The sequence below is a fragment of the Pseudomonas sp. IT-196MI5 genome (assembly GCF_949767415.1).
Taxonomy (GTDB): Bacteria; Pseudomonadota; Gammaproteobacteria; order Pseudomonadales; family Pseudomonadaceae; genus Aquipseudomonas.
Genome location: NZ_CATKPZ010000044.1, coordinates 57133 through 283290 on the forward strand (window position 1 = coordinate 57133; position 226158 = coordinate 283290).

The 226158-nt window shown below is 60.3% G+C and carries 216 protein-coding genes and 1 pseudogene (1 of these 217 only partly in view); 105 read left to right on the forward strand and 112 right to left on the reverse strand.

From position 1 onward, the window contains the following. Positions 1 to 773 carry the 3' portion of a sigma-54-dependent transcriptional regulator gene (locus ACM6IK_RS21155; RefSeq protein WP_414875862.1) on the forward strand. 565 nt of this gene lie to the left of the window's left edge, so 773 of the gene's 1338 nt are visible here — the last part of the coding sequence; its start codon lies beyond the left edge, outside the window; the stop codon is at positions 771 to 773. A gap of 129 nt (positions 774 to 902) precedes the next feature. Here ACM6IK_RS21155 and thiO read toward each other — a convergent pair whose 3' ends face one another. Genes thiO through ACM6IK_RS21190 form a run of 7 tightly spaced genes read right to left on the reverse strand, consistent with a single transcriptional unit; the run spans position 903 to position 4986 of the window. After that, complete coding sequence (gene thiO, locus ACM6IK_RS21160; protein ID WP_414875863.1) at positions 903 to 2003, reverse strand: glycine oxidase ThiO; 1101 nt, start codon at positions 2001 to 2003, stop codon at positions 903 to 905. Between the two features lie 53 nt (positions 2004 to 2056). Beyond that, positions 2057 to 2458 carry a type IV pilin protein gene (locus tag ACM6IK_RS21165; protein WP_414875864.1) on the reverse strand — a complete coding sequence of 134 codons (402 nt, stop codon included), beginning with the start codon at positions 2456 to 2458 and terminating at the stop codon, positions 2057 to 2059. A gap of 14 nt (positions 2459 to 2472) precedes the next feature. Next, positions 2473 to 2814 (reverse strand): hypothetical protein, encoded by a 342-nt coding sequence (locus tag ACM6IK_RS21170; protein WP_414875865.1) that lies wholly within the window; start codon positions 2812 to 2814, stop codon positions 2473 to 2475. 58 nt (positions 2815 to 2872) lie between these two features. Then, the gene (locus ACM6IK_RS21175; RefSeq protein WP_414875866.1) at positions 2873 to 3352 is read right to left on the reverse strand and encodes a PilX N-terminal domain-containing pilus assembly protein; all 480 of its coding nucleotides are present in this window, start codon (positions 3350 to 3352) and stop codon (positions 2873 to 2875) included. Positions 3353 to 3362: 10 nt separating this feature from the next. Further along, a complete protein-coding gene (locus tag ACM6IK_RS21180; RefSeq protein ID WP_414875867.1) occupies positions 3363 to 4070 on the reverse strand; it encodes a PilW family protein in 708 nt (235 codons plus the stop codon). Then, on the reverse strand, positions 4067 to 4516 hold the full coding sequence (pilV, locus tag ACM6IK_RS21185) for a type IV pilus modification protein PilV (protein WP_414875868.1): 450 nt from the start codon (positions 4514 to 4516) through the stop codon (positions 4067 to 4069). Before pilV ends, ACM6IK_RS21180 begins: the two co-directional genes overlap by 4 nt. After that, positions 4513 to 4986 (reverse strand): GspH/FimT family pseudopilin, encoded by a 474-nt coding sequence (locus ACM6IK_RS21190; RefSeq protein ID WP_414875869.1) that lies wholly within the window; start codon positions 4984 to 4986, stop codon positions 4513 to 4515. Before ACM6IK_RS21190 ends, pilV begins: the two co-directional genes overlap by 4 nt. A gap of 130 nt (positions 4987 to 5116) precedes the next feature. Between ACM6IK_RS21190 and ACM6IK_RS21195 the strand changes: the two genes are divergently transcribed. After that, the gene (locus ACM6IK_RS21195) at positions 5117 to 5656 is read left to right on the forward strand and encodes a GspH/FimT family pseudopilin (protein ID WP_414875870.1); all 540 of its coding nucleotides are present in this window, start codon (positions 5117 to 5119) and stop codon (positions 5654 to 5656) included. Here ACM6IK_RS21195 and ispH read toward each other — a convergent pair. The 6 genes from ispH to murJ all read right to left on the reverse strand — a co-directional run bounded on the left by ispH (position 5625) and on the right by murJ (position 13138). Next, positions 5625 to 6572, reverse strand: coding sequence for a 4-hydroxy-3-methylbut-2-enyl diphosphate reductase (gene ispH / locus ACM6IK_RS21200; RefSeq protein ID WP_414875871.1), 948 nt, complete (start codon positions 6570 to 6572; stop codon positions 5625 to 5627). The genes ACM6IK_RS21195 and ispH overlap by 32 nt on opposite strands. Positions 6573 to 6735: 163 nt before the next feature. Beyond that, the gene (gene fkpB, locus ACM6IK_RS21205) at positions 6736 to 7173 is read right to left on the reverse strand and encodes an FKBP-type peptidyl-prolyl cis-trans isomerase (protein WP_172435403.1); all 438 of its coding nucleotides are present in this window, start codon (positions 7171 to 7173) and stop codon (positions 6736 to 6738) included. Between the two features lie 7 nt (positions 7174 to 7180). After that, on the reverse strand, positions 7181 to 7693 hold the full coding sequence (gene lspA, locus ACM6IK_RS21210) for a signal peptidase II (RefSeq protein ID WP_223463599.1): 513 nt from the start codon (positions 7691 to 7693) through the stop codon (positions 7181 to 7183). Beyond that, positions 7686 to 10517 carry an isoleucine--tRNA ligase gene (gene ileS / locus ACM6IK_RS21215; protein WP_414875872.1) on the reverse strand — a complete coding sequence of 944 codons (2832 nt, stop codon included), beginning with the start codon at positions 10515 to 10517 and terminating at the stop codon, positions 7686 to 7688. The genes lspA and ileS overlap by 8 nt, the downstream gene beginning before the upstream one ends. Before the next feature lie 13 nt (positions 10518 to 10530). Further along, positions 10531 to 11469, reverse strand: a complete 939-nt coding sequence (gene ribF, locus ACM6IK_RS21220) for a bifunctional riboflavin kinase/FAD synthetase (RefSeq protein ID WP_108216427.1) — start codon at positions 11467 to 11469, stop codon at positions 10531 to 10533. Between the two features lie 130 nt (positions 11470 to 11599). Then, the gene (gene murJ / locus ACM6IK_RS21225) at positions 11600 to 13138 is read right to left on the reverse strand and encodes a murein biosynthesis integral membrane protein MurJ (protein ID WP_414875873.1); all 1539 of its coding nucleotides are present in this window, start codon (positions 13136 to 13138) and stop codon (positions 11600 to 11602) included. 252 nt (positions 13139 to 13390) lie between these two features. Between murJ and rpsT the strand changes: the two genes are divergently transcribed. Further along, a complete protein-coding gene (gene rpsT, locus ACM6IK_RS21230; protein ID WP_007970922.1) occupies positions 13391 to 13669 on the forward strand; it encodes a 30S ribosomal protein S20 in 279 nt (92 codons plus the stop codon). A 187-nt stretch (positions 13670 to 13856) separates the two neighbouring features. Here the strand turns inward: rpsT and ACM6IK_RS21235 are convergent, their stop codons facing one another. The 5 genes from ACM6IK_RS21235 to rplU form a co-directional block, all read right to left on the reverse strand. Then, positions 13857 to 14321, reverse strand: coding sequence for a CreA family protein (locus ACM6IK_RS21235; RefSeq protein WP_218432484.1), 465 nt, complete (start codon positions 14319 to 14321; stop codon positions 13857 to 13859). 12 nt (positions 14322 to 14333) lie between these two features. Next, entirely contained in the window at positions 14334 to 15452 is a 1119-nt protein-coding gene (proB, locus tag ACM6IK_RS21240) for a glutamate 5-kinase (protein WP_414876078.1), read from the reverse strand. Between the two features lie 137 nt (positions 15453 to 15589). After that, a complete protein-coding gene (gene cgtA / locus ACM6IK_RS21245) occupies positions 15590 to 16813 on the reverse strand; it encodes an Obg family GTPase CgtA (RefSeq protein ID WP_008052064.1) in 1224 nt (407 codons plus the stop codon). 195 nt (positions 16814 to 17008) lie between these two features. Next, positions 17009 to 17266 (reverse strand): 50S ribosomal protein L27, encoded by a 258-nt coding sequence (gene rpmA, locus ACM6IK_RS21250; RefSeq protein ID WP_003281574.1) that lies wholly within the window; start codon positions 17264 to 17266, stop codon positions 17009 to 17011. 35 nt (positions 17267 to 17301) lie between these two features. Further along, complete coding sequence (rplU, locus tag ACM6IK_RS21255) at positions 17302 to 17616, reverse strand: 50S ribosomal protein L21 (protein ID WP_003176051.1); 315 nt, start codon at positions 17614 to 17616, stop codon at positions 17302 to 17304. A 240-nt stretch (positions 17617 to 17856) separates the two neighbouring features. Between rplU and ACM6IK_RS21260 the strand changes: the two genes are divergently transcribed. The 3 genes from ACM6IK_RS21260 to ACM6IK_RS21270 all read left to right on the forward strand — a co-directional run bounded on the left by ACM6IK_RS21260 (position 17857) and on the right by ACM6IK_RS21270 (position 19813). After that, positions 17857 to 18825 (forward strand): polyprenyl synthetase family protein, encoded by a 969-nt coding sequence (locus ACM6IK_RS21260; RefSeq protein WP_414875874.1) that lies wholly within the window; start codon positions 17857 to 17859, stop codon positions 18823 to 18825. A 184-nt stretch (positions 18826 to 19009) separates the two neighbouring features. Continuing rightward, positions 19010 to 19351 (forward strand): zinc ribbon domain-containing protein YjdM, encoded by a 342-nt coding sequence (locus tag ACM6IK_RS21265; RefSeq protein ID WP_414875875.1) that lies wholly within the window; start codon positions 19010 to 19012, stop codon positions 19349 to 19351. A 204-nt stretch (positions 19352 to 19555) separates the two neighbouring features. Then, a complete protein-coding gene (locus tag ACM6IK_RS21270; RefSeq protein ID WP_414875876.1) occupies positions 19556 to 19813 on the forward strand; it encodes a hypothetical protein in 258 nt (85 codons plus the stop codon). A gap of 138 nt (positions 19814 to 19951) precedes the next feature. Here ACM6IK_RS21270 and ACM6IK_RS21275 read toward each other — a convergent pair whose 3' ends face one another. From ACM6IK_RS21275 to ACM6IK_RS21285, 3 genes are all read right to left on the reverse strand, one after another. After that, a complete protein-coding gene (locus tag ACM6IK_RS21275; protein ID WP_108216420.1) occupies positions 19952 to 20569 on the reverse strand; it encodes an FKBP-type peptidyl-prolyl cis-trans isomerase in 618 nt (205 codons plus the stop codon). Between the two features lie 121 nt (positions 20570 to 20690). Further along, positions 20691 to 20981: a DUF6482 family protein gene (locus ACM6IK_RS21280; protein ID WP_108216419.1), complete on the reverse strand. Its 291-nt coding sequence runs from the start codon at positions 20979 to 20981 to the stop codon at positions 20691 to 20693. 148 nt (positions 20982 to 21129) lie between these two features. Beyond that, positions 21130 to 21618, reverse strand: coding sequence for a TIGR00645 family protein (locus tag ACM6IK_RS21285; RefSeq protein WP_128605940.1), 489 nt, complete (start codon positions 21616 to 21618; stop codon positions 21130 to 21132). 170 nt (positions 21619 to 21788) lie between these two features. Here ACM6IK_RS21285 and ACM6IK_RS21290 point away from each other — a divergent pair, with 170 nt between their 5' ends. Beyond that, complete coding sequence (locus tag ACM6IK_RS21290; RefSeq protein ID WP_414875877.1) at positions 21789 to 23618, forward strand: hypothetical protein; 1830 nt, start codon at positions 21789 to 21791, stop codon at positions 23616 to 23618. Positions 23619 to 23624: 6 nt separating this feature from the next. Here ACM6IK_RS21290 and ACM6IK_RS21295 read toward each other — a convergent pair whose 3' ends face one another. Together ACM6IK_RS21295 and ACM6IK_RS21300 are read right to left on the reverse strand one after the other, a co-directional pair. Continuing rightward, the gene (locus ACM6IK_RS21295) at positions 23625 to 23966 is read right to left on the reverse strand and encodes a hypothetical protein (RefSeq protein ID WP_108216416.1); all 342 of its coding nucleotides are present in this window, start codon (positions 23964 to 23966) and stop codon (positions 23625 to 23627) included. A gap of 319 nt (positions 23967 to 24285) precedes the next feature. Then, a complete protein-coding gene (locus ACM6IK_RS21300) occupies positions 24286 to 26724 on the reverse strand; it encodes a Lon protease family protein (protein ID WP_414875878.1) in 2439 nt (812 codons plus the stop codon). Positions 26725 to 26978: 254 nt separating this feature from the next. Here ACM6IK_RS21300 and ACM6IK_RS21305 point away from each other — a divergent pair, with 254 nt between their 5' ends. The 3 genes from ACM6IK_RS21305 (at position 26979) to ACM6IK_RS21315 (ending at position 30460) form a co-directional block, all read left to right on the forward strand. Next, complete coding sequence (locus tag ACM6IK_RS21305; RefSeq protein ID WP_414875879.1) at positions 26979 to 27467, forward strand: DUF3015 domain-containing protein; 489 nt, start codon at positions 26979 to 26981, stop codon at positions 27465 to 27467. 227 nt (positions 27468 to 27694) lie between these two features. Next, positions 27695 to 29548, forward strand: coding sequence for a DUF4105 domain-containing protein (locus ACM6IK_RS21310; RefSeq protein ID WP_414875880.1), 1854 nt, complete (start codon positions 27695 to 27697; stop codon positions 29546 to 29548). Between the two features lie 417 nt (positions 29549 to 29965). Next, positions 29966 to 30460, forward strand: a complete 495-nt coding sequence (locus ACM6IK_RS21315) for a GreA/GreB family elongation factor (RefSeq protein ID WP_414875881.1) — start codon at positions 29966 to 29968, stop codon at positions 30458 to 30460. Here ACM6IK_RS21315 and gdhA read toward each other — a convergent pair. Beyond that, a complete protein-coding gene (gdhA, locus tag ACM6IK_RS21320) occupies positions 30457 to 31794 on the reverse strand; it encodes an NADP-specific glutamate dehydrogenase (protein ID WP_414875882.1) in 1338 nt (445 codons plus the stop codon). The two genes, ACM6IK_RS21315 and gdhA, sit on opposite strands and share 4 nt — an antisense overlap. Before the next feature lie 372 nt (positions 31795 to 32166). Continuing rightward, the gene (gene ettA, locus ACM6IK_RS21325) at positions 32167 to 33831 is read right to left on the reverse strand and encodes an energy-dependent translational throttle protein EttA (RefSeq protein WP_414875883.1); all 1665 of its coding nucleotides are present in this window, start codon (positions 33829 to 33831) and stop codon (positions 32167 to 32169) included. Positions 33832 to 34107: 276 nt separating this feature from the next. On the opposite strand from ettA, the gene ACM6IK_RS21330 reads away from it, so the two are divergent. From ACM6IK_RS21330 to ACM6IK_RS21350, 5 genes are all read left to right on the forward strand, one after another. Continuing rightward, a complete protein-coding gene (locus ACM6IK_RS21330) occupies positions 34108 to 37956 on the forward strand; it encodes an EAL domain-containing protein (protein WP_414875884.1) in 3849 nt (1282 codons plus the stop codon). Positions 37957 to 38206: 250 nt separating this feature from the next. Continuing rightward, positions 38207 to 39460 (forward strand): serine hydroxymethyltransferase, encoded by a 1254-nt coding sequence (gene glyA / locus ACM6IK_RS21335; protein WP_057713225.1) that lies wholly within the window; start codon positions 38207 to 38209, stop codon positions 39458 to 39460. Between the two features lie 364 nt (positions 39461 to 39824). Continuing rightward, positions 39825 to 41138 (forward strand): C4-dicarboxylate transporter DctA, encoded by a 1314-nt coding sequence (locus ACM6IK_RS21340; RefSeq protein WP_414875885.1) that lies wholly within the window; start codon positions 39825 to 39827, stop codon positions 41136 to 41138. Between the two features lie 69 nt (positions 41139 to 41207). Further along, a complete protein-coding gene (locus ACM6IK_RS21345; RefSeq protein ID WP_414875886.1) occupies positions 41208 to 41912 on the forward strand; it encodes a FadR/GntR family transcriptional regulator in 705 nt (234 codons plus the stop codon). Positions 41913 to 41937: 25 nt separating this feature from the next. Further along, positions 41938 to 42618, forward strand: a complete 681-nt coding sequence (locus ACM6IK_RS21350; RefSeq protein WP_414875887.1) for a GntR family transcriptional regulator — start codon at positions 41938 to 41940, stop codon at positions 42616 to 42618. 51 nt (positions 42619 to 42669) lie between these two features. Here ACM6IK_RS21350 and yjiA read toward each other — a convergent pair whose 3' ends face one another. From yjiA to ACM6IK_RS21365, 3 genes are all read right to left on the reverse strand, one after another. Further along, complete coding sequence (gene yjiA, locus ACM6IK_RS21355) at positions 42670 to 43644, reverse strand: GTPase (protein ID WP_414875888.1); 975 nt, start codon at positions 43642 to 43644, stop codon at positions 42670 to 42672. Between the two features lie 162 nt (positions 43645 to 43806). After that, positions 43807 to 44004: a YbdD/YjiX family protein gene (locus ACM6IK_RS21360; protein WP_008052036.1), complete on the reverse strand. Its 198-nt coding sequence runs from the start codon at positions 44002 to 44004 to the stop codon at positions 43807 to 43809. Positions 44005 to 44019: 15 nt separating this feature from the next. After that, complete coding sequence (locus ACM6IK_RS21365; protein ID WP_414875889.1) at positions 44020 to 46086, reverse strand: carbon starvation CstA family protein; 2067 nt, start codon at positions 46084 to 46086, stop codon at positions 44020 to 44022. Between the two features lie 161 nt (positions 46087 to 46247). Here ACM6IK_RS21365 and ACM6IK_RS21370 point away from each other — a divergent pair, with 161 nt between their 5' ends. Further along, positions 46248 to 46616, forward strand: a complete 369-nt coding sequence (locus ACM6IK_RS21370; RefSeq protein ID WP_414875890.1) for a PilZ domain-containing protein — start codon at positions 46248 to 46250, stop codon at positions 46614 to 46616. 128 nt (positions 46617 to 46744) lie between these two features. Here the strand turns inward: ACM6IK_RS21370 and radA are convergent, their stop codons facing one another. Next, complete coding sequence (gene radA, locus ACM6IK_RS21375) at positions 46745 to 48112, reverse strand: DNA repair protein RadA (RefSeq protein ID WP_108216401.1); 1368 nt, start codon at positions 48110 to 48112, stop codon at positions 46745 to 46747. A gap of 639 nt (positions 48113 to 48751) precedes the next feature. Between radA and mscL the strand changes: the two genes are divergently transcribed. Next, complete coding sequence (gene mscL / locus ACM6IK_RS21380; RefSeq protein ID WP_108216400.1) at positions 48752 to 49165, forward strand: large-conductance mechanosensitive channel protein MscL; 414 nt, start codon at positions 48752 to 48754, stop codon at positions 49163 to 49165. Between the two features lie 41 nt (positions 49166 to 49206). Here mscL and ACM6IK_RS21385 read toward each other — a convergent pair whose 3' ends face one another. Next, positions 49207 to 49983: a ferredoxin--NADP reductase gene (locus ACM6IK_RS21385; RefSeq protein WP_414875891.1), complete on the reverse strand. Its 777-nt coding sequence runs from the start codon at positions 49981 to 49983 to the stop codon at positions 49207 to 49209. A 302-nt stretch (positions 49984 to 50285) separates the two neighbouring features. Here ACM6IK_RS21385 and ACM6IK_RS21390 point away from each other — a divergent pair, with 302 nt between their 5' ends. Together ACM6IK_RS21390 and ACM6IK_RS21395 are read left to right on the forward strand one after the other, a co-directional pair. After that, complete coding sequence (locus tag ACM6IK_RS21390; protein ID WP_414875892.1) at positions 50286 to 50999, forward strand: autoinducer binding domain-containing protein; 714 nt, start codon at positions 50286 to 50288, stop codon at positions 50997 to 50999. A 174-nt stretch (positions 51000 to 51173) separates the two neighbouring features. Further along, positions 51174 to 52298: a methyltransferase gene (locus tag ACM6IK_RS21395; RefSeq protein WP_414875893.1), complete on the forward strand. Its 1125-nt coding sequence runs from the start codon at positions 51174 to 51176 to the stop codon at positions 52296 to 52298. A gap of 63 nt (positions 52299 to 52361) precedes the next feature. On the opposite strand, the gene ACM6IK_RS21400 is transcribed toward ACM6IK_RS21395, so the two are convergent. From ACM6IK_RS21400 to ACM6IK_RS21410, 3 genes are all read right to left on the reverse strand, one after another. After that, positions 52362 to 52529, reverse strand: coding sequence for a DUF2474 domain-containing protein (locus tag ACM6IK_RS21400; RefSeq protein ID WP_108231210.1), 168 nt, complete (start codon positions 52527 to 52529; stop codon positions 52362 to 52364). A 103-nt stretch (positions 52530 to 52632) separates the two neighbouring features. Further along, on the reverse strand, positions 52633 to 53640 hold the full coding sequence (cydB, locus tag ACM6IK_RS21405; RefSeq protein ID WP_007975775.1) for a cytochrome d ubiquinol oxidase subunit II: 1008 nt from the start codon (positions 53638 to 53640) through the stop codon (positions 52633 to 52635). Between the two features lie 3 nt (positions 53641 to 53643). Then, the gene (locus tag ACM6IK_RS21410; RefSeq protein WP_414875894.1) at positions 53644 to 55080 is read right to left on the reverse strand and encodes a cytochrome ubiquinol oxidase subunit I; all 1437 of its coding nucleotides are present in this window, start codon (positions 55078 to 55080) and stop codon (positions 53644 to 53646) included. 558 nt (positions 55081 to 55638) lie between these two features. Between ACM6IK_RS21410 and ACM6IK_RS21415 the strand changes: the two genes are divergently transcribed. Next, entirely contained in the window at positions 55639 to 56889 is a 1251-nt protein-coding gene (locus ACM6IK_RS21415) for an MFS transporter (RefSeq protein ID WP_414875895.1), read from the forward strand. A 5-nt stretch (positions 56890 to 56894) separates the two neighbouring features. Here the strand turns inward: ACM6IK_RS21415 and ACM6IK_RS21420 are convergent, their stop codons facing one another. Further along, entirely contained in the window at positions 56895 to 57446 is a 552-nt protein-coding gene (locus ACM6IK_RS21420; RefSeq protein WP_414875896.1) for a DJ-1 family glyoxalase III, read from the reverse strand. A gap of 68 nt (positions 57447 to 57514) precedes the next feature. After that, the gene (locus tag ACM6IK_RS21425; RefSeq protein WP_414875897.1) at positions 57515 to 57961 is read right to left on the reverse strand and encodes a DUF4879 domain-containing protein; all 447 of its coding nucleotides are present in this window, start codon (positions 57959 to 57961) and stop codon (positions 57515 to 57517) included. 224 nt (positions 57962 to 58185) lie between these two features. On the opposite strand from ACM6IK_RS21425, the gene ACM6IK_RS21430 reads away from it, so the two are divergent. Next, positions 58186 to 59481, forward strand: coding sequence for an NCS2 family permease (locus ACM6IK_RS21430; protein WP_414875898.1), 1296 nt, complete (start codon positions 58186 to 58188; stop codon positions 59479 to 59481). Beyond that, positions 59478 to 60557, forward strand: a complete 1080-nt coding sequence (trmA, locus tag ACM6IK_RS21435) for a tRNA (uridine(54)-C5)-methyltransferase TrmA (RefSeq protein WP_414875899.1) — start codon at positions 59478 to 59480, stop codon at positions 60555 to 60557. Before ACM6IK_RS21430 ends, trmA begins: the two co-directional genes overlap by 4 nt. 54 nt (positions 60558 to 60611) lie before the next feature. Here the strand turns inward: trmA and ACM6IK_RS21440 are convergent, their stop codons facing one another. Next, complete coding sequence (locus ACM6IK_RS21440) at positions 60612 to 61058, reverse strand: DUF2442 domain-containing protein (protein ID WP_414875900.1); 447 nt, start codon at positions 61056 to 61058, stop codon at positions 60612 to 60614. Beyond that, complete coding sequence (locus ACM6IK_RS21445) at positions 61055 to 61483, reverse strand: DUF4160 domain-containing protein (protein ID WP_414875901.1); 429 nt, start codon at positions 61481 to 61483, stop codon at positions 61055 to 61057. Before ACM6IK_RS21445 ends, ACM6IK_RS21440 begins: the two co-directional genes overlap by 4 nt. A 226-nt stretch (positions 61484 to 61709) precedes the next feature. On the opposite strand from ACM6IK_RS21445, the gene ACM6IK_RS21450 reads away from it, so the two are divergent. From ACM6IK_RS21450 to ACM6IK_RS21460, 3 genes are all read left to right on the forward strand, one after another. Beyond that, on the forward strand, positions 61710 to 62621 hold the full coding sequence (locus tag ACM6IK_RS21450) for a LysR substrate-binding domain-containing protein (protein WP_414875902.1): 912 nt from the start codon (positions 61710 to 61712) through the stop codon (positions 62619 to 62621). A 140-nt stretch (positions 62622 to 62761) separates the two neighbouring features. Continuing rightward, the gene (gene aroQ, locus ACM6IK_RS21455; protein WP_414875903.1) at positions 62762 to 63202 is read left to right on the forward strand and encodes a type II 3-dehydroquinate dehydratase; all 441 of its coding nucleotides are present in this window, start codon (positions 62762 to 62764) and stop codon (positions 63200 to 63202) included. 5 nt (positions 63203 to 63207) lie between these two features. Then, positions 63208 to 64062: a shikimate dehydrogenase gene (locus ACM6IK_RS21460; protein ID WP_414875904.1), complete on the forward strand. Its 855-nt coding sequence runs from the start codon at positions 63208 to 63210 to the stop codon at positions 64060 to 64062. A 149-nt stretch (positions 64063 to 64211) separates the two neighbouring features. On the opposite strand, the gene ACM6IK_RS21465 is transcribed toward ACM6IK_RS21460, so the two are convergent. Together ACM6IK_RS21465 and quiC are read right to left on the reverse strand one after the other, a co-directional pair. Beyond that, positions 64212 to 64889 carry a TetR/AcrR family transcriptional regulator gene (locus ACM6IK_RS21465; protein ID WP_414875905.1) on the reverse strand — a complete coding sequence of 226 codons (678 nt, stop codon included), beginning with the start codon at positions 64887 to 64889 and terminating at the stop codon, positions 64212 to 64214. 102 nt (positions 64890 to 64991) lie between these two features. Beyond that, entirely contained in the window at positions 64992 to 66893 is a 1902-nt protein-coding gene (gene quiC / locus ACM6IK_RS21470) for a 3-dehydroshikimate dehydratase QuiC (RefSeq protein WP_414875906.1), read from the reverse strand. Positions 66894 to 67161: 268 nt separating this feature from the next. On the opposite strand from quiC, the gene ACM6IK_RS21475 reads away from it, so the two are divergent. Further along, positions 67162 to 68499 (forward strand): MFS transporter, encoded by a 1338-nt coding sequence (locus tag ACM6IK_RS21475; RefSeq protein WP_414875907.1) that lies wholly within the window; start codon positions 67162 to 67164, stop codon positions 68497 to 68499. Between the two features lie 128 nt (positions 68500 to 68627). Here the strand turns inward: ACM6IK_RS21475 and ACM6IK_RS21480 are convergent, their stop codons facing one another. Beyond that, the gene (locus ACM6IK_RS21480) at positions 68628 to 69512 is read right to left on the reverse strand and encodes a DMT family transporter (RefSeq protein WP_414875908.1); all 885 of its coding nucleotides are present in this window, start codon (positions 69510 to 69512) and stop codon (positions 68628 to 68630) included. A gap of 123 nt (positions 69513 to 69635) precedes the next feature. Further along, a complete protein-coding gene (locus ACM6IK_RS21485; RefSeq protein WP_414875909.1) occupies positions 69636 to 70412 on the reverse strand; it encodes an IclR family transcriptional regulator in 777 nt (258 codons plus the stop codon). Positions 70413 to 70578: 166 nt separating this feature from the next. Between ACM6IK_RS21485 and ACM6IK_RS21490 the strand changes: the two genes are divergently transcribed. Both ACM6IK_RS21490 and ACM6IK_RS21495 read left to right on the forward strand, forming a co-directional pair. After that, positions 70579 to 71472 (forward strand): neutral zinc metallopeptidase, encoded by an 894-nt coding sequence (locus ACM6IK_RS21490; protein WP_414875910.1) that lies wholly within the window; start codon positions 70579 to 70581, stop codon positions 71470 to 71472. Continuing rightward, positions 71473 to 72432, forward strand: coding sequence for an alpha/beta fold hydrolase (locus tag ACM6IK_RS21495; protein WP_414875911.1), 960 nt, complete (start codon positions 71473 to 71475; stop codon positions 72430 to 72432). Positions 72433 to 72576: 144 nt separating this feature from the next. Here ACM6IK_RS21495 and ACM6IK_RS21500 read toward each other — a convergent pair whose 3' ends face one another. The 3 genes from ACM6IK_RS21500 to ACM6IK_RS21510 form a co-directional block, all read right to left on the reverse strand. After that, a complete protein-coding gene (locus tag ACM6IK_RS21500) occupies positions 72577 to 73170 on the reverse strand; it encodes an HAD family hydrolase (protein WP_414875912.1) in 594 nt (197 codons plus the stop codon). Further along, a complete protein-coding gene (gene tesB / locus ACM6IK_RS21505) occupies positions 73167 to 74036 on the reverse strand; it encodes an acyl-CoA thioesterase II (RefSeq protein ID WP_414875913.1) in 870 nt (289 codons plus the stop codon). The genes ACM6IK_RS21500 and tesB overlap by 4 nt, the downstream gene beginning before the upstream one ends. A 104-nt stretch (positions 74037 to 74140) precedes the next feature. Further along, positions 74141 to 74710 carry a GNAT family N-acetyltransferase gene (locus ACM6IK_RS21510; protein ID WP_414875914.1) on the reverse strand — a complete coding sequence of 190 codons (570 nt, stop codon included), beginning with the start codon at positions 74708 to 74710 and terminating at the stop codon, positions 74141 to 74143. Positions 74711 to 74789: 79 nt separating this feature from the next. On the opposite strand from ACM6IK_RS21510, the gene ACM6IK_RS21515 reads away from it, so the two are divergent. Together ACM6IK_RS21515 and ACM6IK_RS21520 are read left to right on the forward strand one after the other, a co-directional pair. Beyond that, positions 74790 to 75710, forward strand: coding sequence for a histone deacetylase (locus ACM6IK_RS21515; protein ID WP_414875915.1), 921 nt, complete (start codon positions 74790 to 74792; stop codon positions 75708 to 75710). 281 nt (positions 75711 to 75991) lie between these two features. Beyond that, positions 75992 to 77233 (forward strand): TIGR03862 family flavoprotein, encoded by a 1242-nt coding sequence (locus ACM6IK_RS21520; RefSeq protein ID WP_414875916.1) that lies wholly within the window; start codon positions 75992 to 75994, stop codon positions 77231 to 77233. 116 nt (positions 77234 to 77349) lie between these two features. On the opposite strand, the gene ACM6IK_RS21525 is transcribed toward ACM6IK_RS21520, so the two are convergent. Together ACM6IK_RS21525 and yedA are read right to left on the reverse strand one after the other, a co-directional pair. Further along, a complete protein-coding gene (locus tag ACM6IK_RS21525) occupies positions 77350 to 78690 on the reverse strand; it encodes a DEAD/DEAH box helicase (RefSeq protein WP_008052427.1) in 1341 nt (446 codons plus the stop codon). A gap of 78 nt (positions 78691 to 78768) precedes the next feature. Then, entirely contained in the window at positions 78769 to 79701 is a 933-nt protein-coding gene (yedA, locus tag ACM6IK_RS21530; RefSeq protein ID WP_414875917.1) for a drug/metabolite exporter YedA, read from the reverse strand. Between the two features lie 164 nt (positions 79702 to 79865). Between yedA and ACM6IK_RS21535 the strand changes: the two genes are divergently transcribed. After that, complete coding sequence (locus ACM6IK_RS21535; RefSeq protein ID WP_414875918.1) at positions 79866 to 80318, forward strand: Lrp/AsnC family transcriptional regulator; 453 nt, start codon at positions 79866 to 79868, stop codon at positions 80316 to 80318. 108 nt (positions 80319 to 80426) lie between these two features. Here ACM6IK_RS21535 and ACM6IK_RS21540 read toward each other — a convergent pair whose 3' ends face one another. The 3 genes from ACM6IK_RS21540 to ACM6IK_RS21550 all read right to left on the reverse strand — a co-directional run bounded on the left by ACM6IK_RS21540 (position 80427) and on the right by ACM6IK_RS21550 (position 82441). Further along, positions 80427 to 81038: a PolC-type DNA polymerase III gene (locus ACM6IK_RS21540; RefSeq protein ID WP_414875919.1), complete on the reverse strand. Its 612-nt coding sequence runs from the start codon at positions 81036 to 81038 to the stop codon at positions 80427 to 80429. A gap of 22 nt (positions 81039 to 81060) precedes the next feature. After that, positions 81061 to 81540 carry an NYN domain-containing protein gene (locus tag ACM6IK_RS21545; protein ID WP_007990686.1) on the reverse strand — a complete coding sequence of 160 codons (480 nt, stop codon included), beginning with the start codon at positions 81538 to 81540 and terminating at the stop codon, positions 81061 to 81063. A gap of 124 nt (positions 81541 to 81664) precedes the next feature. Next, positions 81665 to 82441 (reverse strand): DUF2076 domain-containing protein, encoded by a 777-nt coding sequence (locus tag ACM6IK_RS21550; protein ID WP_414875920.1) that lies wholly within the window; start codon positions 82439 to 82441, stop codon positions 81665 to 81667. Positions 82442 to 82619: 178 nt separating this feature from the next. Between ACM6IK_RS21550 and ACM6IK_RS21555 the strand changes: the two genes are divergently transcribed. Together ACM6IK_RS21555 and ACM6IK_RS21560 are read left to right on the forward strand one after the other, a co-directional pair. Further along, positions 82620 to 83294, forward strand: a complete 675-nt coding sequence (locus ACM6IK_RS21555; RefSeq protein WP_414875921.1) for a YciC family protein — start codon at positions 82620 to 82622, stop codon at positions 83292 to 83294. Between the two features lie 66 nt (positions 83295 to 83360). Then, a complete protein-coding gene (locus tag ACM6IK_RS21560) occupies positions 83361 to 84440 on the forward strand; it encodes an endonuclease/exonuclease/phosphatase family protein (RefSeq protein ID WP_414875922.1) in 1080 nt (359 codons plus the stop codon). A 134-nt stretch (positions 84441 to 84574) separates the two neighbouring features. Here ACM6IK_RS21560 and ACM6IK_RS21565 read toward each other — a convergent pair whose 3' ends face one another. From ACM6IK_RS21565 to ACM6IK_RS21585, 5 genes are all read right to left on the reverse strand, one after another. After that, on the reverse strand, positions 84575 to 85408 hold the full coding sequence (locus ACM6IK_RS21565) for an ABC transporter ATP-binding protein (protein WP_414875923.1): 834 nt from the start codon (positions 85406 to 85408) through the stop codon (positions 84575 to 84577). Then, positions 85396 to 86199 carry an ABC transporter permease gene (locus ACM6IK_RS21570; RefSeq protein ID WP_007990681.1) on the reverse strand — a complete coding sequence of 268 codons (804 nt, stop codon included), beginning with the start codon at positions 86197 to 86199 and terminating at the stop codon, positions 85396 to 85398. Before ACM6IK_RS21570 ends, ACM6IK_RS21565 begins: the two co-directional genes overlap by 13 nt. An 8-nt stretch (positions 86200 to 86207) precedes the next feature. Next, a complete protein-coding gene (locus ACM6IK_RS21575; protein ID WP_414875924.1) occupies positions 86208 to 87194 on the reverse strand; it encodes an ABC transporter substrate-binding protein in 987 nt (328 codons plus the stop codon). Positions 87195 to 87592: 398 nt separating this feature from the next. Next, on the reverse strand, positions 87593 to 88963 hold the full coding sequence (locus ACM6IK_RS21580; RefSeq protein ID WP_414875925.1) for an aspartate aminotransferase family protein: 1371 nt from the start codon (positions 88961 to 88963) through the stop codon (positions 87593 to 87595). Between the two features lie 21 nt (positions 88964 to 88984). Next, on the reverse strand, positions 88985 to 90475 hold the full coding sequence (locus ACM6IK_RS21585) for an aldehyde dehydrogenase (RefSeq protein WP_414875926.1): 1491 nt from the start codon (positions 90473 to 90475) through the stop codon (positions 88985 to 88987). A gap of 231 nt (positions 90476 to 90706) precedes the next feature. Here ACM6IK_RS21585 and ACM6IK_RS21590 point away from each other — a divergent pair, with 231 nt between their 5' ends. Continuing rightward, the gene (locus tag ACM6IK_RS21590) at positions 90707 to 91636 is read left to right on the forward strand and encodes a LysR family transcriptional regulator (protein ID WP_414875927.1); all 930 of its coding nucleotides are present in this window, start codon (positions 90707 to 90709) and stop codon (positions 91634 to 91636) included. A gap of 127 nt (positions 91637 to 91763) precedes the next feature. Here ACM6IK_RS21590 and hrpB read toward each other — a convergent pair whose 3' ends face one another. Then, complete coding sequence (gene hrpB, locus ACM6IK_RS21595; protein ID WP_414875928.1) at positions 91764 to 94280, reverse strand: ATP-dependent helicase HrpB; 2517 nt, start codon at positions 94278 to 94280, stop codon at positions 91764 to 91766. A 109-nt stretch (positions 94281 to 94389) separates the two neighbouring features. Here hrpB and ACM6IK_RS21600 point away from each other — a divergent pair, with 109 nt between their 5' ends. Next, a complete protein-coding gene (locus ACM6IK_RS21600; RefSeq protein ID WP_008022979.1) occupies positions 94390 to 94809 on the forward strand; it encodes a hypothetical protein in 420 nt (139 codons plus the stop codon). A gap of 41 nt (positions 94810 to 94850) precedes the next feature. Then, entirely contained in the window at positions 94851 to 95747 is an 897-nt protein-coding gene (locus tag ACM6IK_RS21605) for a cation diffusion facilitator family transporter (RefSeq protein WP_414875929.1), read from the forward strand. Here ACM6IK_RS21605 and ACM6IK_RS21610 read toward each other — a convergent pair. Further along, positions 95741 to 96778, reverse strand: coding sequence for a DUF6515 family protein (locus ACM6IK_RS21610; RefSeq protein ID WP_414875930.1), 1038 nt, complete (start codon positions 96776 to 96778; stop codon positions 95741 to 95743). The genes ACM6IK_RS21605 and ACM6IK_RS21610 overlap by 7 nt on opposite strands. Before the next feature lie 450 nt (positions 96779 to 97228). Between ACM6IK_RS21610 and ACM6IK_RS21615 the strand changes: the two genes are divergently transcribed. Next, entirely contained in the window at positions 97229 to 97708 is a 480-nt protein-coding gene (locus ACM6IK_RS21615; protein WP_007937367.1) for an Lrp/AsnC family transcriptional regulator, read from the forward strand. 243 nt (positions 97709 to 97951) lie between these two features. Further along, a complete protein-coding gene (locus tag ACM6IK_RS21620) occupies positions 97952 to 98161 on the forward strand; it encodes a DUF2788 domain-containing protein (protein WP_003185724.1) in 210 nt (69 codons plus the stop codon). On the opposite strand, the gene ACM6IK_RS21625 is transcribed toward ACM6IK_RS21620, so the two are convergent. The 4 genes from ACM6IK_RS21625 to ACM6IK_RS21640 form a co-directional block, all read right to left on the reverse strand. Then, the gene (locus ACM6IK_RS21625) at positions 98156 to 98791 is read right to left on the reverse strand and encodes a pseudouridine synthase (RefSeq protein ID WP_414875931.1); all 636 of its coding nucleotides are present in this window, start codon (positions 98789 to 98791) and stop codon (positions 98156 to 98158) included. The two genes, ACM6IK_RS21620 and ACM6IK_RS21625, sit on opposite strands and share 6 nt — an antisense overlap. Before the next feature lie 71 nt (positions 98792 to 98862). Further along, positions 98863 to 100362, reverse strand: coding sequence for an AMP nucleosidase (gene amn, locus ACM6IK_RS21630; protein WP_414875932.1), 1500 nt, complete (start codon positions 100360 to 100362; stop codon positions 98863 to 98865). Between the two features lie 176 nt (positions 100363 to 100538). Then, a complete protein-coding gene (locus ACM6IK_RS21635; protein WP_414875933.1) occupies positions 100539 to 102188 on the reverse strand; it encodes an acyl-CoA dehydrogenase family protein in 1650 nt (549 codons plus the stop codon). 74 nt (positions 102189 to 102262) lie between these two features. Beyond that, positions 102263 to 104647 (reverse strand): 7TM diverse intracellular signaling domain-containing protein, encoded by a 2385-nt coding sequence (locus ACM6IK_RS21640; protein WP_414875934.1) that lies wholly within the window; start codon positions 104645 to 104647, stop codon positions 102263 to 102265. 382 nt (positions 104648 to 105029) lie between these two features. Between ACM6IK_RS21640 and ACM6IK_RS21645 the strand changes: the two genes are divergently transcribed. The 4 genes from ACM6IK_RS21645 to ACM6IK_RS21660 all read left to right on the forward strand — a co-directional run bounded on the left by ACM6IK_RS21645 (position 105030) and on the right by ACM6IK_RS21660 (position 108575). Continuing rightward, complete coding sequence (locus tag ACM6IK_RS21645) at positions 105030 to 105827, forward strand: hydroxymethylpyrimidine/phosphomethylpyrimidine kinase (protein WP_057713171.1); 798 nt, start codon at positions 105030 to 105032, stop codon at positions 105825 to 105827. 31 nt (positions 105828 to 105858) lie between these two features. Next, a complete protein-coding gene (thiE, locus tag ACM6IK_RS21650; protein WP_414875935.1) occupies positions 105859 to 106491 on the forward strand; it encodes a thiamine phosphate synthase in 633 nt (210 codons plus the stop codon). Between the two features lie 22 nt (positions 106492 to 106513). Further along, entirely contained in the window at positions 106514 to 107797 is a 1284-nt protein-coding gene (gene hemL, locus ACM6IK_RS21655; RefSeq protein WP_085726051.1) for a glutamate-1-semialdehyde 2,1-aminomutase, read from the forward strand. A 223-nt stretch (positions 107798 to 108020) separates the two neighbouring features. Beyond that, positions 108021 to 108575, forward strand: a complete 555-nt coding sequence (locus ACM6IK_RS21660; RefSeq protein ID WP_414875936.1) for a tetratricopeptide repeat protein — start codon at positions 108021 to 108023, stop codon at positions 108573 to 108575. A gap of 101 nt (positions 108576 to 108676) precedes the next feature. On the opposite strand, the gene ACM6IK_RS21665 is transcribed toward ACM6IK_RS21660, so the two are convergent. Beyond that, a complete protein-coding gene (locus ACM6IK_RS21665; protein ID WP_008052403.1) occupies positions 108677 to 109006 on the reverse strand; it encodes a DUF1820 family protein in 330 nt (109 codons plus the stop codon). A gap of 136 nt (positions 109007 to 109142) precedes the next feature. Between ACM6IK_RS21665 and miaB the strand changes: the two genes are divergently transcribed. From miaB to lnt, 5 genes are all read left to right on the forward strand, one after another. Continuing rightward, a complete protein-coding gene (gene miaB / locus ACM6IK_RS21670) occupies positions 109143 to 110471 on the forward strand; it encodes a tRNA (N6-isopentenyl adenosine(37)-C2)-methylthiotransferase MiaB (RefSeq protein ID WP_414875937.1) in 1329 nt (442 codons plus the stop codon). Positions 110472 to 110686: 215 nt separating this feature from the next. Continuing rightward, the gene (locus tag ACM6IK_RS21675; RefSeq protein ID WP_414875938.1) at positions 110687 to 111694 is read left to right on the forward strand and encodes a PhoH family protein; all 1008 of its coding nucleotides are present in this window, start codon (positions 110687 to 110689) and stop codon (positions 111692 to 111694) included. Next, positions 111687 to 112181: an rRNA maturation RNase YbeY gene (gene ybeY, locus ACM6IK_RS21680; protein ID WP_414875939.1), complete on the forward strand. Its 495-nt coding sequence runs from the start codon at positions 111687 to 111689 to the stop codon at positions 112179 to 112181. The genes ACM6IK_RS21675 and ybeY overlap by 8 nt, the downstream gene beginning before the upstream one ends. A gap of 5 nt (positions 112182 to 112186) precedes the next feature. Continuing rightward, entirely contained in the window at positions 112187 to 113026 is an 840-nt protein-coding gene (locus ACM6IK_RS21685; RefSeq protein WP_108216352.1) for an HlyC/CorC family transporter, read from the forward strand. An 8-nt stretch (positions 113027 to 113034) separates the two neighbouring features. Then, positions 113035 to 114558: an apolipoprotein N-acyltransferase gene (gene lnt / locus ACM6IK_RS21690; RefSeq protein WP_414875940.1), complete on the forward strand. Its 1524-nt coding sequence runs from the start codon at positions 113035 to 113037 to the stop codon at positions 114556 to 114558. A gap of 110 nt (positions 114559 to 114668) precedes the next feature. Here the strand turns inward: lnt and ACM6IK_RS21695 are convergent, their stop codons facing one another. Then, complete coding sequence (locus ACM6IK_RS21695; RefSeq protein ID WP_414875941.1) at positions 114669 to 115430, reverse strand: YdcF family protein; 762 nt, start codon at positions 115428 to 115430, stop codon at positions 114669 to 114671. 104 nt (positions 115431 to 115534) lie between these two features. Further along, positions 115535 to 115855, reverse strand: a complete 321-nt coding sequence (locus tag ACM6IK_RS21700) for a hypothetical protein (protein ID WP_414875942.1) — start codon at positions 115853 to 115855, stop codon at positions 115535 to 115537. 281 nt (positions 115856 to 116136) lie between these two features. Here ACM6IK_RS21700 and leuS point away from each other — a divergent pair, with 281 nt between their 5' ends. The 5 genes from leuS to ACM6IK_RS21725 all read left to right on the forward strand — a co-directional run bounded on the left by leuS (position 116137) and on the right by ACM6IK_RS21725 (position 122319). Further along, entirely contained in the window at positions 116137 to 118743 is a 2607-nt protein-coding gene (gene leuS, locus ACM6IK_RS21705; protein WP_414875943.1) for a leucine--tRNA ligase, read from the forward strand. Positions 118744 to 118830: 87 nt separating this feature from the next. Continuing rightward, positions 118831 to 119436, forward strand: coding sequence for an LPS assembly lipoprotein LptE (gene lptE, locus ACM6IK_RS21710; RefSeq protein WP_414875944.1), 606 nt, complete (start codon positions 118831 to 118833; stop codon positions 119434 to 119436). Between the two features lie 39 nt (positions 119437 to 119475). Further along, positions 119476 to 120513, forward strand: a complete 1038-nt coding sequence (holA, locus tag ACM6IK_RS21715; RefSeq protein ID WP_414875945.1) for a DNA polymerase III subunit delta — start codon at positions 119476 to 119478, stop codon at positions 120511 to 120513. A gap of 257 nt (positions 120514 to 120770) precedes the next feature. After that, a complete protein-coding gene (arfA, locus tag ACM6IK_RS21720; RefSeq protein WP_007990624.1) occupies positions 120771 to 120935 on the forward strand; it encodes an alternative ribosome rescue factor ArfA in 165 nt (54 codons plus the stop codon). A gap of 61 nt (positions 120936 to 120996) precedes the next feature. After that, entirely contained in the window at positions 120997 to 122319 is a 1323-nt protein-coding gene (locus ACM6IK_RS21725) for a lytic murein transglycosylase (RefSeq protein ID WP_414875946.1), read from the forward strand. Between the two features lie 103 nt (positions 122320 to 122422). Here ACM6IK_RS21725 and ACM6IK_RS21730 read toward each other — a convergent pair whose 3' ends face one another. The 13 genes from ACM6IK_RS21730 to ACM6IK_RS21790 form a co-directional block, all read right to left on the reverse strand. Further along, on the reverse strand, positions 122423 to 123373 hold the full coding sequence (locus ACM6IK_RS21730; RefSeq protein ID WP_414875947.1) for a S66 peptidase family protein: 951 nt from the start codon (positions 123371 to 123373) through the stop codon (positions 122423 to 122425). 174 nt (positions 123374 to 123547) lie between these two features. Beyond that, entirely contained in the window at positions 123548 to 124546 is a 999-nt protein-coding gene (lipA, locus tag ACM6IK_RS21735) for a lipoyl synthase (RefSeq protein ID WP_162276382.1), read from the reverse strand. A 25-nt stretch (positions 124547 to 124571) separates the two neighbouring features. Beyond that, complete coding sequence (gene lipB, locus ACM6IK_RS21740; protein WP_414875948.1) at positions 124572 to 125219, reverse strand: lipoyl(octanoyl) transferase LipB; 648 nt, start codon at positions 125217 to 125219, stop codon at positions 124572 to 124574. After that, entirely contained in the window at positions 125219 to 125494 is a 276-nt protein-coding gene (locus ACM6IK_RS21745; protein WP_007990615.1) for a DUF493 domain-containing protein, read from the reverse strand. Before ACM6IK_RS21745 ends, lipB begins: the two co-directional genes overlap by 1 nt. An 81-nt stretch (positions 125495 to 125575) precedes the next feature. After that, positions 125576 to 126733: a D-alanyl-D-alanine carboxypeptidase family protein gene (locus tag ACM6IK_RS21750; RefSeq protein ID WP_414875949.1), complete on the reverse strand. Its 1158-nt coding sequence runs from the start codon at positions 126731 to 126733 to the stop codon at positions 125576 to 125578. Between the two features lie 197 nt (positions 126734 to 126930). Then, positions 126931 to 127938: a septal ring lytic transglycosylase RlpA family protein gene (locus ACM6IK_RS21755; RefSeq protein ID WP_414875950.1), complete on the reverse strand. Its 1008-nt coding sequence runs from the start codon at positions 127936 to 127938 to the stop codon at positions 126931 to 126933. Beyond that, entirely contained in the window at positions 127938 to 128948 is a 1011-nt protein-coding gene (mltB, locus tag ACM6IK_RS21760) for a lytic murein transglycosylase B (RefSeq protein WP_414875951.1), read from the reverse strand. Before mltB ends, ACM6IK_RS21755 begins: the two co-directional genes overlap by 1 nt. Before the next feature lie 17 nt (positions 128949 to 128965). Further along, on the reverse strand, positions 128966 to 130069 hold the full coding sequence (gene rodA / locus ACM6IK_RS21765; RefSeq protein ID WP_414876079.1) for a rod shape-determining protein RodA: 1104 nt from the start codon (positions 130067 to 130069) through the stop codon (positions 128966 to 128968). Positions 130070 to 130100: 31 nt separating this feature from the next. After that, positions 130101 to 131996 carry a penicillin-binding protein 2 gene (mrdA, locus tag ACM6IK_RS21770; protein WP_414875952.1) on the reverse strand — a complete coding sequence of 632 codons (1896 nt, stop codon included), beginning with the start codon at positions 131994 to 131996 and terminating at the stop codon, positions 130101 to 130103. Positions 131997 to 132006: 10 nt separating this feature from the next. Then, positions 132007 to 132474 (reverse strand): 23S rRNA (pseudouridine(1915)-N(3))-methyltransferase RlmH, encoded by a 468-nt coding sequence (gene rlmH / locus ACM6IK_RS21775; RefSeq protein ID WP_003185785.1) that lies wholly within the window; start codon positions 132472 to 132474, stop codon positions 132007 to 132009. Between the two features lie 9 nt (positions 132475 to 132483). Beyond that, the gene (gene rsfS / locus ACM6IK_RS21780; protein ID WP_008022922.1) at positions 132484 to 132978 is read right to left on the reverse strand and encodes a ribosome silencing factor; all 495 of its coding nucleotides are present in this window, start codon (positions 132976 to 132978) and stop codon (positions 132484 to 132486) included. 73 nt (positions 132979 to 133051) lie between these two features. Beyond that, complete coding sequence (gene nadD, locus ACM6IK_RS21785; RefSeq protein ID WP_414875953.1) at positions 133052 to 133741, reverse strand: nicotinate-nucleotide adenylyltransferase; 690 nt, start codon at positions 133739 to 133741, stop codon at positions 133052 to 133054. Position 133742: 1 nt separating this feature from the next. After that, on the reverse strand, positions 133743 to 135014 hold the full coding sequence (locus tag ACM6IK_RS21790; RefSeq protein ID WP_414875954.1) for a glutamate-5-semialdehyde dehydrogenase: 1272 nt from the start codon (positions 135012 to 135014) through the stop codon (positions 133743 to 133745). A 189-nt stretch (positions 135015 to 135203) separates the two neighbouring features. Between ACM6IK_RS21790 and ACM6IK_RS21795 the strand changes: the two genes are divergently transcribed. Both ACM6IK_RS21795 and ACM6IK_RS21800 read left to right on the forward strand, forming a co-directional pair. Further along, positions 135204 to 135902: a DNA-3-methyladenine glycosylase gene (locus tag ACM6IK_RS21795; RefSeq protein WP_414875955.1), complete on the forward strand. Its 699-nt coding sequence runs from the start codon at positions 135204 to 135206 to the stop codon at positions 135900 to 135902. Between the two features lie 169 nt (positions 135903 to 136071). After that, positions 136072 to 137388, forward strand: coding sequence for a bifunctional DedA family/phosphatase PAP2 family protein (locus tag ACM6IK_RS21800; protein ID WP_414875956.1), 1317 nt, complete (start codon positions 136072 to 136074; stop codon positions 137386 to 137388). 12 nt (positions 137389 to 137400) lie between these two features. Here ACM6IK_RS21800 and ACM6IK_RS21805 read toward each other — a convergent pair whose 3' ends face one another. From ACM6IK_RS21805 to ACM6IK_RS21815, 3 genes are read right to left on the reverse strand one after another with little or no spacing between them, the layout of a single operon-like run. Further along, positions 137401 to 137991: an LON peptidase substrate-binding domain-containing protein gene (locus ACM6IK_RS21805; RefSeq protein ID WP_223460883.1), complete on the reverse strand. Its 591-nt coding sequence runs from the start codon at positions 137989 to 137991 to the stop codon at positions 137401 to 137403. Positions 137992 to 138001: 10 nt separating this feature from the next. Then, positions 138002 to 138718: an LrgB family protein gene (locus ACM6IK_RS21810; protein WP_414875957.1), complete on the reverse strand. Its 717-nt coding sequence runs from the start codon at positions 138716 to 138718 to the stop codon at positions 138002 to 138004. Then, on the reverse strand, positions 138715 to 139077 hold the full coding sequence (locus tag ACM6IK_RS21815) for a CidA/LrgA family protein (RefSeq protein ID WP_223453604.1): 363 nt from the start codon (positions 139075 to 139077) through the stop codon (positions 138715 to 138717). Before ACM6IK_RS21815 ends, ACM6IK_RS21810 begins: the two co-directional genes overlap by 4 nt. Before the next feature lie 193 nt (positions 139078 to 139270). Between ACM6IK_RS21815 and ACM6IK_RS21820 the strand changes: the two genes are divergently transcribed. The 3 genes from ACM6IK_RS21820 (at position 139271) to ACM6IK_RS21830 (ending at position 142228) form a co-directional block, all read left to right on the forward strand. Further along, the gene (locus tag ACM6IK_RS21820; RefSeq protein WP_108216330.1) at positions 139271 to 139726 is read left to right on the forward strand and encodes a MaoC family dehydratase; all 456 of its coding nucleotides are present in this window, start codon (positions 139271 to 139273) and stop codon (positions 139724 to 139726) included. A gap of 114 nt (positions 139727 to 139840) precedes the next feature. After that, positions 139841 to 141559 (forward strand): C13 family peptidase, encoded by a 1719-nt coding sequence (locus ACM6IK_RS21825; protein WP_414875958.1) that lies wholly within the window; start codon positions 139841 to 139843, stop codon positions 141557 to 141559. 27 nt (positions 141560 to 141586) lie between these two features. Then, on the forward strand, positions 141587 to 142228 hold the full coding sequence (locus tag ACM6IK_RS21830; RefSeq protein WP_414875959.1) for an oxidoreductase: 642 nt from the start codon (positions 141587 to 141589) through the stop codon (positions 142226 to 142228). 124 nt (positions 142229 to 142352) lie between these two features. On the opposite strand, the gene ACM6IK_RS21835 is transcribed toward ACM6IK_RS21830, so the two are convergent. The 4 genes from ACM6IK_RS21835 to ACM6IK_RS21850 form a co-directional block, all read right to left on the reverse strand. Next, the gene (locus ACM6IK_RS21835) at positions 142353 to 142637 is read right to left on the reverse strand and encodes a YceK/YidQ family lipoprotein (protein WP_223460869.1); all 285 of its coding nucleotides are present in this window, start codon (positions 142635 to 142637) and stop codon (positions 142353 to 142355) included. Continuing rightward, positions 142630 to 143262, reverse strand: coding sequence for a flavin prenyltransferase UbiX (gene ubiX / locus ACM6IK_RS21840; protein WP_414875960.1), 633 nt, complete (start codon positions 143260 to 143262; stop codon positions 142630 to 142632). Before ubiX ends, ACM6IK_RS21835 begins: the two co-directional genes overlap by 8 nt. Beyond that, positions 143259 to 144608, reverse strand: a complete 1350-nt coding sequence (gene mpl / locus ACM6IK_RS21845) for a UDP-N-acetylmuramate:L-alanyl-gamma-D-glutamyl-meso-diaminopimelate ligase (protein ID WP_414875961.1) — start codon at positions 144606 to 144608, stop codon at positions 143259 to 143261. Before mpl ends, ubiX begins: the two co-directional genes overlap by 4 nt. A 157-nt stretch (positions 144609 to 144765) precedes the next feature. Next, positions 144766 to 146679 (reverse strand): sigma-54-dependent Fis family transcriptional regulator, encoded by a 1914-nt coding sequence (locus ACM6IK_RS21850; RefSeq protein WP_414875962.1) that lies wholly within the window; start codon positions 146677 to 146679, stop codon positions 144766 to 144768. A gap of 299 nt (positions 146680 to 146978) precedes the next feature. On the opposite strand from ACM6IK_RS21850, the gene ACM6IK_RS21855 reads away from it, so the two are divergent. From ACM6IK_RS21855 to ACM6IK_RS21895, 9 genes are all read left to right on the forward strand, one after another. Continuing rightward, positions 146979 to 148499: an aldehyde dehydrogenase family protein gene (locus ACM6IK_RS21855; RefSeq protein ID WP_414875963.1), complete on the forward strand. Its 1521-nt coding sequence runs from the start codon at positions 146979 to 146981 to the stop codon at positions 148497 to 148499. 202 nt (positions 148500 to 148701) lie between these two features. Continuing rightward, positions 148702 to 150075 carry an ethanolamine permease gene (gene eat / locus ACM6IK_RS21860; RefSeq protein ID WP_414875964.1) on the forward strand — a complete coding sequence of 458 codons (1374 nt, stop codon included), beginning with the start codon at positions 148702 to 148704 and terminating at the stop codon, positions 150073 to 150075. Positions 150076 to 150270: 195 nt separating this feature from the next. Then, the gene (locus ACM6IK_RS21865) at positions 150271 to 151665 is read left to right on the forward strand and encodes an ethanolamine ammonia-lyase subunit EutB (RefSeq protein ID WP_414875965.1); all 1395 of its coding nucleotides are present in this window, start codon (positions 150271 to 150273) and stop codon (positions 151663 to 151665) included. An 8-nt stretch (positions 151666 to 151673) separates the two neighbouring features. Further along, positions 151674 to 152498, forward strand: a complete 825-nt coding sequence (gene eutC / locus ACM6IK_RS21870) for an ethanolamine ammonia-lyase subunit EutC (protein WP_414875966.1) — start codon at positions 151674 to 151676, stop codon at positions 152496 to 152498. A 114-nt stretch (positions 152499 to 152612) separates the two neighbouring features. Further along, complete coding sequence (locus tag ACM6IK_RS21875) at positions 152613 to 153074, forward strand: GNAT family N-acetyltransferase (RefSeq protein ID WP_414875967.1); 462 nt, start codon at positions 152613 to 152615, stop codon at positions 153072 to 153074. A gap of 239 nt (positions 153075 to 153313) precedes the next feature. Next, positions 153314 to 153970, forward strand: a complete 657-nt coding sequence (locus ACM6IK_RS21880) for a DedA family protein (RefSeq protein ID WP_108216318.1) — start codon at positions 153314 to 153316, stop codon at positions 153968 to 153970. A gap of 4 nt (positions 153971 to 153974) precedes the next feature. After that, positions 153975 to 154787 carry a zinc-dependent peptidase gene (locus ACM6IK_RS21885; protein WP_414875968.1) on the forward strand — a complete coding sequence of 271 codons (813 nt, stop codon included), beginning with the start codon at positions 153975 to 153977 and terminating at the stop codon, positions 154785 to 154787. A gap of 113 nt (positions 154788 to 154900) precedes the next feature. Next, a complete protein-coding gene (gene ppa, locus ACM6IK_RS21890) occupies positions 154901 to 155428 on the forward strand; it encodes an inorganic diphosphatase (RefSeq protein WP_007990564.1) in 528 nt (175 codons plus the stop codon). A gap of 229 nt (positions 155429 to 155657) precedes the next feature. Then, positions 155658 to 156404, forward strand: a complete 747-nt coding sequence (locus tag ACM6IK_RS21895) for a LexA family transcriptional regulator (RefSeq protein WP_414875969.1) — start codon at positions 155658 to 155660, stop codon at positions 156402 to 156404. A 305-nt stretch (positions 156405 to 156709) separates the two neighbouring features. On the opposite strand, the gene ACM6IK_RS21900 is transcribed toward ACM6IK_RS21895, so the two are convergent. Beyond that, positions 156710 to 157510 carry a PDDEXK nuclease domain-containing protein gene (locus tag ACM6IK_RS21900; RefSeq protein ID WP_414876080.1) on the reverse strand — a complete coding sequence of 267 codons (801 nt, stop codon included), beginning with the start codon at positions 157508 to 157510 and terminating at the stop codon, positions 156710 to 156712. A 229-nt stretch (positions 157511 to 157739) separates the two neighbouring features. Between ACM6IK_RS21900 and ACM6IK_RS21905 the strand changes: the two genes are divergently transcribed. The 4 genes from ACM6IK_RS21905 to ACM6IK_RS21920 all read left to right on the forward strand — a co-directional run bounded on the left by ACM6IK_RS21905 (position 157740) and on the right by ACM6IK_RS21920 (position 162898). Continuing rightward, positions 157740 to 157982 carry an exodeoxyribonuclease VII small subunit gene (locus ACM6IK_RS21905; protein ID WP_108216307.1) on the forward strand — a complete coding sequence of 81 codons (243 nt, stop codon included), beginning with the start codon at positions 157740 to 157742 and terminating at the stop codon, positions 157980 to 157982. Next, positions 157979 to 158866 carry a (2E,6E)-farnesyl diphosphate synthase gene (ispA, locus tag ACM6IK_RS21910; RefSeq protein WP_414875970.1) on the forward strand — a complete coding sequence of 296 codons (888 nt, stop codon included), beginning with the start codon at positions 157979 to 157981 and terminating at the stop codon, positions 158864 to 158866. The genes ACM6IK_RS21905 and ispA overlap by 4 nt, the downstream gene beginning before the upstream one ends. A gap of 91 nt (positions 158867 to 158957) precedes the next feature. Then, positions 158958 to 160856, forward strand: coding sequence for a 1-deoxy-D-xylulose-5-phosphate synthase (dxs, locus tag ACM6IK_RS21915; protein WP_414875971.1), 1899 nt, complete (start codon positions 158958 to 158960; stop codon positions 160854 to 160856). Between the two features lie 158 nt (positions 160857 to 161014). Further along, positions 161015 to 162898: a TonB-dependent receptor domain-containing protein gene (locus tag ACM6IK_RS21920; RefSeq protein ID WP_414875972.1), complete on the forward strand. Its 1884-nt coding sequence runs from the start codon at positions 161015 to 161017 to the stop codon at positions 162896 to 162898. Positions 162899 to 163035: 137 nt separating this feature from the next. On the opposite strand, the gene ACM6IK_RS21925 is transcribed toward ACM6IK_RS21920, so the two are convergent. The 11 genes from ACM6IK_RS21925 to nrdR form a co-directional block, all read right to left on the reverse strand. Next, on the reverse strand, positions 163036 to 163836 hold the full coding sequence (locus ACM6IK_RS21925) for a cobalamin-binding protein (RefSeq protein ID WP_414875973.1): 801 nt from the start codon (positions 163834 to 163836) through the stop codon (positions 163036 to 163038). Next, positions 163836 to 164255 (reverse strand): MFS transporter, encoded by a 420-nt coding sequence (locus tag ACM6IK_RS21930; RefSeq protein ID WP_414875974.1) that lies wholly within the window; start codon positions 164253 to 164255, stop codon positions 163836 to 163838. The genes ACM6IK_RS21925 and ACM6IK_RS21930 overlap by 1 nt, the downstream gene beginning before the upstream one ends. Further along, positions 164252 to 164869 (reverse strand): GTP cyclohydrolase II, encoded by a 618-nt coding sequence (ribA, locus tag ACM6IK_RS21935; RefSeq protein WP_150726901.1) that lies wholly within the window; start codon positions 164867 to 164869, stop codon positions 164252 to 164254. The genes ACM6IK_RS21930 and ribA overlap by 4 nt, the downstream gene beginning before the upstream one ends. Before the next feature lie 160 nt (positions 164870 to 165029). Beyond that, a complete protein-coding gene (locus ACM6IK_RS21940) occupies positions 165030 to 165533 on the reverse strand; it encodes a phosphatidylglycerophosphatase A (protein WP_108216301.1) in 504 nt (167 codons plus the stop codon). Continuing rightward, positions 165530 to 166495, reverse strand: coding sequence for a thiamine-phosphate kinase (thiL, locus tag ACM6IK_RS21945; protein WP_414876081.1), 966 nt, complete (start codon positions 166493 to 166495; stop codon positions 165530 to 165532). Before thiL ends, ACM6IK_RS21940 begins: the two co-directional genes overlap by 4 nt. A 28-nt stretch (positions 166496 to 166523) precedes the next feature. Then, the gene (nusB, locus tag ACM6IK_RS21950) at positions 166524 to 167024 is read right to left on the reverse strand and encodes a transcription antitermination factor NusB (RefSeq protein WP_160390324.1); all 501 of its coding nucleotides are present in this window, start codon (positions 167022 to 167024) and stop codon (positions 166524 to 166526) included. Then, on the reverse strand, positions 167021 to 167497 hold the full coding sequence (gene ribE, locus ACM6IK_RS21955; protein WP_003228649.1) for a 6,7-dimethyl-8-ribityllumazine synthase: 477 nt from the start codon (positions 167495 to 167497) through the stop codon (positions 167021 to 167023). The genes nusB and ribE overlap by 4 nt, the downstream gene beginning before the upstream one ends. Before the next feature lie 91 nt (positions 167498 to 167588). Next, positions 167589 to 168680 (reverse strand): bifunctional 3,4-dihydroxy-2-butanone-4-phosphate synthase/GTP cyclohydrolase II, encoded by a 1092-nt coding sequence (gene ribBA / locus ACM6IK_RS21960; RefSeq protein ID WP_090325554.1) that lies wholly within the window; start codon positions 168678 to 168680, stop codon positions 167589 to 167591. Between the two features lie 30 nt (positions 168681 to 168710). Then, positions 168711 to 169376, reverse strand: coding sequence for a riboflavin synthase (locus tag ACM6IK_RS21965; RefSeq protein WP_414875975.1), 666 nt, complete (start codon positions 169374 to 169376; stop codon positions 168711 to 168713). A 47-nt stretch (positions 169377 to 169423) separates the two neighbouring features. Next, positions 169424 to 170557 (reverse strand): bifunctional diaminohydroxyphosphoribosylaminopyrimidine deaminase/5-amino-6-(5-phosphoribosylamino)uracil reductase RibD, encoded by a 1134-nt coding sequence (gene ribD, locus ACM6IK_RS21970; RefSeq protein ID WP_414875976.1) that lies wholly within the window; start codon positions 170555 to 170557, stop codon positions 169424 to 169426. Beyond that, a complete protein-coding gene (gene nrdR / locus ACM6IK_RS21975; protein ID WP_003228656.1) occupies positions 170554 to 171018 on the reverse strand; it encodes a transcriptional regulator NrdR in 465 nt (154 codons plus the stop codon). Before nrdR ends, ribD begins: the two co-directional genes overlap by 4 nt. Before the next feature lie 127 nt (positions 171019 to 171145). Here nrdR and ACM6IK_RS21980 point away from each other — a divergent pair, with 127 nt between their 5' ends. The 3 genes from ACM6IK_RS21980 (at position 171146) to trxA (ending at position 173273) form a co-directional block, all read left to right on the forward strand. Further along, positions 171146 to 171610: a YbaY family lipoprotein gene (locus ACM6IK_RS21980; protein ID WP_108216297.1), complete on the forward strand. Its 465-nt coding sequence runs from the start codon at positions 171146 to 171148 to the stop codon at positions 171608 to 171610. Continuing rightward, a complete protein-coding gene (locus ACM6IK_RS21985; RefSeq protein ID WP_414875977.1) occupies positions 171607 to 172263 on the forward strand; it encodes a class I SAM-dependent methyltransferase in 657 nt (218 codons plus the stop codon). The genes ACM6IK_RS21980 and ACM6IK_RS21985 overlap by 4 nt, the downstream gene beginning before the upstream one ends. A gap of 137 nt (positions 172264 to 172400) precedes the next feature. Beyond that, positions 172401 to 173273: a thioredoxin gene (gene trxA, locus ACM6IK_RS21990; RefSeq protein ID WP_414875978.1), complete on the forward strand. Its 873-nt coding sequence runs from the start codon at positions 172401 to 172403 to the stop codon at positions 173271 to 173273. Positions 173274 to 173390: 117 nt separating this feature from the next. On the opposite strand, the gene ACM6IK_RS21995 is transcribed toward trxA, so the two are convergent. After that, a complete protein-coding gene (locus ACM6IK_RS21995) occupies positions 173391 to 173732 on the reverse strand; it encodes a hypothetical protein (RefSeq protein ID WP_414875979.1) in 342 nt (113 codons plus the stop codon). 135 nt (positions 173733 to 173867) lie between these two features. Here ACM6IK_RS21995 and ACM6IK_RS22000 point away from each other — a divergent pair, with 135 nt between their 5' ends. From ACM6IK_RS22000 to msrA, 5 genes are all read left to right on the forward strand, one after another. After that, positions 173868 to 174455 carry a DUF2796 domain-containing protein gene (locus ACM6IK_RS22000; protein ID WP_414875980.1) on the forward strand — a complete coding sequence of 196 codons (588 nt, stop codon included), beginning with the start codon at positions 173868 to 173870 and terminating at the stop codon, positions 174453 to 174455. A 162-nt stretch (positions 174456 to 174617) separates the two neighbouring features. Next, a complete protein-coding gene (locus ACM6IK_RS22005; protein ID WP_414875981.1) occupies positions 174618 to 175328 on the forward strand; it encodes an ABC transporter ATP-binding protein in 711 nt (236 codons plus the stop codon). Position 175329: 1 nt separating this feature from the next. Beyond that, positions 175330 to 176595, forward strand: a complete 1266-nt coding sequence (locus ACM6IK_RS22010) for an ABC transporter permease (protein ID WP_414875982.1) — start codon at positions 175330 to 175332, stop codon at positions 176593 to 176595. A gap of 11 nt (positions 176596 to 176606) precedes the next feature. Continuing rightward, on the forward strand, positions 176607 to 177125 hold the full coding sequence (locus tag ACM6IK_RS22015; RefSeq protein WP_414875983.1) for a DUF3299 domain-containing protein: 519 nt from the start codon (positions 176607 to 176609) through the stop codon (positions 177123 to 177125). 133 nt (positions 177126 to 177258) lie between these two features. Beyond that, positions 177259 to 177909, forward strand: coding sequence for a peptide-methionine (S)-S-oxide reductase MsrA (gene msrA / locus ACM6IK_RS22020; protein ID WP_218429738.1), 651 nt, complete (start codon positions 177259 to 177261; stop codon positions 177907 to 177909). 106 nt (positions 177910 to 178015) lie between these two features. On the opposite strand, the gene ACM6IK_RS22025 is transcribed toward msrA, so the two are convergent. Then, positions 178016 to 178855: a 23S rRNA (adenine(2030)-N(6))-methyltransferase RlmJ gene (locus ACM6IK_RS22025; protein WP_414875984.1), complete on the reverse strand. Its 840-nt coding sequence runs from the start codon at positions 178853 to 178855 to the stop codon at positions 178016 to 178018. Between the two features lie 207 nt (positions 178856 to 179062). Here ACM6IK_RS22025 and ACM6IK_RS22030 point away from each other — a divergent pair, with 207 nt between their 5' ends. Beyond that, positions 179063 to 179557 carry a DUF2165 family protein gene (locus tag ACM6IK_RS22030; protein WP_414875985.1) on the forward strand — a complete coding sequence of 165 codons (495 nt, stop codon included), beginning with the start codon at positions 179063 to 179065 and terminating at the stop codon, positions 179555 to 179557. 221 nt (positions 179558 to 179778) lie between these two features. Here the strand turns inward: ACM6IK_RS22030 and ACM6IK_RS22035 are convergent, their stop codons facing one another. The 6 genes from ACM6IK_RS22035 to putP all read right to left on the reverse strand — a co-directional run bounded on the left by ACM6IK_RS22035 (position 179779) and on the right by putP (position 188058). Beyond that, positions 179779 to 180108 (reverse strand): hypothetical protein, encoded by a 330-nt coding sequence (locus ACM6IK_RS22035; protein WP_414875986.1) that lies wholly within the window; start codon positions 180106 to 180108, stop codon positions 179779 to 179781. A gap of 388 nt (positions 180109 to 180496) precedes the next feature. Next, complete coding sequence (locus tag ACM6IK_RS22040; RefSeq protein ID WP_414875987.1) at positions 180497 to 180886, reverse strand: hypothetical protein; 390 nt, start codon at positions 180884 to 180886, stop codon at positions 180497 to 180499. Between the two features lie 549 nt (positions 180887 to 181435). Continuing rightward, complete coding sequence (locus ACM6IK_RS22045; protein ID WP_414875988.1) at positions 181436 to 182851, reverse strand: PAAR domain-containing protein; 1416 nt, start codon at positions 182849 to 182851, stop codon at positions 181436 to 181438. 280 nt (positions 182852 to 183131) lie between these two features. Next, positions 183132 to 183461, reverse strand: coding sequence for a hypothetical protein (locus ACM6IK_RS22050; RefSeq protein WP_414875989.1), 330 nt, complete (start codon positions 183459 to 183461; stop codon positions 183132 to 183134). Between the two features lie 1413 nt (positions 183462 to 184874). Beyond that, positions 184875 to 186287: a PAAR domain-containing protein gene (locus ACM6IK_RS22055; protein WP_414875990.1), complete on the reverse strand. Its 1413-nt coding sequence runs from the start codon at positions 186285 to 186287 to the stop codon at positions 184875 to 184877. Positions 186288 to 186573: 286 nt separating this feature from the next. Beyond that, positions 186574 to 188058 (reverse strand): sodium/proline symporter PutP, encoded by a 1485-nt coding sequence (gene putP / locus ACM6IK_RS22060; protein ID WP_414875991.1) that lies wholly within the window; start codon positions 188056 to 188058, stop codon positions 186574 to 186576. Between the two features lie 460 nt (positions 188059 to 188518). On the opposite strand from putP, the gene putA reads away from it, so the two are divergent. Together putA and ACM6IK_RS22070 are read left to right on the forward strand one after the other, a co-directional pair. Then, a complete protein-coding gene (gene putA, locus ACM6IK_RS22065) occupies positions 188519 to 192472 on the forward strand; it encodes a trifunctional transcriptional regulator/proline dehydrogenase/L-glutamate gamma-semialdehyde dehydrogenase (RefSeq protein WP_414875992.1) in 3954 nt (1317 codons plus the stop codon). 258 nt (positions 192473 to 192730) lie between these two features. After that, positions 192731 to 194533 (forward strand): acyl-CoA dehydrogenase, encoded by a 1803-nt coding sequence (locus ACM6IK_RS22070; RefSeq protein ID WP_414875993.1) that lies wholly within the window; start codon positions 192731 to 192733, stop codon positions 194531 to 194533. A 142-nt stretch (positions 194534 to 194675) separates the two neighbouring features. Here the strand turns inward: ACM6IK_RS22070 and ACM6IK_RS22075 are convergent, their stop codons facing one another. The 4 genes and pseudogenes from ACM6IK_RS22075 to ACM6IK_RS22090 all read right to left on the reverse strand — a co-directional run bounded on the left by ACM6IK_RS22075 (position 194676) and on the right by ACM6IK_RS22090 (position 197222). Beyond that, positions 194676 to 195521, reverse strand: coding sequence for a methyl-accepting chemotaxis protein (locus ACM6IK_RS22075; protein ID WP_414876082.1), 846 nt, complete (start codon positions 195519 to 195521; stop codon positions 194676 to 194678). A gap of 18 nt (positions 195522 to 195539) precedes the next feature. Next, positions 195540 to 196613 (reverse strand): annotated as a pseudogene (locus ACM6IK_RS22080) (cache domain-containing protein); the annotation flags it as partial. A gap of 100 nt (positions 196614 to 196713) precedes the next feature. Continuing rightward, on the reverse strand, positions 196714 to 197016 hold the full coding sequence (locus ACM6IK_RS22085; RefSeq protein WP_414875994.1) for a cell division protein ZapA: 303 nt from the start codon (positions 197014 to 197016) through the stop codon (positions 196714 to 196716). Then, positions 197013 to 197222 carry a hypothetical protein gene (locus ACM6IK_RS22090; protein ID WP_108216486.1) on the reverse strand — a complete coding sequence of 70 codons (210 nt, stop codon included), beginning with the start codon at positions 197220 to 197222 and terminating at the stop codon, positions 197013 to 197015. Before ACM6IK_RS22090 ends, ACM6IK_RS22085 begins: the two co-directional genes overlap by 4 nt. 518 nt (positions 197223 to 197740) lie before the next feature. On the opposite strand from ACM6IK_RS22090, the gene ACM6IK_RS22095 reads away from it, so the two are divergent. Genes ACM6IK_RS22095 through selO form a run of 3 tightly spaced genes read left to right on the forward strand, consistent with a single transcriptional unit; the run spans position 197741 to position 204398 of the window. Continuing rightward, positions 197741 to 199483 (forward strand): potassium/proton antiporter, encoded by a 1743-nt coding sequence (locus tag ACM6IK_RS22095; protein ID WP_095943230.1) that lies wholly within the window; start codon positions 197741 to 197743, stop codon positions 199481 to 199483. Positions 199484 to 199517: 34 nt separating this feature from the next. Further along, entirely contained in the window at positions 199518 to 202886 is a 3369-nt protein-coding gene (gene mscK / locus ACM6IK_RS22100) for a mechanosensitive channel MscK (RefSeq protein ID WP_414875995.1), read from the forward strand. A gap of 48 nt (positions 202887 to 202934) precedes the next feature. After that, a complete protein-coding gene (selO, locus tag ACM6IK_RS22105) occupies positions 202935 to 204398 on the forward strand; it encodes a protein adenylyltransferase SelO (protein ID WP_414875996.1) in 1464 nt (487 codons plus the stop codon). A 6-nt stretch (positions 204399 to 204404) separates the two neighbouring features. Here the strand turns inward: selO and ACM6IK_RS22110 are convergent, their stop codons facing one another. Both ACM6IK_RS22110 and ACM6IK_RS22115 read right to left on the reverse strand, forming a co-directional pair. Further along, positions 204405 to 204806 carry a helix-turn-helix domain-containing protein gene (locus ACM6IK_RS22110; protein WP_218475921.1) on the reverse strand — a complete coding sequence of 134 codons (402 nt, stop codon included), beginning with the start codon at positions 204804 to 204806 and terminating at the stop codon, positions 204405 to 204407. Then, a complete protein-coding gene (locus tag ACM6IK_RS22115; RefSeq protein WP_095943234.1) occupies positions 204803 to 205099 on the reverse strand; it encodes a type II toxin-antitoxin system HigB family toxin in 297 nt (98 codons plus the stop codon). Before ACM6IK_RS22115 ends, ACM6IK_RS22110 begins: the two co-directional genes overlap by 4 nt. Before the next feature lie 198 nt (positions 205100 to 205297). Between ACM6IK_RS22115 and trxC the strand changes: the two genes are divergently transcribed. After that, positions 205298 to 205732, forward strand: coding sequence for a thioredoxin TrxC (trxC, locus tag ACM6IK_RS22120; RefSeq protein WP_414875997.1), 435 nt, complete (start codon positions 205298 to 205300; stop codon positions 205730 to 205732). A gap of 109 nt (positions 205733 to 205841) precedes the next feature. On the opposite strand, the gene ACM6IK_RS22125 is transcribed toward trxC, so the two are convergent. Beyond that, on the reverse strand, positions 205842 to 206612 hold the full coding sequence (locus tag ACM6IK_RS22125) for a ParA family protein (RefSeq protein ID WP_414875998.1): 771 nt from the start codon (positions 206610 to 206612) through the stop codon (positions 205842 to 205844). A gap of 356 nt (positions 206613 to 206968) precedes the next feature. Here ACM6IK_RS22125 and ACM6IK_RS22130 point away from each other — a divergent pair, with 356 nt between their 5' ends. Genes ACM6IK_RS22130 through ACM6IK_RS22225 form a run of 20 tightly spaced genes read left to right on the forward strand, consistent with a single transcriptional unit; the run spans position 206969 to position 225166 of the window. Further along, positions 206969 to 207694, forward strand: coding sequence for a beta-ketoacyl synthase chain length factor (locus tag ACM6IK_RS22130; RefSeq protein ID WP_414875999.1), 726 nt, complete (start codon positions 206969 to 206971; stop codon positions 207692 to 207694). Then, positions 207670 to 208479 (forward strand): lysophospholipid acyltransferase family protein, encoded by an 810-nt coding sequence (locus ACM6IK_RS22135; protein ID WP_414876000.1) that lies wholly within the window; start codon positions 207670 to 207672, stop codon positions 208477 to 208479. The genes ACM6IK_RS22130 and ACM6IK_RS22135 overlap by 25 nt, the downstream gene beginning before the upstream one ends. Further along, on the forward strand, positions 208460 to 208720 hold the full coding sequence (locus ACM6IK_RS22140) for a phosphopantetheine-binding protein (RefSeq protein WP_414876001.1): 261 nt from the start codon (positions 208460 to 208462) through the stop codon (positions 208718 to 208720). The genes ACM6IK_RS22135 and ACM6IK_RS22140 overlap by 20 nt, the downstream gene beginning before the upstream one ends. A 9-nt stretch (positions 208721 to 208729) precedes the next feature. Further along, positions 208730 to 208984, forward strand: a complete 255-nt coding sequence (locus ACM6IK_RS22145; RefSeq protein ID WP_007992314.1) for an acyl carrier protein — start codon at positions 208730 to 208732, stop codon at positions 208982 to 208984. Continuing rightward, positions 208981 to 209526 carry a hypothetical protein gene (locus ACM6IK_RS22150; RefSeq protein WP_414876002.1) on the forward strand — a complete coding sequence of 182 codons (546 nt, stop codon included), beginning with the start codon at positions 208981 to 208983 and terminating at the stop codon, positions 209524 to 209526. The genes ACM6IK_RS22145 and ACM6IK_RS22150 overlap by 4 nt, the downstream gene beginning before the upstream one ends. After that, entirely contained in the window at positions 209523 to 211202 is a 1680-nt protein-coding gene (locus ACM6IK_RS22155; protein ID WP_414876003.1) for an AMP-binding protein, read from the forward strand. Before ACM6IK_RS22150 ends, ACM6IK_RS22155 begins: the two co-directional genes overlap by 4 nt. Next, positions 211195 to 211929 carry a glycosyltransferase family 2 protein gene (locus tag ACM6IK_RS22160; protein ID WP_414876004.1) on the forward strand — a complete coding sequence of 245 codons (735 nt, stop codon included), beginning with the start codon at positions 211195 to 211197 and terminating at the stop codon, positions 211927 to 211929. Before ACM6IK_RS22155 ends, ACM6IK_RS22160 begins: the two co-directional genes overlap by 8 nt. Next, the gene (locus tag ACM6IK_RS22165; RefSeq protein WP_414876005.1) at positions 211926 to 212867 is read left to right on the forward strand and encodes a glycosyl transferase; all 942 of its coding nucleotides are present in this window, start codon (positions 211926 to 211928) and stop codon (positions 212865 to 212867) included. Before ACM6IK_RS22160 ends, ACM6IK_RS22165 begins: the two co-directional genes overlap by 4 nt. Further along, a complete protein-coding gene (locus ACM6IK_RS22170; protein WP_414876006.1) occupies positions 212848 to 214392 on the forward strand; it encodes an HAL/PAL/TAL family ammonia-lyase in 1545 nt (514 codons plus the stop codon). Before ACM6IK_RS22165 ends, ACM6IK_RS22170 begins: the two co-directional genes overlap by 20 nt. Then, a complete protein-coding gene (locus tag ACM6IK_RS22175; RefSeq protein ID WP_414876007.1) occupies positions 214385 to 214810 on the forward strand; it encodes an acyl-CoA thioesterase in 426 nt (141 codons plus the stop codon). The genes ACM6IK_RS22170 and ACM6IK_RS22175 overlap by 8 nt, the downstream gene beginning before the upstream one ends. Continuing rightward, the gene (locus ACM6IK_RS22180) at positions 214807 to 215511 is read left to right on the forward strand and encodes an outer membrane lipoprotein carrier protein LolA (RefSeq protein ID WP_414876008.1); all 705 of its coding nucleotides are present in this window, start codon (positions 214807 to 214809) and stop codon (positions 215509 to 215511) included. The genes ACM6IK_RS22175 and ACM6IK_RS22180 overlap by 4 nt, the downstream gene beginning before the upstream one ends. Then, positions 215495 to 217834 carry an MMPL family transporter gene (locus ACM6IK_RS22185; protein ID WP_414876009.1) on the forward strand — a complete coding sequence of 780 codons (2340 nt, stop codon included), beginning with the start codon at positions 215495 to 215497 and terminating at the stop codon, positions 217832 to 217834. Before ACM6IK_RS22180 ends, ACM6IK_RS22185 begins: the two co-directional genes overlap by 17 nt. Next, entirely contained in the window at positions 217834 to 218991 is a 1158-nt protein-coding gene (locus tag ACM6IK_RS22190; RefSeq protein ID WP_414876083.1) for a sodium:proton antiporter, read from the forward strand. The genes ACM6IK_RS22185 and ACM6IK_RS22190 overlap by 1 nt, the downstream gene beginning before the upstream one ends. Then, positions 218978 to 220225 (forward strand): NAD(P)/FAD-dependent oxidoreductase, encoded by a 1248-nt coding sequence (locus ACM6IK_RS22195; protein ID WP_414876010.1) that lies wholly within the window; start codon positions 218978 to 218980, stop codon positions 220223 to 220225. Before ACM6IK_RS22190 ends, ACM6IK_RS22195 begins: the two co-directional genes overlap by 14 nt. Continuing rightward, the gene (locus tag ACM6IK_RS22200) at positions 220222 to 220947 is read left to right on the forward strand and encodes a class I SAM-dependent methyltransferase (protein WP_414876011.1); all 726 of its coding nucleotides are present in this window, start codon (positions 220222 to 220224) and stop codon (positions 220945 to 220947) included. The genes ACM6IK_RS22195 and ACM6IK_RS22200 overlap by 4 nt, the downstream gene beginning before the upstream one ends. Next, positions 220947 to 221564, forward strand: coding sequence for a hypothetical protein (locus ACM6IK_RS22205; RefSeq protein ID WP_414876012.1), 618 nt, complete (start codon positions 220947 to 220949; stop codon positions 221562 to 221564). Before ACM6IK_RS22200 ends, ACM6IK_RS22205 begins: the two co-directional genes overlap by 1 nt. Continuing rightward, complete coding sequence (locus ACM6IK_RS22210) at positions 221561 to 222757, forward strand: beta-ketoacyl-[acyl-carrier-protein] synthase family protein (protein WP_414876013.1); 1197 nt, start codon at positions 221561 to 221563, stop codon at positions 222755 to 222757. The genes ACM6IK_RS22205 and ACM6IK_RS22210 overlap by 4 nt, the downstream gene beginning before the upstream one ends. After that, positions 222754 to 223212, forward strand: a complete 459-nt coding sequence (locus tag ACM6IK_RS22215) for a hotdog family protein (RefSeq protein WP_414876014.1) — start codon at positions 222754 to 222756, stop codon at positions 223210 to 223212. The genes ACM6IK_RS22210 and ACM6IK_RS22215 overlap by 4 nt, the downstream gene beginning before the upstream one ends. Then, entirely contained in the window at positions 223212 to 223940 is a 729-nt protein-coding gene (gene fabG / locus ACM6IK_RS22220; RefSeq protein WP_414876015.1) for a 3-oxoacyl-ACP reductase FabG, read from the forward strand. Before ACM6IK_RS22215 ends, fabG begins: the two co-directional genes overlap by 1 nt. Continuing rightward, positions 223940 to 225166 (forward strand): beta-ketoacyl-ACP synthase, encoded by a 1227-nt coding sequence (locus ACM6IK_RS22225; RefSeq protein WP_218429704.1) that lies wholly within the window; start codon positions 223940 to 223942, stop codon positions 225164 to 225166. The genes fabG and ACM6IK_RS22225 overlap by 1 nt, the downstream gene beginning before the upstream one ends. A gap of 208 nt (positions 225167 to 225374) precedes the next feature. Here ACM6IK_RS22225 and ACM6IK_RS22230 read toward each other — a convergent pair whose 3' ends face one another. Both ACM6IK_RS22230 and ACM6IK_RS22235 read right to left on the reverse strand, forming a co-directional pair. After that, positions 225375 to 225758 (reverse strand): type II toxin-antitoxin system PemK/MazF family toxin, encoded by a 384-nt coding sequence (locus ACM6IK_RS22230; protein ID WP_218429703.1) that lies wholly within the window; start codon positions 225756 to 225758, stop codon positions 225375 to 225377. A 97-nt stretch (positions 225759 to 225855) separates the two neighbouring features. After that, positions 225856 to 226122 (reverse strand): DUF6124 family protein, encoded by a 267-nt coding sequence (locus tag ACM6IK_RS22235; RefSeq protein ID WP_414876016.1) that lies wholly within the window; start codon positions 226120 to 226122, stop codon positions 225856 to 225858. Positions 226123 to 226158 lie beyond the last annotated feature (36 nt).

Here is a 226158-nt window from a genome sequence, read left to right on the forward strand (position 1 = left end):
CGATCAACTGCGCGGCAATTCCTTCGGAACTGCTGGAAAGTGAGTTTTTCGGCCATCGCAAAGGCAGTTTCAGCGGCGCCATCGAAGACAAACCCGGTCTGTTCCAGACAGCTCACGGCGGCACCCTGCTCCTCGACGAAGTGGCTGACCTGCCGTTGGCCATGCAAGTCAAATTGCTGCGCGCGATTCAGGAGAAAGCCGTACGCAGCGTCGGCGGGCAGCAGGAAGTGGCGGTGGATGTGCGCATTCTCTGCGCCACACACAAGGACCTTGGCGCCGAAGTCGCCGCCGGACGCTTTCGCCATGATCTTTACTACCGCTTGAACGTGATCGAACTCCGGGTGCCACCCTTGCGCGAGCGTCGCGATGACATAGAAATACTGGCCAGCCACATACTCAAGCGCCTGGCCGCCGATAGCGGTCAACCTGCAGCGAGACTCCACCCCCAGGCCCTCGATGCACTGAAAAGCTATCGCTTCCCGGGCAATGTGCGGGAACTGGAGAACATGCTCGAACGGGCACACACACTGTGTGAGAACAAACAGATCGAAGCCGGCGACCTGCGCCTGGCTGAAGGCAACCGTGGGGCTGAAGGTGGCGTGCCGGACCTGACCCGGATCGACAACCTGGAAACCTACCTGGAAAACGTCGAACGCCAACTGCTGCTCCAGGCCCTGGAGGAAACCCGCTGGAACCGCACGGCGGCGGCTCAGCGGTTGAACCTGTCATTCAGGTCGATGCGCTACAGGCTCAAGAAGTTTGGACTGGATTGAGGCCCCCATCGCGAGCAAGCTCGCTCCCACAATGATTCTGAGGTGTTCGCAGTTGTTGTGTTCACCAATGACCCTGTGGGAGCGAGCTTGCTCGCGATGGCGATCTGACAAACGACAACTGTCCAGCAGTCAGAGCCGCCCGGCAGGCGCATAAGGCGCCGGATCGATAATCGGCGTCCGGCCCAGCATCACATCGGCAAACAACTGGCATGACGCTGGCGCCAACACCAGCCCGTTGCGGTAATGCCCGCAGTTGAGCCAGAGCCCGTCAAACCCCGGTACCGGGCCGATATAAGGAATGCCCTCGGGTGACCCCGGGCGCAATCCGGCCCAATGCCCCACTACTTCGGCCTCGGCCAGTGCCGGGATCAATTCCACCGCGGACGCCTTCAGGCTTTCCAGTGCCGACCCGGTCGGCGTCTTGTCAAAGCCTTCATGCTCCAGCGTACTGCCGATCAGAATGTGCCCGTCGCGCCGGGGAATCGCATAACGGCCCTTGGCCAGGACCATGCTCGGCAGGAAATCCGCCGCACACTTGTAGAGAATCATCTGCCCTTTCACCGGCTCGACCGGCAGCGTCAGATCCAGACGCTTGAGCAAATCACCACTCCAGGCCCCCGCCGTCAGGACGACTTGATCGCCCAGGACAGCACCTGTGGCGGTCTGCACGCCGACCACTTTATTGCCGTCACGAACAAACCCGCTGACTTCGCACTGCTCATGAAGCGTCACGTTCGGCAGCGCCAGCAACGCAGCCTTGAGTGACTTCACCAGTCGCGGATTACGCACGTTGGCGACGTCGGCCATGTAGATCGCCCGGGAAAAACCGTTGCCCAGCACCGGCACGGCGTCGTGGGCTGCCGAAATATCCACCGCACTCAACGGACGATTTTCCCGGGCGGCCCATGCCAGCGCTTCAGCCTCGTCATCCAGATCCAGCCAATACAGACCGGTGGTGTGCACTTCAGGATCAACGCCGGTGGCGGCAAACAAGCGCTCGCCCAGTTGTGGATAGAAGTCCTGGGACCAGTGAGCCAACGCGGTGACCGCCGGGCTGTAGCGCCACGGGTAGAGCGGCGAAACGATGCCGCCACCCGCCCAGGACGATTCCTGGCCTACGTTCGAGCGATCCAGCAGCACAACGCTTTGCACTTCGGACGCGAGATTATAGGCCGTGAGCAAGCCAATCACTCCACCGCCGACAATCACCACTTGCTGTTGCCTGGTCATGTTCTGATCCAATCGTTAAATAGACAGAGAGTGCAAAAGGCACCCGAAAAAACTCAGCGCCCCCAGCAGTCTTTGCTGGTCAGGCCGGATTTTGCGTTGACCATGCCGAGGACTCCGGTATTGGTGATGGTCAGATCACCACACTTGTCAGTGGCCATGCTCGAGTCAGCCTTGCGCACCGCCGTCAACAGGAAGGTCTGGTCGGTCAGGGTCGGTGTGATGGCATAGTAATCATTGCCGGCACTGAGGCCCGTCGCATCGGTGTAGGCATTTTTTTGCGAGTAGAAGCGCTCCAGGAGCTGCGCCTGCTCCGAGAGCAGACCGGCCACTTCTGCGCGACGGCCCTTGTTCAGGTATTCGGTGAAGCTCGGGGCGGCAATGGTCATGACAATCCCGATGATCGCAATCACGATCATGATTTCGATCAGGGTAAAACCGCGGTTGGAACTACGCATGCCTCAACTCTCACTTACTGTATTTGTCGCCACATGATGCGACGGCTACCGCCGGTTTTTTCCATCCCCGGAGTACCGTCGCCAGTGGAATCGTTCACGGCGCCGCCATTATCACCGGCGTCCTGGGTCGAATGCTCTCCAACAAAGATCACGCCGTCGGAGAGCGTGTCGCTGTTGTCGACTATTCCATCGCCGTTGCTGTCGAGCATCTTAACGCCGATTGCCTCGGGCAGCTTCAGGCAGACGGCTTTCAACCCCTGATTACTGTGGTAAAAACCGTACCAGTTGCCATTCGCCAGACAGGTTGGCCGGTTCAGCGCTGGCGAATCCGCTGACGTGGCAGCGTGCGCCGACATCGACAGGTCAAGCGCGACTACGACACCGATCAGTTGTGACCATAACCTGACAGGTCGCTCAGTACTTCGCATAGATGCTCTCCACTACACTGCGCGAATGCCCCGCGATGCCGACCGCCGTTACCCGATACAAGGTCGCCGGGGTATTGATGGGCACATTCACTGCAATTTTACTGACACCGATATTTTGCACGCCATAAAAGCCCTTGCCCGATGCAACCCAGGTCACGCCTGAAGAGGCGTTGAAACCGGCAGCGGTAATAGTCGAAGACTCGGACGGTGGTGCGCATTGAACGATGCCGCCACAAACAGGTAACGCATAACTGTTTCGCCGCACGGCACTCTCACCCACCCGCAATGCGGCTTCGGCACTCTGGAACGACTGATTGCGCAAGGCGACGCTACCGGCCATTTTTTCCTGCAGGGTGGCACTCTGCATCGATGAAAGACCAATCAGCGTCAGCAAGAGCAGGAACACCAGACTGACCAACAGTGCCATGCCACGCTGGGCGTCACACGTCATGGGAGACCGAATCATTGGCACCCTCTCATGGCAAGCGGTTGCGCAGAGCGGCAACCACGTTGAAGGTTTGATCGCTCACCCGGCGGTTCGGATCGGTGAGGGTCAGGCTCAGGCGAACGCTACGAATCAGCGCGGGGTCCGGCGGGTTGCTGCTGTAGCGCGAAGCAGCCAGATCAGTGGCTGTGCTGGCCAGGCCAAAGCTCACGTCGAAAGCGCTGACGTTATCCACCAATACCTGATCTGCTGCGGCCCCGCCTTTCATCAACAGTTGGTTGTTGTTGAAGCTGTAAATAAGCCGCCGGATCGGAAATGCCAGCTGCCCTGCCACTGGAGCCCGACCCTCACTGTAGGCCGTCGAATGGGTTCGACAATCGGAAAGCACGGTCCAGTCCGGCTTGCCGCCATTGCCGCCGACATCCGCCGTAACCAGCGTCAACTTGCGGCCGCCGTTGTCCCAACGGATCGGTGCTAGCTGACTGGCATGGAAATCCCTTTTCTCACTTGAATCGGTAATCGATTCCAGACAACCGAACATCCCGACCATGCGGACTTCCTGAATCATTTTGCTCAACACGAAACGTGCGTCCTCCTGCATGTTCGCGGCCGCGTTCTGGCTGAGATAGGTGTTCTTGGCTGCGATAAAAACCTGTACCACGCCCAGCACCACAATCAGGCTCAAAGCCATGGCGATCAGCAGCTCGACCAGGCCAAACCCCTTGCTGCAGCGACTCACGGGGTCACCACCGGATCAATGGCCGTACGACTGGCCAGGATGAAGCTGCGCCGCGAGTCGGCGGCCTTCGCAGCCCGTGAGTCGTCCCAGGTAATCGTGATGGTGTACACCTGCTGATTGACGGTGACGCTGCCCGTCGCGGTTGCACCGAGCGAACTGACAATATTGGCGTTGAAGTCAAACAGGTCCTGATCCCGGGTAACGTCCGGATTGCCCGAAGCCGGCGGCGCGATGGTGTAGTCCGCAGCGGCGTTGGCGCGAATGCGGTCCATCAGGTCGTAGGCGATAAAACTGGCCTGACTGGTCATGCGCGCGCTGTCCGTGTACTTCAACGCATTGAGCTGAAACGCCGCGGCCCCCAGCAATCCCGCTCCCAGAATGACTAACGCCACCAGGACTTCGATCAGCGTCATGCCCTCCTGCGTGCGCTTGCTCCCTGCTTTCATCCGCAATTTCCACCCAATAGAATTCGCCCGTTCAAACACACCGTCAACGTCCTGCTTTGTGCTCCCCGCCCATAGCTGATCACCACCTCTGAAGACGGTGATGACAATCCGCCCATACTGTTGAAATCGATGGCAGTGACGCCAGAGGTTAGCGCCAGAGTTGCGCCGCTGCTCATCGCCGGAACAACCCGCAATACATTGGCCAAAGCGCCCGTACTGTCGTAAACCGCCAGCTCCCCACTCCAGACATCATCACCGGTCGTCGGGCGCACCCGTGTGGTGTTGCCCCGCTCGATGGCTTCAAGCCGGGCAAAATTCAGGGCTCGTTGCAGGTCAGCGATTTCGGTATCGGCCCTGGTTGTTTGCGTCGAGCGGGTAAATGCCGGAACAGCCAGAGTCAACAGAATCAGAAGGATCGCGATCGCGACCAGCATCTCGATCAGCGTGAAACCTTTTGTAGGATGATCCATCGAGGTCTTCTGTTTCCTTCAGCTATACCTGCCCTAGCGCGGCACAACATTCGAACGATGCGGTGCGTTTGCGTTGCCATTTCTCGCGCAGGGATTGCGCGATCCACAGCACGCCACGGAGGGAATTGTCATGCGGCAACAAGGCTTCAGCCTGATCGAACTGCTCATGGGACTGGCAATTACAGGAATTGTTCTGCATTTGGTCAGTCCGACATACGGAGCACTCATCGAGTCGAACCAAAGAGAGCAAGCGGCGCAGGCTCTTTTCAGCGGTATTCGCACCGCCCGGACTGAAGCCATCGTCCGCAACCAGGCCGTGGTGATTCACGGCATCAATGGCGACTGGAGCCAGGGCTGGCGGATCCTTCTGGATATCAGCGGCAAGGGGGAGATGGACAGCGACAATCCACTGTTGGCCGAACGCCAGAGCGGCGCCCGCATATCGATTGTGGGGAACAGTACGGTCGAAAGCTCAATACGCTTCAGAGGTCAGGGCGAGTCACTGTTTGGAGGGACGCTACACGTTTGCGCTGTTCGCGAACAGGTGAGCCAACATCAAGTGGTGTTGGCCAAGACCGGTCGCGTCAGCCTGCGTAGCGACAAGGCTGAGCATCCGTTATGCGAAAAAAGGAAAAAATTCAGGTCAACGAGCGAACGCGCAGCTCTTTAGGCATCGAGAACGTGATGTTCTCCTCGCGACCGGCCAGTTCATCGGCACCGGTAGCCCCCCAGGCCTGCAACTGCTGGATCACACCGCGCACCAGGACTTCCGGGGCAGATGCGCCAGCGGTGATGCCAATACGCTCGACGCCGTCGAACCAGCTTTTTTGCAGGTCTTCGGCACCGTCGATCAGATAGGCCGGAGTGGACATGCGTTCAGCCAATTCACGCAAGCGATTGGAGTTGGAGCTGTTCGGGCTACCGACCACCAGCACCACGTCGCACTCTTCGGCCAGTTGCTTGACCGCATCCTGACGGTTTTGCGTGGCGTAGCAAATGTCGTCCTTGCGCGGTCCACCGATGGCCGGGAAGCGCGAACGCAGCGCATCGATAACACGGCTGGTGTCGTCCATCGACAAGGTAGTCTGAGTCACGAAGGCGAGCTTTTCAGGGTTGTTCACCTGCAACGCCGCAACGTCTTTCTCGTCTTCGACCAGATAGATCGCGCCACCACTGCCGGCATCGTACTGGCCCATGGTGCCTTCGACTTCCGGGTGACCGGCGTGGCCGATGAGAATGCATTCACGGCCGTCGCGGCTGTAACGCGCCACTTCGATGTGGACTTTGGTCACCAACGGGCACGTGGCGTCGAACACTTTCAGCCCACGGCCAGCCGCTTCGCTGCGCACGGCCTGGGAAACGCCGTGGGCACTGAAGATCACGATGACGTCGTCCGGCACCTGGTCCAGCTCTTCGACGAAGATCGCACCACGGGAGCGCAGGTCTTCGACGACAAACTTGTTGTGAACCACTTCATGGCGCACGTAGATCGGTGGCCCGAAGACTTCCAGGGCGCGGTTGACGATTTCGATCGCCCGGTCCACACCGGCGCAGAAGCCACGGGGATTGGCGAGTTTGATTTGCATGCTGTGCCTCGTGTCTTGCGCGCAAGAAATAGCGAAAACTGTAGAAACCAACTGTGGGAGCGAGCCTGCTCGCGAAAGCGATGTGTCAGACGACATCGATGTTGAATGTCAGTCAGCCTTCGCGAGCAGGCTCGCTCCCACATTTTTGACCATGTCCGGTCAGTTACAGCGCTTTGACGGAAATGATTTCCACGTCAAAGGTCAACGTTTTGCCCGCCAGCGGGTGGTTGAAGTCGATGGTCACTTGCGCGTCATCGAACTCTTTCACCACGCCAGGCAATTCAGTATTGGCCGCATCGTTGAAGATCACCAGCAAGCCAGGCGACAGTTCCATGTCCTGGAACTGTGAGCGCGGGATGATCTGCACGTTTTGCGGGTTGGGTTGGCCGAAAGCGTTTTCCGGCTCGATGCTCAGCGTACGCTTGTCACCCGCCTTGAAACCGAACAGGGCCGCTTCGAAACCTGGCAACAGGTTGCCGTCACCGACCTTGAAGGTCGCCGGGGCTTTGTCGAAAGTGCTGTCCACGGTGTCGCCGTTTTCCAGGCGCAATGCGAAATGCAAGGTGACTTCCGTGTTCTGGCCGATACGTTGCTCAGCCAATACCTGTTCAGTCATGAACGGTTTCTCCGGTCTTTTTACTTTTGAACATATCCAGTGCCAGCATGACAGCACCCACCGTTATTGCACTGTCGGCAAAGTTGAATGCCGGGAAATACCAGCGGTTCTGCCAATGCACCAGTATGAAATCGATCACATGGCCCAGGGCAATGCGGTCATACAGATTGCCCAGCGCGCCGCCAAGCACCAGGGCCAGCGCAATCGCCAGCCAGGTCTCGTTGCGCCCCAGACGCTTGAGCCACACCACCAGCACCGCACTGACCACCACAGCGATCAACGCGAACAGCCAGCGCTGCCAGCCGGAGCTGTCAGCCAGGAAGCTGAACGCCGCACCGGTGTTATAGGCCAGGGTCCAGCTGAAGTAATCGGGGATCACCACGATTTGCTGGTACATCGCAAGCTTGCCTTCGAAGTAGAACTTGCTGGCCTGGTCGATGACCAGAACCAGCAAACTCAACCAGAGCCAGCTCAGCCGTCCGAAACGGCCAACGGCATTAGGCATAGTGACGGACCTCACCAGCGCCACTGATGTTATCCACGCAACGGCCGCAGATTTCCGGATGCTCCGGGTTCACACCGACGTCTTCACGGCAGTGCCAGCAACGGGCGCACTTGGCGTGGCTCGACTTGACGATCTTCAGCTTCAGGCCGCTGACTTCGGTGACCACAGCGTCGGCCGGTGCCTGCACCAATGGTGCAACACTGGCGGTCGACGTGATCAGTACGAAGCGCAGTTCGTTGCTCAGCCTGGCCAGATCGGCAGTCAGCGCGTCTTCGGCGAACAGCGTCACTTCGGCTTGCAGGTTGCCACCGACAGCCTTGGCCGCGCGCTGGATTTCCATTTCCTTGTTGACCGCGACCTTGACCGCCATGATCCGGTCCCAGTAAGCGCGATCCAGCTCGATGCCTTCCGGCAGTTCGCTCAGGCCTTCGTACCAGGTGTTGAGCATGACGGACTCGTTACGCTCGCCCGGCAGGTACTGCCACAGTTCGTCGGCGGTGAACGCCAGGATCGGCGCGATCCAGCGCACCAGCGCCTCGCTGATGTGGAACAACGCGGTCTGGCACGAACGGCGGGCCTTGCTGTCGGCGCCAGTGGTGTACTGACGGTCCTTGATGATATCGAGGTAGAAACCACCCAGCTCCTGCACGCAGAAGTTGTGGATCTTCGAGTAGACGTTCCAGAAACGGTATTCGCCGTAGTGCTCTTGCAACTCGCGTTGCAGCAGCAGGGTACGGTCCACGGCCCAACGGTCCAGTGCCAGCATTTCTTCGGCCGGCAGCAGGTCGGTGGCCGGGTTGAAGCCGGTCAGGTTCGAAAGCAGGAAGCGCGCGGTGTTACGGATACGCCGGTAGGCGTCCGCACTGCGTTGCAGAATCTGCTCGGAAACCGCCATTTCACCCGAGTAATCGGTCGAAGCAACCCACAGACGCATGATGTCGGCGCCCAGGGTGTCGTTGACTTTCTGTGGCGCGATCACGTTGCCCAAGGACTTGGACATCTTGCGGCCGGATTCGTCGACGGTGAAGCCGTGGGTCAGCAGCTCGCGATACGGTGCGTGGTTGTCGATGGCGCAACCGGTCAGCAGCGACGAGTGGAACCAGCCACGGTGCTGGTCCGAGCCTTCCAGGTACAGGTCTGCGCGCGGGCCGGTTTCGTGACCCATCGGGTGCGAACCGCGCAGGACGTGCCAGTGCGTGGTGCCCGAGTCGAACCAGACGTCCAGGGTGTCGCTGATCTTGTCGTACTGCGGCGCTTCAGCGCCCAGCAGCTCGGCGGCGTCCAGTTTGAACCAGGCCTCGATGCCTTCGACTTCAACGCGTTTGGCGACTTCTTCCATCAACTCGACGGTACGCGGGTGCAGCTCGCCGCTTTCCTTGTTCAGGAAGAACGGGATCGGCACGCCCCAGTTGCGCTGGCGGGAGATGCACCAGTCCGGACGGTTGGCGATCATCGAGTGCAGGCGCGCCTGGCCCCAGGCCGGAACGAACCGGGTCTCTTCAATGGCCTTGAGCGAGCGCTGGCGCAGGGTGTCGCCGGTGGTCGGCTGCTTGTCCATGCCGATGAACCACTGCGCGGTGGCGCGGTAGATCAGCGGGGTCTTGTGGCGCCAGCAGTGCATGTAGCTGTGTTCGATGATGGTGGTGTGCAGCAGCGCACCGACTTCAGTCAGCTTGTCGACGATGGCCGGGTTGGCCTTCCAGATGAACTGGCCGCCGAAGAATTCCAGCGAAGTCGCGTACACGCCGTTGCTTTGAACCGGATTGAGGATGTCATCGTTGACCATGCCGTACTTCTTGCAGGTCACGAAGTCGTCCACGCCGTAAGCCGGAGCGGAGTGAACCACACCGGTGCCGGCACCCAGTTCAACGTAGTCGGCCAGGTAAACCGGCGACAGACGGTCGTAGAACGGGTGACGGAAGTTGATCAGCTCCAGCGCTTTACCGGTGGTGGTCGCAATGACCGAACCTTCCAGCGAGTAGCGCACCAGGCACGACTCGACCAGCTCCTCTGCCAGTACCAGCAGCTTGTCGCCGACGTCGACCAGGGCGTAGTTGAATTCCGGGTGAACGTTCAGCGCCTGGTTGGCCGGGATGGTCCACGGGGTGGTGGTCCAGATCACGATCGAGGCAGGCTTGGCCAGGGTTGGCAGACCGAAGGCGGCAGCCAGTTGGGCTTCATCGGCAATCGGGAACGCCACGTCGATGGTCGAGGACTTCTTGTTCTCGTACTCGACTTCCGCCTCGGCCAGAGCCGAACCACAGTCGAAGCACCAGTTCACCGGCTTCAGGCCCTTGAACACGAAACCGCCCTTGACGATTTCCGCCAGGGCACGGATTTCGCCGGCCTCGTTCTTGAAGTCCATGGTCTTGTACGGGTTGGCAAAGTCGCCCAGCACACCCAGACGGATGAACTCGGACTTCTGCCCCTCGATCTGCTCGGTGGCATAGGCCCGGCACAGTTCGCGGGTCTTGTCCGCGCCCAGGTTCTTGCCGTGGGTCACTTCGACCTTATGCTCGATCGGCAGGCCGTGGCAGTCCCAGCCAGGAACATAAGGCGCGTCGAAGCCCGACAGGGTCTTCGAGCGGATGATCATGTCCTTGAGAATCTTGTTCAGCGCATGACCGATGTGAATCGAGCCGTTGGCGTACGGAGGGCCGTCGTGCAATACGAACTTCGGACGATCCTTGCCAATCTCGCGCAACTTTCCGTACAGGCCAATGCTGTCCCAGCGCTGCAGAATCTGCGGTTCGCGCTGAGGCAGGCCGGCCTTCATTGGGAAGGCGGTGTCCGGAAGGTTTAGCGTGGCTTTATAGTCGGTCATTTAAGGCTCTTCATTAGCGATGGGCGCTAGGTGCGGCTAGTGCACGGGCGGCGGCGACATCCGCGTTGATCGCCGTTTTCAACGCCTCCAGAGAGGCGAAACGCTGCTCTTCACGCAGCTTGTGGTGGAAAACCACCGTTAAACGCCGGTCATACAGATCGCCGGCAAAATCTAAAAGATGTATTTCGAGGTGGGCCTTGCCATCACCTTGTACCGTTGGCCGCACGCCGATATTGGCGACGCCTGGCCAGGTCTTGCCGTCGATGTCGACGTTGACCAGGTAAACCCCGGTAAGCGGAACGCGACGGCGCTTGAGTTGTATGTTGGCCGTGGGCGTACCCAACTGGCGCGCCAGCTTCTGGCCGTGCAGCACCCGCCCGGTAATCTGGAACGGCCGACCTAGCAGTCGCTCGGCCAAGGCAAAATCAGCTGCGGCCAGGGCATTGCGGACCTGAGTGCTGCTGACGCGAATACCGTCCAGCTCAACGGTTTGCGCCGCCTCGACGGAAAAGCCCTGAACGATGCCGGCTTGTTGCAGGAAATCGAAATCCCCTACGCGGTCGCAGCCGAACCGGAAGTCGTCACCAACTTCAAGGTGCTGTACGCCAAGGCCGTCCACCAGGATGGTATCAACGAATTCGCTGGCGCTGAGCTTGCTCAGCCGCTGGTTGAAGGCCAGGCACAGAACGCGGTCGACACCTTCGTCGGCCAGCAGCTGCAGTTTGTCCCGCAGCCGGGCCAGACGGGCCGGGGCCGTGTCCGGGGCGAAAAACTCTCGCGGCTGCGGCTCGAAAATCACCACGCAGCTGGGCACGCCCAACTCGAGCGCACGTTCACGCAGCCGCGCCAGGATAGCCTGGTGACCACGGTGAACACCGTCAAAGTTGCCAATAGTGGCGACACAGCCCCGATGCTGGGGGCGCAGATTGTGGAGGCCTCGAACCAGCTGCATAACGCGCTTCTTGCTCATAAAGTGGTCGATTATAACCACACCCGGCGGCCGACGACAGGCAACACCGTAACCCAAAGTGATCGAGCCGACAAAACTGTCAGCCCGCCCGTGTTCATCGAAGCCAGAACCTCTATTCCAGCGCCTTGCGATTGAAGTCGCGCAAACGGAAACCCATCAACACTAACATGCCGAAATAAGCCACCACACCCGCCGCCACCAATGCCCCCAGACGCAAGAAGCGCTCGAGCATATGCCCTTGATCCCAGGCTGGCATAAAGTGCATCACACCCAACAGTACCGCGGACATCACCGCCACCGCGACCAGCAGTTTGAACGCGAACTTCGCCCAGCCCGGCTGTGGTTGGTACATCTGCTGTTTGCGCAGTTGATAGAACAGCAAGCCGGCATTGAGACAGGCGCCGGCACTGATCGCCAAGGCCAGGCCTGCGTGAGCCAGCGGCCCGATCAGCATCAAGTTGAACAATTGGGTCATCACCAGGGTAAAAATCGCAATTTTTACCGGTGTGCGGATGTTTTGTTGCGCATAAAAGCCGGGGGCCAGCACTTTGATCACGATAATCCCGAGCAAACCGACCGAATAAGCGATCAGGGCACGCTGGGTCATCGATGCATCAAACGCATTGAACTGGCCGTACTGGAACAAGGAAACCGTCAACGGCTCCGCCAGAATCCCCAATGCCAGCGAACAAGGCAGCACCAATACGAAGCACAGGCGCAGACCCCAGTCGAGGATGCGTGAATACTCGTGACGATCCTTGTTGGCATAGGTCTTGGCCAGGGTCGGCAGCAGAATCGTCCCCAGCGCGACGCCCAACACGCCGGACGGCAGCTCCATCAAACGGTCGGCGTAATACATCCAGGACACTGAACCGGCGACCAGGAACGAGGCAAAAATAGTATTGATGATCAGCGAAATCTGACTCACCGATACCCCGAGAATGGCCGGCAACATTTGCTTCATGACACGCCAGACGCCAGTGTCGCGCAGGTTCAGACGCGGCAGCACCAGCATGCCGATCTTTTTCAGGTGCGGCAGCTGATAGAGCAATTGCGCCAGGCCGCCGACCAGTACCGCCCAGCCGAGCGCCATCACCGGCGGGTCGAAGTACGGCGTCAAAAACACCGAAAAGATGATCATGCTGACGTTAAGCAGGGTCGGCACGAAGGCCGGCACCGAAAAGCGGTTCCAGGTATTGAGGATCGCACCGGCCAATGACGACAGGGAAATCAGCAGGATGTAGGGAAAGGTCACCCGCAGCAGACTGGAGGTCAGTTCGAATTTTTCCGGCGTGTTGGTGAAGCCCGGCGCGGTCACCCAGATGACCCACGGCGCGGCAATCATGCCCAGCACGGTGACCAGCGCCAGCACCAGCGTCAGCAGGCCCGAGACGTAGGCAATGAAGGTTCGGGTCGCTTCCTCGCCCTTCTGGCTTTTGTATTCGGCAAGAATCGGCACGAACGCCTGGGAAAACGCCCCTTCGGCAAAGATCCTCCGCAGCAGATTGGGCAACTTGAAGGCGATAAAGAAGGCGTCGGTCGCCATTCCCGCGCCAAATGCGCGCGCTATGAGGGTGTCTCGAACAAATCCCAAAATCCGGGAAAGCATCGTGATAGAGCTGACGGCGGCCAACGATTTGAGCAGATTCATGGAAAGAGTTTGTGCCTGTCGATAAACAGCAGGCGAACTACGCGCCTACTTATGCGATACTCCGCGCCGCAACAGCACAGAGCCAAAGCTCGCGAGTTTACAGGTCGCACGCTGGAAAGAAATCTCCAAGCTTGCTTCACCTACCACTTAGCGGAACGTCTCAACCGCCCTTGACAAGAACTCAACTCATCGGCATGATTCGCGGCCTATTTTGTTTGCTATTTCCTAAAAAGTCTTTCGAGGAGCTCGACGGTGGCCAACTCACCTTCCGCCAAAAAACGTGCAAAACAGGCTGAGAAGCGTCGCAGCCACAACGCCAGCCTGCGTTCCATGGTTCGTACCTACATCAAGAATGTAGTTAAGGCCATCGACGCAAAAGACGCTGCCAAAGCTCAAGCCGCTTACGTTCTGGCTGTGCCAGTTATCGACCGCATGGCCGATAAAGGCATCATCCACAAGAACAAGGCCGCTCGTCATAAGAGCCGCCTGAATGGCCACGTCAAGGCCCTGAACGTTGCCGCTGCCGCCTAAGCGACTCGTTCATTAAAAAACCGACCTCAGGGTCGGTTTTTTATTGCCTGCGATTTGGCGAATCCAACGTAATAAAAAATGTGGGAGCGAGCCTGCTCGCGAAGAGGCAATGCCAGTCAACATTGATGCTGAATGACACACCGCGTTCGCGAGCAGGCTCGCTCCCACATTGTTGAATTGCGTCAGATTATTGGGCGTGTGCCCACGGCAAAATCGGAATCGCCGTCACCGCATTCTGCGGACTGCCCTCGATCAAGCGATCGCTGTACACCAGATACACCAGCGTATTGCGCTTCTTGTCGAGGAAGCGCACCACCTGCATGGTCTTGAACACCAGGGACGTGCGCTCCTTGAACACCTCGTCACCATCCTTGAGCTCGCCCTTGAAGCTGATTGGCCCAACTTGTCGGCAAGCGATAGACGCCTCGGCACGATCCTCGGCCAACCCCAGGCCACCCTTCACGCCGCCAGTCTTGGCCCGCGACAGGTAGCAGGTCACACCATCGACCTTGGGGTCATCAAAGGCCTCGACCACGATCCGGTCATTCGGCCCGACAAACTTGAACACCGTCGACACCTGACCGATCTCTTCGGCCGAAGCCAGCAGGGGCATCGTCAATAGCAACCCCAACAATCCTTTTGCCACGCGCATTCAGGTATTCCTTCAGACCAGAATCAGGTTATCGCGGTGAACCAGTTCCGGCTCCGCCATGTAACCCAACAGACCGACAATCGCCTCAGACGACTGACCAATGATTTTTTGTGCTTCCAGCGCACTGTAGTTGGCCAGGCCACGGGCAATTTCACGACCGTCCGGCGCCACGCACACCACCATTTCACCGCGACGGAAGCTGCCCTGCACCAACTTGACCCCGACCGGCAGCAAGCTCTTGTTGCCCTGGGACAACGCGATCACCGCCCCCGCATCCAGCACCAGGGTGCCACGGGTTTGCAGATGACCGGCCAGCCATTGCTTGCGCGCCGCCAGCATGCCGCGCTCCGGCGAGAGCAAGGTGCCGATGCGCTCGCCCGCCTTGAGGCGATCCAGCACACGCTCGATGCGCCCACCCACGATGATCGTATGCGCACCAGAACGCGCCGCCAGACGCGCAGCGCGCAGCTTGGTCTGCATGCCGCCACGCCCCAGCGCCCCGCCCGTACTGCCCGCCACCGCATCGAGCGCCGGATCATCGGCGCGCGCCTCGTAAATCAGCTGGGCATCCGGATTGTTGCGCGGATCAGCGTCAAACATGCCGTCGCGATCCGTCAGAATCACCAGCAAATCCGCCTCGACCAGGTTCGCCACCAGCGCTGCCAGGGTGTCGTTGTCGCCAAAACGGATTTCATCGGTGACCACGGTGTCGTTCTCGTTGATCACCGGAATGACTTTCAGCTCGACCAGCGCACGCAAGGTGCTTCGGGCGTTCAAATAGCGCTTGCGATCGGACAGGTCATCATGGGTCAGGAGAATCTGCGCGGTATGCCGGCCATGCTTGGCAAAGCTCGACTCCCAGGCCTGCACCAACCCCATCTGACCGATTGCAGCAGCAGCCTGGAGCTCGTGCATCGCACTGGGTCGCGAGGTCCAGCCCAGACGGCTCATACCGGCCGCCACCGCCCCGGAGGACACCAGCACCAGCTCGACACCCGCCTCATGCAAGGCCACCATCTGCTCAACCCAGACACCCATTGCCGCGCGATCCAGGCCTTTGCCGTCCGCCGTCAGCAAAGCGCTGCCGATCTTCACGACCCAACGCTGCGCACCTGTCACCTTGCTCCGCATCATCTTCAACCTTAGCTTGAGGACAGCGCGACCTGGCACTGCCCGTGACGTTATTCGTGGTTATTCGTGACCAACAATCGATTTCCAGATACCAAAACGCCGCTCGATTGAGCGGCGCTTAAGTTTATCGCAACGAATCAGTCACGCACGTAAATGATTTCCGGACCGTCTTCGTCATCCACATCTTCTTCGTCCCAATCATCGTCGCCAATATCGTGGACCGACTTCACGCCACTGCGACGCAGGGCACGCTTGTCATCCAGCGCCTGCAGTTGCGCGCGAGCTTCGTCTTCGATGCGCTGATCGAGATCGGCCAGCTCTTCCTTGTAAGCCGGGTCATTGGCCAGGCGATCAGCACGATCCTCCATGTAACGCATGATGTCGTGGCACAGACGCTCGGTACCGAGCTTGGAGATGGCCGAGATCACGTAGACCGGACCCGTCCATTCCAGGCGATCAACGATCTCCTTGACGCGAGCATCGTGCTCTTCATCAAGGATCTGGTCGCACTTGTTCAGGACCAGCCAGCGATCACGCTCCGCCAGGGACGGGCTGAACTTGATCAGCTCGTTGACGATCACTTCAGCGGCATCCGGCGCACTGGCGTCATCCAGCGGCGCCATGTCCACGAGGTGCAGCAACAGACGCGTACGCGCCAAGTGCTTGAGGAAGCGAATGCCCAGACCAGCACCTTCGGAAGCGCCCTCGATCAAACCCGGAATATCGGCAATGACGAAGCTCTTCCAGCGATCGACGCTGACCACACCCAGGTTCGGCACCAGCGTGGTGAACGGGTAGTCGGCAACTTTCGGCTTGGCGGCCGATACCGAACGGATAAAGGTACTTTTACCGGCATTCGGCAAACCCAGCAGACCGACGTCAGCCAGTACTTTCATTTCCAGCTTCAGGTCGCGCTGCTCACCCGGCTTGCCCGGAGTGGTCTGGCGCGGCGCACGGTTGGTACTGGATTTGAAACGGGTGTTGCCCAGACCGTGCCAGCCGCCCTGCACTACCATCAATTTCTGACCGGCCTTGGTCAGGTCGCCGATGACCTCCTGAGTCGCGGAGTCGATCACCGTGGTGCCGACCGGAACGCGCAGGATCAGGTCTTCACCCTTCTTGCCGGTGCAGTCCGTGCTGCCGCCGTTGGAGCCACGCTCGGCATCGAAGTGCCGGGTGTAACGGTAGTCCACCAGGGTATTGAGGTTTTCGTCGGCCATCATGTAGATGGAACCGCCGTCACCGCCATCACCGCCGTTCGGGCCACCGTTCTCGATAAATTTTTCCCGACGGAAACTCATGGCGCCATTGCCGCCGTCACCAGCCTTTACACGAATCGATACTTCATCAACAAACTTCATAACAAACGCCTCTCGCCATACGGACGAGCCGAAAAACAATCAAGACATAAGACTCTTGCAAAAATGAGCGCAGCGACCCCAAACCACGACACCTACATCGTACGCCAACAGCCCATACAAACAGCTTTGCAAGAGACTCACCCCACAAACGAAAAAGCCCCGTCGCGAGACAGGGCTTTTCCAGCGATCGCGCAATTAAGCCGCGACTACGCTCACGTAACGACGACCGAAGGCGCCTTTTACTTCGAACTTGATCACGCCTTCGACCTTAGCGAAGAGGGTGTGATCTTTACCCATGCCAACGCCGTAGCCAGCGTGGAATTGGGTGCCGCGCTGACGCACGATGATGTTGCCTGCTTTGATAGCCTGGCCGCCATACATCTTCACGCCAAGGCGTTTGGCTTCTGAGTCGCGACCGTTACGGGTACTACCACCAGCTTTTTTGTGTGCCATGAGTTCAATTCTCCTAGTGAGGAATTAGGCTGAAATTAAGCCTGAATACCGGTGATTTTGATCTCGGTGTACCACTGGCGGTGGCCCATACGCTTCATGTGGTGCTTACGACGACGGAACTTGATGATGCGGACTTTATCGTGACGACCTTGGGAGATCACTTCAGCCACAACGGTAGCGCCAGCAACAACTGGAGCACCGATATTCACGTCGTCACCGTTGGCAACCAACAGAACGCGATCAAAGGTAACGGATTCGCCGGTAGCGATTTCCAGTTTTTCGATCTTCAGGTATTCACCTGGGGCGACTTTGTACTGCTTGCCGCCAGTAACGATTACTGCATAAGACATGGTATTTCTCCGATAATCCTGCTCACCCAGCTCTTTATAAGAAGAGGTATTGGCTGGCATGGCTGCATGGGGCTGGAGGCCCGCTTGCAATTGCGTAAGGCAGGTGCTGCCCAGGAAAGTTCAGGGTGCGCGATTGTACGCAAGCTACGAGTCCCTTGCAAGGGACCGTCCATCGCGCCTTGACAGGCCCGGACGCGGGTCCTAGCATGCCGCGCAACCCTTCTGGAGCGACTGTCGCTGATGCAACCCCAAGCTTTCTACCGCGCGGTGGCGGACGATTTTAGCGCCGTCGACGGCATCATCAAAAAGCAGCTGACTTCGCGCGTGCCGCTTGTATCGAAAATCGGCGATTACATTACCTCGGCCGGCGGCAAACGCCTGCGTCCTTTATTGGTGCTGCTGTGTGGCAAGGCTCTGGGTCGCGAAGGCGACGAGCTGCGTCTACTGGCCGCGACCATCGAGTTTCTGCACACTGCCACCCTGCTGCATGACGACGTAGTCGACATGTCCGGTATGCGCCGTGGCCGCTCGACCGCCAACGCCATGTGGGGCAACGCGCCAAGCGTGCTGGTCGGTGACTTCCTGTATTCGCGCTCGTTCGAAATGATGGTCGAGCTGGGCTCGATGCCGGTGATGAAGATCCTTTCGCAGGCCACGCGCATCATCGCTGAAGGCGAAGTGTTGCAGCTATCGAAGGTTCGTGACGCCAGCACCACCGAAGAAACCTACATGGAAGTCATCCGCGGCAAGACCGCGATGCTCTTCGAAGCCTCGACCCACAGTGCTGCCGCTCTGTGCGAAGCCACGCCGGAACAGGCCGAAGCCCTGCGTACATTCGGGGATCACCTGGGGGTGGCCTTCCAGTTGGTCGACGACCTTCTGGACTATAAAGGCGACGCCGAAACCCTTGGCAAGAACGTCGGTGACGATCTGGCCGAAGGCAAGCCGACCCTGCCGCTGATCTATACCATGCGTGAAGGTACACCGGAACAGGCCGCCCTGGTGCGCAAGGCGATCCAGAAAGGCGGAATCGAAGATCTGGAAAGCATCCGCGAAGCCGTGGAAGCCTCGGGCTCGCTGGAGTACACCGCGCAACTGGCCCGCGATTATGTGGCCCGCGCTATCAAGTGCCTCGAAACGCTGCCTGCCAGCGAATACCGCGATGCACTGGTTGAATTGAGTGAGTTCGCGGTCGCCCGCACGCACTGAGGAACAACTGTAGGAGCGAGCTTGCTCGCGAAGAACTCAATGACCCCGTGTCCATTCAGGAATCACGCGTTATCGTTGACGACCTTCGCGAGCAAGCTCGCTCCTACAGGAGTTGCAGCACCCCCTCCCGCTTAAAACCCTATATAATGTGCGCTTTTAGCGATCCTGAATCCAAGGAGCCTTAGTGAGCACGTTGCCACCCTGCCCAAAATGCAATTCCGAATACACTTATGAAGACGGCGCGCTGCTGATCTGCCCCGAGTGCGCCCACGAATGGTCCGCCAGCGGTGAAGCCGAAGCTGTGTCCGATGACGCAGTGAAAAAGGACTCGGTGGGCAATGTCCTGCAGGACGGCGACACCATCACCGTGATCAAGGACCTCAAGGTCAAGGGTACGTCTTTGGTGGTCAAGGTCGGCACCAAGGTCAAGAACATCCGCCTGTGCGATGGCGATCACGACATCGATTGCAAGATCGACGGCATCGGCCCGATGAAACTCAAGTCCGAGTTCGTCAGGAAAGTCTGATTACGCTGTATTTCCATCCCGCGCCCCGCGCGGGTTGGCGCCCCATCCTCCCCGCGCCGCCCCGAAAATTCTCGCTATAGCCAAACGTCAGCCATTTTGACCTTACGCCATCTTTACCCAGGAAAAGCACAATCCACCAATAGGCGCTTGCTATTTATTGAATAGGAATTATTCTCATAAAATACCTCAGTGGAGATGAGAATCATGACTTATTTGATCGATGCCTGGCTGGACCGCCCACACCCTTACCTGAGAATCCTGGATCGGGAAACCGGGGAAGTCTGTGCGGTACTTGAAGAAGAAGCCTTGAACGAACTGCAAGACCAGGGTGATCTTGACCTCAACGGCCTGAGCTCCAGCGAGCCGGTGGTGCTCAAGGAACTGGTGCGTAATCTGTTTCTGTTCTGCTATGCCCGGGCGTTGCGCCCGACGCACGATCTGAACCATAAGATCGGGATATGAAAAACGCTGCAAAACATTGTAGGAGCGAGCTTGCTCGCGAAGAACTCAAACACACCGCGTTCATTCAGGATGGCCGCGTTATCGTTGACGCCCATCGCGAGCGAGCTCGCTCCTACAGGTACAGGTAATCAGCGGGTATTACAGAACGTCGAGCAGTTCGACGTCGAACACCAGTACGCTGTGCGGCGGGATGCTGCCAACGCCTTGAGCGCCGTATGCCAGTTCGCTCGGCACGTACAGGCGCCATTTGCTGCCGGCGTTCATCAGTTGCAGGGCTTCGGTCCAGCCGGCGATCACGCCGCCAACCGGGAATTCTGCAGGCTCTCCACGATCGTAGGAGCTGTCGAACACGGTGCCGTTGATCAAAGTGCCGTGGTAGTGAGTACGCACGGTGTCTTCACGGGATGGCTTGGCGCCTTCACCGGCAGTCAACACTTCGAACTGCAAGCCGGAAGCCAGAGTGGTGATGCCTTCACGCTTGGCGTTTTCAGCCAGGAAAGCCAGGCCTTCGCCAGCAGCCGCTTCAGCCTTGGCAGCAGCTTCGGCCTGCATGATTTCGCGGATGACTTTGAAGCTGGCGGACATTTCTTCCTGACCCACACGGCTTGGCTTGCCGGCGAATGCGTCGGTCAGGCCAGCCAGGATCGCGTCCAGGCTGACGCCCGGTGGCGGGTTGTCGCGCAGTTGGTCGCCCAGCTGACGGCCAATACCGTAGCTGACGCGGGTTTCGTCGGTGGACAGATTTACTTCGGACATGACACTGCTCCGCTGTGCGGACGGCTCGGGAACTTGCCATGCGTACACAGCGCGTCCCGGAGCGCCCGGAACCAAAAGGGCCAGCAGACTAGCACAGATGTCATGCCATTGATGAGGGACGTCAGGCGATCGGCACCTTCAGGTTTTCTTCCACATCGGCAACCAGACCGCACATTTCGTCATGCACGACCGTGTGCACAAGGTTGAAGTGCAACTTGGGAAAGGAGCGCAGCACATCACGGGCATGCTCCACCGAACGCAGGCTCATCATATGGCCGTGCGTATCGCTCAGGGGGTACGCCGCGCCATGCATCCGTGCTTCCAGCAGGTAAATGCCCCCCTCCATGGAGATCAGGTTCAGCTCATCGACCTTTCCGGCGATGGCATACGCATTCAACTCATTCAGGGTCATGAGCGCACCTCACGCAGTGGCGAGCCAACATAGTTACAGGGATAGGCCTCGGCGCATCAAAGCACAAGCCTCTGGCCAGACCGTTTGTCTGTTATCGCAGGAGGTTGTGGCGAGGGAGCTTGCTCGCCACAAAGGGAGCCGGTGTGGATCAGTGCTTGGTGAGCTTATCCAGGTAACCCATGGCGAATGCCGAAACCACGAAGGTCATGTGGATGATCACGTACCACTGCAGATGTTCAGGATCGACGTTCTTGGCGTCCATGAAGATGCGCAGCAAGTGAATCGACGAAATTGCCACGATCGACGCGGCCACCTTCATTTTCAACGACGAAGAGTCCATGGTGCCCAGCCAGTTGAGCTTTTCCTTGGAGTCGTCGATGTCCAGCTGCGAGACGAAGTTCTCGTAGCCGGAAATCATCACCATCACCAGCAAACCGCCCACCAGCGCCATGTCGATCAACGACAACAGCACCAGGATCAAGTCCGATTCGGCCATCGAAAACACGTTCGGGATGACGTGGAAGACTTCCTGGAAGAATTTCAGCGCCAGCGCCAGCAACCCGAGGGACAGGCCGAAATAGATCGGCGCCAGCAGCCAGCGCGAGGCGTACATTGTATTTTCGATAAAGCGTTCCATTGAATCTCACATGTGGGCTGAAAATGGCCGCGAGTATACCAGCCGCCCGTCTATACCCAGAAGTAGCCAGAAACCGTCGAAAAATCCGCCACCTGCGCCTGTGTATCAAAGTTTTTCTGCTAGTGTCCAAATCATTGACCGCTCAGTGATATCGGACAGGAAGACTGGAAATGGATGTGCGATTGCCTTTGACGAGTGCCGGATTTTGCATGGCGCTGCTTCTAAGCGGCTGCTCGCCCAGCGATGAAAAACGCCAGGTCAGCCTCGAAGAAAAAACCGCGCAATTCGAAAAGTCGCTGGACGCCATCCAGGATCCAAAGCTCAAGGATGCCGTGTCGGAGCTGGGCGGCTCACTGCTGCTGCTCGAGCGCGCGCAACTCAAGCTTGACAGTAAACCGGTGGAAACCGAATACGGCGAAGACGCCCTCGCCATGCTCAAGCACTACCCGACCCCGCAGGCCCTGGTCGACACCTACATCAACGGGTTGTTCGTGCTGCAAAAGGACTCCAGTTCCGACTACCTGACCGATCTGCAACCGGTGTTTCCCTTCACTTTCAGCGTTCCTGCCGCGTTTCTGTTTCCCCATGGCCTGGAATGGCAGTCAGTCACACTGAGCAATAAACGAGTGATCCCATTCCAGCCGGAATGGTCGGAAACCGACCCCGGCATTCAACTCAGCCCATCGAGTTCCAACCTGACCAACCCCGATGACCTGACTGTGGCCTACCCCTTCATCGAAGGCCTCAACATCGACAGAAAGCAGCAACCGCAACCGGTGAGCCTGCAAGGCAAGGTCGAGGTCATCGCGCCACGCCGCCTCTACAGCTTCGACCTGACGAAAAAGGACGTAGGCCAGACCCGCACCAATGACAACCTGAGCGTCACCCTGCTCACCTTGACGAACAACTACGCGGAAATCGAATACAACAACAGCGCGCCGCTAGCCCCCGAAGCCAGAGAAACACCGCTGAACCCGCTGATCGTCCAGGCCACGGACAGCACCGGGCAATTCATCGCGCGCGCCGGCTCAATCAACGAAACCGCGGTACAGATTGCGTTCTATCAGCAGCAGCTGGCCAAGCTGCAGCAGCAAAAGAGCTGGAGCGAGGCCCTGGAAAAACAGCTCGACGAAGAACAGCGCAACTTTGAGAAACAGCAGGCTCGACATTATTCGAAGGTGTACTTCAACGGGACGATTGAAACCCTCGAAGTCAGCATGCTGGATTTTTCCGCCGTCACGGTCACCCGCAAGAGCCTCGACCTGCCGGTCCGGCACTTCGATGCCGAGACCACGAACAAGACTATCCAGCCCTTGAACCTGCCGGTGGTGGTCTATGACGACCAGGCGGTGGGCTGGCTGAAAGGGGCGACGCTGAGCGAGGATCAACTGAAAAAGAACGTCAGCATCAGTCAGTCGGTCGACGACCCCAGTGCTGCGCGAATCGAATTCACTCATCTGCGCAGCTTCAACGATGAACTGCTCGGCACATCGTTCAACCCCGGTGAAAGTCCGGTGAGCTTCTTTACCGAAGACGCGAGTGGCAAACGCGACGAGCCAATCGAGTTGCCGCCCGAGGCCTACCAGATCGATCCCCTGCGCGGCACCATTACCTACGATCTGAATCTGTTTGCGCAAACGCCGGCCTATGCGGTGGGCTCGATGCCGCTGTTCCTGGCCACCGTCGAGCAAAAAACCGTCGATGCCCGCCAACTGCCCAAAGGCCTCGAGCTTAAAGCCAATGCTCTGGTGGTTGATTTGAAGGCGTTTCCCGCCCAGGACTGGCGTTTTTTCGCCAAGGACGACACCGGCAATTACTTGAAGGAGATTCTGTCGGTCAGCCATGGCGCGAGCGCACAAGGGCCGGCACAGTTTGCCGTGCATTACTTCTACGGACAGCCTACGCGCCTGGAAACCTATCAGCGCACTGACCTCGCCACCGTGCAGTATGGTTTCGAGGTCAAACTCGACAAGGCCGACATGACGCGCCTTGATCAATAGTGCGAATCAGTGCTCGGGGTGAAACTCGAAGCCACCCATGTTTCGGCAGCGACCACCGTTGATTTCCCGCAGTTGGGCTTGCAGGTGCAGGCACCAGATTTGCGGATCGTCGGCCAACTCGTAGCCGTGCAAGGTCAGGCTTTCAACGATGGTGTCGAGGATTGATTCAGCGACGAACGGACCGTGAAACGGGCCTTGGGCCTTGATGGCCGAAGGTTGTTCACCGGCCATTCCGGCGGCGAACAGCAGGGTCCACATGCCCGTATCTCCCGCCAACGGGCGGATGGCACACTCGATACGGGTCTCAAGGCCCAGGCATTGACGGGTGAGGCAGAGGTTGCGCGACATGGCGGCGACCCTCGGTAGATCCGGTATTCAGCCCCCATGTGAAGGCTGTTTCGATCCTGTGATTACTGTCGACATCCCTGAGCTGAGAATAGAAGAAAAGTCTGGCTTGCAGGCAGTGGGATACTGAAAGGCGCCGAATGGTCACAGTGTGAATGTTGACGTCATTACGACGACGCTATTCGACGCTCGCCACAAAAAACAGTGGGAGCGAGCTTGCTCGCGATAGCGTCAGTCCAGACAACAAAATATTGACTGTTCCATCGCTATCGCGAGCAAGCTCGCTCCCACAAGGGATTGCACAGTTTCAGATAACGATGCATCAAGCCGGTTTGGTTTGCGCCAAAGCTTCTTGCGCCAACTCCTTCTCGGCCTCTTTCAGATCATCGTCACTGATCATTTCCGCGATAACCCGCAGACGCTCAACGACCCGCGCGTTCACGCTGCCTTCAGGAAATTCGCCATTCTCGTCCGGCTCGCCGGCTGGCTCGCCAACCAGCAAACTCAAGGCTTCGTCGGCCTGACGGACCGCGTAGACATGGAATTGCCCCGCACGTACCGCCGCCAGCACCTTCTCGTCGAGCATCAGCGTGGCGACGTTGGCGTGAGGAATGATTGCCCCCTGCTCGCCGGTCAACCCGCGGGCCTCGCACAGACGGAAGAAGCCCTCGATCTTCTCGTTGACTCCGCCGACCGCCTGCACTTCGCCGAACTGGTTGATCGAACCGGTGATGGCAAAGCATTGCTTGAGCGGGGTTTTCGACAAGGCCGAGATCAGGGTGCAGGCCTCGCCCAGGGAAGCACTGTCGCCATCGACATAACCGTAGGATTGCTCCAGGGCAATACTCGCGGAAATCGCCAGCGGAAACTCCTGAGCGTAACGACTGCCCAGATAACCGGTAAGGATCATCACGCCTTTGGAGTGGATCGGCTGACCGAGGTTGACCTCGCGCTCGATGTCGACAATGCCGCTGCCGCCGGGGTACACCGTGGCGGAAATCCGCGCCGGTATACCAAAGGCCGAATCGCCGACTTCCAGCACGGTCAGGCCATTGCACTTGCCGACCGCCGCGCCCGCGGTGTCGATCAGGATGATCCCGGCCAGCATGTCGTCGAGAATCCGCGCCGAAACCCGCCCGGTCCGCGTGGCCTTGGCTTTGAGTGCCCGTTCAATGTGTCCGGCGTCAGTCATTTCATCGCCGGCCAGATGGCGGATGAAGTCTGCCTCGCTGACCAGTTGGAACAAGTCACCGATACGCGCCGACAAGCGCCCCTGGTGCTCGGCCAGACGCGCACTGTAGGTTGCCAGGCGCGCCACCGCATCGGCGGTCAGCGGCGCCATGCCTTCTTCGGAAGTACGGGTTTTGAGTAACTGGGCGAACTGCTCCAGGCTCTCGTCGACCATCGGGATGTCTTCGTCGAAATCCACCAGGACGCGGAACATCTCCTGGAAGTCCGGATCGAGGTCTTGCAGCGTGTAATACAGCTGACGGGCACCGATGATGACGACTTTGACCTGCAACGGAATGTGTTGCGGTGTCAGGGTCACGGTGGCCAGACGGCCCAGTTCACCCAGCGGTGACTCCATTTTCAGCTTGCGCGATTGCAGGGCGCGTTTGAGCGCATCCCACACGAATGGCTCGCTGAGCATCTTGTCCGCTTCAAGGATCAGGAAACCGCCATTGGCCCGGTGCAAGGCACCCGGCCGCAGTTGGCGGTAGGTGGTGTACAGCGCGCCCTGATCGGTGCTGTATTCAATGCGACCGAAGAGGTTTTCGTAAGTCGGGTGCGGCTCGAAAACCACCGGCGCACCGCCGCTGGCCGAATGACCGACCACCAGGCTCGGCGCGTATTGCTCCTCCAGCAACTTGCGGGCGACGGCATCGATTTTGCTGTCGTCCACCAACTGCTCGACCACAGTCTTGAGCAAATACACCTGCATCGCTTGCAGATAACCGCACACCGCGGCGTTCTCGGCGTACTTCTCCGACAACGGCGACAACAACGGCTGCAAGGCCAGGGTGATGGTTTCTTCGTTGAGGTGACGCAGTTGATTACTCGACTCGCGCTTCCATTGCGGCAGGCTGGCGAGCTCTTCGTTCAGGCGCTCCTCCAGTACCGAAATATCCTCGTGGAAGCGCTCGCGCTCGGCTTCCGGCAACTGGGCGAATTCAGCTTCGTCCAATGCCTTGCCGTCGCCCATCGGGGTAAATGCAATGTTGCTGGCGTCGCGGTAGAGCGCGACGTCCTTTTCCAGCGCCAGACGCTCGATGACGTCCAGGGCCTTGTCATAGCGCTGGTTGAAGGCGCGGTCGATGCTGCTTTTTTTCTGCTGGTAGGACGGATGCTCGAAGACTGCCGGAAACGTCGCCAGCAGGTTGTCGATCAAGCCGTTGATGTCACCGATGAAGGCACCGGCGCTGCCCGACGGCAGCTCCAGTGCGCGCGGCTCGCGCGGCTCATCGAAATTGTTGACGTAGACCCAGTCCGCTGGGGTCTGCAGGCGCTTGCCTTCGGCCTTGAGATAGCGTTTGACGAACGAGAACCGGCCAGTGCCGGGTTCGCCCATGACGAATACGTTGTAACCGGGGCGTGGCATGGCCACACCGAACTGCAAGGCTTCGACCGCACGTTCCTGGCCAAGCACACCGCGAAAGGGCTCCAGATCATTGGTGGTAGAGAAGCTGAACTGTTCAGCGGAAAACGGACGGGTCAGCGCTTCGGGCGCTAGACGCAAGCTGGCAGCAACAGGATCAGGCATCGGGCTTCCTTAACAATCAGGCGGGGCAGATGGCAGCATTCTGGCGCCGCCCATACCCGACTGGCAAGGAGCGCCGCAGGCTTGAGCATCGTCAATCCGCCAACCCCAGGCAGGCCGGGCTTGCGCCACCGTTTCCCTTGAGCGTTTTGCAAAAAGTCACGGAACCCCGTGATCGTGCCTAAACTCCAGACTGCGCGGCTGGACTAATGACCGGCCCACTTGTCCATTGGTATGCACATAAAGAGAACAAAGCTATGAAACGGATTCTTCTTGGTACTCTCTTCACCGCTGTATCCATCAACGCCATGGCTCAGGCCCCAGGCGGCCCGGATTGCGGTTGGGGCAACATGCTGTTCGAAGGTCAGCGTGGTACTCCGGCTCACTTCCTGGCATCCACCACCAACGGCACTTCCGGTAACGCGACCTTCGGCATGACCTCCGGCACCAACGGTTGCGCGACCAATGCGTCACTGACCTATGGCGGCAAATCCTGGTTTGCCATGAATGGCATGATGAACGAGCTGTCCGAAGACATGGCCAAAGGACAGGGCGAAGCGCTGACCACCTATGCCGTGGTACTGGGCGTAGCACCGGAAGACCGTGCGCACTTCGCCGCCGTCACTCACGAGCACTTCCAGCAGATCTTCAGCAAGTCTGACGTGACTGCCGAAGACGTGCATACCAACACCCTGGCCGTGCTCAAAGCCGACCCTCGTCTGGCCAAGTACGCGACCCAGGCATAAGCTCCACTCGCCCCCGCTTCTTTCGGGAAGCGGGTTTTGTTTTTTGGACCTGCCTCTTTTTGGGTAATACCGCTTGACTGTAGGAGCTGGCTTGCCAGCGATGGTCGTTAACGATCACGCGTGTTTACTGGATAAACACAGCGCCTTTGAAGCCATCGCTGGCAAGCCAGCTCCTACAGGTAAATGGCACCCACAGGGGTTATTTTTTTCGACTTAAGTTGCCATCTATGCTCAAACGCTTTGCCTGGCTGGCGCTGTGTGCCTGCGCCCCGCTGTCCGCCGCGCCTCAGATCGACCCACATCGTTTGCAGCAACTGGCCAACGACCCTTTCTGGATATCCCTGGGCCATTACGAAACCGCCAAGCTCGGTGGCTGGCGCAGCTATGTCAGCGACCCGAAATTCTTCCTCGCCGCCGGTGGCAATGAACACCCGGACCATGAACTGGCAGCGACTGTACAAGCCTTGTACGCCCCGGCCAGTACCGGAGAACAGCACGCACAATGCGTCTACCCGGCCCGCACCCGCTGGCTCAAAGAACAGCTCGGCCTGACCGGCCTGCCGACACCGGATTGCGCCGAATTCAAGCAATGGTTCAAGGACGTCTCGCCCGACAGCACGGTGATGATCTTCCCGGCGGCGTACCTGAACAGTCCATCCTCGATGTTTGGCCACACCCTGCTGCGCATCGACCAGGCCGAAGTGAAGAGCGACAAGACTTCGCTGCTCAGTTACGCGATCAACTTCGGCGCCTACATCGAGGGCTCGGACAACAGCATCCTCTATGCCTGGAAAGGCCTGATGGGCGGCTATCCCGGCTTGTTCGCGCTGGTGCCCTATCAGGAAAAGCTCTCGGAATACCGCAGCCTGGAAAACCGCGACCTGTGGGAATACCGGCTGAACCTGACCCAACAGGAAACCGCGCGCATGGTCGAGCACGTCTGGGAGCTGAAGCAGATCAAGTTCGACTATTTCTTCTTCGACGAAAACTGCTCATACCGTTTGCTGGAGCTGCTGCAAGTGGCCCGCCCGAGCTTGCGCCTGACCGAGCAATTCCCGCTCACCGCCATCCCCACCGACACCGTCAAAGCCGTGAAAAATGCCGGGCTGGTGGAATCCATCCAGTATCGTCCTTCCCGGGAACGCGAGTTGCTCAGTCGCGCCGAACCGTTGAACCCCGAAGAGCAGCAATGGGTGCTGAAAGTCAGCGCCGATCAGAAACAATTGCAAGATCCGACCTTCAAGGCTCAACCCCGCGATCGCCAGGCGCTGATCATCGATGCGGCCTATCGTCTGGAGCGTTACCGCGCCAATGGCCAGGAGCGCGACCCGGCGCGCGCCCAGCGCAGCTTCGAATTGCTGCGGGCGATCAACCAGAACCCGGCACCGGAGCTGGATATCCCGCAACCGGGCCTGCCTGAAGACGGTCACGAGTCCCGGACCTGGCAACTCGGCCTCGGCACTCGTGGCGATAAACCCTTTGGCGAGTACGGCTTGCGCATGGCTTATCACGACCTCAATGACAACAACGAAAGCTTCCCCCTTGGCGCGCAGATCGAAATCCTGCAACTGAAACTGCGCCAGTACGAAGGCAATGACTGGCAAGTGCAGCAACTGGACCTGGCGACCATTCGTTCCCTGACCCCGCGTAACGAGTTGCTGCAACCGCTGTCATGGCAAGTCACCGGTGGTCTGGAGCGGGTGCCGGGCAAGCATGATGACCAGACCCTGGTCAGCCACGTCAACGGCGGTGGCGGTGGCACCTGGCAACTGGGCGATGACCTGCTCGGCTTTGCCCTGGGCACCGTGCGTATCGAGCACAACAACGACTTCGCCGCGTTCATTGCCCCGGCCGCCGGCTTCAACAGTGGTGTGCTGTGGAAAAACCCGCTGGGCAATTTGAGCCTCGAAGCCAAAGGCGACTATTTCACCAATGGTGAAGTGCGCCGTAGCTTGAGCCTGAACCAGCAGTGGGAAATATCCCGCAATCTCGGTCTGCGCTTGAGCGCTCAGCGTGAGTTCAGTCATTTGGCGACGGCCGAGAACGAAGTGATGCTTGAGCTGAAGTGGTATCACTACTGACCCGAGCGCACCGCCATTCCCTGTGGGAGCGAGCTGTGGCGAGGGGGCTTGCCCCCGTTGGGCTGCGCAGCAGCCCCAAAATTTCCGATGTATCGAAGATCTTGTGAGTGCTGCGCACTCAAACGGGCGCAAGCCCCCTCGCCACAACTCCCACAGGGGCTGTGTGGTGCTCGACGAAATGCCTGCACATCTTTCACAACCACCCGACGAATCCACTTCTAGACTTTCTCTATGGGTCTCATTTCGGCTTGGAAGAGTGAGAAGTGGCGGTATGCGGGAAGGCTGGGTGTAAAACCTGGCAGCGACAGAAAAAACAGGATGCCGCACGGGCCTATCACTCGCCGTAAGTCGCTTTCAGACATTTGCTGAAACTAAATGCCTGCGACCATGACCCAAACCCTATACCGGGAGAATTCCATGAGCCGTGCCTTCGTCAATGAAGATAACGCCACCGCGCAAGCCGATCAGCCCGTCGAACGGCAAGTCAGCGCGCAGCCCAATTACGTCACGCCGCAAGGCCTGAAGCTGTTGCAGGGCAAAGTCGCCGAACTGCAAACGCTGCATGCCGAGCAATCGGCAAAAGGTGAGCAAGCGGACAAACAGCGCCTGGCCGATCTCGAGCGTGATCTGCGTTATTTCAAACAGCGCCTGGGCAGCGCTCAGGTGGTACCCGCCGCGACCTCGACACAGAAGGTGCAAATCGGCAGTTGGGTGACCTACGCCGATGAACACGCCACCGAGCGCCGGGTACAACTGGTGGGCGAAGATCAGGCCGATGCCGCCCACGGCCTGATCAATTGGGGCTCACCGCTGGGCCGGGCGCTGCTCGGTGCACAACTCAACGACGAAGTACTGTGGCAGCGCCCCGCCGGGGATCAAATGATTGAAGTGATTCGCATCGAACCGGCTTAGACGACGCCTTGGGCCAGCATCGCATCGGCGACCTTCACGAAGCCGGCGATGTTCGCACCCTTGACGTAATTGACCCGACCGTCCTCTTCGCCGTAATGCACGCAAGCGTGGTGAATCGACTGCATGATCGTGTGCAGTTTGCTGTCCACTTCGCCACCGGTCCACGCCAGACGCATGGCGTTCTGCGACATTTCCAGCCCGCTCACCGCCACGCCGCCGGCGTTGGACGCCTTGCCCGGCGCGAACAGAATGTCGGCCTCGATGAACAAATCTACCGCTTCGAGCGTAGTCGGCATGTTCGCGCCTTCGGCCACACAGATGCAGCCGTTGCGCAGCAAGGTGCGGGCGGCTTCGACATCCAGTTCGTTTTGCGTCGCGCACGGCAACGCGATATCGCAGCTCAGGCTCCATGGCAGCTGACCGGTGCGGAACTCCAGGCCAAAACGGCCGGCCAGTTCACGGATGCGCCCGCGTTGTACGTTTTTCAGCTCCAGTACGGCCAGCCATTGCTCTTCGGTCAAACCGCTTTCGCAATACAACGTGCCTTCGGAGTCGGACAGCGATATCACTTTGCCACCCAGGTCCATGACCTTGCGCGCCGCGTATTGCGCGACGTTGCCGGAGCCGGAAATCGCCACGCGCTTGCCCTCGACTGCCAGACCGCGACGCTTGAGCATTTCTTCGGCGAAATACACACAGCCGAAACCGGTGGCTTCCGGGCGAATCAGGCTGCCGCCGTAACTTGGGCCTTTGCCGGTCAGCACACTGGTGAACTGGTTGCTCAGGCGCTTGTATTGGCCGAACAGGAAACCGATTTCCCGCGCGCCCACACCGATATCACCGGCCGGTACGTCGACGTCGGCGCCGATGTGGCGGTACAACTCGCTCATGAAGGCCTGGCAGAAACGCATGACTTCCGCATCGCTTTTGCCTTTGGGGTCGAAGTCCGAGCCACCCTTGCCGCCGCCCATGGGCAGCGAAGTCAGGGAGTTTTTGAAGGTCTGTTCGAAGGCGAGGAATTTCAGGACGCCCATGTTCACCGACGGGTGGAAACGCAGACCGCCCTTGTACGGGCCGATCGCGCTGTTCATCTGGATGCGGAACCCGCGATTGACCTGGACCTTGCCCTGATCGTCGACCCACGACACGCGAAACACCAGCGCCCGCTCCGGTTCGCAGATGCGCTCCAGAATGCCCGAGGTCAGGTAATGCGGATTGGCCTCGAGAAACGGCCACAGACTGCGCAGTACTTCTTCCACCGCCTGATGGAACTCAGGCTGGTCCGGATCACGATTTTTCAGGCGAGCAAGGAAGGATTCGACGGATTCGATCATGGAAAAGTCTCGGCAAATTGATTGTCGTTGGAGAAGATTGAGCCGGACTGTAACAAACGACTTGCGCACAAGAACAGAGCAAAATGTCGCATTTATGAAATTAAATGGTGCACATGATATAAATTAATCTGATTTTTTGAGTATTTTTGCACCTGAATGGGGATTCACAATTCAAATCCTGCACCATCAGGAATACCGCTATCGCGAGCAGGCTCGCTCCCACAAGGGATCTGTGCTGAATCGGGATTTGTGGCCTCCACAAATCCCTGTGGGAGCGAGCCTGCTCGCGATGAAATCACCACGGCGCCACTGAAAAAACGCGCAAAAAAACGGAGCCCGAAGGCTCCGCTCTCTTATGCAACCCACCCGAAATCAGGCCAGTTTCTTGTGCCGTACACGATGCGGCTGGGCAGCTGCTTCGCCGAGACGCTTTTTACGATCGGCTTCGTATTCGCTGTAGTTGCCTTCGAAGAACACCGCTTGCGAGTCGTCTTCGTACGCCAGGATGTGCGTCGCGACGCGGTCAAGGAACCACCGATCGTGAGAGATCACAATGGCGGCGCCCGGGAAGTCCAGCAGGGCTTCTTCCAGGGAACGCAGGGTTTCGACGTCAAGGTCGTTGGACGGTTCGTCGAGCAGCAGGACGTTGCCGCCCTCTTTCAGGGTCAGGGCCAGGTGCAAGCGACCGCGCTCACCACCGGACAGGTCCTTGACGAACTTCTGCTGGTCGCCGCCCTTGAAGTTGAAGCGACCGACGTAGGTACGCGACGGGATCTCGTAGTTGCCGATGCGGATCTGGTCGGAACCATCGGAGATCTGCTGGAACACGGTCTTGCTGCCGTCCAGATCCTCGCGACTCTGATCCACACAAGCAAGCTGCACGGTTTCACCGACTTCGATGCTGCCCGAATCCGGCGTTTCCTTGCCCATCAACATGCGGAACAGGGTCGACTTACCGGCACCGTTACCGCCGATCACGCCGACGATGGCGCCTTTAGGCATGGAGAACGACAGGTTGTCGATCAGCACGCGATCGCCGTAGCCCTTGGTGACATTCTTGAATTCGATGACCTTGTCGCCCAGGCGCGGACCGGCCGGGATGTAGATCTCGTTGGTTTCGCTGCGTTTCTGGAATTCCTGGGATTGCATTTCTTCAAAGCGTTGCAGACGTGCCTTGGATTTCGACTGGCGGGCCTTGGCGCCTTTGCGCACCCACTCCAGTTCCTCCTTCATGGCTTTTTCGTGGGCCGACTGCTGCTTGGATTCTGCAGCCAGACGATCGGACTTGGCTTCCAGCCAACCCGAATAGTTGCCCTCGTAAGGAATGCCCGCGCCGCGGTCCAGTTCCAGAATCCAGCCGGCAACGTTGTCCAGGAAGTAACGGTCGTGCGTGATCGCGACCACCGTGCCCGGGAAGTCGTGCAGGAAGTGCTCGAGCCAGGCGACGGAATCGGCGTCCAGGTGGTTGGTCGGTTCGTCGAGCAGCAGCATGTCCGGGGCGGACAGCAGCAGGCGACACAGGGCTACACGACGCTTTTCACCCCCGGAGAGAAATTCGACCTTGGCGTCCCAGGCCGGCAAACGCAGCGCGTCGGCGGCGACTTCCAGTTGACGATCGAGGTTATGACCGTCGCTGGCTTGCAGGATCGCTTCGAGCTTGGCCTGTTCGGCAGCCAGTTTGTCGAAGTCGGCGTCTTCTTCAGCGTAAGCTGCGTAGACCTCGTCCAGGCGCGCCTGGGCATTCTTGATCACACTGACCGCTTCCTCGACCACTTCACGTACGGTTTTGGTCGGGTCCAGGATCGGCTCTTGCGGCAGATAACCGATGTTCAGCTCCGGCATCGGACGGGCTTCGCCCTCGAACTCAGTGTCGACGCCGGCCATGATTTTCAGCAGCGTGGACTTACCCGAACCGTTGAGACCGAGCACGCCGATCTTGGCGCCGGGGAAGAAGGACAGAGAAATGTTTTTCAGGATTTCCCGCTTCGGCGGAACAACTTTGCCCAGCCGATGCATGGTGAATACGTATTGAGCCATGGAGAACCTAGGGTCAGTGACTGATGAATGATTGGAGCGCAGGCAATGCCCGGCCAGACCGTGCGCGTCGTCCGTAAGAGGCGACGCTGAAAAAGTCTGAGTCTAGGAGCTGGAACGCTCCCGCGTAACCGGCAAAGCTACCTTAATGACAGATGGCAGTCCAGCCGACGGGCAGGGGCTGGCACTTCGCCACAACTCAAGGCATGCTAGCCGCCCTTCGGGCGTCCGGCTTATAGTGCACGTCGCGCCAGTCCAGCCAAACCGCAGGATTACAGCTTGTCCAATGACCCTCCGCGTCTGACTTCCAGTGAGCCGGCCACAGCGCCCGGCTCCCCCCTGCGCGGGACCTTGAAGGGCACCTTGGCGACACTTGCACTATTGCTGCTGGCCCTGTTGTTCTGGCAATTGCTCGATCAGTTGCGCGAAACCCAGAAAAACCAGCGTCAATACACCATCGATTACACCGCCGATCTGGCCGCTCAGGTCAGCCTGAACATGGCGCTCAACGCGCAGATCGCCCTCAACCTGCTGCCGATCGTCGAGCAACCGCAGGACGCGGATGAACTGCAGGCGCTGCTGCGCAAGCTGCAACAGTCGCTGCCTGATCTGCGCAGCCTGGCATTGCTCAGCCCCTCGGGAAGAGTTATCAGTGACAGCGCTCCCGACAGCGATGACGGCGACTACCTGGGTGAACTGGTACGCCGCAGCCACGCCCAGGCACACTACTTCAGCAACGCCACCGACGGCTCCGTGGTGCATTTATTGTTGCATCAGGCCAGCGGCAGTTCCCGAGGCTATTGGGTCTTGCGCCTGCCCACCATCTTCTTTTCGTCCTTGACCAAGCAAAGCGAGGCCGGCAGCCGCCCATTGTGGCTGGTGGAGAACCGCATCAATCATCAGATCATCAGCCGCGACGATGCGCTGCCCTCGGTCAATCCGGGCACGCTGACCGAGGACGATGTCACCGACAGCGTGCTGACGGTGCCGCTGAGCAGCAGCGATTGGCAACTGCGCGGCTTGTTCGACCGTCAGCGCGCACTGGAAGAGCTGCTGCCGGCGTTCATCGGCAAATGCCTGCTGGGCTTGGCGTTTTCCATGTTGCCGTTCATCGCCTTGCTGAACATGCGCCGGCGTCAGCGCCAATTGAGCGAAGGCCGCCGGCGTTATCAGGACATTTTCGAAGGCACCGGCGTGGCCTTGTGTGTCCTCGACATGTCCGGGCTCAAGGTCTTTTTCGACAAGGCACAACTGCAGGGCCGCGAGCAACTGCAAGCGTGGCTGGCGATCCCGGAACAACGCCGGCAACTGCTCAAGGAACTGCGGATCACCGAGGTCAACCAGGTCGCGCTGCAACTGCTTAATGTCGATAGCGCCGACAAAGCCTGGAAACTGCTGATCGACGGCCATCCGCAGCACGGCACCGCCATCGGCAACCAGGTGCTCGACGCGATGCTCAACCAGCAGCAACTGCTTGAGCTGGAAATCAAACTGCAGGATGCCAGCGGTCGTGACCAGCATCTATGGCTGGTGCTGCGCCTGCCGCAAACCCAGGACGACTATAACGCGGTGATCCTGAGCATCACCGACATCACCAGCCGCAAGCTCATCGAGTTGTCACTGCAGGAGCGCGAAGGGTTTTGGTCGGACGTGGTGCGCACCGTACCGGATCACCTGTATGTGCAGCATGTTTTCAGCCAGCGCATGATCTACAGCAACCATCATCTGGGCCAGACACTGGGTTACAACCGCACCGAACTGCACCAGATGGGCGAATACTTCTGGGAAATCCTCCTGCACCCCGAAGACGCCGACTATTACCATCGCTCTCGCCAGGTCCAGCGCCAGGCCGGTTATCGCCAATTGATGCAGTGCCAGTTACGCTTCCGCCATCGGGACGGCCAGTGGCGACGCTTCGAGATTCGCGAGCAGGCACTGGCGCGGGACAAGGACGATCAGGTCACGCGGATCATCGGCGTGGCCAAGGACATCACCGACCAGCTTGAAGCCAGTGAATCCCTGCGCGACAGCGAACAGCGCTACCGGATGCTCGCCGAAAGCATCAGCGACGTGATCTTCTCCACCGACAGCCGCCTCAACCTCAATTACGTCAGCCCTTCGGTGCAAGCGGTGCTGGGTTACGACGCCGAGTGGATTTTCCAGAACGGCTGGCAATCGACCATCGCCAACCCGCAACAACTGACCGGCATCTATCACCTGATGGACCGGGTCAGCAAAGCGCTGGATCAGCCGGACAAATTGGCGCTGCTGCGCAGCCAGGTGCAAACCCAACTGTTCCTGTTCGATTGCCTGCGGGCCGACGGGCGCAAGATCCCGATCGAACTGCGCCTGGTATTGGTCTGGGACGAACACGGTACGTTCGAAGGCGTGCTCGGCGTCGGCCGCGACATCAGCCAGCAACGCCGGGCCGAAAAAGACTTGCGCATGGCCGCCACGGTATTCGAACACTCGACCTCGGCGATCCTGATCACCGACCCGGCCGGCTACATCGTCCAGGCGAACGAGGCCTTCAGCCGTGTCAGCGGCTATGCCGTGGAGCAGGTCCTCGACCAGTTGCCGAACATGCTGACCGTCGACGAGCAACAGGAATCCCATCTGCGTTACGTGCTCAAGCAATTGGGCCAGCACAGCACCTGGGAAGGCGAAGTCTGGCTCAAGCGTCGCAACGGCGAGCACTACCCGGCCTGGGTCGGGATTACCGCCGTACTTGACGACGAAGGCGACCTGGCCAGTTATGTGTGTTTCTTCAGCGACATCAGCGAGCGCAAGGCCAGCGAACAGCGGATTCACCGCCTTGCCTACTACGACGCCCTGACCCACCTGCCCAACCGATCGCTGTTCCAGGATCGCCTGCACACCGCGTTGCAAGCGGCCGAACGGCAGAACTCGTGGGTGGTGCTGATGTTCCTCGATCTCGACCGTTTCAAGCCGATCAACGACTCCCTGGGCCATGCCGCCGGCGACCGCATGCTCAAGGAAATGGCTACGCGCCTGCTCGGTTGCGTCGACGATGACGACACCGTGGCGCGTATGGGCGGTGACGAATTCACCTTGCTCCTGCAACCGCGGGCCAACCGTGAAATCGCCCTGAACCGGGCGATTCATGTGGCCGAGCAGATTCTCGCCAGCCTGGTGAAACCGTTCGTGCTCGAAGGCCGCGAATTCTTCGTCACTGCCAGTATCGGCATCGCCCTGAGCCCGCAGGATGGCAACGAACTCAGCCAGCTGATGAAGAATGCCGACACGGCGATGTACCACGCCAAGGAGCGCGGCAAGAACAACTTCCAGTTCTATCAGGCGGACATGAATGCCAGCGCCCTGGAGCGACTGGAACTGGAAAGCGACTTGCGCCATGCCCTGGAACAGAACGAATTCGTGCTGTATTACCAGCCGCAATTCAGCGGTGACGGCAAGCGCCTGACCGGAGCCGAGGCGCTACTGCGCTGGCGCCATCCACGCCGCGGGCTGGTGCCGCCGGGGGATTTCATTCCGGTGCTCGAAGAGCTCGGGCTGGTGGTGGATGTCGGCGACTGGGTGATCAGCGAAGCCTGCCGCCAACTCAATGCCTGGCATCAGGCCAGGGTACGAGTGCCGAAGGTGTCGGTGAACATCTCGGCACGGCAGTTCTCCGATGGCCAGCTCGGCACGCGAATCGCCACCATCCTCAAGGAAACCGGCCTGCCACCGGCGTGCCTGGAGCTGGAACTGACCGAAAGTATCCTGATGCGCGAAGTCAGCGAGGCGATGCAGATTCTCGCCGGGCTGAAAAACCTTGGGCTGAGCATCGCGGTGGATGACTTTGGCACCGGTTACTCATCGCTCAACTACCTCAAGCAGTTCCCGATCGACGTACTGAAGATCGACCGCACCTTCGTCGACGGCTTGCCGTCGGGTGAGCAGGACGCGCAGATCGCCCGGGCGATCATTGCCATGGCCCACAGCCTGAACCTGGCGGTGATCGCAGAAGGTGTGGAAACCCATGAGCAGCTGGATTTCCTGAGGGAGCACGGTTGCGACGAGGTGCAGGGTTATCTGTTCGGACGGCCGATGCCGGCGAGCCGGTTTGAAGCGCAGTTCAGCAATGATGCGCTCTTCATGTTCGATTGAGATTTTCGGTACAGCGAATGACGCCTTCGCGAGCAGGCTCGCTCCCACAGTAGATATCCGGTGTTCAACATTTTTGTGTACACCAAAGATCCCTTGTGGGAGCGAGCCTGCTCGCGAAGAGGCCGCCACAATCACCGCATATCTGGTCATGAAGCCCACTTGTCTGCGACATGATGCCGTTTCATATGCCATCTAAAACCCATTGGGTTAGAATGCCTCCCTTTTCCGCCCCCGATCCTTGAGGACCGCCATGTTCAGCCGTGATTTGACTATTGCCAAGTACGACGCCGACCTTTTTGCCGCCATGGAGCAAGAAGCTCAGCGCCAGGAAGAACACATCGAGCTGATCGCTTCGGAAAACTACACCAGCCCAGCGGTGATGGAAGCTCAAGGCTCGGTACTGACCAACAAGTACGCCGAAGGCTACCCGGGCAAGCGCTACTACGGCGGTTGCGAGTACGTCGACATCGTCGAGCAGCTTGCAATTGATCGAGCAAAAGAGCTGTTCGGCGCCGACTACGCCAACGTTCAGCCGCACGCCGGTTCGCAAGCCAACAGCGCCGTTTACCTGGCCCTGCTGTCGGCTGGCGACACCATCCTGGGCATGAGCCTGGCCCACGGTGGTCACCTGACCCACGGTGCCAGCGTTTCGTCTTCCGGCAAGCTGTACAACGCCATCCAGTACGGCATCGATGCCAACGGCCTGATCGACTACGACGAAGTCGAGCGCCTGGCTGTCGAGCACAAGCCAAAAATGATCGTGGCCGGTTTCTCTGCCTACTCGCAGATCCTCGACTTCCCGCGTTTCCGTGCAATCGCTGACAAAGTCGGTGCCTACCTGTTTGTCGACATGGCTCACGTGGCAGGTCTGGTCGCTGCTGGCGTCTACCCGAACCCGGTTCCATTCGCTGACGTCGTGACCACCACCACCCACAAGACCCTGCGCGGTCCACGTGGCGGCCTGATTCTGGCTCGCGCCAACGCCGACATCGAGAAGAAGCTGAACTCCGCGGTATTCCCGGGCGCCCAGGGTGGCCCGCTGGAGCACGTGATCGCTGCCAAGGCGATCTGCTTCAAGGAAGCGCTGCAGCCTGAGTTCAAGGCCTACCAGCAACAAGTGGTGAAAAACGCCCAGGCCATGGCCGGCGTGTTCATCGAGCGCGGTTTCGACGTGGTGTCGGGCGGTACTCAGAACCACCTGTTCCTGCTGTCGCTGATCAAGCAGGAAATCTCCGGTAAAGACGCCGACGCCGCTCTGGGCAAAGCGTTCATCACCGTGAACAAGAACTCCGTGCCAAACGACCCACGCTCCCCGTTCGTCACCTCCGGCCTGCGCTTCGGCACTCCGGCTGTGACCACTCGCGGCTTCAAGGAAGCAGAGTGCAAGGAACTGGCCGGCTGGATCTGCGACATCCTGGCTGACCTGAACAACGAAGCGGTGATCGACGCCGTTCGTGAGAAGGTCAAGGCCATCTGCAAGAAACTGCCGGTGTACGGCGCCTAATCAGCCCCGCTAAACCGCAGCAATAAAAAACCGGCCAGAGATGGCCGGTTTTTTTTCGCCTGCGAAACGCCTCTGTAGGAGCGAGCTTGCTCCGGGCGGCGCTCCGACGAAGGTCGTCAACGATAACGCGTGCTTGCTGGTTCAACGCATTGTCATTGAAACCATCGCGAGCAAGCTCGCTCCTACAGGACCAGCACCACTGGTCAGACCGGTCATGCCAATTTTCTAATTTTTGCTTGCGAACACTCAAAAACAGCGCCTACACTGCGCCTGCACTGGACATACCGGTAAGACCACAATAATTAAGTCCTGAATCTGATGTGCCCCGCACACGGCAGCCAGGACACCGACCAGGATTCCTCCCATGCTCAGATGGTGCTCGCGTTCAATCTTCCTCCAAGTGGTTCTCGGACTGGTGCTCGGCATCGTCTGCGGGCTGACCCTTCCCGAATACTCCGCTCAGCTCAAACCGCTCGGTGACGGTTTTATCAAGCTGATCAAAATGCTCATCGGCCTGATTGTGTTTTGCGTAGTGGTCAGCGGCATCAGCGGTGCCGGCGACCTGAAGAAGGTCGGCCGTATCGGCCTCAAATCGGTGATCTACTTTGAAGTGCTGACCACGATTGCCCTGGTGATCGGCCTGGTGTTCGCCTTCAGCACCGGCATCGGCAGCGGTGCGAACATTCACCTGGAGCAGCTTTCCGCAGCCGACATGGGCGACATTGCCCAGCGCGGTCAGCACATGCACACCACCACACAGTTCCTGATGGACCTGATTCCGACGTCGGTGATCGGCGCCTTTGCAGATAACAATATCCTGCAGGTCCTGCTGTTTTCAGTGTTGTTCGGCAGTGCACTGAATCTGGTGGGAGAAGCGGCATCGGGCATTTCGCGGCTGATCAATGAACTCAGCCACGTGATCTTCCGCATCATGGGCATGATCGTGCGACTGGCCCCCATCGGGGTATTCGGCGCGATCGCCTTCACCACCAGCAAATATGGCCTGGACTCGCTGCAACACCTGGGCAGCCTGGTCGGCCTGTTCTACCTGACCTGTACTGCCTTCGTGGCCCTGATTCTCGGCCTGGTGATGCGTCTCTCTGGCTTAAGGATGTGGCCGTTGCTCAAGTACCTGCGCGAAGAACTGTTGATCGTCATGGGCACCGCGTCCTCCGATGCCGTGCTGCCACAAATCATGCGCAAGCTTGAGCATCTGGGCATCGGCAGTTCGACGGTCGGGTTGGTGATACCGACCGGTTACTCGTTCAACCTCGACGGTTTCTCGATCTACCTGACCCTGGCCATTGTGTTCATCGCCAATGCCACCGGCACGCCGCTGGCGATGACCGACTTGCTGACCATTCTGTTGGTATCGTTGATCACCTCCAAAGGTGCCCACGGCATTCCGGGCTCGGCGCTGGTGATCCTGGCTGCCACCCTGACAGCCATTCCGGCCATTCCGGTGGTGGGTCTGGTGCTGGTGCTGGCCGTGGACTGGTTCATGGGCATCGGCCGGGCGTTGACCAACCTGATCGGCAACTGTGTGGCAACCGTCGCCATCGCGCGGTGGGAAAAGGACATCGATGTGCAGCGGGCGAACAAGGTACTTTCCGGCCAGGCGGGTTATACCTTCCAGCCGCGTAAACCGGTCGCACCGGCACATCAGCAGGAATTCTGAATCATCGGTGTGCCGGCCCCACCTTGGCTGGCACACCCTCACCACTTTTAGATGCTCATGGAGCGAACAGTGATTACCTCGTCAACCGTTGTAACTTCAGTCGTGGAAAAACTTCGGGCCGCTTTGGCCCGTGGTCAGTGGCGCTCCGGCGAAATGCTGCCGGGGCAACGTGAACTGGCCGAACAACTGGGTATCAGCCGCCCGAGCCTGCGTGAAGCGGTCATTGTCCTGGAAACCCTTGGCCTGGTGCGCTCGATGCCGGGCAAAGGCGTAGTGGTACTCGAGGCCAGTCTCAGCGATGGCCAGTCCCACGAAAGCGCGGTGGCCGCAGCGAGCCTGGAAGACGTGCTGCAACTGCGCTACACCCTCGAGCCGTTCATCGTCGGCCTCGTGGCGCAGTCCATCAGCAGCAAGGAAGTCGGGCAACTGCGCCTGACCCTGATGGACATGCGCGAAGCCCTGGAGGCCAATGACAGTGAAGCCGGCGTAAGTGCCTACATCGCGTTCCACGAAGAGCTGTTCACGCTGACGTCGAACCCGATCTTCCAGAGCGTGGTCCAGCAAACCAGCAATGCCCTCAAGCAAAGCGCCGAAGTGTTGCGCAACTCCCCGGAGCATCTGGCTGAGCGCCTTGAAGAAAACGAAGCGGTGGTGCGGGCGATCCGCAGCAAGAACAGCGCCCAGGCCAGCGCCGAGATGCGTCGGCATATTTTGTGTGAAGGCCAGCGCATGGGCATCGAACTGAACATCCCGGAAGACAACCTCGGCAGTTGAAACCTCTTCGAACTGGAGATTGGCCATGAACAGCTTCGCCTCGCCACAAACGCTCGCCACCCTGCCCGTCCGCCCTTCGGTGGATGATCTGTATTCACGGGTCCTCGATGCCATTTTCGAACAGCGCATCCATTCGGCCAGTCGCTTTACGGAAGAAAGCCTGGCGCAGATGTTCGGTGCAAGGCGCAGCGATATGCGTGATGTGCTGACGCGACTGTCCCATCAGCAGATCATCACTCTTCGAGTCAACCATCGTCCCCGCGTCGCCGAGCTTGATGCCGAGCATACCCGGCAGGCACTGCATGCCCGGCGTCTGGCCGAGATCATGCTGGTGCGGCTGGCCTGTCAGCGACCCTGCGCGCAAGACCTGAAGCAACTGCGGACGCTGGTCGATAGCGAGCGTCAATGCACTGAGCGTGGCCGGACGATCCGTTTGTCGGGAGAGTTTCACCTGCGATTGGCAGAAATGGCAGGTAATGCACCGTTATCGCACTTTCTAGACAGCCTGGTGCCGCTGACTTCGTTGGCGCTTGCGCAGTTTGATCCGCAGTCGATGGATTATTGCGTATGGCAGGTGCACATGGAGATCCTGGATGCACTGGAGCGAGGGGATGCTGCGAAGGCGGAAATTGTGCTCAACCGGCATCTGGATTATCTGGAACAGACTCTGCTCAATACAACCCGTGAACATTGTGCTGCCGGCTAGATCGCATCGCGGGCAAGCCCGCGATGGCATCCTCACAAACGCCATAAAGCTTCAGACCGCCGCCACCCGTGCAAACCCCTCACGAATCTTCTCTTCCGGCAAATCATCAGCAATAAACACGATCACGCTTTCACGCGGCTCATCTTCAGCCCACTCTGTATCCCAGTCGAAACCATAAAGCTTCAGTACACCCTGAAACACCATGCGACGGGATTCGCCGAGGATATTCAATACACCTTTATAGCGCAGCAGTTGCTTGCCATGGTCTTCCAGCAGTTCGTTCATGAACTCGCTGAGCCTGTCGATATCCAGCGGCTTTTCAGTGCGCAGCACCAGGCTGGAAATGCGGTCGATGGACGGCGCAACCTGGTTGACCGGGCGCAAGCTCACGCCGCCACCAAGGTCGGCGTTCAAATTGAAACCGCGGACATCAAGCAACTCGGCCAGGTCGATCCTGCCGTGGTCAACCACGCGAATCGGCGCTCGACGGTTAATGCGGGTCAGGCGCTCGCTCAACGCGGCGAAAGACGGCTCGTCCACCAGATCGCGCTTGCTCACCAGCAAGCGGTCGGCGAAACCGATCTGCGCCTGGGCGATGGTCTGGGTCAGGTGCACGTCGGCATGTGCCGCGTCGACCAGCGTAATGATGCCATCGAGGATATAGCGCTCACGCAACTCTTCGTCGATGAAAAAGGTTTGTGCCACGGGTGCCGGGTCGGCCAGGCCAGTGCATTCGATCACCAGGCGGTCGAAGGCGATATCGCCCTGGTCCAGACGCTCCAGCAACAGATAAAGCGCTTTGGTCAGGTCCGTATGGATGGTGCAGCAGACGCAGCCGTTGGACAGTGTCATCACTTGCACCGGCTCGTCGCCCAACAACTGGGTATCGATGCCGGCATCGCTGAATTCGTTCTCGATGACGGCGATTTTCAGGCCGTGCTCGGCCTTGAGCAGGTAACGCAACAGGGTGGTCTTGCCGGCGCCGAGGAAGCCGCTGAGGATCGTTACGGGGATGGGAGAGGACAAACTGGATCTCCTTTTTCACACAGAGAAAAAACAACACAAAACAATTGTGGGAGCGAGCTTGCTCGCGATAGCGGCTTAACATTCAACATCACTGTTGATTGACAGTCCGCCATCGCGAGCAAGCTCGCTCCCACAGGTATTGCTGTTAATCCGACAACCGGATCAACAGCACTTCGGTCCACCCTTGCCACCGTAACGGGCTTCCTGACGCTCGCGAAAGAACATCTCATAGCTCATCACCGGTTTGTCCGGGTGCTTGCTCTGCATATGCTCGACGTAGTTGTCGTAGTCGGGCATGCCGACCATCAGGCGCGCGGCCTGACCGAGGTATTTACCGAGGCGACTCAGGTCATTGAACATGGTGCAAATCCTCGATCACGCTTCCGGCAGCGCCTGGAATGGCGCTTCCTTGTCCGTACGCCCCTTGCTGCCCCAGGCGGAAATACCGACCTTGAGCGCATAGAACAGGATGCTGAACACCACGAACAGGAACAGCGCGGTCAGCGTTGCGTTGGTGTAGGCGTTGAAGATCACGTGCTGCATCTGGGTGATGTCCTTGGCCGGGGCGATGATCTGACCGTTGGCCAGGGCATCGCTGTATTTCCTGGCCAGCGACAGGAAGCCGATCGCCGGGTTGGCATCGAACAGCTTGATGAAACCGGCGGTGCTGGTGCAAACCAACAGCCAAACGGCCGGCAGCATGGTGACCCAGACATACCGCTGGCGCTTCATCTTGATCAGCACTACGGTGCCGAGCATCAGCGCGATACCGGCCAGCATCTGGTTGGAGATACCGAACAGCGGCCACAAGGTGTTGATGCCGCCCAGCGGATCGATCACGCCCTGATACAGCAACCAGCCCCACATGGTCACACAACCGGCGGTGGCGATCAGGTTGGCTGTCCAGGATTCGGTGCGGCGCAGGGCCGGCACGAACGAACCGAGCAGGTCCTGGAGCATGAAACGCCCGGCACGGGTACCGGCGTCGACCGCGGTCAGGATGAACAGCGCTTCGAACAGAATCGCGAAGTGGTACCAGAACGCCATGGTGTTTTCACCCGGCAGAACACTGTGCAGGATTTGTGCGATACCGACCGCCAGGGTTGGTGCACCACCGGCACGGGCCAGAATGGTAATTTCACCGATGTCATGGGCCACCGCTTGCAGGGCTTCCGGTGTGATGGCAAAGCCCCAGTTGCTGACCGCTGTCGCTACCGCCACCACATCCCCGCCGACAACCGCGGCCGGACTGTTCATGGCGAAGTACACGCCCGGCTCGATCACCGACGCGGCGACCATGGCCATGATGGCTACGAACGATTCCATCAGCATGCCGCCGTAACCGATGTAGCGGGCGTTGGTTTCGTTATCCAGCAGTTTCGGCGTGGTCCCGGAGGCGATCAGCGCGTGGAAACCCGAGACCGCGCCACAGGCGATGGTGATGAACAGGAACGGGAACAGCCCGCCCTTCCACACCGGGCCAGTGCCGTCGATGAACTGGGTCAGGGCCGGCATTTTCAGCTCGGGCATGGTGATCAGAATGCCGATGGCCAGGGCGACGATGGTGCCGATTTTCAGGAAAGTCGACAGGTAGTCACGGGGCGCCAGAATCAGCCACACCGGCAACACCGCCGCGACAAAACCGTAGCCGATCAGCATCCAGGTGATTTGCACGCCAGTGAAGCTGAACGCTTTGGCCCACACCGGATCCGCGGCAATCTGCCCGCCGAGCCAGATCGAACCGAGCAGCAACAGCACGCCGATCACCGAGATCTCACCGATGCGACCGGGGCGGATGTAGCGCATGTAGATGCCCATGAACATCGCGATCGGGATGGTCGCCATCACCGTGAAAATGCCCCACGGGCTTTCGGCCAGGGCTTTGACCACGATCAGCGCCAGCACCGCGAGGATGATGATCATGATCAGGAAGCAGCCGAACAGTGCGATGGTGCCGGGGATGCGGCCCATTTCTTCACGGACCATGTCGCCCAGGGATCGACCGTTGCGGCGGGTGGACATGAACAGGACCATGAAGTCCTGCACCGCACCGGCCAGCACCACGCCGGCGATCAGCCACAGCGTGCCGGGCAGGTAGCCCATCTGCGCCGCCAGCACCGGACCGACCAGCGGACCCGCGCCGGCGATGGCGGCGAAGTGGTGACCGAAGAGAATGTGTTTGTTGGTCGGCACGTAGTCCAGACCATCGTTGTTGAGCACGGCAGGCGTGGCCCGTCGTGCATCGAGTTGCATGACATTGTTAGCGATGAACAGACTGTAGTAGCGATAGGCGACCAGATAGATGGCCACGGCAGCGACCACAATCCACAAGGCGTTGATTGCCTCGCCCCGGCGCAATGCCACGACACCCAGGGCGCACGCACCTGTGATTGCCAGCACCAGCCAAGGCAAATGGCGTAGCGGGCTATTGTTATTTTTCATTTTGATATTCCAGCCAGAGTGGACAAGAAAGACAACCATATCGAGTTTAGCTCTCCTGATGGCAAAGACCATACCCCCGACATTGGTCTGGACACCTGCACGCGCTGGCCGCCTTGAAGTATGCAGGTCTATAGTCAGCGTACATCTACGAGGATCGCGTCATGAGCGAGCACCCTGCCGAACGTCGCCGCTTCAAACGTATTGCGTTCGATGCCCAAACCGAGCTGAGTCAGGGAGAGTCCACCTGGTCGGTGAAGTTGATTGATCTGTCGCTCAAGGGGTTGCTGATCGAGCGACCCGTTCCGTGGCTGGGCAATGCGCAGCAGGATTTTCTGGTCGACATTCATCTGGGCGAAGAGGCGGACATCATCATGGATGTGCAACTGACCCACGAAGACCACGGCCAACTCGGCTTTATCTGCCGGCACATCAGCCTGGAGTCCATCGAACGCCTGCGGCGATTGATCGAGCTCAACCTGGCTGATCCGCAGGAGCTGGAGCGAGAATTGGGTGCGCTGATCGAGATCTAGCCATCATCGAATTCCCCTGTAGGAGCGAGCCTGCTCGCGATTGCAATCTGACAGTCACATTGCTGCTGGCTGACACACCAAAATCGCGAGCAGGCTCACTCCTACAGGGTTTGTGTTTCGTCTGTTAGTTACTCGAATAACGCGTCGAGTGCCTGTTCCAGCCGGGTTACAGCAATGACCTGCAACCCCGCCGGCGCCTCCTTCGGCGCATTGCCCTTGGGCACGATGGCCCGCTTGAAGCCGTGCTTGGCCGCTTCTTTCAAACGCTCCTGACCGCTCGGCACCGGACGCACTTCACCGGAAAGCCCGACTTCACCGAACACCAGCAGATCGTGGGGCAACGGCCGGTTGCGCAAACTGGACATCACCGCTGCCATCAACGCCAGGTCGGACGCCGTTTCCAGCACCTTGACCCCGCCGACCACGTTGAGAAACACGTCCTGATCGTGGGTCGGAATGCCACCGTGACGGTGCAGCACAGCCAGCAACATCGCCAGCCGGTTTTGATCCAGCCCCAGCGTGACCCGACGCGGGTTGGCCAGGTGACTGTCGTCCACCAGCGCCTGAACCTCCACCAGCATCGGCCGTGTACCTTCCCAGGTTGCCATCACCACACTGCCCGGGACTTCTTCCTGGGCACGGGTCAGAAAAATCGCCGACGGGTTGGAGACTTCTTTCAGTCCTTTGTCGGTCATGCCGAAAACGCCCAGTTCATTGACTGCACCGAAGCGGTTCTTTACCGCCCGCAGCAGACGCAGGCGCCCGTCGGACTCACCTTCGAAATACAGCACGGTGTCGACCATGTGCTCCAGCACCCGAGGGCCAGCCAGCGCGCCTTCCTTGGTGACGTGGCCCACCAGGAAAATCGCCGTGCCGCTCTGTTTGGCATAACGCACCAGCAACGCCGCGCTTTCGCGCACCTGGGATACGCCGCCCGGTGCCGATTGCAATTGCTCGGTAAATATCGTCTGGATCGAGTCGATCACCATCACCTTGGGCTTTTCCTGACGGGCCGTGGCAATGATGGTTTCGATGCAGGTTTCGGTCATGACCCGCAGTTGATCCTGAGGCAACCCCAGGCGCCGCGCACGCATGGCCACTTGCTGTTGGGATTCCTCACCGGTGACGTACAGCGCCGGCATGCTCTTGGCGAGGTTGCACAAGGTTTGCAACAGAATGGTCGACTTGCCGATGCCAGGGTCGCCACCGATCAGCACCACCGAGCCATCCACCAGACCACCACCCAGAACCCGGTCCAGCTCGCTGGAAGCGGTAGAGAAGCGCGGAATTTCTTCGACACTGACTTCGGCCAGAGTCTTGATCTGCGCCTGCTGGCCGGTCCAGCCGGTACGACCGCTGGGGGCGGCTGCCCCGCCGCTTTCCACCATGGTTTCGGTCAGCGTGTTCCAGGCCCCGCACTCACCGCACTGGCCGGCCCATTTGGGGAAGGTTGAGCCGCACTCGGTGCAGCCGTACATGCGCTTGGCCTTGGCCATCGGAACTCCCGGAAAAAAACGCGATGATAGCTCAGCCAAGGCGCGCGAGTGCGGCCAGATATTTCTCAACCCTTTTGAAGACTTCAAATAACCTTATTAAACACAGGCATATTGGGATACACCCATTCTAAAAACCTTGTATAAGTTTTTCGCTCAACTGGGCCAACAAATTCTTGGGACATGCCATACCGTACACTTCGAAAACCTATACAAACTTTGTTCATATACATACTTTTTGCACAACTTCGAAAACATTCACACAAAACGCAGCAATGATTCAGAGAAACGTGCAACTTGTCAGACACCCCAAACTAACGAAACAGTTCATATCACCGCAGTTGCATTTAATTTTCAATGCAGCCTCTTGGCCACTAACTGCCCGATCATCTTGAACGTCCCGATTCAGGAATGGTCGCTCAACCTTGTCTCGCCCACACAAATGACGCCATTTCGCTGAAAAAAACGTCATCTGAGAACGCCTCAGAAGGCCTGACCGACCTCAGATGAGATCAATCGGTGAATTTTTCAACACCGCCCGGGTCAATGGCTGGCAAGCACAGCAGGCAGTTGATTCGAGCAGGATGCGATTTGCTGATTTACACTGCGCACATCTACCTCATCTGTAACAAGGAATAACCTATGGGCGTGCTAAACGAGTTCAAGGCCTTCGCGGTCAAAGGCAATGTGGTCGACATGGCCGTCGGCATCATCATCGGTGCGGCCTTTGGCAAGATCGTTACGTCGTTTGTCGGTGACCTGATCATGCCGCCAATCGGGATGCTGATCGGTGGCGTGGACTTCAGTGATCTGGCCATAACGCTCAAGGCAGCAGACGGCGCCATTCCTGCGGTGGTGCTGGCCTATGGCAAGTTCATCCAGACCATCATCGACTTCGTCATCGTCGCCTTTGCGATCTTCATGGGCGTCAAGGCCATCAACCGCCTGAAGCGTGAGGAGTCCGTGGCCCCTAGCCTGCCGCCGGTTCCCACCAAGGAAGAAGAGTTGCTGGGCGAGATCCGCGACTTGCTCAAGGCCCAAAACAACCGGCCTTGACTACACTGGCAAAAAACGGCGCCCTTGAGGCGCCGTTTTGCTTACCAGAAGTTTTCCACCGCCACTTGGCCGGGTCGCCGGCTGAGGCTCAAGTGCATGTCCCGCTGTTTAAGCAACTTGCGCGTATCATCGATCATCTGCGGGTTGCCGCACAGCATGACCCGTGAATGCTCAGGCGTCAGCGCAACTCCCGCGTTGCGCTCCAACTCGCCGCTTTCAATCAGTGTGGTGATCCGTCCGTTCAATGCGCCAGGATGCTGCTCACGAGTGACTGTGGCGATGAATTGCAATTTGTGTGCGTATTCAGCCAGATACTCAAGTTGCGCCAGCCCCGCGATCAGCTCCTGATAAGCCAGTTCCCGGGCTTCGCGAACGCTGTAGACCAGGATGATCCGCTCGAATCTCTCCCAGACTTCGAAATCCTGGAGTATCGACAGGAACGGCGCGATGCCCGTGCCTGTGGATAACAACCACAGATCGCGGCCATCGACAAAACGGTCCAGCGTCAAGTAACCGAAGGCCTGGCGGTCGACCAGCAATGTATCGTCAACGCCCAGGCGGCTCAGCTCACTGGTGAACTCACCGCCCGGTACGACAATGGAAAAGAACTCGAGGAACTCGTCAAAGGGCGAGGACACCATGGAGTAGGCGCGCCATACGGTGCTGCCGTCAGCCTTGGTGACGCCCAGGCGGGCAAACTGCCCCGCCCGAAAACGAAACCCGGCATCCCGCGTGGCGCGCAGGGTAAACAGGTTCGGGGTCAACGGATGAACCTCGAGCAAGGTCTGGCGCGTAAATTTTTCTTCACTGACGGACATGGAAGGCTCCAATCAACAGATACCCCAGTGTCCCGCAAAGAAAGCAGCGTAACCACCGACAATTTGTAGTGACATTAATGCGCACTAGTCGTCGATTACAGAATACGGATACAACCCTATGTATAAAATTATATGTGGCATTTCATAACCACTTATTCCCTAAGAACCTTGAGCACACTTTCCCAACAGTCAAAAGAGCAAAATTGTCGAACCACTTCTGCAGGAAATGTCCTACACTTCGTGGCGTGCCGGATCCTGGATCCAATACGGCACCCAGAAGACAAGCTAATGGAGATCACTGTATGGAGATCTGGAAGGAGTCACAACTCAAACAATTGGCGCACACACAAGAGATCAATACTGCCTATCGAATCGCGCTCAGTTTCGCTAGAAACCTTGGATATAAATTTTGTGGCTTTTCAATTACTTCGAACTCATTCGGGGTCGACACCAGTACAGTGAACCTGAACAACTTCCCCCAGGAGTGGAATACTCAATATGAAAAAAGCAACGCATCACAAATAGACCCAGTAGTGGCGCATTGCAGTCATTCAATGTTGCCTGTTCTCTGGAGTGAAGAGCTTTTTTCCAGGACGCCATGGTTATGGCAGTTGCTGCGACAACAGGGCTTACAGCATGGCTGGTCCCAAGCGATCTTTGATGAGGAAACCGGTCTGCGCAGCATTTTCAGCCTGGCCAGAAGCCATTGCCCGATTTCAGCCTATGAGCTGTACGAGCATCTTGGATTCTCGGTGTTCATCAGCCGCCATTTGCACGCTCTGGCGAACGCAATGCAACCGAAAAAACCGGCTCGCCCCCAGGCTCCGCCCTTGTCACGGCGGGAACTCGAAGTATTGAAACTATCGGCCGACGGCAAGACGGCCTATGAAATTGCCAGGATCCTCAATTTGAGTGAACGCACCATCAACTTTCATGTGCACAGGGCCATCGAGAAGCTCGGCGTCAACAACAAGATTGCGGCAGTCATCGCCGCAGCCCGGTCCGGGGCCATCTGAAAGCGCCCGACTGCGGGAAAACCTGCGGGTAATCCGGGCAAAAAAAACGTACCATTTGCGGTCCCTCCTGAGTGATGGCGTGTAGACCTGCACGACGCAGTACACTCGGTCGGCTCCGCCCGCTCCAACGCCTCAGGCAGCGGGACATCCGTTGATTACCCAGAGCCCCACCCCATGCCTTTGCTCGAAACACCCTTCGCCAGCCTCGACCTGATCCGCCAGCCCGAACAGCAGAACGAACCGCTGCAAGCTTTCGATGCGGCCGATGAATACCTGCTCAATCATCTGGCCGAACAGCAGCCGGCGTCGGACACCCGGGTATTGGTGCTCAATGACAGTTTCGGCGCGTTGGCGGCCAGCCTGGCGGGCAAGGTGCAAGTGGTCAGCAGCGGTGATTCGTTCCTGGCCCTGCAGGGGCTGGAAAAGAACCTGGTGCGCAACGGCCTGGCGTTTGATGCCGTGCCGAGCATACCCGCCAGCGAAACCTTTGCCGGGCCGTTCGACTGCGTGCTGATCCGTGTACCGAAAACCCTGGCACTGCTGGAAGAACAACTGATCCGCCTGCAAGGTCAACTGGCACCCGGCGCCCAAGTGGTTGCCGCGGCCATGATCAAACATCTGCCCAGGGCCGCGGGCGACTTGCTGGAGCGTTACATCGGCCCGGTGCAAGCCTCATTGGCCGTGAAGAAGGCGCGGCTATTGATTGCCACGGTGCAAGACAAAACGCCAGTTGTATCGCCTTACCCAACGCGCTACAGACTCGACGACCCGGCTATCGAACTGCTCAACCACGCCAATGTGTTTTGCCGTGAAGGCCTGGACATCGGCACGCGAGCCTTCCTGCCGCACTTGCCGAAAAACCTCGGCTCGGCGCGGGTCGCCGATCTCGGCTGCGGCAACGGCGTCCTGGCCATCGCCAGCGCCCTGCAAAACCCCGAGGCCCACTACACGTTGGTGGACGAGTCGTTCATGGCCGTGCAATCGGCGTCCGAGAACTGGCGCGCAGCCTTGGGTGAACGGGAAGTGATCGTGCGTGCCGGTGACGGCCTGGCCGGCCAGGAACCGCAATCGCTTGATGTCGTGCTGTGCAATCCACCGTTTCACCAGCAACAGGTGGTGGGGGATTTCCTGGCCTGGCGGATGTTCCAGCAGGCGCGCGAAGCGCTGGTCGTGGGCGGCGCGCTGTACATCGTCGGCAATCGTCACCTGGGTTACCACAGCAAGCTCGCGCGGCTGTTCCGCGGTGTCGAGCAAGTGGCAACCAATCCGAAATTCGTCATCCTCAAGGCGCGTAAATAACAGTAAAAAAAACCCTCCGGTCGGAGGGTTGTAAATCCGTGCCTTGAGGCTACGGGAGGGATGTCAGTGTGTGGTCAGGCCGGCCGCGTTCATGAACAGACGCATCAGGCTGGCGACGATGAACAGGGCGCCGACGCTGCCAACCCAGATCAGGGCCAACCAGCCGAGCCGCTGCCACAGTGGTTTTTTTTCGGCTTCTTCAATGTCGTGCAGGGAATGTTTGCTGCTCATTGATAAATCCTCCGATGTAGATCGATGGCGTCTGTCAGGACGCCATCGTCGGAACGCCGCCCGGAGCAGGCTCGCTCCCACATTAGTTTCGTGGTGCACAGGGCTAGTGGTAGCCGTCTTCATGGGTGACCTTGCCGCGGAACACGTAGTAGCTCCAGAAGGTGTAGCCCAGGATGAACGGAATGATGAACAGCGTTCCCACCAGCATGAAGCCCTGGCTTTGCGGCGGCGCGGCGGCGTCCCAGATCGAGATCGACGGCGGGATGATGTTCGGCCACAGGCTGATGCCCAACCCGCTGTAACCGAGGAAGATCAGCACCAGGGTCAGCAGGAACGGCGTGTAGTGCGCGTTGCGGGCCACCGCGCGGATCAGTCCGTACATCGTCACCAGCACCAGAATCGGTACCGGCATGAACCAGAACAGATTCGGCATGGTGAACCAGCGTGCGGCGATTTCTGCGTGGGCCAACGGGGTCCAGATGCTGACGATGCCGATCACCGCCAGCAGCACGAAGGCCAATGGCCGGGCCAGGTCATGCATCTGTTCCTGCAACTTGCCTTCGGTCTTCATGATCAGCCAGGTGCAACCGAGCAGCGCATACGCCACCACCAGCGCCGCACCACAGAACATCGTGAACGGGGTCAGCCAGTCCAGTGAACCACCGGCGAACTGCCGATTGACCACTGGCAGCCCATCGATGAACGCGCCGAGCGCAACGCCCTGGAAGAACGTTGCAGTGACCGAACCACCGATGAACGCCTTGTCCCACAGATGGCGCTTGTCGTCCCTGGCCTTGAAGCGGAACTCGAAGGCCACACCGCGGAAGATCAACCCGATCAACATCAGGATCAGCGGCAGGTACAACGCCGAGAGCACCACCGAATAGGCCAGCGGAAACGCGCCGAACAACGCCGCGCCACCCAACACCAGCCAGGTCTCGTTGCCGTCCCAGACCGGGGCGACAGTGTTCATCATCACATCGCGATCGGTCTTGCCCGGAATGAACGGGAAGAGAATGCCGATGCCCAGGTCGAAACCGTCCATGACCACGTACATCATGATGCCGAAGATGATGATCACGGCCCAGATCAGCGGAAGATCAATACCCATGATTCAAATCTCCTTGGTCAGGCTGTGATCGGCGTCGATGTGGTCGTTGTCGGCTGCGGAAAACGGCCGGGCCGGTGTGCGTTTCTGGCCAGGGCCACCGTCGTTGGTTTCCTTGCCTTCGTCGATCTTCGGCCCCTTGCGCACCAGGCGCATCATGTAACCAAGACCGGCACCAAACAGCGCGAAATAGACCACGACAAACAGGATCAGAGTGATGCTCATCTGCATGAAGCTATGGTTGGACGACGCATCCGCCGTGCGCATCAGGCCGTAGACCACCCACGGCTGACGGCCGATTTCGGTGGTGAACCAGCCGGCGAGGAGAGCGATCAGACCAGACGGCCCCATCCACAGCGCCAGGTACAGGAACGGCCGCGAGGAGTAGAGGGTGTCGCGCTTGCGCAGCCACAGGCTCCACAAGCCGGTGAAGATCATCAGCATGCCCAGACCCACCATGATCCGAAATGACCAGAACACAATGGTCGAATTCGGCCGGTCTTCAGGCGGGAACTCCTTGAGCGCCGGGACTTGCTTGTCCAGCGAGTGAGTCAGGATCAGGCTACCCAGGTACGGAATCTCGACAGCAAACCTGGTTTTCTCTTCTTTCATGTCCGGCCAGCCGAACAGGATCAGCGGCGTCGCCTCGTTACCCTTGTTTTCCCAGTGCCCTTCGATCGCGGCGATTTTCGCTGGCTGATGCTCAAGCGTATTGAGGCCGTGGAAGTCACCAATGACCGCCTGGATCGGCGCAACGATCAATGCCATCCACATGGCCATCGAGAGCATTTTGCGGATCGCCGGGTTGTCCCTGCCGCGCAGCAAATGCCAGGCCGCGGAGGAACCGACGAAGAAGGCCGTGGCGACGAACGCCGCCGTGGCCATGTGCATCAGGCGATACGGGAACGACGGGTTGAAGATAACCGCCAGCCAGTCGGTGGGTATGACCTGACCGTTGACGATCTCGAAGCCCTGCGGGGTCTGCATCCAGCTATTGGAGGCAAGAATCCAGAACGTCGAGATCAATGTACCGATGGCCACCATCACGGTGGCGAAGAAGTGCAGGCCACGTCCGACCTTGTTCCAGCCAAACAGCATGACGCCGAGGAACCCGGCCTCGAGGAAGAACGCCGTGAGCACTTCATAGGTCAGCAACGGCCCGGTAACCGAGCCGGCGAAGTCCGAGAAGCGGCTCCAGTTGGTGCCGAACTGATAGGCCATGACCAGACCGGAAACCACCCCCATGCCGAAGTTGACGGCAAAGATTTTCGACCAGAAATGGTAGAGGTCACGGTAGGTGTCGTTATGGGTTTTCAGCCACAGGCCTTCGAGTACCGCCAGGTAACTCGCCAGGCCGATGGTGATGGCCGGAAACAGGATGTGGAACGAGATGGTGAACGCGAACTGAATTCGGGCGAGATCAAGTGCCTCTAAACCGAACATAAGTCTTCCTCTGTCAGGTAGTACGGCTGCTGGCTGGAAGCCTGCACCCACGGCCCCCACGGATATGGAGTGTGGCGAATCTCTGTTTGTTCTTTTTCTGCACGCATCGCAACGCAGGGAATCTGGCCTTGCGGCCGCCGGATCAATTCCTTTTGTGGGTTTTGATCTGGATCAATCAACGTTGAAAGAGTAGTCCCATTTTCGGGGATAACCCGCGTGGTCTTTTGCCGCGTGACAAGTTGCCTCACGGCTGCCGAAATGACCGGAAATACATTCCCGGATGCAACATGATTAATGTGGCGAGGGGGCTTGTCGGACCGCCGCATCGCCCCGTTCGGCTGCGTAGCAGTCGTGGAGCTAGTCAATTCGGCTTCCCTTACGAAACGATTCCTGCAAGAGCAGGGTTGCTTCGCAATCCAACGGGGGCAAGCCCCCTCGCCACAAGGTTTTCGTCGTTTGAAAAATCGATGTCTGGCTAACTGAATTTTTTCTCGTGACAGCTTCCTGTTACAGGTTGGTGATAATCTCGCCATTCCCCTCTCCCCAGATTGTCCGCAGATGCCCAGCCAAGAGCCCTTGCTGTTACGTCACCATCGCCCTTTTCTCGCGTTCTGGCTGGCCCGGGTCTTCACCGCCAGCGGCTTCCAGATGCTCACCGTGGCCATCGGCTGGAACCTGTATCAATTGACCGGCAACGTGCTCGACCTGGGACTGGTCGGCCTGGTCGAGTTCGCCCCGCGCGTGCTGTTCATGCTGCACACCGGGCACGTCGCCGACCGCTATGACCGGCGCAAAGTCGCGGCGATCTGCCAGTCCCTGCAAGCATTGATTGCCCTGTCGCTGGCCATCGGCAGCGCGACCGACCATGTCACCCGGGAACTGATCTTCGTCCTGGCCTTCCTGCTCGGCGCCGCGCGTTCCTTTGAAATGCCGACCACCCAGGCCCTGCTGCCAGGCATCGTGCCCAGCGCGCTGTTTCCCCGTGCGGTGGCCGCCGCGCAATCGGCCCAGCAATCGGCAACCATCGTCGCCCCGGCCCTCGGCGGTTTGCTCTACGCCTTCGGCAGCGTCTGGGTGTATGGCCCGACGGTGCTTTTGTATGTCATCGCCTGTTCGCTGATGCTCAACCTACCAGCCCGGCAAACCCCACTGAACAAGGGCAAGGCCACTCTGGATTCATTGCTGGCGGGCATTCGCTTTATCCGCAGTCGTCCGGACATTCTCGGGGCGATCTCCCTTGATCTGTTCGCGGTGCTATTGGGGGGTGCGACGGCGTTGCTGCCGGTGTTCGCCAAGGACATCCTGCTGACCGGCCCGTGGGGGCTGGGCCTGTTGCGCTCGGCACCGGCAGTGGGTGCACTGCTGATGTCGCTGTTCCTGGCGCGGTTTGCCGTGGAGCGCAACGTCGGGCGGGTGATGTTCACCGCCGTGGGCGTCTTCGGCGTGGCAACCATCGCCTTCGGCCTGTCGACCTCGTTCTGGTTTTCCCTGGCGGTGTTGGTGGTGTTGGGCGCAGCGGACATGATCAGCATGGTGATCCGCGCCTCGTTCGTGCAACTGGAAACCCCCGACGAAATGCGCGGCCGGGTCAGCGCCGTGAACGGTCTGTTCATCGGTGCCTCGAACCAGTTGGGCGAATTCGAATCAGGCCTGACTGCCCACTGGTTCGGCACCGTGCCAGCCGTGGTCATGGGCGGGATCGGCACGCTGGTGGTGACCGGGGTGTGGGTCAAACTGTTCCCGACCCTGGCCAGCCGCGATCGCATGCACGTGGCTAAAGATGAAGAAAGAGAAGAAGCGAAAGTCTAAGCAGGCTAAACCAACAACTCCCCCGCCACCGCCGCACGTGTGGCTTTTCCGCAGAGTTGTTCCACCAGCGCCAGGGCAAATGCCAATGCGGCAGCCGAGCCCTGGGCGGTGATGCAATTGCCGTCGACCACCACCGGTTGATCAACGAAGTTACAGCCCAACAATTGATGGCTGGCCGAGGGCAGGCAGGTCATGCGCCGTTGACGCAATACGCCAAAGGCCTGCAGCGCCACGGCGGGCGCCTCGGCGATGCCGGCGAACAGGCGACCGGCCGCCGCCTGATCCTTGATCAATTGTTGCAAGGGTTGGTGGGCTGCCAAGTGCTGCGCACCCACCGCACCACCCGGCAAGGCGATCAGGTCGAAGGGCTGCGCCAGCAAGTCCACCAACATGGCATCGGACGTCAGGCGCGTGCCGCGGGCGCAGGTGAGCATGCGCCGCCCTTCGATACTGGCCACCACCACTTCTATTTTCGCGCGGCGCAGTACGTCGATCAGGGTGACGGTCTGCAGGTCATCGGTGCCCTCGGCGAGGGCAATCAAGGCTCTAAAGGTCATCAGGTAATGTCCACAGAATGATCTTTTAAGCGTAGTCACCTTTCCTGACCCTTGTTCGAGACCTGTGGTTACTTGATGAAAAGCTGCGTCGACATCGTATTGCCGGGCGCGTTGATCGAGGTATTGCTGAAGGTCAGCGTGCCTTCCTGCTTGCCAGCCAGATCGAGGGCATACAAATAGCCGACGGTTTTTTCGCCCGGGGTGCAACTGGTCAGGTTGCCGTTCTTGAACGCGCAGACCGGTGTGCGGGTGCCATTCACTTCGAAACCGTCCAGGGCGACATGGGCCTCGCGTCCATAACCCACTTCCAGCACGTACACCGTGATGTTCGGGCCATTGTGATCGCAGCGCGTCCCGGTTTGCCCTTCGTCGATGTTTTCAACGCCACAGGACGGCGACGCGACTTTGAGCACCTTCAATTGCGTCAGCGGCGCAGCCGAGGCCGCCACGGCCGTTTGGGCCCCGAGCAACAACGCCATCCATACGCCGGACACGCTAACCAGACGCCTTTTCATGCAGGACCTTTCCACCCCCAAAAAACCAGCGCGCAGTATGGCGTACTTGGTGTTGTCGCAAAACATCGACGACGATCACCGCCATAAGCAGCCATATCCCCAAGCTACTGGTATGATGCGCGGCTTTTTCCGGCCCACAGTAATTTCCAGGCGCGTTCTGCTGCCTGTGCTTTGCTGTTGAGGTCGATACATTCACGGCGCCCGGCGCGCCACGGGGAGCAGACATGCTGGAAAGGCTGTTTCAACTCAAGGCACACAACACCAACGTGCGGACCGAGATTCTGGCGGGTCTCACGACCTTTTTGGCCATGGCCTACATTCTGTTCGTCAACCCGAGCATCCTCGGCGAAACCGGCATGGACAAGGGCGCGGTGTTTGTCGCCACCTGTCTGGCAGCCGCCATCGGCTCGACGACCATGGGCCTGATCGCCAACTACCCGATCGCCCTGGCACCGGGCATGGGCCTGAACGCCTTCTTCACCTACACCGTGGTCCTGCACATGGGCCACACCTGGCAAGTGGCACTGGGCGCGGTGTTCATCTCGGCGGTGTGTTTCTTTCTGCTGTCGATCTTCCGCATCCGTGAATGGATCATCAACAGCATCCCGCTGCCGCTGCGCTCGGCGATTGCTGCCGGTATCGGCCTGTTCCTGGCGCTGATCGCCCTGCACAACGCCGGCATCGTGGTCAGTAACCCGGCGACCATGGTCGGCCTCGGTGACCTGAAACAACCGGCGCCGATCCTCGCTACCCTCGGTTTTGCCCTGATCGTCGCCCTCGAAGCCCTTGCCGTACGCGGTGCGGTGCTGATCGGCATTCTGGTGGTGACCATCGTTTCCATCGTGATGGGCTTCACCCCGTTCGGCGGCGTGATGTCGATGCCGCCGTCCCTGGCCCCGACCTTCCTGCAACTGGACATCAAGGGCGCACTGGACATCGGTCTGGTCAGCGTGATCTTCGCCTTCCTGTTCGTCGATCTGTTCGATAACTCCGGCACTCTGATCGGCGTCGCCAAGCGCGCCGGTCTGATGGGCAAAGACGGTCACATGCCGAAAATGGGCCGCGCGCTGATCGCCGACAGCACTGCAGCCATGGCCGGTTCCCTGTTGGGCACCTCGACCACCACCAGCTACATCGAATCCGCCGCGGGCGTGAGTGCCGGCGGCCGCACCGGCCTGACCGCCGTCGTGGTGGCGATCCTGTTCCTGCTGGCGCTGTTCTTCTCGCCACTGGCCGCCAGCGTTCCGGCCTTCGCCACTGCACCGGCCCTGCTGTTCGTCGCCGTGCTGATGACATCCGGCCTGGCCGAAATAGACTGGGACGACATCACCGTCGCCGCACCGGTGGTGATCACCGCGCTGGCAATGCCGTTCACTTATTCCATCGCCAATGGCATCGCCTTCGGTTTCATTTCCTGGACCGCCATCAAGCTGATGTCCGGTCGTGGCCGTGAGCTGAACCCGGCGCTGGTGATCCTGTCGATTCTGTTCGTGATCAAGCTGGGTTGGTTCAACGCATGACTTTTGATTCCCAGGCCTACGCCGTTCAGCTCGAAGAAAAGGTCACGCGTTTGCGTGACCTGCTGGCCCCGTTCGATGCACCCGAGCCAGCCGTTTTCGATTCGCCGTTGCAAAACTTCCGCCTGCGCGCCGAGTTCCGCCTGTGGCGCGAGGCCGGCGAGCGTCATTACGCGATGTTTTCCCAGGAAGACAAACGCACGCCAATCCTGATCGAAGAGTTCCCGATCGCCAGCCTGCGCATCAACCAGTTGATGCCGCAGCTCAAGGCAGCGTGGCAAGCCAGTGCGGCCCTGAGCCACAAGCTGTTCCAGGTGGAGTTCCTGACCACCCTGGCCGGCGACGCGATGATCACCCTGTGCTATCACCGCCCGCTGGACGAGCACTGGCACGCGGCGGCGTCAAAACTGGCGGCGGATCTGAACGTCAGCATCATCGGCCGCTCCAAGGGCAAGCGCGAAGTCATCGGTCACGATTACGTGGTCGAGAAGCTGGAAGTCGGCGGTCGCACCTTCAGCTATCGCCAGCCTGAAGGCGCCTTCACCCAGCCCAACGGCACGGTGAACCAGAAGATGCTCAACTGGGCATACGATGCGCTTGGCGATCGCTCCGATGATTTGCTGGAGCTGTATTGCGGCAACGGCAACTTCACCCTGCCGCTCGCCACCCGCGTGCGCAAAGTGCTGGCCACCGAAATCAGCAAGACGTCGGTCAACGCGGCGCTGAGCAATCTCAGCGAGAACGCGGTGGATAACGTCACCCTGGTACGTTTGTCCGCCGAAGAGCTGACCGAAGCCTTGAACGAAGTGCGTCCGTTCCGCCGCCTGCACGGCATCGACCTCAAGAGCTACGAGTTCGGCAGCGTGTTCGTCGACCCGCCTCGCGCCGGCATGGACCCGGACACCTGCGAGCTGACCCGACGCTTCGACAACATCCTGTACATCTCCTGCAATCCGGAGACCCTGGCAGCCAACATCGCCCAACTGCACGACACCCACCGCATCACCCGATGCGCGATGTTCGACCAGTTCCCCTGGACCCATCACATGGAATCCGGGGTAATGCTCACCCGGCGTTGATGGCTCCTGCCAGGCACAAAAAAGCCGTCTTCACGACGGCTTTTTTGTGGACACTTACACGACAACGTCGACCTTGCGCGGGCGCCCGCCTTTCCTGCCGTTGGCCCGCGCGGCTTCAGACTTTGCAGCGCTGCTCTGGCGACCATTGCGCGAAGCGACGACCGAGGCTGCCATGGACATCAGCGGCTTGCTCGCAGAAATCATCCCGGCGATAGATACATGCAGGTCCTTGCCTTCATGGCACAGGGCAGTTCCCCCGTAGCCGACAGCCAGACCAGCGTAGTCCTCGACCTCAAAATCATCGAACTCCGGATAATTGGCCACGGGCAGCAATACACCGCTGCCGTCTTCGAAGCTGACGGCCAGACAGGGAGCCTGGTAGGTAACCGCCGTTGCTTGCAGGCTATTTTTTCTACGTAATTCGCCACGTTCAATGGCTTTGTCCAGGCTGCTTTCCGTTACGGGACTATCGGCCTGAACCTTGGCTTTTATCGTTTTCATAACTCGATCTCCACACTTTCCTGTGCGCCTATCAGGGACAGCAACGTCCTGTTCGATTCAGGTTCGTAGCAAGCCGATCCAATCATATTGGTGGTACTGACAACCCTTTTCACCACAACGACTTCGTTGCTTTGCCAGTCCCACAATTGATTATCAAGACAGGCCGTTTGCAATTTTCGCCACCAGATGCCCCGGGCGCGCCGCAAATGGGCAGGTTGCTGGAGCGATTGGCGCAATCCCTCTAGCACCGCCAACGGTGGCCGACGCGAAAACGGAACTACATCCCAGAGCTCGACACCGTTGTGCCAAAAACTGAACCTGAATCTCGCCCTCCACGTACCCGCCTCCACATGCGCATGAGGCGGACAATGCTCGTCTCGCAACATGATCACTACCGACAGTCCTTTGTAATTGCATACCTTCATGCTAACCCATCAGTTAGGTTAATGAATCCGAAGATTCGACATTCCCTGGAAAATCCGACCGCTGGCATTGGCAGAGGAATCACTTTTTACGTCCTCAGGCTAGCGTCCTGGCGTCATCCGACTCTGCGGAACACCACGCGAAATGGTAAGAAACCCTTTCATTACGGCGCTGGCACCTGATAAATACTGATCCAGCTTCTTCATTTGATCCCCGGTGTAATCAATCATGCAGCGACAATTCGACGACCTTCAGTTAGGCAGCATCGAGCTGTTCTGCCTCGCGGCCGAGGCTGGCAGTTTTACTGCCGCGGCGCTGGTGGCAGGCGTCACGCCCGCTGCCGTGAGCCGCTCGGTGTCGCGCATGGAAGAGCGCCTGGGCGTGCGCCTGTTTGCGCGTACCACCCGCAGCGTGAAGCTGACCGAGAGTGGTCGCCGCTATTACGAGGAGTGCCGCCAGGCCCTGGCGCAATTGGTCGAGGCCCAGCGTGAGGTCATGGGCCAACAGCAAGTGCCGTCCGGTACTTTGCGCATCAGTATTCCGACCACCTACGCGCATCATCGAATCCTGCCGCTGTTACCCGAATTTCGGGCGCGCTATCCGGCGGTGAAGGTCGAGTCGCACATCAGTAATCGCAACATCGATTTCGTCGGCGAAGGCTACGACATGGCGATTCGTGTACGAGCCATCCCGGATTCCGGCCTGATCGCCCGGCAGCTGGAAGATGCCGCCCTGGTGATGATCGCCAGCCCTGATTACCTGAAACGGGCCGGCATTCCGCAAACCCTCGACGACCTCGGAAACCACGAATGCATTCAGTACGAATTGCCCAGCAGCGGCCGGCGCATTGCCTGGCTGTTCAACGATGAAGGCGCGCCACGGGAGATTCTGGCCGAGGGCAACCTCAGTTGTTCCGACGATGTACTGGGCGGTGTGACCCTGGCCAAACACGGGGCGGGGCTGTTTCAGACCTATCGTTTTATCGTGGAAAAGGAACTGGCCGACGGCTCGCTGGTGGAAGTGCTCAAGCCCTATGGCGGGCGCTCGCGGCCATTCACGCTGCTTTACCCGCAAAGTCGTCATGTGCCGCTGCGCTTGAGGGCGTTCATTGATTTTCTGGTGGAGTATTTGCCGCGTTGAACAGCGAAAGTGTCCGATCATCGCCCACAAACCGTCAGCGTGCCTTCTCTTCAATTGACCGAATTAACTAGTTAGTACAATTTATCTCCACAGACCGAAAACCTCGGCCGATTGCAAAAATAATAAGTGGAGAGATTCCGATGTCCCCTATCGTTCTGGTGCTCAACGGCCCGAACCTGAACCTGCTCGGTACCCGTGAACCGGCGACTTACGGCCACGAAACCCTGGCAGATATCTCGACCCTGTGCGCACGTGCCGCCGAAGAGTTCGGCCTGACAGTGGAGTTTCGCCAGACCAATCATGAAGGCGAATTGCTCGACTGGATTCACGCCGCCCGCGGTCGCTGCGCCGGGATCATCATCAATCCTGCCGCGTGGACCCACACCTCGGTCGCCATCCGCGACGCCTTGGTCGCCAGCGAACTGCCAGTCATCGAAGTCCATCTGTCCAACGTGCATGCCCGCGAGCCTTTTCGTCACCACTCGTTCGTCTCCGCCATCGCGACTGCGGTGATGGCCGGTTTGGGCAGTCACGGCTATCGCCTGGCGCTGGAACACTTCAGTCATCGTTTGAAGGGGTGATCGCCGTGACTCAGAACCACGTGATACTGGCCGGGCTGATTGGCGCCGGCATCCAGGCCTCCCGCACACCAGCCTTGCACGAGCACGAAGGCGATGCTCAGGGGCTGCGCTACCTGTATCGCCTGATTGATCTTGATCAGTTGAAGCTCGACAGCAATGCCCTACCCGACCTGTTGATGGCTGCCGAGCGCATGAATTTCACCGGGCTGAACATCACCTTCCCATGCAAGCAGGCGATCATCCCGCTGCTCGACGAACTCTCGCCGGAGGCCCGCGGTATTGGTGCGGTCAACACGGTGGTGCTCAAGGATGGCAAGCGCATCGGCCACAACACCGATTGCCTGGGTTTTGCCGAAGGTTTTCGCCGGGGCTTGAAGGGCGTTGCCGTTGAACGTGTCGTACAGATGGGCGCCGGTGGCGCAGGTGCGGCGGTGGCTCACGCGTTATTGAATGAAGGCGTACAACAGCTGAGCATTTTTGACGTGGATATCCGCCGCGCCCAGGATCTGGCTGACAACCTCAATCAGCATTTCGGCGTCGGTCGGGCGGTGGCCGGGTATGACCTGCCGAGCGCCATGGCCCGGGCTGACGGCCTGGTGAACACCACGCCGATGGGCATGAAAAAACTGCCGGGCATGCCGGTGCCGGTCGCGTTGCTGCGGGCCGAATTGTGGGTGGCGGAGATCGTTTACTTCCCGTTGGAAACCGAACTGCTACACCACGCCCGCGCCCTCGGTTGCCGGACGCTGGACGGCGGCAATATGGCGGTGTTTCAGGCAGTGAAGGCGTTCGAGCTGTTCAGCGGCGTGGTGCCCGATGCTCAGCGGATGCTTGAGCATTTCCAGAGCATGAATGACTGAAGCAACAACCTTGCCGATTCGTAGGAGCCGGCTTGCTGGCGAAACAGGCGATGCGGTGTATCAGGCAGGCCGCCTTCGCTGGCAAGCCAGCTCCTACAGTGTGTTGTGTATGTACACATTTGTATTGGGAGCCGGCACAACGCTGTGCATCAAGCTTGCAGGTAGCGCAACACCGACTCGCAAATCATCTCCCGATGACGCTGTTTGATGCGTTCGTCCGGCAGGTCGATCTGGAAAATCTCACCCACGGTATGGCGGTTCGAAACGCGATAGAAGCAGAACGAACTGATCAGCAGATGCACATCCAGCGGGACGAGTCCGACGCGGAAGACACCCTCTTCAACGCCACGACGCAGAATCACATCGAGGGAATCGAGAACGGTGTTGTTCATCGCCCTGATCGCCTCGGAACGCTTTACATACTCGGCGTTGTGGATGTTTTCGATACTGACGATGCGCACGAAGTCGACGTTGCGATCATGGTGGTCGAAGGTGAATTCAACCATCCGCCGAATGGCTTCCACCGGAGGCAGTTCGGTCAGGTGCAGGCGGCTTTCGGTGTTGCGGATATCGCCGTAAAGCTTCTCCAGCACTTCGACATAGAGCTGTTCCTTACTGCCGAAGTAGTAATAGATCATGCGCTTGGAGGTATGGATGCGCTCGGCGATGGCATCGACGCGAGCACCGGAAAGCCCCTGCTGGACGAATTCGACAATCGCCTCCTGCAGGATGTTTTCGCGGGTCTTTTCCGGGTTGTTCTTGCGACTCTTGCGCGGCTCGGCACCTGGTTCGGCGGAGGCTGCGGGAAGTTCTGAGGTCATTGTCATTGCGGGCTCACGGCCATCACTGCACAGGCTGGCGATTATGGGCCGCGCAACACAGTGAAGGAAGCCACGCGACCCACGTTTAATCCCGCGTTTACGAATTTCCTACAACTTCGCCTGGCGCAATGCGCCGCTACGGGATTTGGCCATGGCTGCCAGCCGCACCGCGACGTTGGCCGCGCCGTAGCCGGCATAACCGTTTTTACGCTGGATGATCTCGAAGAAGAATCGCCCCTCGAACGGCTCGGTGTACACATGAAACAGCTCACCGCCCTGGGCGTCGCGGTCATACAGCACGTTGTAGTAGGCCAGTTCGCTGAGGAACTCGTCGTCGAAATCGAACCGCGCCGCCAGGTCATCGTAGTAGTTGAGCGGGATATCCAGCAGCGGCACGCCCGCCTCTTTTGCACGGCTGACCTGGGCAAAGATGTCATCACAATCAAACGCGATGTGATGCACACCGGAGCCGCGATAACTCGACAACGCGTGTGAGATCGCGGTGTTGCGGTTCTCGGAAATGTTCAGTGGCAGGCGGATCGAACTGTCGCGGCTGCGCAGGGCACGGCTCTTCACCAGACCGTAAGGATCGGGCAACACGACTTCATCGTCCGCCTCGAAATCCAGCAGGCTCTTATAGAACAGCACCCAGCTATCGAGGCTGTCGGCCGGCAGCGCCATGGCCATGTGGTCGATGCGCTTGAGGCCACTGCTGGCCGGCGCTTGCGGGTACAGATTGAAGTCGGTGCCGTAGACGTCGGCATCCTGGTCCACCAGATAGATCAGGCTGCCATCCGGCGCACGCACCGCAGCCAGTTCCAGTTCATTGGGGCCCACCAGTCCGCGATAGGGCTGGCCCTTGTAGGCCACAGCTCGGGCCAATGCGCTCGCACTGTCCTTGACCCGCACGGCGGTAGCGCACAACGAAGGGCCGTGGGCTTCGAAAAAACTGTGGCCGAAAGAGTAAGGCTCTGAATTCAGGATCAGATTGATATCGCCCTGGCGCATCAAGCTGACGCTCTTGGAGCGATGCTGCCCGACCTTGGCGAACCCTAGCCGCTCCAGCCAATGGGAGAGTTTGGCGCCGAGGCTTTCGTCCACCGCAAACTCCAGAAACTCGATGCCGTTGTACTCGCTGGCCTTGGGCGTTTCGAACAGAATCCCGGAGTTGGCTGCAGGCTTGGCTTCCTGCGCCAGACGCTCGCGGGTTTTCTCCTCCAGGTACAACAACGAGCGCAAGCCGTCGGCGGCGTTGGCCCGTGGCGGCGCGGCGCGGAAACCGTCGTTGAAGATCTCCAGCGACAAAGGCCCGGTGTACCCACTCTTGATGATCGGCGCGAGGAACCCCGGCAAATCGAATTCGCCCTGGCCCGGGAAGCAGCGAAAATGCCGGCTCCACTCCAGCACGTCCATGGCCAGGATCGGCGCGTCAGCCATTTGCACGAAGAAGATCTTGTCGCCCGGAATCTCGGCGATTGCACTTGGATCGCCCTTGAGCGACAAGGTGTGAAAGCTGTCCAGCAACACGCCAAGGCTTGGGTGATCGGCCTGCCGCACGATGTTCCACACCTGTTGCCAGGTGTTCACATGCCGGCCCCAGGCCAGCGCTTCGTAACCGATGCGCAGGCCGCGTGCCCCGGCGTGTTCGGCCAGCAGGCGCAAGTCATCGACCAGAATCCGTTCATCACCGATGGACTCGGCCGAGGCGTTGCTGCACACCAGCACCAGGTCAGTGCCCAGCTCCTGCATCAGGTCGAACTTGCGCTCGGCGCGTTCCAGATTGCGCGACAGCCGATCACGCCGACAGCCTTCGAAATCACGGAAGGGTTGAAACAGGGTGATGGCGATCCCGAGATCGGCGCACATCTGTTTAATTTCCCGTGGACTACCGTCGTAGTAGAGAAGGTCGTTCTCGAAAATCTCGACGCCGTCGAAACCGGCGGCAGCAATGGCTTCGAGTTTTTCCGGCAGGGTACCGCTCAAGGATACGGTGGCAATGGAACGCTGCATATTTCGGCTCCCGGTGGAGGCTTCGGCTACAGGGAATTTGCGCCGCTTTTAAAAGAGTGAGCGGATTATTGAGCCGGGTTGTCCATTGGGCAATTTAAAGTGTACTACCCAGTTAGTTTTGTGTTCGATTATCGAACACAATGGTGGTTGGCGAATTGACGATTTTTTGTCCACTGCCCAACATCGCCCTCACATTAAGTCCGGACACGCAGCACCGGCCGCGATGTCCAAAACACCAAATAACAAATTCAAAAAACGGGTGGTACACATGATTCCTTCCCAAAGCTCTCGCATGGCTGCGGCCATGAACGTCACTGCCGGTGGCATCGGCGACAAAATCCGCGGCGCCATGGCGGTCGGCAAAACCCGTTGGGGCATGCTGGCGCTGGTGTTTTTCGCCACCACACTGAACTACATCGACCGCGCCGCCCTGGGCGTGATGCAGCCCATCCTGGCCAAGGAAATGAGCTGGACGGCGATGGATTACGCCAACATCAACTTCTGGTTCCAGGTGGGTTACGCCATCGGGTTCATTCTGCAGGGCCGGTTGATCGACCGGGTCGGCGTCAAGCGCGTGTTCTTCTGCGCCGTACTGCTCTGGAGCCTGGCGACCGGCGCCCACGGCCTGGCCACTTCGGCGGTCGGCTTCATGGTTTGTCGCTTCATCCTCGGCCTGACTGAAGCTGCGAACTACCCGGCTTGCGTGAAAACCACGCGCCTGTGGTTCCCGGCCGGCGAGCGCGCCGTGGCCACCGGCATTTTCAACGCCGGCACCAACGTCGGCGCGATGTTCACCCCGATGCTGCTGCCACTGATCCTGCACGTCTGGGGCTGGCAGGCCGCGTTCCTGTGCATGTCGGCACTGGGCGGGATCTGGCTGCTGTTCTGGGGCCTGAAGTACTTCAACCCGGAAGATCACCCGAGCGTCAAACAGTCGGAGCTGGACTACATCCAGAACGAAGTCGAACCGGAACAAACCCGCGTGCCGTTCTCGAAAATCCTGCGCATGCGTGGCACCTGGGCCTTCGCCCTCGCCTACTCGATCACCGCACCGGTGTTCTGGTTCTACCTGTACTGGCTGCCGCCGTTCCTCAACCAACAATACAACCTGGGCATCAACGTCACCCAGATGGGTATCCCGCTGATCATCATCTACCTCACTGCCGACTTCGGTAGCGTTGGCGGCGGCATCCTCTCCTCGTTCCTGATCGGTCGCGGAGTCAACCCGATCAAGGCGCGACTGATGTCCATGCTCCTGTTCGCCTGCTGCATCATCGGCGTGATCATGGCGGCCGGCTCCAGCAACCTGTGGGTCGCGGTGTTCGCCATCTCCCTGGCCATCGGCGCACACCAGGCCTGGACCGCGAACATCTGGAGCCTGGTGATGGACTACACGCCCAAACACATGATGAGTACGGTGTTCGGCTTCGGCGGCATGTGTGCGGCGATTGGCGGGATGTTCATGACCCAGCTGGTCGGCCACATCCTGACCATCACCAACAACAACTACACCGTGCTGTTCACCATGATTCCGGCGATGTACTTCATTGCGCTGACCTGGATGTACTTCATGGCACCGCGCAAGATTCCGACCGTCACCGACTAATGTTCGGCGCCATACCCTTGTGGGAGCGAGCCTGCTCGCGAAAGCGGACTGTCATTCAACATTGATGTTGTCTGATACATCGCCTTCGCGAGCAGGCTCGCTCCCACAGGTCGCTCATCGTTGAGCTTCTACCGGCGGCTTTGTTGCCAGGCCGCTGCCAACCCGCTGCAGCAGATAACGGCAATGCCGAGCACGGTGGTCAGTGTCGGCGTATGGGAAAACAGCAGCCAGCCCAGCAGGCCGGCGAAGATGATCTGGCAATAGCTGAACGGTGCCAGCAGTGCCGGTGCCGCCAGGCGGAAAGCCTGGGTCAGGAACAGGTGTGCCGTCATCCCGCAGGCCCCCAGCGCAAGCATCATCGCGCCATGCACCAGGTTCGGCGTCTGCCAGAAGAACGGCACCAGTGCACTCATCACCAGCGTGTTGCACAAGCCGGCGAAGAAATTGCTGGTGGTCGGGCTGTCGATCTCGCTGAGCTTGCGTGTCAGCAGTTGATAGAAGCAGAAAAACAGCGCAGAGCAGAATGGCAGCAACACCGCCGGGGTAAACAGATCACCGCCAGGATGAACGATGATCAGCACCCCGCTGAAACCGAAAATCACCGCCAGCCATTGCCCCCGCGTCACCCGTTCGCCAAGCAGCGGTACCGACAGCGCGGTGACCAGCACCGGAGCGAGGAAGTTGACCGACGTAGCCTCGGCCAGCGGGATGTACATCAAGCCTGTGGTGAAAAACAGGCTGGTACCCAGCAGGCACAGCGCCCGGATCAGCTGAAGCCATGGCCGTTTGGTACGCAGCACTCGCAGCCCGGATTGCGGCAGGAAAATCCCGGCCATCAGCAAGGTGTGAACCACGTAACGCGCCCAGACCACCATGACAATGGGATAGAAACCCGAGAGATATTTGGAAAAGGCGTCGTGGCTGGAAAACAGGAAGGTCGCGACAACGATCAGCAGGATCCCTTTGAAGGGCTGATTGACGCCGGAAAGCGGGGTGCTGCTGGGCGACGTCAAGGCGAAGTCCTTTTATGGGTTGAGGCGAGACTTGAATAATTTAGAACCCGGTTCCATTTTATGACATCAATGACTCAAGAAAGTGTGCGAATACCGCACACTCTATTCAAGCAGACATCACGCTCAACTGAACAACGCTGACGCCTGGCTCGCCAGCGAAAGCTCTTCGGCGTACTTCAACAAGGTCGACGCCAACTCATGCAAGCGCGCACCGGGCATTCGCGCGCTTGGCCCGGCAATACTGAGCACACCGATCACCCGGCCATCCAGTGGATGACGGACCACGGCGGCAATCGCCGAGGTACCCACCGCCGAACTTTCCTCGACCCAGGCGTAGCCTTGCTCCCGCGCCAGACGCAAGCGCTCCAGCAGTTCAACATTCGAACGCGGTGCATTAGGCCCGATGTCCCGAGGCAATTCGGCCCCTTGCCGCTCGACCAGCGACAGCGCCTCGGCATCGCTCATGCACGCCAGCCACGCATGCCCGGAAGCCGTGTAGAACAATGGCGCATCACGCCCCATGTCCGGGTCGTAGCGCAGGCCCGAGCGGGCCCCCTGGGACTTGGCGATCCACACGGGCCGTTCACCCTGAAGCACCCCCAGACGCACCAGTTCACCGGTTTCCCCGGCCAGTCGATCAAGCACCGGCTGAACGATATCCGCACCGCTGCCGGACAGGTATCGAAAGCCCATGGCCACCAGTTTGGTCGACAGGTGATAGCGCAGGTTGTCCGGATTCTGCCGCACGTAACCCAGGCGAATCAGTTCGGCGAGCAACCGATGAGTCGCGCTTTTAGGGATTTCCAATTGCTCGGCCAACGTCTGCATCGGCAAACCCTGCGGTTCACCGGTCAGGCTTTCCAGCACGCTGAAGACACGTTCGATCTGACTGCCGGCCATGGTAGGTTCCAAACAAAATTTGGCTGATTCTAGAAGAGAAGCCCCACGAAGCATAATTTGGAACCTGTCGCACAACCGGCAGTCTGACGACCGGACTGGCGTCGCTCCCACTTGGCAGCAACACTCATCGCACGGAGCTTTACCCGGAACAGAAGAGGATTCCCACATGCTATGGAAAAAAGGCCGACGCAGCGACAACGTAGTCGACGCCCGTGACGATGATGTTGGCAGCGGTGGCAGTAGCGTGCGTTTTGGCGGTGGCAAAGGCCTGAGCCTGACGGCGATCCTCCTGATCGTCGGCATTGGCTGGATTACCGGCCAGGACCCGCTGCAAATCCTCGGACAACTGACCGGGCAAATGGAGCAGCAATCGGCGCCCGCCACCCAGCAGACTCGCAAGGCGCCACCGGCCAATGATGAAGGCGCGGAATTTGTACGTTCAATCCTCGGCGACACCGAGGACACCTGGGGTGCGATATTCCAGCAGGCCGGCCGCCAATATAAGGACCCGACCCTGGTGCTATTCAGCAACCGCGTGAATTCGGCCTGCGGCCTGGCCACCTCGGCGACCGGCCCGTTCTATTGCCCGGCGGACCAGAAAGTCTACCTGGACATGGCGTTCTTCCAGGAAATGTCCCAACGCTTTTCCGCCGCGGGTGACTTCGCCCAGGCCTACGTGATCGCTCACGAAGTCGGACACCATGTGCAAACATTGCTCGGGGTTTCCGCGAAAATTCAGGCAGCACGCCAACAAGGCCGGCAGATGGAAGGCGACGGCGGTTTGCTGGTTCGTCAGGAACTGCAAGCCGATTGCCTGGCCGGCGTCTGGGCCAACAATGCGCAGAAGCGCCTGAACTGGCTGGAACCAGGCGACATCGAAGAAGCACTGAACGCGGCGAACGCCATCGGCGACGATCGTTTGCAGCAACAGGGTCAGGGCCGCGTGGTCCCGGATTCGTTCACCCACGGTACGTCGGCGCAACGGGTGCGCTGGTTCAAAACCGGTTTCGCCCAAGGCCAGGTAAGCCAGTGCGATACCTTTGCGACGAAAAATCTTTAAATGAAGAAGTGGTTGTTGGTTGTTCTGTTTACTTGCGCAACATCCCAGGCCGCCGAGCAGGGGGTCAAAGACCTCAGCTCAGGGCGCCTGCTGTTGAAATCAGGTGAAATCGCGGTGGGCATCAGCCCCGCCCCGGCAAAAATCGAACGGGTGCTGATCATCCTCCACGGTCGCTTGCGCAATGCGCAAACCTATCTGCAAAGCGGCGAACACGCCGCCGAACTCGCCGGACAGAGCGCGACGACACTGGTGATCGCCCCGCAGTTTCTCAATGAAACCGACGTTGCGGTCCATCCGGTGGCCGACACGGTTTTGCGTTGGCAAGGCAATGAGTGGATGGCCGGCGGCGAATCCACGGCGCCGTTTCGGCTGAGTTCCTACGCCGCGCTCGACGAAATCATCGCCCGCCTGGGTGACCGCCAGCAGTTTCCGGATGTGAAGCAAATCGTCATCGCCGGGCACTCCGGCGGTGCGCAGGTGGTTCAGCGCTATGCATTGCTCGGTCACGCGCAGTCCGGCCTCGATGCGGCTGGCGTGCAGGTGCGCTACGTGATCGCCAATCCGTCCTCCTACGCTTATTTCGATGAGCGCCGGCCGGTGGCGTTCAACCACGCCGGTTGCCCGAACTTCAATCGCTGGAAGTACGGCCTGGCGGATTTACCGGCCTACGCCGAAGGGCAAACCGCCGCGCAGTTGCAGGAAAATTACCTCAAGCGTGAAGTCGTTTATCTGCTGGGGCAGCAGGACACCGATCCGAATCATCCGGCGCTGGATAAAAGCTGTGAGGCCAGGGCGCAAGGGCCGTCTCGATTGGCCCGCGGGCGCTTTTACTTTGATTATCTGAAGCGGCTGCAACCGCAGGGGTTGAAGCAGCAACTGATTGAAGTACCCGGAGTCGGGCATGACGGGGACGGGATGTTTACCTCGCCGCAGGGGCAGAAGGCTTTGTTTGGGCAGTGAGTTTCAGGGTGCCTGAACTGACGCTATCGCGAGCAAGCTCGCTCCCACAGTAGTTCTCTGGTGTTCCAAATACTTTTGAATTCACCCAGATCCACTGTGGGAGCGAGCTTGCTCGCGATCGCGATTTAACAGGCAACAAACTCTTCAAGCCGTCAGCATCTGCCGCAACTCGACACAATCCGCCGCATGCCAATCGGTCAATTCCGGCCATGGATTATCCGGCAGATTCACCAGCACCGTGCGGGCACCCGCCGCTCGCCCGCAATCGAGATCGAAGCGGTAATCACCGACCATCACCATCTCGCTCGCCGGCACCTTCCATGCCTCGGCCAGTTTCAGCAGCCCGCCCGGATGCGGTTTGGGCGGTGCATCATCACGGCCCAACACATCCTCCAGCGCAAAGCAGTCGGCCAGGCCAATGGCTTCCAGCGTGACATGCGCCAGCTCCCGGGCATTGCGCGTAAGAATGCCCAGGCGATAACCGCGCCCGGCCAGCTCGCGCACCAGCTCCACCGCGCCCGGTGCCGGTTGCGAACCGAGGGCCAGGTCCCGCTCATGCTCCAGCAGCCACGCATGTTTGGCTGCAGCTTCATCGGCCGGCAGTGCGGCGAGGTGAGTCAGGATGTCGTGTTCGGCAGGGATCGCCAACGCCACGCGAATCGCCGCGAAGTCGTGCACGGCAACCGTCAGGGTACCGTCCATGTCGAACACCCAGTGACGCACATCGGCCAGGCTCATACCCAGTCCTTGCGATGACGGATCAAGCCTTCCTGAGTGACCGAGGCCACCAGTTGTCCTGCGCGGTTGAACACACTGCCACGGGAGAATCCCCGGGAGTTGCCCGCCCACGGACTGTCCATCGCGTAGAGCAACCAGTCATCGGCACGCAGATTCTGGTGGAACCACAGCGCGTGATCGAGGCTGGCAACCTGCATGTCCTTGTGCCACACCGATTTGCCGTGGGGCTGCATCGAGGTGGTCAACAAGCCAAAGTCCGATGCGTAGGCGAGCAAATACTTATGCAGCGCCGGCGAATCGGCCAATGCCCCGTCGGCGCGGAACCAGACGTACTTGACCGGGTCGGACGGCAGTGGGTTGTAGGGATCTTTCTCGGTTACCGGGCGGAATTCGATCGGCTTGGGGCACAACAGCTTTTCGCGCATTTTCTCGGGGATCAGGTGCGCGCGCTGCTGGGTGATTTCCAGCTCCGATGGCAAGTTTTCCGGACCGACCACTTGCGGCATTTCAGTCTGGTGCTGGAAGCCTTCTTCGTCGTACTGGAACGACGCACTGCACGTGAAGATCGGGTGGCCCTTCTGAATCGCCGTCACCCGGCGCGTGCTGAAACTGCCACCGTCACGCACCCGGTCAACCTGATACACCACCGGCAGCCCGGCATCGCCCGGACGCAGGAAATAACCGTGCATCGAATGCACATGGCGCGCCTCTTCAACCGTCTGACTGGCCGCCGACAGCGACTGGCCGAGCACCTGCCCACCGAACAACTGGCGAAAACCCAGATCCTGGCTGCGGCCACGGAACAGGTTTTCTTCGATCGGCTCCAGGGTCAGCAGGTCGACCAGATCATCCAACACTTGGCTCATTCAGATGCTCCTCACGCAAAACATTGCCGCGCAGCCTTGGCTGCAACGGTCGATTCAGTTTCTGGACCGGGCCCATGAGGGCCATTGTAAACGTCCGTGCCAGGTTATCCATGCAAGGTTTGCAGCCATTGTTCCCGGCTGATGCGATACAGCACATGCCGACGCAACGGATGATCGGCTTCGAGTTGCGGGTGATCGAAGTCATCTGCCGGATCATGGTGCATGCCGATGGCCTGCATGACTTTCTCTGACGGTAGATTGGTGTGCGTCGTGAAGGCCACGACCTCTTTGAGCGGCAAGCGGTCGAACCCACAACGCAGTGCGGTCCACGCCGCTTCACTGGCGTAGCCGAGGCCCCAGTGCTCGCGGGCCAGGCGCCAGCCGATTTCCGTGGCCGGGGTGAAAGGCGCGTCGAATCCGACCACACTCAGCCCGGTAAACCCGATGAACTGGCCAGAGTCCTTTCGCTGCAAGGCCCAGAGACCATAACCATGCTCGGCGAAATGACCACGGATTCGTCCGATCAATGATGCGCTTTCCAGCCGGCTCAAGGTTGCCGGGAAATAGCGCATCACCTGGGGATCGGCACACATTGCCACAAAGTCCACTAAATCTTCATCGCGCCACTGGCGCAACAGCAGCCGAGCGCTTTCAAGCTCCAGTATTGGCTCCATCGTGCCCCGCCCCTCCATTTCAATGTCGCAAGTCTACAACGCTGGTAGGATCCTTCTCTCATTCCTACATGAAATGACCATGCCACTGCCGCTGATTTATCACGAAGACTACAGTCCCGAGTTTCCGGCGGACCACCGCTTCCCCATGGACAAGTTCCGCCTGTTGCGCGACCACCTGGTGGACAGCGGCCTGACCCGCGACGCCGACCTGCTGCGCCCGCAGCTGTGCCCCGCTGACATTCTCGCCCTCGCCCATGACCCTTCGTATATCGCGCGCTACATGAGTGGCGAGTTGGCCCGCGAAGACCAGCGCCGTCTCGGCCTGCCCTGGAGCGAAGCCCTGGCCCGGCGCACGGTGCGGGCGGTCGGCGGCTCGTTGCTGGCGGCCGAGCAGGCGCTGGAGCATGGCCTGGCCTGTCACCTGGCGGGCGGCACCCACCACGCGCACTACGACTATCCGGCCGGATTCTGCATCTTCAATGACCTGGCGGTGATCAGCCATTACCTGCTGGAAAGTGGAAAGGTGAACCGGGTGCTGATCTTCGATTGCGACGTGCATCAGGGCGACGGGACTGCACGAATTCTGCACAACACCCCGGAAGCAGTGACCGTTTCCCTGCACTGCGAAAAGAACTTTCCCGCACGCAAGGCCGAAAGCGACTGGGACATTCCACTGCCCAATGGCATGGGCGATGCCGATTACCTGAAGGTCGTGGACGATGCACTCAACTACCTGCTGCCGCTCTACCAACCGGATCTGGTGCTGTATGACGCCGGGGTCGATGTGCATAAGGACGACGCCCTCGGTTATCTGCAGCTGACAGACGAAGGCGTCGCCACCCGCGACGAAAGCGTGATGCGCCATTGCCTGGGCCGCGACATTCCGCTGGTCGGGGTGATCGGCGGCGGTTACAGCAAGGACCGCCAGGCCCTGGCCCGCCGTCACGGTATCCTCCATCACAGCGCGCAGCGCGTCTGGCAGTCATCAGGCTGTCACTGAGCTGTGGATGCTTTACCCACAATGCCTGTGGAACTGCCTGTGGATAACCTGAGTGAAAGGGCCTGCAGCCCACACCGTCTATAGGCCACAGAGAGATGGTCGTTTTTTAACCACCCTTTCAAAGACACCTCTAAACCCTGTAGGAGTGAGCCTGCTCGCGATAGCGGTCTGTCAGGCCCACAGATGCTGAATGTACCGCCGCAATCGCGAGCAAGCTCGCTCCCACAGGGGACGGGGCTGGTAGAATGCCCGGCTTATCCCGCCAGGCCACAGCGCACCCCATGACCCAATCTTCGCCAGCCCTTCCCCCTTGCGTCGCCATCATCGGTGGCGGCCCCGCCGGTCTGATGGCGGCCGAAGTGTTGAGCCAGGCCGGGATCAAGGTAGACCTGTACGACGGCATGCCTTCGGTCGGACGAAAATTCCTGCTGGCCGGCGTCGGCGGCATGAACATCACTCACTCTGAAGCCTACCCGGCGTTTCTCTCGCGCTACGCCGAACGTGCCCCGCAGATCGCCCCGCTGCTGCGCGGCTTCGGTGCCGATGCGCTGTGCCAATGGATTCACGAGCTAGGCATCGAAACCTTCGTCGGCAGCTCCGGCCGGGTATTCCCCACCGACATGAAGGCCGCACCGCTGCTGCGCGCCTGGCTCAAGCGCCTGCGCGACAGCGGTGTAGTTATCCACACCCGCCACCGCTGGCTCGGCTGGAACGAGCACGGCGATTTGCGCATCGACAGTCCGGAAGGCGAAAAAACCGTTCAAGCCGACGCCACCCTGCTCGCCCTCGGTGGCGGCAGCTGGTCGCGCCTGGGCTCGGACGGCGCGTGGATGTTGTCGCTGGAGCAACACGGCGTAGGACTGGCGCCGTTGCAACCGAGCAATTGCGGCTTTGAGGTGCAGGCCTGGAGCGAATTGATGGTCAGCAAATTCGCCGGCGCACCACTGAAAAACATCGCCATCGGCCTGAACGACGACGTGCCGCGGCTCGGCGAATGTGTGATTACCGCCACCGGGATCGAGGGCAGTTTGATCTACGCCCTGTCGGCCCCGATCCGCGAGGCGATCAACCGGCACGGCTCGGCAACCATTCATCTGGACCTGTTGCCGGGCCGGCCTGTGGATAAAGTTGCGGCGGCGTTGAGCAAACCCCGGGGATCGCGCTCCATGGCCAAGCACCTGCACAGTCAGTTGGGCATCGATGGGGTAAAAGCGGCGCTATTGCGTGAACTGACCAGCGCCGACTGCTTTGCCGACATGACCTTGCTGGCCAAATCGATCAAGGCATTGCCACTGACACTGGTAAAAACCCGTCCACTGGACGAGGCCATCAGCAGCGCTGGCGGGGTGTTGTTCGAAGCGATGGATGAGCGATTGATGCTCAAGCAAATGCCTGGCGTGTTCTGCGCCGGGGAAATGCTCGATTGGGAAGCGCCGACGGGCGGCTATTTGCTGACCGCGTGTTTCGCCAGTGGGCGAGCGGCGGGGTTGGGGATGGTGGAGTGGTTGCGGCGCAAGAGCTAAAGACGGAGGCGCATCCATCGCGAGCAGGCTCGCTCCTACAAGGGATCTGCGTTGTTCACAAATCTCCTGTAGGAGCGAGCCTGCTCGCGATAGCTGCCTAGCCGACGATGCAGCTATTAAGGTTTGCGCTTACGCGGCCCGGTATTGAACACCGGCACCTTGCGCACAGGCTTGATCGAAGGCTCCGCCGGCGCAACCTCTCCGCTATCAACCCACCGACCCAGATTGCGTTTACCACCGCCACCACCGGACGCCTTGGGCTTCTTCGGTTTTTTCGGCTTCTTGACGACCTGGCCACTGGCATCGGTGTCCGGCACGCGGTGCTCGGGTTCGAAGTCCGGCTCGTTCTGCCGCTTCAAGGTCTGACGGGTCAGCATCTCGATGGCCGACAGCAGATTCACTTCATCGGCACACACCAGGGAAATCGCCTCGCCGGTCGAACCCGCGCGGCCGGTACGACCGATGCGGTGGATGTAGTCTTCAGCGACGATCGGCAAATCGAAGTTGACCACCATCGGCAGATCTTCGATGTCCAGGCCCCGAGCCGCCACGTCGGTAGCGACCAGAATCTGCACTTCACTCGCCTTGAACCGGTCCAGTGCGCGCTGACGGGTCGCCTGGGGTTTGTCGCCATGGATGCCGTCGGCATTGATGCCCAGGCCCTGGAGTTTTTCCACCAGCGCGTCCACGCCGTTGCGGGTCTTGGCGAACACCAGCACCTGCTTCCACTTGCCCTTGCGCATCAGGTGCACGAACAGTTCCGGCTTGCGCTTCTTGTCCACCGTCACGATCCATTGCTTGACGGTATTGGCCGCGACGTTGCGCGGGCTGACTTCGATTGTCAGCGGATCGTTGAGCATCTGCCCGGCCAGCAGGCGGATGTCGTCGGAGAAGGTCGCGGAGAACAGCAGCGTCTGACGTTTCTTAGGCAGCGCGCGGTAAATGTTCGCCAGCTCCTCGGAAAAGCCCAGGTCGAGCATACGGTCGGCTTCGTCCAGCACCAGGGTTTGCAGCTGGTTGAACTTCAACGCGTTCTGGCGGAACAGGTCGAGCAAGCGGCCCGGGGTCGCCACCAGCAGGTCGACGCCGCTGCGCAGCTTCATCATTTGCGGGTTGATGCTGACGCCGCCGTACACTGCGTAAGTACGCAACGGCAGGTTCTCGGCGTACTGGCGCACGGCTTCGTGAACCTGCTCGGCCAGCTCGCGGGTCGGCACCAGGATCAGCGCGCGAACCGAGTTGGCAGTGACTTTCGGCCCTTCCATGGCCAGCAGTTGCAACAGCGGCAGGGCGAAACCGGCGGTCTTGCCGGTACCGGTCTGGGCCGCGGCCATCAGGTCGCGACCGGCCAGCACCGCCGGAATGGCTTGCGCCTGAACCGGCGTCGGAGTCTGGTAGCCGAGCGTCTCGAGGGAGCGCAGCAAGGGTTCGATCAGGCCAAGAGTGGCGAAAGTCATGGGAGTACCGTAGGAAAATTCAGCGCGGGTTGTTCAAAACAAGTGTGCAAAACAAGATGCAATGGCGCGCAGTTTACCCTAATTCACACGGGATTCTGTCGGCACTGCCGTCGGCACCACTGGCCGCGCTGGCGTGCGACGCCACTGCGGCAAACCGATCAACACCACGGCGCTGATGATCACCGCCATCGCCAGGGCTTCTTCGATACCGATGGTTTCACCGACGAACACGATCCCCAGCAACACCGCCACCGCCGGGTTGACGTAGGCATAACTGGTGGCCGCCGCCGGACGCACGTGCTTCAACAGGTACATGTAGGCGTTGAAAGCGATGATCGAACCGAACACGGTCAGATACGCCAACGCGGCCCAGCCTTCGATCGGCGGCATCTTTTCCAGATGTTCACCGCTGACCACGCTGGCGATCAGCAACACGACGCCGCCCACCAGCATTTCCACGGCACTGGCCATTGCGCCCTGAGGCAATGGCAGGTGCTTGCTCCACACCGAGCCGAAGGCCCAGGTCGCCGCCGCGAAAATCAGCAGGGCCGCGCCCAACGGGCTCGACTGCAGGTTGGAACCGAGGTTGAGCATGCCGATGCCGATCAGCCCGAGTACGATCCCGGCCCATTCGAGACGGGTATTACGTGCGCCCCAGAAATATCCGCAGAGCAAGGTAAACAGCGGCACCGTCGCCACAGCCAACGCTGCCACGCCGGAAGCTACACCGGTGTGCTCAGCCACGCTGACCGCACCGTTACCGCACGCCAGCAGCAAGACGCCGATGATCCCGGCGGATTTCCATTGCACCCAGGTCGGCGCCGGTGCCCCACGCCAGCGCAGGAAGGCGTACATCAAGGTCCCGGCAATGACGAAGCGGATGCCGGCGAGCAGCAATGGCGGCCAATATTCCACGCCGATGCGGATCACCAGGTAGGTCGAGCCCCAAATCACGTACAACGCGAAAAAGGCAGCGATCAACGGTAAGGGAAAACGACGGAGGCCAGGCATGGGGAGCAGCTCGCAGGCAAGACAAGTGAACGGCTATTCTAGAAAGGCCAACGACGGAAAATAAGTTACAAAACCTGTTTATCGTACCGGTACACTTTTCAAAACACGGAGTTTTTTGCGATAAACCGTGTTTTCGAAAGTCAGTCATTTTCAGGAGCCGTTCCATGGACAAATACGACCGCATGCTGCTCAGCGCCCTGCTGGAAAACGGTCGCGCGTCCTACGCCGACCTGGCGCGCAAGGTCAGCCTGTCCGCCCCGGCCGTGGCCGAGCGCGTGGCCAAGCTCGAAGCCAGCGGCGTGATCACCGGCTATCAGGCAAAGGTCGACATGGCCAAGCTCGGCCTGCCGATCCAGTGCGTGATCGAACTGCGCCTGAACCAGCACGGCAACCAGAAAGCCTACGACGACCTGATCAAAATCCCGCAATTGACCGAATGCCATCGGGTGACGGGTGACCCGTGCGTGATCATGCAAGCCGCTGTGGGCTCGATGCCGGAGCTGGAAGAGCTGATCAACCGGATTGCCACGTTCGGGTTCAGCAAGACCTCGATTGTGTTGTCCAGCGCCATCGAAAAGCGGGTGCCGTTGGGGCATATCGAAGGGAATGGCAAATAGCTTTTCTGTAGGAGCGAGCTTGCTCGCGATGGTATTCCAGGCGCCAAGTGGTGTCGGCTGTACCTTTTTCGCGAGCAGGCTCGCTCCTACAGGGGTTATGCGGTGTATTCAAAAGCCGCGATAGCGCTTGAGGTGCTCGCCCACTTTCGCCGCCGGGACCTTCTGCAATTTGCACAGCAAGTCATGGGACAACTCGCGCAGCCCGTGCTTCTGCCGCAACTCGTCAACCAGATACGCCGTCAGGTTGGCCGCCATCTCGGCATCGGCCATGGCCCGGTGGGCCTTGCCGGTGTGGGGCAGGTTGGCGAACGTGGTCAAGGTGCCGAGTTTGTGGTTTGGCGCGGCGGGCATCAGCCGGCGGGCCAGCAGCAGCGAGCAGGCAAAATTCTGCAAGCGGGTGCGTTTGATTCGCCCGAGCTCGAAGTCCCAGAACTTCTGGTCGAACGCGGCATTGTGCGCCAGCAATGGCGTAGTACCGACGAACTCATTCACTTCGTTCATCACCTGCTCCGCCGACGGCGCGGTGCGCAGCATGGCGTTGCTGATGCCGGTGAGTTGCTCGATGAAGGCCGGGACGCGCACGCCGGCGTTCATCAGGCTTTGGTAACGCTCGACGATGCGCCCCTGTTCAAGGATCACCACGGCGATTTCCGTGGCCCGGCAACTGGTGCTCGGGGAGATCCCGGTGGTTTCAAAGTCGATGACTGCTATGCGTTCCAAACCTGGTTCAACTCCGTAAAAATCAATTCTTGAGCAACAACGCGCCTTCGATCGGCACGTAACGGCTGGCGGCGCGGATCAGCGAGTTGGCGGTCAGGCCCGGTACACCGTAGGCCACCGCTTGCACCCCGTGTTTGCTGATGATGCGTTCGAGCAGCATGTCGAAATCACCGTCGCCGGAGGCCAGGACGATTTCATCGACATGGTCGGCGGCATCCATGATGTCAAGAGTAATGCCCACGTCCCAGTCACCCTTGGCCGAACCATCGCTGCGCTGGATGTACGGCTTGAGCTTTACGGTGAAACCGAGGTTGCGCAGGATCTGCTGAAACTGCTGCTGTTTGCTGTCACCGCGATCGATGGCGTAGGCGTAGGCCTCGACGATCTCGCCCTGTTTGCTGATGTCAGCCCACAGTGCGGCGTAGTTGAAGTGGCAACCATAAGCCTGACGCACGGTGTAGTAGAGGTTCTGGACATCGGCGAACACTGCGATTTTTTTCACCGGCTTTCCTCAAGGCTGAATCAGGCACCAGGCCCGAAAGGTCGCCCAGTATGCCAGCCCGAAGGATTGTTCCGCGAATAATCGGCTATGTGGCGAGGGAGCTTGCTCCCTCGCCACAGATGGGTCAGACGAAGGAATCGTCGTCGCCGCCGAAGAGCGATGAGTTGTCATCGCTGTAATCAGCGTCGCTGAACCCGCCCTGGTCGTTGCTCCAGGAATCGTTACCGGCCATGCGCTGGCCATCGCCCCAGCCATTGTTGCCCTGGTCGTTGACCTGGGCCGGCTCTTGCTTGATGACTTCGACGACTTCCGGTTGCTGATTGTGATGGAACAGGCTGCTGATGCCTTGTGCCAACATCACGCCACCCGCCACGCCGGCCGCGGTTTTCAGCGCTCCACCGAGGAAACTGCTACCGGCCGCTGCCGGGGCCTGTTGCTGGGGTGCATAGCCCTGCTGTGGAACGTTTTGCGGCGGTGCGCCGAAGTTCTGCTGTGGCGATTGCGAACCGAACGACGAGCGTCCCGGCTCACGCCAGCCACCGCTCGACGGCGGTGCGCTCTGGGTGGATGCCGGTTGTGGATCACGGGAAGCGCCACCAAAAATACTCGACAAAAAGCCACCGCTACCCGGGGCCGGGGTTGCCTGAGCCTTGGCCTGTTGCAGTTCGTCCTGCAACTGCTGGACTTGCCGGGTCAGTTGCTGGTTCTGCTCGTTGAGACTCTTGATCGCTGCCTCTTGCACCAGAATCGCCTGGGTCATGAAATAACCTGCCGCCGGCTGGCGCGTCAGGTGTTCCTTGATCCGCGCCTCGGCCTGGGCGTCGCGCGGGGCTGAGTCCGTTTCGGCCTGTTGCAGCCGGGAAAACAGTCCATCGATCAGGGTTTGTTCTTCGCTGTTCATGGCGACCTCGTAGATTGCCGGGAAAATCGTTGCCTTTATCCAATGAGGATAAGGTGCTCAACCTTAATGGAGGCTGAAACAAGATGTTTCAATGTCCTTTACCGAACGTTTACGTTTGCGTTCCCGAGCACTTCATCGGTTAAAGTGAGCCACTGCTTCCAACCTGCGATACCCACTGATGAATCCGTTAGATGTGATGCGTGACTCCCTGTATTTCTTCAAGCGCAATCTGGGCCAGATCGTGCAGCTGTGCCTGCCGCTGGTGGTGCTTGAGGCGCTGCTGCAACAAGTGGTCGACCACTCCACGGAGCCGGACAGTTTCCCCGGCATCAGCGTGATCGTCGGCCTGCTGGTGTACCCGCTGTACACCGCCGCGCTGATTCTGTTTCTCGACGCCCGCAGCCGGGGCGAGTCGCCGCGCAACCGCGACTTGCTGACGATGGCGGCGAGCCTGTGGCCGCGCTTCGCCCTGCTGACGGCGCTCAATACCGTGCTGATTCTGCTGGGCCTGTCGCTGTATTTCCTGCCGGGCATCTACCTGATGGTGACCCTGGCGTTTGGCGAATACCTGCTGGTGTTGCGCGGCCTGGCGCCGCTGGCGGCCATGAAGGAAAGCCTGCGCCTGACCAGCGGTCACTTCCTGCGCATTCTGCTGTGCATTCTATGTGTGATGGGACCGTTGTGGCTGCTCAAGGGCGTGACGCTGGCGGCGTACCCGGAACCTCAGAACCCGGTGGTATCACTATTGATCGACAGTGCCCACAGCTTCCTTCAGCTGTTTACCAGCGTGGTGTTGTTCCGGCTGTTCATGTTGATCAGCCCGTTGCCTGAGAGAAATGACAGCTCGCTCTGACCTTGGGCGCGACCATCGCTCTCGGGTATGCTCGGGAGCAATCCTGTAACGCTAATAAGCCGAGCCATGACCCGTCTACTGCGCTACACCCTGCTGGGCCTGCTGATCGTGATCGGCCTGATCGTCGTGATGATCTACAGCCTGACCTGGCGTCCCGACGCCAAAGAAGTATTGCCCGTCAGTTGCAGTGCCCAGGCCCCCACCCTGGTCCCCGGACAGGCGCTGAAGGTGATGACCTGGAACGTCCAGTACCTGGCCGGCAAGCGTTACGTGTTCTGGAATGACCTGGCCGCCGGCACCGATGAACGTCCCACACTGGAAGACATGGCCTTCAGCCTCGACGAAGTGGCGCGGGTGATTCGCGACGAACAACCGGACATCGTGCTGTTGCAGGAACTGGACGACGGTGCCAAGGCCAGCGATTACCAGCACCAGCTCAAACTGCTGCAAGAACGGCTCGCCGACTTGTATCCCTGTGGCACCAGCGCGTTCGACTGGAAGGCCGACTTCGTGCCGAACCCGCACATCTTCGGCAGCGTCGGCCGGCAACTGGCGACGCTGAGCCGTTACCAGATCGAACATGCCGAACGCCTGCAACTGCCCATCACCTCGGGCAATCCGCTCAGCCGTCAATTCAAACCCAAAGACGCCTTGCTGGTGAGCTACTTGCCGTTGAGTGATGGCGGACAAATAGCGGTACTCAATACCCATCTGGACCGCGCTACCCAAGCTGACAAGACCTTGCAAAACCAGATAACCGCCGTAGCCAGGGCCCTCGATAAATTCGAAAGCCGTGGCACGCCGTGGCTGATCGGCGGGGATTTCAACCTGTTACCGCTGGGCCAGTATCGACGCCTGCCCGATGCGCAACGCGCGCCCTACTCCGCCGACAGCCCGTTGCACATCCTGTGGGACAAGTACCCGATGATCCCGACCAACAACGAAGCCAGTGGTATCGACCGCGAGCGCTGGCTGACCCATTACCCGAACGATCCCGGGCTGAACGGCCCGGACCGGACCGTCGACTACCTGTTCTACAGCCCGCGGATCAAACGGGTCGAGGCAATGGTGCGGCAGGATGATACGTTGCGCATCTCCGATCACTTGCCGGTGATTGCGCGGTTCCTGTTGCCGGTTGTGCCGTAGCACCTCATTCAAGTCAGACACAAACCTGTGGGAGCGAGCTTGCTCGCGATAGCGGTCCATCAGACACAGATGTGTTGAATGTGCCGCCGCCATCGCGAGCAAGCTCGCTCCCACAGGGTCTGTGTATGCCCGGCTTAATGCACCGCCTCCAGATCATCATGCAGCAGCCCGAAGATCTCGCGCTTCATCTCGATGAACGAGCGCTCCATGACCATGTCCAGGTTGCGTGGACGCTCGATCGGCACATCCAGAATCTGCTTGATCCGCCCCGGCCTGGCGCCCATCACGTACACCCGGTCGCCCAACAGAATCGCCTCGTCGATGTCGTGGGTCACGAACAACACCGTCTTCTTGCTGTTGCCCCACACCCGCAGCAACAACTGCTGCATTTGCAGGCGCGTCTGGCTGTCGAGGGCACCGAAGGGCTCGTCCATCAGCAGGATCTGCGGGTCGTTGGCCAGCGCGCGGGCAATCGCCACGCGCTGCATCATCCCGCCGGACAACTGCTTGGCGTAGTTGTCGGCAAAGCCGCTCAGTCCCACCTCATTGACGTAGTAATCGACGATGTCCTTGCGTTGCGCCGCCGGCATGCCGCGCCGCTTGAGACCGAATTCGACGTTCTGGCGCACCGTCAACCACGGGAACAGCGTGTAGCTCTGGAACACCATGCCGCGATCCGCACCGGGGCCGTCCACCTGTTGGCCGCCGACGTAAATCTCGCCTGAGGTCGGTTCGGCCAGGCCGGCGGTGAGGTACAACAGGCTCGACTTGCCGCAACCCGAAGGCCCGACCAGTACCGCAAATTGCTGGTCCGGCACCTCGAACGACACCTCCTCCAACGCGGTGAACGTGCCGCCATCGGGTTTCTTGTAACGCAGACTGACCTTATCCACCTGCAGCCGAGGCGCGTTCACCGGGGCAGCCTGAGGGGCGACAAAACGATGAGTGGCGGCGGTTACTGAGCCCATGCGGTAATCCTCAGGCGTAGGAAACGGAACAGTTGATCGGTGACCAGGCCTAGCAGGCCGATGATCGCGATGGCGAGGAAAATCACATCCACCTGGAAGCCACGCATGGCCTTGAGGCTCAGGTAACCCAGGCCACTGGAAGCGGCGACCAGTTCAGCCACCACCAGGTAAGTCCAGGCCCAGCCCATGGTCACCCGCAAGGTGTCGAGCACGCCTGGCAGGGAAGCCGGGGCGATCACATGCAGCACCGCATCGCGGCGATTGGAACCGAGGGTGTAGGAGGCATTGATCAGGTCCTTGGAGATGCCTTTGGACACGTCCGCGATCATCACCAGTTGCTGGAAGAACACGCCGAAAATGATCACCGACACCCGCTGCTCCAGACCGATGCCGATCCACAGGATGAACAGCGGCACGAACGAGGTCACCGGCAGGTAACGAATGAAATTCACCAGCGGCTCAAGAAAGGCCTGCACGATGCGGAAGCTGCCCATCAACAGTCCCAGCGGCACTGCCACCAGGGACGACACGATGAAGCCGACCATCACCACTTCGACGCTGGCCCACACATGCTGGCCGAGAGTGCCGTCGCGACCGAGGCGCACGGCGGCCTCGACCACCGCACCCGGCGTCGGCAGAAACATGCCCGGTACCACGCCACCGTAGGACAAGCCGGCCCACAGGCCGACCAACAGCACCCAGGCCAACCCGCTCGCACTCCAGATCACCGAGACCGGCAGACCGGTCTTGGGCGTGATGCAGCGGCTCAGCCATGAATTGCGCTTGAACATGCAGCCTCCTAGAGCGGGGTGACGAAGCGGTTGTCGATCAGGTCGTCATTACTGACGTTGTAGGGTTTGCCTTGCAGCTCACTGGCGGTCTCGTTGGCCAGTTTGATCAGCGGCGCGCTGTCACCCGGTTTGCCCGGTGCGCCCAGGAGTTTTTCGCTCATGGCCTGATCGTAGAAGCGCACGCCCTGGGCGGCGGCTTCCAGCTCCTTCGGATCGGCCAGGTAACCGCCAACGCCCTTGGCCATGATTTTGTAGGCTTCCTGCGGATGATCCTTGGTGTACTGCACGGCCTTGTACAAACCAGTCACCAGGGCCTTGACGTCTTCCGGCTGTTTTTCGATGACGGTGCAGTTCAGTGCGACCACGTCGACAATCACGCCCGGCGTGCTGCTGCTGTCGATCAGCACCTTGCCCTGCTGCTTGTCGCGAACCATCGACAGGTGCGGCTCCCAGGTCACGGCGGCCGGCACGCGACCGGCGATGAACGCGGTGGCGGCGTCGTCGGCCGTCATGTTCTGCACGGTGATGTCGCTCATGCTCATGCCGTGTTTTTTCAACAGATACGACAGCCAGAACTGCGAGGTCGAACCTTCGTTGACCGCAACGGCCTTGCCCTTGAGTTCCTGCAGGCTCTTGACGTCCTTGCCGACCAGCACGCCGTCGCCACCATGGCTGTCGTCCAGTGCGGCCACGGCCTTGAAGCAGAATTGCGGACGGTATTTGAGCACCTCGTCGATGGTCGACGCCGAGCCGGACAACTCGCCGGAAGCCTGTGCGGCCATGTACATCGCCGCTTCCTCGACCACCGGCAACTCGACGGTCAAACCGTTTTCCTTGAAGTAGCCAAGGTCCTGGGCCAGGTACAGGGTGCCGTAGCCGACCCAGGTGGTATGACCGATGGACAGGGTGCCGGCCTGGGCGCTGGTAGCGACCGAGGCGGCGATGGCGGTGACCGCCAGTGGCTGGGCAACGCGGGTAAGCAAGGACTTGATCATGGAGCACTCCCAAAGCTGTTGATTTGGTTTTGTCATGGGCAGTACGGCCAACGGCCCTCATGCAGCTGCGGCCTGTGGTCTCTGATGGACCCTTCGGCATGCAGCATTGGGCTGGCTGGGGAGATCGATGTTGGCCCAAGGGCGGGATTAGGAAAATGAGGAAATATGTGGATGCGAACGATGAAAAAACTCGTTAGCGCGCACCGTGAAAGAGCGCTGTGGGCGGGGATGCCCGAGGTGGGTGCAAGACTTGAGAAGTAGTTTGATTCGACAAAAGCAATCGCGAGCAGGCTCGCTCCTACAGGGGGTCTATGTCGCCCTCGTTTCCGATGATCGGCACAAATCCAATGTAGGAGCGAGCCTGCTCGCGATAAGGTCCGCAGGACCTTCCAGCAATCTCAGAGCCGACCGTATTCCTGCGCCGTGCGATCCACCGCGTTCAAGGTCTTGGCGATCAGCTCATCAATCTCTTCACGGCTGGCAATCAATGCCGGCGCCATGATCATCCGGCCCAGGGTCGAGCGAATGATCACCCCCTCTTCAAAACCAATCGTACGGCAGCGCCAGGCGATGTCGTTCTCGTTGGCGAAACGCTTGCGAGTGGATTTGTCTTCGGCCAGTTGCAACGCCGCGACCATGCCGGTGCCCTGGATGTCACCCACCAGCGGGTGCTTGCCGAACACTTCGCGCAGGCACTGTTGCAGGTACGGACCAATGTCATCCTTGACCCGCGTCACCACGCCTTCATCACGTAGCACCTTGAGGTTGGCAATCGCCACCGCCGCCGCCACCGGGTGCCCGGAATAGGTCAGGCCGTGGGCAAACACGCCGCCCTGCTCCACCAGCACCGAGGCCATTTTTTTCGACAGGATCAAGCCGCCCATGGGGATGTAGCCCGAGGTCAGGCCCTTGGCGATGGACAGGGTGTCCGGCTCGAAACCGAAGTACTCGTGGGCGAACCACTCGCCGGTGCGACCAAAGCCACCGATCACTTCATCGGCGCACAGCAGCACGTCGTACTTGCGGCAGATGCGCTGGATTTCCGGCCAGTAGCTTTCGGGCGGGAAGATCATCCCGCCCGCGCCCTGGAACGGTTCGGCGATGAAGCCTGCGACCTTGTCGGCGCCCAGTTCGAGAATCTTCGCTTCCAGCTGTTGCGCTGCGCGCAGACCGAATTCCGCCGGCGTCAGGTTGCCCTCGTGAGCGAAGAAGTACGGCTCGTCGATGTGCTCGATGTCTGGAATCATGCCGCCCATTTCGTGCATGAATTTCATACCGCCCAGTGCCGTCGCGGCCAGGGTCGAACCGTGGTATCCGTTCCAGCGGCCGATCATGATTTTCTTCTCGGGCTTGCCGAGCACCTGCCAATAGCGACGCACCGTGCGGATCAACACCTCGTTGGCTTCGGAGCCGGAGTTGGTATAGATCGCGTGGCTGTAGTGATCCGGCAGCAGGCTGAACAGCAACTCGGAGAGTTCGATCACCTGCGGGTGGGTGGTGTGGAAAAACATGTTGTAGTACGGCAGCTGTTCCAACTGCCGGCTCGCCGCGGCCGCCAGGTCCTTGCGCCCGTAACCGAGGTTGGTGCACCACAGCCCGGACATGCCGTCGAGGTAACGCCGGCCATCGTTGTCCCACAGGTGCAGGCGCTCGCCACGGACCATCACCCGTGGCCCCTCGTCATTGAGGGCTTTCTGATCGACGAACGCATGGATGTGGTGCGCAGCGTCGGCGGCCTGGTAGTCGCGGGTGTCACGTGGTGTGGTCATCGCCAGTTCTCCGTTTTGTTATCAGCGCAATTGAAACCAGGTGGTCTTCAACTGGGTGTATTTATCGAATGAATGCAGGGACAGGTCGCGACCGAAACCTGACTGCTTGCCGCCGCCAAAAGGCACCGTCACGTCCAGCGCATCGACGCTGTTGACCGACACCGTACCGGCCCGCAATTGTCGCGCCACACGGTGAGCGCGATTGAGGTCGTCGGTCCACAGCGAAGCCGCCAGACCGTAGACGCTGTCGTTGGCCAGTTGCAGGGCGTGGGCCTCGTCGTCGAACGCCGTAATCGCCAGCACCGGGCCGAACACTTCATCGCGAAACAGCGGCATGTCCGGGGTCACGCCGGTGAAAATCGTCGGCTGGATGAAGTTGTCCGAGCCGTTGAATATCGACTGCCGACCGCCACAGACTTTGCTCGCGCCTTGCTGCTCGGCCTGCTGGATGAACTTCATGATGCGCGCGGTCTGACGGCTGTCGACGATGGCTCCGGCGGCGCTCGACGGGTCCAGCGGATCGCCCGGCAACCAGCGCTCGGCCTGGGCCTTGAGGCGTTCGACGAATTGGTCATGAATCGAGCGCTGCACCAGCAACCGCGAGTTGGCCGAGCAGACTTCCCCCTGATTGAAGAAGATGCCGAATGCGGCTTTCTCGGCCGCCAGATCCAGGTCCTGGCAATCGGCGAACACCAGGTTCGCACTCTTGCCACCGCATTCCAGCCACACCTGCTTGAGGTTCGACTGGGCCGAGTACTGCATGAAATATTTGCCGACTTCGGTGGAGCCGGTGAACACCAGGCAATCGACGTCCGGGTGCAGGCCCAGGGCCTTGCCGGTCTGCTCGCCGAGGCCCGGCAGCACGTTCAACACACCCGCAGGTACACCGGCTTCCAGCGCCAGCTCAGCCAGGCGCAGGGCCGAAAATGGCGATTGCTCGGCCGGTTTGAGGATCACCGAGTTGCCCGACGCCAGGGCCGGAGCGAGTTTCCACGCGGCCATGTCCAGCGGAAAATTCCACGGCACCACGGCAGCCACCACGCCGAGGGCTTCACGGGTGATGGTCGCCAGCACGTTCTGCGCACTCGGCGCGACCTGGTCGTAGAGTTTGTCGAGGCTTTCGGCGTACCAGCGGAACACTCCAGCGGCACCCGGCACGTCGATGTTGTAGGCATCGGCGACGGGTTTGCCCATGTTCAGCGAGTCGAGCAGCGCCAGCTCTTCACGGTTGTCGAGGATCAAGTCGGCCAGGTGCAACAGCACCTGCTTGCGTTCGGCCGGCGAGCGCGCCGCCCAGGTGCCAGCCTCGAAGACCTGCCGCGCATTACGCACCGCCGCGTCCACATCTTCTTCGCCGCAGGCGGCAACGTTGGCCAGGCATTGCCCGGTGGCAGGGTTGATCGCGGCGAAAGTCTGTCCCGACTGCGCCGCGCGGCGCTGGCCGTCGATCACGGCCTGGTCGGGAAACCGCAGGGAAGCGGCCTTGCGTTGCCAATACTCAAGCTCGAACACGTTCAGATGCTCCAGAGGACATTCTTGTGTATTGGATAGTCGCTCAGGCCCAAGCGGTGGAAAACCAGTAAAAATGTGTTCGCAGGCCAAGAAAAAACTACGTAGCCAATCTCCCTTCTGGTGCCGCATGTGGTTATTGTTCAACCACAACAAATCGCTGCCCGAGTGGTTAGGATAGGGGGGGCGCGCAAATTGCCAGGATGCCTGATCCGTTCTCCCTCGAGGTTTGCTGTGGCTGCCTACAATCTGCGTCAACTGAAATACTTCATCACCACCGTCGAATGCGGCAGCGTCGCCGAAGCCTCGCGCAAGCTATACATCGCCCAGCCTTCGATCTCCACGGCCATCAAAGGCCTGGAAGACAGCTTCGGCGTGCAATTGCTGATCCGCCACCACGCCCAGGGCGTGTCATTGACCCCCAGCGGTGCGCGCTTCTATCGCAAAGCCCAGGAACTGCTGCGCATGGCCAGGGAGTTCGAACAGAACGCCCTGGCCGACAACGATGTGGTGTCCGGGCAGATCGATATTGGCTGCTTTGAAACCGTGGCGCCGCTGTACCTGCCGCAACTGATGGCGGGGTTCTCGGCGTTGTATCCGGGCGTGGAAATCCGCATTCGCGACGGCGAGCAACAGGAATTGGTGCAAGGGCTGACGTCTGGCGCCTTCGATCTGGCGATCCTCTATGAACACGAACTTGACGGCACCATCCAGACCGAACCGCTGATGCCGGCACAACGTCCCTATGCCCTGCTGCCGGCCGATCACCGCTTTGCCCAGCAGCCGCAGGTGTCCCTGCGTGACTTGTGCCTGGAACCGATGATCCTGCTCGACGTGCAGCCGAGCCGGACTTATTTCGTCAGCCTGTTTGACGAGTTGGGACTGACCCCACGCATCGCCTTCAGCTCGCCATCGATCGAGATGGTGCGCGGCATGGTCGGCCAGGGGTTCGGTTTTTCGATCCTGGTGACCAAGCCGCATTCGGAGTGCACCTACGACGGGCAGAAAGTGGTGTGCGTGGACATTGCCGAAGACGTCACCGGTTCAGGGTTGGTAGCGGCCTGGCTCAAGCGCGGGCAACTGACCAAGCCGGCGCAGTTGTTCGCGGACTATTGCCGCGAACAACTGACCGCCAAATCCGAAAGCTCACGCACCCAATTGTAGTAGCTGCGGTGCGGCGATCCGACTTGCCAGCGAAGGCGTCATCAAGGCCGATGCAAGTCTCAAGGACCTCTTCGCCGGCAAGCCGGCTCCTACAGGGAATGCGTGCAGCGTCCTATCGGCGTTTGATTTATTTACGCGGTTTGATCCGCGCAGTGGCCTCGGCCACCAGCGGATCATCCGGCCAGTAGTGTTTGGGATAACGCCCCTTCAGATCCTTCTTCACCTCGGCATAGGTGCTGCGCCAGAAGTTCGCCAGGTCTTGAGTCACCTGCACCGGTCGCCGCGCCGGTGACAGCAGATGCAGCTTGACTACCTGTCGGCCCCCGGCGATGCGCGGGGTTTCGGCGAGGCCAAACAACTCCTGCAAACGCACCGCCAGAATCGGCGGCTGTTCGCTGTAGTCCAGACGAATCGACGAGCCCGACGGCACGCTCAAATGATGCGGCGCCAGTTCGTCCAGCCGCTGCGGCAGCGGCCACGGCAGCAGGTTGTGGACGATGCTCGACAGCTCCAGATTGGCGAAGTGACTGAGTCGCGACACCTTGCCCAGATAAGGCATCAGCCAGTGTTCCAGACTCTTGAGCAACGCCGCGTCGCTGACATCCGGCCACTCGCTCTCGCCCTTGCCAGCGAGGTCCAGTTGCCGCAACAACGCGACCCGCGCCTGCCACTGACGCAGCTCCGGGGTCCACGGCAACAGCTCCAGGCCTTTGCGTCGCACCAGGTTCACCAGTGCCTGGCTGCGGGCGGTTTCGTCGAGGCCGGTCAGGGGTTCGCGACTGAGAACCAACTCACCGACTTTGCGCTGACGCTCGGCCCGCAGCACCCCTTCACGCTCATCCCAATCCAGTTGATCGACGCAGCGAACCTGCTCGGCCAGCACTGAATCGAAGAGCGCCGGATCGAAGTCCGTCGCCAGGTAAATCCGCTCTTCACGCTGGCCCTGGCGACTGCCCAGATCGGCGATTACCAGCCACGGTTGCTTCATGAGGCTGTCGGCCTCGGCGAACAGTGCGGCACGTCCGTTGGCCAAGCGATATTCCGCACCACCGGCGCGCCGTTGTTGGGCGACGCGGTCGGGATAGGCCAGCGCCAGCAATGCACCGAGCCAGCGCGGGTGATCCGGATCGCTGACCGGCTCCGAGGCTTTGCCGCGCAGGTAACCACGATACTGCCGCGCCAGTTGCCGTGCGCGTTGCACGCCCCCCTGAGCACCGCGTGCAGCGCGTTCTTCGCCCGACAACAGCACCAGTCGGCTGTGCAAGTCCGCCCCGCCGCCACGCAAGATATCGCGCTCGCCGAGCAGCGCCGCGACGTCGCAGGCCATGTCCGCCAGACCCAGCGCCTGGCCGCGCAACAGCAAATGCGCGATGCGCGGATGCGCCGGCAGTTCGGCCATGGCCTGACCATGACGGGTCAGTGCTTCCCCCTCCAGAGCCCCCAGGCGTTCGAGCAGATCTTGAGCCTGTGCATAAGCGGCGGCTGGCGGCACGTCGAGCCACACCAGTTGCCCCGGTGTCACGCCCCAGCGTCCAAGCTGCAAGGCCAGTCCAGCGAGGTCCGCCGAGAGGATTTCCGCACTGCCATAGGCCGCCAGTTGTTCGTGCTGGTCCTGGGACCACAAGCGATAACACACGCCCGGCTCCAGTCGCCCGGCCCGGCCCGCTCGCTGGGTGGCGCTGGCCTTGGAAATCCGTTGTGTGTCGAGACGGGTCATGCCGCTGCCGGGGTCGAAACGCGGCACCCGCGCCAGCCCGGCATCGATCACCACGCGCACGCCATTGATGGTCAAGCTGGTTTCGGCGATGTTGGTGGCCAGCACCACTTTGCGCTTGCCCGCCGGTGCCGGATCGATCGCGGCCCGTTGCGCGGCGAGGTCCAGTTCACCGTGCAACGGACAGAGCAGAACCTGTGGGTTACCGCCCAGCGCATCCGCCAGTTGCTGATGCACACGCCGGATTTCCGCCTGCCCCGGCAGGAACACCAGCACGCTGCCGGTCTCGTCGTTCAAGGCTTCAAGGATGGTCTGCACCAGGCGCGGCTCGATGAATTCGCCGGCCTGAAACGCCCGGCCCCAGCGCATCACCACCGGGAACATGCGCCCTTCGCTGCGCAGGATCGGCGCGTCGTCGAGCAACCCGGACAAGCGTTCGCCTTCGAGCGTGGCCGACATCAAGAGGATTTTCAGCGGCTGATCATCACGGAACAGCTCACGGCCGTTGAGGCTCAGGGCCAGCGCCAGGTCAGCGTCGAGGCTGCGCTCGTGAAACTCATCGAAGATCAGCAGGCCCACGCCCTCCAGCGCCGGATCATCCTGCAGGCGCCGGGTGAGGATGCCTTCGGTGACCACTTCGATGCGGGTGTTGGGGCCGACCTTGCTGTCGAGACGAATGCGATAACCCACGGTTTCGCCAACCTTCTCTCCCAGCTCACTGGCCAGCCGCTCCGCCGCTGCCCGTGCGGCCAACCGGCGGGGTTCGAGCATCAGGATGGTCTGCCCGGCCAACCACGGCTCGTTGAGCAAGGCCAAAGGCACCCGGGTGGTTTTACCGGCACCGGGCGGCGCTTCGAGCACGGCTTCGTGGCGTGTAGCGAGGGCTTCACGCAGGGCGGGTAAAACTTCATCGATCGGCAAAGAAATCATGCTGGCTCCAAAACAGAGGGCCGAGTATAACGGCGAACTGTCAGGCGTTCGTCAGGGTCTTAATTCATACCGACGACGTTTCGTTTCGAGATTACCCAGGAGATTTCATATGCGTGCTCCCTTTCGCCTGATTGGCGGTGTTCTGGTCGCAACCTTGCTGACTCAAGTGACCGCCTGCGGTTCGATCTTCTACCCCGATCGCCGCGGCCAGATCGAAGGCAAGATCGACCCGGCCATCGCCGCGCTCGACGCCGTTGGCCTGCTGTTCTACATCATCCCCGGCCTGATCGCGTTTGCCGTGGACTTCGCCACCGGCGCGATTTATTTCGAGCCGGGCAAGACCGCCCAGGTCGACCCGCAAAAACTCAAGGATGCCATCGGCCCCGACGGTAAAGTCGATAACCGCAAGTTGCAGACTATTCTGGAAAGCGAACTGGGCCGCAGCTTCCCGCTGGACGATCCACGCCTGATCCAGAGCAAAGGCAGCGCCCAACAACTGGCGATGTTCGGCCTGCAACCCGCCGCATAATCCCTGCGCGCAAAAGGACTCTTCAAACAACGATGGCCACTATGACCTCCAGCTCCGAACACGCCCGCCTGCTGCGGCTGGCGACCCGTGCCTCGGTGGCGGTGGCGTGCACCCTGATCGTCGCCAAAGCCATCGCCTGGTGGCTGAGCGGCTCGGTGAGCATGCTCGCCGGGCTCACCGACTCGGCACTCGACGGCGTCACGTCATTGCTCAACCTGCTGGCGGTGCATTACGCCCTGCGCCCCGCTGACAATGATCATCGCTACGGGCACGGCAAAGCTGAGTCATTGGCAGGCATGGCCCAGGCGCTGTTCATTGGCGGCAGTGCGGTACTGATTGCGTTGCATGCCTATGATCGGCTGAAACACCCCGAACCGGTCGGCGCGCCGTGGATCAGCATCGGTGTGATTGTATTCTCGCTCGCCCTGACCCTGGCCTTGCTGATGTTGCAACATCGGGTGGTCAAGGCAACCGGCTCCAACGCCGTGCGTGCCGACTCGCTGCATTACCGTTCGGACATATTGCTCAACGGCAGCATTCTGCTGGCGCTGATACTGGCCGGGTTTGGCTGGGATCAGGTCGACGCCTGGTTTGGCCTGGGCATCGCCGCTTATATCTTTTGGAGCGCGGTACAGATCGCCCGGGAGAGTTTTGCGGTGTTGATGGATGAAGAACTGCCGCCGGATGTCAGCCAGCACATGCTGGAACTGGCGTGCAGCGTGCCCGGCGTGTTGGGCGCCCATGACCTGCGCACACGGATCTCCGGCAACCAGTGGTTTGTGCAGTTGCATCTGGAGTTGCCGGGGGAACTGACGCTGTCAGTCGCCCACGGCATCAGCGATCAGGCTGCCGCGGCCATTCACAACGCCTACCCGCGCGCCGAAGTGCTGGTACACGCCGACCCGCGGGAAGTGGTGAAAGCCGCCCGGGCTCAGTAATTCACCTGATAACCGCGACTGCTCAGGCAGTTGCCCTGGGCCTGTCGGTAGTCTTGCACCACCGCCGGGGCTGGCTGGTAGGTGGCGGTTCGTGGATCGAAACCGCTCTGCTGCACCGCGTATTGATAACACTCGTAGCCATCCCGACCGACCTGCTCCGTCGACTGACCGTTGGCCGGATACGCCTCCACGTCATAACCATTGCTGCCGGCTGGTTGTTGGTCAACCGGCGGCTCGACCACGACGTAGTCCTGAGTGCTTTCCTCATAGGCGTAATACGAACCGGCCGCAAGGAACAGCAATGCCCCGCCGATGAACACTTGCTGGGCGTAATCGGGCAGGTATCTGACGCGAATCCCGCGCGGTGGCTTCACCACTTCATAGCGCGGGCCGAGCGGGCGATACCAGTAACCGCCGGAATAGTAGTAATCCATGCCACGGTAAGGCACGTGGAAGTTGCGTTCGGGGAAGCGGTCGATCACCTGGCCGGGGCGATACCTGGGGCCTGGCCCCCAACCGGCACCGTATCCACTCGGGCGCCCCTGCATGTGATTGTCATAGGACGGTGCGTTTGTGTAGCCATTCCAGTGCTGGTTGTAATTATTGCGACGCGGCTGGCCCCGGTAGTCACCCTGCTGCGGCGGCCGGGTCTGCTGCACGGTGTCGGGACGGGGCTGGATCGGCATGTCAGTGGCCGGTAACTGCGGCGGAGGCGGCGGCGAGCGAACCCGGCTGTTGAAATCCGGCGCCGGACGGTTCTGCCACTGGCCATTGTTCAGATGTTGATTCTGGCCGTTGTGCTCGTACTGGCGGTTGTCGTTGTTCTGCACACGGGGCTCGTTCTGCGGCTGGCCGTTTTGCGGATGCGGCTGGTCGTTGCCACCATGGCCCTGATTCTCCCCCTGATGCCCGCCCTGGCCGTGTGGCCCGCCATCACGGCCATGGTTTTGTGGCTCATCGGCCATCGTTTGCGCGGTGACACTGACACACAGCAAACCAACGCCGGCCAAACGCCAGATGCGCGACTTCATGCTTTTCCTCATTGCGGGTTAGGGCCTGTACATAAGACTGGGAAAGCACCGGCCGGTTCTGCTACAGGTTATCTGTCACGCAACTTATTTATTGAGGGGCGCTCTTTGATTCACGGCAGCAAATTCCACGCAAGAAAAAGGGGAGACCCGTCGGCCTCCCCTTGGAGAACTTCGTCCTGGCTCGACGCTTGTGGCGCCGGCTCACCTCACGCCGTCTTCTGGACAGTGTGTAGCTCGGGGGCCGGCACATCCCCGGTGGGGGTGGCGACCGCGGCGGGCCTGATTGGGCGAGCCGCACTGGACTGTTTGTCCGAGCAGTGATTCTGGTGATAAGAATAGGCCGGGAGCGCCGGCAGAGGATTGCGAAGATTGCTTGATTAAACATCACTTGCGCAATTTTTAACCACAGATACATAATCCTCCGCAATAGTTACGACAAAGGACCGTTTGATGAGCAAGCTCGACCGTTACGACCTGAGTATTTTGGCGGAATTGCAGCGCGACGCACGCATCTCCAACCAGGAGCTGGCCGAGCGCATCGGCCTGTCGCCTTCGCCGTGCTCGCGGCGGGTCAAGCAACTGGAAGACGACGGCTACATTTCCCGCCAGGTCGCCCTGCTCGACCGTAAAATGCTCGGCCTGAGCCTGACGGCCTATGTACTGATCGGCATGGACCGTCACACGCCGGAGCGTTTCGAAAACTTCGAAGCGGCCATCCGCACCCTGCCCCAAGTGCTCGAATGCAGCCTGGTGACCGGAATGGATGCCGACTATCAACTCAAGGTCGTGGTGCCGGACATGGATCACTACCAGAAACTGCTGCTGGGGCATCTGACCCGGATTGAAGGGGTGACCAGTGTACGGTCGAGTTTTGTGTTGAATCAGGTTTTGAACAGCACTGAGCTGCCTTTGACTCATCTGCGTAGCTGATTGTGGCGAGGGGGCTTGTCGGGACGCCGCACCGCCCCGTTCGGCTGCGCAGCAGTCGCAAACTCAGCAAATACGGTGTGTCAGGTGTAACCTGCTTGCAGATTTCAGGGCTGCTTCGCACCCCAACGGGGGCAAGCCCCCTCGCCACAGGTGCGACACACCGACGCAGGTCAATACAGCGCGAACCCGCGCAGGCGTATACTCTCCGCGCCCTTTTAGCCACGCCCGCGCTGGAGATGTTCGATGGATCCTGCCGTTTTCGAAGAGTGGATGATGACCGGACTGGTCAGCATCCTGATCATTTTCATGGGTTTCATCGTCTGGGATCTGGCGAAGAAGTCCAAGGCCGGGCGCTTTGGCTCGTTCATTCTGTTCTTCGTGCTGGGCCTGGGCGTGGCGGCGTTCGTGATCAAGAGCGTGGTGATCGGCCTGATCGAGTCCGGCGCCTTATAAGCGCGCCGGCACTTCTTTCCACTGTCCCTGATCGAGCCCTTCGATCGTCCAGTCACCGATTCTGACCCGCACCAGACGCAAGGTCGGCAAACCGACCGCAGCGGTCATGCGCCGCACCTGGCGGTTGCGCCCTTCGCGAATCACCAACTCCAGCCAACTGGTCGGCACGCTTTTACGAAAGCGCACCGGTGGATTGCGCGGCCACAACTCGGGGTCGTCCAGTTGCCGCGCCTCGGCGGGCAAGGTCATGCCGTCATTCAATTCGACGCCGTCACGCAAACGCTGCAATTGCTCGGCGCTCGGTTCGCCCTCGACCTGCACCCAATAGGTCTTGGCCAGCTTGTGTTTCGGGTCGGCGATCCGCGCCTGAAGCTGACCGTCGTTGGTCAGCAGCAACAAGCCTTCGCTGTCGCGATCCAGTCGTCCCGCCGGATAGATACCCGGTACATCGATGTAATCCTTGAGGGTCGCGCGCCCTTCGCCATCACTGAATTGCGTCAGCACATCGAAGGGTTTGTTGAACAGGATCAGTTTCGGCTCGGCCGGCGGTGCCTTGGCGACACGGCGCGGGGCTGAAGGCGAGGGTTTCGCGCCAGGGCGGCGGGAAACGGGGTGTTGAGGACGGGACATGGCAAAGAGAGCATCTAACGGTCAGGGCTCACTATGCTAGTGGCCTGACCGTCAAATGACCATGACAACGATCAGCGGAACGGCGGCTCGTCGAAACTGCGCAGTTTGCGCGAGTGCAGTGAGTTGAGCTCGGTGCGCAACAGATCCACCGCCTCGATACCGATCTTCAAGTGCTGGCTGACCGCGCGCTCATAGAAGGCGTTGGCCGAACCCGGCAGCTTGATTTCGCTGTGCAACGGCTTGTCCGAGACGCACAGCAACGTGCCGTATGGCACCCGCAAACGATAACCTTGCGCTGCGATGGTGCCGCTTTCCATGTCAACCGCCACGGCGCGGGACAGGTTGATCAGCGGCCGTTCCTGGGCCCAGCGCAGCTCCCAGTTACGGTCGTCGTAGGTCAGCACGGTGCCGGTACGCAGGCGTTTCTTCAGTTCGTCGCCCTTCTCGCCGGTGACGTTGGCCGCCGCTTGCTGAAGCGCCAGCTGCACTTCGGCCAACGCCGGAATCGGAATGTTCGGCGGCACCACCCGGTCGAGAATCCCGTCGCGACGCATGTAAGCGTGGGCCAGCACGTAGTCGCCAATGGTTTGCGACTGACGCAAACCGCCGCAGTGACCGATCATCAGCCAGCAATGCGGGCGCAGCACGGCCAGGTGGTCGGTGATGTTCTTGGCATTGGACGGGCCGACGCCGATGTTGACCAGGGTCACGCCGTGGCCGTCACTGGCGATCAGGTGATAGGCCGGCATCTGGTAGCGGTGCCAGACCACCCCGGCGGCAATCGCCGAGGCTTCGTCGTGGTCCATGCTCTTTTCGATGATCACATTGCCCGGCAGCACCATGCGCACGAAGCGCGGATCTTTGCGCAGCTGTTCCAGACCATGGACGATGAACTGGTCGACGTAGCGGTGATAGTTGGTCAGCAGGATCCATGGCTGCACATGTCGCCAGTCGCTGCCGGTGTAATGCACCAGTCGGCGCAGGGAAAAATCCACCCGCGCAGCATCGAACAGGGCCAGGGGCAGCGGATCGGTGTTTTCCCAATCGTACAAACCGTCGGCGATGCCATCGGTCGCGGCCGACAGGTCGGTACTCGGGAACACCCGCGCCAGCACGGCAGCGGTGACGCCGGACCCCCCCAGTTCATCGCCCTGCTCGACCACATACGGATACGGGATGTTCTGCTCGCTGACACCGACTTCCACGGTCACGGTGAAGTCGTGCATCAGCGGAACGAGCTGTTCCAGCAGGTACTTACGGAATGCCGACGGATGGGTGACCGTGACGCTGTAGGTGCCCGGCAGCTGGACCTTGGCATAGGCACGGGTGGTCTGCGGGACTTCGCCCTGGCAAAGGTAGGTCAGGCGCAATTCGGGATAGCGGAACATCGAGCGCTGTTCGGCATCGGGCTCGACGCGATCCTTGAGGTAACGCTTGAGTGCCTGACTCAGCGCGGTGGTTGCACGATTGTGCAAGAGTGCAAGCCGATCCACGGCTTGCTCGGCGGTTTGAACGACAATAAAAGCTTCGGTCACGATCAGCATCCTGTGTTCTGACTTGCAGACCTTCATCTTGCCTGCATCGTCGCTTCACGGGAACAGCCGCGTGTTGGCAATGCAGCATTGCGGTATACACAAAACAATTGTGGGAGCGAGCCTGCTCGCGAAAGCGGTCTGTCAGTCAAATCAATGTTGAATATGACACCGCCTTCGCGAGCAGGCTCGCTCCCACAGGAGGCCGGTGTCGCTTAGAAGCCTTGCGGGGTCGAGCGGGCGACAATGGCTTCCACGTCCAGGCCTCGTGGTAACACGCCGTACACTCGGCCGCCACCCTCCAGACGACTGGCAATAAACGCATCGCTGATCACCGCATTCCCGGCCTCCAGCAACAACCTGGCCTGCAACCCCAAGGCGATGTCTTCAGTCAGTTGGCGGGCGCGGTACTGGATGTCGCTGGTGTCCTTGAAGGCTGCCTGCAATTGATGGATGTGCGCAGCCAGGCGCTTGTCGCCATGGCCATCGCCCAACTCACTGAACAGCGCGTCGAGCACACCCGGTTCTTTCGACAGGGCACGCAGCACGTCGAGACATTGCACGTTGCCGGAGCCTTCCCACGTCGAATTCACTGGCGCCTCGCGGTAAAGCCGCGGCAGGATGCTCTCTTCGACATATCCCGCGCCGCCCATGCATTCGGCGGCTTCGTTGATCATGGCCGGCGCCCGCTTGCAGATCCAGTACTTGCCCACCGCCGTCACCAATCGGGCGAACCTGGCTTCCTGCGAATCGTCCAGATGATCCAGTGCCCGCCCCATGCGCAGGCTCAAGGCCAGGGCGGCTTCACTTTCCAGCGCCAGATCCGCCAGCACGTTCTGCATCAACGGCTGTTCGCTGAGCAGTTTGCCGCCAACCGAGCGGTGAGCGCAGTGATGGCTGGCCTGGGTCAGCGCCTGACGCATCAGTGAACTGGAACCGACCATGCAATCGAAGCGGGTCATGGCGACCATTTCGATGATCGTTGGAACACCCCGGCCCTCTTCACCGACCATCCACGCCAGCGCACCACGGAGCTCCACTTCACTGGAGGCGTTGGAGCAGTTGCCGAGCTTGTTCTTCAGGCGCTGGATGTAGAACTGATTGCGTGTGTCGTCCGGGCGGTGACGCGGCAACAGGAAACAGGTCAGGCCCTTGTCGGTCTGCGCCAGTGTCAGGAACGCGTCGCACATCGGCGCCGAGCAAAACCACTTGTGCCCCACCAGTTCATAGGCCTGGCCCGGACCGCTGGCACCGACCGGATACGCCTTGGTGGTATTGGCCCGCACATCGGTGCCGCCCTGCTTCTCGGTCATGGCCATGCCGATGGTGACCCCGGCCTTGTGGGCCATGCCGACGTTGCGCGGATCGTATTCGGTGGCGAGGATTTTCGGCAGCCATTTTTCAGCCAGGTCCGGTTGCAGACGCATGGCCGGAACGCTGGCGAAGGTCATGGTCAACGGGCAGCCACTGCCGGCTTCGGCCTGGCTGTGCAGATACGACATCGAAGCGCGGGCGACATGGGCGCCGTCCTGCGGGTGCGCCCAGGGCAGCGAGGTCAAGCCGTGCTCGACCGCCGCGCGCATCAATTGGTGATAGGCCGGATGAAATTCCACCAGATCGATACGATGACCAAACCGGTCATGGCTGTTGAACAGCGGTTTGTTCTGATTGGCCAGGAACCCGGCTTCCATCAACGGGCCACCGGCCAGTGCGCCGTAGGCGTCGATCCGCGACTCGGCCCAACCGGCCCCGAACCGCCGCGACCACTCCTGCAACGGCAGGTCGATGCGGTACAGGTTGGCGCCATCCAGTGACGGTGGCTGGTTGGTGACTTCGTGGGTTTCAGCGAACTGATGCAGGTTCATGACAGGGCTCCTTTGGTCGGCCAAGGGACTTCAGTTAAGCACCGCCCCTCGGCCGATCAAAGTGTCATATCCGCCTAACTGTCGGCGCTTTCACCCTGTTGCGAGCGGAGCACACGGCGGTAGAGGGCGGCCTGCAAGTCTTCGAATTTCACCGGCTTGTTCAAGTGATCAACCAACGCGCCGGTCGGGCAGCGTTCACGCTCGCCGCCCAGAGCGATCATGAACAACGGCAGCTCGGCATAACCCGGTAACGCGCGGATCTGGCAGCACACCGACTCACCGCCCTGAAGCGGCACCTGACAGTCGACCAGCACTGCGTCAAACACTTCGCGCTGCAAGAGATCGAGTGCGACATCGGCGCTATCAGCCGTACGCACGCGGAACCCCAGCTTGAGCAACATGCCGCGCATCACCAACTGGCTGATGCTGTTGTTATCCACCAACAGCACGGCACAATCCTGAGGCAAGCGCAGGCGCGGAAAATCCCGGGTCATCAACGGCATCACCGGACGCTCGGCCACCGGCAGCCCAACTTCGACATCCAGCTGAAACCGGCTGCCGCGTCCCGGCTCGGTGCGATGCGTCAGGCGTCCACCCAGCAATTCGACCAACTGTCGGCAAATCGCCAGGCCAACACCCAGCCCGCCGTACTCACGGGTCATCGAGCCATCGAGCTGGAAGAAGCGTTGATACATCGTGGCCTCCCCCAAATCAGTGAAGCCAATGCCCGTATCGATCACCGCGAAGGTCAACGCCAGCCGGTCGGGCCCGATGGCCTTGCCGGTCACCCGCAGGGCCAGGCCGCCGACCCTGGTGAACTTGATGGCATTATCCAGCAGACATTCCAGGCACTGCGCGATCTTGACGTTGTCGCCTAGCAAGCGATCTGGCACACCCGGGGCGATATCGACCTTGAAGTCCAGCGACTTGCCTGATGCGTTGCCCTCGAACTGCATGCGCAGTGCCTCGACCATGCCGCGCAAACTGAAGGTGTCGACCGAGGCCTTGAGTTTACCGGCCTGCAGTTCGGTGAGGGTGAGGATGCCGTTGACCATGCGCATCATGTCCCGCGCCGATCCCGCAGCCGTCTGCTGATACTGCTCAAGCTCCGGGTCCATTTCGACCGTCTGCATCAGCTCCAGCGAACCGATCACGCCGTTCATCGGCGTGCGCAGTTCGTGGGTCAGGGTGGCAAGGAACTCGTCCTTGAGCTTGTTACTGCGAGCCAGTTGCTGGTTGAGCACTTCGAGCTTCTGGCTGGCGTCGAACAGGGTTTGTGCCTGCTGCTCGCGCATGGCGTTGATGCGGTCGGCCAGCGCCAGGGACAGCAGCGCCACTTCGATGGCCGAGCCGATCTGACTGGAATACATGGTCAGGAACACGTTCGGCAGGTAGCCCAGCACCATTAGCGTATTGACGATGCCGCCGAGCAAAAACGCCGACCAGGCAATAATGAAATACCGCGCCACCCGCAGGCCCCGCAGCCAGGCAAAGATCCCGGCGGCAAAAATCACTACGGTGAACGTGAGCGCCAGCGCCGTGGCCAGGCGCAGGGCCAGGGCGTAACTGCTCATCAATGACAGGCCGACCACCAGCGCACCGAAGGCAACCAGCGCCAGCAACAAGCGGTCGAGCCAGCGACTGTGGGTAGCCATTTGCAGGAAACTGCGGGCGAACTGACTGCCGAACAACCCCGCACAGCCGATGAAAAACGGCGTTGCGGCGTTGGCCCACCAAGGGTTGTCCGGCCAGAAATACTGCACAGCGGCACCGTTTACCGACAGCTGATACAAGCCGAACGAGGCGATATAGAAGATGTAGTAGAGGTAACTGGTGTCGCGCACGCTGAGGTAGATGAACAGGTTGTAGACCAGCATCCCCAGCAGCACGCCGTAGATCAGCCCCAATACATAGAGGCGCGCAGGCTGATCTTCGAGGTAGGCGGTGCTCGACCACAAGGTTACCGGTGCCTGGATCGAGCCTTCGCTTTGCAATCGCAAGAATACGGTTTCAGCCTGGTCAGGTTTGAACGTCAGGTCGAACAAATAGTTGTTCTGTCGAATCTCGCGGCTGGCGAACGGCAAGGCATCGCCGGTCTGCCTGACCAACTGATAGTCGCCGGCCGCATCGGGCAAATAGAGATCGAGATGATCGAGGGGCGGATAGGCCAATTCCAGCAGCCAGGTCCGTTGCGCCGCCGGATTGGCCGGACGGTAATGCAGGTCGATTTTCAGCCAGAATACCGAACGCGAGTACCCGGCGTTGAGCGTGTCTTTCTGGTGCGTTTTGAAGTTGCCGGCCGCCGCTTGCGCACGGATATCCGCGATGCTCGCCTGACCACCTGCGTCCTCGTAGACCTGCAGGGTTCGGCCCAAGGGGAGGCTTTGAGTGAATTCATCGAACTCGACGGCGTTTGCCAGGAGGGGCAAACACAACAGCAACATCAGCAAATAGTGCATTGAAGCCCCAGCGTGGCCTGTCCGGTTCTGTCAGGAAGCCCCCCATTCCTTTTGAGCAGACGTAAAACCGGTATTACCTGTTATTGGTTTGGATCCACTCTAGCATAGCCGTTGATAGCCATTAAACACCATTGAAATTTTTCCTGAAAAGGCTCTAGGACGGGCGTTTCAGCGATACTACTGAACGATTATCAATGGCAGAAATTCACTGTGGCGAGGGAGCTTGCTCCCGCTCGGCTGCGAAGCAGTCGTAAAACCAGTCGACGCAATGAACGTGAAGGTTTTTTGGGGCCGCTTCGCGCCCCAGCGGGAGCAAGCTCCCTCGCCACAATGGAGAGTCGCTGCACCCGAAAAAGAATGTTTGGTGGTAAGCTCGCGCACCATGAATATCTACAGCTCTCGCCCCGTTGTCCTCTGTCTCTCCGGCCACGACCCAAGTGGTGGCGCCGGCTTGCAGGCAGATATCGAAGCCCTGCTCGCTCAGGGTTGCCATGCGGCTCCGGCCGTCACCGCCCTGACCGTGCAAGACACCGTCAATGTCACTGATTTCCGCGTCCTCGACCGTGAGTGGGTACTGGCCCAGGCCAATGCCGTGCTCAACGACTCCGAAGTCGCGGCGGTCAAACTGGGCATGCTCGGCTCCCTGGAAATGGTCGACACTGTGGTCGAACTGCTTTCGGCGCACCCGCACTTGCCGGTGGTCTGCGACCCGGTGCTGCGCGCCGGCGGCGGCGGACGCCTGGGCAAGGACGAAGTCGGCTACGCCATGCGCGAACGCCTGCTGCCCCTGTCGATCATTGCGACCCCCAACCTTCCCGAAGCCCGGATCCTCGCCGAGCTGCCCGAAGGTACTGCGGACGAGTGCGCTGAAAAACTCCTGCCGTTCGTCAAACACCTGTTGATCACCGGTGGCCATGGCGACGAAACCGAAATCCACAATCGCCTGTACAGCCGTGACGGCCTGCGCGAAACCTTTACCTGCCAGCGCTTGCCGGGCAGTTATCACGGTTCCGGTTGCACCCTGGCCAGTGCTCTGGCCGGTCGTCTGGCCCAGGGCGAAAACCTCGCCAGTGCCGTGCAGACCGCGCTTAACTACACATGGCGCACCCTGCGTGATGCCGAGCAGTTGGGTAAAGGCCAGTTTGTGCCGCGTCGCTTGCCACTGGATTTCTGTTCGTAACTTCTCTTTGTAATGCAGTGAGGCTTGTCCGATGAAACTACGTGGCCTGTACGCCATTACCGACAGCCAGTTACTGGCCGGTAAATTTCTTTCGTACGTGGAGGCGGCGCTTGAAGGCGGCGTCACCCTGCTGCAATACCGCGACAAAAGCAGCGACGAGGCCCGCCGCTTGCGTGAGGCCGAAGCCTTGCGCGAGTTGTGTGAACGCTACAAGACACAGTTGATCATCAACGACGACGCCGAGTTGGCGGCACGCCTGAATGTGGGCGTGCACCTGGGCCAGACCGACGGCCCGCTGACTCCTGCCCGTGCGCTGCTCGGGCGTCAGGCGATCATCGGTTCAACCTGCCACGCGCAGCTCGAACTGGCCGAACAGGCTGCCAGAGAAGGTGCCAGTTACGTCGCCTTCGGCCGCTTCTTCAATTCGAACACCAAGCCCGGCGCGCCGACCTGCAGCCTCGAACTGCTCGACCAGGCCCGCAAGCAGTTGCACCTGCCGATCTGCGCGATCGGCGGCATCACCCTGGAAAACGCCGCCCCGCTGGTGGCCCACGGCGTCGATCTGCTGGCGGTGGTGCATGGCCTGTTTGGCGCCGAGAGCACGGCCGAGGTAACCCGCCGCGCCCGCGCCTTCAACGAATTGCTTTCTATTAAAGTCGCTTAAAATCTGATTTGAGAGCCCGATCATGTCTCGTTCCGAAACGCTGTTTGCCAATGCCCAAAAACACATTCCCGGTGGCGTGAACTCGCCGGTTCGCGCGTTCAAGAGCGTCGGCGGCACGCCGTTGTTCTTCAAGCACGCCGAAGGCGCCTACGTCACAGACGAAGACAACAAGCGCTATGTGGATTACGTCGGCTCCTGGGGCCCGATGATCCTCGGCCATAGCCACCCGGACGTGCTGGACGCCGTGCGCAAGCAGCTTGAGCACGGTTTGTCCTACGGCGCCCCGACCGAGATGGAAACGCAGATGGCCGACCTGGTCTGCTCGCTCGTGCCGTCGATGGAAATGGTGCGCATGGTCAGCTCCGGCACCGAAGCGACCATGAGCGCCATCCGTCTGGCCCGAGGCTTCACCGGCCGCGACAGCATCATCAAATTCGAAGGCTGCTACCACGGCCACTCCGACAGCCTGCTGGTCAAGGCCGGCTCCGGCGCACTGACCCAGGGCGTACCGAGTTCGGCCGGTGTACCGGCAGCGTTCGCCAAACACACCCTGACCCTGCCGTTCAACGACATCGACGCCGTTGAAAGCATGCTCGCCGAAGTCGGCCAGGACGTGGCCTGCATCATCGTTGAGCCAGTGGCTGGCAACATGAACTGCGTGCCGCCGGCACCGGGTTTCCTCGAAGGCCTGCGGACCCTGTGCGACAAGCACGGCGTGGTACTGATTTTCGACGAAGTGATGACCGGTTTCCGTGTCGCCCTCGGCGGTGCCCAGGCGTATTACGGCGTGACACCGGACCTGACCACCTTCGGCAAGATCATCGGTGGCGGCATGCCGGTCGGCTGTTTCGGCGGCAAGCGTGAAATCATGCAGCGTATCGCTCCGCTGGGCCCGGTCTACCAGGCCGGCACGCTGTCCGGTAACCCGCTGGCGATGGCTGCCGGCCTGACCACCCTGCGCCTGATCAGCCGCCCGGGCTTCCATGCCGAGCTGACCGACTACACCACTCGCCTGCTCGACGGCCTGCAACAGCGCGCCGATGCGGCCGGCATTCCGTTCGTGACCACCCAGGCCGGCGGCATGTTCGGCCTGTATTTCAGCGGCGCCGACGACATCGTCACCTTCGATGACGTCATGGCCAGCGACGCTGCCCTGTTCGGTCGCTTCTTCCATCTGATGCTGGAAGGAGGCGTCTACCTGGCACCGAGCGCCTTCGAAGCCGGCTTCACTTCGATCGCTCATGGTGAAGCCGAGCTGAAACTGACCCTGGACGCCGCCGAGCGCGCCTTCGCTGCCTTGAAATAACGCTGTGGCGCTGACGTTGGCTATTGCCGGCGTCAGCTTTCACCTACACGCCGCCGGTACTCCTACAGTTTCAGCAAAAATCCCTCGCAAAACGGGCGTTATATTTCCCGCGCAGCAGAAAAACGAGTAAAGACTTTGTAAGGTTGCCCCTGCTTATTTCATAATGCGCGCTTATTGGATCCCTCGATGGGTCCGCGCGCCCTTCAGAGGTAAGTCGATTCCCATGAACCGCACCGGCCGCACCCTTGCACTGGGCTGCCTGTTGCTTCTTCAGCCCCTGCTCGCGCACGCACAAGCAGGCGGCAACTCGTTGTTAATCCCAGCGATGGGTCGCTGCACCCTCAATACCCAGCCGCAAGACCTGGAACAGGCGCTCGCCGCCTGCCAGAAAGCGTCGGAGGAAGGGGATGCACAAGCGCAATACGAGTTGGGTGAGTTCTACTACGAAGGCAAAAACGCGCCGCGCGACCTCAATCAAGCCCTGAGCTATTTCGAAAAAGCCTCGCTGCAGGGCCACGCCCAGGCGCAATTCAAGCTCGGCACCATGTTCTTCCACGGTGAAGGCGTGCCGGCCAATAACGTTCAGGCGTACATCCTGCTGAAGATGGCGGCGGTCAACGGCGCCGAAGATGCCCTGGACACCGCCGACGAAGTCACCGAAAAAATGCCCCGCGAAGAACTCGAAGTCGCCACCCAGGTGCTCGGGCAAATTTTCCGCAAATATTTGATGGAATTGCAGAGCGCTGATGGGCGTACGCCTTTCGCACCTCTTCCCTGATTTTTGCTGCGACGCATTCGCTGGCAAGCCAGCTCCTACAAGGACCGCGCGTTTCTGTAGGAGCTGGCTTGCCTGCGAATGGAGCGACTCGATTCCAGGTCTTACTTCTCAGGCATTGGCATCGGAAACGGCATGACATTGCCGACCGCGCCACGGGCCTCGCTGATTTTCGGTGTTCCCATACGCTCGACTTCGTCGATACGCACGATCGAATGCATCGGCACAAAACTGCGCACTACGCCTTCGAACTGAGCCTTGAGCTTTTCTTCGCTCGGATCGACGACCACTTGCGTGCGCTCGCCAAAGACGAACTCTTCCACTTCCAGAAAGCCCCACAGATCACTTTGATAGATCTGCTTGGCGTACATTTCGAACACCTGGCCCTGGTTGAGGAAAATCACCTTGTAGATTGGAGCTTCACGTTTGGTCATGGCGGGCGAGCAACACATCGGGGGATAAAAATGAGGGCGCGAACTATAGCATAGCCATCGGACGCGCAGCGGTAGGAACCTGGGTACATGTTCCCTATAATGCGCGGTTCTTTGAATCAGGTGATGACTCTATTCCATGGCCAAGAAGCTTTACATCGAAACCCACGGTTGCCAGATGAACGAGTACGACAGCTCGCGCATGGTCGATCTGCTGGGCGAACATCAGGCCCTGGAAGTCACCGCCCGCGCTGAAGACGCCGACGTGATCCTGCTCAACACCTGCTCGATCCGCGAACGTGCCCAGGATCGCGTCTACTCCCAGCTCGGCCGCTGGCGTGAACTGAAACTGGCCAACCCGGACATGGTGATCGCCGTCGGCGGTTGCGTGGCCAGCCAGGAAGGCGCGGCCATCCGTGATCGCGCGCCGTACGTCGACGTGGTCTTCGGCCCGCAGACCCTGCACCGCCTGCCGGAAATGATCGACGCCGCGCGCATCAGCAAGCTGCCACAAGTCGACGTCTCGTTCCCGGAAATCGAGAAATTCGACCATCTGCCCGAACCTCGCATCGACGGCCCGAGCGCTTACGTGTCGGTGATGGAAGGTTGCAGCAAATACTGCACGTTCTGCGTGGTGCCCTACACCCGTGGTGAAGAAGTCAGCCGGCCGTTCGACGATGTGCTTGCCGAGATCATCCACCTGGCCGAAAACGGCGTGCGCGAAGTGACGTTGCTGGGGCAGAACGTCAACGGCTATCGTGGCCTCACCCATGACGGACGCCTGGCGGATCTGGCCGAGCTGATCCGCGTGGTCGCCGCGGTCGACGGCATCGACCGCATCCGTTACACCACGTCGCATCCGCTGGAGTTCTCCGACAGCCTGATCCAGGCCCATGCCGACGTGCCGGAACTGGTCAAGCACCTGCACTTGCCGGTGCAGTCGGGCTCGGACCGCATCCTCGCCGCGATGAAGCGCAACCACACCGCACTGGAATACAAATCCAAACTGCGCAAACTGCGCGCCGCCGTGCCGGGGATCTGCATCAGCTCCGACTTCATCGTCGGCTTCCCGGGCGAGACCGAGAAAGACTTCGAGCAAACCATGAAGCTGATTGCCGACGTCGGCTTCGACTTTTCCTACTCGTTCATCTACAGCCAGCGCCCGGGCACACCGGCCGCCGATCTGACCGATGACACGCCGCAAGAGTTGAAAAAAGAACGCCTGAACGCGCTACAACATCGCTTGAACCAGCAAGGTTTCGAGATCAGCCGACAAATGGTCGGTTCGATCCAGCGGATCCTGGTAACCGATTACTCGAAAAAAGACCCGGGCGAGCTGCAAGGCCGGACCGAGAATAACCGGATCGTCAACTTCCGCTGCGACAATCCGACCCTGATCGGCCAGTTCGCGGACGTGCACATCGATGCCGCGCAGCCGCATTCGCTGCGGGGTTCGCTGATCCAATAACACCGTTAATCCCTGTGGGAGCGAGCCTGCTCGCGATTGCTATCTGACATTCAATGCATCAGTCGTCAGTCATACCGCTATCGCGAGCAGGCTCGCTCCCACAGGTACAGCGTCCGCAACTGGAATCGGGTCGCCTCATTTAAGAGCTTTCGCGCCCACGCCACTGGCGCTATCCTTGATTCATCCCAATTGCCCCAGGGCGGCTAAATACGACCTTGAACGCACCCATAGAACCACATCGTTTCATCCTCGAGCCTTTTGAAGCTCGTCGCTTCGCCAATCTGTGCGGGCAATTCGACGAGCATTTGCGCTTGATCGAACAGCGCCTGACCATCGAGATCCGCAATCGCGGAAACCAGTTCGAGCTGATCGGCGAACCCAAACACACCACCTCCGCGGAAAACCTCCTGCGCCGCCTGTACCGGGAAACCAAGGGTACCGAGCTGTCGCCGGACATGGTTCACCTGTTCCTGCAGGAATCGGCCGTCGAACAGCTGGACAACCACACCCCCGCAGAACCGTCCGTAGCCCTGCGCACCAAGAAAGGCATGATTCGCCCCCGCGGTTTGAATCAGGTGCGCTACGTGAAGGAAATCCTCGGTAACGACATCAATTTTGGCATCGGTCCGGCCGGTACCGGCAAGACCTATCTGGCCGTGGCTTGCGCGGTCGATGCACTGGAGCGCGAGCAGATCCGCCGCATCCTGTTGGTGCGTCCGGCGGTCGAAGCGGGTGAAAAACTCGGCTTCCTGCCCGGCGACCTCGCACAAAAAATCGACCCGTACCTGCGCCCGCTCTACGACGCGCTCTACGAAATGCTCGGTTTCGAATACGTCGCCAAGCTGATCGAACGCCAGGTGATCGAAGTCGCGCCGCTGGCCTACATGCGCGGCCGTACGTTGAACAACAGCTTCATCATTCTCGACGAAAGCCAGAACACCACGGTCGAGCAGATGAAAATGTTCCTGACCCGGATCGGCTTCGGCTCCACGGCCGTCATCACCGGGGACATCACCCAGGTCGACCTGCCACGCGGCACCAAGTCCGGGCTGCACCACGTGATTGAAGTGCTCAAGGAAGTGCCGGGAATCAGCTTCACCCATTTCCAGCCCAAGGACGTCGTGCGCCATCCACTGGTGCAACGGATTGTCGAAGCCTATGAGCGCTTCGAAACTAAAGTGGCCGATGATGCAGCCGCCAAGGATAGCCGCCGCGATGCTTGAGCTTGACCTGCAAATCGCCACCCAAGCCCCCGCCCCCAGCGAAGCCGAATTCCACCAGTGGTGCGAACTGGCCTTGCGCCAGCGCACCGCCGACTCGGAAATGACCATTCGTCTGGTCGACGAAGCCGAAGGCCGCGAGCTGAACCACACCTGGCGACAAAAGGATTACGCAACTAACGTCTTGTCATTCCCGGCCGATGTGCCGGATGAGTTCCTCGACATCCCGCTGCTGGGCGATCTGGTGATCTGCGTGGCCGTGGTCGAGCGCGAAGCCGCTGAACAGGGCAAGGAGCTCAAGGCCCATTGGGCACACCTGGTGATTCACGGCTGCTTGCATCTGCTCGGTTACGACCATATTGATGACGACGAAGCCGAAGAGATGGAAGCACTGGAACGAACGTTGCTTGCAGAACTGGGCTTTCCCGATCCGTACGCGGACGACGAAACCGATTTATCCCCTACCGAAACAACAAAGGATTCAGAGTAATCGCTATGAGCGAAGATCGATCGAGCAACGGGCAGAAGTCATGGCTGGGTAAGCTCACCCAGGCTTTTGCCCACGAGCCGAAAAACCGCCAGGAGCTGCTGGAGCTGCTGCGCGATGCACACCAGAACAAACTGCTGGACAGCGAAGCGCTGGCCATCGTCGAAGGCGCCATCCAGGTGGCTGACTTGCAGGTTCGGGACATCATGGTCCCGCGCTCGCAAATGGTCAGCATCAAGGCGACCCAGACACCCCGCGAGTTCCTGCCAGCCGTGGTCGACTCGGCCCACTCCCGCTACCCGGTGATCGGCGAAAGCCACGATGACGTGATGGGCGTGTTGCTGGCCAAGGACTTGTTGCCGTTGATCCTCAAGGAGAACGGCGACAACTTCAACATCAAGGACCTGCTGCGCCCGGCCACCTTCGTGCCGGAATCCAAGCGCCTTAACGTGCTGCTCCGCGAATTCCGTGCCAACCACAATCACATGGCCATCGTCATCGACGAGTACGGCGGCGTGGCAGGCCTGGTGACCATCGAAGACGTGCTGGAGCAAATCGTCGGCGACATCGAAGACGAGCACGACGTCGAAGAAGACAGCTACATCAAGCCGCTGCCCAGCGGTGATTTCCTGATCAAGGCCCTGACACCGATCGAGAACTTCAACGATTTTTTCGACAGCGAGTTCTCCGACGATGAGTTCGACACCGTTGGCGGCCTGGTGATGAGTGCGTTCGGGCATTTGCCAAAACGTAACGAAATCACTGAAATCGGCCCGTATCGCTTCCGCATCCTGAACGCCGACAGCCGTCGGATTCACTTGCTTCGCCTGACGCCCATTGCTCGCTAAGGATTGAAATGCGCTGGACAACCCGCCCCGGCTGGCCCGGTAACCTGCTGGCCGTGGCGGCCGGTGCAATCACCACTCTGGCCCTGGCGCCGTTCGATATCTGGATACTGGCACTGCTCGCCGTCGGCCTGTTCTATGCCGGCTTGCGCGAACTGAGCCCACGCCAGGCGCTGGGTCGCGGCTGGTGTTTCGGTTTCGGCCTGTTCGGTGCCGGCACCAGCTGGATCTACTACAGCATTCACCACTTCGGCGGCGCGTCGATGCTGCTGGCCGGCTTCCTGATGCTGATCTTCACAGCGGCGATTGCCTGGTTCTTTGCCTTGCCAGCCTGGATTTGGGCGCGCTGGCTGCGGCGCAATGAGGCACCACTGGCCGACGCGCTGGCCTTTGCGGCGCTATGGGTTGGCCAGGAAGCTTTCCGTGGCTGGTTCCTGACAGGTTTCCCGTGGCTGTATTCCGGCTACAGCCAGCTCGATGGCCCGCTGGCCGGGCTTGCTCCCATCGGCGGGATGTGGCTGATTTCCTTTACCCTGGCCCTGACAGCTGCGCTGATCCACAACGGCTTGCGCCTGGTTCGCACAGGGCGTAAAGGCTTCATCGCTGCCGGTGCATTGCTGCTGGTCGGGCCATGGCTGGTCGGTATGGCCCTCAAACATCATGCCTGGACCAGCCCGTCGGGCCCGCCACTGAGCGTCGCCGCCATTCAGGGCAACGTCGAACAAAGCATGAAGTGGGACCCGGCGCAGCTCAACGCACAACTGGCGTTGTACCGCGACATGAGTTTCAGCTCCAGGCGAGCCGACCTTCTCATTTGGCCGGAAACGGCGATTCCGGTGCTCAAGGAGTCCGCCGAGGGCTACCTGAACATGATGGGCAACTTCGCGGCCGAACGTAAATCGGCGTTCATTACTGGTGTCCCGGTGCGCATGGAAGTACGCCACGAGAAGCGTTTCTTCAATGGCATCACCGCTACCGGTGAAGGCGACGGCACTTACCTGAAGCAAAAACTGGTGCCGTTTGGTGAATATGTTCCCTTGCAGGACATGTTGCGCGGACTGATCGCTTTCTTCGACCTGCCAATGTCGGACTTCGCTCGCGGCCCGGCCGACCAGCCGCTGCTGCAAGCCAAGGGTTATCAGATCGCGCCGTTCATCTGCTATGAAGTGGTTTATCCGGAGTTCGCCGCCAGCCTTGCCGCTCGCAGCGACCTGCTGCTGACCATCAGTAACGACACCTGGTTCGGTACCTCCATCGGCCCCCTGCAACACCTGCAGATGGCGCAGATGCGTGCACTGGAGGCCGGCCGCTGGATGATCCGCGCCACCAACAACGGCGTATCCGGCCTGATCAACCCGTTCGGTCAGATTACCGATCAGATCCCACAGTTCGAACGCGGCATCCTGTATGGCGAAGTGGTGCCGATGCATAACCTGACGCCATACCTGGAATGGCGTTCGTGGCCATTGCTGATTCTCTGCGTGTTGTTGTTCGGTTGGGCGCTGATTGCGAGCCGGATGGCCAAGACCGTCTGAACTGACACCGCATAAACCTGTAGGAGCCGGCTTGCCGGCGAAAGCTATGGTCGCCGTAACATCGCTTTCGCTGGCAAGCCAGCTCCTACAGGGCGCGGGCAACCATTCGGTTATCGGTAAAACAACGAATAACCGATCTGCCCCACCGCCTCGTTCATCAATTGCCCGTTCTGCCAGATCGCCTTGAACTCTGGCATCCAGCCACCCAGTGGCCGCGCGTTGTCGCCTCCCAGAAAGCCTACCGGCGCCGGCACCACCTCAAACCCGGCCTTGCGGAAACTCCAGACCGCTCGTGGCATATGCCAGGCCTGAGTCACGAGCACCACACGTTTGACGCCCTGTGGCAGCAACACTTCGGCGCTGAACTGCGCATTTTCCCAGGTCGTGCGGCTGCGCCCTTCCTGCCAGCGCACGCTCACGCCAAAATCGTCACGCAAGGAGTCAGCCATCATCTGCGCCTCACTGGGCGGCGTGCCGTAATGCAAGCCGCCGCTGGTCAGCACGGGCAGGCCAGAAGCCTTGGCCAGTCGCGCGGCAAAGCGCTGGCGCTCCAGGCCGACGCCCGTGGGCTGGTCGGCGCCCCAGGCCACATCACCGCGCTCGCGCCCTGAGCCAAGGATCACGATCGCATCCGCACGCTGCCCCAGGACTGCCCATTCATCGCGGGTCAGCGGTGGCTCCCGCTCGAGCAGGCCGGCACTCCACTGCACCACCACCGGCAGGCTCATCAGCCAGAAGCCCCCCAGGCCCAGCGCAAAGCACGCACCGGCAAGCCTTGGCCTGGATCGGCGCCACCACCAGGCAAGCAAAAGCAGCAGCAATAGAATGCCGGGTGGCAAAAGAAGTTGTTTTACGAAATAACGAAAAGGCATTGAGCATCTCCCGGAGATGCCCGAAGCCTAAGTGGGTTGGCGTAATGCGACAATCATTACGCAAGGACTATATTTCAAAAATGCATCGAGCAAGGCTCTGTGCCCTATTTGAACTGGAAAGACCGGACCTTTACCGCGTCTCTGCCGGGAACCTTGTCCTTGAGCCAGATGATCTTGGCCGAACGCGGTACGTCGAGTTGCTTTACCGCCTCTGACAAGCATCCGTGTATCTCACGCTCACTGCGATCCAGATACGCCTTGACCAGTGCAAACTCTGCGGGGCTCAGACCACGCAGTTCCAGTTCCAGAGGGTGTTCGTCGCGCAACCGGCCAGCGGTCCTTGCCGCATCCAGGGCCAAGGCCAAACGATCGATCAGCCTTTCGTACAGCTCCGGTTTTGTAGCTTTTTGCTGAGACTCAACCATCCCTCACCTCATTGGAAGATAAGACCTACTCCCCAGTTAGAGCTTAGCTTCCATGAACAAACCGGCTGAACGCCGCGACCAACGGCCCTCGCAGCGGTTTTTGCAGGATGTGCGGCCGCAATCAGGGTTTCCCTCGGTAGAGCGCGGTCATGTATGCTACGGCGCTTCCTGTAACTCCACTTCCAGCTCGGCTGGGCCTCGAAAACGCCAATGTGGCGTGTTCACCGTCCAGCGTTGCATTGAAGAGGATTAGGCCACCCCTATTCAGTTCAAAAGTAGCCATGCACGAACAATATCAGCCCCGTGAAATCGAAGCCGCCGCCCAGTCGTTCTGGGACGAGCAAAAGTCCTTTGAAGTCAGTGAACAGCCAGGCAAGGAGACTTACTACTGCCTGTCGATGTTCCCTTACCCCAGCGGCAAGCTACACATGGGGCACGTGCGCAACTACACCATCGGCGACGTGATCTCCCGCTACCAGCGCATGCAAGGCAAGAACGTTCTGCAACCCATGGGTTGGGACGCCTTCGGCATGCCGGCGGAAAACGCCGCGATGAAGAACAACGTAGCGCCCGCCAAGTGGACCTACGAAAACATCGCCTACATGAAGACCCAGCTGCGCAGCCTGGGCCTGGCGGTGGACTGGTCGCGCGAAGTGACCACCTGCAAGCCGGATTACTACCGCTGGGAACAATGGCTGTTCACCCGCCTGTTCGAAAAAGGTGTGATCTACAAAAAAAGCGGCACCGTGAACTGGGACCCGATCGACCAGACCGTCCTGGCCAACGAGCAAGTGATCGACGGTCGCGGCTGGCGCTCCGGCGCGCTGATCGAAAAGCGCGAAATCCCGATGTACTACTTCAAGATCACCGCCTACGCGGATGAGCTGCTGGAGAGCCTCGACGACCTGCCGGGCTGGCCTGAACAGGTCAAGACCATGCAGCGCAACTGGATCGGCAAATCCCGCGGCATGGAAGTGCAGTTCCCGTACAACGTCGATTCCATCGGCGAAGCGGGCGTGCTGAAAGTCTTCACCACCCGTCCGGACACCCTCATGGGCGCGACCTACGTCGCCGTGGCCGCCGAACACCACCTCGCCACCCTGGCCGCACAGAACAATCCTGAGCTGCAAGCGTTCATCGCTGAATGCAAGGGCGGCAGCGTGGCTGAAGCCGACGTCGCCACCCAGGAGAAAAAAGGCCTGCCGACCGGCCTGTTCGTCGAGCACCCGCTGACCGGCGAAAAACTGCCGGTATGGGTCGCCAACTATGTGCTGATGCACTACGGCGATGGCGCGGTGATGGCAGTTCCGGCCCACGACGAGCGCGATTTCGAGTTCGCCCACAAGTACAACCTGCCGGTTAAATCGGTCGTGCGCACCAGTTCCGGTGACAGCAACCCTACGCCATGGCAAGACGCCTACGGCGAGTACGGCACGCTGATCAATTCCGGCGAGTTCGACGGCCTCGACTTCGCGGGCGCCTTCGACGCCATCGAAGTGGCGCTGATCAAGAAAGAACTGGGCGCCTCGCGCACCCAGTTCCGCCTGCGCGACTGGGGCATCAGCCGTCAGCGCTACTGGGGCTGCCCGATCCCGATCATCCACTGCAACACCTGCGGTGATGTGCCGGTACCGGAAGATCAATTGCCCGTCGTACTTCCGGAAGACGTGGTGCCGGACGGCGCCGGTTCGCCACTGGCGCGCATGCCTGAGTTCTACGAGTGCAGCTGCCCTAAATGTGGCCAGCCTGCCAAGCGTGAAACCGACACCATGGACACCTTCGTCGAGTCGTCGTGGTACTACGCCCGCTACGCCTCGCCGCACTTTGAAGGTGGCCTCGTGGAAAAATCCGCAGCCGACCACTGGCTGCCGGTGGATCAGTACATCGGCGGTATCGAACACGCGATCCTGCACCTGCTCTACGCGCGCTTCTTCCACAAACTGATGCGTGACGAAGGCCTGGTGAGCTCCAACGAGCCATTCAAGAACCTGCTGACCCAGGGCATGGTGATCGCCGAGACTTACTATCGTCGCGAAGCCAATGGCGCTTACACCTGGTTCAACCCGGCGGACGTCGAGCTTGAGCGTGACAGCAAGGCCAAGGTTATCAGCGCCAAGTTGAAAGCTGACGGCTTGCCGGTGGAAATCGGCGGCACCGAGAAGATGGCCAAGTCGAAGAACAACGGCGTCGACCCACAGTCGATGATCGACCAGTTCGGTGCAGACACTTGCCGCCTGTTCATGATGTTCGCCTCGCCGCCTGACATGAGCGCGGAATGGTCCGACTCCGGTGTGGAAGGCTCGCACCGCTTCCTCAAGCGTGTCTGGCGTCTGGCTCAAGCCCACGTCGCTCAAGGCCTGCCGGGCAAACTGGACGTCGCCAGCCTGAATGACGAGCAGAAAGCCGTTCGTCGTTCGATCCACCTGGCCATCAAGCAGGCCAGCCAGGACGTCGGCCAGAACCACAAATTCAACACCGCCATCGCCCAGGTGATGACACTGATGAACGTGCTGGAAAAAGCCGCGCAAGTCACCGAGCAGGATCGCGCACTGATTCACGAAGGTCTGGAAACCGTGACCCTGCTGCTGGCTCCGATCACGCCGCACATCAGCCACGAACTGTGGAATCAATTGGGTCACGCTGATCCGGTGATCGACGCCGGTTGGCCGGCGCAGGACGACAGCGCACTGGTGCAGGACAGCCTGACGCTCGTCATCCAGGTCAACGGCAAGCTGCGTGGCCAGATCGAAATGCCCGCCAGTGCCAGCCGCGAAGAAATCGAAGCAGCAGCCCGCGCCAACGAGAACGTCCTGCGCTTCGTCGACGGCCTGACCATCCGTAAAGTGATCGTAGTGCCTGGGAAACTGGTCAATATCGTCGCCAGCTAATTGGATCAGGCGCCAGGTGAGCCTGGCGCCGAATAAAACCTTTCGGGCCGCTTGAGCGGCCCACATGGTTTCAAGGGGAGCAACAAGATGATCAAACGCAATCTGCTGGTGATGGGCCTCGCGGTTCTGTTGAGCGCCTGCGGTTTCCAGCTGCGCGGCACCGGCACCGACGAACTGGCGATCAAGGAACTCGACCTGAGTGCCCGCAACGCTTACGGCCCAACCGTGACCCAGTTGCGTCAGACACTGGAAGGCAGCGGCGTCAAGGTCTATAACGGCGCACCTTACAAACTGGTGCTGACCAATGAGCAGGAAAGCCAACGCATCCTCAGCTACGCAGGTGCCGGTCGTGCTGGCGAATACCAGGTGACCACCGTGTTGAACTACGACATCCTTGGTCGCGGTGACCTGCCACTGATGAGCGACAAGCTTGAAGTGCAGAAAATCTACATGCACGACGGCAACAACCTGGTGGGCTCCGACCAGGAAGCCGCAACGGCCCGGACAGAAGCCCGCCGCGAGCTGGTTCAACGCATGATGCTGCGCCTGCAACAACTGAGCCCTGGCCAACTGGATCAGTTGCAGCAGACTGCCGAAGCCAAGGCCAAGGCTGATGCCGCAGCACTGGAAGCGGCAAAGAAGGCTGAAGCGGACACCCCGCGTCAGTCGCCTGTCGAACTGCCGCAGCAGTAAGACTTACGGGGTGCTCAGGCGCCCCGTTCGACCTCTCTTATGAAGCTCGCCCCCGCCCAACTCGCCAAACACCTGCAAGGCGCCCTTGCGCCGATCTACATCATCAGCGGCGATGACCCGTTGTTGTGCCAGGAGGCGGCCGACGCTGTTCGCACTGCCGCCCGTCAGCAGGGATTCGATGAACGCCAGGTGTTTGCCGCCGACGCCAGTTTCGACTGGGGAACGCTGCTGCAAGCCGGTGCCAGCATGTCGCTGTTCGCCGAAAAGCGCCTGCTGGAACTGCGCTTGCCCTCTGGCAAACCCGGCGACAAAGGTGCCGCCGCGCTGATCGAGTACTGCTCGCGCCCGGCTGACGACACCGTACTGCTGATCAGCCTGCCGAAACTCGATGGCAGTGCGCAGAAAACCAAGTGGGGCAAAGCGCTGGTCGAAGGGCAACAGACCCAGTTCGTGCAGATCTGGCCAGTCGATGTCGCCCAGTTGCCAAGCTGGATCCGCCAACGTTTGTCCCAGGCCGGGCTTTCCGCCAGCCAGGACGCCGTTGAGCTGATCGCGGCGCGGGTCGAGGGCAATTTGCTGGCCGCCGCCCAGGAAATCGAAAAGCTCAAGCTGATGGCCGAAGGGGGTCAGATCACCGTTGAAACCGTGCAGGCGGCGGTGGCCGACAGTGCGCGCTTCGACGTCTTTGGCCTGACCGATGCGGTGCTCAATGGTGAAGCGGCCCATGCGTTGCGCATGCTCGAAGGCTTGCGTGGTGAAGGCGTCGAGCCGCCGGTGATTCTCTGGGCCCTGGCCCGGGAGTTGCGCCTGCTGGCCAACATTTCGCTGCAATACAGCCAGGGTACGCCGCTGGACAAGGCCTTCAGCCAGGCCAAACCTCCGGTCTGGGACAAGCGCAAACCGTTGATAAGCAAAGCCCTGCAACGCTACTCGGCACAACGCTGGGCGCAACTTTTGCTCGAAGCACAGCGTATCGATGCCCAGATCAAGGGCCAGGCGGCCGGTTCGCCGTGGATGAGTCTGAGCCGATTGACGTTGTTGATGGCTGGGCAGCGCCTGACGTTACCTGCCGAGTAAGGCTTTCTGTGGCGAGGGGGCTTGCCCCCGTTCGGCGGCGAAGCCGTCGTAAAGTCGAACTACATGGTTTATCTGCACGACCGCGTGCGCCGATTATGGGTGCGCTTCGCGCCCCAACGGGGGCAAGCCCCCTCGCCACAAACAACCGCCTCCCGACCAAGATGGGTGAAAAATCCTACGCAATACAGGACTAGACAGCCCCTCAACTTCGGCCGATGATTTGCCCCGCAAAAACCACTCACTTGCGAGGCATCATCATGAGCAAAAAGCCATCGAAGCATGGCCCCAACAAGGCCAAATCCATCATCGCCCAGCCATTGTTCCGCAGCCGCCAGGAACGCCCCGCCAAGGGCAAAGGCAGCTACCGCCGCGAAGCCTTCCAGTCTGACAGCTGGGAGGCTTCTTACTTTCTGGCTGCGTAAAGCAGAACACCCCTTTGACATGGTAAGGTCTGTACCTGATCCGTATTCCCTGGACCCGTGCATGCCCTTTTGTCTTTCCCGTCGTTGGCACTTACGCCAATTGATTGCTGCCTCCAGCCTCGTTTTGCTAGTCGCCTGCGCGGAAAAACCCACCGCCGCCGACGCCCAGCCGCTTCAGACCCTCCCTGTCGCCACCGCCCCGGCGGTTGTTCCGCCTGTGGTTGCGAACGGTGAAAACCTCGACATCCAACCCACCCAGACCTTCGCCGAATGGCAGGCGGGTTTCCGCAAGGATGCCTTGGCTGCCGGGATCCGCGCCGATCTGTTTGATCGCGCTTTCGCCGATGTCAGCTTCGACCCCAGTGTGATTCGTGCTGATCGCAGCCAACCGGAATTCGCAAAACCGGTGTGGGAATACCTCGACGGCGCCTTGTCGCCGCTGCGTGTACGCAAAGGCCAGTCGCTGGTCAACCAGTACGCCGACATCCTGCAAAGCATCGAGCAGCGTTACGGCGTTGATCGTCAAGCGCTGGTGGCCGTGTGGGGCATGGAAAGCAACTTTGGCCAGTTCCAGGGCAGCAAGTCGGTGATCAACTCACTGGCGACCCTGGCCTACGAAGGCCGTCGCCCCGCTTTCGCCCACGCACAATTGATTGCCGCCCTGCAAATCCTGCAACAAGGCGATATCGAACCCGAGAAGATGCTCGGATCCTGGGCCGGTGCCATGGGCCAGACCCAGTTCATCCCGACCACCTACAACACCCATGCCGTGGACTTCGATGGCGACGGACGCCGCGATATCTGGGGCAGCTCGGCCGATGCCCTGGCCTCGACTGCGCATTACCTGCAGAGCTCAGGCTGGCAGAAAGGCCAGCCGTGGGGCTTCGAAGTGCAGTTGCCAGGTGGGTTCAACTACGTGCTGGCCGACGGCACTACTCGCAAGAGCGTCGCCGAATGGCGGCAACTGGGAATTACCCTGCCCAATGGTGGCCAGGTCCCGGCCGGCTCCGAGCAATTGTCCGCGGCCCTGCTGCTGCCGGCCGGTTACCGTGGCCCGGCGTTCCTGGTGCTCGATAACTTCCGGGCGATCCTCAAGTACAACAACTCGTCGTCCTACGCCTTGGGGGTGAGCCTGTTGTCCGAACGCTTCAATGGCGCGGGACTGATCAGCGGCACGTGGCCAAAGGATGACCTGCCACTGAGCCGTACCGAGCGGATCGAGCTGCAAAACCTGCTGAGCACACAAAACTACGATGCTGGCACCGCCGACGGGATCATTGGCGCCAACACGCGCAAGGCGATCCGCAGCGCCCAACAGTCATTTGGCTGGCCGGCGGATGGGTACCCGACGCACAAATTGCTGGAAGGGTTGCGTAACCGCTAAAAGCTTCGCGAGCAGGCTCGCTCCCACACTGGTTTTGTGTCGTTCACAGAACTGATGTGGGAGCGAGCCTGCTCGCGAAGACTGACTAACAGGCGATAAAAATCTAGCGTCTGACGACCACATCCTGCTCCAGCACCAATTCCTTGTTCCCCGCATCCAGTCTGACCAACGCCCCCATGGGCAACGTCAGGTTCGGGTCGCAATGCCCACTGCGCCACCCGGACAGCACCGGAATCTTCAATGGCTCGAAGGTCTGCTTGAGCAACCTGTCCAGCGCTGCCACCTCAACCCCCGCCACATCCCCGACCAACACGCCGCGCAGCTTGTGCAACGTGCCAGCCAGCCGCAGGTGTGTCAGCAACCGGTCGATGCGATACAGCGGCTCGTTGATGTCCTCGATCAACAGAATGACGCCCTCGGCGTCAATCTCGTAAGGCGTGCCCATGGTCGCGGCGATCATGGCCAGATTGCCTCCGAGCAAGCGCCCATGAGCCACGCCAGGCTCGATCGTGGTCAGCGGGTAGGCTATCGGATGAGCCAGCACTGTTCCCGCCCTCACCTGCCCACGCAGCATGTTGAAGAAGGAAGACTCCGTAGGTATTTGCTTGCCACCCAGCAGGTCGGCATTGAGCATCGGACCATGAAAGGTCACGAAGCCGGCATAACGACTGATCGCCAAATGCAGCGCAGTGATGTCGCTGTAGCCGACGAACGGCTTGGCATTGTCACGCAGCAAATCAAAATCGATGCGGTCGAGCAGCCGGGGCGCGCCGTAACCTCCACGCAGGCAGATGATGGCATCCACCTCCCTATCGGCGAACGCTGCATGCAGATCGCCGAGTCGCACCTCGTCGCTACCGGCCAGGTAGCCGTTTTTTTCGTAGACCCCGGGAAACACTTTCAGTGAATAACCCCGGGCGCGCATCCATTGCACCGCCTTGTCGGTGTCCAGCGGCGCGGGACCGGCAGGTGCGATGACGCCGATCATGCCTTCCGACGGCAGTGCCGGGACGGGAGCATGGGGGCAAAGGGTATGGGTCGGTCGAGCGGTCATCCGTGAATCTCCCTGCGTGAAATCTTCAGCACACAGTAGTCAGGAACGGGGACAAACAGAAGAGGAACCGTTGCCCCGCAGGTTGCAGGAAAAAACAGCCATTGCCATCGGCCAGGCAAAAAAACGCCCGCGAGGCTGGGTGCCGTGCGGGCGCTTTTCATTTCATTGCGTCGATCAGGACGACATAAGCTCGGCCTTGACCAGCTTGGCTTGCTCGTCAGCGTGATACGAAGAACGTACCAACGGACCGGACGCCACGTTCTTGAAGCCCATCTTGTAGCCTTCCTCGGCGAACCAGGCGAAGGTGTCCGGGTGCACGAAGCGCTGCACCGGCAAGTGGCTGCGGGACGGTTGCAGGTACTGGCCGAGGGTCAGCATGTCGATGTCGTGCTCGCGCATGCGCTTCATGACTTCGATGACTTCTTCGTCGGTCTCGCCCAGGCCCAGCATCAAACCGGACTTGGTCGGAATGTGCGGCATCATCTGCTTGAAACGTTGCAGCAGGGTCAGCGACCACTGGTAGTCCGAGCCCGGACGTGCGGCCTTGTACAGGCGCGGCACGGTTTCCAGGTTGTGGTTGAATACATCCGGTGGCTCGGCGGCGGTGATTTCCAGCGCGATGTCCATGCGGCCACGGTAGTCCGGGACCAGGGTTTCGAGCTGGACGTTCGGCGACAGCTTGCGGATTTCGCGGATGCAGTCGGCAAAGTGCTGGGCACCGCCGTCACGCAGGTCATCACGGTCCACCGAGGTGATCACCACGTACTTGAGTTTCAGGTCGGCGATGGCGATGGCCAGGCTTTCCGGTTCGTTGACGTCCAGTGGCTTCGGACGGCCGTGGCCGACGTCGCAGAACGGGCAACGACGAGTGCAGATGTCGCCCATGATCATGAAGGTCGCGGTGCCGCCGGAGAAGCACTCGCCCAGGTTCGGGCAGGACGCCTCTTCGCACACGCTGTGCAGCTTGTGCTTGCGCAGCAGGGCCTTGATGCGGTCGACTTCCGGTGAAACCGGGATGCGGACACGAATCCAGTCCGGCTTTTTCGGCAATTCCGTAGTCGGAATGATCTTCACCGGGATGCGTGCAACCTTTTCGGCGCCGCGCAGCTTGACGCCGGCTTCTACCTTGGGACGCGGGGCCGGGCGCTCGGTGACATCGAGCGTCGGGATCATGGTTTGCACTGCATCAGTAGTCATATCAGTCGATTCCGCCCGTCAGGGTCGTCTGCTCAGCATAGTCGAGGTGTTTGACGAGCTGCGCGCGCAGCCGGGCACTTACCTCGGCAAATTCAATCGGTCCTGCGTGATCGCTCAGCTGGGTCATCGCCAGCCCGGCGTAGCCGCAGGGATTAATCCGTCGAAACGGTTCCAGGTTCATGTCCACGTTCAGGGCCAGGCCATGAAAGGAGCAGCCATGGCGGATCCGCAGACCCAGCGAGGCGATTTTCGCCCCGTCGACGTAGACACCCGGTGCATCGGGTTTGGCCACGGCGGTGACGCCGTAACTGGCCAGCAGCTCGATCAGGCACTGCTCCATCCGGCTGACCAGATCGCGCACACCAAACCCGAGCTTGCGCACGTCCAGCAGCAGATAAGCCACCAACTGGCCAGGCCCGTGGTAAGTCACCTGACCACCACGGTCGACCTGCACCACCGGAATATCACCGGGAAGCAGCAAATGTTCGGCCTTGCCCGCCTGGCCCTGGGTGAACACCGGTGGATGCTCTACCAGCCAGATCTCGTCGGCGGCATCGCTGCCGCGTTCGTTGGTGAAGCGTTGCATGGCATGCCAGACCGGCTCGTAAGCCATCTGGCCGAGCTCGCGAAAGCCCAGCGTGCCAGACATCACAACACCATGTGCACGAAACCGGTGGCCCGCAGTTCGCTGTTGATGTTGTACAGCTGGTCCTGGTCGGTCGCGACGATGTGCAACTGGATGGTAGTGTATTTGCCGTTGCTGCTCTGGCGCTCGTCAACACGCTCGTCGTTGATCTTGGCGTGTTTCTCGACGATCTTGATGATCTTGTCCTTGTTGCCCACACCGGTATCGCTGATTACCTTAACGGGATAGTCAGTGACCGGGAATTCGATCTTTGGCGCCTTTACTTCGGTATCGGTCATGGCGTAACGGCCTCGTAAGCCGTGGCGACGGGCATGGCTGCGCGCCAGATCAGCGCGGAGCCATGCAGGTGCACACTAAATTCAGTTGAACAAGCCGTAGAAGAATAGACGGATGCTATCCCACATGCGGCGGAAGATACCACCTTCCTCGACAGCGTCCAGAGCGATCAGATCAGCGCTGTGCACCACCTTGTCGTCCAGTTTCACTTCGACTTTACCGATCACGTCGCCCTTGGCGATTGGCGCGACCAGTTGCGGGCTCATGGTCATGCTGGCAGCGAGCTTTTTCAGCTGGCCTTTGGGCAGGGTCATGGTCAGGTCTTCAGCCAGGCCAGCCTTGACCTGGTTCGTGGAACCCTTCCAGACCGGCGCCTGGGCCAGTTCGGCGCCCTTCTGATAGAAGGTCTGGGTTTCGAAGAAGCGGAAACCGTAGGTCAGCAGCTTCTGGGTTTCTGCGGCACGAGCCACTTCGCTGTTGGTGCCGAACACCACGGCGATCAGGCGCATGCCATCACGTACGGCCGAAGACACCATGCAGTAGCCGGCTTCGTCGGTGTGACCGGTTTTCAGGCCGTCGACGGTCTTGTCGCGCCACAGCAGCAGGTTACGGTTCGGTTGCTTGATGCCGTTCCAGAAGAACTCTTTCTGCGAGTAGATCGCGTAGTGAGCCGGGTCTTCGTGGATGATCGCGCGGGCCAGCACAGCCATGTCGTGAGCCGACGAATAGTGCTCAGGGTTCGGCAGGCCGGTCGGGTTCATGAAGTGGGTGTTGGTCATGCCCAGGTCGGCGACGGTCTTGTTCATCAGGTCGGCGAAAGCGTCTTCGCTGCCGGCGATGTGCTCGGAGAGCGCGACGCTGGCGTCGTTGCCCGACTGGATGATGATGCCGTGCAGCAGGTCGCTGACGGTGACTTGCGAGCCCACTTTGATGAACATCCGCGAACCGCCGGTGCGCCAGGCGTTCTCGCTGACGGTCACCGGATCGTTTTCGCCGATCTGGCCACGACGGATTTCCAGGGTCGCGATGTACGCGGTCATCAGCTTGGTCAAGCTGGCCGGCGGCAGACGCTGGTCACCATTGTTCTCGACCAGCACGTTGCCACTGCTGGCATCCATGAGCACGTAGGCCTTGGCAGCCAGTTGCGGTGGCGACGGCATCATCTCGACCGCGAACGCGGCAGGTGAGAGGAGCAGCGGGACTAACAGGAACAGGCGTTTGGCAAAGGTGGTGATGTTCATCCGTCTCTCGAAATCGCTAATGGAAACTGCCCGAAGGCAAAATTTAATCAGATGACTTTCTAACGAGTCATCGCGTGTTCAGTTGCTCACTCCAGTCACCCTTGCCGGGCTTTTGTTCTTCGACGAGTCAACAACCTGGTTCGCCCCCCAATACCGCAGACGAACCGCCAATCAAGTTCTACGTATTTCTGCGTGGCTTACTCGGTCACAACACTTGGCGAACCGAGGTTGGCCAGGCGCACACTGTTCTGCACCTGCTGGATTTCACCCGGCGAGCCGATCGGGCCCAGGCGAACCCGATGCAGGGTCTGCTGATTGCGCACGATCGAACTGATGAACACCGGAGCGCTCACCATCCCGCTGAGCTTCGATCTCAGGAGTTCTGCAGCGTCCGGGTTGGCGAACGCGCCCACCTGCAGATACTGGCCAGAGGCTGATGCAGAAGCGTTTTTTTTTGCATCAAGCTGTACAGGTACCACCGCAGCGGCATGTTGCTGCGGCGGCGGCGTCCATTGCTCGACGGTGCCAGCCGACGCCGTGATCACCGGGGCGCTATTCTGCGCGACTTTCGGTTCATTGAGCATTAATGGTGCCGGACGGCCTTTGGCAGCCCACCATTGCTGCGGGTCGATGCCTTCGACCTTGACCCGTGCGGTGCCGGTCTCGGCATAACCGAGCTTTTTGGCCGCCGCGTAGGACAAGTCGATGATCCGGTCCGAATAGAATGGCCCGCGATCGTTGACCCGCAGAATCACGCTCTTGTTGTTGTCCAGGTTGGTTACCCGAACGTAACTCGGCAGTGGCAATGTCTTGTGCGCGGCACTCATGCCGTACAGGTCATACACTTCGCCGTTGGCGGTGTTCTGACCGTGGAACTTGGTGCCGTACCAGGACGCCGTGCCCGACTGCACGTAGGTCTTGGACTCTTGCAGCGGAAAGTAAGTCTTGCCCAGCACAGTGTACGGGTTAGCCTTGTACGGGCCGGTGTGCAGGGTCGGCGTGGCATCCGGGATGCGCGAAACATCGACATCCCACCATGGCGCGCCATCCTTGTGGGCGCGGTTGATGTCCAGCCCCGGCGTCGAGCGCACGGCGGCGGTGGACTTCTGGGCCGGCGCGCGGCTGGTCGAACAACTGGCGACCAACACAGCCAACGCGGCGAATGCCATCAACTTCAGGGGTTTATTGATAGGCAATGCCCGCATTACTTGACGCCCCGTGCTTGGACCAGCTGTTCAGACAGTTGATGTACGGCCATGGCGTACATCACGCTGCGGTTATAACGCGTGATCGCGTAAAAATTCTTCAGGCCCATCCAGTACTCGGAGCCATTGTCGCCTTCCAGGCGGAAAGCGGTAACCGGCATATCATCGCGCAGCGCATCATGACTTGACCACCCCAGGGCTCGCAACTCCCCGACTGTTTTCGTCGGTTCGATGCCTGCGGTCAAACCCTCGTCGACCTGATCGCCACGGACATCGGCACGGCTGACCACCGGTTCGCCGGCGCCCCAGCCATGACGCTTGAAGTAGCTGGCGACGCTACCAATGGCATCGTCGGGGTTGGTCCAGATGTTGATGTGGCCATCACCGTCGAAATCCACCGCATAGGCGCGGAAACTGCTCGGCATGAATTGCGGCAACCCCATTGCGCCGGCGTAAGAGCCCTTGAGCGTCAACGGATCGACCTGCTCTTCGCGGGCCAACAGCAGGAACTCACGCAACTCCTTGCGGAAAAACTCGGCACGGGGAGGATAGTCGAAACCCAGGGTCGACAAGGCATCGATCACCCGGAAATTTCCGGTATTACGGCCGAAAAAGGTTTCAACGCCGATGATCGAGACTATCACCTGGGCCGGAACGCCGTATTCCTGCTCCGCACGGGCCAACACCGCTTCGTGCTGACGCCAGAAATCCACACCCCGGGCTACGCGCGCATCGGTGATGAACATCGGGCGATATTCGCTCCACTGCTTGACCCGTTCGGCGGGTTTCGAGATGGCGTCCAGAATCGACTGCTTGCGCTCGGCTTCACGGAACACACCCATCAATTGTTCACCGGCGAAACCATAGTCGCGGGTCATTTCACCGACGAATTCGGCCACCTGGGGTGAGCCTTCGTAGTCGCCGGCCAACGCTTCCTGCATGGTGCCAAGGATGCTTACCAGGCCGACCCATGGCGCATACCGAGTCGCCCAGCCACGCATTACTTGCATTGAAAGTTTCACCTTATTCAAACCTGTGCGATCCACTTGCGATGGGTATGGATCGACATCAAAACCCCAAACGCTGACAGCAGCGTCACCAGCGAAGTTCCTCCGTAGCTAATGAACGGCAACGGCACCCCCACCACCGGCAACAGGCCACTGACCATACCGATGTTGACGAAAACATAAACAAAAAACGTCATGGTCAGGCTGCCCGCGAGCAACTTGCCGAACAATGTCTGCGCCTGGGCGGTAATCACCAGTCCGCGGCCGATCAACAGCAGGTAGATCAGCAGCAGCGCGCAGATCCCCACCAGGCCGAATTCTTCACCCATTACTGCAATGATGAAGTCGGTGTGGCTTTCCGGCAGGAAGTCCAGGTGCGACTGGGTGCCCAGCAACCAGCCCTTGCCGAACACTCCGCCGGAGCCGATGGCGGCCTTGGACTGGATGATGTTCCAGCCTGTACCGAGCGGATCGCTCTCCGGGTCGAGGAACGTCAGAATCCGCTGCTTCTGGTAGTCGTGCATGATGAAGAACCACATGGCAACCGCCAAGGGCACGGCGGCGGCCAGTACGCTGAGGATCCAGCGCCAGCGCAAGCCACCCATGAACAGCACGAAAGCGCCGCCGGCCAGGATCAGCAGCGAAGTGCCGAGGTCCGGTTGACGCACGATCAGAATGAACGGCACGCCGATCAGCATCAGGCTGACGCCCACATGCTTGAGCTGGGGCGGCAAGGTGCGTTTGGACAAGTACCAGGCGATCGTCGCCGGCATCAGGATTTTCATGAATTCCGAGGGCTGGAAGCGGATCACCCCGGGAATGTTGATCCAGCGGGTGGCGCCCATGGCGTTGTGGCCCATGATGTCCACCACCAGCAACAGCATTACCCCGACCACGTAGCCCAGCGGCACCCAGCGCGCCATGAAGCGCGGCTCGAACTGGGCGATGACGATCATCGACACCAGGCCGATGCCGAACGAAGTGGCTTGCTTGCCCAGCAGATCCCAGCTTTTGCCACTGGCCGAATACAGCACGAACAAGCTGCCGGCGGCGAGGGTCAGCAGCAAGATCAACAATGGGCCGTCGATGTGCAGACGTTGCAGCAGCGTCGCACGGCGACGCATCACATCCTCGCTGGAGAGCATGCGATCGAAGTTATTCATCACGGGCGGTAGCCTCTGCACTGATAGGGCTGGCGTATTCGGGCTTCAACCGACCGTCCTGGTCCAGGAGCCAGGCATCCATGACTTGACGCACCACTGGCGCGGCGACGCCGGAGCCGGACTCGCCGTTCTCGACCATCACCGACACCACGATTTTCGGGTCGTCGGCCGGCGCGAAGCCGACGAACAAGGCGTGGTCACGGTGACGCTCCTGGACCTTGGAGCGGTCGTACTTTTCACCCTGCTTGATCGCGACCACCTGGGCCGTACCCGACTTGCCGGCGATTCGGTATTGCGCGCCGATCGAGGCCTTGCGCGCCGTACCCCGGGCACCATGCATAACCTGTTGCATGCCGTGGTTGACCTTGGCCCAGTCCGACGGGTCGCGCAGGATGATGTCCGGCATCGGGTTAGGGTCCACCGGCTTCTGGCCTTCGATGGTCCTGGCCAAGTGCGGACGATTCCAGATGCCTTTGTTGGCCACCAGTGCAGTGGCCTGGGCCAGTTGCAACGGGGTCGATTGCATGTAGCCCTGACCGATCCCCAGAATCAGCGTTTCACCCGGGAACCAAGCCTGACGGCGGGTCGCACGCTTCCATTCGCGGGTCGGCATCAACCCCGGCGACTCTTCGAACATGTCCAGAGAGACCTTCTGACCGATACCGAACTTGCTCAAGTACGACGACAGCCTATCGATGCCCAGCTTGTGGGCCAGGTCATAGAAGTAGGTGTCGTTGGAGCGCATGATCGCGGTATCGAGATCGACGAAGCCGTCGCCAGTCCGGTTCCAGTTGCGGTACTTGTGATCGTAGTTGGGCAGCATGTAGTAACCGGGGTCGAACACTCGGGTCGAAGCGGTCACCACACCGGAATCCAGGCCGGCAATCGCCACCGCCGGCTTGATGGTCGAGCCCGGCGGATACAGGCCACGCAGCACGCGGTTGAACAACGGCCGGTCGATGGAATCGCGCAGCTCGGAATAGGCCCTGGAGCTGATGCCGGTGACGAACAGGTTCGGGTCGAAACTCGGCTGACTGACCATCGCCAGCACTTCACCGGTTTTCGGGTCCAGCGCTACCACCGCACCACGACGACCACCGAGCGCAGCTTCGGCGGCTTCCTGCAATTTGATGTCCAGGCTCAGGACGATGTCCTTGCCGGGAATCGGATCGGTACGCTTGAGCACGCGCAGTACGCGGCCCCGGGCGTTGGTCTCGACTTCCTCGTAACCCACCTGGCCATGCAATTCAGGCTCGTAGAAACGCTCGATGCCGGTTTTGCCAATTTGATGGGTGCCGCTGTAACTCACCGGATCCAGGATCTTCAGCTCTTTCTCGTTGATCCGCCCCATGTAGCCCACCGAGTGCGCAAAGTGCGCGCCCTGCGGGTAGTGACGAACCAATTGCGCGACCACTTCCACACCCGGCAGGCGGAACTGGTTCACGGCGATGCGCGCAATCTGCTCTTCGGTCAGTTCAAACAGGATAGGCACCGGTTCGAACGGCCGGCGACCCTGACGCATGCGCTTCTCGAAGATCACCCGGTCCTCGGGCGTCAGTTCCAGCACTTCGACGATCACGTCGAGCACCTGCTGCCAGTCGCCGGAACGCTCGCGGGTCATGCTCAGGCTGAAACTCGGCCGGTTATCGGCAATCACTACGCCATTGCGGTCGAAAATCAAGCCACGGGGCGGCGGAATCGGCTGCACATGGACGCGGTTGTTTTCCGACAGGGTCGAGTGGTACTCGTACTGGATCACCTGCAGGAAATACAGGCGCGCGATCAGCACGCCAATCAGCACCACCACTGCAATGGCCCCAAACACGACGCGGCCACGCACCAGACGGGCGTCTTTTTCGTGGTCCTTGATGCGGATCGGCTGGGACATGAGGGCAGAGCTACTTGTGGTAAGGGTGACCGGACAGCACGGTCCAGGCACGGTACAACTGTTCGCCGATCAGGATCCGCACCAGCGGGTGCGGCAAGGTCAGCGGCGACAACGACCAGCGCTGGTCAGCCCGCGCACAGACTTCCGGCGCCAGCCCTTCGGGGCCGCCGACCATGAAGTTGACCGTACGCGAGTCCAGCCGCCAGCGGTCGAGCTCGACCGCCAGTTGCTCGGTGCTCCAGGGCTTGCCGTGGACTTCGAGAGTGACAATCCGCTCGTTCGGCCCGACCTTGGCCAGCATGGCTTCGCCTTCCTGACGGATGAAACGGGCCACGTCAGCGTTCTTGCCGCGGGTATTGAGCGGTATTTCCACCAGTTCCAGCGCCAGCTCGGACGGAAGACGCTTGGCATATTCATGCCAGCCTTCTTCCACCCATTTGGGCATGCGTGAACCGACGGCGATCAGTCGCAGTCGCACAGCAGTCCCTTATTCCTGGTCTTTGTTGAGCTTGTTGAAGTGCTCGTGACCAACTTCAGGGCTGTGGTGCTTGCCATCGGCTGCACGGCTCTGCTCGGCACCTTTCCACAGGCGCTCCAGGTCGTAGAACTGGCGTGCATTGGAAGTCATCATGTGGACGATCACGTCATCCATGTCCAGCAGAACCCAGTCGCTGTCGCCCTTGCCTTCTTCACCCAGCGGCTTGATGCCCAGGGCTTTGACGGCCTCGCGGACCTTGTCCAGCATCGCGCCGATCTGGCGGTTGGACGTACCGGTGGCGATGATCATGTAGTCGGTGATGCTCTGTTTGTCGCGAACATCGATGACCAGCACGTCCTGGGCCTTGACGTCTTCCAGGGCGGCTACGGCGATCTTGACCAGTTCGTCGCCTTTAGGCGGCTCGGCAGCGAGTACCTTTTCCGGCAGCGGGGCACTCTTGAACGTGCCTTTGCGCTTAACTTTGTTTACGTCGTTGTTCGTCATATAAAACTCGTTTTGCTCGTATGTTCGGGTGCTTCAATACACGTTGTTGCTACGTGCCTTGAGGCACTCCTATTCAGTTCGACGCACGGTAGAGTCCGTGCGCATCGATGTAGGCCAGGACCGCGTCGGGCACCAGGAAACGTACCGACTTACCGCTGGCCAGCAGTTGACGGATCTGGGTGGCGGATACCGCGAGCGGTGTCTGCCAGACGAATGCAATCTGTCCGCTCGGCCCCTTGAGGGCCAGCGGGTCGCTCACCGAGCGCGCTGCCAGCAGGTTGCGCAAGGCATCCGGCGGTTCGCTGTCGGCATCCGGGCGTTGCAACACCAGGATATGGCAATGCTGGAGCAACTCTTCCCAGCGGTGCCAAGTGGGCAGGCCGCAAAAAGCGTCCCAGCCCAAAAGCAGAAAAACCTGGTCATCTGCGGCCAGTTCGGCGCGCATCAGCTCCAGGGTATCAATGGTGTAGGACGGTTTGTCCCGCCGCAATTCGCGGGCGTCCACCACCAACGGCGCCACACCGGCCACCGCACACTCGACCATCGCCAGTCGGTCTTTGGCTGACACCTGCGGCGTATCCCGATGGGGCGGCCTGGCACTGGGTGTCAGTCGCAGTTCATCGAGCGCCAGTGTTTCGGCGACTTCCAGCGCACCGCGCAAATGGCCGATGTGCACCGGGTCGAACGTTCCGCCCAGCACGCCAATGCGGCGAGGGGCTGGCTCGCTGGCGGTGACCGGGACTGACGGGTCTAAGTCGCCCAAGTCAGGCCGGCTCCTGTCCGCGCAACTGCCCGTCGCCGACCACGATGTACTTCTCGCAGGTCAGTCCTTCGAGGCCCACCGGGCCGCGGGCGTGCAGCTTATCAGTAGAAATGCCGATCTCGGCACCCAATCCGTATTCGAAGCCATCGGCGAAGCACGTCGGGGTATTGATCATCACCGACGAGGAGTCGACTTCAGCCACGAAACGCCGGGTGTCGCCCTGGTGTTCGCTGACAATCGAATCGGTGTGATGGGAACCGTAGTGGTTGATGTGCTCGATAGCCTGGTCCATTGCGTCGACTACACGGATCGACAGAATCGGCGCCAGGTACTCGGTGCTCCAGTCTTCTTCAGTGGCGACCACGGCATCGATGATTGCCCGGGTACGTTCACAACCGCGCAGTTCGACGCCTTTTTCGCGGAACTGCGCCGCCATCGCCGGCAGGAAATCCCTGGCGACGGTTTGATCCACCAGCAGCGTTTCCATGGCACCGCAGATGCCGTAACGGTAAGTCTTGGCGTTGAACGCAATGCGCTGGGCCTTGGCCAGGTCGGCGTGTTCACTCACGTAAACGTGGCAAATGCCGTCCAGGTGCTTGATCACCGGTACGCGGGCGTCACGGCTGACACGTTCGATCAGGCCACGACCGCCGCGCGGCACGATGACATCGACGTATTCAGGCATGGTGATCAGCGCGCCGACGGCTGCGCGATCGGTGGTTTCGACCACTTGCACCACGGCGGCCGGCAGACCGGCCTCGGCCAGGCCACGCTGGATGCAGGCGGCGATGGCACGATTGGAATGAATCGCCTCGGAACCGCCACGCAGGATGGTCGCGTTACCGGACTTCAGGCACAGACTCGCGGCATCGATGGTCACGTTCGGCCGCGACTCGTAGATGATTCCAATCACGCCCAATGGCACGCGCATCTTGCCAACCTGAATACCGGACGGGCGGAAGCTCATGTCACGGATCGCGCCAACCGGGTCCGGCAGGGCTGCCACCTGCCGCAGGCCGACGATCATGCCGTCGATACGCTCCGGGGTCAGAGCCAGACGCTCAAGCAGGGCCGGCTCCAGACCATTGGCGCGACCGGCGGCCAAATCCAGCTCATTGGCCGCCGTCAGCTCGGCGCGGGCAGCATCCAGCGCATTGGCGGCGGCCTGCAGGGCGCGGTTTTTCTGCGCGGTGCTGGCGCGGCCGATCACGCGGGAAGCTTCGCGGGCAGCGCAACCCAGGCGGGTCATGTAGTCGAGAATGGACTCAGTCATGGTCTGGCGTGGTCTTTGATAAGGTCTTGGTAAAGAGTAAAGCGGCAGATTATAGCTGTCGCGTCCCGGGACTAACAGCGGTGACGGGCGGATGGTCGAAATGGAGGGCAATTTGCTGATGTTCAGCCGGAATTAAGCTGCAAATTGTTATCATCACGACTCAATCAGCCCTGATAAACGTCGTTCATCATGTCCAACCTGACTGTTCGAGCATCCGCTGCGAGCCCGCCCAAGGGTCTTCCGGACGCGTTTTTCGACCGCGACGCGCAAACTCTGGCTCGGGATTTACTGGGCAAAGTCATACGCCATCGGATCGGCGACCTGTGGCTCAGCGCCCGGATCATCGAGACCGAAGCCTATTACTGCGCGGAAAAAGGCAGCCACGCGTCCCTCGGCTACACAGAAAAGCGTAAGGCTTTGTTTCTGGATGGCGGCCACATCTATATGTATTACGCCCGGGGCGGTGATTCCCTTAATTTCAGCGCCCAAGGGCCCGGTAACGCCGTGCTGATCAAGTCCGCCTACCCGTGGGTCGATGAATTGAGCGGGCCCGCCAGCCTGGCACAGATGCTATTGAACAATCCCGACGCCCAGGGCCACCCTCGCCCGTCACAAAAACTCTGCGCCGGGCAAACCCTGCTCTGCAAGGCACTGGGCCTGAAAGTGCCGGTGTGGGACGCCAAACGCTTTGACCATGAAGTGCTGCTGGTGGAGCACGTCGGCCAGACGCCCGCCCATATCATCCAGACTACACGCCTGGGCATCCCCCACGGGCGCGATGAGCACCTGATGTACCGCTTCGTCGACGCTGCCTACGCGGCTTATTGCACGCGCAACCCGCTAAGACGGGGGCAGGTCGAGGATCGCGATTATTTTGTACTGACCTGACTGACAACCTCTAGGAGCTGGCTTGCCCGCGAAGGCGGCGTGTCAGGCAACGTCAATATCAACTGGAAGGGTCCCTTCGCGGGCAAGCCCGCTCCTACAGGGGTCGATGGCGTATTCAACGTTGCACTTATCTCCTGGAAGCAATTGAATATTTGATGGAGTGGTTTATATGGGCCAATGGCTCGATAGCGTGACCGGTTGGTTGACGGTCAACCCGCAATGGCTGGCGGCGGCAATATTTCTGGTGGCTTTTGTGGAATGCCTGGCGATTGCCGGGCTGATCGTCCCCGGAACGGTCTTGCTGTTCACCGTTGCGGTATTGGCCGGGAGCGGTGCATTGCCGCTGAGTGAAACCTTGCTGTTGGGTTTCTTCGCCGGTGTTCTGGGCGACGTGACTTCGTATTTCCTTGGACGACACTTCCATCAAAATATCCGGCGTCTGCCCGGTTTGCGCCATCACCCGGAATGGATTGCCGGAGCCGAGACCTATTTCCAGCGCTATGGCATCGCCAGCCTGCTGGTCGGGCGTTTTATCGGGCCATTGCGGCCGATGCTGCCCATGGTCGCCGGCATGTGCGACATGCCCTTCCCACGCTTCATCGCCGTCAGTCTGCTGGCTGGCGCGGGGTGGTCGGTGGCTTATTTGCTGCCTGGCTGGGCCACCGGCGCGGCGATTCGCTTGCCATTGCCTGAAGGTTTCTGGGCTCAGGCCGGAATCGTTGCCGGCAGCATTGCGGTCATGGTGGGGTTGAGCGCCACCAGTAGCTTGCGCCAGCATCGCAGGGCTACAGGGTTAATCGCCGGCATGAGCTTTCTCATTCTGGCAGGGCTGTTCATCGGCTATCCGTACCTGAACGCCCTCGATCAAGGGTTGATGACCCTGGTGCAGGAACATCGCAGCCCGATGCTCGATGAGGTCGCGGTGGTCTTCACGCTGATCGGCGAATTCCGCAACATGCTGCTGCTCAGCGCACTGCTGACCGGGTTGCTGCTGCTGATGCGTCAATGGCGCCCGGCGACCTTCGCCGCAACCACCCTGCTCTGCACGGCATTGTCGAACACCGCGACCAAACAGTTCTTTGCCCGCGTGCGCCCCGAAGTGCTGAGCGACCCGCTGACCAGTTACAGCATGCCCAGTGGCCATGCGTCGGGCTCTTTTGCGCTGTTCCTGACCCTCGCCGTTCTGGCCGGCCGTGGACAACCGCCTCGGATGCGCCTGACCTGGCTATTAGTGGGCTGCCTGCCAGCGATGGCTATTGCGCTGTCACGGGTGTACCTCGGCGCACATTGGCCGACCGATGTACTGGCCGGTGCGATGCTGGCAGCGTGCGTTTGCGCAGCGAGCCTGTGGCTGGTCCAGCGCAAGGAACCGTTGAACGCCTTGCCACCCAAGGCCTGGTGGCTGGTATTGCCGGCGTTGCTGACTTTGTTCGGCTTCTTCGTATTGCAGCATTTGCCGCATACGATGCTGCGGTATGCGTATTAGCAAAAGCGCCCGTCAGGCAAACAACTCGCCCTGCAACTCATCCAGCAACGCCTGAATCGCATCCAGTCGTTGCTGCGGATCATCGAGTTGCAGCAGGTCGATCTTGTCCAGTTCAGCGAAGGGCAACAGGTACGCCAATTGATTGGCCAGTGACTGTTGCCCGGTCGCTTCAGTGCCCATGTTCAAGGCTTCAACCATCGGATGCTCCGCCAGGGCCTTGAGCAATGCCACCAGGTCGGCGTCCTCGTCCTGAAGCGGCTGCTCCGGTTCGTCTTCCAGCCACTCGACCTCGGCGACGGTCAACTGATCGCGCTGGATTTCCGATCGTAATACATGGAAACGCCGTCCGCCTCGGACCCGAATCCCCAACAGGCCGTTGTCCTGTTGATTGAAATCGGTGATCAGCGCTTCGCAACCCACCAGAGCGTATCCGGCCGGGGCGATCCCGACCTCTTCACCCTCGAGGATACACACCACGCCAAAACCACCGCCCTGTTTCATGCAACGGCCGATCATGTCCAGGTAGCGCGCTTCGAAAATCTGCAGGTCGAGGATGCAGCCTGGAAACAGCACTGTGTTCAACGGAAAAAGCGGCAGACTCATAGACATTTCCTTACACCACCATCGACACCGCCAGCGGCAGGAGAACCGCCGTGGCCACACCCATCAGACTCATCGCCAGCGCCGCGAAGGCGCCACACTCTTCACTTTCCTGCATCGCCACCGCCGTGCCGACAGCGTGGGCCGTCATGCCCAGCGCCATACCCCTGGCTTCCGGGCTGCGCACACCGAGCCGGGTCAACAAGGCCGGGCCGAAAATCGCCCCGATCACACCCGTAATCAAGACGAACACCGCTGCCAGCGCCGCGACACCACCGATCTGCTCAGCCACCAACATGGCAATCGGCGAGGTTACCGACTTCGGCGCCATGGTCATCAGGATCATGTGTTCGGCACCGAACCACCAACCCAGCAACACGCCCATGCCCGTAGCCACGACACCACCTATCACCAGCGTAGTAAATATCGGCCAGAACAACTGCCGAATCCGTCGCAGGTTGAGGTAAAGCGGCACCGCCAATGCGACAGTGGCCGGGCCGAGCAGGATGCTCAGGATCTCGGTGCTCTTGCGGTACTCGGCGTAGGTCAGACCGCAGCCCACCAGCACGCCGATCACCAGTAACATGGAGACCAGCACCGGTTGCAAAAAGATCCAACGGGTTTTCTCGAATGCCGCCAGGACGAGTTGATAGGCGCCAAGGGTAATGCCTATGCCGAACAATGGATGGTGAATCACTGACGCCCAGGCGCCGTGCCAGTCGAAAATCATTGGCTGTCCTCGGAGTGAGCGTGACGCTTGACCATGCGCTGCATCAGCACCCCGGCGAAGGCCATCGAAAGCAGCAGCGACAACACCAGCGCACCGACAATGGCCCAGAAGTCCGCCGCGATGTCAGCGGCATAGACCATCACGCCCACCGCCGGAGGCACCAGCAACAGCGGCAGGTAGCGCAACAGGCTGCTGGCCGCCAGGTTCAGTGGCTCGCCGACCTGTCCGCGACAGATGAGGTACACCAGCAACAGCAGCAACCCCACAATCGGCCCCGGCAGCACGGGCAAAAACAAATGATTGATCGCCGTGCCGAGCAATTGGAACAGCACCAGCCACGTCAGCCCTCGTAGCAACATTGTTGATCCCCCGCAAAATCCGTCACCCGCATTGGCCGGGCATTATAAGCATGCCCGCGCTATAGATCGGCATTCGCCAAAAGCATGGTCGGTTGACCGCAGCGTTTGGCCATGTTGATCTAAAGTGGTAAGCCGGGAAGTTAAATCCTCGCAAGCCAAATCTATAAAACCGATGAACCCAAGGAGAGTCTCAATGCCCTATGTTCCAGTTGCAGAGCTCAAAGATTATGTCGGCAAGGAACTTGGACGTTCCGAATGGCTCACTATCGATCAGGAGCGCATCAACCTGTTCGCCGAGGCCACAGGGGATTTTCAGTTCATCCACGTCGACCCGGTCAAGGCCGCGCAAACGCCATTTGGCAGCACCATCGCTCACGGCTTTCTGTCGCTGTCGCTGATCCCGAAACTGATGGAAGACATCCTCGTCATGCCCGAAGGCTTGAAGATGGTGGTCAACTACGGCCTCGACAGCGTGCGCTTCATTCAGCCGGTCAAGGTCAATTCGAAAGTGCGCCTGAAGGTCGACCTGACCGAAGTCATCGAGAAGAAACCCGGCCAATGGCTGCTCAAGGCCACCACCACCCTGGAAATCGAAGGTTCGGACAAGCCGGCGTACATCGCCGAACCCCTGTCCCTGTGCTTCGTATAAACCTTCCCGGATGCGAAGCAGCTCATGCTGTTTCGCGCCTTCTCGCGGTACCTCACCCTATATAAGGACACATAGCTGCGGCATACTCCCTCGCCTAATTGCCCGGAATCCGCTATGCGCCCACTTGCACTCCTTGCCTTGACCCTGATGCTCACCGCTTGCGGCGACGGCGAATCGCTTTTGGCCCCCGACGCCCGCCTGCCGGACGGCGGACGCTATCGCGGTGACCTGGTCAATGGCTTGCTGCAAGGCAAGGGACGCATCGACTACCCGAACGGCAGCTGGTACGCCGGCGAATTCGACAAAGGCCAGTGGCAGGGCCAGGGCGAATGGCATGGCAGCAATGGCGAGGTCTATCGCGGGCAGTTCAATCAGGGACTGTTCGACGGCCAGGGGGCGCTGACCACCAACGCCAGCAGTTACAGCGGCGGCTTCAAGGCCGGCCGACGCAACGGCGAAGGCACCCTCAAAGAAAACGGCATGAGCTATCGCGGAGAGTTCAAGGCCGATCAATACGCCGGTCTGGGTCGCCTCGAACTCGAAGACGGCAGTGCCTATCAGGGCCAGTTCGCCCACGGCAAACCCAATGGCGAAGGCCAGCGCAGTGACGGCAATGGCAATCAGTTCACCGGGCACTTCGTCGACGGCCAACTGGAAGGCAACGGCACGTTCAACAGTGCCGATGGCGACATCTATGTCGGCGGCTTCAAGAACAATCAACTGCACGGTAAAGGCCGCTACGAAAACGCCGACGGCGATGTCTGGCTGGGCCAGTTCAAGGAAGGCTCGCTGAACGGCAAGGGCGAGTTGATCGGCACTGACGGCAGCCACTACATTGGCCAGTTCAATGACTGGCGCTTTTCCGGCCAGGGCCGACTGAACCTGTCTGACGGCAGTTTTTACACCGGTCAGTTCGACAACGACAGTTATCAGGGGCGCGGCACATTGGTGCTGACCGACGGCACCGTGCTCAGCGGCACCTGGATCAACGGCCAGCGCGTGCGCGACGCCGAGGGCAAATTATTGCCCGACCCTCTGGAACTCGGCCTGCTGGCCCAGGGGCGCTTGCTCGACGCAGCGCTGGCCAACATTCCGCCCTCGACCCCGGCGGTAGAACTGTATTCGTTGACCCTGGGCGGTGATGGCAAGCAAAGCGTGTTTCTGCGCGAATCCGACTACGTCGCCAATATGCTCACCAGCCGTTTCGGCGCTTTCGGCCAGATCCGCCTGGTGAACCATCGCGATCACCTCGCCGACCGCCCGATGGCGACTCGGGAAAACCTGCGCCGTGCCGCCCTGACGCTGGCCGAACGCAGCGGCCCGGAAGACTTGATTTTCATCTACCTGACCAGCCATGGCACCAGCGAACACGAGCTGGTGCTTGACCAGCCACGCATGGAGTTGGCCGACCTGCCAGCCGACGAAATGGCTGCTGTTCTCGCCCCGTTGAAAAACCGCGACAAGATCATCGTGATTTCGGCCTGCTACTCCGGCGGATTCCTCCCCGCCCTCAAGGATGAACGGACCCTGATCATGACAGCCTCGCGGGCCGACCGGGTCTCCTTCGGTTGCTCGGAGGAAGCCAACTTCACTTACTTCGGCGATGCCCTGTTCGCCCAGGCCCTGAACCAGACCGATGATCTGGAACAAGCCTTCAAACTGGCCAAGGCGACTGTCGCCGAACGTGAACTGGCGGACGGTTTCGAAGCCTCCGAACCACAGATCTGGGCACCGAAAACCGTCCTCTCGCATTGGCAACTACTGCGCAAACAGCAGGCTCGAAAAGCCCTGCAAAGTGCGTCTATCGAAAGCAAGGATGCAAACAGCAACTAAGCTGAACAGTATCAAGGGAGAAACACTATGTACTTGACGCCCCAGCACGTGCTGCTTGCCGGAGCCACCGGTTTGACGGGTGAACACCTGCTTGATCGCCTGCTTAACGAGCCAACGATTGCCCGGGTTTTGGCCCCCTCACGCCGGCCCCTGGCCAAGCACCCCCACCTTGAAAACCCGGTCGGCGACCCGGTGGAGCTTCTGCCGCAGTTGAACGGTCGTGTCGACATCGCCTACTGCTGCCTGGGCACCACCATCAAACAGGCGGGCTCGGAAGAGGCGTTCCGCGCGGTGGACCTGGACATGGTCGTGGCCTTTGCCAAACGCGCACGGGAGATGGGCGCACGGCATTTGATCGTGATCAGTGCACTGGGAGCCGATCGCAGATCCTCGATTTTCTACAACCGGGTCAAAGGCGAGATGGAGTACGCACTGCGCGCGCAGAACTGGCCGCAGCTGACTATTTGCCGTCCTTCGCTGTTGCTGGGCGAACGCACCGAACCGCGACTGGGCGAGAAAGTCGCCGGCCCGTTGTCACGGCTCATCCCTGGCAAATACCATGGTATCGAGGCCTGCCAACTGGCCCGGGCAATGTGGCGCCTGGCGCTGGAAGAGCAGGACGGGATCAGGATTGTCGAGTCGGATGAGTTGCGTAAACTCGGCAAGTAGCAGGCGGACCTGTGGCGAGGGGGCTTGCCCCCGTTGGGCTGCGTAGCAGCCCCCTGCTTCTCAGGTAAAGAGCGGGGCCGCTTCGCGCCCCAACGGGGGCAAGCCCCCTCGCCACAACGCTCTCTTACAACCCACCCGTTGCCTGAAAGTTCACGCCCAAAACCGTGAGCAACGACAGCGGTAACAGCAGCGTGTCGAGCAACGCACTGGCCGGCAGGTCGACCCCGGGATAGCTCGGCGCTTCGGCGCCGAAACGGTCCTTGGCGCAGCACCCACCGTTCATTGCGTACAAATCCAGACGAGTCCCCGAGTACACCACCGGTGCCCCCGGCTTCGCCGCATCGAGCGTGCGCGCCGTGGCGCACCCGACCAACTGCAGCGCCAATACCATCACCAGCAGCTTATTCATCGCTGGTCAGATGATACTCGCCCCAGCGCGGCAACATGTCCTGAGGAATATTCAGCAGGTTGAGAATCCGTGCCACGACGAAATCGATCAGGTCGTCGATGGTTTGCGGCTGATGATAAAAGCCCGGTGATGCCGGCAGGATTGTCACGCCCATGTTCGACAACTTGAGCATGTGCTCAAGGTGAATGCTCGAATACGGCGCCTCACGAGGCACGAGAATCAGTTGGCGACGCTCTTTGAGCGTCACATCGGCGGCACGTTCGATCAGGTTGTTGCAGGCACCCGTGGCGATGGCCGACAAAGTACCCGTCGAACACGGCACCACCACCATCGCCGCTGGTGCGCCAGAGCCCGAAGCCACTGGCGACATCCAGTCTTCCTTGCCGTACACCCGAATCTGCCCGGCGGCAGCGCCCGTGTATTCAGTGAGGAACGCCTGCATCATCTGCGGTTTGTTCGGCAGCGTGACGTCAGTTTCGGTGCTCATCACCAACTGCGCGGCCTTGGAAATCAGGAAGTGCACTTCACGATCTTCCCGCACCAGGCAGTCGAGCAGGCGCAAACCGTACTGGGCGCCGGAAGCGCCGGTCATCGCCAGCGTGATACGGTCCGGGCCGTTGTTCACTTGAGCGCCTCGGCCAGCTTGCCGTGCAGGCCACCAAAGCCGCCATTGCTCATGATCACCACGTGGGTGCCCGGTTGCGCCTGGCTCTTCACGCGCTCGATGATGCCTTCCAGCGAATCGCTGACAATCGACGGCACAGTGCACAGCGCCGCAGTACCCGCCAGGTCCCAGCCGAGGTTGGCTGGTGCATACCAGATCACCTGATCGGCATCGACCACGCTTTCCGGCAATCCGTCACGGTGCGCGCCAAGCTTCATGGAGTTGGAACGCGGCTCGATGATCGCAATCAGCGGTGCATCGCCGATGCGCTTGCGCAGGCCGTCGAGCGTGGTGGCAATGGCGGTCGGGTGGTGAGCGAAGTCGTCATAGATGGTGATGCCACGGACTTGCGCGACTTTCTCCATCCGGCGCTTCACGCTTTTGAAGGCGCTCAACGCGGCGATGCCCATGGACGGCACCACGCCGACGTGGCGTGCGGCAGCCAGGGTCGCCAAGGCGTTGGCGACGTTGTGCTGACCAGTCATGTCCCACTCGACCACGCCCTGGGCGACGCCATCGAACATCACTTCGAACTTCGAGCCGTCTTCACTGAGCAGCTTGACCTGCCACTGACCGCCGGCACCGGTGGTTTGCACCGGCGTCCAGCAACCCATCTCGATAACGCGCAGCAAGGCTGGCTCAGTGGTCGGATGAATCACCAGGCCTTCGCTCGGGATGGTCCGCACCAAATGATGGAACTGTCGCTCGATGGCCGGCAGATCCGGGAAGATGTCCGCGTGATCGAATTCGAGGTTGTTCAGGATTGCCGTGCGCGGACGGTAATGCACGAACTTCGAGCGCTTGTCGAAGAACGCACTGTCGTACTCGTCGGCTTCGATGACGAAGAATGGCGTATCGCCCAGGCGCGCCGACACCGAGAAGTTTTGCGGCACACCGCCGATCAGGAAGCCCGGGGCCATGCCCGCGTGTTCCAGTACCCAGGCCAGCATGCTGCTGGTGGTGGTCTTGCCGTGCGTACCCGCAACGGCCAGTACCCAACGACCTTGCAGCACGTGATCGGCCAGCCATTGTGGGCCGGAGACGTAAGGCAGGCCTTTGTTCAGCACGTACTCCACCGCCGGATTGCCCCGGGACATGGCGTTGCCGATCACCACCAGATCGGGGGCCGGATCGAGTTGCGCCGGGTCGTAGCCTTGGGTCAGCTCGATGCCCTGGGCTTGCAGTTGAGTGCTCATCGGCGGATAGACGTTGGCATCGGAGCCGGTCACGTGATGGCCCAGCTCTTTGGCCAGAACCGCCATTGACCCCATGAATGTGCCGCAGATACCAAGAATATGAATGTGCATAGTCGACCTCGTAAAACTTGGTCGCAGATTAGCTTAGGGTAGGAAAAATCGCACCTTGTGTTTCAGATCTGAAGACGCCTTCGCGAGCAGGCTCGCTCCCACAAGGACTGTGCAGCCCCTGTGGGAGCGAGCCTGCTCGCGAAGGACGCAACGCGGTCTACCGAGCGATGCCATGTTTACGCAGCTTCCGATAAAGGGTATTTCGACTGACCCCCAACTGCTCCGCCGTATGCGTCATATGCCAGCGCGTCTGCTCCAGCGCCGCGAGCAACGCCAGCCGCTCGGCATCCTCCAGCGGATGCTCCGACGCCTCTTCAATCGTCGACACCACCGGCCGTGCCTGGCGAATCATCGCCGGCAAATCTTCCAGACCGATCCGCCCGTCCTCACACAGTGCCGCCAACGTACGCAGCACATTGCGCAACTGCCGCACGTTGCCCGGCCAGGCGAATCCCAATAAGGCCTTGCGCGCCGGTCCGTCAATCAACACAGTTTCTGCGCCCGCCTCTTCGGCCAGTAAAAAATCGAGCAACTGCGATTTATCACTGCGATCACGCAAAGCCGGCAATGCGACTTCCAGCCCGTTGAGGCGGTAATACAAATCCTCACGGAAGCTGCCGTCCTGCACACGATCCAGCAAGTTGCGGTGAGTGGCACTGATGATCCGCACATTCACCGCTTCCGGCTCGCCACCGATCGGCACCACTTGCCGGTCTTCCAGCACCCTCAGCAAGCGCGTTTGCAAGGCCAGTGGCATGTCACCGATTTCATCGAGGAATAACGTCCCGCCATCAGCCTGTTGCAGCTTGCCGCGCATGCCTTCCTTGCGCGCACCGGTGAAACTGCCGCCGCGATAGCCGAACAGCTCACTTTCGATCAGGCTTTCGGGAATGGCCGCGCAGTTGAGGGCGACAAAGGCTTTGTCCGCCCGCTGGCTGGCGTGGTGCACCGCTTTGGCAAAAGCCTCCTTGCCGGACCCGGTTTCGCCGTTGATCAGCAGCGGCACATCGCGCTCATAGACGCGCAAGGCCTTGCGAAAGTCCGCCTGCAACGTCGCATCATCCAGGCAAATGCCTGACAGGCGCGGCGCCTGAACAACCTTGGCAGCCGGCACCATCGGAGTCGGCAGCGGCCGCCGCGCCTCACCGCGCAATACTGCAAACAACCTGCGACCATCACGGGTGCGCAACGGCCAACTGGCGGCGGCATTGGTGTTCGCGCGACCGAGCAACTCATCGAGCGAGCAATCGAAAAACGCTTCCACCGGTTTACCCAGCAAGCCGCCGCGAATATGTCCCAACAGGTTCAGCGCACTCTGGTTCACCGCGCAAATGCGCCCTTCTCCGTCGAACGCCAGCAAGCCTTCACTGAACAAACCGACGGACTCGGCCTGCAAGTGAAAACGCAGCAACCATTGGTTGTCGAAGCAGCGCAGGAAGTAGCAGCTCTCGATCATCTTCGCCGACAGATTGACCAGCGCCATGGTGTGGAACTGACTTTGCCGTGAGGCATCACGCCGCGCCGACGACACGTCGAGCACCGCCAGCAGTTCGCCATGAGGATCGAAGACCGGGCTCGCCGAACAGGTCAGGCCGGTGTGGCGGCCGCGAAAGTGTTCGTCCTGATGGATGGTCAGCGACTGACGCTCCACCAGGCAGGTGCCGATGCCGTTGGTGCCTTCGCAGGCCTCGCTCCAGTCGGCGCCGAGCCAGAGTCCGGCACGCTCGAAAATCTGCCGTTCGGCGGGCGCAGTGACGCAATTGAGGATCACGCCGCGGGCGTCGGTCAGCAATACCGCATGGCCGGCACCGGAGAGCTGCTGGTGCAGGCTGGTCATTTCATTGCCGGCAATGTGCAGCACTTGCTGCAAGCGTTCGCGGCTTTCGAGGACGCGACCATGTTCCAGCACCGTCGGCGCGATGCTCAGGGCCGGATCGAGGTGATAGTCCTCAAGGCAACGCAGCCAGGAACGGGCGATGGACGGGTCACTGCCAGGGCCGTGCAGATGGGCCTTGCCCTGGGTCACGGTCAATACTTGCTGGGCATGGCGACTCAGATGGTTGTCGTGCATTTCTTGTTATTCTCCCCGGGGCTCGGCGTCCCGTGCATGAGGTGATGCCGAGCATCCTCCAGCCCGGCCCGCATTGCAATGCCTGCAAGACCGGGTGGTCACAGGTTGTGCCAGTAGCGGTACAAAGTGTCTCGCCGGCTGTACCGCAAGCGTCACAGGCATGCTCCATCCGTCCGACAAAAAACGCGCAAGGCCTTGATTTTCCTGAGCTGCAGCGCACTGGCCCGCCCCTTGCTCTACGCTTAAAGCAAGCGCACATGCGCGACTCCCTATAAGCACAAAAGCAAGGAGAAACCACTATGCGTTACGCTCACCCCGGTACTGAAGGCGCTATCGTTTCGTTCAAAGCCAAATACGGTAACTACATCGGCGGCGAGTTCGTCGCGCCTGTCAAAGGTCAGTACTTCACCAATACCTCGCCAGTGAATGGCCAACCGATTGCCGAATTCCCCCGTTCCACGGCCGAAGACATCGACAAGGCCCTGGACGCTGCCCACGCCGCTGCCGACGCATGGGGCGCCACCTCTGCGCAAGCCCGTTCGCTGGTGCTGCTGAAAATCGCCGACCGCATCGAGCAGCATCTGGAAACCCTGGCGATCACCGAATCCTGGGACAACGGCAAAGCCGTGCGCGAAACCCTCAACGCCGACATCCCGCTGGCCGCTGACCACTTCCGCTACTTCGCCGGCTGCCTGCGCGCCCAGGAAGGCAGCGCTGCCGAAATCGACGGCAACACCGTGGCCTATCACATCCATGAACCGCTGGGCGTGGTCGGGCAGATCATCCCCTGGAACTTCCCGATCCTGATGGCCGCCTGGAAACTCGCCCCGGCCCTCGCCGCCGGCAACTGCGTGGTCCTTAAACCGGCCGAGCAAACCCCGCTGGGCATCACCGTGCTGATGGAGTTGATCGGCGACCTGCTGCCGCCCGGCGTACTCAACGTGGTGCAAGGCTTCGGCAAGGAAGCCGGCGAAGCCTTGGCCACCAGCAAGCGCATCGCCAAGATTGCCTTCACCGGCTCGACCCCGGTTGGCTCGCACATCATGAAATGCGCGGCGGAAAACATCATTCCGTCCACCGTGGAACTGGGCGGCAAATCGCCGAACATCTTCTTCGAAGACATCATGCAGGCCGAACCGTCCTTCATCGAGAAGGCCGCCGAAGGCCTGGTGCTGGCGTTCTTCAACCAGGGCGAAGTCTGCACCTGCCCTTCCCGCGCCCTGGTGCAAGAGTCGATCTACGACGAGTTCATGAAAGTGGTCATGAACAAGGTCCTGCAAATCAAACGTGGCGACCCGCTGGACACCGACACCATGGTCGGCGCCCAGGCGTCCGAGCAGCAATTCGATAAAATCCTTTCGTACCTGGAAATCGCCAAGGGCGAAGGCGCCGAGCTGCTGACCGGCGGTAAGGTGGAAAAACTCGAGGGCAACCTGGCGAGCGGGTATTACATCCAGCCGACCCTGCTCAAGGGCACCAACAAAATGCGTGTGTTCCAGGAAGAAATCTTCGGCCCGGTGGTGAGCATCACCACCTTCAAGGACGAAGCCGAAGCCCTGGCCATCGCCAACGACACCGAGTTCGGCCTGGGTGCCGGCCTCTGGACCCGCGACATCAACCGCGCCTACCGCATGGGCCGTGCCATCAAGGCCGGTCGTGTATGGACCAACTGCTATCACCTGTACCCGGCGCACGCCGCGTTCGGTGGCTACAAGAAGTCCGGTGTCGGCCGTGAAACCCACAAGATGATGCTCGACCACTACCAACAGACCAAAAACCTGCTGGTGAGCTACGACATCAATCCGCTGGGCTTCTTCTAAAAACCGGGGGGCGACACAGATATTTCTGTGTCGCCCTTCAAGCAGCCATCGCGAACTTGCTCGCGATGGCGTCCTAAATGACTCAACACCCAAGGCCTGGCCGCTCTGGCACGGGCCTTGCCTACCCATCATTCAGGATTTGCCCCCAAACCGTCGCACCCGAAAGTCCAAAAGATCGAACAATAAAAACTAGAGAGGACTTATGACTACTTCTTCCACACAGCTCAAACCCACACTCGGCACCCTGCATCTATGGGGCATTGCCGTCGGCCTGGTGATTTCCGGCGAGTACTTCGGCTGGAGTTACGGCTGGGGCACCGCAGGCACACTGGGTTTTCTCGTCACCGCACTGATGGTGGCGACGATGTACACCTGCTTCATCTTCAGCTTCACCGAACTGACGACTGCGATTCCCCACGCTGGCGGGCCATTTGCCTATAGCCGTCGGGCCTTTGGCGAAAGAGGCGGGTTGATTGCCGGCATCGCCACCCTGATCGAATTCGTCTTTGCACCACCGGCCATCGCCATGGCCATCGGCGCCTACCTCAACGTGCAATACCCGGAACTGGACCCGAAGATCGCCGCCGTTGGCGCCTATTTCGTGTTCATGGGCCTGAACATCCTCGGCGTCAGCATCGCAGCCACCTTCGAGTTGGTCGTCACTGTGCTGGCGGTCGCTGAACTGCTGGTGTTCATGGGCGTGGTCGCCCCGGGCTTCAGCTTCAGCAACTTTGTGCTCAATGGCTGGTCGGGCGCGAATGAATTCACGATGGGCTCGATTCCCGGCATTTTCGCCGCCATTCCCTTCGCGATCTGGTTCTTTCTCGCGATCGAAGGTGCAGCCATGGCCGCCGAAGAAGCCAAGGACCCGAAACGCACCATCCCCAAAGCCTACGTCAGCGGCATTTTGACCCTGGTGTTCCTGGCCATTGGCGTGATGGTGATGGCCGGTGGTGTCGGCGACTGGCGTCAACTGTCGAACATCAACGATCCGTTGCCTCAGGCGATGAAAGCCGTGGTCGGCAACAATTCGACCTGGATGCACATGCTGGTATGGATCGGTCTGTTCGGCCTGGTGGCGAGCTTTCACGGGATCATTCTTGGCTATTCACGGCAGTTCTTCGCCCTGGCTCGCGCCGGTTACCTGCCTAAAGGGCTGGCCAAACTCTCGCGCTTCCAGACGCCGCACCGGGCCATTCTGGCCGGCGGCGTGATCGGCATCGCGGCGATCTACAGCGATGGCCTGGTCAACCTGCAAGGCATGACCCTGACGGCAGCGATGATCACCATGTCAGTATTCGGCGCCATCGTGATGTACATCATCAGTATGCTGAGCCTGTTCAAGCTGCGTAAAACCGAGCCGAACCTGGAACGCACCTTCCGCGCCCCGGGCTATCCGATCGTGCCGGGGATCGCGCTGTTTCTGGCGGTGGTGTGCCTGATAGCGATGGCCTGGTTCAATACCTTGATCGGCCTGGTTTTCCTCGGTTTCATGGCTGCCGGTTACCTGTACTTCCAGTTGACCGCCAAGCAACGCTCCGAGGCACCGGCAGACGCTATGCTCGAAGGTATCTAAATGCACCGGCACCGGGCTATTCATCCGGCGCCTGCATTATTGAAGTGCATGCAGTTCCCCCTGTGGGAGCGAGCTTGCTCGCGATGGCGGTGTGTCATTCAGCACATGTGGCGGATGTAAAACGGCTATCGCGAGCAAGCTCGCTCCCACAGAAAAGCAGATCGAATTTTTGAATTGACCAGGAGGCCCCGCCCCATGGCCGTATATGCCCATTCCGTCGGCGCCCAGACCTATCGCTTCGACAGCCTCAAAGAAGTCATGGCCAAGGCCAGCCCGGCACGCTCCGGAGATTTTCTGGCCGGCGTCGCAGCCCTTAATGACGGCGAGCGTGTCGCGGCACAGATGGCTTTGGCCGACACGCCGCTAAGCCACTTCCTGCAGGAAGCGTTGATCCCCTACGAATCCGATGAAGTCACCCGTCTGATCATCGACACCCACGACAAACAAGCCTTCGCTGTCGTCAGTCACCTGACCGTCGGCGGCTTTCGCGACTGGCTGCTCAGCGATGCCGCCGACGAGCAGGTCCTGCGCGCCCTGGCCCCCGGCCTGACCCCGGAAATGGCCGCCGCCGTATCAAAGATCATGCGTGTGCAGGATCTGGTGCTGGTGGCGCAAAAAATCCGCGTGGTCACACAGTTTCGCGGCACCCTGGGCCTGCGCGGTCGACTGTCCACACGCCTGCAACCGAACCACCCCACTGACGAACCGGCCGGGATCGCCGCAAGCATTCTGGACGGTCTGCTGCACGGCAATGGCGACGCAATGATCGGCATCAACCCTGCCACCGACAGCATCGCCTCGATCTGCGCCATGCTGGAAATGCTCGACGCGATCATCCAACGCTATGAAATTCCGACCCAGGCGTGCGTGCTGACCCACGTCACCACGTCGATCGAAGCGGTCAATCGCGGCGTCCCGCTGGACCTGGTGTTCCAGTCGATCGCCGGCACCGAAGCGGCCAACGCCAGTTTCGGCATTAACCTGAGTATATTGAGAGAAGGCCATGACGCCGGCTTGAGTCTGAATCGCGGTACGCTGGGCCAGAACCTGATGTACTTCGAAACCGGCCAGGGCAGCGCCCTGTCGGCCAACGCCCACCATGGCGTCGATCAACAAACCTGCGAAACCCGGGCCTACGCCGTCGCGCGGCATTTCAACCCGTTCCTGGTCAACACCGTCGTCGGTTTCATCGGCCCGGAATACCTGTACAACGGCAAACAGATCATCCGCGCCGGCCTGGAAGACCACTTCTGCGGCAAGCTTTTGGGCGTGCCCATGGGCTGCGACATCTGCTACACCAACCACGCCGAAGCCGACCAGGATGACATGGACACCCTGCTGACCCTGCTGGGCGTCGCCGGGATCAACTTCATCATGGGCATCCCCGGCTCCGACGACATCATGCTCAACTACCAGACCACCTCCTTCCACGATGCGCTCTACGCCAGGCAGACCCTGGGACTGAAACCTGCGCCGGAGTTCGAGCAGTGGCTGGCGAAAATGGGCATCTTCACCCAGACGGACGGCCGGGTTCTGTTTGGCAACAGCCTGCCGCCGGCCTTTCGCCAGGCCTTGGCGCAACTGGGATGAGCACTGACATGGATAAACTACCCTTCGATCCCCACAACCCATGGCTGGAACTGCGACGCCTGACACCGGCGCGAATTGCCCTGGGCCGCACCGGCACCAGCATTCCCACTCGCGCGCAACTGGACTTCCAATACGCCCACGCCCAGGCGCGGGATGCGGTGCACTTGCCATTCGATCATGCGGCACTCAGCTCACAACTGGCCGAACGCGGACACGAAAGCCTTGTGCTGCACAGCGCAGCGATCGACCGCAACAGTTACCTGCAACGCCCGGACCTGGGACGAAAACTGAGTGACGCATCGGCAAAGACCTTGTGTGAATACGCTTCGGCGCACCCTGGCGGAGTCGATTTGGTGATAGTGATCGCCGACGGCCTGTCGGCACTGGCCGTTCATCGCCATACCCTGCCCTTTCTGGCACGCCTCGAAGAACAGATTGCTGCGGAAGGTTGGACGGTTGCGCCGGTGATTTTGGTGGAACAGGGGCGTGTGGCGGTCGCTGACGAAATCGGTGAGTTGCTCGGAGCGAAAATGACCGTGATCCTCATTGGCGAACGCCCTGGCCTCAGCTCCCCGGACAGCCTGGGTTTATATTTCACCTACAATCCCAAGGTCGGTCTTACCGATGCCTACCGTAACTGCATCTCCAACGTGCGGCTTGAAGGCCTGAGTTACGGCATGGCGGCACACCGCTTGCTTTACTTGATGCGCGAAGCCTGCCGACGGCAGTTGTCAGGGGTCAATCTGAAGGATGAAGCGCAGGTTCAGACACTGGCGTCGGACGAGCAAGCCGACATGAAAGGTAATTTCCTGCTCGGCCCGCCGAATGCCTGATCCGCGTGCGCATTGCACATTCGTACCAGTTTCAGGCAGGATCGTGACACGGCCGCCAAGGGTTTCCCATCGCCGTCAGAGACGTAAGACAGCCACTTGAAGACGAGACCTACCATGCGGATTATTCAAGCGACCCTCGAACACTTGGACCAGTTGACCCCGTTGTTCGTCAAATATCGCGAGTTCTATGGTTCCCTGCCGTATCCGGACTCGTCCCGGGCGTTCCTCGAAAAGCGCCTGCGTCGCAAAGAGTCGGTGATCTACCTGGCGCTGTCCGATGACGACAGCAACAGACTGATGGGTTTCTGTCAGCTATACCCGAGCTTCTCCTCGCTTTCGCTCAAACGCGTGTGGATCCTCAACGATATTTATGTCGCCGAGGACGCCCGCCGTCAGTTGGTGGCCGACAACCTGATCCGCACCGCAAAAAAAATGGCCAAGGAAACCAATGCCGTGCGCATGCGTGTTTCCACCAGCAGCAACAACGAAGTCGCGCAGAAAACCTACGAGTCCATCGGATTCAAGGAAGACACCGAATTCAAGAACTATGTGCTGCCGATCAGCGACGAACTATAAGGCCGCGCCAGCGGGACGAACCCCCTTGTGGCGAGGGGGCTTGTCGGAACGCCACAATATTTTGCGCCCCGGTAAAAACCCAGGACATTCCCCGCTACAATCTCGACGCGATTTTCACCTCTCGCCTCGTATAATCGCGAACTCCCCCGGCTTGTAAGAAAAACTACCCTTATCCGTAGTCTTACGCGAAGTCATCCGCACAGGCCTGCTGAGTCGGGCCATCACCACAGGTGCTTTCCATGGATTTCAACCCGATCGACATCGTCCTGCATCTCGACGTCTACCTCGACATGCTTGTAACCAACTACGGGGCATGGATCTACGCCATCCTGTTTATGGTGATCTTCTGTGAAACCGGTCTGGTGGTCATGCCCTTCCTGCCGGGCGACTCCCTGCTGTTCATCGCTGGCGCCGTGGCGGCCGGTGGCGGCATGGACCCGGTACTGCTTGGCGGCCTGCTGATGCTGGCGGCGATTCTGGGCGACAGCACCAACTACATCATCGGACGAACGGCCGGTGAAAAACTGTTCAGCAATCCAGACTCGAAGATCTTCCGTCGTGACTACCTGCAACAAACCCACGATTTCTACGACAAGCACGGTGGCAAAACCGTGACCCTGGCGCGCTTCCTGCCGATCATCCGCACTTTTGCACCGTTCGTCGCCGGGGTGGGGAAAATGCCTTATCCGCGCTTCTTCGCCTTCAGTGTCTTCGGCACTGTCCTGTGGGTCGGCGGGCTGGTGACCCTCGGTTACTTCTTCGGCAACGTGCCGTTCATCAAGAAGAACCTGTCGCTGCTGGTAGTCGGCATCATCCTGCTCTCGCTGGTGCCGATGATCATTGGCATGGTGCGTAACCGCCTTGCGGGCTCGAGCTCCAAAGCCGAATCGCGCTGACACGATGTGGTCCCTGAGCGCCTGGCGTCGCCGGCGCACCCTGGCCAAGCACCTGATTGCCGATGACATGTGGCAACGGGTGCGCCATCACCTGAGCTTTCTCGATGGCATCAGTGCCGCCGAAGACCAATGGCTGCGCGAAGCCTGCGTGCTGTTCCTCGAAGACAAGCACCTGACTGCCCTGCCCGGCGTCGAACTGCATCAGGAGCAGCGCTTGCTGCTCGCAGCCCAGGCGCAACTGCCGCTGCTGCACCTCGGCGACCTGAACTGGTATCAGGGCTTCCACGAAATCATTCTCTACCCCGATGACTTCCTCAGCCCCCAGCGCCATCGCGATGTCGGCGGCGTCGAGCACGAATGGATGGGTGAGCACAGCGGTGAAGCGTGGCAGCAAGGCCCGATCATCCTTGCCTGGCCCGGCGTAATGGCCAGCGGAGGCTGGGAAGGCTACAACCTGGTGATCCACGAACTGGCGCACAAACTGGACATGCTCAACGGCGTCGCCAACGGTCTGCCGCCGTTGCACCCAGACATGCGGGTCAGCGACTGGGCCAGCGTCATGCAAAAGGCCTACGACGACCTCGACCGGCAACTGGAACGCAATCCCGATGCCGAAACGGCCATCGACCCCTATGCCGCCGAAACCCCTGCCGAGTTCTTCGCCGTCACCAGCGAATACTTCTTCAGCGCCCCGGATTTGCTGCACAAGGCTTATCCACAGGTGTACCAGCAGCTGAAGTTGTTCTATCGCCAGGACCCGCTGGCGAGATTGAAGCAACTAAAGGCGCATGACCCTGTCTATCAGGCACACCAGTGAGCGCCATACGACTTCTGGTGCGTGGCGTCGACCCGGGAATATGCCTATAATCGCCGCCACTTTTTGGTCAATCCGGCCAAGTATTTCTGGTCAACTAACGGGGGCAACGCCCAATGAGCTACAGCAAGATTCCGGCTGGCAAAGACCTGCCGAACGACATCTACGTCGCGATCGAGATTCCGGCCAACCACGCGCCGATCAAATACGAAATCGACAAAGACAGCGATTGCCTGTTCGTTGACCGTTTCATGGCCACCCCAATGTTCTACCCGGCCAACTACGGTTACATCCCGAACACCCTGGCTGACGACGGTGATCCCCTCGACGTGCTGGTTGTAACCCCTTACCCGGTTGCTCCAGGTTCGGTGATCCGCGCGCGTCCAGTCGGCATCCTGAACATGACCGATGACGGCGGCGGCGATGCCAAGGTCATCGCAGTCCCACACGACAAGCTGTCCCAGCTGTACGTCGACGTGAAGGAATACACCGACCTGCCAGCCCTGCTGATCCAGCAGATCGAGCACTTCTTCGCGAACTACAAAGATCTCGAAAAAGGCAAATGGGTGAAGATCGAAGGCTGGGCCGGCGCAGACGCCGCCCGCGAAGCGATCACCAAGTCGGTTGCTGCCTATAAAGGCTAAGCCCGGCTGCAGGCTTTCAGCGGCAAGCGGCAAGAAAAACCCCGGGAGATCCGGGGTTTTTTGTGGGCGCTTGATAAGCACGCCAAACACCCCGTTTAAACAAACCCTCCAATGGTTTTTGTTTGTTTAGACTTCCCCAAGAACGTCTTACATCCCGTCGTAAATTTCCCGCGAAATTTGAACGAAGCGTTTATTCAAACCCTTGATAGCCGCCAGTAGACTCGCGCTCATGAAAAAGAACACTAGCGGCCCACGCTTCAAGGCGCTCCTTGAAGCAGCGAACATCACGACCACCGGATTTGCCGAATTCCTGGATACGGCTCCGCAGAATGTACATAACTGGTACACCCGCGGCGTGCCCGCCCATTGCATGGAAGAAGTCGCCAGAAAACTCTCCGTCAGCAGCGACTGGCTGAAAACCGGCGAAGGCTCGAAAGACGCCCAACACCTGCGCCTGCTCGACGAATCCGGCAACACCTTCGATGCCCAGACCATCCGTGGTGTCTACACGGTGATCGAGCCGGTCGACATCGAACTGCCGCTCTACAAAGAAGTTTTTACCGCTCCCGGCTCCAACAGAACCCACGTCATAGAAGACCCCGAGCAATCCATCCGCCTGCCGCGCAGCCACCTCGATTCTCTGGAAATCAACCACGCCGACGCCATCTGTGCCTTCATGAGCGGGAACAGCATGGGAGAGAAAATCGAAGACGGTTCGACTCTGGCGATTGACCGTGGCCTGACCCAGATTGTCGATGGCGAGATCTACGCCATCGAACATGACGGCATGCTACGCATCAAGTACCTGCACCGACTACCGGGCAACTCCCTGCGATTGCGCAGCCACAACCGCGCCGAATACCCGGATGAAATCTTCAGGGCCGCCCAAATCGAAGAGCAGAACATCAGGGTGCTGGGCTGGGTGTTCTGGTGGTCGACCCTGAACAAACGACGGCCGACGGTGCCGTTTCTTTAAGCGCTCCAGAACGCCCATCGGCCGCCCACCCGGGCGGCCAAAAGGCTCTGCCCTGCACTTCCCGCTGGGAATTCCCCTCAAACCTGCGTATGCTGCGCCCCACATTTGCGCATCGACCCGCCCTGCGGCCCAGATGCACTGACCTGACAGATGACTTTCTCACCAGGTCCCACAGCCGGACGCAAGATCCGGGTGTACGTTTTGAAGGCTGGCGCGGTTTACCAAAAATGATCCAAGCCAGTCCCCGAGAAGCCGGCCACAAGCCGGCTTTTTAATGCCTGAAAGAAAGTGATTCACGACAAAAATCACTCAACCCCTTCAGTATTCAGCGCATAAAACTCCTGCAGCCTGGCTTGCAACAGTTTCTTGTCCGGCAATTGCGTGTGGTACTCCGCGATCAAGGCAGGAGACAGTGAGCGGTTCAGGGCGTACTCGACGATTTCGTCCTCTTTGCTCGCGCACAGCAATACGCCGAGCGCCGGGTTTTCGTGTGGCTTGCGGACATTGCGGCCCAACGCTTCAAGATAAAAATCCATCTTCCCCAGGTATTCCGGCTCAAAGCGCCCGACCTTGAGTTCGATCGCCACCAGGCAGTTCAGCCCACGGTGGAAAAACAACAGATCCAGCGCAAAATCCCGCCCACCTACCTGCAACGGATATTGCGAACCCACAAAGCAGAACTCTCTGCCCAGTTCAATCAGAAAATCCCTGAGCTTGTGCAGCAGGCCTCCATGCAAGTCTGTCTCTGCATGACCACGCTCCAGAGCCAGAAACTCAATCACGTAGGCATCCTTGAACACGTCCAGGGCCTGGGGATGAATTTGTCGCAGCAGTGCTGACACTTTTTCATCACCCCTGTACGCCTCATAGAACTGGCGCATTCGAAATAGACTTCGTCGCGTAAACCCACGCAGTCCAGGCTGTGTACGCTCAAGGTGCATAGCCAACTGGGCAACGACTCCATCACCCCACTCCGCTGCTTCAATTTTGCGACTGATGTAGGCCCCAACCTGCCAGTGCAACTCAATCAGCTCGGTGTTGACCGCCTGCATGGCGCGTTGTCGCGCGGTCACAATCAGTTGGGCAGGCGCGACTCTGGCAGGCACACCAGAGCCGTTCGGCTGCGCAGCAGTCGCAAATCCGACGAATGCGATACGCCTCACAAAACTCGGTGGCTGATTTTGGGGGTTGCTGCGCAACCCGACGGGGGCAAGCCCCCTCGCCACACGTAACTGTCGCGCTCACAACCAAGGCTTTCGAATCCCCCTTCATTTGCCCATGAACCCCCTATCTGCTAGTGTCGCGCCGGTTTAACGTCAACCGGAAATCGCCGCCATGGCCCGCAAAAAAGCTGCACTGGATTTCGAACAATCCCTCGCCGACCTGCAAACGCTGGTGGAGCGTCTGGAGAATGGCGAATTGTCGCTGGAGGAGTCGCTGGCCGCTTTCGAGCAAGGCATCGGTCTGACCCGCGATTGCCAGGCGGCGCTGGCCCAGGCCGAGCAAAAGGTTCAAGTGCTGCTCGAGCGTGATGGCGAGTTGGCCGAGGAACCCTTCGACGCGGATCAGCCAGAATGATTGCAGCGTACTCCGCCACCAGCCAGGCCCGCGTCAATGCGGCTCTGGAAACTCTGTTCATCGCGCCGAGCCCTGAGCTGGCGCGGCTGTATGAAGCCATGCGCTACAGCGTGATGAATGGCGGCAAACGCGTGCGTCCACTGTTGGCCTACGCCGCGTGCGAAGCGTTGGGCGGCAAGGCCGAGCAAGCCAACGGCGCAGCCTGCGCGGTGGAGTTGATCCACGCCTATTCGCTGGTGCATGACGACTTGCCGGCCATGGACGATGACGATCTGCGTCGCGGCCAGCCCACTACCCACAAGAAATTCGATGAAGCCTGCGCGATCCTCGCCGGTGACGGTTTGCAGAGCCTGGCCTTCAGCGCCCTGCTCGATCCGCGCCTGAGCGCCCCGGATGCTGAAATCCGCCTGCAAATGGTCAGCGCCCTGGCACTGGCGGCAGGCCCGGCGGGCATGGTCGGCGGTCAGGCCATCGACCTCGGTTCGGTCGGCCTGAAGCTCGACCAGAAAGCCCTGGAGTACATGCACCGGCACAAGACCGGTGCGTTGATTGAGGCCAGCGTCAAGCTCGGTGCCCTGGCCAGCGGCCGTGCCGAGAAAGACGAACTCAAGTCCCTGCAGACTTATGCACAGGCCATCGGCCTGGCATTCCAGGTGCAGGACGACATTCTCGACGTCGAAAGCGATACCGAAACCCTCGGCAAACGCCAGGGCGCCGACATTGCCCGGGACAAACCGACCTACCCGGCCCTGCTCGGCCTCGACGCCGCCAAGGCCTACGCCCTGGAGCTGCGCGACCAGGCCCTGCACGCACTGCGACCGTTTGACGCGGCGGCCGAGCCGTTGCGCGATCTGGCCCGGTATATCGTCGATCGCCGCAGCTGACAGCGAATCCGCCAAAAAAAACCAACGCGTGGGCAGGGACCGATGCATCAGGTAAACTGCCGCATCTTTTATACCTATAACGATTCGCCTGATGCCCACGACGTTTCATGAGATTCCCCGCAAACGCCCAACCACGCCCCTGCTCGACCGCGCGAAAACGCCGGACGGCCTGCGCCGGTTAGGCGAAGCCGAGCTGGAAACCCTGGCCGATGAGTTGCGCCTGGAATTGCTCTACTCGGTCGGCCAGACCGGTGGGCATTTCGGTGCCGGGCTGGGCGTGATCGAGCTGACCATCGCGCTGCATTACGTCTTCGACACCCCGGACGACCGTCTGGTGTGGGACGTGGGTCATCAGGCTTATCCGCACAAGATCCTCACCGGTCGTCGCGAGCGCATGGCCACCCTGCGCCAGAAGGACGGCGTTGCCGCGTTCCCGCGCCGCTCCGAGAGCGAATACGACACCTTTGGCGTCGGCCACTCCAGCACCTCGATCAGTGCCGCGCTGGGCATGGCGATTGCCGCCCGCTTGCAAAACAGCGAGCGCAAGGCCATCGCGGTGATCGGCGACGGCGCGTTGACTGCGGGCATGGCGTTCGAGGCGCTGAACCATGCGCCGGAAGTGGACGCCAACATGCTGGTGATCCTCAACGACAACGACATGTCGATCTCACGTAACGTCGGTGGCTTGTCGAACTATCTGGCGAAGATCCTTTCCAGCCGCACCTACGCGAGCATGCGCGAAGGCAGCAAGAAAGTGCTGTCGCGCCTGCCCGGGGCCTGGGAAATCGCCCGTCGCACCGAAGAATATGCCAAAGGCATGCTGGTTCCCGGCACGCTGTTCGAAGAGCTGGGCTGGAACTACATCGGCCCGATCGATGGCCATGACCTGCCGACCCTGATCGCCACGCTACGCAACATGCGCGATCTGAAAGGTCCGCAGTTCTTGCACGTCGTCACCAAGAAAGGCAAAGGCTTCGCCCCGGCGGAAGTCGACCCGATCGGTTACCACGCCATCACCAAACTCGAACCGCTGGACGCCCCGGCCGTTGCGCCGAAAAAGGCCAGCGGACCGAAATATTCCGGTGTGTTCGGTGAATGGCTGTGCGACATGGCGGCTGCCGATCCGCGCCTGGTCGGGATTACCCCGGCGATGAAGGAAGGCTCGGATCTGGTCGCCTTCAGCGAACGATTCCCGCAGCGCTACTTCGACGTGGCCATTGCCGAGCAGCACGCCGTCACCTTCGCGGCCGGCATGGCCTGCGAGGGCGCCAAACCCGTGGTAGCCATTTATTCGACCTTCCTGCAGCGCGGCTACGACCAGTTGGTGCACGACGTCGCCGTGCAGAACCTCGACGTACTGTTCGCCATCGACCGCGCAGGCCTGGTGGGCGAAGACGGTCCGACCCACGCCGGCAGTTTCGACCTTTCGTACCTGCGCTGCATCCCCGGCATGCTGGTGATGACCCCGAGCGATGAAAACGAGCTGCGCAAAATGCTCACCACCGGTCACCTGTATGAAGGCCCGGCGGCTGTGCGTTATCCACGCGGTAATGGCCCGAACGCGACCATCGAGAAAGACCTCGAACCAATCGAGATCGGCAAGGGCGTAGTCCGCCGCCAGGGCAGCAAAGTCGCCCTGCTGGTGTTCGGCGTGCAACTGGCCGAGGCCCTGAAAGTCGCCGAGACGCTGGACGCGACCGTGGTCGACATGCGCTTCGTCAAACCGCTGGATGAAGCGCTGGTCCGCGAAATCGCCGGCAGCCATGAACTGCTGGTGACCGTCGAAGAAAACGCAATCATGGGCGGCGCCGGTGGCGCGGTCAGCGAATTCCTCGCCCGCGAAAACATCCTCAAGTCGATGCTGCACCTGGGCTTGCCCGACATCTACGTCGAACACGCCAAGCCTGCGCAAATGCTGGCCGAGTGCGGGTTGGATGAAGCCGGGATCGAGGCTTCGATCCGCGAGCGCCTGCAACTGCTGAACATCTAAACGCAAAAACCCTGTGGGAGCGAGCTTGCTCGCGATAGCGGCCTGTCAGTCAACTCAGATGCTGACTGATGCACCGCTATCGCGAGCAAGCTCGCTCCCACAGTGGTTTTCAGCGCCTATCAAAATTGTATTCGCCTCAAAGCACCAACGGACTACCCATGAAACTCTCCCCCTTCGCCCTGACGCTGACCCTGCTGCCGGCCGGTCAACTGCTGGCCGACACCTTCGAACGCGATCAAGCCCTGAAGCTGCCCGACGTGCTGATCAGCGCCAACCGCCAGGTCGAGGCACGCAACGACAGCAGCGCCGCCAACAGCGTCTTTACCCGCGAAGACATCGATCGCCTGCAACCCAATAGCGTCACCGACCTGCTGCGTCACGTACCGGGCGTGCAAGTCGTGCAAACCGGCGGGCGCGGCAGCTTGCCGGGGGTTTACATTCGCGGCACCCAGTCGGCCCAGAGCCTGGTGCTGGTGGACGGCCAGCGCATCGGCAGTTCAACCTCCGGGGACAGCAACCTGCAACACATCAACATCGAGCAGGTCGAGCGCGTGGAAGTGCTGCGCGGCTCCCGCTCGGTGATTTATGGCAGCGATGCGATTGGCGGGGTGATCCAGATCTTCACCCGTCGTAGTGGCGAACAGGGCCTGCAACCTCGACTGCACATGGGTTTTGGCAGTAACCAGACCTGGGAGCGCAGCCTCGGTTTGTCCGGTGGCGATGCAAACACCCGCTTCAACCTCGGCGCCAGCCTCGACGAAACCGCCGGGATCAATCGTACCCACGAGTCGTATCCCAGCGACGGCGACCATGACGAATACCGCAACAAATCCGTCAGCCTGAGCCTCAGCCATGCGCTGACCGATGACATCGAAGTCGGTGCCAACCTGCTGGATAACCGCGGCAAGAGCGAGTTCGACAACCCGTTCGGGCGCTTCGACATGAATACGTTCGAGTCGGTCCAACAGCAGCCCTACAACGAATTCGATGTGAGCAGTGTCAGCAGTTACATAGACGCGCGCATCAATGATTTGTGGAAAACCCGCATCGAGTTCGGCCACAGCGAAAACCGCGAGAAGACCCTGGACAAGCTCAGCGATGAGCGCAGCGTGTTCAACACCTACCGCGATTCGGTGAACTGGCAGAACGACCTGACGCTCAACGAGCGCAACAGTTTGCTGCTCGGAGGTGACTGGTATGAAGACCGCATCAACAGCAGCACCGCGTTCGATGAGGACAGTCGCTGGAACCAAGCAGCGTACATCCAGCACCGCTACCAGGCTGATAGCTTCTCCACGGAGTTGGGCCTGCGTCATGACGACAACCAGCAATTTGGCAGCCAGAACACCTGGAGCGGCACCCTCACTCTGCCACTGAACCCGGACAACGAAGTACTGCTGACCTACAGCGAAGGCTTCCGCGCACCGACGCTCAACGATCTGTATTACCCGGACTTCAGCAACCCGGACCTGAAACCGGAGACGTCGAAAAGCTATGAACTGCAATGGCGCAGTCAATTGACCGAGAGCAGTCGCCTGGAAGCGTCGCTGTATCGCACCGACCTTGAAGACGCAATCATTTTCGGCAGCAACTTGCGCCCGGAGAACGTCGCCTCGGCGCGAATCAACGGCTTTGAAGCGGCATTGAAGCAGGAATGGTTCGGCTGGCAGAGCAACCTTGGCGTGGCGATCATCGACCCGAGGGATCGCGACACTGGCCATACCCTGGCCCGTCGCGCGCGGCGCACGTTGAGCTGGGATCTGGACCGACAGTTCGATCGCCTGGGTCTCGGCGCCAGTTGGCAGGCGGTCAGCAGCAGCTATGACGACCTGAACAATCAACAGCCGCTCGGCGGCTATGCCTTGTTGGGACTGCGCAGCAGTTGGGCGCTCAACCGTGAAATCAGTCTGGAGCTGAAGGTCGATAACCTGCTGGGCAAGGGGTACAGCCGGGCGTTGTACAGCTACCAGGATAGTCAGTACGGGTATCGCGAGGAAGGTCGGGCGTGGATGTTCGGGGTGACCTGGACGCCGGAGATCTGATCTGAAGTTTTCGGCGCATGGAATGGCCTCATCGCGAGCAAGCTCGCTCCCACAGGTTTTGCGGTTGGATTACAGATTTGTGATCAAAACAGAAACTTTGTGGGAGCGAGCTTGCTCGCGATGAAGGCACCTCGGTCTCAGAGGTCTGGCGCGATCAACTGGCACAGCTTTGCAGTTGCCTCAACCATCTGCCCACTCGGTCGCTCCAGGCCTTTGTCCGTCACCAATCCCAACTGTCCTTGTGCCACGGCCGCCACCTGCGGCCAGGCTTTCCACGCATCGAGTTGCGCCTGATCGCTGGCCAGAATCACCTCGGGATTACGCTGCAACACGGCTTCCACACTGACCTGCGGTGCTGGCAGTTGCAGGTCGGCAAACACGTTTTGGGCACCGCAGACTTCCAGCGCATCGCTGATGATCTGCTCGCCGCCAACGGTGTACAGCGGCCGATCCCAGACCTGATAGAACACGCGTAAAGGCTTGTCCCGTCGATAGCGCTGGCGCAACTCATCCAGCCGCCGGCGTAAATCCCTGGCCAATGAAGTTCCGCGTTCAGGCCGTCCAAGCTGAGCGGCAATGGCCTCGATCTGTGCGGTGAGCTGGTCCAGGCTGTGGGGTTCGGCGACGAAGGTGGGAATATTCAGGCGCTTGAGCTGGTCACGCTGGGCCGGGCCGACACTACCAGGCCATAGCAGCAACAGGTCAGGTCTCAGGCTGAGCAGGCGTTCCATGTCCAACTGGCCATAGCGGCCAACGGAGGGCAGGTGCTTGAGTTCGCCAGGTCGCTCACCGGCGTCCAGCACACCGACCAGAAGGTCGGCGGAACCCAGTTCTACGACAATCTCCGAAAGCGACGGTGCCAGACTGACAACCCGTTCGACTGCAATGGCCGTGCTGCTGGCGGCCAGCAGCGACACCGCCAGCCAGACCGCACGCATCAACCGAGTTGACGCGGAATACGGTAGAGGTAGAACAGCACGGCGGTCGACAGCACCAGCAGCATCAGCGGCACCGCTTCAAGACCGACGAACACCGCCAGGGCAGCGATCCAGGCCGGCAGGCCGGCGGCAAGGAATGCCGTACGCCGCTTGGCCGCCAGACTGATCCAGGCAGCAGGCTCATCCGGTGTATCGAGGGCTTTCTGGGTGGCGATCAGCGCGTGTTTGTAGGCGCCGAAGAACCTCAGGCTGACAAACATCGAGGCGACTCCGGCGATGAACAACGGCATCGCCAGCACAGGCAGGATGGCGTCGCCCTGGCCGAACACCGCGTTGATCACAAACAGCGGCAACAAGGCCAGCGCCAGGTACTGCCACCAGTTGACGGACAGTCGCCGCCGAACCTGAGCGCGAGTCACGCCCGGTCTACCTCGCCCTGATGCTCATTGCCCATCATGTGATCGAGCTTGCTGGCCTTGGTTGCCAGGTAGAGTCGGTTATGCGGGTTGTGGCCGGTGTGCAGCGGCACGCGCTCGGCGACCACGATACCCATGTCGGTCAGGGCTTTGACCTTGCGCGGGTTGTTGGTCATCAGACGCAATGACTTCACGCCCAGGTGCTCCAGCATCGGCAGGCACATGGCGTAGTCACGCTGATCGGCGGCAAAGCCCAGACGCTCGTTGGCTTCGACGGTGTCGGCACCACCGTCCTGCAGCTCATAGGCGCGGATCTTGTTCAGCAGGCCAATGCCCCGGCCTTCCTGACGCAGGTAGAGCAAAACGCCGCGACCTTCACGGGCGATGGCCTGCAAGGCGGCCTCCAGTTGCGAGCCGCAGTCGCAACGCTGGCTGAACAAGGCATCGCCCGTCAGGCATTCGGAGTGCAGCCGGCCGAGTACCGGGGCACCGTCGGCGAATTCACCCAGGCTCAGCACAACGTGCTCGCGGCCGGTGGCTTCATCGAGAAAGCCGTGCATGGTGAATTGCGCAAAAGGCGTTGGCAGCTTGGAAGCGGCGACAAAAACGACAGGCACCGGTGTGCTCCTGATCTAAAGAGTCTGAAGATTCGCAGAGCCGGCATTGTAACAGCAGGTTCCGAGCGACGCTTAGGCTGAATTATCGGCGATAACTATCAAAAAGTTTGATATTCGCCCGCAAGACACTCCCACAGGGTGGCGGCGGCGTCCCTCCCGGTCAGGCGAAAAACCACACCAGTCCCTGCATCGCCAGCCAGGCGAACACCCCGGCCAGGACATCATCGAGCATGATGCCGACGCCGCCATGTACATGCCGGTCTATCCAGCGAATCGGCCACGGCTTGAGGATGTCGAAGAAGCGGAACATCAAGAAACCCACGAGCAACCATTGCCAACCTTCCGGCACCAGCCACAGGGTGATCCACATCCCGACCATTTCGTCCCAGACGATGCCTTCATGGTCGTGTACCCGTAAATCGTCGGCCACTTTGCCGCACAGCCAGAAGCCGAACAACATGGTGATGCCCAGCATCAGCCAATAACCCCAGTCGGGCAGCATTTGCCACAACGGGATAAAAGGCAGCGCAACCAACGACCCCCAAGTGCCAGGCGCCTTAGGCAAGGTGCCCGAGCCGAAGCCGAACGCCAAAAAATGCCATGGATTACGCCAGACCGACGGCGGTACGTTTTCCGCCGGGACCTGATTGGGATGATCTGTCACGGTGACTCCCGAAAATGTTGATAACCCCGGGTTTGCGGGGTGATGTCTTTGCCATCGGCGTCCAGCAGCGTCACGCCCTGCCCCGTTACCACCCGCCCAATCACATGGATCGGCCAACCATCGGCCAGCAATAGCGGCAACTCGACGGACGGTAAGGTGAAGGCCAGGACGTAATCGTCGCCGCCGCTCAGGGCCGCAACTTGTGCGTCCGATTGACCGAGAAATTCGACCAAGCTCTGCGACAGCGGTAAACGATCCCGTTCGACTTCGATACTGACCTTCGAAGCCAGCGCGATATGCCCGCAATCAGCGAGCAGGCCGTCAGAGATATCCATTGCCGAGGTGGCCTTGCCACGTAGCGCCTGACCCAAACCGAGCTGAGGTTGCGGCGACCAGTAATGCGCCAGCAATGGCTCGGCGATGCTCGCTGGGGCCGTGCGCTGGCCGAGCACCAATGGCAGGGCACCCGCAGCATTGCCCAGGTCGCCGCCGACACACAGCAGATCGCCCGGTTGCGCGCCGCTGCGGGTCAGCGCCAGACCGGCCGGCACGCGCCCGATCACGGTCATGGTCATGCTTAACGGCCCACGGGTGGTATCGCCACCCACCAACGCCACACCGCAGCTTTGCGCCATGGTGTTCAAACCACGGGCATAGGCCTGCAGCCAATCGGCAGTCACCGTCGGCAAGGTCAGGGCAAGGGTAAAGGCAACAGGGGTGGCGCCCATGGCAGCCAGGTCACTGACGGCCACGGCCAGCGAGCGCTGACCGAGCAGAAACGGATCGCAGGGATCGGCGAAGTGCACGCCGGCCACCAACGTATCGGTAGAGATCGCCATCTGTTCCCCTGGGGGAACAGTCAGCAAGGCGCAGTCATCGCCAATCCCGAGGGCAACGCCTTCGCCGCCCTGCGCACAAGGCGCGGCGGCGAAGAAATTGCGGATCAGCTCAAACTCGCCCATGGCTTCGCGTCGACATTCCAAGCGCCAATCAGCGCTTGAACGCCTTCACTTCAGCTTCACGCAGACGCGGGGCCAGCTTGTCGAGCACACCGTTGACGAACTTGTGGCCGTCGGTGGAACCAAAGACCTTGGCCAGTTCGATCCCCTCGTTGATCACAACGCGGTACGGCACGTCGACGCGCTTGAGCAGTTCCCAGGTGGACAGACGCAGAACCGCCAGCTCAACCGGGTCCAGCTCTTCGATGGTCAAGTCCAGGCATGGCGTGAGCGCGGTGTCGATTTCGCTCTTGAACTGCGGAACCCCGTGCAGGATTTCGCGGAAATACGCGCCGTCGACATCGCTGAAATCGTTATCGACCCGGAACTGCGCTTCGATCTCGTTCAGCGACTGCTTGGCCATGTGCCATTGGTACAGCGCCTGGGTCGCGAGCTGACGGGCTTCGCGACGCTTGACGCTTTTCGATGGCTTGCCGGCATCCGCAGGCTTTGGATCGCGCGGGTTGAAACGATCGCTTTCGTCGCTAATCACTTGGCCTCCAACTGCGCCAGCAGGCTGACCATTTCCAGAGCGGAAAGGGCAGCTTCAGCACCTTTATTACCGGCCTTGGTGCCGGAACGTTCGATGGCTTGCTCGATGGAGTCAACGGTCAGCACGCCGAATGCGACCGGAACGCCGAACTCCATGGACACCTGGGCCAGGCCCTTGGTGCATTCGCCAGCCACGTATTCGAAGTGCGGAGTGCCGCCACGAATGACCGCGCCCAGGGCGATGATTGCCGCGAACTCGCCTTTCTGGGCGACTTTCTGCGCAACCAGCGGAATTTCGAAGGCGCCAGGTGCGCGGATGATGGTGATGTCGCTTTCGCTCACGCCGTGGCGAACCAGGGCATCAACTGCACCGCTGACCAGGCTTTCAACGACGAAGCTGTTGAAACGGCCCACTACCAAAGCGTAGCGGCCTTTAGGGGCGATGAAGGTACCTTCGATGGTCTTCAGGGTCATTCGATAGATCTCTTAAAGAGCCGGGACGCGTCTCGTACGCATCCCTCGGTGATATTTGAACCGCGAATTCAGGGCCGGCAACAACCGGTCATTATTCGGAGGGCACGTATTCTACAACTTCCAGATCGAAACCGGATATCGCATTAAATTTCATCGGCGCCGACATCAGGCGCATTTTGCGTACGCCCAGGTCACGCAGGATCTGCGAACCGGCACCGACAATGCTATAGGTGGTCGGTTTTTTCACGGCGGCGTGGTCGGCGGTTTCGCGGATGTGCGCCAGCAACACGTCGCCATCGAGCGGGTGACCCAGCAACAGCACCACACCACTGCCAGCCTCGGCAACCGCAGCCATGGCGGCGCGCAGGCTCCAGCGGCCCGGCTGCTTGACCATCAGCAGGTCACGCAGCGGGTCCATGTTGTGCACCCGAACCAGGGTCGGTTCTTCGGCACACACGTTGCCCAGGGTCAGTGCCATGTGCACGTCGCCCTCCACGGAATCACGGTAGGTCACCAGGTTGAATTGGCCCAGTTCGCTGTCCAGTGGCTGCTCGGCAATCCGCTGAACGGTACGTTCGTGGATCATCCGGTAGTGAATCAGGTCGGCGATGGTGCCGATCTTGATGTCGTGTTCGGCGGCAAACGCTTCCAGCTCGGCGCGACGGGACATGGTGCCGTCGTCGTTCATCACTTCGCAGATCACCCCGCTCGGCTCGAAACCGGCCATGCGCGCCAGGTCGCAGGCGGCTTCGGTGTGGCCGGCGCGGGCCAGCGTACCGCCGGCCTGGGCCATCAGCGGGAAGATGTGACCCGGGCTGACGATGTCTTCAGCCTTGGCATCACGGGCGGCAGCAGCCTGCACGGTGCGCGCACGGTCGGCGGCGGAAATGCCGGTGGTCACGCCGGTGGCCGCTTCGATCGATACGGTGAACTTGGTGCCGAAACCGGAACCGTTGCGCGGCGCCATCAACGGCAGCTTGAGCAGCTCGCAACGCTCGCGGCTCATCGGCATGCAGATCAGGCCACGGGCGTGCTTGGCCATGAAGTTGATGTGCTCGGGCTTGCAGCACTCGGCGGCCATGATCAGGTCGCCTTCGTTCTCGCGATCTTCGTCATCCATGAGGATGACCATCTTGCCTTGGCGGATGTCTTCAACCAGTTCTTCGATGCTATTGAGCGCCACAAGGCACCCCCCTTCTTTCGAAATTAGAGCTCAGGATTTGAGGTAGCCGTTTTGGGCCAGAAAGCTTTCGGTAATGGTGCTGCCGGCAGTCGACTCTGCGGCCTTGTCGCCCAGCAGCAGGCGCTCCAGGTAACGGGCCAGCAAATCCACTTCCAGATTCACCCGACGACCCGGCTGGTACGACGCCATGATGGTTTCGCTCAGGGTGTGCGGAATGATGGTCAGCAGGAACTCGGCGCCATCGACTGCGTTCACGGTGAGGCTGGTGCCGTCGACGGTGATCGAGCCTTTGTGGGCGATGTACTTGGCAAGTTCTTTCGGCGCACGGATGCGAAATTCCACGGCGCGCGCGTTTTCGGTACGGGCAACCACTTCGCCCACGCCATCGACGTGACCGCTGACCAGATGCCCGCCGAGGCGAGTGGTCGGGGTCAGGGCTTTTTCCAGGTTGACCGGGCTGCCGCTCTTCAGGTCGTTCATGGCGGTGCAGTCGAGGGTTTCGCGACTGACATCGGCTGCGAAGCCGTTGCCCGGCAACTCAACGGCAGTCAGGCACACGCCGTTGACCGCGATGCTGTCACCCAGTTTGACGTCGCTCAGGTCGAGCTTGCCGGTTTCGACGTGAACCCGCACATCACCGCCCTTTGGGGTCAATGCACGAATACTGCCGATGGATTCGATGATGCCGGTAAACATGAGGTTCTCCTCGAGAACAAGGCCCGCGCTTGCGCGATGGCCGCAAATTATACGCTTGCTGCTGGCAAGGGAATGGCAGTGACTCGCCAGTCATCGCCAACTGCACGAATTTCGGTGATTTTGAGTTCCGGCGCATCCTTCATTTGCGCGAGCGGCCAGTCCAGCAGCGGCCGCGCCGAGGAACCCAAAAACTTGCCGGCGATGAAAATCTGGAACTCGTCCACAAGACCGAGCTGGGCAAACGCGCCTGCCAGACGCGGACCAGCCTCGACCAACACTTCATTGGCCCCACGGGCGGCGAGTTCGACCAGCAACTGATGCAGATCGACCTGGCCGTCATAGCCCGGCACGATCAGGCACTCCGGGCCGGTGGCGTACTGTTCTTCCACCGCGACACAGGTAGCGACCAGTGCCGGGCCAGCCTTGAAGAACGGTGCATCCAGCGGCACCCGCAGGCGACCGTCGACCAGCACCCGCAGCGGTGGACGGCTCATGGCCAGTGCGGTTTGCTCGGCATCAAGCCCCAACTCATCGGCGCGCACGGTCAACCGCGCGTTGTCCGCCAGCACTGTATCGGCGCCGGTCAGTACCACACTGGCTTGCGCGCGCAGACGCTGAACGGCCGAGCGCGCCGCCGGGCCAGTGATCCACTGGCTTTCGCCACTTTCCATCGCCGTGCGCCCGTCCAGGCTCATGGCCAATTTGACCCGCACGAACGGCAAGCCATGTTCCATGCGCTTGAGGAAACCTTGATTGAGTTTTCGCGCTTCACCCTCCAGCACACCACTTTCGGTGGTGATACCCGCCTGGGCCAGGCGCTGCAGACCGCGACCGGCGACCTCCGGATTCGGGTCCTGCATCGCCGCGACCACCCGCGCCACACCGGCATTCACCAGCGCATCGGCACACGGCGGCGTACGGCCGTGATGGCTGCAAGGCTCAAGCGTGACATAGGCAGTAGCGCCACGGGCCAACTCACCGGCCGCGCGCAGGGCGTGGACTTCGGCATGAGGTTCACCGGCGCGCTCGTGCCAGCCCTCGCCGACAATCTGCCCACCTTGCACGATCACGCAGCCGACCCGCGGATTGGGGTGCGTCGTGTAATGGCCCTTGCGCGCCAGTTCCAGGGCACGGGCCATGTAGTGGGCATCGAGGATGGCAAGTTCTGCGGGCGTGTTCATTCTTTCACCGGTTCACGGGCCAGGCGATCGATCTCTTCGCGGAACTCATTGAGGTCCTGGAAGCGACGATATACCGAAGCGAAGCGGATGTAGGCGACTTCGTCGAGTTTCTGCAACTCGGCCATCACCAGCTCGCCGACCACGAGGGATTTGACCTCGCGTTCGCCGGTGGCGCGCAGTTTGTGTTTGATGTGCACCAGCGACGATTCGAGGCGTTCGACGCTCACCGGGCGCTTTTCCAGCGCACGTTGCATGCCGGCGCGGAGTTTTTCTTCGTCGAACGGCTGGCGACTGCCGTCGGTTTTAATCAGGCGCGGCAACACCAGTTCAGCCGTCTCGAACGTCGTGAAACGCTCGCCGCAGGCCAGGCATTCACGCCGGCGGCGCACCTGTTCGCCCTCGGCGACCAGACGCGAGTCGATGACCTTGGTGTCGTTGGCACCGCAGAAGGGACAGTGCATGGTGGCAGGCAACAAAAAAAGGGAGGGCCATGGTAGCGCATCCCCGTGGCAAGACAAGCCATAGGGTTTGCGGTATACAGACGGGATGATCACTTGATCCATGGAATTCAGCTTTATGGAGCCACCAATGTCGTTACGTCCGCTCATTTTGCTCAGTGTTTTCAGCCTGCTGGTGGCTTGCGGCAGTGATGCACCCAAGCCCCAGCCGCCAACGCCGGGCCCGGCGCCGCAGCAAGCGCAGAAGAAAGCCCGGGAGGCCGCCGAACTTGGCCCGCTGCCCGCATATCAGCGCGAATTGAGTGGCACGTTGCAAGGTGTGCCGGCCGGCGCCGAGGTCGAGCTGGCGCTGTTGGTGATCGACGACAAAGACCGTCCGCAACAATTGCTCGCCAGTTCCAGCCTGATCGGCAACAACCAGGTGTTGCCGTTTCACCTGCGCTTCAACCCGGATGCCTTTCCGGTCGGCGCCCGCGTTGAACTGCGAGGCCGCGCCAGCCAGTCCGGGCAGTTGATCCTGCACTTGCCGTCGCAGCTGATCACCCAGCCGACCACCCAGGCCCTGGGCCAACTGCAATTCGTCAAAGCCCCATGAGTGCACCGCTCGACCTGCAAATGGCCTTGGGGGATCTGCTCGGTGACGCGCAATTGGTGGACTGTGATTTACCCGGAACCGATTTGAAACTGTGGCTGATCGACGGCGATAACATGGACCGCGCTTTCAGCCCGGAAGAAACCCGGCGCATTCTGCATGAGCCGCCGTACTGGAGTTTCTGCTGGGCCAGCGGCTTGGCCGTGGCCCGTTATCTGGCCGCAAACCCGCATTGGGTCGAAGGCAAGCGGGTACTGGATTTCGGTGCCGGTTCCGGGGTGGCAGGGATTGCCGCGGCCAAGGCCGGCGCGCTGGAAGTGCTGGCCTGCGACCTCGACCCGCTGGCGATTGCCGCGTGCCGGGCCAATGCCGAGCTCAATGACGTACAGCTTGATTACTCGACGGATTTTTTCGCCGAGGCCGATCGTTTCGATCTGATTCTGGTGGCGGATGTACTGTACGACCGGGCCAACCTGCCGCTGCTCGACCAGTTCCTAAGCCGCGGCCGAGAGGCGCTGGTGGCGGACTCCCGAGTGCGGGATTTTCGCCATCCGTTGTACCGGCGCATCGAAATGCTTGAAGCCATGACCCTGCCGGACCTGGCCGAACCCCACGAGTTTCGGCATGTGAGCCTGTACCATGCGCAACGCGCTTGAAACCGCAAAAAGATCGCAGCCTTCGGCAGCTCCTACAGGATTGAATATTTACACGGCCAATGTAGGAGCTGCCGAAGGCTGCGATCTTTTACGCCAGCCCTTATAGTGAGCATATTCACGCTTCCAAGAGATCCCCCATGAGTCAGCAAACGCCGTACATCTTCGACGCCACGACTGCCGATTTCGACCAGTCGGTGATCGAGAACTCTTTCCACAAGCCGGTGCTGGTGGATTTCTGGGCCGAATGGTGCGCGCCTTGCAAAGTGCTGATGCCGATGTTGCAGAGCATTGCCGAGAGCTATCAGGGTGAATTGCTGCTGGCCAAGGTCAACTGTGACCTCGAGCAAGACATCGTCGCCCGCTTCGGCATCCGCAGCCTGCCAACCGTGGTGCTGTTCAAGGACGGCCAGCCTGTCGACGGCTTTGCCGGTGCCCAGCCCGAATCCGCCGTCCGCGCCCTGCTCGAACCCCATGTGCAAATGCCGCCACCGGCCGCCGCCGATCCGTTCGAACAGGCCCAGGCGCTGTTCGACGACAGCCGCTTTGCCGATGCCGAAGCGCTGCTCAAGGTGATCCTGGGTGAAGACAACACCAACGCCAAGGCACTGATCCTGTACGCCCGCTGCCTGACCGAGCGCGGTGAGCTGGGCGAAGCGCAAACCGTGCTGGATGCAGTCAAGAGCGACGAGCACAAGGCTGCGCTGGCCGGCGCCAAGGCACAGATCAAGTTTCTCGGTTTGGCCAAGGACTTGCCGGATGCCGCCGACCTGAAGGCCCGACTGGCGAAAGACCCGCTGGACGATGAGGCGGTCTATCAACTGTCGATCCAGCAACTGGCCCGTCAGCAGTACGACGCCGCGCTGGACGCATTGCTCAAGTTGTTCATCCGCAACCGCAGCTACAGCGAAGGCTTGCCGCACAAGACCTTGCTGCAGGTGTTCGAGTTGCTGGGCAATGACCACCCGCTGGTCAGCGCGTACCGCCGCAAATTGTTTGCCGCCCTCTACTGATCACAAACCCGTAGGAGCAGCCGGTCGACGCTCGATTGCTCGCGATGGTCGTCAATGATGACGAGGGCTGCCTGCATGGCCGAAGTGCCCTGACGCTTTTCGCGAGCAAGCTCGCGCCTACAACAACCAGCGATAGAGCGGCGTATCGGTACCGCTTTCCACTTTCACGTCCGAACTATGGCGCAGGCGCACCAGCAGGCGTTTGCCCGCCGCCGCGCTGCCGGTCAATCCTTCCAGCTGATCGAGCAGATCCGGTCCGCTGAGCTGCCCGGCCTTGCGCAGCAAATCCCTGGCGATCTGCCACAGCGCCTCATCCTGATTCAGCGGTTTCGCCGCTGGCGCGCTGACCTCGGATTTTTCCACCTGCAACTGCGCTCCCAGTCGCGCCCAGTCCGCGTCGTCCATCTCCAGGGTCAGATCCACCGGCCAGTCGCCGATGCTTCCGCGAATTCGCAACATAGGTCTGCTCCCGCACTTTTCCTCCCGGCATGCTCCCATGGGACTTGTGCAACGCCAAGCAGGCAGTCAAACTCTGCGCACTTACGTTATAAGATCACATAACATTTTCTTCATTTTACTTTTCGGAGACTCGCCATGCGTCGTCTGCTTCTCGCCCTGCCGTTTGCCATGTTGCCGCTGGCTGTCGCCCATGCCGCCGACGAACACGATCATGAGCATGGCAGCCTGAGTGCCCACGAACATGGCGTTGGACGCCTGAACGCCGGGCTGGACGGGCAGACCCTGGAGCTGGAACTGGAAAGCCCGGCCATGAACCTGGTGGGTTTCGAGCACATCGCCACCAGCGATGCAGACAAGGCCAAAGTTGCCGCTGTCCGCGCCCGGCTTGAGCAACCACTGGGCTTGTTCAACCTGCCAAAAGCCGCCGGTTGCGTGGTGGAAAACCAGGAACTGGAAAGCCCGCTGTTCGGCGACCAGCCCGATGCCAACGATGATCACGATGAGGACGCCAAGGACGCCAAGGACGAGCACCACCACGACCACAGCGAAATCCACGCCCATTATCAATTCACCTGCGCCACACCGGGCGCGCTGAAGACCCTGGACCTGGCGAACATTTTCAACACATTCCCGGCGACCCGGACAATTCAGGTACAACTGATCGGTCCGAGTGGGCAGCAAGGGGTTGATGTGACGGCCAAGGCTGCCAGCCTGAAGTTCTGAATCCACTGATGATCCCTGTGGGAGCGAGCTTGCTCGCGATGAGGCCAGCACATTCAATATCAATGTGACTGTAAGACCGCTATCGCGAGCAAGCTCGCTCCCACAAGGGGTTGTGTTGAAAGTGAAATCCAGACCAGTTCCCACACTTATGAAATCGGTGCCATGACCCAAGCACTCATCGAACTGTCCGACCTAGGCTTCAGTTGGCCCGGTCACCCGCCACTGCTGGACATTCCGGCGTTTCGCCTGGAGCGCGGGGAAACCCTGTTCCTCAAAGGCCCCAGCGGTAGCGGCAAGACCACCCTGCTCGGTTTGCTCGGCGGCGTGCAAAAACCTGATCGCGGCAGTATCCGCCTGCTCGGCCGGGAACTGACACAACTCTCGGCCGGTGCCCGCGACCACTTCCGCGTCGATCACACCGGCTACATCTTCCAGCAGTTCAACCTGCTGCCGTTTCTGTCGGTGCGCGAAAACGTCGAACTGCCCTGCCACTTCTCGAAACTGCGCGCCGAACGGGCGAAACAACGTCATGGCAGCGTCGACAAAGCGGCCGCGACGCTGCTTGCCCACCTGGGGTTGAAGGATGCAAACATCCTCGGTCGCCGCGCCGATGCGTTGTCCATCGGCCAGCAGCAACGGGTCGCCGCCGCCCGCGCACTGATCGGGCAACCGGAACTGGTGATCGCCGACGAGCCAACCTCGGCCCTCGACTACGATGCCCGCGAGAACTTCATTCGCCTGTTGTTCGCCGAGTGCCGCGAAGCCGGGGCGAGCCTGTTGTTCGTCAGCCACGATCAGAGCCTGGCGCCACTGTTCGACCACAACCTGTCGCTGGCCGAACTCAATCGCGCCGCTACCCCGTCCGAGGTCTGAGATGTACTTGTTCCGTCTAGCCATGGCCAGCCTGGCTAACCGCCGCTTCACCGCGATCCTCACCGCGTTCGCCATCGCCTTGTCGGTGTGCCTGTTGCTGGCGGTGGAGCGTGTGCGCACCGAAGCCAAGGCCAGTTTCGCCAGCACCATCAGCGGCACCGACCTGATCGTCGGCGCCCGCTCCGGCTCGGTGAACCTGTTGCTGTATTCGGTGTTCCGAATCGGCAACGCCACCAACAACATCCGCTGGGACAGCTTCGAACACTTCGCCAGCAACCCGAAAGTGAAGTGGGCAATCCCGATGTCCCTCGGCGATTCCCATCGCGGCTACCGGGTGATGGGCACCACCGAAGCCTACTTCGAGCATTACCAGTACGGCCGCCAGCAACACCTGGAACTGGCCGATGGCCGGGCGTTTGCAACCGACCCGTTCGAAGTGGTGCTCGGTGCCGAAGTGGCCCAGGCACTGCACTACAAACTCGGCGACAAACTGGTGCTGGCCCACGGTGTGGCGGCGATCAGCCTGGTCAAGCATGACGACAAGCCATTCACCGTGGTCGGCATTCTCAAGCGCACCGGCACCCCGGTAGACCGCACGCTGCACATCAGCCTTGGCGGCATGGAGGCGATTCACGTCGACTGGCATAACGGCGTGCCGGCCCGGGGCGAGGGTCGCATCACGGCCGATCAGGCGCGCAACATGGACCTCACGCCGCAAGCGATCACCGCGTTCATGCTCGGTCTCAACAACAAGATTTCGACTTTTACCCTGCAACGGGAAATCAACGAGTTCCGCGGTGAGCCGATGCTGGCGATCCTGCCGGGCGTGGCGCTGCAAGAGCTGTGGAGCCTGATGGGCACTGCGGAAAAAGCCTTGTTCGTGATCTCGCTGTTTGTGGTGCTGACCGGGTTGATCGGCATGCTCACGGCCATTCTCACCAGCCTCAACGAACGCCGCCGGGAAATGGCGATCCTGCGCTCGGTGGGTGCTCGGCCATGGCACATCGCAACGCTGTTGGTGCTCGAAGCCTTTGCCCTGGCGCTGTCGGGCGTGATCGCCGGCGTGGCGATGCTGTATGTGTGCATCGCGGCGGCCCAGGGATATGTGCAAGCCAACTACGGCCTGTTCCTGCCGCTGTCCTGGCCGAGCGAGTATGAATGGACGCTGCTCGCTGGCATCCTGATCGCCGCGCTGCTGATGGGCAGCGTGCCGGCCTGGCGCGCCTATCGCCAATCCCTGGCCGATGGCCTGTCGATCCGTTTATGAGGACGTTGAAAATGCCCCGCGCCGTACTTGCGCTGTTGATGCTGGTCGCCCTGCCCCTATGGGCGGCCCAGCCAAAAGACCTGACCTGGTCGGAGATGATTCCGCCCGACGCACCGAAAGAAGTGCCGAACATGACGCCGCTGCATGATCTGTCGCAAATGAGCAGCACGCTCTCGGCAGAGTCGGCGCCAGCCGCCAAACAGGACATGCCCAACGCACCGGTGGTCAAGACCCTCGACGGCCAGAACATTCGCCTGCCGGGCTACATCGTGCCGCTGGAAGTGAGCGAGGAAGGCCGTACCACGGAGTTCCTGCTGGTGCCGTATTTCGGCGCCTGCATCCATGTGCCGCCACCGCCGTCGAACCAGATCGTGCACGTCAAAAGCGAAGTCGGCGTGAAGCTCGACGAGCTGTATCAGCCGTACTGGATCGAAGGCGCGTTGCAGGTCAAGGCGTCCACCAGCGAGCTGGCGGATGCGGGGTATCAGATGGAGGCGCAGAAGATTTACCTGTATGAACTGCCGGAGTGAATACCCACCAGCCTGAAGTTGCAGGGTTGCCCTGCAACATGGAACCTCCCACCTGGCTAGTGATTATCTGAATGGTATTGGGCACACTGACGGTCTGTTTATATACAACCCAACCTGACTGAGAGGACTGATCATGGTTCTGCGCTCGGAAATCCTGGTGAACAAAAACGTGCTCCCGACTAAAGAACAAGCTCTGCCCGGCCGCGAAACCGCGATGACCCTGCCTGAAAAGCACTTTGTGTTTAAAGACACCCCCTTGCTCGGCCCGTTCTTCGAAGACGTCGACTTCGCGATCTTCGGCCTCGGCTGCTTCTGGGGCGCGGAACGCCGCTTCTGGCAACGTGAAGGCGTGGTCAGCACCGTGGTCGGCTACGCCGGCGGTTTCACGCCGAACCCGACCTACGAAGAAGTCTGCTCGGGCCTGACCGGCCACGCCGAAGTGGTGCTGGTGGTGTATGACAAGGCCAGGGTCAGCTACGAAGAACTGCTGGCGATGTTCTGGGAACTGCACAACCCGACGCAGGGCATGCGCCAGGGCAATGACATCGGCACCCAGTACCGTTCGGTGATCTACGCCACTAGCCAGGAACAACTGGACGCGGCGCTCAAGAGCAAGGAAACCTACCAGGCCGAGCTGTCCAAGGCCGGTCTCGGTGAAATCAGCACCGAAATCGACCAGGCCCCGACCGTCTACTTTGCCGAGGCTTATCACCAGCAGTACCTGGCGAAAAATCCGGAAGGCTATTGCGGGATTGGCGGTACCGGCGTGACCTGCCCGATCTAACCACTGTAGGAGCGAGCTTGCTCGCGAAAAACCAAAGGGCGCCGCTGGGCACCTGGTTTTACGCGTTAACGTTCACGAACATCGCGAGCGAGCTCGCTCCTACAGATCAACTCTCGGCAATCAACCAATCCATCCGCCACCCACCCTGGGTCTGCCCAAGCTTCTCGGACAACCACGGCAGCAACTCACGCAACTCTTCCTCCAGCCCCCATGGCGGATTGGCAATCGCCAGCCCCGAACCGTTCAGGCTGTTCGGCGTATCCAGCGGATGCACCAGCAACTCCACCCGCAACAACTTCGGCGCACCGGTACCAGCCAGGTCCTGGTAGAAGCGGCGTAGCGCACGCTGATCCTTCACCGGGTACCAGATCGCCGCCACGGTCTGGCGCATCCGGCCAATCGCTTCTTTCAACGACGCGGCACAGCGCTGCATCTCGTCGAGCTTCTCGAACGGCGGATCGATCAACATCACCGCACGCTTCTCCGGCACCGGCAGCAAGGCCCGCGACACATGCCAGCCTTCGCCCAGATGCACCTTGACCCGGCGATCACCGGCCATGTTGTCCTTGAGCAGCACGCCGTCTTCCGGGTGTTTCTCATTGAGCAACACACGGTCCTGCGCACGTGTCAGGCGTCGCGCCAACTCCGGCGACCCCGGGTAATAGCGCAACTGGCCATCCGGGTTCATCTCGTGCAGCACTTGCATGTAATCAGCGGTCAGGATCGGCAGATCCGGCTGATCCCACAAACGCGCAATGCCTTCCAGGTACTCACCGGTACGGTTGGCCTGATCACCCTGAAGGTCATACAGACCGATGCCTGCGTGGGTGTCGAGATAGGCAAACGGCTGCTCCTTGCGCGACATCAGGGCGATGAGGCGGGTCAAGGTCAGGTGTTTGAACACATCGGCGTGATTGCCGGCATGGAAGGCGTGACGATAATTCATGGCTGCTCCTGCGAAGGCCGGGGAGTTTACCTTTTACCGGCCGGCAAGTCAGGGGTTGGCAGCCAAGCGGACACTTCGAGCATTCATAGCGGCAACAAGCATGCACCATCACTCGACAAATTCAGAAACGCCTCACAACAGGAAGATTCCCGAACCTGCAAACCGGCGTGATAGCGTTCTTTGTCGAAAAAAGCAAAGGACGCACCAATGACCATTCGCTACGCAAAGATTGCAATGACCCTGGCGCTCGCCGCATTCGCCTTCATGACCGTGTTCAACAACATCACCGACTACGGTTCCAACTTCAACTTCGTCCGGCACGTGCTGAGCATGGACACCACCTTCCCTGACAACGCCGCCCGGTATCGCGCAATTGATCTGCCTTGGGTGTGGCACGGGGCCTACTGGTTGATCATCCTTGGCGAAGCCATTACCTGTGGACTGCTTGGCTACGGCGCACTACAGCTCTGGCGCTCACGGGCAGCCGGTGGGCAGGAGTTCAGACGGGCCAGAAAGTGGGCCGTAGCGGGTTTGACGACTGGGTTTTTCGTGTGGTTTTTCGGCTTCATGGTTGTTGGCGGCGAGTGGTTTCTGATGTGGCAATCCGACATCTGGAATGGTCAGGACGCAGCCTTCAGGTTCTACATGGCAATACTGGGCGTGCTGATCTTTCTGAATCAGCCCGATGCCGATCTTGACTGATCCCCAGTAAAAAACGGCCCGTATCCGTCGGATGCGGGCTGTCTTCTTCAATCAGGAAGCTAAAAGCCTCGCTGAAAGCCTAATTTGTTCAGCATGAAGTCCTTTTCCGCCGCGGCGAATCGCTGCAGCAAGCCGGCAGACAACGCACCCAATTTGCTGACGATATAGATCGCCAGGCTGGCGAAGATGAAGCCCGTGATCTTTTGATCTTGTGGCGACGCCTACGCCGCCGCTGCAGGACGCGCCCGCAACCGCCGCCCAACCACATCCAGCACATCACAGCCATCACGCAACGTGATTGCGCAGAGCAAGGCAAAATCGCTGAGGATGAACGACTCGCACTCGATCGAACCGCGCATCGACAGGTTCTCCAGCACTTGGGTGACTGCACGGATTCTGTAGTTGGCGGCGTCGCTGAGGATGTCGAGTGGCGCGTGGGTGTCGACGAACAGGGTGGGCATGTCGGTGCAGTTGCTGGTCAATGCCATGAAGCGGCTGTCGGGGTGGGGGATTGGTTTTTCGTAGGGTGGGTCGGGATGTATGAATTTCATTTTTAACGCTCTAAGGAGGAAATGGACCTGCCATCAGCCTTCCTACGGGCTAGGGTGGCAGCTATGCACGGGGTAGGAATATCGAGACCCTTAGAGCAAAACTCGACCACGCCGAAGCGTGCCCGCGCATAGCCGCCGCAACTGATCTTACGGCCGCATGCAAACGGCCGCAAACCAGGCTGTGACGCCAATGTAGCTCTAACGGTCTTGAGAGGTTCCTACACCCCACCACTGAGTTGTCAGTGGCTGGCAAAGACTATCGGCGGCCCCCTCGTGGCACCAGTTCATGAAAGCCGCTACGTCTTGAAGGAAACGTCCTAGGACCTTGCCCAGAAAATTCGCAGCGACCTCAATCCACCATAAATCCTCTTGCAACTTAACCCGGGCATTACTGGATGTAGCCAAGCGCGTTAACTGCAAAAAGCGCAAGCAATAGAGCAATACAAGCAACCCCGCCCCAGTGCAAAACTATTAGTTTTCTCCTAAGTCCTCCAGGAAAGCCTTCCAGATCTTTCGCATCGGCCCCGCCATCACGGAGATAAAAATTTGGCATAGTCATCACGCCCATTACTGCACCAAGTACGAACAGCCTGCCCCACGCTCCGCCGCTCTTGAAAGGAGCCCGGACCATAATAGCCGGGCAGTTTTTCAAATGATCCAGCACTACATCCATTTTTGCGCAAGCCAAATGCAAAGCAACACCCAGGAAAACTAGAAGCCCGCCAAAACCAGTAATGCTGATGCACAGAAATAACTTTTGCGCGAAGCTCACGCTCATTTCAGCGTCTCGTAGATTAATTCGCCTGTTTTTTCACCCGTCTTGCCGAGGGCAAATCCTTTAGCCAAAGAGCCAGCTCCTGCCACTACAAGCCTACATATCAGGGATCCCGCGCCTGCGGTGGGTGGAATGGGCACGCTATCCGGAGGGCTGCGTGCCCATTTGTTAGTTAATCAAGTACTCCTGACCACCCTATACAGGCTAATAGCACCATAGAGATGAAAACCCCTATAAAGCCCCATTGTAGTGCTACAAGTTTTCGCCTGAGGTGCAAGGGGAAGCTTTTAACATCTTCAGCATTGAGAATTCCATGCTTCAAAAAAAACCGAGGAAATGTCACGACAAAAGACACTCCTCCAACTAGTTGTAGTTTACCGTAAGGACCTGAGTGTCTTTGCGTAGCACTAGTCATACTTGAAGTGCTATTTTTGAAATACTTAGACATCTGATCGCCTTGGGTATACCCCAAGTAAAGAGCAAGTGTGATGCAAATGAAAAGACCAACGGCCACGAAGCAACTCAAGCTACCAACAACAAGTCCTGCGGTAGTCATTTCGTCGCCTCATAAATCACTTCGCCAGCCATTTCGCCCAACTTACCACCCACTTCGCCACCTATGTAAGCGCCAGCGCCAACCACGACGATACTGCATGCCAACGTCCCTATCCCGCCTGTAGGCACCCCTAATCCAATGCAGAGTGCACCGACGACCGGGGCACTTAACATCCAGCCAGCACCCATGCCACCGCCGATACCAACAACAAAACTCCCCGACTCAGTAAACCTGATTCGCTCGCAGGCTTCAGCATTTCCCCCTGCACACACATCCTGCACCTTCATTGCTGACTCCCCCCCACCAATGGCCGTGCCGACCCAGCCACCGTACTTAAGGTACTTGGAAGCCTTGGCCACACCCTCAAGATGAGTTGCGTATCCTGGCATCTGCCCTACGCCGCCGGCTTCAGTCCAGCGGTGAACCAGGCTGGGAGGAGAAAGGAACATTGCACGATTCAAATTGGGGTGATCGGGGAAACCGATACCTTTGCGAGTCAGGCTGGTCAGGTGGATATCGAGTTGAGCGAGCAGCTTTTGCCGCTCTGCCAGAAACGCCGGTGAGCTCAGGTGGCCATCGCGCAGGAATGAATGCTGATGTAACGCTTCGATTTTTTTCAGGGTTTCGCTGACGTTATCCAGATTATTCTTGAAAATGCTCGCGCCGACGCCAATAGCGCCAGAACCGAAGCCCAAGATCGTCTGAATGGCATCCCGGTGTTCCACCATGAAATCCGCCTCCTCCGGAGTAAGCGTTTCAAGCACCTGATTGGTCCTGGCTGCCACATCCATGAGCAGGGCTTCTTCACGGGTGCATTGGTAGTTATTGGGGTCGCTCAGCACGATCATCGAGCCGGCTTTAATGTCGCCCGGGTTGGGATTGAGCAACTTGAATTTGCCCATCACCTCCGGGTCGCGCAGGGTGAACAGCGAGGCCTCGAGTTGTTCGCGGGTGGTGCTCTTCGGGACGATGAAAAAGCCTGGCTCTACCGCCTCCGTGCCGTTGTCACGCACCGGCATGGGAGGAGCTGGCGTCGGCGCGAAGCTGGTTGATCGCGACGTTACTGGAGCGCTGGTAGCGGCGGGCGCAACCTGCGCAGTGGCGGTTCGCGTGGCGTGAGGTGCAGCACTGCGCTCGGACTGGTAGCCCGCCGTGTCCTGCGATGGGATCAGCCCGGCTTTGCAAGGACAACTACTGAAACTATCCAGCGATCCCGCTACCATCCTGCCATTGCTTTTGAAGTAGGAAACACCGCCAGCGATCACGTAAATTTTATTGTCTTTGCCGCAGGAAACCGGGTCACCGTCGCGCGCATGGGCGAAGCCAAACATCATGATATGAGTATCGCACTCCAGAACTTTGCCACCGCAAGTGGTCTCGTCACCTTCGCGAATGAAGTACCCCTTGGCCATTGCTGTTCTCCCTTTCTACGGCGCCTCAGTTATGAGAGCGCACCACTGTTAACGATCGATAAGCCGACTCGCGATGAGCTGGCTAACGCAAAGTACGTGGACAGAGAGGAAACTCAAGATGGCCGAGAAAATCAGGAAATGTCTTACGAGCTGCACTGAAAAGGACCACGAAAACTGGATGACTAATACCTGTTTTCGGTCCTGGGCTGCCAAAAAAAGGCCCGCACTATCGAGCTGCGAGCCGTTTTTTACATGAAGGCATTCAATTCATGGGCGACGCCTACGCTCTCGTCGAAGGCCGCGCCCGCAACCGCCGCCCAACCACATTCAGCACATCACAGCCATCACGCAACGTAATGGCGCAGAGCAAGGCAAAATCGCTGAGGATGAACGACTCGCACTCGATCGAACCGCGCATCGACAGGTTCTCAAGCACTTGGGTGACTGCGCGGATTCTGTAGTTGGCGGCGTCGGTGAGGATGTCGAGTGGCGCGTGGGTATCGACGAACAGCGTAGGCATATCGGTGCAGTTGCTGGTCAATGCCATGAAGCGGTTGTCGGGATGGGGCGCTGGTTTTTCGTAGGGCGGATCGGGGTGAATTGTTTTCATTTTTTAACCTCTGGTAGAAGTGGGGCTACCATCGGCCTTCCTACAGGCTTGGGTGGCAGCCATACGCGGGGTAGGAATATCGAGACCAGAGAACTCGACCACGCCGAAACGTGCCCGCGCACAGCCGCCGCAACAGATCTTACGGGCGCACGTTAGAGGCCGCAAATCAGGTGTCGATGCCAAGCGTGTCTCATGGTCTTAACGGGTTCCTACACCCCACCACTGAGTTGTCAGCGGCCACCGAAGACTATCGACGGAACTCAGGTCGCACCAGTTCATGAAAACCGCTAGGGTTTGAAGGAAACGTCCTAGGACCTCACCCGAAAAAGCCGTAACAGCTACAATTTATCAAATTAATTTGAGGCTGAATGGCGCAAAGGGAGAACCTTATCGACCGACTTACGATGCGCTTGTCAATTGCCAACTGTTAGGTGCCTGGTTATTTCCGAAAAAAGAATATAGAAATCAAGTACAAAATCCAACCAGCGTGAAAGCTGTACCTTATTACCTTTTTATAAGTATGGTCGCTAGAATGCCGATGACAATTGGAAATAATTAACGACAAAAAGCTTATTGAAAACATCGTTAATGAAAACACCGGCATCAGCACTCCAAGCCCTGAAAACTCTACCAGAAATGGTTGACCGCGAGCGCCTCCAGGCAATAGGAGATGCTGATAATATATTGCATAAATTGAAAGCGTTATAAAAATCAACGAAGCCCCACCAAGTAGAACTTTCAACCGGAGTGGTGCTTCCTTCAAAATATTAAAGTTTCCCATCTCGTATTTTTTTAATCGACACGAAAGACAGCACTCACCTTCTATTAGCGACAAGCCGTCTCTATCCAGCACTCCACATTTCTTGCATTTCTTCACTCTAGACTTCATTTATGCACGATCCACCTGTTCAAGCCGGGCAAGTCATTGAAGGACAGCGTTAATCCGTAAGTCGTCCTCCAAGCCCAAGTAGCGGGTAGGGGGATGGAGTGAAAAATGGGCACACCAACCAAGTTGGGGGCCCATTATCTTGAGTTACTTGAGTATCCCTGACTTTCCTATTGCGACAAGCAATACCATTGCAACCACAAGCCAAATAAAACCCCATTGCAACATTACAAGTTGTCGTTTAAGTGGGATGGGGAAGCTGTCTATGTCCTCGGCATTGGCTAGACCTCGTTTAAGGAAGAACCCTGGAAATGCAAGAATGCTAGAAATGCTTCCTACCAACTTTAACCTTCCATAGAGGCTTGTACGTCTATATATTCCGAAAGTCAGTAGAGACGAACTATTTTTGAAGTGCGACGACATCAAGTCACCTTTCGCATAGCTCAGATACAACGCTATTCCAATGCAGATGAATTGGCAGATAATTACCACGCCACCCAAACCGCCGATGATTAGTTTAGCTGTAGTCACTTCACCGCCTCGTAAATTTGCTCTCCAACCATTTCGCCGAGTGCGCCACCAAATTCTCCTCCTGCATAAGAACTAATTCCAACGACCAAAATGCTACATGCCAATGGCGCAACTCCGGCAGTAGGTACAGTTAATGCCACACAGAGTCCACCCACTAAGGGAGCAGTCAAACCGCCAGTCAATGCGCCGCCCCCAATCCCGCCAGCAAAGCTCCCTGCCTCAGTGAATTTAACTCGCTTGCAGGCCTCGACATTGCCCGCCGTGCACACATCCTGAACCTTCATGGCCGACGCCCCTCCACCGACAGCAGTACCGACCCAGCCACCGTACTTGATGTACTTGGAAGCCTTGGCCACGCCCTCAAGATGAGTCGCATACCCCGGCATCTGCCCAACGCCGCCGGCTTCCGTCCAGCGGTGAACCAGACTGGGAGGAGAGAGGAACATTGCACGGTTCAAATTGGGGTGGTGTGGGAAACCGATGCCTTTGCGTGTCAGGCTTGTCAGGTGACTATCGAGTTGCGCCAGCAGCTTTTGGCGTTCGGCTAGAAATGTTGGTGAGTTCAGATGTCCATCGCGCAGGAATGAACGCTGATGCAGCGTTTCCATTTCACGCAAGGCATCGCCAACGTTATCCAGATTATTCTTGAAAATGCTTGCACCGACGCCAATGGCGCCAGAACCGTAGCCCAAGATAGTCTGGATGGCATCCCGGTGTTGCACCATGAAATCCGCTTCTTCCGGGCTAAGCGTTTCAAGCACCTGATTGGTCCTGGCTGCCACATCCATAAGCAGCGCTTCTTCACGGGTGCACTGGTAGTTATTGGGGTCGCTCAGCACGATCATCGTACCGGCTTTAACGGCGCGCAGATTGGGATTGAGCAATTTGAATTTGCCCATCACCGCCGGGTCGCGCAGGGTGAACAGCGAGGCCTCAAGCTGTTCGCGGGAGGTGCTCTTCGGAACGATGTAAAAGCCCGGCTCTACTAACTCTGCGCTGTTGTTACGCACCAGCATGGGAGGAGCTGGCGTCGGCGCGAAGCTGGATGATCTCGAAGTTACCGGAGCTCTCGCAGTTGCGGGTTCGACTTGCGCAGTGGCGGTTCGCGTGGCGTGAGGTGCAGCACTGCGCTCGGACTGGTAGCCCGCCGTGTCCTGCGATGGGATCAGCCCGGCTTTGCAAGGACAACTACTGAAACTATCCAGCGATCCCGCTACCATCCTGCCATTGCTTTTGAAGTAGGAAACACCGCCAGCGATCACGTAAATTTTATTGTCTTTGCCGCAGGAAACCGGGTCACCGTCGCGCGCATGGGCGAAGCCAAACATCATGATATGAGTATCGCACTCCAGAACTTTGCCACCGCAAGTGGTCTCGTCACCTTCGCGAATGAAGTACCCCTTGGCCATTGCTGTTCTCCCTTTCTACGGCGCCTCAGTTATGAGAGCGCACCACTGTTAACGATCGATAAGCCGACTCGCGATGAGCTGGCTAACGCAAAGTACGTGGACAGAGATGAAACTCAAGATGGCCGAGAAAATCAGGAAATGTCTTACGACCAGAACTGAAAAGGACCACGGATATTGGAGAGCCAATGCCTGTTTTCGGAGCTGGCTTGCAAAAAAAAACGGCCCGCACCATATAGCTGCGAGCCGTTCTTTTATCAGGGATGGGAAGAGTTCAACCCATCACTCATCACTTGTTCAGACGATAATCACTCTCTGCAGCCGCAAAACGCTGGAACATGCCGGCAGTCGGCGTGCCCGTTTTGCTGACGAAGTAGATCGCCAGGCTGGCGAAGATGAAGCCTGGGATGATTTCGTACAGGCCCAGCAGCTCGTAGTGTTTCCAGACGATCACGGTGATCGCGCCGACCAGGATGCCGGCCAGTGCGCCGTTGCGGGTCATGTCTTTCCAGATCACGGAGATCAGTACGACTGGACCGAATGCAGCACCGAAACCGGCCCAGGCGTAGCTCACCAGACCCAGTACACGGTTTTCCGGGTTGGATGCCAGCGCGATAGCGATCAGGGCAACCAACAGCACCATGGCACGGCCGACCCAGACCAGTTCAACCTGGGAAGCGGATTTACGCAGGAAGGTTTTGTAGAAGTCTTCGGTCAGGGCGCTCGAGCACACCAGCAACTGGCAGCTCAGGGTGCTCATGACGGCAGCCAGAATGGCCGACAGCAGGATACCGGCGATCCATGGGTTGAACAGGATTTTGGCCAGTTCGATGAACACACGCTCGTGGTTTTCACTCACTGGCATGGCCACGGCCGGGTTGGCCGAGAAGTAGGCAATACCGAAGAAGCCGACTGCCACGGTGCCGCCCAGGCACAGGATCATCCAGGTCATGGAGATGCGGCGGGCCTTGGCGATCGATTTAACCGAATCGGCAGCCATGAAACGCGCCAGGATGTGCGGCTGGCCGAAGTAGCCCAGACCCCAGCCCATCAGCGAGATGATGCCGATGAAAGTGGTGCCCTTGAGCATGTCGAAGTTGCTTGGATCTTGCGCTTCGATGGCCAGGAAAGTGGTGTCGACGCCGCCAGTGGCCAGCAGCACGATAACCGGCGTCAGGATCAACGCGAAGATCATCAGGGTGGCTTGCACGGTATCGGTCCAGCTCACGGCCAGGAATCCGCCGACAAAGGTGTAGGCAATCGTCGCCGCTGCACCGGCCCACAGCGCCGTCTCGTAGGACATGCCGAAGGTGCTTTCGAACAGACGGGCGCCAGCCACGATGCCGGAAGCGCAGTAGATGGTGAAGAACACCAGGATCACGACCGCGGAGATGATCCGCAGCAGGCCGCTCTTGTCCTCGAAACGACTGGAGAAGTAGTCCGGCAGGGTCAGTGCATCGCCGTTGTGCTCGGTCTGCACCCGCAGACGGCCGGCGACGAACAGCCAGTTCAGGTAGGCGCCGACGATCAGGCCGATGGCGATCCAGCTTTCGGAAAGACCGGACATGTAGATCGCGCCGGGCAAGCCCATCAACAACCAGCCACTCATGTCGGAGGCACCGGCGGACAGTGCGGTCACGACGCTGCCCAGGCTACGGCCGCCCAGGATGTAATCGGAAAGGTTGTTGGTGGAGCGATAGGCCATCAAGCCGATCAGCACCATTGCTGCGATGTAGATCACGAACGTGATCAAGGTTGGATTGCTTACGCTCATTAAGTTACGCCCTGGCTTTGTTTTTATGTAGCGGCGGCTGGTGAACCACTCGCAAACGCATTCGTTTGACAGACGATCCGGATTACCGCGCATTTATGACTGATGTTTCCCCAGGAAAGCCATCAGCCGGAGCACCCGGATTTGTCCGGGTTGCACCTTGGGCGCGAATGCTATTCAACAAAGCAAATAAGGTGCAACCAGTTTCTTGGGAATAAGTTGCACCTAGTCGGAAATAAACGTTAAAAATCGTTTTTTGCTCCTTTTCGGAGCAAGAACGAGTGTTAACTCGCTGGAAAAGCACCAAGCAAATGCAGCGCAGCCGTACCAGAATTTATTTCCTGACGAGCTGCGTAATATTCCGACAAAAAAAGGGTTGCACCCGGTTGCACCTCAACAGTCTCACGGCTAATCTTGCCGTCAGCTGATGCCACGCAGTCGTGGCAAACATGAGGATAAAAACATGGCTACCACCACCCTTGGGGTCAAACTTGACGACCCGACCCGCGAACGCCTCAAGGCCGCCGCGACCTCGATTGATCGCACGCCGCACTGGCTGATCAAGCAGGCAATCTTCAATTACCTGGAAAAACTCGAGGGTGGTGCAACCCTGTCCGAGCTCAATGGTTTGAACGGCAAGGAAGTTGACGAAGCAGGCGAGGTCCACACCGATCACGCGCATCAGTGCTTCCTCGAATTCGCCGAAAGCATCCTGCCGCAATCGGTACTGCGCGCATCGATCACCGCCGCCTACCGTCGCCCTGAGCCGGAAGTGGTGCCGATGCTGATCGAGCAGGCGCGCCTGCCGGCTCCGATGGCCGAAGCCACCAACAAACTCGCCGCGTCCATCGCGGAAAAACTGCGTAATCAGAAGAGCGCCGGCGGCCGCGCCGGCATCGTTCAGGGCCTGCTGCAGGAATTCTCCCTGTCGTCTCAGGAAGGCGTGGCGCTGATGTGCCTGGCCGAAGCGCTGCTGCGCATCCCGGACAAAGGCACCCGCGACGCCCTGATCCGCGACAAGATCAGCACCGGCAACTGGCAACCGCACCTGGGCAACAGCCCGTCGTTGTTCGTCAACGCTGCCACCTGGGGCTTGCTGCTGACCGGCAAGCTGGTGTCCACGCACAACGAAGCCGGCCTGACATCGTCCCTGAGCCGCATCATCGGCAAGAGCGGCGAGCCGATGATCCGCAAGGGCGTCGACATGGCCATGCGCCTGATGGGCGAGCAGTTCGTGACCGGCGAAACCATCGCCGAAGCCCTGGCCAACGCGAGCAAATTCGAAGCCAAAGGCTTCCGTTATTCCTACGACATGCTGGGTGAAGCCGCACTCACCGAGCACGACGCGCAGAAGTACCTGGCCTCGTACGAACAAGCCATCCACTCGATCGGCAAAGCCTCCCACGGTCGCGGGATTTATGAAGGCCCGGGTATCTCGATCAAGCTGTCCGCCCTGCACCCACGCTACAGCCGCGCCCAGTACGAGCGTGTGATGGAAGAGCTGTACCCACGCCTGCTGTCGCTGACCCTGCTGGCCAAGCAATACGACATCGGCCTGAACATCGATGCCGAAGAAGCCGACCGCCTCGAGCTGTCGCTGGATCTGCTCGAACGCCTGTGCTTCGAGCCGCAACTGACGGGCTGGAACGGCATCGGTTTCGTGATCCAGGCTTACCAGAAGCGTTGCCCGTACGTGATCGACTACGTGATCGACCTGGCTCGTCGCAGCCGTCATCGCCTGATGATCCGCCTTGTGAAAGGCGCGTACTGGGACAGCGAAATCAAGCGCGCCCAGGTCGAAGGCCTGGAAGGCTACCCGGTCTACACCCGCAAGGTGTACACCGACGTGTCCTACATCGCTTGCGCCCGCAAGCTGCTGTCGGTACCGGAAGTCATCTACCCGCAGTTCGCCACGCACAACGCCCACACCCTGTCGGCCATTTATCACATCGCCGGTCAGAACTATTACCCGGGCCAGTACGAGTTCCAGTGCCTGCACGGCATGGGTGAACCGCTGTACGAACAGGTTGTAGGCAAAGTTTCCGAAGGCAAGCTGAACCGTCCGTGCCGCGTGTACGCTCCGGTCGGCACCCACGAAACCCTGCTGGCCTACCTGGTGCGTCGCCTGCTGGAAAACGGCGCGAACACCTCGTTCGTCAACCGCATCGCCGACCAGTCGATTTCGATCCAGGAACTGGTGGCCGACCCGGTGACCAGCATCGAGCAAATGGCGACCGTGGAAGGTGGTTTCGGTCTGCCGCACCCGCGCATTCCGCTGCCGCGTGATCTGTACGGCTCCGAGCGCGCCAACTCCAGCGGCATCGACATGGCCAACGAACATCGTTTGGCGTCGCTGTCTTGCGCCCTGCTGGCTACCGCGCACAACCACTGGAAAGCCGCGCCGATGCTCGGTTGCGCTTCCAGCAACGAAGCTCCAGCCCCTGTGCTGAACCCGTCCGACCTGCGTGACGTGGTCGGCCATGTGCAGGAAGCCACCGTCGAAGACGTCGACAACGCCATCCAGTGCGCCCTGAACGCTGCACCGATCTGGCAGGCCACGCCGCCCGCCGAACGCGCTGCGATCCTGGAACGCGCCGCCGATCTGATGGAAGCCGAGATCCAGCCGCTGATGGGCCTGCTGGCCCGCGAAGCCGGCAAGACCTTCGCCAACGCCATCGCCGAAGTGCGTGAAGCCGTGGACTTCCTGCGTTATTACGCAGTGCAGGCACGCAACGATTTCACCAATGACGCTCACCGCCCGCTGGGTCCTGTGGTGTGCATCAGCCCGTGGAACTTCCCGCTGGCGATCTTCAGTGGTCAAGTGGCTGCAGCCCTTGCTGCCGGTAACCCGGTTTTGGCCAAGCCCGCGGAACAGACGCCACTGGTTGCCGCTCAAGCCGTGCGCCTGCTGCTCGAAGCAGGGATTCCGGAAGGCGTGCTGCAATTGCTGCCGGGGCGCGGTGAAACCGTCGGTGCCGGCCTGGTCGGCGACGAACGCGTCAAAGGCGTAATGTTCACCGGCTCCACCGAAGTCGCACGCTTGCTGCAACGCAACATTGCCGGCCGTCTGGACAGCCAGGGCCGTCCAATCCCGCTGATCGCCGAAACCGGTGGCCAGAACGCGATGATCGTCGACTCTTCGGCACTGACCGAACAAGTCGTGATCGACGTGGTGTCCTCGGCGTTCGACAGCGCCGGCCAGCGTTGCTCGGCCCTGCGCGTCTTGTGCCTGCAGGAAGACTCCGCTGATCGCGTCATTGAAATGCTCAAAGGTGCCATGGCCGAAAGCCGCCTCGGCAACCCTGAGCGCCTGTCCGTGGACATCGGCCCGGTGATCGACGCCGAAGCCAAGGCCGGCATCGAGAAGCACATCCAGGCCATGCGCGACAAAGGTCGCAGCGTGTACCAGGTGGCCATCGCCGACGCTGAAGAAGTCAAACGCGGCACCTTCGTGATGCCGACGCTGATCGAACTGGAAAGCTTCGACGAGTTGCAGCGGGAGATCTTCGGCCCGGTGCTGCACGTGGTTCGCTACAAGCGCAAAGACATCGATCAACTGATCGGCCAGATCAACGCTTCGGGTTACGGCCTGACGCTGGGCGTGCACACCCGCATCGACGAGACCATCGCCAAGGTGATCGACAACGTCAACGCCGGTAACGTCTACGTCAACCGCAACATCGTCGGTGCCGTGGTCGGCGTGCAGCCGTTCGGCGGCGAAGGCTTGTCGGGTACTGGCCCGAAAGCCGGCGGCCCGCTGTACCTGTACCGCCTGTTGTCGACCCGCCCTGCGGATGCGATCGAACAATCCTTTGCTCGCGGTGATGCCGTCGCAGCACCGGACGTTCGTCTGCGCGACGCCATGAGCAAGCCGCTGACCGCCCTGAAAGCCTGGGCCGACAGCCACAAGTTCGCCGACCTGAGCACCCTGTGCGTGCAGTTCGCCGCACAATCGCAAAGCGGCATCACCCGCGTCCTGGCCGGACCGACCGGCGAACGCAACAGCTACGCGATCCTGCCACGTGAGCACGTACTTTGCCTGGCGGAAGTCGAAGGCGATCTGCTGACCCAACTGGCGGCGGTCTTGGCTGTCGGTGGTTCGGCGGTATGGCCAGAAGCCGACATGAGCAAAGCCTTGTTCACACGTCTGCCGAAGGATATTCAGGCGCGCATCAAGCTGGTTTCCGACTGGAACAAGGACGAAGTGGTGTTTGATGCGGTTGTGCATCATGGCCATTCCGACCAGTTGCGTGCGGTGTGCCAGCAGGTTGCCAAGCGTGCCGGCGCCATCGTCGGTGTGCAGGGTCTGTCGCAAGGTGAAACCAACATTGCACTGGAACGCCTGGTGATCGAGCGGGCGTTGAGCGTTAACACGGCTGCGGCGGGTGGTAATGCCAGTTTGATGACCATCGGCTAAAACCGACAATCCGGGCACCTGCAACAGGTGCCCGGTTCAGCAAAAATCCCTGTGGGAGCGAGCTTGCTCGCGATAGCGGCATAACAGTCGATAGAGATGTTGACTGTAATGGCCTCATCGCGAGCAAGCTCGCTCCCACAGTGGTTTGTGGTGTTTGCTAAGTTTCCGCGCGGCTCCACCATCACCCTCATCAATCATCCTGTTCAGCCTCTATTCCCCGTCTTAGACTCGGCCCATTCCAATAAAAGGTAGGCCGCCATGTCCGAGACGTTGCTCAGTTCCCGCAATCTGGCTTTCGAGCTGTATGAAGTCCTTGATGCCGAGGGCCTGACCCAGCGTGAGCGTTTCGCCGAGCACAACCGCGAAACCTTCGATGCGGCCATTGGTACCGCCCGCAGTATCGCCGAGAAGTTCTTCGCCCCGCACAACCGCAAGGGCGACGAGAACGAGCCGCGCTATGAAAACGGCCAGGCGATTCTGATTCCGGAAGTGAAACCGGCGGTGGATGCCTTCCTCGAAGCCGGTTTCCTCAATGCCGCGCGCAGTTTCGAGGCGGGAGGCATGCAGCTTCCTACACTGCTTTCGCAGGCCTGCTTCGCACACTTCCAGTCGGCCAACGCCGCTTCGACCTCTTATCCGTTCCTGACCATGGGCGCGGCGAATCTGATCGAAAGCTTCGGCACCGATGAGCAGAAGCGCCGCTTCCTGCAACCGATGATCGACGGCCGTTTCTTCGGCACCATGGCCCTGACCGAACCCCATGCGGGCTCGTCGCTGTCGGATATTCGTACCCGCGCAGAGCCGGCGCCCGACGGTACTTATCGCCTCAAGGGCAACAAGATCTTCATCTCCGGTGGCGATCATCCGCTGTCGGAAAACATCGTGCACATGGTGCTCGCCAAGCTGCCGGACGCACCGGCCGGGGTGAAGGGCATATCGCTGTTCATCGTGCCCAAGTTCCTGGTCAACGACGACGGCAGCCTCGGCAAGCGCAACGATGTGTTGCTGGCCGGTTTGTTCCACAAGATGGGCTGGCGCGGCACCACGTCCACCGCGCTGAACTTCGGCGATAACGGCGAGTGCGTCGGCTATCTGGTGGGCAAGCCGCACCAGGGCTTGAGCTACATGTTCCAGATGATGAACGAGGCACGCATCGGCGTCGGCATGGGCGCGGTGATGCTCGGTTACGCCGGCTACCTGTACTCGCTGGAATATGCCCGCGAGCGCCCGCAAGGCCGCGTGCCGGACAGCAAGGACCCGAACACCGCACCGGTGGCGATCATCCAGCACGCTGACGTCAAGCGCATGCTGCTGACACAAAAAGCCTATGTCGAAGGCTCGTTCGACCTCGGCCTGTACGCGGCGCGGCTGTTCGATGACACCACGACGCTTGCGACTGAAGCTGAACGCAAACAGGCCCATGAACTGCTGGATCTGCTGACACCCATCGTCAAATCCTGGCCGTCGGAGTTCTGCCTGAAGGCCAATGAACTGGCAATCCAGATCCTCGGCGGCCACGGCTACACCCGCGAATACCCAGTGGAACAGTACTACCGCGACAACCGCCTGAACCCGATCCACGAAGGCACCCACGGCATTCAGTCGCTGGACCTGCTGGGGCGTAAACTGGCGCAGAACGGCGGTGCGGGGCTCAAGCAACTGATCCGCCTGATCGCCGACACTGGCGAGCGCGCACAGGCGTTTGATTCGTTGACGCCGCTACGCGAGCCGCTGGAGAAACTGGTGGCGCGCCTGCAAACCGTGACCATCGGCCTGCTGACTGATCTGGCCCAGGGCAAGGTCAACAGCAGCCTGGCGAATTCGGCGCTGTACCTGAAAGTGTTCGGACACACCGTCATTGGCTGGCGCTGGCTGGAACAGGCGATTCGCGCCGAAGAAGGATTGGCCAAGGGTAATGCGGCGGATGTGAGCTTCTATAAAGGCAAGCTGCAGGCGGCGCGGTACTTCCTGACGTGGGAAGTGCCGGGGTGCCACCATGAGCTGGCGATTCTTGAGGCGCGGGATGATGTTTGCCTGGGCATGCAGGATGAGTGGTTCTGATCCCGGATCCATGGTGTAGCTGAAATCCAATCGCGAGCAAGCTCGCTCCCACAGGAATCCCTTTTGGCCACAAATCTTGTGTACAACACACAACCCCTGTGGGAGCGAGCTTGCTCGCGATGGCGTCAGAACAAACAACACATCACTTCAACTTGAACCCACCCATCTGCCGCGCCAGATCATCCGCCAACCGCTGCAACGTCTGGCAATCATCCAGGCAAGCCCTGACCTCCCCCGCCGTCGCCCGCGCCAGGTCGGAGATCCCCTGCACGTTCCGGTTGATTTCCTCGGTCACCGCCGATTGCTCTTCCGTCGCCGTCGCCACCTGATGATTCATGTCGCTGATGCGTTCCACTTGCCCGGTAATCGCGGTCAACGAAGCCCCGGTACGCTGGCTCGACTCGACACCCGTGCCCGTCGCGGCTTGCCCGGAATGCATCGATGACACGGCGTTTTCCGCGCCTTGCTTGAGGCTGCCGATCATCTGCTGGATTTCATCGGTGGAGGCTTGAGTACGTCGTGCCAGGGTCCGAACTTCATCGGCGACCACGGCAAACCCGCGCCCCATGCCCCCGGCCCGTGCAGCTTCAATGGCCGCATTGAGCGCTAGCAAATTGGTTTGCTCGGAAATCCCGCGAATCACCGCCAGCACCTGATCGATGGACGCCACTTGATGGGCCAGTTCACCCACCGCCGTGGCCGCGACGCCGATTTCCCGGGACATGCTCTCAATGTGGCGGATCGAACCACCCACGACCTCCCGCGCCTGCATCGCTTCGTCACGCGCAGTTTGCGATGCGAACGCTGCATTGCCGGCGTTTTGGGCGATGTCCTGAACGGTCAGGCCCATTTCGTGAACCGCTGTGGCGACCATGTCGGTCATTTCCTGTTGGCGGCCGGAGCGTTCGGCGGTGTTGTCCACCACTCGCGCCACCTGCCCGACCGCGGCGCGCAGGCGTTCGCTGGTGGTCAGCACTTCGCCGATCATGTCGCGCTGGCTATCAAGGAACCGATTGAAGCCGCGAGCCAGATCACCCAGCTCATCGACGCGGCTGGAATCTAACCGGTGAGTCAAATCGCCACCACCGCTACCGATGGCCACCAGCGCGGCTGTTACCTGACGAATCGGCCGTACCAGCCCACGGGCCAGCAACACCAACAGCAACAGGCACACAATCGCCACCGCCAGGCCGATGCCGCTGCTCATCCACATAGCGCGGCGGGCTTCGGCGTAGATCTGCGATTGCGGCACTTCGGCCACCAGGGTCCAGCCGAGATCGCGCAATGGCAGGCTCAATGCGAGGAAGTCTTCGCCGTCGCGGGTAAAGCTGCTGTTTGTGGCAGTTTTTTGACCAATGACGGCTTGCGCCGCTGACTCGCCAATCTGCTCAGCCAGCGTGCGCTTGCCGCTGAATTGCGCCTCGGGATGGACCTGGATCAAACCGTCGGAACGCACGAGATAGACCTTGCCGCGCTCACCGAAGCTGAAGTTGTGGATCAGCTCCGACAGCTCTTTCATGCTCAGGCCAAGCCCGGCAACACCCACGACTTTACCGGCCTGCTCGACTTTGAAATCGATGAAAAGCGCCAATTCTCCGGTCGCCGTGTCATTGTCGATATTGAGGGTGCGCGGCTGGTTACTGTCGAGAAATGAGTAGAACCAGGCGTCTTTCGGATTGGATCGGCTGAGGGTCCGGTCCAGGCCTTTTTCAGTGAAGTAATGGTTGGACGCCGTGCCGACAATAATCGCGGTAAAGGCCCTGTGCTCGGCGCGGATGCCTTCGAGATAGGCAGTAAAGGTGCTGGCCTGGGCACCGTCTTCACCCTCTGCCAACCAGTTGCGCACCATGCTGTTGCTGGCGATGTCCTTGGCGGCGGTGAGGGGTTGGACGAGGATGCGCTCGATGTCGTTGCGCATCGCTTCGATGCTCGACGGCAAGGCTTGCTCGACCAGATAGCTCTGGGCGAGACGATTGACCACCAGGGTATAAATGCCCACCACGATCAGAATACTGACCAGCAAGGCGCTGCCCATACTCAGGATCAACTGCCATTGAATACTGCGTCGCCAGAACTGCATGGAGCACCCCCAAAGAATAAGAGGCTGAAACACTGCAACAGCCGTGCCGATTGTATACAAACCAACCGACAATTTATTCTTTGGTTGTGCGCAAAACCGATCAGGCCTGATTGATCGTCTTGGAGATCACTTCAACCGTGGCGCTGACTTGCTCTTGGTAACGGTCGAGTTCGAGCTTGTGCTGCTTCTGCATTTCGATCTGCCGGGAGCACAGATTCATCGCCGCCAGCACCAGCAGTCGGTCACCGATCAGCGTCGGGTACTTCCTCTTGGTTTCGGCCAGGGCTGCCTTCAACATCAATGCGGCGTCCAGCAGGGTCTGCTCTTCCCCGGCCGGAGCCTTGATCGAATAGTCCTCTCCCAGGATCGAGACGACCTTTACCCCTGCGGCGTTGTAACTCATGCGCTGACAGGACCTGCGCTGACACGCTCAACCAGGGCCTGGATGCGAGCTGCCGTGGTGCCTTGTTTCTCTTCGTATTCCATCAGGCTCAGTTGCAGGCTTTCGTTTTCATCTTTGGCCTGGGCCAGTTCCGCGCTCAGGTTCTGGTTCTGTTGCACCAGGTCGCTGACCAGTTGTTCCAATTGGCTTAGGGATGCTTCCAACATTTTGATTTTCCGGGCTTTTTCAAAGGGCGCGTACGATAAAGAAAAGTCACCCTGGATGCCAGGGTTATACAGGCGCAAAGCCTTGATTTTGCTGACGGGCAACCTTCCTCGCGAGTTTTAAAGACTGTGATTGGCCGATCTGGTTCCTGCACTTCGTCGCACAAGGTGCGACGAGCTACGAACTGTCACGTTTGGCGGTGGACCAGAACACCCTGGTTCGGCGGTTTAGCCTCTAACCGCTAACACAATACCTGTGGCGAGGGGGCTTGCCCCCGTTGGGCCGCGTAGCGGTCCCCATCCCGATCACCATGTCTACACCGTTGAAAAGCATCGCCGGATTTACGACTGCTTCGCAGCCGAACGGGGGCAAGCCCCCTCGCCACAATGATTTCACCCGGCGTGAAGAATCGCCTGCAAAAAGCTTTTTGACAGCATCACATTTCAACAGGTTAGAATCGCTGGCACGCAGACTGCATGGTCAGTTTGCGCCCGCCTTTCAGCTTTCTGGAGTACTGCCTTTGAATGCGACGACCATCAACAGCCTGTTCTTGATCGGCGCGTTGCTGGTAGGTGCGAGCATTCTGGTGAGCTCACTTTCGTCCCGTCTCGGCATCCCGATTCTGGTGATCATCCTGGCCGTCGGCATGGCGGCCGGTGTCGATGGCGCCGGCATTCTTTTTGATAACTACCCCACGGCCTATCTGGTGGGCAACCTCGCGCTAGCGGTGATCCTGCTCGACGGTGGCTTGCGCACCCGGGTGTCGAGTTTCCGCGTGGCATTATGGCCGGCGCTCTCGCTGGCCACGGTCGGGGTGCTGATTACCACCGGGCTGACCGGCATGGCGGCCGCCTGGCTGTTCAACCTGAACCTGATCCAGGGCCTGCTGATAGGCGCCATCGTCGGCTCCACCGACGCCGCGGCGGTGTTCTCGCTATTGGGTGGCAAAGGCCTGAACGAACGGGTAACCGCCAGCCTTGAAATCGAATCCGGCAGTAACGACCCGATGGCGGTGTTCCTCACCGTCACCCTGATCGACATGCTCGCCAGCGGCCAGACCGGCCTGCACTGGAGCCTGCTGACCCACCTGCTGCGCGAGTTCGGTATCGGGGGCGTCATTGGCCTGGGCGGAGGCTGGCTGATGCTGCAACTGGTCAATCGCATCAACCTGGCCACCGGCCTGTATCCGATTCTGGTCATTGCCGGCGGGTTGGTCGTCTTTGCCCTGACTAACGCCCTGCACGGCAGCGGCTTCCTGGCGGTGTACATCTGCGGCCTGGTAATCGGCAACCGCCCAGTGCGCAGCCGCCACGGTATTTTGCACATGCTCGACGGCATGGCCTGGCTGGCGCAGATCGGCATGTTCCTGGTGCTGGGGCTGCTGGTGACGCCTCACGATCTGCTGCCTATCGCCTTGCCGGCACTGGCGCTGGCACTGTGGATGATTCTGTTTGCCCGGCCGCTGTCGGTGCTGGTTGGCCTGCTGCCGTTCAAAGCCTTCCATGGTCGCGAGAAAGCGTTCATTTCCTGGGTCGGCCTGCGCGGTGCGGTCCCGATCATTCTGGCGGTGTTCCCGCTGATGGCCGGCCTGCCCAACGCCCAGCTGTACTTCAACCTCGCGTTCTTTATCGTGCTGGTGTCGCTGCTGGTTCAGGGCACGAGCCTGCCGTGGGTCGCCAAGCTGCTGAAGGTGACGGTGCCCCCGGAGCCTGCCCCTATCTCCCGCTCGGCCCTGGAAGTGCACGTCACCAGCGAGTGGGAACTGTTCGTCTATCGCCTCGGCGCGGAAAAATGGTGCATCGGCTCGCCCCTGCGCGAGCTGAAAATGCCCGAAGGCACCCGTATCGCCGCCCTGTTTCGCGGTCAACAATTGCTCCATCCGTCGGGTAGTACGGTGCTCGAAGTCGATGACCTGCTGTGTGTCATCGGCCATGAACACAACCTGCCGGCCCTCGGAAAACTCTTCAGCCAGGCGCCACAACGAGGCCTCGATCTGCGCTTCTTCGGCGACTTCGTTCTCGAAGGAGACGCCCAGCTGGCCGCGGTTGCGGCCCTCTATGGCCTGAAGGTCGAAGGCATCGATCCGGACATGTCTCTGGGCCACTTCATTGCCCAGAAGGTCGGTGGTGCGCCGGTGGTGGGTGACCAGGTGGAATGGAACAACACCATATGGACCGTGGCGGTCATGGACGGGAACAAGATCGGCAAAGTGGGCGTCAGATTCCCCGAAGGAAGTCGCCCGGGTCCCGGACTCTTCCTCTAAACTGCTTCCACTATCACTTGCTTGACCGGTCTTTATGCCTAACCTGCGCTCCATTTTCGCCATTGCCCTTTTGGGCTTGAGTCTCTCTGTCGGCACCCTTGGTTTATCGCAAGCGGTGCAGGCGGCCGAACCACCCTCCAGCGAAGCCGTGCAGGCGAACCTGGACAAGATCGCCGACCGCAAATTGCCGGAAGCCGATCAGAAGGCCCTGCAAACCGTTCTGCAAAACACCCTGAGCCAGCTCAACAACAAGCGTGATTACGAGCAGAAACTGACCGCGCTCAAGCAGCAATTGAACAATGCGCCCAAACAGACCCTCGAGAACCAGCGTGAACTGACCCGCCTCAAGGCCAGCACCGTGGTGCCAGTGGCACAGCGCTTCGCCAAAGAACCGATCCAGCAGCTGGAACAATTGCTCACCGAGCGTTCCACCCAGCAAAGCGACCTGCAAAAAGCCCTGGCCGATGCCAACAGCCTGATCATCACCGCCCAGACCCGCCCCGAGCGTGCTCAAGCGGAGATTTCCAGCAGCCAGACGCGCATTCAGCAAATCAACACCCTCCTCAAGAACGGCAAGGACGGCGGCAAGACCTTGAGCGCCGAGCAGCGCGACCAGCTCAATGCCGAACTTGCAGCGCTGAACGCTCTGATCCCGCTACGCCGCCAGGAACTGGCCGGCAATACCCAATTGCAAGACCTCGGCAACAGCCAGCATGACCTGTTGTCGGAGCGGTCCGACCGCCTGGATCGGGAAATCCAGGAACTGCAAACCCTGATCAACCAGAAGCGTCTGGCGTTGTCCCAGGAAACGGTCACCCAGCAATCCATCGAAGCGCAGAAGGCCGGCGGCAGCAGCCTGCTGGCCACCGAAAGCGCGACCAACCTGAAGCTTTCGGACTACCTGCTCAAAAGCACCGACCGCCTCAACGAAGTCACCCAGCAAAACCTGCAGACCAAGCAACAGCTGGACAGCCTGACCCAGAGCGATGCAGCCCTGGACGAGCAAATCAACGTGCTCAAAGGCAGCCTGCTGCTCTCGAAGATTCTCTACAAACAGAAACAAGCACTACCGCGCCTGCGGCTCGACCGCAACCTGGCCGACCAGATCGCCGACATACGCCTGTACCAATTCGAAGTCAGCCAGCAACGGGAGTTGCTGAGCAATCCGACCACCTACGTCGAAAACCTGCTGTCGACCCAGCCGCCCGAGCAAGTCACGCCGCAACTGCGCAAAAGCCTGATGGAGCTAGCCACCACCCGCACCGACCTGCTGGAGCGCCTCAATCGTGAACTGAGCGCGGTGCTCAATGAGTCCATCACCCTGCAACTGAACCAGAAACAACTGCTCAGCACGGCGCAAAGCCTGCGGGCGACGCTCGATGAGCAGATGTTCTGGATCCCGAGCAACAAGCCGCTGGACCTGGAGTGGATTCACAGCGTGCCGGATCGCCTCGAGCGGCAACTCGACTCGCTGCCGGTACTTTCCAGCCTGAGCGAACTGACCGACGGTCTGACCCAGCGCCCGCTGCTGTTCCTGCCACTGGCACTGCTGATCGGTGCGCTGCTGTGGCGGCGCAAGAATCTGTACGCGCGACTGAACAAGGTTCACCAGGACATCGGTCACTTCAAACGCGATAGCCAGTGGCACACGCCGCAGGCGATTCTGATCAATATTCTGCTGGCGATGCCGGTTTCCCTGGGCCTCGCCTTGTGCGGGCTGGCCCTGCGAATCGACGCCCGTGGGCAGAACGCCAATATGGGCGCGGCGCTGCTGCAAATGGCCGGGGCCTGGCTGGTGTTCTACACCGCCTACCGGATCCTCGCGCCGGGCGGTGTGGCAGAACTGCATTTCCGTTGGGAAAAGCCCCAGGTGGAATTCCTGCGCAGCTGGGTCCGCCGCCTCGGCATAGTGGTGATGGCACTGGTGACCGTAGTGGCCGTTGCCGAGCTGCAACCGGCGGCGCTGGCCGATGACGTGATCGGCATGCCGGTAGTGCTCACCTGCTACGCCTTGATGACCTTGCTGCTCAGCCGCTTGCTCATCAGCAGCCCGACCCACGAGAACGCCTCGCTGTTCCGCAAGCTGGTGGGGATATTGTTCACCGCCCTGCCCGTCGCGCTGTTCGTGGCGGTGTGCTTCGGCTACTACTACACCGCGCTGAAGCTCAGCGACCGCCTGATCAATACCCTGTACCTGCTGATGCTCTGGCTGGTGATCGAAGCCACCTTCGTGCGAGGTCTCAGCGTTGCGGCGCGTCGCCTGGCTTATCAGCGCGCCCTGGCCAAACGTAACGCAGCGAAAGAGACCGCCGACGGCGAAGCAATCATCGAAGAGCCGACGATGGACATCGAGAAGGTCAACGAACAGTCCCTGCGCCTGATCCGCCTGGCATTGCTCGGCGGTTTCATGGCGGCACTGTATTGGGTCTGGGCCGACCTGATCACGGTGTTCTCGTACCTGGACAATGTCACTCTCTATGAATACACCAGCGGCACCGGCGCCAACATGAGCATGGTGCCGATCAGCATCGGCGACATGCTCGGCGCGCTGATCATCATCGGTATCACCTTCGCCCTGGCGCGCAACCTGCCCGGTCTGCTGGAAGTGTTCGTGCTGTCCAAGCTCAACCTGGCCCAGGGCAGCGCCTACGCGACCACCACGTTGCTCTCGTACGTGATTGCCGGCGTCGGTTTCGTCTCGACGCTGTCGACCCTCGGCGTAAGCTGGGACAAGTTGCAATGGCTGGTGGCGGCACTGTCGGTCGGCCTCGGTTTCGGCATGCAGGAGATCTTCGCCAACTTCATTTCCGGCATCATGATCCTGTTCGAACGCCCGGTGCGGATCGGTGACACCATCACCATCGGCAACCTGTCGGGCACTGTGAGCAAGATTCGCATCCGTGCCACGACCATCACCGACTTCGATCGCAAGGACATCATCGTCCCGAACAAGACGTTCATTACCGGGCAGTTGATCAACTGGTCGCTGACCGACACCATCACCCGGGTGACCCTCAAGCTCGGCGTCGACTACGGCTCGGACCTGGACCTGGTGAAGGAGCTGCTGCTCAAGGCCGCGCGCGATAACCCGCGCGTACTGAAAGACCCGGAACCCCATGTGTACTTCCTGAACTTCGGCGAAAGCACCCTCGACCACGAGTTGCGCATGCATGTGCGCGACCTCGGCGACCGCAACCCGGTGCTCGACGAGGTCAACCGCTTCATCAACCGAGAGTTCAAGAAACAGCACATCAACATCTCGTTCCGGCAGATGGAGGTTTACCTCAAGAACCTGCACGGCCAGGAATACAAGATGGTGCCAATCGAACCGGAAGCGAAGACCATCGTGCCGTTGGTCGACGGCAAGCCACCGAAAGAGCCGCCCGCCGCCGAACTCGACTAACCAGCCATTCCCCAGCAGAATGCTCGGACATTCTGCTGGAGCCGGCCCTTGAAAGCCCTCGACGAACTCACTTTCGATAATCGCTTCGACCGCCTGGGCGATGCGTTTTCCGCCCATGTGCTGCCCGAGCCCATCGATAATCCACGCCTGGTGGTGGCCAGCCCCGCCGCCATGGCGCTGCTGGACCTCGACCCGGCCGCGGCCGAAACCCCGGAGTTCGCCGAACTGTTCAGCGGCCACAAGCTCTGGGCCGATGCGATTCCCAGGGCGATGGTCTATTCCGGGCATCAGTTCGGCTCCTACAACCCGCAACTGGGCGACGGTCGCGGCCTGTTGCTCGGCGAGGTGTACAACGAGGCCGGCGAACACTGGGACCTGCACCTCAAGGGCGCCGGCCAGACACCGTTTTCACGCATGGGCGACGGCCGGGCGGTGCTGCGTTCGTCGATCCGCGAATTCCTCGCGTCCGAAGCCCTGCAAGCCCTGAACATCCCGACCACACGCGCCCTGTGCGTGATCGGCTCCGACACCCCGGTGTGGCGCGAAAAGCAGGAGCGCGCGGCCATGATCCTGCGTCTGTCGCCAAGCCATGTACGCTTCGGCCACTTCGAATATTTCTACTACACCCAACGCCCCGAGCAGCAGAAAGTGCTGGGTGAGCACGTGCTGGCCATGCACTTCCCGCAGTGCCTGGAGCAACCGGAGCCGTACCTGGCGATGTTCCGCGAAGTGGTCGAGCGCAATGCCGAACTGATCGCCAAATGGCAGGCCTATGGCTTCTGCCACGGGGTGATGAACACCGACAACATGTCGATCCTGGGGATTACTTTCGACTTCGGCCCGTTCGCCTTCCTCGACGACTTCGACGCCAATTTCATCTGCAATCACTCCGACGACCAGGGCCGCTACTCTTTCAGCAACCAGGTGCCGATTGGCCAGTGGAACCTCAGCGCGCTGGCCCAGGCCCTGACGCCGTTCATCAGCGTCGAAGCCCTGCGCGAAACCCTCGGCCTGTACCTGCCGCTGTTCCAGGCCCATTACCTGGACCTGATGCGCCGCCGCCTCGGCCTGACCACTGCCGAAGACGACGACCAGAAGTTGCTGGAGGGCCTGCTGCAACTGATGCAAAACAGCGGCGTCGACTACAGCCTGTTTTTCCGTCGCCTGGGTGATGAAGCACCGCAACAGGCCATCACCCGCTTGCGTGATGATTTCATCGACCTCAAGGGTTTCGATGCCTGGGGCGAACTCTACGTCGCCCGGGTAGCCCGTGAAGGCACCCTTGATCAACAGCAGCGCCGCCAGCGGATGCACGCGGTCAACCCGCTGTACATCCTGCGTAACTACCTGGCGCAAAAGGCCATCGATGCAGCAGAGAGCGGCGACTACTCGGAAGTCCGCCGGCTGCACGCAGTGCTGAGCAACCCGTTCGAGGAACAGCCGGGGATGGAAAACTATGCAGAGAGGCCGCCGGAATGGGGCAAGCATCTGGAGATCAGTTGTTCGTCGTGAGGCGGGTCAGATAAAGACGTCTACTGGCACATTGAATCGCTCGGCCAACCAGCGGATCTGCCGCAGGTTGAGCTGGCGCTTGCCGCTCAGGATCTCCGAAACGACCGACTGAGGGCCGACGCCAGGCAGGTCGCTTTGAGTCAATCCATGTTCGCGCATCATGTAACCAAGCACTTCGGCACCTGTGGCTTCGGGCATGGGGTGATGCTTGTGGTCCCATTCCTCAATCCAGTCACCGATGATGTCCACCAGACTCATCAGGGGATGCGACTCGTCAACTCCGGTCATCTCGAGCAACTCGTCGAGTGCCTGCACCAGCGTGTCATAGTCGTCTTCATTTTTGGGTTTGCGTAGCAATGGCGATACGAACTCCCAGTGCTCCGCCGCGTTTTTGATCAGAACGCTCATGTTCTTCCCTCCTTCCATTTACCGCGGTCATATTCGCGGTGATCCAGCACATGCTTGATGTAGATTTTTTGATGCTGATACCGAACATAGGCGATCAGCCGTAATTTGTTACCGCCAATATCGAAAACGTGAAACTCACCGACCTTGTCGATCGCGGGAAATGAAGATTTCATCGCCGCAAAATCATTTGGCTTGATGCGCTTTACCATTCGATACCACTGGTCCAGTGCGCTGGCCGCCTGCGGCCACTTTTCCTTGGCGTCCCAGATTCGTTTTTCGGAAAACACTCGCATGCAACATCCTTATCGCATTCTGCTATGGATGAGTTAAACACATGGATTTTTTATCGCAAGTTGCGATACACCCGGGCAGACCAACGGTCTCAATCGGATCCTTCCCTCAGCCTAGTTTTATTGCCTGTCGCTGCACGATTGAAAATATAAGCAAACGTCTCCAACTAGGTGTTATCAGCTTCCCATTGGATCTTGCTCATGACCGACCCACTCCACATCCCCTGCCCCCACTGCAACGGCCTCAACCGCATACCCGCCACGCGTCTCGACGATCATCCAAAATGCGGTCGCTGCAAGGCTGAAGTCCTGCTGAACAAGCCGTTTGAATTGAAGCAAGGCGACTACGCCAGCCAGATCAAGGGCGATCTGCCGCTGTTGGTGGATGTGTGGGCGGACTGGTGCGGGCCGTGCAAGTCGTTTGCACCGGTGTTCGAGCAGGCCGCCGGGCAACTGGAGGGCAAGTGTCGACTGGCCAAGCTGGACAGCGAGGCGAACCAGCAGTTGTCGGCACAATTGGGGATTCGCTCGATTCCGAGCCTGATTCTGTTCAAGAACGGCCGGGAAGTTGCCCGGCAGAGCGGGGCCTTCCCGTTGCCGCAATTGATGAGCTGGTTGCGTAGCCAGGGGCTGTAGGAGCGAGCTTGCTCGCGAAGGCGGTGTATCAGTCAACAGAGATGTTGAATGTGAAGCCCTCATCGCGAGCAAGCTCGCTCCCACAGTGTTTCTATGTAGCCGACCAGGATCAGGCGTTTTCCAGCAGGTTGTGCAGTTCGACAAACTGCTGCGTCAGCTTGTGCCGCGGGTCGAGATGGATCAGCGGCGTGTTGGCCTGGTGGGACTCGCGCATGCGTACCGAGCTGGCCAGGTACACCGGCAACACCGGCAGGCCTTCGGCAATCAGTTCGTCAAGGATTTGCTGGGGCAGGCTGGCGCGGGCCTGGAACTGGTTGACGACGATGCCTTCGACTTCCAGGCCTTCGTTATGGTCGTCCTTCAACTCTTCGATTTCCGCCATCAGCCCGTACAGTGCCTGACGTGAAAAACTGTCGCAATCGAAGGGGATCAGCACACGATCGGCGGCAATCAACGCTGAAACCGCATAAAAATTCAGCGCTGGCGGAGTATCGAGGTAAATCCGGTCGTAGTCTTCGCTCAGCTCTTCAAGCAGCTTACGCAGCTTGTTGATCTTGTGTTTGGCTTCAAGCTTTGGCTGCAAATCCGCCAGCTCGGCGGTGGCGGTAATGACATGGAGGTTATCGAACGGGGTTTCGTAGATGTCGACCTGATTCTTTTTGGAGAACGGCCCTGAAGACAGCGTCTGCTTGAAGAAGTCGGCGATGCCCATCGGGATTTCGCTACCGGTGAGCCCCGTCAGGTACTGAGTGGAGTTGGCCTGGGCATCGAGATCCACCAACAAGGTGCGAAAACCCTCGCTGGCACTGACCGCCGCCAGATTGCAGGCGATGCTGGATTTGCCAACGCCACCTTTCTGATTGAACACCACGCGCCGCATGTCAAAACCTCCGTGTATCAAAGAATGACCGAGTGTAGTGGCCCACCGCGTTGCTTCGCTACCTTGCCGGCACAGGGACTACACAGTCAGTTGCCTTTTCCTGCTTGAAAAGCCCTGAACGGCCCGGTGACTCAACGCCAGAACCGACAGACGGAGTAAAAAAATTGTGAATAATTACCAATCGTTCAATTTCTTCGGGTCAGCCGCTTCATCTTATTGAGCAAAATGTAACCAGCATTTGCTACACGTTCCCGGCACCGGGATAATGCGCGCCACTCGGCGCCAAACGCCACGCAGGGTGAGTCTCGGCTCTCGGCAACTCCCCCGCGTCAAGTAAGCCCGTGAGGGTGGGATGAATGTCTGTGATCAACTTCAACATCGCCCAATGGCGCGCCTGGGCCCCGGGGCTTGAAAGCGTGAGCGATTGGCAGGCCTGGTGCCGACAACCGGTCGTGCTGCCGGACAGCGATGCCGTTCCCGACGTTTCGTTTCTGCCGGCCATGCAGCGTCGGCGTCTGAGCCGCCTGGCGCGGATGGTCTTCAGTGTCGGCTGGCCATTGGCCGAAGGTCGGCAGGATCTGCCATTGGTCTTTGTTTCCCGTCACGGCGAAACGCCCCGCACCGTCGACATTCTCAGCGACCTGGCCACCGATCAGCCGCTGTCGCCGACCCGGTTCAGCTTGTCGGTGCATAACGCGATTATTGGCTTGTGGTCGATCATGCGTGGTGAAACCAGCGAAATGACCGCCCTGGCTGCCGCCGGCGATGGCCTGGAACACGGCATGCTGGAAGCTGCCGCGCTGCTGGCGGAAGGCGCTGGCGCGGTACTGCTGGTGGTCACCGAAGAGCGGCCGCCCGAGGCTTACTCGACCTGGATCGACGACGTGCCGTTCCCTTATGCCGTCGGCTTGCTGATCACACCCGGTACCGACTGGCGGTTGTCCCTGAACAGCCCCACGGATGCGTTGTCCAACCCCTGCTGGCCACACGCGCTGAATCTGTTGCGTATGCTGCTCGGCCAGCAAACCACCTGCCAACATGCCTGGAAAAATCGTGTATGGACCTGGCAACGCAACCTGTGACCGAGAAAAACCGCGACGCCTACTACTGGCGCTTGCTGGCCACCGCCGCGAGCTTTGCCCTGTTCGGGCTGGGCGGGCTGTGCCTGCGCCTGGTGATTTTCCCTGTGCTGAACTGCCTGCCGGGCGACGCCCGGACCCATCGGCTGCGGGCCCGGCAAACGGTCAGCCGCTGTTTCTGGATTTTCGTGCGTTTCATGGCCCGCACCGGCGTGCTGACCTACAACATTGAAGGCGCGGAAAAACTCGGTCGTCCCGGACAAATGATCATGGCCAATCACCCATCGCTGATCGACGTGGTGTTTTTGATCGGCCTGGTGCGTCACGCCAACTGTGTGGTCAAGCAAAGCCTCTGGGAAAACCCTTTCACCCGTGGACCGCTGCGCTGCACCGAATACATCAGCAACGACGGCAGCATGGACATGCTCGACGCGGCCGCCGACGCATTGAAAGACGGCCAGACCCTGATCATTTTCCCCGAAGGGACGCGCACCCGGCCCGGCCAGACGCCGGCCTTTCATCGGGGCGGCGCGGCAATCGCCCTGCGGGGTGCGAAAATCCTCACCCCGGTCATTATCAAGGTCAGCCCGACCACATTGACCAAGGCTGAGCCCTGGTATCGCATCCCCAAGCGGCGCGTGCACTTCAGTTTCCGGGTCGGGGCCGATATAGACCCACAGACTTTCGCCACGCAGGGGCCGGCTCCGCAGGCCTCGCGCAAGCTCAACGATTATCTACATTCTTACTTTATTAAGGAGCTCGCCGAAGATGAGCGATCTGCAACGTGATATCAAAATGCTTATCATCGACGCCCTTGGCCTGGAAGACATCAGTGCCGACGACATCGGCAACGACCAGACCCTGTTCGGCGAAGGCCTGGGCCTGGACTCGGTGGACGCCTTGGAACTGGGCCTGGCCATCCAGAAAAAATACGGCATCAAGATCGACGCCGATGCCAAGGACACGCGCAATCACTTCAGTAACGTGGCGAGCCTTGCAGCGTTCGTCACCGCAAAACAGGCAGCTTGAGACCGGACCATGCAAACTCGTGACGACATTTTCAACACCCTGCGCGATGCCTTGGTCGAGCTCTTCGAACTGGACCCCGAGCGTGTGAGCCTGGAATCCAACCTGTATCAGGACCTGGAAATCGACAGCATCGACGCGGTCGACCTGATTGATCACATCAAACGTCAGACCGGCAAGAAAATCGCCGCCGAAGAATTCAAATCGGTGCGTACCGTCAGTGACGTGGTCGAGGCGGTCTACCGTCTGGTTCAACCGGCCGCATGAATCGACTGATTGGCCTCGGCCTGCTGCTGGCGGGCCTTTTGTATCCCTTTGCGGTGTATTTCGGCATGGAGCATTTCGCCCCGTGGCAGTTCGGCCTGCTGCTGGGCGGACTGTGGCTGGCCCGGGCACTGACCGGCAAACGTCGGCCTGGCAGCCTGTGGATGGCCACGGTGGCCATAGTGTTCTGCCTGTTGCTGGCACTGTTCGACAGCCCGGCGCTGTTGCGTTGGTATCCAGTGTTGATCAGCGCCTTCATGTTGGCGCTGTTCGGATCGAGTCTGACATTCGGCCCACCGATCGTTGAACGCCTGGCCCGGGTACGCGAACCGCAATTGCCGGCCGAGGGCATTCGCTATACCCGTCAGGTAACCATCGCCTGGAGCGTTTTTTTTCTTTGCAACGGTCTGTGCGCCGCCGCCCTGACCCTCTGGGCGCCGCTGAGCTGGTGGACGCTGTACACCGGCCTGATTTCCTACGGATTGATAGGCCTGATGTTTGCCATTGAATGGCTCATTCGACAAAGGGTACGAGGCCGCCCATGAATTGGATAAAACTTGAGCACCTGCTGCTCAAGGCTCAGCGGGAGCGCGCAGTAACGACCGCTCCGGCACTGGATCACGCCCGACTGCGCGAACAGGCGCTGCGCCTGGCTGCCGGCCTGCAAGCCCGGGGTGTCCGGCAGATGGCCGTGCACCTGGAGGATGCCGCCGATCTGGCGATCGTGTTGCTTGGCGCCTGGCGTGCCGGGGTCAGCGTGTTGCTGCCGTCTGACCTGCAACCGCAGACTCGCCAACGTTGGTCGGATGACGTTGATCTGTGGCTGACCGATCAGCCCGGCGATGCGCACCTTGGCGATTTCCAACAGCCGCCTCTCAGTGCCGCCGCGCTGGATCTCGATCAATGCCAACTCAGCCTGTGCACGTCGGGCTCCAGTGGCGAACCCAAGCGCATCGAAAAAAACCTGCGCCAACTGGCCAATGAAGTCGAAGCCCTGGAACAGCTGTGGGGCGCCGACCTGGGCCCGGCGTGCATCATTGGCAGCGTCGCCACCCAGCACATCTACGGTCTGCTGTTTCGGGTGCTGTGGCCGCTGTGCGCCGGGCGGCCGTTCGTGCGTCGACAGTTGGCCTTTCCAGAAGACCTGCAACGCGCCAGCCGCGAGCACCCGGCCTTCGCCTGGGTGGCCAGCCCGGCGCTGCTCAAGCGCATGGGCGACAACCTCGACTGGCCTGCCTTGAGCGCGGTACGCCGGGTGTTTTCCTCCGGCGGCGCATTGCCGGTCGAGGCTGCACAGAGCCTGCATGAGCGTCTGGGGCAATGGCCAACGGAAATTTTCGGCAGTTCGGAAACCGGCGGCATCGCCTGGCGTCAGGGCGCTGAACTCTGGCGGCCGTTTGCCGAAGTCACGTTGACTCAAGACAGTGATGGAGCGCTGCTGATCGCTTCGCCGTATTTGCCGAGTGGCGTTGTCGAACAGACTGCCGACTCAGCGCGCATCGCCGTCGATGGGCGCTTCGAATTGCTCGGGCGACTGGACCGGATCGTCAAACTGGAAGAAAAACGCATCTCGCTGCCGATGCTGGAACAGGCGCTGACGGCCCATGAATGGGTCGTCGAAGCGCGGCTCGGCGTCGTTCAGGAAAACCGCGCCTCCCTGGGGGCGTTGCTGGTGCTGAGCGAGGCCGGCTTGCATGTGCTGCGCAATCAGGGTCGACGCAGTCTCACCGAGCAATTGCGCCAACACCTGAGCCAACACTGCGAAGCCCTGGCCCTGCCAAGACGCTGGCGCCTGCTGCGACAACTGCCGCTGAACACTCAAGGCAAACTGCCCCAGGCCGACGTCGACGCCCTGCTGCTGGCGCCGCGCCCCAAAGCCGCGGAGGTCCTGGAGCAAGTCGAAAGCAATGGCGAATGGAGCCTGCAATTGGCCGTGCCACCAGACCTGGCCTATTTCAGCGGTCATTTCCCCACGGCACCGGTATTGCCTGGCGTGGTGCAGGTGGACTGGGCGCTGAGTCTGGGCCAGCAACTGATGAACCTGCCGGAAAAATTCGCCGGCATGGAAGTCTTGAAGTTCCAGCAACTGGTGCGCCCGGGGGATGAGATCCAGCTGCACCTGCGCTTCGACCTGGCGCGCGGCAAATTGTATTTCGCCTATCGCAACGAAACCGCCACTTGCTCCAGCGGGCGGATCTTGCTGGAGGTCGCGCATGCATAGCCCCTGCGCCATCGTCCCGGTGTACAACCACGAAGACGCGATCACCACGGTGGTCGATGCCCTGATCGCCAGCCAACTGCCGTGCATTCTGGTGGACGATGCCAGCAGTCCGCGCTGCGCCCGGGTGCTGGACCGTCTGGCCCAGCGTGAAATGGTTTACCTGATTCGCCTCGCCGAAAACCAGGGCAAGGGTGGCGCGGTCATGACCGGCTTGCGCGAAGCGTCGCGCCTGGGTTTCAGCCATGCCTTGCAGGTGGATGCCGATGGCCAGCACGATTTGCAGGACGTCCAACGCTTCATCGAACAATCACGCCGTCACCCACAGGCGGTGATTTGCGGTTATCCGCAATATGACGCCAGCGTGCCGAAAGGCCGTTTGTATGCGCGCTACCTGACCCACGTCATGGTCTGGATCAACACCTTGTCGTTGCGGATTCGCGACTCCATGTGCGGATTCCGGGTTTACCCGTTGCCGCCGGTTCTGGCGTTGATCGAGTCAGCGAAAATCGGCAAGCGCATGGACTTCGACTCAGACATTCTGGTGCGCCTGGCCTGGCGCAATCAGCCGATGCAATGGCTGCAAACCAAAGTTCATTACCCGCTGGACGGCGTTTCGCATTTTCGGATGTTCCACGACAACGTGCTGATTTCCAGCATGCACACACGGCTGTTCTTCGGCATGTTGCTGCGCTCGCCCATGATCCTCTGGCGACGGTGGCGGGCATGAGCGTAGACAAACAACACTGGGCCGACCGCGAAGAACGGGGCAGTTTCTGGCTGATGAAGCTCACCGCGTTCGGCGCCAAAGTGCTGGGGCGTCGGCTATTGAGTCCCCTGCTGTACGGCATCGTCCTGTACTTTTTCCTGTTCGGCCGCAGCGCCCGACACAGTGCCTGGCAATACCAGCAACGCCTGACCGACTGGAGCGGTCGCAGCGAATTGCGCCCGAGCCATTGGCGGGTATTCGGCCAGTTCATGGCTTTCGCCGACTCCATGCTCGACAAACTCGACGTATGGAACGGCAAGCTGAGCATCGAACAAATCGAGATCATCGACCCGGCGCTGCTGCGCGACCAGTTGCGCGGTGCCCGCGGGCAGATGCTGGTGGGCGCACACCTGGGCAATCTGGAAGTCTGCCGCGCACTGGCGGAGATCGGCGAGAAAGTCACGATGAACGTGCTGGTGCACACCAAGCACGCCGAACAGTTCAACCGTTTGCTGGGTGAGGCCGGGGCGACCAATTTGCGCCTGATTCAGGTCAGCGAACTGGACCCCGGGATCATGCTGCAACTGAGCGAGCGCCTGGAACGTGGCGAGTGGCTGGCAATTGCCGGGGACCGTGTGCCGCTGCACGGTGGGCGCAGCGTGTCCGTGGACTTCCTCGGTCATCAGGCCAGGTTCCCCCAGGGCCCGTGGCTGCTGGCCGGTCTGCTGAAATGCCCGATCAACCTGCTGCTGTGCCTGAAAAAGCCCGACGGCGATTATCGACTGACCATTGAGCCGTTCGCCGAGGCAATCACCTGGAAGCGCAGCGACCGCGAGCAGGTCATTCATCAGTGGGCCTCCCGCTACGCCGAACGCTTGGGTCACTATTGCCTCGAAGCGCCCCAACAATGGTTCAACTTTTACCCTTTCTGGAAGACCGATGACGACGCCAACGCTTGAGCCGGTAACCTTCGGCGAACGCCCTTTGCGCATTGAAGACGTGCTGGCCCTGGCCAACCGCAAGGTGCCGACGCAGTTGCAAAGCGATCCCGCCTACCGCGAGCGCATCGCCAAGGGCGCGCGTTTTCTCGACTCGCTGCTGGACAAGGAAGGCGTGATCTACGGCGTGACCACCGGTTATGGCGACTCCTGCGTGGTCGCGGTGCCGCTGCATCACGTCGAGGCGCTGCCCCGTCATCTGTTCACTTTCCACGGCTGCGGGCTGGGCAAACTGCTCGACGCCCAGGCCACCCGCGCGGTACTGGCGGCGCGTTTGCAGTCGTTGTGCCATGGTGTTTCCGGGGTGCGTGTGGAACTGCTGGAGCGCCTGCAGGCGTTCCTTGAGCACGACATCCTGCCGCTGATTCCGGAAGAAGGTTCGGTGGGCGCCAGTGGTGACCTGACGCCGCTTTCGTACGTGGCCGCCACGCTGTCCGGCGAACGTGAAGTGATGTTCCGCGGCGAACGCCGGCAGGCTGCCGATGTGCACCGCGAACTCGGCTGGCAACCACTGGTGTTGCGTCCGAAAGAAGCCCTGGCGTTGATGAACGGAACCGCCGTGATGACTGGTCTGGCCTGCCTGGCTTACGCCCGGGCCGATTACCTGCTGCATCTGGCCACACGCATCACCGCGCTGAACGTGGTCGCCCTGCAAGGCAACCCGGAGCACTTCGACGAGCGCCTGTTCGCCGCCAAGCCACACCCGGGGCAGATGCAAGTCGCCGCGTGGTTGCGCCAGGATCTGGCCATCGACGCGCCGACCGCGCCCTTGCATCGCCTGCAAGACCGCTATTCCCTGCGCTGTTCGCCTCATGTGCTGGGCGTGCTGGCCGACAGCCTGAACTGGCTGCGCTCGTTCATCGAGATCGAGCTCAACAGCGCCAACGACAACCCGATCATCGACGCCGAAGCCGAACGCGTGCTGCACGGTGGGCACTTCTACGGCGGGCACATCGCGTTCGCCATGGACAGCCTGAAGAACCTCGTGGCCAACGTCGCCGACCTGCTGGATCGGCAGCTCGCGCTGCTGGTGGACGAACGCTACAACCATGGTTTGCCGAGCAACCTGTCCGGCGCCACGGCTGACCGCGCCATGCTCAATCACGGCTTCAAGGCCGTGCAGATCGGCACCAGTGCCTGGACCGCCGAAGCGCTGAAGAACACCATGCCGGCCAGCGTCTTCTCGCGCTCCACCGAATGCCACAACCAGGACAAGGTCAGCATGGGCACCATCGCCGCCCGCGATGCGATCCGCGTTCTGGAGCTCACCGAACAGGTGGCGGCCGCCACCTTGCTGGCGGCCAATCAGGGCGTCTGGCTGCGCGGCCAGGCCGAAGATGCACGCCCCCTGCCACCTGCTTTGGCCGCCATGCATGAAGCCTTGGCCAAGGACTTCCCGCCGGTCATCGAAGACCGCGCGCTGGAAGGCGAATTGCGCCTGTGCCTGCAACGCATCGCCGAACAACACTGGAGGCTGCATGCGTAGCAAGGGATTTATCTACACCGACACGGAAATCGTCGTACCGTTCTTTGACGTCGACAGCATGCACGTGGTCTGGCACGGCCATTACGTCAAATACCTGGAAGTCGCCCGCTGTGCACTGCTGGACAGGATCGGCCACAACTACACCGCGATGAACGAATCAGGCTATGCGTGGCCGGTGATCGACCTTCAATTGCGCTATGTGCGCGGTGCGGTGTTCGGCCAGACACTGAACGTGCGCGCCAACCTGGTGGAGTGGGAGAACCGTTTGAAGATCAATTACCTGATCAGCGATCTGCAAACCGGTGAACGCTTGACCCGGGCCCTGTCGATACAGGTCGCCGTCGACCTCGCCAGCCGCGAGATGCAGCTGGCCTCGCCGAAGGTCTTCACCGATGCGGTAGAGAGGGCCCTGCCATGATTTTCTGCCACCCACGTTCCCCTGTGGGAGCGGGCTTGCCCGCGATGGTCGTTAACGATGACACTGGGCACCTGACACCCCGCGGCTTCCTCAGGTTTTTCGCGAGCAAGTTCGCTCCTACAGTGTTCTGCGTGCTACTGGGTATTCCTGGACTGGCCCATGCCTTCGACCTGCAACAGCTCAGCGATCAACTGGCCCGGCCCGAGGTGATCCATGGCAGTTTCACCCAGGAAAAACACCTGCGCGCCCTGCCCCAGCCGCTGGTCAGCAAGGGCACCTTCGTCCTGGCAAAAAACCACGGCTTGTTGTGGTTGCTGAAAACGCCACTGCGACAGGACTATCGCATCACCGCCAAAGGCATTGCCCGGCGTGACGGCATTGTCTGGCAAATGCTGCCGGGCAAAAGCGCCGGTGCCGAGCAGAACCGATTGTTCCTGGCCGTGCTGCAAGGTGACAGCAGCGGCCTGCAACGGGATTTCGAATTGTCCCTGAGCGGCGATGCGCAGAACTGGAAGCTCACGCTGCTGCCACGCTCAATGCTACTCAAGCAGGTGTTCAACCAGATCAACATAACGGGTGCAGAACTGGTGCACAGCATCGAACTGCTCGAAACCCAGGGCGACAGCACGTTGTTGCGCATGCAGGACAGCACCGGCACCCAATCCTTGAGCGATGCGGAGCAACATGACTTTGCCGAGTGAACGGTGGTTGCCACGGCTGTTTCTGCTCCTGCTGCTGGCCGTACTGGCGCTCGCCGGTTGGCAATGGCGTGACGCCGCGCCGCTGTCGGCCAACCTGATGGAACTGGTACCCGGTACGGCACCCGATGCCCTGGAACTGCGCGCCGAACAGCGCATGCAGGAACCGCTGAACCGCGAAATGCTGGTGCTGGTCGGCCACACCGATCGCCAGCAGGCCGTTGCCATGGCGCAGACCCTCGGCGAGCAATGGCAGGCCAGCGGACTGTTCGAAAAGGTCCAATGGACTCTGCAAGCCGACTTGCCGGCGCTGCGCACGCAGTTGCTGCAAGGTCGCCTGGCGATGCTCCAGGCGGCGGGCCGACAACTGCTGATCGAGCACCCCGGCACCTTTATCCAGCAACGGGTGCAGGCCTTGTTCGACCCGTTCAACGGTTACAGCCTGGTGCCGAGCCAGGACGACTGGCTCGGCCTGACCGGGCGTATCCAGAACAGCCAGCCGCAACGCGGTTCGGTGCAACTGGACATCGGCAGCGGCGCTCTGGTCGCCGATGCCGATGGCAAGAGCTGGGTACTGCTGCGCGCGCGCACCACCGGCAACGCCTTCGACATGAACCTGCCGCTGCAAGTGGCCGACCTGCTCGAGCGCAGTCGCGAAGAAGCCGCCCGGCACGACGTGCAACTGCTCGCCGCCAGCGGCTTGTTGTACGCCGCCAACGGGCAACAGCAGGCTGCCCGGGAGATGACCTGGGTCGGGGGCGGTGCCACCGTCGGGATTTTATTGCTGCTGCTATTAGCCTTCCGGCGCTGGCGCGTCTTGCTGGCGTTCGTGCCGGTGGTGGTCGGCATGCTCTTCGGAGCGGTGGCCTGCGTGGCGTTGTTCGGCCATATGCACGTGATGACGTTGGTGCTGGGTTCGAGCCTGATCGGTGTCGCGGTCGATTACCCGCTGCACTACCTGTCCAAGAGTTGGAGCCTGAAGCCCTGGCACAGCTGGCCTGCCCTGCGCATGACCTTGCCCGGCTTGACCCTGAGCCTGATCACCAGCGGTATCGGCTATCTGGCCCTGGCCTGGACCCCCTTCCCGGCGCTGACCCAGATTGCCGCGTTCTCTGCCGCCGGCTTGCTCGGTGCTTATCTGTCTGCCGTGTGCCTGCTGCCGGCCTTGCTCAAGGGCGTAGACCTGCGCCCGGCGCAGTGGCCATTGCGTATGTGCGAGCTGTTGCTGGACTGTCGTGAAGCGCTGCTCAAACAGGCGAAAACACCCGTCTTGCTGGCGCTGCTGATCGCCTTTTGCGTGGGTGGCCTGTTACAGCTCGGCAGCAAAAACGACATCCGCCAGTGGATCAGTGCGCCACAACAATTGACCGACGAAGCCCGGACGATTGCCCGGATCACCGGCTATCAACCCACCAGCCAGTTCTTCCTGATACGCGCCGCCAACCAGCAGCAACTGCTCGAACGCCAGACCGCCTTGAGAGCGCGACTGGATCAATTGATTGGCCTGGAAAAGCTCCAGGGTTATCTGTCGCTCAATCAACTGGTCAGCCCGCCGAACGAACAGCAACAGGTGCGCGCAGCATTGAGCAAACTGCCGTCGTTCTGGCAACCGTTGCTCGACATCGGCATACCGGCCGAGGCACTGCAAGCGGAGCTGACAAAGCTACAGGTACTGCCGATCGTAGACATCGACGCAGCGCTCAGCGGCCCGTTGGCAGAACCCTACCGCCCCCTGTGGCTGGGGCCGACCGATGACGGCGTGGCGGCGATAGTCAGCCTGCAAGGCATCAACAACCCGGCCCTGCTGCGGCTCCAGGGTGAGGACTTACCCGGCGTGACACTGGTGGATCGACTGGGTGAATTGAACAACGTCTTCGCGGCCACCCAAATCAGTGCCGCGGAACTGAAACTCGCCTCCTGCGTGCTGATCGTGCTGGTGCTGATCCTGCCATTCGGCCTCGGCGGCGCGTTGCGTATCGTGTCCCTGCCCCTGTTGGCGGCGTTGTGCAGCCTGGCCAGCCTCGGCTGGCTGGGGCAGCCGTTGACCCTGTTCAGTCTGTTCGGTCTGCTGCTGGTGACGGCGATCAGCGTCGATTACGCGATCCTGATGCGCGAACAGGTCGGCGGCGCGGCCGTGAGCCTGCTGGGCACCCTGCTGGCAGCATTGACCACCTGGTTGTCATTCGGTTTGCTGGCGGTATCGAGCACCCCGGCGGTAAGCAACTTCGGGTTGTCGGTGAGCCTGGGCCTGATCTTCAGCTTCCTGCTCGCGCCGTGGGCCGGTCGACAGACGCATGGGGCTGCGGCCGTGGAGCGGGCAACGTGATGGTCGTGCTGTTCTGGGCGATGGCGCTGGCATTGTTCGCGGTGGCGACCCGTGTCGGCCGGCATTTCGGCCTGATTCCCATCGTCAGCCAGTTGTTGCTGGCGACCCTCGGCTTGCCGCTGTTGATGTATTTCTGGATCGAGCCCCAATGGCAGTTAAGCGGTGCGCTGCTGGTGTCACCGGGCTGGCTGAAGAACCTCTACAGCCTGAGCTTTGCCCTGTTGCTGGGCTACATCCTCAGCGATGTGATCGACCTGCAACTGGATCGCCAGAGCCTGAAAATCGCCCTGCCCAGCTTTTGCCTTCCGTTTGCCTGCGGCCTGGCCACGGCGGTCTGGTTGTTGCCGCCGCAGCCGTGGATCAGCTCGCTGGCCGTCGGCCTGTTGTTCGCCATCACTGCGATCCCGGTGTTGTACCTGTACCTGCGGCACATCGATTACCCACCCGCCGCCACCCGGCGTCTGGTGCAAACCGCGATCCTCATCGACCTCGCCTGCTGGACCCTGTTCGGCATCGCCCAGGGCAGCCTGCACCTGAGCAGCCTGTTGCTGCCCCTGGCCGGCGCGTGCCTGCCGGTGCTGCTGCGGTTGCTCGGTTTGCGCCAGACATGGCTTTACAGTCTGTGCTTTTTCGCCCTGCTGGTCGTCGCCGAGCACTACAAGCTCAATGCGCTGATTTTCGGCATAGGTTATGTGCTGATCATGGCCGCGCTGAAAGCACCGCTGGTACTGCCGTTGCCGGCCATGTGGATGAGCCGCTTGCAGACGTACATCGCCATCCCGCTGATCCTCACGTTCGGCATCGTGCAGATCAACGTGCACAGCGCGATCGACAGCCTCGGCTGGACGCAGTTGGCGGCCCTGCTGCTGTTGCCGATGCTGAGCAAACTGCTGGGCAACTGGCTCGGCCTCGGCTGGGCCGGGGCTTCGTTCCAGGGCGCCAGCCGCTGGCGGGAAAGTGTGCTGCTGAACATCCGCGGCTTGAGCGAGATCGTTTTTCTCAACCTGCTGCTGCAACAGCAACTCATCAGCCCGCCGCTGTACTTTGCCCTGATGCTGATGGGCCTGATCGCTACACTGCTGCCAGCCCTGACCGGCATGCACCGAATCCCCCTGAAAGCCGCTGTCCCGGCAAGGAGCCCTCATGCCAACCGTTGAAATGGAATGCCGCCAGGTCGTGATCATCGGCGCCGGCCCTTCCGGTGCCATCGCCGCCGCGTTGCTCAAGCGCAAGGGACACGATGTGCTGGTGATCGAGCGTCAGCATTTTCCGCGGTTTTCCATCGGTGAGAGCCTGCTGGCCCATTGCCTGGACTTCGTCGAGGAAGCGGGCATGCTCGACGCCGTCAACGCGGCCGGCTTTCAGGTGAAGACCGGTGCCGCCTTTGCCTGGGGCGAGCGCTACAGCGCCTTCGATTTCGGCGAGACGTTCAGCCACGGCAAGTCGACGACCTTTCAGGTCCAGCGCGCCGATTTCGATAAGCTGCTGGCCGATCAGGCAGCGCTGCAAGGCGTGGAGATCCGCTATGGCGAAACCATCGTCAGCGTCGACATTGAGCCCGGAAAACCGCAGCTCGGCGTGCGCCGCGAGGACGGTAGCGAGTACCGCATCGAAGCCGATTTCCTGCTCGATGCCAGTGGCTACGGCCGCGTGCTGCCGCGCTTGCTCGACCTTGAAGCACCGTCGAGTTTCCCGGTGCGTCAGGCGGTGTTCACTCACGTCGAAGACCATATCGACCTCCCGTCATTCGATCGCAGCAAGATCCTGGTGACCACTCATCCGACCCAGCGCGACGTATGGTTCTGGACCATCCCGTTCAGCAACGGGCGCTGCTCGGTCGGCGTGGTCGCCGCCGAGGAACGTTTCGCTGGCCGCAGCGACAATCTGGACGAGTGCCTGCGCGGCTTTATCGCCGAGACGCCAAGCCTGGCCAGCGTGTTGCAAAATGCGCAGTGGGACACCGAGGCGCGAACCATCGGCGGTTACTCGGCCAACGTAAAAACCCTGCACGGCCCGGGCTTCGCGCTACTGGGCAATGCCGCGGAATTCCTCGACCCGGTGTTTTCCTCCGGCGTGACCATCGCCATGCGTTCGGCGAGCATGGCCGCCGGGGTGTTGCACCGTCAGCTGCAAGGCGAGGCCGTCGACTGGCAAACCGAGTTCGCCGAACCGCTCAAGCGCGGCGTCGACACATTCCGTTGCTATGTCGAAGGCTGGTACGCGGGGACCTTCCAGGACGTGATTTTCCACGAGGGCAGCTCGCCGGAAATACGCAGGATGATCAGCTCCATACTTGCCGGATACGCCTGGGATCAAAGCAACCCGTTCGTCAGCGAAGCCCGGCGCCGGTTGAAGGTGATATCGGAGTTCTGTGCAAGGGCTGCGTCATGAACTACTTGAGCGAGCACTACGTCGAAGAAACCCGTTTCGGGTTGTGGTTCCTGCGCAGCCAGATCTGGCAACACTATGTGCTGCGGTTGGCGATCGACGATTTGCGTAGCCTGTTCAGCGAAGCGCTGCCTGTCAGCCCGGTGCTGCTGGATGCCGGTTGTGGCCAGGGTAAGTCATTCCCGCTGCTGCGCCAGGCCTTCGCGCCCGCTCGTCTGATTGGCGTCGATGCTGATCCCCACAGCCTGGACCAGAGTCGCGAAGAAGCGGCGCGCCAGGGCATGAAAGTGGAGTTGATCGGCAGTGACTGCGCCAGCCTCAAGCTGCCGGACGCCAGTATCGACCTGCTGTTCTGTCACCAGACCTTCCATCATCTGGTGGAGCAGGAACAGGCACTGGCCGAGTTCTATCGCGTGCTCAAACCCGGCGGTTATCTGCTGTTCGCAGAATCCACCGAGGCTTACATTGATACCTGGGTGATCCGCTGGTTATTCCGCCACCCGATGCATGTGCAGAAAAGCGCCGCGCAGTATCTGCAAATGATTCGCCAGCAGGGTTTCGAATTTACCGAGAAAAACGTGTCTTATCCGTACCTGTGGTGGAGTCGCGCCAAGGATTTCGGTCTGCTCGAACACTTGGGTGTGTGCAAGCCAAAACCCTTTGGCCAACGGGAAGAAACCCTGGTCAATGTGGTGGCGCGCAAACCTTTTGAAGGAACTGTGTGATGTTCATTACCCGTCACTTGAACTGCACAACCTGTGGGAGCGAGCTTGCTCGCGATAGCGGTGGGTCAGCCAGCGGATATGCCGGATTTACCGCCGCCATCGCGAGCAAGCTCGCTCCCACAGGGGTAACCGGTGTTATGCGATTTCTGTTACTTGCCGTAGCCCTGCTTTTGAGCGCCTGCGCCGGTCGGGCGCCGCTGCCCGTGCACAATCCGGATCTGCCGTTGCCGCTGCAACTGCACATCCAGCTCTTACAGCCCGACGATCGCCAGGACTGGATACTGGTGATCCAGCATGAAGAGGCGGGTATTCGCTGGTCGATGATGGACCTGCTGGGCATTCCCCAGGCCCGCCAGAAGTTGATCGACAAAACCTGGGAGTCCGATGGTTTCTTGCCACCCAATCCGCGAGCCCGCGAACTGTTCGCGGCGCTGCTGTTTGCGCTGACGCCGCAAGATGAGCTGGCGGCCAACTATCCCGGCGCCTGGCAGCACGGCAGACAACGGTCCCTGCCCGAACGTTGGGACATCCGCTACGCACAACCGCAGAATTTTGAATTGAAGCTTGCGCATGGTCCGGCCTATCAAGTCACCCCCCTGAGCGGTGAAACACCATGACGGCTTACCTCAATGCCCTCGGATTGGTCTGCGCGTTAGGCCGCGATAAGCAGGAAGTTGCCCGCAACCTGTTTGCCGGCGACTGCAGCGGCATGCGCGAACAAGCCGGGTGGGTGCCGCAACGCACGCTGCCGGTCGGTGCGGTCCAGGGCAAACTGGCAACCCTGCCAGCCGACCTGTCGCGCCATCACAGTCGCAACAATCAGTTGTTGCTGGAGGCCACGCTGCAAATCCGCCCGGACATCGACAGCGCAATCCAGACCTACGGCCGCGACCGCATCGGTGTCGTGCTGGGCACCAGCACCTCGGGTATCGACGAGGCCAGCCAGAGCCTGGCGCATTACCTGCGTGAAAAGCAGTTCCCTGCCGAGTACGACTATCAGCAACAGGAGCTCGGGGCGCCGGCGAACTTCCTCGCCGAATGGCTGCAATTGAGCGGGCCGGCCTATGTCATTTCCACAGCTTGCACCTCCAGCGCCCGAGCCTTGATGAGCGCCCAGCGCCTGTTGGACCTGGGCATTTGCGACGCGGTGCTGTGCGGTGGTGTCGACACCTTGTGCAAGCTGACCCTCAACGGTTTCTCGGCGCTGGAAGCGGTCTCGGAACAACGCTGCAATCCGTTTTCGGTGAACCGCAATGGCATCAACATTGGCGAAGCGGCGGTGCTGTTCCTGATGACCAAACGTGCAGGCGACAGCCAACCGATTGCCTTGCTCGGCAGCGGCGCCAGCTCCGATGCGCATCACATATCCGCCCCGGAGCCGACCGGTCGCGGCGCCCTGCAAGCGATGCGCAAAGCCTTGGGCCGCGCCAACCTGCAGCCGGAGCAGATCGCTTATCTGAACCTGCATGGCACCGCCACCCAGCACAACGACGCCATGGAGAGCCAGGCCGTGGCGACGCTGTTCCCGGCCGGCGTGCCCTGTTCGTCGAGCAAACCCATGACCGGCCACACCCTCGGTGCCGCCGGGGCGCTGGAAGCGGCGTTCTGCTGGTTGAGCCTGAGCCCGGACTATCGCGAGCATGCCCTGCCGCCCCACGTCTGGGACGGACAGCCCGACCCCGAACTGCCACCGCTGCAATGGGTGACCCCGGCCACTCGCCTGACGTCCATTGCACCCCGCTACCTGATGAGCAATTCCTTTGCCTTCGGTGGCAACAACGTCAGCCTGATTATCGGAGACGCCCCATGATTGACTGGCCGCTCGCCGAACTGCTGCCCCACGCTGGCGACATGATCCTTATCGACCGGATCCTGGCGTTCGATGAAGAGCAGATTCACACGCGCCTGACCGTCAAGCCCGATGGCCTGTTCAATCTCCCCGACGGCAGCCTGCCGGCCTGGGTCGGCATCGAACTGATGGCCCAGAGCGTGGCCGCCTTCGCCGGTTGCCATGCGCGCCAGCGCGGTGATGCGGTGGAGTTGGGTTTCCTGCTCGGCAGCCGAAAGTTCGAATGCAACGTTGAAAGCTTCCCGGCCGGCACCGAGTTGACCATCCACGGGATTCGCTCCCTGGAAGACGACAACGGCATGGGCGTGTTCGAGTGCCACATCAACGCCCCCGGCATACACGTCAGCGCTCGTCTAAACGTGTATCGCCCACCCCAGGCCGCTCAATATCTCCATGAACCCGAAGGAGTCCAGTGATGACTGAATCCGTACTGGTCACCGGTTCCAGCCGTGGCATCGGCCGTGCCATCGCCTTGCGCCTGGCCCAGGCCGGGCACGACATCGTGTTGCATTGCCGCAGCGGCCTGGCGGACGCCGAAGCCGTCAAGGCCGAAGTCGAGGCCTTGGGCCGTCGTGCGCGCATCCTGCAGTTCGATGTGGCCGACCGCGCTCGTTGCAAGGAAATTCTCGAAGCCGACGTGGAAACCTACGGCGCCTATTACGGCGTGGTGCTCAATGCCGGCCTGACCCGCGATGGAGCCTTTCCGGCCTTGAGCGAGGAAGACTGGGATGTGGTGATGCGCACCAACCTCGACGGTTTCTACAACGTGCTGCACCCGGTGATGATGCCGATGATTCGTCGTCGCGCCGCCGGGCGGATTGTCTGCATCACCTCGGTATCCGGCCTGATCGGCAACCGTGGTCAGGTCAACTACAGCGCCTCCAAGGCCGGGTTGATCGGCGCGGCCAAAGCATTGGCGATCGAGTTGGGCAAGCGCAAAATCACCGTCAACTGTGTCGCCCCCGGCCTGATCGACACAGCCATGCTCGACGAAAACGTGCCGGTGGAAGAACTGATGAAAATGATCCCCGCACAACGCATGGGCACCCCTGAAGAGGTGGCCGGCGCGGTGAATTTCCTGATGTCGGCGGAAGCCTCGTACATCACCCGGCAGGTTCTGGCCGTCAACGGAGGCCTGTGCTGATGAAGCGCGTCGTCGTCACCGGCATGGCCGGCATCACCTCACTGGGCAGCGACTGGGAGACCATCGCCGGTAACTTCGCGGCCAACCGCAGCGGCATCCGCCGGATGGACGAGTGGGATCGTTTTACCGAGCTCAACACGCGCCTGGCGGGACCCATCGATGACTTCAAAGTGCCGGGCCACTGGACCCGCAAGCAACTGCGCAGCATGGGCCGGGTATCACGGCTGGCCGTCGGCGCGTCGGAACTGGCACTGGCCGACGCCGGATTATTGGGTGACGAATCGATCAAGGACGGGCGCATGGGCGTCGCCTGCGGCTCCTCGACCGGCAGCACCGACGAGATCAAGGCGTTCGGCAACATGCTGCTCAACTCGGTGGCCGAAGGCCTGAACGCCAACTCCTATGTGCGCATGATGCCGCACACCACGGCAGCCAATATCAGCATCTTCTTCGGCCTCACCGGCCGCCTGATCCCGACATCCAGCGCCTGCACCAGCGGCAGCCAGGGCATCGGCTATGCCTACGAGGCGATCAAGTTCGGGCGCCTGCCGCTGATGCTCGCCGGCGGCGCCGAGGAGCTGTGCCCGACCGAAGCCATGGTCTTCGACGCGCTTTACGCCACCAGCCTGAAAAACGACACCCCACAGCGCAGCCCGCGCCCTTACGACTCCGCACGCGACGGCCTGGTGATCGGCGAAGGCGGCGGCATGCTGGTGCTCGAAGAACTGGAACACGCCCTGGCCCGCGGCGCCCACATCCATGCCGAGATCGTCGGCTTCGGCAGCAACGCCGACGGCCAGCACACCACCCGTCCCGAACAGATCACCATGCGCCGGGCCATGGAACTGGCCCTGGAAGACGCCGGGCTGAAACCGTCGGACATCGGCTACGTCAACGGCCACGGCACCGCCACCGAACAGGGCGACATCGCCGAAACCCTGGCCACCAGCAGCCTGTTCGGTGAACACATGCCGATCAGTTCGCAAAAGAGCTTCCTCGGCCACACCCTCGGCGCCTGCGGTGCGCTGGAGTCCTGGTTCAGCATTGAAATGATGAACCGCGACCTCTACGCCCACACCTTCAACCTCGATGAAGTGGACCCGCATTGCGGCAAGCTCGACTACCTGCGCGGCGAGTTTCGGCAGATGAGTAATCGGTACGTGATGAATAACAATTTTGCGTTTGGCGGGGTGAATACTTCGCTGATTTTCAAGCGCTGGTCGTAAGGCCAGAAACGACAAAGGGCGCCTTTCGGCGCCCCTTCACAGACAGGTCGGCTTGTCATCGCCCTTCACCTGCCTGGCTCTGTGATTGCTGGTTGCCCAGGATCCTCAGAGTCTCACAAGCCCCTTTCGGGAACGCCGTCAGTATTGTCCGAAATCATCCTGCGGACAACAGCTAGCAACTGGCCTGCCTCAATCAAACTTGCTGTGATTACAGGCCCAAGGCCTTGCGCACTGCGACTTTGATCGCAAAAAACTCGTCTGTTTCAAGTTGTAAAATGACGTAAGTGCGCTTCCCTCGACGATCTCGGCTCTTGATCCGGTCGAGCCTGGAAAGACTGACGGTGGCAACCATATCGCATTTAGCCCAACACGTCGGACTTGCTCCCTGCAGATGATTCGGCAGCTCCAGATGATGTTCAAGCATATGATCCGGAGCGGTTGTACTAAGCGGCACAACCGTCACCAACAAATTGTTGGTTCTGTGTTTGCGAATCACGACAACAGGTCTGATCTTGATCATCTCGGGAACTTCATACCCCCTGAAATCACAAATCAGTACGCTGCCTTCCTTGGGTTGATATAGAAGTGGCATCCATGGCACTCAACTAAAGAAATCGATTCTGCTCAATATCGGGTGAATCACGAAACCGGATCCGTTACGTGAAGTGTCCCTGCGCTCCCTGGGTGATTCAGGGTGGATCGAGGTTATCCAACACCCGATTCACCGCCATTTCCCCCAGCATGATCGACTGCTGAATGCCCAGCAGGGTGTTGCTTTGCGCTCCGTTCAGATTCCTCGCGAAGTCGCTCGCCATGGCATTAGCTGATGCCAGTGACACACATGCGTACTCCAGCAGTGTGTGGTTGTCGACTTCAGGAGCGACGAGGAAGATTTTGCTGGGTTGGCGTGCGGTATCGGGATCGGTGTCCGACCGGTTTTTTGCTTTATTGGTCATGATTCAGTGCCCAGAAAAGAGGAGCCGACACCGAGT

What these genes read in the sequence shown, in the direction of transcription:
- miaB (WP_414875937.1), top strand. Translation starts at nt 109,143, where the DNA reads ATGGCCAAGAAGCTTTACATCGAAACCCACGGTTGCCAGATGAACGAG.
- amn (WP_414875932.1), bottom strand. Translation starts at nt 100,362, where the DNA reads ATGAAGGTCTGCAAGTCAGAACACAGGATGCTGATCGTGACCGAAGCT.
- ACM6IK_RS22175 (WP_414876007.1), top strand. Translation starts at nt 214,385, where the DNA reads ATGCGTAGCAAGGGATTTATCTACACCGACACGGAAATCGTCGTACCG.
- hrpB (WP_414875928.1), bottom strand. Translation starts at nt 94,280, where the DNA reads ATGATTTCTTTGCCGATCGATGAAGTTTTACCCGCCCTGCGTGAAGCC.
- ACM6IK_RS21485 (WP_414875909.1), bottom strand. Translation starts at nt 70,412, where the DNA reads ATGGCCGGCAGTCAGATCGAACGTGTCTTCAGCGTGCTGGAAAGCCTG.
- ACM6IK_RS21465 (WP_414875905.1), bottom strand. Translation starts at nt 64,889, where the DNA reads ATGACAATGACCTCAGAACTTCCCGCAGCCTCCGCCGAACCAGGTGCC.
- ACM6IK_RS21925 (WP_414875973.1), bottom strand. Translation starts at nt 163,836, where the DNA reads ATGCGTGCGGTCTGGCTGGCGGTGTCGCTGCTGGCCGCCAGCAGCACG.
- ribF (WP_108216427.1), bottom strand. Translation starts at nt 11,469, where the DNA reads ATGCAGCTGGTTCGAGGCCTCCACAATCTGCGCCCCCAGCATCGGGGC.
- ACM6IK_RS21425 (WP_414875897.1), bottom strand. Translation starts at nt 57,961, where the DNA reads ATGAAAAGGCGTCTGGTTAGCGTGTCCGGCGTATGGATGGCGTTGTTG.
- aroQ (WP_414875903.1), top strand. Translation starts at nt 62,762, where the DNA reads ATGTCCCCTATCGTTCTGGTGCTCAACGGCCCGAACCTGAACCTGCTC.
- ribE (WP_003228649.1), bottom strand. Translation starts at nt 167,497, where the DNA reads ATGACCCTGAAGACCATCGAAGGTACCTTCATCGCCCCTAAAGGCCGC.
- ACM6IK_RS21400 (WP_108231210.1), bottom strand. Translation starts at nt 52,529, where the DNA reads ATGAGCAGCAAACATTCCCTGCACGACATTGAAGAAGCCGAAAAAAAA.
- ACM6IK_RS21305 (WP_414875879.1), top strand. Translation starts at nt 26,979, where the DNA reads ATGAAACGGATTCTTCTTGGTACTCTCTTCACCGCTGTATCCATCAAC.
- ACM6IK_RS21555 (WP_414875921.1), top strand. Translation starts at nt 82,620, where the DNA reads ATGAATCCGTTAGATGTGATGCGTGACTCCCTGTATTTCTTCAAGCGC.
- lspA (WP_223463599.1), bottom strand. Translation starts at nt 7,693, where the DNA reads ATGCCTAATGCCGTTGGCCGTTTCGGACGGCTGAGCTGGCTCTGGTTG.
- ACM6IK_RS22215 (WP_414876014.1), top strand. Translation starts at nt 222,754, where the DNA reads ATGATTGACTGGCCGCTCGCCGAACTGCTGCCCCACGCTGGCGACATG.
- putP (WP_414875991.1), bottom strand. Translation starts at nt 188,058, where the DNA reads ATGAGCGTAAGCAATCCAACCTTGATCACGTTCGTGATCTACATCGCA.
- ileS (WP_414875872.1), bottom strand. Translation starts at nt 10,517, where the DNA reads ATGACCGACTATAAAGCCACGCTAAACCTTCCGGACACCGCCTTCCCA.
- ACM6IK_RS21500 (WP_414875912.1), bottom strand. Translation starts at nt 73,170, where the DNA reads ATGAGCCTGGCCGATGTGCGTCACTGGGTGTTCGACATGGACGGTACC.
- ACM6IK_RS21350 (WP_414875887.1), top strand. Translation starts at nt 41,938, where the DNA reads ATGAACAGCTTCGCCTCGCCACAAACGCTCGCCACCCTGCCCGTCCGC.
- lipA (WP_162276382.1), bottom strand. Translation starts at nt 124,546, where the DNA reads ATGATCCCGACGCTCGATGTCACCGAGCGCCCGGCCCCGCGTCCCAAG.
- ACM6IK_RS21315 (WP_414875881.1), top strand. Translation starts at nt 29,966, where the DNA reads ATGAGCCGTGCCTTCGTCAATGAAGATAACGCCACCGCGCAAGCCGAT.
- putA (WP_414875992.1), top strand. Translation starts at nt 188,519, where the DNA reads ATGGCTACCACCACCCTTGGGGTCAAACTTGACGACCCGACCCGCGAA.
- ACM6IK_RS21275 (WP_108216420.1), bottom strand. Translation starts at nt 20,569, where the DNA reads ATGTCCGAAGTAAATCTGTCCACCGACGAAACCCGCGTCAGCTACGGT.
- cydB (WP_007975775.1), bottom strand. Translation starts at nt 53,640, where the DNA reads ATGGGTATTGATCTTCCGCTGATCTGGGCCGTGATCATCATCTTCGGC.
- ACM6IK_RS21420 (WP_414875896.1), bottom strand. Translation starts at nt 57,446, where the DNA reads ATGACCTTTAGAGCCTTGATTGCCCTCGCCGAGGGCACCGATGACCTG.
- ACM6IK_RS21575 (WP_414875924.1), bottom strand. Translation starts at nt 87,194, where the DNA reads ATGATCAAGTCCTTGCTTACCCGCGTTGCCCAGCCACTGGCGGTCACC.
- ACM6IK_RS21835 (WP_223460869.1), bottom strand. Translation starts at nt 142,637, where the DNA reads ATGAATAAGCTGCTGGTGATGGTATTGGCGCTGCAGTTGGTCGGGTGC.
- ACM6IK_RS21640 (WP_414875934.1), bottom strand. Translation starts at nt 104,647, where the DNA reads ATGCACTATTTGCTGATGTTGCTGTTGTGTTTGCCCCTCCTGGCAAAC.
- ACM6IK_RS22005 (WP_414875981.1), top strand. Translation starts at nt 174,618, where the DNA reads ATGACCCAAGCACTCATCGAACTGTCCGACCTAGGCTTCAGTTGGCCC.
- ACM6IK_RS21295 (WP_108216416.1), bottom strand. Translation starts at nt 23,966, where the DNA reads ATGTCGCGCAACCTCTGCCTCACCCGTCAATGCCTGGGCCTTGAGACC.
- ACM6IK_RS22115 (WP_095943234.1), bottom strand. Translation starts at nt 205,099, where the DNA reads ATGCGAGTGTTTTCCGAAAAACGAATCTGGGACGCCAAGGAAAAGTGG.
- ACM6IK_RS21645 (WP_057713171.1), top strand. Translation starts at nt 105,030, where the DNA reads ATGAATATCTACAGCTCTCGCCCCGTTGTCCTCTGTCTCTCCGGCCAC.
- ACM6IK_RS21235 (WP_218432484.1), bottom strand. Translation starts at nt 14,321, where the DNA reads ATGCGCGTGGCAAAAGGATTGTTGGGGTTGCTATTGACGATGCCCCTG.
- pilV (WP_414875868.1), bottom strand. Translation starts at nt 4,516, where the DNA reads ATGAAAGCAGGGAGCAAGCGCACGCAGGAGGGCATGACGCTGATCGAA.
- ACM6IK_RS21885 (WP_414875968.1), top strand. Translation starts at nt 153,975, where the DNA reads ATGTGGTCCCTGAGCGCCTGGCGTCGCCGGCGCACCCTGGCCAAGCAC.
- ACM6IK_RS21195 (WP_414875870.1), top strand. Translation starts at nt 5,117, where the DNA reads ATGCGGCAACAAGGCTTCAGCCTGATCGAACTGCTCATGGGACTGGCA.
- thiO (WP_414875863.1), bottom strand. Translation starts at nt 2,003, where the DNA reads ATGACCAGGCAACAGCAAGTGGTGATTGTCGGCGGTGGAGTGATTGGC.
- ACM6IK_RS21445 (WP_414875901.1), bottom strand. Translation starts at nt 61,483, where the DNA reads ATGAAGGTATGCAATTACAAAGGACTGTCGGTAGTGATCATGTTGCGA.
- rplU (WP_003176051.1), bottom strand. Translation starts at nt 17,616, where the DNA reads ATGTCTTATGCAGTAATCGTTACTGGCGGCAAGCAGTACAAAGTCGCC.
- ACM6IK_RS21260 (WP_414875874.1), top strand. Translation starts at nt 17,857, where the DNA reads ATGCAACCCCAAGCTTTCTACCGCGCGGTGGCGGACGATTTTAGCGCC.
- ACM6IK_RS21965 (WP_414875975.1), bottom strand. Translation starts at nt 169,376, where the DNA reads ATGTTTACCGGCATCATCGAATCCATCGGCAGTATTCGTGCATTGACC.
- ACM6IK_RS21855 (WP_414875963.1), top strand. Translation starts at nt 146,979, where the DNA reads ATGCGTTACGCTCACCCCGGTACTGAAGGCGCTATCGTTTCGTTCAAA.
- msrA (WP_218429738.1), top strand. Translation starts at nt 177,259, where the DNA reads ATGGTTCTGCGCTCGGAAATCCTGGTGAACAAAAACGTGCTCCCGACT.
- lipB (WP_414875948.1), bottom strand. Translation starts at nt 125,219, where the DNA reads ATGTCTGGCACGCTGGGCTTTCGCGAGCTCGGCCAGATGGCTTACGAG.
- ACM6IK_RS21790 (WP_414875954.1), bottom strand. Translation starts at nt 135,014, where the DNA reads ATGACTGAGTCCATTCTCGACTACATGACCCGCCTGGGTTGCGCTGCC.
- fabG (WP_414876015.1), top strand. Translation starts at nt 223,212, where the DNA reads ATGACTGAATCCGTACTGGTCACCGGTTCCAGCCGTGGCATCGGCCGT.
- ACM6IK_RS21285 (WP_128605940.1), bottom strand. Translation starts at nt 21,618, where the DNA reads ATGGAACGCTTTATCGAAAATACAATGTACGCCTCGCGCTGGCTGCTG.
- ACM6IK_RS21985 (WP_414875977.1), top strand. Translation starts at nt 171,607, where the DNA reads ATGAGTGCACCGCTCGACCTGCAAATGGCCTTGGGGGATCTGCTCGGT.
- ACM6IK_RS21685 (WP_108216352.1), top strand. Translation starts at nt 112,187, where the DNA reads ATGAGCGAAGATCGATCGAGCAACGGGCAGAAGTCATGGCTGGGTAAG.
- arfA (WP_007990624.1), top strand. Translation starts at nt 120,771, where the DNA reads ATGAGCAAAAAGCCATCGAAGCATGGCCCCAACAAGGCCAAATCCATC.
- trxA (WP_414875978.1), top strand. Translation starts at nt 172,401, where the DNA reads ATGAGTCAGCAAACGCCGTACATCTTCGACGCCACGACTGCCGATTTC.
- proB (WP_414876078.1), bottom strand. Translation starts at nt 15,452, where the DNA reads ATGCGGAGCAAGGTGACAGGTGCGCAGCGTTGGGTCGTGAAGATCGGC.
- ACM6IK_RS22165 (WP_414876005.1), top strand. Translation starts at nt 211,926, where the DNA reads ATGAGCGTAGACAAACAACACTGGGCCGACCGCGAAGAACGGGGCAGT.
- ispA (WP_414875970.1), top strand. Translation starts at nt 157,979, where the DNA reads ATGATTGCAGCGTACTCCGCCACCAGCCAGGCCCGCGTCAATGCGGCT.
- ACM6IK_RS22150 (WP_414876002.1), top strand. Translation starts at nt 208,981, where the DNA reads ATGAATCGACTGATTGGCCTCGGCCTGCTGCTGGCGGGCCTTTTGTAT.
- ettA (WP_414875883.1), bottom strand. Translation starts at nt 33,831, where the DNA reads ATGGCTCAATACGTATTCACCATGCATCGGCTGGGCAAAGTTGTTCCG.
- ACM6IK_RS22130 (WP_414875999.1), top strand. Translation starts at nt 206,969, where the DNA reads ATGTCTGTGATCAACTTCAACATCGCCCAATGGCGCGCCTGGGCCCCG.
- trmA (WP_414875899.1), top strand. Translation starts at nt 59,478, where the DNA reads ATGACTTTTGATTCCCAGGCCTACGCCGTTCAGCTCGAAGAAAAGGTC.
- ppa (WP_007990564.1), top strand. Translation starts at nt 154,901, where the DNA reads ATGAGCTACAGCAAGATTCCGGCTGGCAAAGACCTGCCGAACGACATC.
- ACM6IK_RS21825 (WP_414875958.1), top strand. Translation starts at nt 139,841, where the DNA reads ATGCGCCCACTTGCACTCCTTGCCTTGACCCTGATGCTCACCGCTTGC.
- ispH (WP_414875871.1), bottom strand. Translation starts at nt 6,572, where the DNA reads ATGCAAATCAAACTCGCCAATCCCCGTGGCTTCTGCGCCGGTGTGGAC.
- rodA (WP_414876079.1), bottom strand. Translation starts at nt 130,069, where the DNA reads ATGCGTCGCCGTGCGACGCTGCTGCAACGTCTGCACATCGACGGCCCA.
- ACM6IK_RS21490 (WP_414875910.1), top strand. Translation starts at nt 70,579, where the DNA reads ATGCTATGGAAAAAAGGCCGACGCAGCGACAACGTAGTCGACGCCCGT.
- ACM6IK_RS21695 (WP_414875941.1), bottom strand. Translation starts at nt 115,430, where the DNA reads ATGCCTTTTCGTTATTTCGTAAAACAACTTCTTTTGCCACCCGGCATT.
- ACM6IK_RS22010 (WP_414875982.1), top strand. Translation starts at nt 175,330, where the DNA reads ATGTACTTGTTCCGTCTAGCCATGGCCAGCCTGGCTAACCGCCGCTTC.
- ACM6IK_RS21510 (WP_414875914.1), bottom strand. Translation starts at nt 74,710, where the DNA reads ATGGAGCCAATACTGGAGCTTGAAAGCGCTCGGCTGCTGTTGCGCCAG.
- lptE (WP_414875944.1), top strand. Translation starts at nt 118,831, where the DNA reads ATGATCAAACGCAATCTGCTGGTGATGGGCCTCGCGGTTCTGTTGAGC.
- ACM6IK_RS21865 (WP_414875965.1), top strand. Translation starts at nt 150,271, where the DNA reads ATGGCCGTATATGCCCATTCCGTCGGCGCCCAGACCTATCGCTTCGAC.
- ACM6IK_RS21495 (WP_414875911.1), top strand. Translation starts at nt 71,473, where the DNA reads ATGAAGAAGTGGTTGTTGGTTGTTCTGTTTACTTGCGCAACATCCCAG.
- ACM6IK_RS21385 (WP_414875891.1), bottom strand. Translation starts at nt 49,983, where the DNA reads ATGTCCGTCAGTGAAGAAAAATTTACGCGCCAGACCTTGCTCGAGGTT.
- ACM6IK_RS21750 (WP_414875949.1), bottom strand. Translation starts at nt 126,733, where the DNA reads ATGAACATCACCACCTTTGCCAAACGCCTGTTCCTGTTAGTCCCGCTG.
- ACM6IK_RS21605 (WP_414875929.1), top strand. Translation starts at nt 94,851, where the DNA reads ATGACCTCCAGCTCCGAACACGCCCGCCTGCTGCGGCTGGCGACCCGT.
- mscL (WP_108216400.1), top strand. Translation starts at nt 48,752, where the DNA reads ATGGGCGTGCTAAACGAGTTCAAGGCCTTCGCGGTCAAAGGCAATGTG.
- ACM6IK_RS21905 (WP_108216307.1), top strand. Translation starts at nt 157,740, where the DNA reads ATGGCCCGCAAAAAAGCTGCACTGGATTTCGAACAATCCCTCGCCGAC.
- ACM6IK_RS22155 (WP_414876003.1), top strand. Translation starts at nt 209,523, where the DNA reads ATGAATTGGATAAAACTTGAGCACCTGCTGCTCAAGGCTCAGCGGGAG.
- leuS (WP_414875943.1), top strand. Translation starts at nt 116,137, where the DNA reads ATGCACGAACAATATCAGCCCCGTGAAATCGAAGCCGCCGCCCAGTCG.
- ACM6IK_RS21600 (WP_008022979.1), top strand. Translation starts at nt 94,390, where the DNA reads ATGCGTGCTCCCTTTCGCCTGATTGGCGGTGTTCTGGTCGCAACCTTG.
- ACM6IK_RS21170 (WP_414875865.1), bottom strand. Translation starts at nt 2,814, where the DNA reads ATGTCGGCGCACGCTGCCACGTCAGCGGATTCGCCAGCGCTGAACCGG.
- ACM6IK_RS21270 (WP_414875876.1), top strand. Translation starts at nt 19,556, where the DNA reads ATGACTTATTTGATCGATGCCTGGCTGGACCGCCCACACCCTTACCTG.
- ACM6IK_RS22210 (WP_414876013.1), top strand. Translation starts at nt 221,561, where the DNA reads ATGACGGCTTACCTCAATGCCCTCGGATTGGTCTGCGCGTTAGGCCGC.
- ACM6IK_RS21620 (WP_003185724.1), top strand. Translation starts at nt 97,952, where the DNA reads ATGGATCCTGCCGTTTTCGAAGAGTGGATGATGACCGGACTGGTCAGC.
- ACM6IK_RS22170 (WP_414876006.1), top strand. Translation starts at nt 212,848, where the DNA reads ATGACGACGCCAACGCTTGAGCCGGTAACCTTCGGCGAACGCCCTTTG.
- ACM6IK_RS21995 (WP_414875979.1), bottom strand. Translation starts at nt 173,732, where the DNA reads ATGTTGCGAATTCGCGGAAGCATCGGCGACTGGCCGGTGGATCTGACC.
- ACM6IK_RS21880 (WP_108216318.1), top strand. Translation starts at nt 153,314, where the DNA reads ATGGATTTCAACCCGATCGACATCGTCCTGCATCTCGACGTCTACCTC.
- ACM6IK_RS21290 (WP_414875877.1), top strand. Translation starts at nt 21,789, where the DNA reads ATGGATGTGCGATTGCCTTTGACGAGTGCCGGATTTTGCATGGCGCTG.
- trxC (WP_414875997.1), top strand. Translation starts at nt 205,298, where the DNA reads ATGACCGACCCACTCCACATCCCCTGCCCCCACTGCAACGGCCTCAAC.
- ACM6IK_RS22140 (WP_414876001.1), top strand. Translation starts at nt 208,460, where the DNA reads ATGAGCGATCTGCAACGTGATATCAAAATGCTTATCATCGACGCCCTT.
- ACM6IK_RS21625 (WP_414875931.1), bottom strand. Translation starts at nt 98,791, where the DNA reads ATGTCCCGTCCTCAACACCCCGTTTCCCGCCGCCCTGGCGCGAAACCC.
- lnt (WP_414875940.1), top strand. Translation starts at nt 113,035, where the DNA reads ATGCGCTGGACAACCCGCCCCGGCTGGCCCGGTAACCTGCTGGCCGTG.
- glyA (WP_057713225.1), top strand. Translation starts at nt 38,207, where the DNA reads ATGTTCAGCCGTGATTTGACTATTGCCAAGTACGACGCCGACCTTTTT.
- ACM6IK_RS21310 (WP_414875880.1), top strand. Translation starts at nt 27,695, where the DNA reads ATGCTCAAACGCTTTGCCTGGCTGGCGCTGTGTGCCTGCGCCCCGCTG.
- ACM6IK_RS21520 (WP_414875916.1), top strand. Translation starts at nt 75,992, where the DNA reads ATGACCCAATCTTCGCCAGCCCTTCCCCCTTGCGTCGCCATCATCGGT.
- ACM6IK_RS22160 (WP_414876004.1), top strand. Translation starts at nt 211,195, where the DNA reads ATGCATAGCCCCTGCGCCATCGTCCCGGTGTACAACCACGAAGACGCG.
- cgtA (WP_008052064.1), bottom strand. Translation starts at nt 16,813, where the DNA reads ATGAAGTTTGTTGATGAAGTATCGATTCGTGTAAAGGCTGGTGACGGC.
- ACM6IK_RS21800 (WP_414875956.1), top strand. Translation starts at nt 136,072, where the DNA reads ATGGGCCAATGGCTCGATAGCGTGACCGGTTGGTTGACGGTCAACCCG.
- mpl (WP_414875961.1), bottom strand. Translation starts at nt 144,608, where the DNA reads ATGCACATTCATATTCTTGGTATCTGCGGCACATTCATGGGGTCAATG.
- ACM6IK_RS22030 (WP_414875985.1), top strand. Translation starts at nt 179,063, where the DNA reads ATGACCATTCGCTACGCAAAGATTGCAATGACCCTGGCGCTCGCCGCA.
- ACM6IK_RS21535 (WP_414875918.1), top strand. Translation starts at nt 79,866, where the DNA reads ATGGACAAATACGACCGCATGCTGCTCAGCGCCCTGCTGGAAAACGGT.
- ACM6IK_RS21340 (WP_414875885.1), top strand. Translation starts at nt 39,825, where the DNA reads ATGCTCAGATGGTGCTCGCGTTCAATCTTCCTCCAAGTGGTTCTCGGA.
- ACM6IK_RS22205 (WP_414876012.1), top strand. Translation starts at nt 220,947, where the DNA reads ATGTTCATTACCCGTCACTTGAACTGCACAACCTGTGGGAGCGAGCTT.
- ACM6IK_RS21745 (WP_007990615.1), bottom strand. Translation starts at nt 125,494, where the DNA reads ATGACCGATACCGAAGTAAAGGCGCCAAAGATCGAATTCCCGGTCACT.
- murJ (WP_414875873.1), bottom strand. Translation starts at nt 13,138, where the DNA reads ATGAATCTGCTCAAATCGTTGGCCGCCGTCAGCTCTATCACGATGCTT.
- ACM6IK_RS21810 (WP_414875957.1), bottom strand. Translation starts at nt 138,718, where the DNA reads ATGATTTTCGACTGGCACGGCGCCTGGGCGTCAGTGATTCACCATCCA.
- ACM6IK_RS21665 (WP_008052403.1), bottom strand. Translation starts at nt 109,006, where the DNA reads ATGACCAAACGTGAAGCTCCAATCTACAAGGTGATTTTCCTCAACCAG.
- ACM6IK_RS21920 (WP_414875972.1), top strand. Translation starts at nt 161,015, where the DNA reads ATGAAACTCTCCCCCTTCGCCCTGACGCTGACCCTGCTGCCGGCCGGT.
- ACM6IK_RS22035 (WP_414875986.1), bottom strand. Translation starts at nt 180,108, where the DNA reads ATGAAATTCATACATCCCGACCCACCCTACGAAAAACCAATCCCCCAC.
- ACM6IK_RS22015 (WP_414875983.1), top strand. Translation starts at nt 176,607, where the DNA reads ATGCCCCGCGCCGTACTTGCGCTGTTGATGCTGGTCGCCCTGCCCCTA.
- ACM6IK_RS21525 (WP_008052427.1), bottom strand. Translation starts at nt 78,690, where the DNA reads ATGACTTTCGCCACTCTTGGCCTGATCGAACCCTTGCTGCGCTCCCTC.
- ACM6IK_RS22090 (WP_108216486.1), bottom strand. Translation starts at nt 197,222, where the DNA reads ATGTTGGAAGCATCCCTAAGCCAATTGGAACAACTGGTCAGCGACCTG.
- ACM6IK_RS22055 (WP_414875990.1), bottom strand. Translation starts at nt 186,287, where the DNA reads ATGGCCAAGGGGTACTTCATTCGCGAAGGTGACGAGACCACTTGCGGT.
- quiC (WP_414875906.1), bottom strand. Translation starts at nt 66,893, where the DNA reads ATGCAGCGTTCCATTGCCACCGTATCCTTGAGCGGTACCCTGCCGGAA.
- ACM6IK_RS21415 (WP_414875895.1), top strand. Translation starts at nt 55,639, where the DNA reads ATGCCCAGCCAAGAGCCCTTGCTGTTACGTCACCATCGCCCTTTTCTC.
- ACM6IK_RS22195 (WP_414876010.1), top strand. Translation starts at nt 218,978, where the DNA reads ATGCCAACCGTTGAAATGGAATGCCGCCAGGTCGTGATCATCGGCGCC.
- eat (WP_414875964.1), top strand. Translation starts at nt 148,702, where the DNA reads ATGACTACTTCTTCCACACAGCTCAAACCCACACTCGGCACCCTGCAT.
- radA (WP_108216401.1), bottom strand. Translation starts at nt 48,112, where the DNA reads ATGGCCAAGGCCAAGCGCATGTACGGCTGCACCGAGTGCGGCTCAACC.
- ACM6IK_RS21980 (WP_108216297.1), top strand. Translation starts at nt 171,146, where the DNA reads ATGTCGTTACGTCCGCTCATTTTGCTCAGTGTTTTCAGCCTGCTGGTG.
- ACM6IK_RS21610 (WP_414875930.1), bottom strand. Translation starts at nt 96,778, where the DNA reads ATGAAGTCGCGCATCTGGCGTTTGGCCGGCGTTGGTTTGCTGTGTGTC.
- ACM6IK_RS21565 (WP_414875923.1), bottom strand. Translation starts at nt 85,408, where the DNA reads ATGGGCTCAGTAACCGCCGCCACTCATCGTTTTGTCGCCCCTCAGGCT.
- ACM6IK_RS22040 (WP_414875987.1), bottom strand. Translation starts at nt 180,886, where the DNA reads ATGAGCGTGAGCTTCGCGCAAAAGTTATTTCTGTGCATCAGCATTACT.
- ACM6IK_RS21660 (WP_414875936.1), top strand. Translation starts at nt 108,021, where the DNA reads ATGAACCGCACCGGCCGCACCCTTGCACTGGGCTGCCTGTTGCTTCTT.
- ACM6IK_RS21395 (WP_414875893.1), top strand. Translation starts at nt 51,174, where the DNA reads ATGCCTTTGCTCGAAACACCCTTCGCCAGCCTCGACCTGATCCGCCAG.
- ACM6IK_RS21580 (WP_414875925.1), bottom strand. Translation starts at nt 88,963, where the DNA reads ATGACCACACCACGTGACACCCGCGACTACCAGGCCGCCGACGCTGCG.
- ACM6IK_RS21730 (WP_414875947.1), bottom strand. Translation starts at nt 123,373, where the DNA reads ATGACCGCTCGACCGACCCATACCCTTTGCCCCCATGCTCCCGTCCCG.
- ACM6IK_RS22070 (WP_414875993.1), top strand. Translation starts at nt 192,731, where the DNA reads ATGTCCGAGACGTTGCTCAGTTCCCGCAATCTGGCTTTCGAGCTGTAT.
- ybeY (WP_414875939.1), top strand. Translation starts at nt 111,687, where the DNA reads ATGCTTGAGCTTGACCTGCAAATCGCCACCCAAGCCCCCGCCCCCAGC.
- ACM6IK_RS22145 (WP_007992314.1), top strand. Translation starts at nt 208,730, where the DNA reads ATGCAAACTCGTGACGACATTTTCAACACCCTGCGCGATGCCTTGGTC.
- ACM6IK_RS22235 (WP_414876016.1), bottom strand. Translation starts at nt 226,122, where the DNA reads ATGACCAATAAAGCAAAAAACCGGTCGGACACCGATCCCGATACCGCA.
- gdhA (WP_414875882.1), bottom strand. Translation starts at nt 31,794, where the DNA reads ATGATCGAATCCGTCGAATCCTTCCTTGCTCGCCTGAAAAATCGTGAT.
- ACM6IK_RS22225 (WP_218429704.1), top strand. Translation starts at nt 223,940, where the DNA reads ATGAAGCGCGTCGTCGTCACCGGCATGGCCGGCATCACCTCACTGGGC.
- ACM6IK_RS21280 (WP_108216419.1), bottom strand. Translation starts at nt 20,981, where the DNA reads ATGACCCTGAATGAGTTGAATGCGTATGCCATCGCCGGAAAGGTCGAT.
- ACM6IK_RS21895 (WP_414875969.1), top strand. Translation starts at nt 155,658, where the DNA reads ATGAAAAAGAACACTAGCGGCCCACGCTTCAAGGCGCTCCTTGAAGCA.
- rsfS (WP_008022922.1), bottom strand. Translation starts at nt 132,978, where the DNA reads ATGACGAACAACGACGTAAACAAAGTTAAGCGCAAAGGCACGTTCAAG.
- ACM6IK_RS22025 (WP_414875984.1), bottom strand. Translation starts at nt 178,855, where the DNA reads ATGAATTATCGTCACGCCTTCCATGCCGGCAATCACGCCGATGTGTTC.
- ACM6IK_RS21755 (WP_414875950.1), bottom strand. Translation starts at nt 127,938, where the DNA reads ATGCGGGCATTGCCTATCAATAAACCCCTGAAGTTGATGGCATTCGCC.
- ACM6IK_RS21550 (WP_414875920.1), bottom strand. Translation starts at nt 82,441, where the DNA reads ATGAACAGCGAAGAACAAACCCTGATCGATGGACTGTTTTCCCGGCTG.
- yedA (WP_414875917.1), bottom strand. Translation starts at nt 79,701, where the DNA reads ATGCCTGGCCTCCGTCGTTTTCCCTTACCGTTGATCGCTGCCTTTTTC.
- ACM6IK_RS21390 (WP_414875892.1), top strand. Translation starts at nt 50,286, where the DNA reads ATGGAGATCTGGAAGGAGTCACAACTCAAACAATTGGCGCACACACAA.
- eutC (WP_414875966.1), top strand. Translation starts at nt 151,674, where the DNA reads ATGGATAAACTACCCTTCGATCCCCACAACCCATGGCTGGAACTGCGA.
- ACM6IK_RS21560 (WP_414875922.1), top strand. Translation starts at nt 83,361, where the DNA reads ATGACCCGTCTACTGCGCTACACCCTGCTGGGCCTGCTGATCGTGATC.
- mscK (WP_414875995.1), top strand. Translation starts at nt 199,518, where the DNA reads ATGCCTAACCTGCGCTCCATTTTCGCCATTGCCCTTTTGGGCTTGAGT.
- ACM6IK_RS21615 (WP_007937367.1), top strand. Translation starts at nt 97,229, where the DNA reads ATGAGCAAGCTCGACCGTTACGACCTGAGTATTTTGGCGGAATTGCAG.
- ribD (WP_414875976.1), bottom strand. Translation starts at nt 170,557, where the DNA reads ATGAACACGCCCGCAGAACTTGCCATCCTCGATGCCCACTACATGGCC.
- ACM6IK_RS21515 (WP_414875915.1), top strand. Translation starts at nt 74,790, where the DNA reads ATGCCACTGCCGCTGATTTATCACGAAGACTACAGTCCCGAGTTTCCG.
- ACM6IK_RS22135 (WP_414876000.1), top strand. Translation starts at nt 207,670, where the DNA reads ATGGACCTGGCAACGCAACCTGTGACCGAGAAAAACCGCGACGCCTAC.
- ACM6IK_RS22230 (WP_218429703.1), bottom strand. Translation starts at nt 225,758, where the DNA reads ATGCCACTTCTATATCAACCCAAGGAAGGCAGCGTACTGATTTGTGAT.
- tesB (WP_414875913.1), bottom strand. Translation starts at nt 74,036, where the DNA reads ATGAGCCAAGTGTTGGATGATCTGGTCGACCTGCTGACCCTGGAGCCG.
- mrdA (WP_414875952.1), bottom strand. Translation starts at nt 131,996, where the DNA reads ATGTCCCAGCCGATCCGCATCAAGGACCACGAAAAAGACGCCCGTCTG.
- ACM6IK_RS22185 (WP_414876009.1), top strand. Translation starts at nt 215,495, where the DNA reads ATGACTTTGCCGAGTGAACGGTGGTTGCCACGGCTGTTTCTGCTCCTG.
- ACM6IK_RS21805 (WP_223460883.1), bottom strand. Translation starts at nt 137,991, where the DNA reads ATGAGTCTGCCGCTTTTTCCGTTGAACACAGTGCTGTTTCCAGGCTGC.
- ACM6IK_RS22190 (WP_414876083.1), top strand. Translation starts at nt 217,834, where the DNA reads ATGGTCGTGCTGTTCTGGGCGATGGCGCTGGCATTGTTCGCGGTGGCG.
- ACM6IK_RS22085 (WP_414875994.1), bottom strand. Translation starts at nt 197,016, where the DNA reads ATGAGTTACAACGCCGCAGGGGTAAAGGTCGTCTCGATCCTGGGAGAG.
- hemL (WP_085726051.1), top strand. Translation starts at nt 106,514, where the DNA reads ATGTCTCGTTCCGAAACGCTGTTTGCCAATGCCCAAAAACACATTCCC.
- ACM6IK_RS21815 (WP_223453604.1), bottom strand. Translation starts at nt 139,077, where the DNA reads ATGTTGCTACGAGGGCTGACGTGGCTGGTGCTGTTCCAATTGCTCGGC.
- ACM6IK_RS21440 (WP_414875900.1), bottom strand. Translation starts at nt 61,058, where the DNA reads ATGAAAACGATAAAAGCCAAGGTTCAGGCCGATAGTCCCGTAACGGAA.
- nrdR (WP_003228656.1), bottom strand. Translation starts at nt 171,018, where the DNA reads ATGCACTGTCCCTTCTGCGGTGCCAACGACACCAAGGTCATCGACTCG.
- thiL (WP_414876081.1), bottom strand. Translation starts at nt 166,495, where the DNA reads ATGGGCGAGTTTGAGCTGATCCGCAATTTCTTCGCCGCCGCGCCTTGT.
- ACM6IK_RS22200 (WP_414876011.1), top strand. Translation starts at nt 220,222, where the DNA reads ATGAACTACTTGAGCGAGCACTACGTCGAAGAAACCCGTTTCGGGTTG.
- ACM6IK_RS21450 (WP_414875902.1), top strand. Translation starts at nt 61,710, where the DNA reads ATGCAGCGACAATTCGACGACCTTCAGTTAGGCAGCATCGAGCTGTTC.
- ACM6IK_RS21635 (WP_414875933.1), bottom strand. Translation starts at nt 102,188, where the DNA reads ATGAACCTGCATCAGTTCGCTGAAACCCACGAAGTCACCAACCAGCCA.
- ACM6IK_RS21165 (WP_414875864.1), bottom strand. Translation starts at nt 2,458, where the DNA reads ATGCGTAGTTCCAACCGCGGTTTTACCCTGATCGAAATCATGATCGTG.
- ACM6IK_RS21700 (WP_414875942.1), bottom strand. Translation starts at nt 115,855, where the DNA reads ATGGTTGAGTCTCAGCAAAAAGCTACAAAACCGGAGCTGTACGAAAGG.
- ACM6IK_RS21190 (WP_414875869.1), bottom strand. Translation starts at nt 4,986, where the DNA reads ATGGATCATCCTACAAAAGGTTTCACGCTGATCGAGATGCTGGTCGCG.
- ACM6IK_RS21850 (WP_414875962.1), bottom strand. Translation starts at nt 146,679, where the DNA reads ATGCACGACAACCATCTGAGTCGCCATGCCCAGCAAGTATTGACCGTG.
- ACM6IK_RS21570 (WP_007990681.1), bottom strand. Translation starts at nt 86,199, where the DNA reads ATGTTCAAGCGCAATTCATGGCTGAGCCGCTGCATCACGCCCAAGACC.
- ACM6IK_RS22045 (WP_414875988.1), bottom strand. Translation starts at nt 182,851, where the DNA reads ATGGCCAAGGGGTACTTCATTCGCGAAGGTGACGAGACCACTTGCGGT.
- mltB (WP_414875951.1), bottom strand. Translation starts at nt 128,948, where the DNA reads ATGCAAGTAATGCGTGGCTGGGCGACTCGGTATGCGCCATGGGTCGGC.
- ACM6IK_RS21300 (WP_414875878.1), bottom strand. Translation starts at nt 26,724, where the DNA reads ATGCCTGATCCTGTTGCTGCCAGCTTGCGTCTAGCGCCCGAAGCGCTG.
- ACM6IK_RS21430 (WP_414875898.1), top strand. Translation starts at nt 58,186, where the DNA reads ATGCTGGAAAGGCTGTTTCAACTCAAGGCACACAACACCAACGTGCGG.
- ACM6IK_RS21360 (WP_008052036.1), bottom strand. Translation starts at nt 44,004, where the DNA reads ATGTTCAATGACCTGAGTCGCCTCGGTAAATACCTCGGTCAGGCCGCG.
- ACM6IK_RS21795 (WP_414875955.1), top strand. Translation starts at nt 135,204, where the DNA reads ATGTCCAACCTGACTGTTCGAGCATCCGCTGCGAGCCCGCCCAAGGGT.
- ACM6IK_RS21410 (WP_414875894.1), bottom strand. Translation starts at nt 55,080, where the DNA reads ATGTTCGGTTTAGAGGCACTTGATCTCGCCCGAATTCAGTTCGCGTTC.
- ACM6IK_RS21875 (WP_414875967.1), top strand. Translation starts at nt 152,613, where the DNA reads ATGCGGATTATTCAAGCGACCCTCGAACACTTGGACCAGTTGACCCCG.
- ACM6IK_RS21365 (WP_414875889.1), bottom strand. Translation starts at nt 46,086, where the DNA reads ATGAAAAATAACAATAGCCCGCTACGCCATTTGCCTTGGCTGGTGCTG.
- thiE (WP_414875935.1), top strand. Translation starts at nt 105,859, where the DNA reads ATGAAACTACGTGGCCTGTACGCCATTACCGACAGCCAGTTACTGGCC.
- ACM6IK_RS22000 (WP_414875980.1), top strand. Translation starts at nt 173,868, where the DNA reads ATGCGTCGTCTGCTTCTCGCCCTGCCGTTTGCCATGTTGCCGCTGGCT.
- ACM6IK_RS22050 (WP_414875989.1), bottom strand. Translation starts at nt 183,461, where the DNA reads ATGAAAACAATTCACCCCGATCCGCCCTACGAAAAACCAGCGCCCCAT.
- rpmA (WP_003281574.1), bottom strand. Translation starts at nt 17,266, where the DNA reads ATGGCACACAAAAAAGCTGGTGGTAGTACCCGTAACGGTCGCGACTCA.
- holA (WP_414875945.1), top strand. Translation starts at nt 119,476, where the DNA reads ATGAAGCTCGCCCCCGCCCAACTCGCCAAACACCTGCAAGGCGCCCTT.
- ACM6IK_RS21175 (WP_414875866.1), bottom strand. Translation starts at nt 3,352, where the DNA reads ATGATTCGGTCTCCCATGACGTGTGACGCCCAGCGTGGCATGGCACTG.
- ACM6IK_RS22110 (WP_218475921.1), bottom strand. Translation starts at nt 204,806, where the DNA reads ATGAGCGTTCTGATCAAAAACGCGGCGGAGCACTGGGAGTTCGTATCG.
- dxs (WP_414875971.1), top strand. Translation starts at nt 158,958, where the DNA reads ATGCCCACGACGTTTCATGAGATTCCCCGCAAACGCCCAACCACGCCC.
- ACM6IK_RS22125 (WP_414875998.1), bottom strand. Translation starts at nt 206,612, where the DNA reads ATGCGGCGCGTGGTGTTCAATCAGAAAGGTGGCGTTGGCAAATCCAGC.
- ACM6IK_RS21820 (WP_108216330.1), top strand. Translation starts at nt 139,271, where the DNA reads ATGCCCTATGTTCCAGTTGCAGAGCTCAAAGATTATGTCGGCAAGGAA.
- ACM6IK_RS22075 (WP_414876082.1), bottom strand. Translation starts at nt 195,521, where the DNA reads ATGATCGGCGAAGTGCTGACCACCAGCGAACGCCTGCGCGCCGCGGTC.
- ACM6IK_RS22180 (WP_414876008.1), top strand. Translation starts at nt 214,807, where the DNA reads ATGATTTTCTGCCACCCACGTTCCCCTGTGGGAGCGGGCTTGCCCGCG.
- ACM6IK_RS21725 (WP_414875946.1), top strand. Translation starts at nt 120,997, where the DNA reads ATGCCCTTTTGTCTTTCCCGTCGTTGGCACTTACGCCAATTGATTGCT.
- ACM6IK_RS21370 (WP_414875890.1), top strand. Translation starts at nt 46,248, where the DNA reads ATGAGCGAGCACCCTGCCGAACGTCGCCGCTTCAAACGTATTGCGTTC.
- ACM6IK_RS21830 (WP_414875959.1), top strand. Translation starts at nt 141,587, where the DNA reads ATGTACTTGACGCCCCAGCACGTGCTGCTTGCCGGAGCCACCGGTTTG.
- ACM6IK_RS21475 (WP_414875907.1), top strand. Translation starts at nt 67,162, where the DNA reads ATGATTCCTTCCCAAAGCTCTCGCATGGCTGCGGCCATGAACGTCACT.